Origin of the sequence: Saccharopolyspora erythraea, assembly GCF_018141105.1 — a bacterium.
In the GTDB taxonomy this organism is placed as follows: Bacteria; Actinomycetota; Actinomycetes; order Mycobacteriales; family Pseudonocardiaceae; genus Saccharopolyspora_D; species Saccharopolyspora_D erythraea_A.
This window is the reverse complement of sequence record NZ_CP054839.1, coordinates 397767-624407: the sequence shown is the minus strand read 5'-3', so window position 1 is coordinate 624407 and position 226641 is coordinate 397767. Positions and strand designations below refer to the sequence as shown.

The 226641-nt window shown below is 70.9% G+C and carries 214 protein-coding genes, 3 tRNA genes and 1 riboswitch (2 of these 218 running past the window's edge); of the genes, 98 read left to right on the top strand and 119 right to left on the bottom strand.

All coding sequences use genetic code 11. The features are described 5' to 3' along the window. The 3 genes from HUO13_RS02985 to HUO13_RS02975 all read left to right on the top strand — a co-directional run. Nucleotides 1-228, top strand: the 3' end of a protein-coding gene (locus tag HUO13_RS02985) for an ABC transporter permease (protein WP_211899974.1). 540 nt of this gene lie to the left of the window's left edge; the window shows 228 of its 768 coding nt (coding positions 541-768); its start codon lies beyond the left edge, outside the window; it ends in the stop codon at nt 226-228. Nucleotides 229-331: 103 nt separating this feature from the next. Next, the gene (locus HUO13_RS02980) at nt 332-1129 is read left to right on the top strand and encodes an ABC transporter permease (protein ID WP_211899973.1); all 798 of its coding nucleotides are present in this window, start codon (nt 332-334) and stop codon (nt 1127-1129) included. A 1-nt stretch (nt 1130) separates the two neighbouring features. Further along, entirely contained in the window at nt 1131-2009 is an 879-nt protein-coding gene (locus tag HUO13_RS02975; RefSeq protein WP_211899972.1) for an ABC transporter ATP-binding protein, read from the top strand. Nucleotides 2010-2094: 85 nt separating this feature from the next. On the opposite strand, the gene HUO13_RS02970 is transcribed toward HUO13_RS02975, so the two are convergent. From HUO13_RS02970 to HUO13_RS02955, 4 genes are all read right to left on the bottom strand, one after another. Further along, entirely contained in the window at nt 2095-3075 is a 981-nt protein-coding gene (locus tag HUO13_RS02970; protein WP_249124411.1) for a DUF418 domain-containing protein, read from the bottom strand. A 496-nt stretch (nt 3076-3571) separates the two neighbouring features. Beyond that, nucleotides 3572-5167: a benzoylformate decarboxylase gene (gene mdlC, locus HUO13_RS02965; protein WP_211899970.1), complete on the bottom strand. Its 1596-nt coding sequence runs from the start codon at nt 5165-5167 to the stop codon at nt 3572-3574. A gap of 105 nt (nt 5168-5272) precedes the next feature. Next, on the bottom strand, nt 5273-6088 hold the full coding sequence (locus HUO13_RS02960) for an LppU/SCO3897 family protein (RefSeq protein WP_211899969.1): 816 nt from the start codon (nt 6086-6088) through the stop codon (nt 5273-5275). A gap of 208 nt (nt 6089-6296) precedes the next feature. Next, nucleotides 6297-7034: an LppU/SCO3897 family protein gene (locus HUO13_RS02955; RefSeq protein ID WP_211899968.1), complete on the bottom strand. Its 738-nt coding sequence runs from the start codon at nt 7032-7034 to the stop codon at nt 6297-6299. A gap of 209 nt (nt 7035-7243) precedes the next feature. On the opposite strand from HUO13_RS02955, the gene HUO13_RS02950 reads away from it, so the two are divergent. Beyond that, a complete protein-coding gene (locus HUO13_RS02950) occupies nt 7244-7753 on the top strand; it encodes a hypothetical protein (protein WP_211899967.1) in 510 nt (169 codons plus the stop codon). A gap of 8 nt (nt 7754-7761) precedes the next feature. On the opposite strand, the gene HUO13_RS02945 is transcribed toward HUO13_RS02950, so the two are convergent. Beyond that, complete coding sequence (locus HUO13_RS02945; RefSeq protein ID WP_249124410.1) at nt 7762-7959, bottom strand: helix-turn-helix domain-containing protein; 198 nt, start codon at nt 7957-7959, stop codon at nt 7762-7764. Between the two features lie 115 nt (nt 7960-8074). Here HUO13_RS02945 and HUO13_RS02940 point away from each other — a divergent pair, with 115 nt between their 5' ends. Next, nucleotides 8075-8332 (top strand): hypothetical protein, encoded by a 258-nt coding sequence (locus HUO13_RS02940; RefSeq protein WP_249124409.1) that lies wholly within the window; start codon nt 8075-8077, stop codon nt 8330-8332. Nucleotides 8333-8522: 190 nt separating this feature from the next. Here HUO13_RS02940 and HUO13_RS02935 read toward each other — a convergent pair whose 3' ends face one another. Together HUO13_RS02935 and HUO13_RS02930 are read right to left on the bottom strand one after the other, a co-directional pair. Continuing rightward, nucleotides 8523-9659 carry a helix-turn-helix domain-containing protein gene (locus HUO13_RS02935; protein WP_249124408.1) on the bottom strand — a complete coding sequence of 379 codons (1137 nt, stop codon included), beginning with the start codon at nt 9657-9659 and terminating at the stop codon, nt 8523-8525. A 144-nt stretch (nt 9660-9803) separates the two neighbouring features. Further along, a complete protein-coding gene (locus HUO13_RS02930; RefSeq protein WP_211899964.1) occupies nt 9804-10241 on the bottom strand; it encodes an NUDIX hydrolase in 438 nt (145 codons plus the stop codon). 175 nt (nt 10242-10416) lie between these two features. On the opposite strand from HUO13_RS02930, the gene HUO13_RS02925 reads away from it, so the two are divergent. Together HUO13_RS02925 and HUO13_RS02920 are read left to right on the top strand one after the other, a co-directional pair. Then, nucleotides 10417-11181 carry a TauD/TfdA family dioxygenase gene (locus tag HUO13_RS02925; protein ID WP_211899963.1) on the top strand — a complete coding sequence of 255 codons (765 nt, stop codon included), beginning with the start codon at nt 10417-10419 and terminating at the stop codon, nt 11179-11181. A gap of 358 nt (nt 11182-11539) precedes the next feature. Beyond that, the gene (locus tag HUO13_RS02920; RefSeq protein ID WP_211899962.1) at nt 11540-11734 is read left to right on the top strand and encodes a hypothetical protein; all 195 of its coding nucleotides are present in this window, start codon (nt 11540-11542) and stop codon (nt 11732-11734) included. On the opposite strand, the gene HUO13_RS02915 is transcribed toward HUO13_RS02920, so the two are convergent. Beyond that, nucleotides 11692-12144, bottom strand: a complete 453-nt coding sequence (locus HUO13_RS02915) for a recombinase family protein (RefSeq protein ID WP_211899961.1) — start codon at nt 12142-12144, stop codon at nt 11692-11694. The two genes, HUO13_RS02920 and HUO13_RS02915, sit on opposite strands and share 43 nt — an antisense overlap. A 41-nt stretch (nt 12145-12185) precedes the next feature. On the opposite strand from HUO13_RS02915, the gene HUO13_RS02910 reads away from it, so the two are divergent. The 5 genes from HUO13_RS02910 (at nt 12186) to HUO13_RS02890 (ending at nt 16645) form a co-directional block, all read left to right on the top strand. Further along, a complete protein-coding gene (locus HUO13_RS02910) occupies nt 12186-13847 on the top strand; it encodes a DNA repair helicase XPB (protein WP_211899960.1) in 1662 nt (553 codons plus the stop codon). A gap of 91 nt (nt 13848-13938) precedes the next feature. Next, nucleotides 13939-14532, top strand: coding sequence for a suppressor of fused domain protein (locus HUO13_RS02905; protein ID WP_211899959.1), 594 nt, complete (start codon nt 13939-13941; stop codon nt 14530-14532). 255 nt (nt 14533-14787) lie between these two features. Then, entirely contained in the window at nt 14788-15276 is a 489-nt protein-coding gene (locus HUO13_RS02900) for a DUF2975 domain-containing protein (RefSeq protein WP_211899958.1), read from the top strand. Continuing rightward, nucleotides 15276-15548, top strand: a complete 273-nt coding sequence (locus HUO13_RS02895; protein WP_211899957.1) for a helix-turn-helix domain-containing protein — start codon at nt 15276-15278, stop codon at nt 15546-15548. The genes HUO13_RS02900 and HUO13_RS02895 overlap by 1 nt, the downstream gene beginning before the upstream one ends. 101 nt (nt 15549-15649) lie before the next feature. Continuing rightward, nucleotides 15650-16645, top strand: a complete 996-nt coding sequence (locus tag HUO13_RS02890; RefSeq protein ID WP_211899956.1) for an o-succinylbenzoate synthase — start codon at nt 15650-15652, stop codon at nt 16643-16645. A gap of 101 nt (nt 16646-16746) precedes the next feature. Here HUO13_RS02890 and HUO13_RS02885 read toward each other — a convergent pair whose 3' ends face one another. From HUO13_RS02885 to HUO13_RS02845, 9 genes are all read right to left on the bottom strand, one after another. Then, the gene (locus HUO13_RS02885; protein ID WP_249124407.1) at nt 16747-17019 is read right to left on the bottom strand and encodes a hypothetical protein; all 273 of its coding nucleotides are present in this window, start codon (nt 17017-17019) and stop codon (nt 16747-16749) included. Nucleotides 17020-17195: 176 nt separating this feature from the next. Next, the gene (locus tag HUO13_RS02880) at nt 17196-18077 is read right to left on the bottom strand and encodes an SRPBCC family protein (RefSeq protein ID WP_211899955.1); all 882 of its coding nucleotides are present in this window, start codon (nt 18075-18077) and stop codon (nt 17196-17198) included. 459 nt (nt 18078-18536) lie between these two features. Continuing rightward, nucleotides 18537-19391 carry an FAD binding domain-containing protein gene (locus HUO13_RS02875; RefSeq protein WP_211899954.1) on the bottom strand — a complete coding sequence of 285 codons (855 nt, stop codon included), beginning with the start codon at nt 19389-19391 and terminating at the stop codon, nt 18537-18539. After that, nucleotides 19388-21826 carry a xanthine dehydrogenase family protein molybdopterin-binding subunit gene (locus HUO13_RS02870; protein WP_211899953.1) on the bottom strand — a complete coding sequence of 813 codons (2439 nt, stop codon included), beginning with the start codon at nt 21824-21826 and terminating at the stop codon, nt 19388-19390. The genes HUO13_RS02875 and HUO13_RS02870 overlap by 4 nt, the downstream gene beginning before the upstream one ends. Beyond that, complete coding sequence (locus HUO13_RS02865; RefSeq protein ID WP_211899952.1) at nt 21823-22383, bottom strand: (2Fe-2S)-binding protein; 561 nt, start codon at nt 22381-22383, stop codon at nt 21823-21825. The genes HUO13_RS02870 and HUO13_RS02865 overlap by 4 nt, the downstream gene beginning before the upstream one ends. A 168-nt stretch (nt 22384-22551) precedes the next feature. Next, entirely contained in the window at nt 22552-23670 is a 1119-nt protein-coding gene (locus HUO13_RS02860) for an XdhC family protein (protein ID WP_211899951.1), read from the bottom strand. A 19-nt stretch (nt 23671-23689) separates the two neighbouring features. After that, on the bottom strand, nt 23690-24784 hold the full coding sequence (locus HUO13_RS02855) for a vWA domain-containing protein (RefSeq protein ID WP_211899950.1): 1095 nt from the start codon (nt 24782-24784) through the stop codon (nt 23690-23692). Between the two features lie 7 nt (nt 24785-24791). Further along, nucleotides 24792-25667, bottom strand: coding sequence for an AAA family ATPase (locus HUO13_RS02850; protein ID WP_211899949.1), 876 nt, complete (start codon nt 25665-25667; stop codon nt 24792-24794). 75 nt (nt 25668-25742) lie between these two features. Further along, a complete protein-coding gene (locus HUO13_RS02845; RefSeq protein ID WP_211899948.1) occupies nt 25743-26336 on the bottom strand; it encodes a TetR/AcrR family transcriptional regulator in 594 nt (197 codons plus the stop codon). A 97-nt stretch (nt 26337-26433) separates the two neighbouring features. Between HUO13_RS02845 and HUO13_RS02840 the strand changes: the two genes are divergently transcribed. Then, a complete protein-coding gene (locus HUO13_RS02840; protein ID WP_211899947.1) occupies nt 26434-26988 on the top strand; it encodes a suppressor of fused domain protein in 555 nt (184 codons plus the stop codon). An 80-nt stretch (nt 26989-27068) separates the two neighbouring features. Continuing rightward, nucleotides 27069-27302: a PspC domain-containing protein gene (locus HUO13_RS02835; RefSeq protein ID WP_211899946.1), complete on the top strand. Its 234-nt coding sequence runs from the start codon at nt 27069-27071 to the stop codon at nt 27300-27302. Nucleotides 27303-27306: 4 nt separating this feature from the next. On the opposite strand, the gene HUO13_RS02830 is transcribed toward HUO13_RS02835, so the two are convergent. Beyond that, a complete protein-coding gene (locus HUO13_RS02830) occupies nt 27307-29307 on the bottom strand; it encodes a beta-N-acetylhexosaminidase family protein (protein ID WP_249124406.1) in 2001 nt (666 codons plus the stop codon). A 575-nt stretch (nt 29308-29882) separates the two neighbouring features. Between HUO13_RS02830 and HUO13_RS02825 the strand changes: the two genes are divergently transcribed. Beyond that, complete coding sequence (locus HUO13_RS02825) at nt 29883-30566, top strand: copper homeostasis protein CutC (protein WP_211899945.1); 684 nt, start codon at nt 29883-29885, stop codon at nt 30564-30566. 175 nt (nt 30567-30741) lie between these two features. Here the strand turns inward: HUO13_RS02825 and groL are convergent, their stop codons facing one another. From groL to HUO13_RS02805, 4 genes are all read right to left on the bottom strand, one after another. Then, a complete protein-coding gene (gene groL / locus HUO13_RS02820) occupies nt 30742-32376 on the bottom strand; it encodes a chaperonin GroEL (protein ID WP_211899944.1) in 1635 nt (544 codons plus the stop codon). Between the two features lie 526 nt (nt 32377-32902). Continuing rightward, complete coding sequence (locus tag HUO13_RS02815) at nt 32903-34165, bottom strand: serine/threonine protein kinase (protein ID WP_211899943.1); 1263 nt, start codon at nt 34163-34165, stop codon at nt 32903-32905. 338 nt (nt 34166-34503) lie between these two features. Continuing rightward, complete coding sequence (locus HUO13_RS02810) at nt 34504-34707, bottom strand: cold-shock protein (protein ID WP_009951144.1); 204 nt, start codon at nt 34705-34707, stop codon at nt 34504-34506. A 245-nt stretch (nt 34708-34952) separates the two neighbouring features. Beyond that, nucleotides 34953-35636 carry a TIGR00266 family protein gene (locus HUO13_RS02805; protein ID WP_211899942.1) on the bottom strand — a complete coding sequence of 228 codons (684 nt, stop codon included), beginning with the start codon at nt 35634-35636 and terminating at the stop codon, nt 34953-34955. A gap of 160 nt (nt 35637-35796) precedes the next feature. Here HUO13_RS02805 and moeA point away from each other — a divergent pair, with 160 nt between their 5' ends. From moeA to HUO13_RS02780, 5 genes are all read left to right on the top strand, one after another. Next, entirely contained in the window at nt 35797-37041 is a 1245-nt protein-coding gene (moeA, locus tag HUO13_RS02800) for a molybdopterin molybdotransferase MoeA (protein ID WP_211899941.1), read from the top strand. A 61-nt stretch (nt 37042-37102) separates the two neighbouring features. Then, nucleotides 37103-39082, top strand: a complete 1980-nt coding sequence (locus tag HUO13_RS02795) for a M48 family metallopeptidase (protein WP_249124405.1) — start codon at nt 37103-37105, stop codon at nt 39080-39082. A gap of 1212 nt (nt 39083-40294) precedes the next feature. Continuing rightward, the gene (locus tag HUO13_RS02790; RefSeq protein ID WP_211899940.1) at nt 40295-41005 is read left to right on the top strand and encodes a phosphatidylserine decarboxylase; all 711 of its coding nucleotides are present in this window, start codon (nt 40295-40297) and stop codon (nt 41003-41005) included. Then, nucleotides 41002-41940 carry a CDP-alcohol phosphatidyltransferase family protein gene (locus tag HUO13_RS02785; protein ID WP_211899939.1) on the top strand — a complete coding sequence of 313 codons (939 nt, stop codon included), beginning with the start codon at nt 41002-41004 and terminating at the stop codon, nt 41938-41940. Before HUO13_RS02790 ends, HUO13_RS02785 begins: the two co-directional genes overlap by 4 nt. Before the next feature lie 170 nt (nt 41941-42110). Beyond that, nucleotides 42111-44348: an AAA family ATPase gene (locus HUO13_RS02780; protein WP_211899938.1), complete on the top strand. Its 2238-nt coding sequence runs from the start codon at nt 42111-42113 to the stop codon at nt 44346-44348. Nucleotides 44349-44378: 30 nt separating this feature from the next. Here the strand turns inward: HUO13_RS02780 and HUO13_RS02775 are convergent, their stop codons facing one another. Continuing rightward, complete coding sequence (locus HUO13_RS02775) at nt 44379-45014, bottom strand: LytR C-terminal domain-containing protein (RefSeq protein WP_211899937.1); 636 nt, start codon at nt 45012-45014, stop codon at nt 44379-44381. Beyond that, nucleotides 45014-45322: a DUF3263 domain-containing protein gene (locus HUO13_RS02770; RefSeq protein ID WP_211902610.1), complete on the bottom strand. Its 309-nt coding sequence runs from the start codon at nt 45320-45322 to the stop codon at nt 45014-45016. Before HUO13_RS02770 ends, HUO13_RS02775 begins: the two co-directional genes overlap by 1 nt. 318 nt (nt 45323-45640) lie before the next feature. On the opposite strand from HUO13_RS02770, the gene HUO13_RS02765 reads away from it, so the two are divergent. Beyond that, entirely contained in the window at nt 45641-46216 is a 576-nt protein-coding gene (locus HUO13_RS02765) for a peptide deformylase (RefSeq protein ID WP_211899936.1), read from the top strand. Between the two features lie 24 nt (nt 46217-46240). Here the strand turns inward: HUO13_RS02765 and HUO13_RS02760 are convergent, their stop codons facing one another. Both HUO13_RS02760 and HUO13_RS02755 read right to left on the bottom strand, forming a co-directional pair. Further along, nucleotides 46241-46825, bottom strand: coding sequence for a Uma2 family endonuclease (locus HUO13_RS02760; protein ID WP_211899935.1), 585 nt, complete (start codon nt 46823-46825; stop codon nt 46241-46243). 71 nt (nt 46826-46896) lie between these two features. Further along, on the bottom strand, nt 46897-47466 hold the full coding sequence (locus HUO13_RS02755) for a Uma2 family endonuclease (RefSeq protein WP_211899934.1): 570 nt from the start codon (nt 47464-47466) through the stop codon (nt 46897-46899). 281 nt (nt 47467-47747) lie between these two features. Between HUO13_RS02755 and thiC the strand changes: the two genes are divergently transcribed. The 3 genes from thiC (at nt 47748) to HUO13_RS02740 (ending at nt 52511) form a co-directional block, all read left to right on the top strand. After that, on the top strand, nt 47748-49391 hold the full coding sequence (gene thiC, locus HUO13_RS02750) for a phosphomethylpyrimidine synthase ThiC (protein WP_282975766.1): 1644 nt from the start codon (nt 47748-47750) through the stop codon (nt 49389-49391). Nucleotides 49392-49476: 85 nt separating this feature from the next. Beyond that, complete coding sequence (thiD, locus tag HUO13_RS02745) at nt 49477-50343, top strand: bifunctional hydroxymethylpyrimidine kinase/phosphomethylpyrimidine kinase (RefSeq protein ID WP_211899933.1); 867 nt, start codon at nt 49477-49479, stop codon at nt 50341-50343. A gap of 161 nt (nt 50344-50504) precedes the next feature. Further along, complete coding sequence (locus HUO13_RS02740; RefSeq protein WP_249124404.1) at nt 50505-52511, top strand: FUSC family protein; 2007 nt, start codon at nt 50505-50507, stop codon at nt 52509-52511. Nucleotides 52512-52721: 210 nt separating this feature from the next. Here the strand turns inward: HUO13_RS02740 and HUO13_RS02735 are convergent, their stop codons facing one another. Continuing rightward, nucleotides 52722-52871 carry a hypothetical protein gene (locus tag HUO13_RS02735; protein ID WP_211899932.1) on the bottom strand — a complete coding sequence of 50 codons (150 nt, stop codon included), beginning with the start codon at nt 52869-52871 and terminating at the stop codon, nt 52722-52724. A gap of 218 nt (nt 52872-53089) precedes the next feature. Between HUO13_RS02735 and HUO13_RS02730 the strand changes: the two genes are divergently transcribed. The 3 genes from HUO13_RS02730 (at nt 53090) to HUO13_RS02720 (ending at nt 55033) form a co-directional block, all read left to right on the top strand. Further along, a complete protein-coding gene (locus tag HUO13_RS02730; protein WP_211899931.1) occupies nt 53090-53962 on the top strand; it encodes an SseB family protein in 873 nt (290 codons plus the stop codon). An 81-nt stretch (nt 53963-54043) separates the two neighbouring features. Then, the gene (locus HUO13_RS02725; protein ID WP_211899930.1) at nt 54044-54367 is read left to right on the top strand and encodes a hypothetical protein; all 324 of its coding nucleotides are present in this window, start codon (nt 54044-54046) and stop codon (nt 54365-54367) included. A gap of 21 nt (nt 54368-54388) precedes the next feature. Beyond that, nucleotides 54389-55033, top strand: a complete 645-nt coding sequence (locus tag HUO13_RS02720) for a putative T7SS-secreted protein (protein WP_211899929.1) — start codon at nt 54389-54391, stop codon at nt 55031-55033. A gap of 48 nt (nt 55034-55081) precedes the next feature. Here HUO13_RS02720 and HUO13_RS02715 read toward each other — a convergent pair whose 3' ends face one another. From HUO13_RS02715 to thiO, 3 genes are read right to left on the bottom strand one after another with little or no spacing between them, the layout of a single operon-like run. Further along, nucleotides 55082-55846, bottom strand: coding sequence for a thiazole synthase (locus HUO13_RS02715; protein ID WP_211899928.1), 765 nt, complete (start codon nt 55844-55846; stop codon nt 55082-55084). A gap of 5 nt (nt 55847-55851) precedes the next feature. Next, nucleotides 55852-56052 carry a sulfur carrier protein ThiS gene (gene thiS, locus HUO13_RS02710; protein WP_211899927.1) on the bottom strand — a complete coding sequence of 67 codons (201 nt, stop codon included), beginning with the start codon at nt 56050-56052 and terminating at the stop codon, nt 55852-55854. Then, entirely contained in the window at nt 56043-57173 is a 1131-nt protein-coding gene (gene thiO, locus HUO13_RS02705; protein ID WP_211902607.1) for a glycine oxidase ThiO, read from the bottom strand. Before thiO ends, thiS begins: the two co-directional genes overlap by 10 nt. 9 nt (nt 57174-57182) lie before the next feature. Continuing rightward, nucleotides 57183-57292: riboswitch (TPP riboswitch) on the bottom strand. An 87-nt stretch (nt 57293-57379) separates the two neighbouring features. Between thiO and thiE the strand changes: the two genes are divergently transcribed. Further along, a complete protein-coding gene (thiE, locus tag HUO13_RS02700; protein WP_211899926.1) occupies nt 57380-58051 on the top strand; it encodes a thiamine phosphate synthase in 672 nt (223 codons plus the stop codon). 73 nt (nt 58052-58124) lie between these two features. On the opposite strand, the gene HUO13_RS02695 is transcribed toward thiE, so the two are convergent. The 3 genes from HUO13_RS02695 to HUO13_RS02685 all read right to left on the bottom strand — a co-directional run bounded on the left by HUO13_RS02695 (nt 58125) and on the right by HUO13_RS02685 (nt 61903). After that, a complete protein-coding gene (locus tag HUO13_RS02695) occupies nt 58125-59258 on the bottom strand; it encodes a S1 family peptidase (protein ID WP_211899925.1) in 1134 nt (377 codons plus the stop codon). A gap of 632 nt (nt 59259-59890) precedes the next feature. Beyond that, the gene (locus HUO13_RS02690) at nt 59891-60916 is read right to left on the bottom strand and encodes a hypothetical protein (RefSeq protein ID WP_211899924.1); all 1026 of its coding nucleotides are present in this window, start codon (nt 60914-60916) and stop codon (nt 59891-59893) included. A 231-nt stretch (nt 60917-61147) separates the two neighbouring features. Then, nucleotides 61148-61903: a GntR family transcriptional regulator gene (locus tag HUO13_RS02685; protein WP_211899923.1), complete on the bottom strand. Its 756-nt coding sequence runs from the start codon at nt 61901-61903 to the stop codon at nt 61148-61150. A 602-nt stretch (nt 61904-62505) separates the two neighbouring features. On the opposite strand from HUO13_RS02685, the gene HUO13_RS02680 reads away from it, so the two are divergent. Then, on the top strand, nt 62506-63555 hold the full coding sequence (locus HUO13_RS02680) for an SIS domain-containing protein (RefSeq protein ID WP_211899922.1): 1050 nt from the start codon (nt 62506-62508) through the stop codon (nt 63553-63555). Between the two features lie 288 nt (nt 63556-63843). Here the strand turns inward: HUO13_RS02680 and HUO13_RS02675 are convergent, their stop codons facing one another. Both HUO13_RS02675 and HUO13_RS02670 read right to left on the bottom strand, forming a co-directional pair. After that, nucleotides 63844-64686, bottom strand: coding sequence for an amidohydrolase family protein (locus HUO13_RS02675; RefSeq protein WP_211899921.1), 843 nt, complete (start codon nt 64684-64686; stop codon nt 63844-63846). Continuing rightward, nucleotides 64683-65444 carry an SDR family NAD(P)-dependent oxidoreductase gene (locus HUO13_RS02670; protein WP_211899920.1) on the bottom strand — a complete coding sequence of 254 codons (762 nt, stop codon included), beginning with the start codon at nt 65442-65444 and terminating at the stop codon, nt 64683-64685. Before HUO13_RS02670 ends, HUO13_RS02675 begins: the two co-directional genes overlap by 4 nt. 179 nt (nt 65445-65623) lie before the next feature. On the opposite strand from HUO13_RS02670, the gene HUO13_RS02665 reads away from it, so the two are divergent. After that, the gene (locus HUO13_RS02665; RefSeq protein ID WP_211899919.1) at nt 65624-66610 is read left to right on the top strand and encodes an N-acetylglucosamine kinase; all 987 of its coding nucleotides are present in this window, start codon (nt 65624-65626) and stop codon (nt 66608-66610) included. Nucleotides 66611-66632: 22 nt separating this feature from the next. Here HUO13_RS02665 and gcvH read toward each other — a convergent pair whose 3' ends face one another. From gcvH to HUO13_RS02645, 4 genes are all read right to left on the bottom strand, one after another. Continuing rightward, nucleotides 66633-67028: a glycine cleavage system protein GcvH gene (gcvH, locus tag HUO13_RS02660; RefSeq protein WP_211899918.1), complete on the bottom strand. Its 396-nt coding sequence runs from the start codon at nt 67026-67028 to the stop codon at nt 66633-66635. A gap of 129 nt (nt 67029-67157) precedes the next feature. Then, on the bottom strand, nt 67158-67826 hold the full coding sequence (locus HUO13_RS02655) for a DUF3159 domain-containing protein (RefSeq protein ID WP_432757819.1): 669 nt from the start codon (nt 67824-67826) through the stop codon (nt 67158-67160). Between the two features lie 81 nt (nt 67827-67907). Beyond that, nucleotides 67908-68639 carry an ESX secretion-associated protein EspG gene (locus tag HUO13_RS02650; protein WP_211899917.1) on the bottom strand — a complete coding sequence of 244 codons (732 nt, stop codon included), beginning with the start codon at nt 68637-68639 and terminating at the stop codon, nt 67908-67910. Then, on the bottom strand, nt 68639-68890 hold the full coding sequence (locus HUO13_RS02645) for a hypothetical protein (RefSeq protein ID WP_211899916.1): 252 nt from the start codon (nt 68888-68890) through the stop codon (nt 68639-68641). Before HUO13_RS02645 ends, HUO13_RS02650 begins: the two co-directional genes overlap by 1 nt. Before the next feature lie 1144 nt (nt 68891-70034). Here HUO13_RS02645 and HUO13_RS02640 point away from each other — a divergent pair. Further along, on the top strand, nt 70035-70397 hold the full coding sequence (locus tag HUO13_RS02640) for a hypothetical protein (protein ID WP_211899915.1): 363 nt from the start codon (nt 70035-70037) through the stop codon (nt 70395-70397). A 1083-nt stretch (nt 70398-71480) separates the two neighbouring features. Further along, on the top strand, nt 71481-72323 hold the full coding sequence (locus tag HUO13_RS02635; RefSeq protein ID WP_211899914.1) for an SGNH/GDSL hydrolase family protein: 843 nt from the start codon (nt 71481-71483) through the stop codon (nt 72321-72323). A 531-nt stretch (nt 72324-72854) separates the two neighbouring features. Here HUO13_RS02635 and HUO13_RS02630 read toward each other — a convergent pair. After that, nucleotides 72855-75740 (bottom strand): AfsR/SARP family transcriptional regulator, encoded by a 2886-nt coding sequence (locus HUO13_RS02630; RefSeq protein WP_211899913.1) that lies wholly within the window; start codon nt 75738-75740, stop codon nt 72855-72857. A gap of 281 nt (nt 75741-76021) precedes the next feature. On the opposite strand from HUO13_RS02630, the gene HUO13_RS02625 reads away from it, so the two are divergent. Further along, nucleotides 76022-77056 carry an ADP-ribosylglycohydrolase family protein gene (locus tag HUO13_RS02625; protein WP_211899912.1) on the top strand — a complete coding sequence of 345 codons (1035 nt, stop codon included), beginning with the start codon at nt 76022-76024 and terminating at the stop codon, nt 77054-77056. A 355-nt stretch (nt 77057-77411) separates the two neighbouring features. On the opposite strand, the gene HUO13_RS02620 is transcribed toward HUO13_RS02625, so the two are convergent. The 6 genes from HUO13_RS02620 to HUO13_RS02595 all read right to left on the bottom strand — a co-directional run bounded on the left by HUO13_RS02620 (nt 77412) and on the right by HUO13_RS02595 (nt 82512). Then, nucleotides 77412-77558, bottom strand: a complete 147-nt coding sequence (locus HUO13_RS02620; protein WP_211899911.1) for a hypothetical protein — start codon at nt 77556-77558, stop codon at nt 77412-77414. Nucleotides 77559-77932: 374 nt separating this feature from the next. Next, nucleotides 77933-78835: an ectoine hydroxylase gene (gene thpD / locus HUO13_RS02615; RefSeq protein WP_211899910.1), complete on the bottom strand. Its 903-nt coding sequence runs from the start codon at nt 78833-78835 to the stop codon at nt 77933-77935. A gap of 219 nt (nt 78836-79054) precedes the next feature. Further along, nucleotides 79055-79462 carry an ectoine synthase gene (locus HUO13_RS02610; RefSeq protein WP_211899909.1) on the bottom strand — a complete coding sequence of 136 codons (408 nt, stop codon included), beginning with the start codon at nt 79460-79462 and terminating at the stop codon, nt 79055-79057. A gap of 32 nt (nt 79463-79494) precedes the next feature. Continuing rightward, nucleotides 79495-80742, bottom strand: a complete 1248-nt coding sequence (gene ectB / locus HUO13_RS02605; RefSeq protein ID WP_211899908.1) for a diaminobutyrate--2-oxoglutarate transaminase — start codon at nt 80740-80742, stop codon at nt 79495-79497. A gap of 130 nt (nt 80743-80872) precedes the next feature. Continuing rightward, nucleotides 80873-81373 carry a diaminobutyrate acetyltransferase gene (gene ectA, locus HUO13_RS02600; RefSeq protein ID WP_211899907.1) on the bottom strand — a complete coding sequence of 167 codons (501 nt, stop codon included), beginning with the start codon at nt 81371-81373 and terminating at the stop codon, nt 80873-80875. Between the two features lie 410 nt (nt 81374-81783). After that, the gene (locus HUO13_RS02595; protein ID WP_211899906.1) at nt 81784-82512 is read right to left on the bottom strand and encodes a S1 family peptidase; all 729 of its coding nucleotides are present in this window, start codon (nt 82510-82512) and stop codon (nt 81784-81786) included. 314 nt (nt 82513-82826) lie between these two features. On the opposite strand from HUO13_RS02595, the gene HUO13_RS02590 reads away from it, so the two are divergent. After that, the gene (locus tag HUO13_RS02590; RefSeq protein WP_211899905.1) at nt 82827-83513 is read left to right on the top strand and encodes an NPCBM/NEW2 domain-containing protein; all 687 of its coding nucleotides are present in this window, start codon (nt 82827-82829) and stop codon (nt 83511-83513) included. A gap of 55 nt (nt 83514-83568) precedes the next feature. Next, nucleotides 83569-84132 (top strand): NPCBM/NEW2 domain-containing protein, encoded by a 564-nt coding sequence (locus tag HUO13_RS02585; RefSeq protein WP_249124403.1) that lies wholly within the window; start codon nt 83569-83571, stop codon nt 84130-84132. Nucleotides 84133-84137: 5 nt separating this feature from the next. Here HUO13_RS02585 and HUO13_RS02580 read toward each other — a convergent pair whose 3' ends face one another. Then, nucleotides 84138-84416: a DUF3099 domain-containing protein gene (locus HUO13_RS02580; protein WP_211899904.1), complete on the bottom strand. Its 279-nt coding sequence runs from the start codon at nt 84414-84416 to the stop codon at nt 84138-84140. Nucleotides 84417-84836: 420 nt separating this feature from the next. Between HUO13_RS02580 and HUO13_RS02575 the strand changes: the two genes are divergently transcribed. Continuing rightward, nucleotides 84837-85112, top strand: coding sequence for an antitoxin (locus tag HUO13_RS02575; RefSeq protein ID WP_211899903.1), 276 nt, complete (start codon nt 84837-84839; stop codon nt 85110-85112). Nucleotides 85113-85238: 126 nt separating this feature from the next. Here the strand turns inward: HUO13_RS02575 and HUO13_RS02570 are convergent, their stop codons facing one another. Both HUO13_RS02570 and HUO13_RS02565 read right to left on the bottom strand, forming a co-directional pair. Further along, nucleotides 85239-85595: a VOC family protein gene (locus HUO13_RS02570; protein ID WP_211899902.1), complete on the bottom strand. Its 357-nt coding sequence runs from the start codon at nt 85593-85595 to the stop codon at nt 85239-85241. A 107-nt stretch (nt 85596-85702) separates the two neighbouring features. Continuing rightward, a tRNA-Thr gene (locus tag HUO13_RS02565) sits at nt 85703-85775 on the bottom strand. Nucleotides 85776-86068: 293 nt separating this feature from the next. Between HUO13_RS02565 and HUO13_RS02560 the strand changes: the two genes are divergently transcribed. The 8 genes from HUO13_RS02560 to HUO13_RS02525 all read left to right on the top strand — a co-directional run bounded on the left by HUO13_RS02560 (nt 86069) and on the right by HUO13_RS02525 (nt 96393). Continuing rightward, a complete protein-coding gene (locus HUO13_RS02560; RefSeq protein WP_211899901.1) occupies nt 86069-87520 on the top strand; it encodes a threonine/serine ThrE exporter family protein in 1452 nt (483 codons plus the stop codon). A 332-nt stretch (nt 87521-87852) separates the two neighbouring features. Then, the gene (locus HUO13_RS02555; RefSeq protein WP_211899900.1) at nt 87853-89292 is read left to right on the top strand and encodes an alpha,alpha-trehalose-phosphate synthase (UDP-forming); all 1440 of its coding nucleotides are present in this window, start codon (nt 87853-87855) and stop codon (nt 89290-89292) included. 151 nt (nt 89293-89443) lie between these two features. After that, a complete protein-coding gene (gene otsB, locus HUO13_RS02550; RefSeq protein ID WP_211899899.1) occupies nt 89444-91996 on the top strand; it encodes a trehalose-phosphatase in 2553 nt (850 codons plus the stop codon). 178 nt (nt 91997-92174) lie between these two features. Next, complete coding sequence (locus tag HUO13_RS02545) at nt 92175-92804, top strand: DUF4178 domain-containing protein (RefSeq protein ID WP_211899898.1); 630 nt, start codon at nt 92175-92177, stop codon at nt 92802-92804. Continuing rightward, nucleotides 92801-93238 (top strand): DUF4247 domain-containing protein, encoded by a 438-nt coding sequence (locus HUO13_RS02540; protein WP_211899897.1) that lies wholly within the window; start codon nt 92801-92803, stop codon nt 93236-93238. Before HUO13_RS02545 ends, HUO13_RS02540 begins: the two co-directional genes overlap by 4 nt. Then, nucleotides 93235-94248, top strand: a complete 1014-nt coding sequence (locus HUO13_RS02535) for a hypothetical protein (protein WP_211899896.1) — start codon at nt 93235-93237, stop codon at nt 94246-94248. Before HUO13_RS02540 ends, HUO13_RS02535 begins: the two co-directional genes overlap by 4 nt. A gap of 45 nt (nt 94249-94293) precedes the next feature. Beyond that, nucleotides 94294-94719 (top strand): DUF350 domain-containing protein, encoded by a 426-nt coding sequence (locus tag HUO13_RS02530; protein ID WP_211899895.1) that lies wholly within the window; start codon nt 94294-94296, stop codon nt 94717-94719. 81 nt (nt 94720-94800) lie between these two features. Continuing rightward, nucleotides 94801-96393, top strand: coding sequence for a polyamine aminopropyltransferase (locus HUO13_RS02525; protein ID WP_211899894.1), 1593 nt, complete (start codon nt 94801-94803; stop codon nt 96391-96393). 21 nt (nt 96394-96414) lie between these two features. On the opposite strand, the gene HUO13_RS02520 is transcribed toward HUO13_RS02525, so the two are convergent. Continuing rightward, nucleotides 96415-97515: a LacI family DNA-binding transcriptional regulator gene (locus HUO13_RS02520; protein WP_211899893.1), complete on the bottom strand. Its 1101-nt coding sequence runs from the start codon at nt 97513-97515 to the stop codon at nt 96415-96417. A 186-nt stretch (nt 97516-97701) separates the two neighbouring features. Here HUO13_RS02520 and HUO13_RS02515 point away from each other — a divergent pair, with 186 nt between their 5' ends. The 4 genes from HUO13_RS02515 to HUO13_RS02500 all read left to right on the top strand — a co-directional run bounded on the left by HUO13_RS02515 (nt 97702) and on the right by HUO13_RS02500 (nt 101882). After that, entirely contained in the window at nt 97702-98787 is a 1086-nt protein-coding gene (locus HUO13_RS02515) for an ABC transporter ATP-binding protein (RefSeq protein WP_211899892.1), read from the top strand. 177 nt (nt 98788-98964) lie between these two features. Next, the gene (locus HUO13_RS02510) at nt 98965-100110 is read left to right on the top strand and encodes a metal ABC transporter solute-binding protein, Zn/Mn family (protein ID WP_211899891.1); all 1146 of its coding nucleotides are present in this window, start codon (nt 98965-98967) and stop codon (nt 100108-100110) included. Between the two features lie 27 nt (nt 100111-100137). Further along, the gene (locus HUO13_RS02505; RefSeq protein ID WP_211899890.1) at nt 100138-101007 is read left to right on the top strand and encodes a metal ABC transporter ATP-binding protein; all 870 of its coding nucleotides are present in this window, start codon (nt 100138-100140) and stop codon (nt 101005-101007) included. A 17-nt stretch (nt 101008-101024) separates the two neighbouring features. Then, a complete protein-coding gene (locus HUO13_RS02500; protein ID WP_031334312.1) occupies nt 101025-101882 on the top strand; it encodes a metal ABC transporter permease in 858 nt (285 codons plus the stop codon). Here the strand turns inward: HUO13_RS02500 and HUO13_RS02495 are convergent, their stop codons facing one another. Then, on the bottom strand, nt 101883-103157 hold the full coding sequence (locus HUO13_RS02495) for an alginate O-acetyltransferase AlgX-related protein (RefSeq protein WP_249124402.1): 1275 nt from the start codon (nt 103155-103157) through the stop codon (nt 101883-101885). Nucleotides 103158-103302: 145 nt separating this feature from the next. Continuing rightward, the gene (locus HUO13_RS02490; RefSeq protein ID WP_211899888.1) at nt 103303-103569 is read right to left on the bottom strand and encodes a hypothetical protein; all 267 of its coding nucleotides are present in this window, start codon (nt 103567-103569) and stop codon (nt 103303-103305) included. A gap of 263 nt (nt 103570-103832) precedes the next feature. Here HUO13_RS02490 and HUO13_RS02485 point away from each other — a divergent pair, with 263 nt between their 5' ends. The 5 genes from HUO13_RS02485 to HUO13_RS02465 all read left to right on the top strand — a co-directional run bounded on the left by HUO13_RS02485 (nt 103833) and on the right by HUO13_RS02465 (nt 106941). Next, a complete protein-coding gene (locus HUO13_RS02485) occupies nt 103833-104165 on the top strand; it encodes a hypothetical protein (protein WP_211899887.1) in 333 nt (110 codons plus the stop codon). Continuing rightward, nucleotides 104162-104395, top strand: a complete 234-nt coding sequence (locus HUO13_RS02480; RefSeq protein WP_211899886.1) for a hypothetical protein — start codon at nt 104162-104164, stop codon at nt 104393-104395. The genes HUO13_RS02485 and HUO13_RS02480 overlap by 4 nt, the downstream gene beginning before the upstream one ends. 73 nt (nt 104396-104468) lie before the next feature. Further along, on the top strand, nt 104469-104774 hold the full coding sequence (locus HUO13_RS02475; protein ID WP_211899885.1) for a hypothetical protein: 306 nt from the start codon (nt 104469-104471) through the stop codon (nt 104772-104774). A gap of 25 nt (nt 104775-104799) precedes the next feature. Further along, the gene (locus HUO13_RS02470; RefSeq protein ID WP_211899884.1) at nt 104800-105555 is read left to right on the top strand and encodes a hypothetical protein; all 756 of its coding nucleotides are present in this window, start codon (nt 104800-104802) and stop codon (nt 105553-105555) included. Between the two features lie 105 nt (nt 105556-105660). Next, complete coding sequence (locus tag HUO13_RS02465) at nt 105661-106941, top strand: pentapeptide repeat-containing protein (RefSeq protein WP_211899883.1); 1281 nt, start codon at nt 105661-105663, stop codon at nt 106939-106941. Between the two features lie 602 nt (nt 106942-107543). On the opposite strand, the gene HUO13_RS02460 is transcribed toward HUO13_RS02465, so the two are convergent. The 8 genes from HUO13_RS02460 to HUO13_RS02425 form a co-directional block, all read right to left on the bottom strand. After that, a complete protein-coding gene (locus tag HUO13_RS02460; RefSeq protein ID WP_211899882.1) occupies nt 107544-107870 on the bottom strand; it encodes a hypothetical protein in 327 nt (108 codons plus the stop codon). Next, nucleotides 107870-109555, bottom strand: coding sequence for an alpha/beta hydrolase (locus HUO13_RS37235; protein WP_249124401.1), 1686 nt, complete (start codon nt 109553-109555; stop codon nt 107870-107872). Before HUO13_RS37235 ends, HUO13_RS02460 begins: the two co-directional genes overlap by 1 nt. 12 nt (nt 109556-109567) lie before the next feature. Beyond that, a complete protein-coding gene (locus HUO13_RS02450; protein ID WP_211899881.1) occupies nt 109568-109840 on the bottom strand; it encodes a hypothetical protein in 273 nt (90 codons plus the stop codon). Between the two features lie 168 nt (nt 109841-110008). Then, nucleotides 110009-110419: a helix-turn-helix domain-containing protein gene (locus HUO13_RS02445; RefSeq protein ID WP_211899880.1), complete on the bottom strand. Its 411-nt coding sequence runs from the start codon at nt 110417-110419 to the stop codon at nt 110009-110011. A gap of 38 nt (nt 110420-110457) precedes the next feature. Continuing rightward, nucleotides 110458-110787, bottom strand: a complete 330-nt coding sequence (locus tag HUO13_RS02440; protein ID WP_211899879.1) for a hypothetical protein — start codon at nt 110785-110787, stop codon at nt 110458-110460. A gap of 975 nt (nt 110788-111762) precedes the next feature. Next, the gene (locus tag HUO13_RS02435; RefSeq protein WP_211899878.1) at nt 111763-113001 is read right to left on the bottom strand and encodes a helix-turn-helix domain-containing protein; all 1239 of its coding nucleotides are present in this window, start codon (nt 112999-113001) and stop codon (nt 111763-111765) included. Between the two features lie 839 nt (nt 113002-113840). Then, entirely contained in the window at nt 113841-114386 is a 546-nt protein-coding gene (locus HUO13_RS02430; RefSeq protein WP_211899877.1) for a hypothetical protein, read from the bottom strand. Between the two features lie 562 nt (nt 114387-114948). Continuing rightward, nucleotides 114949-115155, bottom strand: a complete 207-nt coding sequence (locus HUO13_RS02425) for a helix-turn-helix transcriptional regulator (protein WP_211899876.1) — start codon at nt 115153-115155, stop codon at nt 114949-114951. A 348-nt stretch (nt 115156-115503) separates the two neighbouring features. Here HUO13_RS02425 and HUO13_RS02420 point away from each other — a divergent pair, with 348 nt between their 5' ends. After that, nucleotides 115504-116070, top strand: a complete 567-nt coding sequence (locus tag HUO13_RS02420; RefSeq protein WP_211899875.1) for an NUDIX hydrolase — start codon at nt 115504-115506, stop codon at nt 116068-116070. On the opposite strand, the gene HUO13_RS02415 is transcribed toward HUO13_RS02420, so the two are convergent. Both HUO13_RS02415 and HUO13_RS02410 read right to left on the bottom strand, forming a co-directional pair. Further along, entirely contained in the window at nt 116056-117036 is a 981-nt protein-coding gene (locus HUO13_RS02415) for a hypothetical protein (protein WP_211899873.1), read from the bottom strand. The two genes, HUO13_RS02420 and HUO13_RS02415, sit on opposite strands and share 15 nt — an antisense overlap. A gap of 275 nt (nt 117037-117311) precedes the next feature. Then, nucleotides 117312-117647 (bottom strand): GntR family transcriptional regulator, encoded by a 336-nt coding sequence (locus HUO13_RS02410; RefSeq protein ID WP_211899872.1) that lies wholly within the window; start codon nt 117645-117647, stop codon nt 117312-117314. A 123-nt stretch (nt 117648-117770) separates the two neighbouring features. On the opposite strand from HUO13_RS02410, the gene HUO13_RS02405 reads away from it, so the two are divergent. From HUO13_RS02405 to HUO13_RS02345, 13 genes are all read left to right on the top strand, one after another. After that, nucleotides 117771-118112: a hypothetical protein gene (locus tag HUO13_RS02405; protein ID WP_211899871.1), complete on the top strand. Its 342-nt coding sequence runs from the start codon at nt 117771-117773 to the stop codon at nt 118110-118112. Between the two features lie 551 nt (nt 118113-118663). Beyond that, nucleotides 118664-118996 (top strand): hypothetical protein, encoded by a 333-nt coding sequence (locus HUO13_RS02400; protein ID WP_211899870.1) that lies wholly within the window; start codon nt 118664-118666, stop codon nt 118994-118996. After that, complete coding sequence (locus HUO13_RS02395) at nt 118989-119162, top strand: hypothetical protein (protein WP_211899869.1); 174 nt, start codon at nt 118989-118991, stop codon at nt 119160-119162. Before HUO13_RS02400 ends, HUO13_RS02395 begins: the two co-directional genes overlap by 8 nt. Nucleotides 119163-119186: 24 nt before the next feature. Next, on the top strand, nt 119187-119426 hold the full coding sequence (locus tag HUO13_RS02390; protein ID WP_211899868.1) for a hypothetical protein: 240 nt from the start codon (nt 119187-119189) through the stop codon (nt 119424-119426). Then, nucleotides 119423-119608, top strand: coding sequence for a hypothetical protein (locus HUO13_RS02385; protein WP_211903419.1), 186 nt, complete (start codon nt 119423-119425; stop codon nt 119606-119608). Before HUO13_RS02390 ends, HUO13_RS02385 begins: the two co-directional genes overlap by 4 nt. 87 nt (nt 119609-119695) lie before the next feature. Then, nucleotides 119696-121249, top strand: coding sequence for an FtsK/SpoIIIE domain-containing protein (locus tag HUO13_RS02380; protein ID WP_211899867.1), 1554 nt, complete (start codon nt 119696-119698; stop codon nt 121247-121249). A gap of 47 nt (nt 121250-121296) precedes the next feature. After that, nucleotides 121297-121680, top strand: coding sequence for a hypothetical protein (locus HUO13_RS02375; protein WP_211899866.1), 384 nt, complete (start codon nt 121297-121299; stop codon nt 121678-121680). Between the two features lie 91 nt (nt 121681-121771). Further along, nucleotides 121772-122395: a diguanylate cyclase domain-containing protein gene (locus HUO13_RS02370; protein ID WP_211899865.1), complete on the top strand. Its 624-nt coding sequence runs from the start codon at nt 121772-121774 to the stop codon at nt 122393-122395. A gap of 12 nt (nt 122396-122407) precedes the next feature. Further along, complete coding sequence (locus HUO13_RS02365) at nt 122408-122593, top strand: hypothetical protein (protein ID WP_211899231.1); 186 nt, start codon at nt 122408-122410, stop codon at nt 122591-122593. Between the two features lie 24 nt (nt 122594-122617). After that, entirely contained in the window at nt 122618-123574 is a 957-nt protein-coding gene (locus HUO13_RS02360; RefSeq protein WP_211899864.1) for a hypothetical protein, read from the top strand. Nucleotides 123575-123680: 106 nt separating this feature from the next. Continuing rightward, nucleotides 123681-125240, top strand: coding sequence for a replication initiator (locus HUO13_RS02355; RefSeq protein ID WP_211903423.1), 1560 nt, complete (start codon nt 123681-123683; stop codon nt 125238-125240). An 11-nt stretch (nt 125241-125251) separates the two neighbouring features. Next, entirely contained in the window at nt 125252-125401 is a 150-nt protein-coding gene (locus tag HUO13_RS02350) for a helix-turn-helix transcriptional regulator (protein ID WP_349253360.1), read from the top strand. Between the two features lie 15 nt (nt 125402-125416). Then, on the top strand, nt 125417-126637 hold the full coding sequence (locus HUO13_RS02345) for a tyrosine-type recombinase/integrase (RefSeq protein ID WP_211899862.1): 1221 nt from the start codon (nt 125417-125419) through the stop codon (nt 126635-126637). A gap of 141 nt (nt 126638-126778) precedes the next feature. Here HUO13_RS02345 and HUO13_RS02340 read toward each other — a convergent pair whose 3' ends face one another. Continuing rightward, the gene (locus tag HUO13_RS02340; protein ID WP_211899861.1) at nt 126779-128212 is read right to left on the bottom strand and encodes an MBOAT family O-acyltransferase; all 1434 of its coding nucleotides are present in this window, start codon (nt 128210-128212) and stop codon (nt 126779-126781) included. A gap of 180 nt (nt 128213-128392) precedes the next feature. Between HUO13_RS02340 and HUO13_RS02335 the strand changes: the two genes are divergently transcribed. Continuing rightward, on the top strand, nt 128393-129394 hold the full coding sequence (locus tag HUO13_RS02335; protein WP_211899860.1) for a phospholipid scramblase-related protein: 1002 nt from the start codon (nt 128393-128395) through the stop codon (nt 129392-129394). 25 nt (nt 129395-129419) lie between these two features. On the opposite strand, the gene rlmB is transcribed toward HUO13_RS02335, so the two are convergent. From rlmB to HUO13_RS02300, 7 genes are all read right to left on the bottom strand, one after another. After that, nucleotides 129420-130385, bottom strand: coding sequence for a 23S rRNA (guanosine(2251)-2'-O)-methyltransferase RlmB (rlmB, locus tag HUO13_RS02330; protein WP_211899859.1), 966 nt, complete (start codon nt 130383-130385; stop codon nt 129420-129422). A gap of 5 nt (nt 130386-130390) precedes the next feature. Further along, nucleotides 130391-131785: a cysteine--tRNA ligase gene (gene cysS / locus HUO13_RS02325; RefSeq protein ID WP_211899858.1), complete on the bottom strand. Its 1395-nt coding sequence runs from the start codon at nt 131783-131785 to the stop codon at nt 130391-130393. Between the two features lie 132 nt (nt 131786-131917). Further along, on the bottom strand, nt 131918-132601 hold the full coding sequence (locus HUO13_RS02320) for an HAD family hydrolase (RefSeq protein ID WP_211899857.1): 684 nt from the start codon (nt 132599-132601) through the stop codon (nt 131918-131920). A 197-nt stretch (nt 132602-132798) separates the two neighbouring features. After that, the gene (locus tag HUO13_RS02315; protein ID WP_211899856.1) at nt 132799-132999 is read right to left on the bottom strand and encodes a hypothetical protein; all 201 of its coding nucleotides are present in this window, start codon (nt 132997-132999) and stop codon (nt 132799-132801) included. An 85-nt stretch (nt 133000-133084) separates the two neighbouring features. After that, on the bottom strand, nt 133085-133561 hold the full coding sequence (gene ispF / locus HUO13_RS02310; RefSeq protein ID WP_211899855.1) for a 2-C-methyl-D-erythritol 2,4-cyclodiphosphate synthase: 477 nt from the start codon (nt 133559-133561) through the stop codon (nt 133085-133087). After that, a complete protein-coding gene (gene ispD / locus HUO13_RS02305) occupies nt 133558-134232 on the bottom strand; it encodes a 2-C-methyl-D-erythritol 4-phosphate cytidylyltransferase (RefSeq protein ID WP_211899854.1) in 675 nt (224 codons plus the stop codon). The genes ispF and ispD overlap by 4 nt, the downstream gene beginning before the upstream one ends. 27 nt (nt 134233-134259) lie before the next feature. Beyond that, nucleotides 134260-134748, bottom strand: coding sequence for a CarD family transcriptional regulator (locus tag HUO13_RS02300; protein WP_009947449.1), 489 nt, complete (start codon nt 134746-134748; stop codon nt 134260-134262). Between the two features lie 301 nt (nt 134749-135049). Here HUO13_RS02300 and HUO13_RS02295 point away from each other — a divergent pair, with 301 nt between their 5' ends. From HUO13_RS02295 to disA, 3 genes are all read left to right on the top strand, one after another. Next, nucleotides 135050-135691, top strand: a complete 642-nt coding sequence (locus HUO13_RS02295) for a copper chaperone PCu(A)C (protein WP_249124400.1) — start codon at nt 135050-135052, stop codon at nt 135689-135691. A 202-nt stretch (nt 135692-135893) separates the two neighbouring features. Next, on the top strand, nt 135894-137276 hold the full coding sequence (gene radA / locus HUO13_RS02290) for a DNA repair protein RadA (protein ID WP_211899853.1): 1383 nt from the start codon (nt 135894-135896) through the stop codon (nt 137274-137276). Next, nucleotides 137273-138385, top strand: a complete 1113-nt coding sequence (gene disA, locus HUO13_RS02285) for a DNA integrity scanning diadenylate cyclase DisA (protein ID WP_211899852.1) — start codon at nt 137273-137275, stop codon at nt 138383-138385. The genes radA and disA overlap by 4 nt, the downstream gene beginning before the upstream one ends. A gap of 45 nt (nt 138386-138430) precedes the next feature. On the opposite strand, the gene HUO13_RS02280 is transcribed toward disA, so the two are convergent. Continuing rightward, the gene (locus HUO13_RS02280) at nt 138431-138997 is read right to left on the bottom strand and encodes a hypothetical protein (RefSeq protein WP_249125025.1); all 567 of its coding nucleotides are present in this window, start codon (nt 138995-138997) and stop codon (nt 138431-138433) included. Nucleotides 138998-139186: 189 nt separating this feature from the next. On the opposite strand from HUO13_RS02280, the gene HUO13_RS02275 reads away from it, so the two are divergent. The 6 genes from HUO13_RS02275 (at nt 139187) to HUO13_RS02250 (ending at nt 144332) form a co-directional block, all read left to right on the top strand. Further along, entirely contained in the window at nt 139187-139720 is a 534-nt protein-coding gene (locus HUO13_RS02275) for a beta-class carbonic anhydrase (protein ID WP_211899851.1), read from the top strand. Between the two features lie 57 nt (nt 139721-139777). Continuing rightward, on the top strand, nt 139778-140686 hold the full coding sequence (locus tag HUO13_RS02270) for an A/G-specific adenine glycosylase (protein ID WP_211899850.1): 909 nt from the start codon (nt 139778-139780) through the stop codon (nt 140684-140686). 3 nt (nt 140687-140689) lie between these two features. Further along, nucleotides 140690-141217, top strand: a complete 528-nt coding sequence (locus tag HUO13_RS02265) for a 2'-5' RNA ligase family protein (protein WP_211899849.1) — start codon at nt 140690-140692, stop codon at nt 141215-141217. 157 nt (nt 141218-141374) lie between these two features. Continuing rightward, nucleotides 141375-142052 (top strand): ATP-binding cassette domain-containing protein, encoded by a 678-nt coding sequence (locus tag HUO13_RS02260; protein ID WP_211899848.1) that lies wholly within the window; start codon nt 141375-141377, stop codon nt 142050-142052. Next, nucleotides 142049-143989: a YhgE/Pip domain-containing protein gene (locus tag HUO13_RS02255; RefSeq protein ID WP_211899847.1), complete on the top strand. Its 1941-nt coding sequence runs from the start codon at nt 142049-142051 to the stop codon at nt 143987-143989. Before HUO13_RS02260 ends, HUO13_RS02255 begins: the two co-directional genes overlap by 4 nt. A gap of 34 nt (nt 143990-144023) precedes the next feature. After that, nucleotides 144024-144332 (top strand): antibiotic biosynthesis monooxygenase family protein, encoded by a 309-nt coding sequence (locus HUO13_RS02250; protein WP_211899846.1) that lies wholly within the window; start codon nt 144024-144026, stop codon nt 144330-144332. Between the two features lie 71 nt (nt 144333-144403). Here HUO13_RS02250 and HUO13_RS02245 read toward each other — a convergent pair whose 3' ends face one another. Then, nucleotides 144404-146005, bottom strand: a complete 1602-nt coding sequence (locus HUO13_RS02245; protein ID WP_211899845.1) for an FUSC family protein — start codon at nt 146003-146005, stop codon at nt 144404-144406. A 47-nt stretch (nt 146006-146052) separates the two neighbouring features. Between HUO13_RS02245 and HUO13_RS02240 the strand changes: the two genes are divergently transcribed. Further along, nucleotides 146053-146559: a MarR family winged helix-turn-helix transcriptional regulator gene (locus HUO13_RS02240; protein WP_211899844.1), complete on the top strand. Its 507-nt coding sequence runs from the start codon at nt 146053-146055 to the stop codon at nt 146557-146559. 56 nt (nt 146560-146615) lie between these two features. On the opposite strand, the gene HUO13_RS02235 is transcribed toward HUO13_RS02240, so the two are convergent. Beyond that, the gene (locus tag HUO13_RS02235) at nt 146616-147638 is read right to left on the bottom strand and encodes an endonuclease/exonuclease/phosphatase family protein (protein ID WP_349253359.1); all 1023 of its coding nucleotides are present in this window, start codon (nt 147636-147638) and stop codon (nt 146616-146618) included. 116 nt (nt 147639-147754) lie between these two features. On the opposite strand from HUO13_RS02235, the gene HUO13_RS02230 reads away from it, so the two are divergent. Beyond that, nucleotides 147755-148723, top strand: a complete 969-nt coding sequence (locus HUO13_RS02230) for an ATP-binding cassette domain-containing protein (RefSeq protein WP_211899843.1) — start codon at nt 147755-147757, stop codon at nt 148721-148723. Beyond that, a complete protein-coding gene (locus HUO13_RS02225; RefSeq protein ID WP_211899842.1) occupies nt 148720-149550 on the top strand; it encodes an ABC transporter permease in 831 nt (276 codons plus the stop codon). Before HUO13_RS02230 ends, HUO13_RS02225 begins: the two co-directional genes overlap by 4 nt. A 298-nt stretch (nt 149551-149848) precedes the next feature. Here the strand turns inward: HUO13_RS02225 and HUO13_RS02220 are convergent, their stop codons facing one another. Together HUO13_RS02220 and HUO13_RS02215 are read right to left on the bottom strand one after the other, a co-directional pair. Further along, nucleotides 149849-150136: a hypothetical protein gene (locus HUO13_RS02220; protein ID WP_211899841.1), complete on the bottom strand. Its 288-nt coding sequence runs from the start codon at nt 150134-150136 to the stop codon at nt 149849-149851. Nucleotides 150137-150400: 264 nt separating this feature from the next. Beyond that, nucleotides 150401-153538 (bottom strand): BTAD domain-containing putative transcriptional regulator, encoded by a 3138-nt coding sequence (locus tag HUO13_RS02215; protein WP_211899840.1) that lies wholly within the window; start codon nt 153536-153538, stop codon nt 150401-150403. A gap of 162 nt (nt 153539-153700) precedes the next feature. Here HUO13_RS02215 and HUO13_RS02210 point away from each other — a divergent pair, with 162 nt between their 5' ends. Further along, a complete protein-coding gene (locus HUO13_RS02210; RefSeq protein ID WP_249124399.1) occupies nt 153701-154474 on the top strand; it encodes a DedA family protein in 774 nt (257 codons plus the stop codon). A 36-nt stretch (nt 154475-154510) separates the two neighbouring features. On the opposite strand, the gene HUO13_RS02205 is transcribed toward HUO13_RS02210, so the two are convergent. Continuing rightward, nucleotides 154511-155014, bottom strand: a complete 504-nt coding sequence (locus tag HUO13_RS02205; RefSeq protein ID WP_211899838.1) for a MarR family winged helix-turn-helix transcriptional regulator — start codon at nt 155012-155014, stop codon at nt 154511-154513. 97 nt (nt 155015-155111) lie between these two features. Between HUO13_RS02205 and HUO13_RS02200 the strand changes: the two genes are divergently transcribed. Then, nucleotides 155112-156188, top strand: coding sequence for an FAD-dependent oxidoreductase (locus HUO13_RS02200; protein ID WP_211899837.1), 1077 nt, complete (start codon nt 155112-155114; stop codon nt 156186-156188). A gap of 482 nt (nt 156189-156670) precedes the next feature. Here the strand turns inward: HUO13_RS02200 and HUO13_RS02195 are convergent, their stop codons facing one another. The 13 genes from HUO13_RS02195 to HUO13_RS02135 all read right to left on the bottom strand — a co-directional run bounded on the left by HUO13_RS02195 (nt 156671) and on the right by HUO13_RS02135 (nt 172056). Continuing rightward, nucleotides 156671-159232 (bottom strand): ATP-dependent Clp protease ATP-binding subunit, encoded by a 2562-nt coding sequence (locus HUO13_RS02195; RefSeq protein WP_211899836.1) that lies wholly within the window; start codon nt 159230-159232, stop codon nt 156671-156673. Nucleotides 159233-159509: 277 nt separating this feature from the next. Beyond that, nucleotides 159510-160364 (bottom strand): ABC transporter ATP-binding protein, encoded by an 855-nt coding sequence (locus HUO13_RS02190; protein ID WP_249124398.1) that lies wholly within the window; start codon nt 160362-160364, stop codon nt 159510-159512. Next, a complete protein-coding gene (locus HUO13_RS02185) occupies nt 160361-161446 on the bottom strand; it encodes a FecCD family ABC transporter permease (protein WP_211899835.1) in 1086 nt (361 codons plus the stop codon). The genes HUO13_RS02190 and HUO13_RS02185 overlap by 4 nt, the downstream gene beginning before the upstream one ends. Then, the gene (locus tag HUO13_RS02180) at nt 161443-162513 is read right to left on the bottom strand and encodes a FecCD family ABC transporter permease (protein ID WP_249124397.1); all 1071 of its coding nucleotides are present in this window, start codon (nt 162511-162513) and stop codon (nt 161443-161445) included. The genes HUO13_RS02185 and HUO13_RS02180 overlap by 4 nt, the downstream gene beginning before the upstream one ends. A gap of 509 nt (nt 162514-163022) precedes the next feature. Beyond that, on the bottom strand, nt 163023-163373 hold the full coding sequence (locus tag HUO13_RS02175; RefSeq protein WP_009946420.1) for a histone-like nucleoid-structuring protein Lsr2: 351 nt from the start codon (nt 163371-163373) through the stop codon (nt 163023-163025). A 166-nt stretch (nt 163374-163539) separates the two neighbouring features. Continuing rightward, on the bottom strand, nt 163540-165063 hold the full coding sequence (gene lysS, locus HUO13_RS02170) for a lysine--tRNA ligase (protein ID WP_211899834.1): 1524 nt from the start codon (nt 165061-165063) through the stop codon (nt 163540-163542). Between the two features lie 76 nt (nt 165064-165139). Then, a complete protein-coding gene (locus tag HUO13_RS02165) occupies nt 165140-165937 on the bottom strand; it encodes a type III pantothenate kinase (protein WP_211899833.1) in 798 nt (265 codons plus the stop codon). Between the two features lie 55 nt (nt 165938-165992). Beyond that, nucleotides 165993-166484 carry an aspartate 1-decarboxylase gene (gene panD / locus HUO13_RS02160; RefSeq protein ID WP_211899832.1) on the bottom strand — a complete coding sequence of 164 codons (492 nt, stop codon included), beginning with the start codon at nt 166482-166484 and terminating at the stop codon, nt 165993-165995. Between the two features lie 52 nt (nt 166485-166536). Next, entirely contained in the window at nt 166537-167445 is a 909-nt protein-coding gene (gene panC, locus HUO13_RS02155; protein ID WP_211899831.1) for a pantoate--beta-alanine ligase, read from the bottom strand. Between the two features lie 70 nt (nt 167446-167515). Next, nucleotides 167516-168427, bottom strand: coding sequence for a Rossmann-like and DUF2520 domain-containing protein (locus tag HUO13_RS02150; protein ID WP_282975725.1), 912 nt, complete (start codon nt 168425-168427; stop codon nt 167516-167518). 136 nt (nt 168428-168563) lie between these two features. Further along, nucleotides 168564-170147, bottom strand: coding sequence for a PrsW family glutamic-type intramembrane protease (locus HUO13_RS38000; protein ID WP_211899829.1), 1584 nt, complete (start codon nt 170145-170147; stop codon nt 168564-168566). Nucleotides 170148-170200: 53 nt separating this feature from the next. Then, nucleotides 170201-171412 carry a DUF6779 domain-containing protein gene (locus HUO13_RS02140; RefSeq protein ID WP_249124394.1) on the bottom strand — a complete coding sequence of 404 codons (1212 nt, stop codon included), beginning with the start codon at nt 171410-171412 and terminating at the stop codon, nt 170201-170203. 182 nt (nt 171413-171594) lie between these two features. Then, nucleotides 171595-172056 carry a DUF3180 domain-containing protein gene (locus HUO13_RS02135; protein ID WP_211902599.1) on the bottom strand — a complete coding sequence of 154 codons (462 nt, stop codon included), beginning with the start codon at nt 172054-172056 and terminating at the stop codon, nt 171595-171597. A gap of 114 nt (nt 172057-172170) precedes the next feature. Here HUO13_RS02135 and HUO13_RS02130 point away from each other — a divergent pair, with 114 nt between their 5' ends. Beyond that, nucleotides 172171-173115, top strand: coding sequence for a MerR family transcriptional regulator (locus tag HUO13_RS02130; protein WP_211899827.1), 945 nt, complete (start codon nt 172171-172173; stop codon nt 173113-173115). Nucleotides 173116-173182: 67 nt separating this feature from the next. Here HUO13_RS02130 and folK read toward each other — a convergent pair whose 3' ends face one another. The 9 genes from folK to dacB form a co-directional block, all read right to left on the bottom strand. Then, nucleotides 173183-173686 carry a 2-amino-4-hydroxy-6-hydroxymethyldihydropteridine diphosphokinase gene (folK, locus tag HUO13_RS02125; RefSeq protein WP_211899826.1) on the bottom strand — a complete coding sequence of 168 codons (504 nt, stop codon included), beginning with the start codon at nt 173684-173686 and terminating at the stop codon, nt 173183-173185. A 21-nt stretch (nt 173687-173707) separates the two neighbouring features. Further along, entirely contained in the window at nt 173708-174097 is a 390-nt protein-coding gene (gene folB, locus HUO13_RS02120; RefSeq protein WP_211899825.1) for a dihydroneopterin aldolase, read from the bottom strand. Then, on the bottom strand, nt 174090-174938 hold the full coding sequence (gene folP, locus HUO13_RS02115; protein ID WP_211899824.1) for a dihydropteroate synthase: 849 nt from the start codon (nt 174936-174938) through the stop codon (nt 174090-174092). The genes folB and folP overlap by 8 nt, the downstream gene beginning before the upstream one ends. Further along, entirely contained in the window at nt 174938-175504 is a 567-nt protein-coding gene (gene folE / locus HUO13_RS02110) for a GTP cyclohydrolase I FolE (protein ID WP_211902598.1), read from the bottom strand. Before folE ends, folP begins: the two co-directional genes overlap by 1 nt. Nucleotides 175505-175652: 148 nt before the next feature. Continuing rightward, on the bottom strand, nt 175653-178085 hold the full coding sequence (gene ftsH, locus HUO13_RS02105; RefSeq protein WP_249124393.1) for an ATP-dependent zinc metalloprotease FtsH: 2433 nt from the start codon (nt 178083-178085) through the stop codon (nt 175653-175655). Nucleotides 178086-178292: 207 nt separating this feature from the next. Next, on the bottom strand, nt 178293-178850 hold the full coding sequence (hpt, locus tag HUO13_RS02100; protein WP_211899823.1) for a hypoxanthine phosphoribosyltransferase: 558 nt from the start codon (nt 178848-178850) through the stop codon (nt 178293-178295). 81 nt (nt 178851-178931) lie between these two features. Next, complete coding sequence (gene tilS, locus HUO13_RS02095; RefSeq protein WP_211899822.1) at nt 178932-179924, bottom strand: tRNA lysidine(34) synthetase TilS; 993 nt, start codon at nt 179922-179924, stop codon at nt 178932-178934. Between the two features lie 101 nt (nt 179925-180025). Beyond that, on the bottom strand, nt 180026-181138 hold the full coding sequence (locus HUO13_RS02090) for a zinc-dependent metalloprotease (protein WP_211899821.1): 1113 nt from the start codon (nt 181136-181138) through the stop codon (nt 180026-180028). Between the two features lie 44 nt (nt 181139-181182). Further along, entirely contained in the window at nt 181183-184905 is a 3723-nt protein-coding gene (gene dacB, locus HUO13_RS02085; protein ID WP_211899820.1) for a D-alanyl-D-alanine carboxypeptidase/D-alanyl-D-alanine endopeptidase, read from the bottom strand. Nucleotides 184906-185142: 237 nt separating this feature from the next. On the opposite strand from dacB, the gene HUO13_RS02080 reads away from it, so the two are divergent. Then, on the top strand, nt 185143-185631 hold the full coding sequence (locus HUO13_RS02080; RefSeq protein WP_211899819.1) for an inorganic diphosphatase: 489 nt from the start codon (nt 185143-185145) through the stop codon (nt 185629-185631). A 150-nt stretch (nt 185632-185781) separates the two neighbouring features. Here the strand turns inward: HUO13_RS02080 and HUO13_RS02075 are convergent, their stop codons facing one another. Together HUO13_RS02075 and HUO13_RS02070 are read right to left on the bottom strand one after the other, a co-directional pair. Continuing rightward, on the bottom strand, nt 185782-187398 hold the full coding sequence (locus HUO13_RS02075) for an MDR family MFS transporter (RefSeq protein ID WP_211899818.1): 1617 nt from the start codon (nt 187396-187398) through the stop codon (nt 185782-185784). Then, nucleotides 187398-187940, bottom strand: coding sequence for a MarR family winged helix-turn-helix transcriptional regulator (locus HUO13_RS02070; protein ID WP_211899817.1), 543 nt, complete (start codon nt 187938-187940; stop codon nt 187398-187400). The genes HUO13_RS02075 and HUO13_RS02070 overlap by 1 nt, the downstream gene beginning before the upstream one ends. 301 nt (nt 187941-188241) lie before the next feature. Here HUO13_RS02070 and HUO13_RS02065 point away from each other — a divergent pair, with 301 nt between their 5' ends. Continuing rightward, the gene (locus HUO13_RS02065; RefSeq protein ID WP_211899816.1) at nt 188242-190866 is read left to right on the top strand and encodes a PEP/pyruvate-binding domain-containing protein; all 2625 of its coding nucleotides are present in this window, start codon (nt 188242-188244) and stop codon (nt 190864-190866) included. A 166-nt stretch (nt 190867-191032) separates the two neighbouring features. Here the strand turns inward: HUO13_RS02065 and HUO13_RS02060 are convergent, their stop codons facing one another. Then, complete coding sequence (locus HUO13_RS02060; protein ID WP_211899815.1) at nt 191033-191740, bottom strand: hypothetical protein; 708 nt, start codon at nt 191738-191740, stop codon at nt 191033-191035. A 164-nt stretch (nt 191741-191904) separates the two neighbouring features. After that, nucleotides 191905-192723 carry an SLATT domain-containing protein gene (locus HUO13_RS02055; protein WP_211899814.1) on the bottom strand — a complete coding sequence of 273 codons (819 nt, stop codon included), beginning with the start codon at nt 192721-192723 and terminating at the stop codon, nt 191905-191907. Between the two features lie 238 nt (nt 192724-192961). On the opposite strand from HUO13_RS02055, the gene HUO13_RS02050 reads away from it, so the two are divergent. Next, a complete protein-coding gene (locus HUO13_RS02050; protein WP_211899813.1) occupies nt 192962-194965 on the top strand; it encodes a transglycosylase domain-containing protein in 2004 nt (667 codons plus the stop codon). Nucleotides 194966-195021: 56 nt separating this feature from the next. Here the strand turns inward: HUO13_RS02050 and HUO13_RS02045 are convergent, their stop codons facing one another. Then, nucleotides 195022-195633, bottom strand: a complete 612-nt coding sequence (locus tag HUO13_RS02045; protein ID WP_211899812.1) for a TetR/AcrR family transcriptional regulator — start codon at nt 195631-195633, stop codon at nt 195022-195024. Nucleotides 195634-195704: 71 nt separating this feature from the next. On the opposite strand from HUO13_RS02045, the gene HUO13_RS02040 reads away from it, so the two are divergent. Then, on the top strand, nt 195705-196145 hold the full coding sequence (locus HUO13_RS02040) for an SgcJ/EcaC family oxidoreductase (protein ID WP_211899811.1): 441 nt from the start codon (nt 195705-195707) through the stop codon (nt 196143-196145). Nucleotides 196146-196149: 4 nt separating this feature from the next. Here HUO13_RS02040 and HUO13_RS02035 read toward each other — a convergent pair whose 3' ends face one another. Then, entirely contained in the window at nt 196150-196911 is a 762-nt protein-coding gene (locus HUO13_RS02035; protein ID WP_211899810.1) for a phosphodiesterase, read from the bottom strand. Between the two features lie 143 nt (nt 196912-197054). Continuing rightward, nucleotides 197055-197144, bottom strand: a tRNA-Thr gene (locus HUO13_RS02030). A gap of 314 nt (nt 197145-197458) precedes the next feature. Between HUO13_RS02030 and HUO13_RS02025 the strand changes: the two genes are divergently transcribed. From HUO13_RS02025 to HUO13_RS02010, 4 genes are all read left to right on the top strand, one after another. Next, entirely contained in the window at nt 197459-197617 is a 159-nt protein-coding gene (locus tag HUO13_RS02025) for a hypothetical protein (protein ID WP_211899809.1), read from the top strand. Between the two features lie 212 nt (nt 197618-197829). Further along, complete coding sequence (locus HUO13_RS02020; protein WP_211899808.1) at nt 197830-198102, top strand: hypothetical protein; 273 nt, start codon at nt 197830-197832, stop codon at nt 198100-198102. An 8-nt stretch (nt 198103-198110) separates the two neighbouring features. Then, nucleotides 198111-199946, top strand: coding sequence for an alpha/beta hydrolase (locus tag HUO13_RS37220; protein ID WP_249125023.1), 1836 nt, complete (start codon nt 198111-198113; stop codon nt 199944-199946). Nucleotides 199947-199950: 4 nt separating this feature from the next. After that, the gene (locus HUO13_RS02010) at nt 199951-200259 is read left to right on the top strand and encodes a hypothetical protein (protein WP_211899807.1); all 309 of its coding nucleotides are present in this window, start codon (nt 199951-199953) and stop codon (nt 200257-200259) included. A gap of 403 nt (nt 200260-200662) precedes the next feature. Here HUO13_RS02010 and HUO13_RS02005 read toward each other — a convergent pair. Continuing rightward, a tRNA-Thr gene (locus HUO13_RS02005) sits at nt 200663-200736 on the bottom strand. Nucleotides 200737-200912: 176 nt separating this feature from the next. Here HUO13_RS02005 and HUO13_RS02000 point away from each other — a divergent pair. Continuing rightward, on the top strand, nt 200913-202334 hold the full coding sequence (locus tag HUO13_RS02000; RefSeq protein WP_249124392.1) for a hypothetical protein: 1422 nt from the start codon (nt 200913-200915) through the stop codon (nt 202332-202334). Nucleotides 202335-202517: 183 nt separating this feature from the next. Beyond that, complete coding sequence (locus HUO13_RS01995; protein WP_211899806.1) at nt 202518-203276, top strand: SDR family oxidoreductase; 759 nt, start codon at nt 202518-202520, stop codon at nt 203274-203276. Nucleotides 203277-203384: 108 nt separating this feature from the next. Here HUO13_RS01995 and HUO13_RS01990 read toward each other — a convergent pair whose 3' ends face one another. The 5 genes from HUO13_RS01990 to HUO13_RS01970 all read right to left on the bottom strand — a co-directional run bounded on the left by HUO13_RS01990 (nt 203385) and on the right by HUO13_RS01970 (nt 211239). Then, nucleotides 203385-204596: a DNA polymerase III subunit delta' gene (locus HUO13_RS01990; protein WP_211899805.1), complete on the bottom strand. Its 1212-nt coding sequence runs from the start codon at nt 204594-204596 to the stop codon at nt 203385-203387. A gap of 41 nt (nt 204597-204637) precedes the next feature. After that, a complete protein-coding gene (locus tag HUO13_RS01985; RefSeq protein ID WP_211899804.1) occupies nt 204638-204988 on the bottom strand; it encodes a hypothetical protein in 351 nt (116 codons plus the stop codon). 69 nt (nt 204989-205057) lie between these two features. Continuing rightward, nucleotides 205058-207898, bottom strand: coding sequence for a type I DNA topoisomerase (topA, locus tag HUO13_RS01980; RefSeq protein ID WP_432757818.1), 2841 nt, complete (start codon nt 207896-207898; stop codon nt 205058-205060). Nucleotides 207899-208178: 280 nt separating this feature from the next. Continuing rightward, on the bottom strand, nt 208179-208763 hold the full coding sequence (locus HUO13_RS01975; RefSeq protein ID WP_211899803.1) for a hypothetical protein: 585 nt from the start codon (nt 208761-208763) through the stop codon (nt 208179-208181). A gap of 169 nt (nt 208764-208932) precedes the next feature. Further along, on the bottom strand, nt 208933-211239 hold the full coding sequence (locus HUO13_RS01970) for a sodium-translocating pyrophosphatase (RefSeq protein ID WP_211902594.1): 2307 nt from the start codon (nt 211237-211239) through the stop codon (nt 208933-208935). Between the two features lie 1060 nt (nt 211240-212299). Here HUO13_RS01970 and HUO13_RS01965 point away from each other — a divergent pair. Continuing rightward, nucleotides 212300-214672, top strand: coding sequence for a DEAD/DEAH box helicase (locus tag HUO13_RS01965; RefSeq protein ID WP_211899802.1), 2373 nt, complete (start codon nt 212300-212302; stop codon nt 214670-214672). A 116-nt stretch (nt 214673-214788) separates the two neighbouring features. Here HUO13_RS01965 and HUO13_RS01960 read toward each other — a convergent pair whose 3' ends face one another. From HUO13_RS01960 to ssd, 8 genes are all read right to left on the bottom strand, one after another. After that, nucleotides 214789-215445: a bifunctional DNA primase/polymerase gene (locus HUO13_RS01960; protein ID WP_211899801.1), complete on the bottom strand. Its 657-nt coding sequence runs from the start codon at nt 215443-215445 to the stop codon at nt 214789-214791. A gap of 988 nt (nt 215446-216433) precedes the next feature. Then, complete coding sequence (locus HUO13_RS01955; protein WP_211899800.1) at nt 216434-216796, bottom strand: Rv3654c family TadE-like protein; 363 nt, start codon at nt 216794-216796, stop codon at nt 216434-216436. Then, nucleotides 216793-217635: a TadE family type IV pilus minor pilin gene (locus HUO13_RS38240; RefSeq protein WP_349253358.1), complete on the bottom strand. Its 843-nt coding sequence runs from the start codon at nt 217633-217635 to the stop codon at nt 216793-216795. The genes HUO13_RS01955 and HUO13_RS38240 overlap by 4 nt, the downstream gene beginning before the upstream one ends. 17 nt (nt 217636-217652) lie before the next feature. Next, nucleotides 217653-217889, bottom strand: coding sequence for a DUF4244 domain-containing protein (locus tag HUO13_RS01945; RefSeq protein WP_211899799.1), 237 nt, complete (start codon nt 217887-217889; stop codon nt 217653-217655). A gap of 62 nt (nt 217890-217951) precedes the next feature. Then, complete coding sequence (locus HUO13_RS01940) at nt 217952-218383, bottom strand: type II secretion system F family protein (protein WP_009946478.1); 432 nt, start codon at nt 218381-218383, stop codon at nt 217952-217954. A 974-nt stretch (nt 218384-219357) separates the two neighbouring features. Further along, nucleotides 219358-220161 (bottom strand): type II secretion system F family protein, encoded by an 804-nt coding sequence (locus HUO13_RS01935; protein ID WP_211899798.1) that lies wholly within the window; start codon nt 220159-220161, stop codon nt 219358-219360. Further along, entirely contained in the window at nt 220155-221312 is a 1158-nt protein-coding gene (locus tag HUO13_RS01930) for a TadA family conjugal transfer-associated ATPase (protein WP_211899797.1), read from the bottom strand. Before HUO13_RS01930 ends, HUO13_RS01935 begins: the two co-directional genes overlap by 7 nt. Beyond that, a complete protein-coding gene (ssd, locus tag HUO13_RS01925) occupies nt 221309-222469 on the bottom strand; it encodes a septum site-determining protein Ssd (RefSeq protein ID WP_211902593.1) in 1161 nt (386 codons plus the stop codon). The genes HUO13_RS01930 and ssd overlap by 4 nt, the downstream gene beginning before the upstream one ends. Nucleotides 222470-222975: 506 nt before the next feature. On the opposite strand from ssd, the gene HUO13_RS01920 reads away from it, so the two are divergent. The 4 genes from HUO13_RS01920 to HUO13_RS01905 all read left to right on the top strand — a co-directional run. Then, entirely contained in the window at nt 222976-223815 is an 840-nt protein-coding gene (locus HUO13_RS01920; RefSeq protein ID WP_211899796.1) for an HAD-IB family hydrolase, read from the top strand. A gap of 724 nt (nt 223816-224539) precedes the next feature. Then, nucleotides 224540-224725, top strand: coding sequence for a hypothetical protein (locus tag HUO13_RS01915; protein WP_211899795.1), 186 nt, complete (start codon nt 224540-224542; stop codon nt 224723-224725). 73 nt (nt 224726-224798) lie between these two features. Continuing rightward, nucleotides 224799-226574 carry a glycoside hydrolase family 3 protein gene (locus HUO13_RS01910; protein ID WP_211899794.1) on the top strand — a complete coding sequence of 592 codons (1776 nt, stop codon included), beginning with the start codon at nt 224799-224801 and terminating at the stop codon, nt 226572-226574. A gap of 29 nt (nt 226575-226603) precedes the next feature. Beyond that, on the top strand, nt 226604-226641 hold the start of the coding sequence (locus HUO13_RS01905) for an exo-beta-N-acetylmuramidase NamZ family protein (RefSeq protein ID WP_211899793.1). The gene runs 1201 nt beyond the window's last position; 38 of the gene's 1239 nt are visible here — the first part of the coding sequence; the start codon lies at nt 226604-226606; the stop codon falls past the right edge of the window.

The following is a 226641-nucleotide window of genomic DNA, read 5'->3' as shown; positions in this document are numbered from 1 at the left end:
TCGGCCGCGGTGGCGCTGATCCTCGTGGTCAGCACCGAGTTCCTGGCCGGAGGCACCAGCGGGCTTGGCAGCTTCGTGCTGGACGCGAGCACCGGCGCGGGCCGGATGGACCTGGTGCTGGCGGGCACGCTGGTCGCCGGGGTCATCGGCTTCGCGGTCAACGAGGCGCTCGAGGCGGTGCACAAGCGCGGGCTGCGCTGGAGCATCGTCGGACAGGAGGCGTCATGAGCGACACTGGCCTCTCCGCTCATGAAAGCCGACCGGGTGCGGGTGCCCCGCAGGACAGAGCAGGCGTCATGAGCCGGGCGCGCCGCAGGACACAGGAGGCGTCATGAGCCAGGTGCGCGGTTTCCTGCACCGCTGGGTGGTGTTCGTCGGCGCCGTGCTGGTCTGGGAGCTGGTCACCAGGCTCGCGGGCAGCCCGTTCTTCCCGCCTCCCAGCGAGATCGTGGCGACGGCCGCGGTGAACTGGTTCTCCGGCCCGGCGTCCTCGCTGTTCCTCAGCGACGTGGTCTTCTCCGACCTGCTCGCCAGCATCGGGCGCATCGCGGCGGGCTGGCTGATCGCGGTGGTGGTCGGGGTCGGCCTCGGCACCGCGCTCGGCAGGTCCCGGACGGCGATGGACTACTTCGGCCCGCTGTTCGCCTTCGTCCGGGCCATCCCCCCGCCGGTGCTGGTGCCGGTCTTCATGGTGCTGCTGGGCATCGGCACCTCCATGCAGATCACCGTGATCGTCTTCGGCGTGGTGTGGCCGATCCTGCTGAACACCGTGGACGGTGTCCGCTCGGTGGACCAGGTCAAGGTGGACACCGCGCGGTCGTTCCGGATTCCCCCCGTGCAGTGGGTTTTCGGGGTGGTGCTTCCCGCCGCGATGCCCAAGATCTTCGCCGGGCTGCGCGTGAGCCTGTCGCTGGCCCTGGTGCTGATGGTCGTCTCCGAGCTGGTCGGCTCCACCAACGGCATCGGCTACCAGCTGGTGAACAGCCAGCAGCAGTTCGACCTGCCCGGGATGTGGACGGGCATCGTCCTGCTCGGCGTCCTCGGCTACGCCCTCAACACGGTGCTCCTGGCGGTGGAACGCAAGGTGCTGAACTGGCAACCCTCGCAGACGGCGAAGGTAGGAGGTTGACATGGTGACCATGCTGGACGTCTCCGGCGTCGGACACCGCTACGGAACGGGCGCCGGTGCGAACCTCGCCATCGACGAGCTGTCGTTCAAGGTCGAGGCGGGCGAGCTGGCGTGCATCGTCGGTCCCTCCGGCTGCGGCAAGTCCACCCTGCTGCGTGCGATCTCCGGCCTGCTCACGCCGAGCAGCGGCGAGGTGCGCCTGCATGGCGACCTGGTTCAGGGCGTGCCGTCAGACCTCGCCGTCGTGTTCCAGGACTACAGCCGCTCGCTGTTCCCGTGGCTGTCGGTGCGCGCCAACGTCGAGTTCCCGCTGCGTTCCAGGGGACTGAGCAAGGCGCAGCGCCACGAGCGGGCCGACGAGGTGCTGGAGTGGGTCGGCCTGTCCGGCTCGGCCCGCAAGTACCCGTGGCAGCTCTCCGGCGGCATGCAGCAGCGGGTGTCGATCGCCCGCGCGCTGGCGTGCCGCCCGGCGCTGCTGCTCATGGACGAGCCGTTCGCCTCGGTGGACGCGCAGACCCGCTTCGAGCTGGAGGACCTGCTGCTGCGGGTGCGCAGGCAGTTCGACAGCACGGTCCTGCTGGTCACCCACGACATCGACGAGAGCATCTACCTCGCCGACCGGGTGTTCGTGCTGTCGAAGTCGCCCGCCTCGATCGTGGCCGACATCCCGGTCGACCTCGGCAGCGAGCGCGACCAGATCACCACCCGCGAGTCCGACACCTTCGTCCACCTGCGGAGCGAGGTTGCGCGGCTGCTCCAGGTGCGCAGCCCGCAGACGGCGTCCACTGCGGACGGACGCACCGCGGCGGCGGACCGCGCCGCGGCCGACCGCTGGGCGGAGGCCGAGCGGGCGGAGTCCCGCGAGACCGCCCGGAATTGACCGGCCGCAACTCGAAGTGCCCTCGCCCGCGCAGCACCCGTGAGTCTTCGGAGCGCCGTGGCGTCCCGAAGACTCACGGGTCTGGTCAGCGCAGGTCGAAGCGACGCCACCAGGTGACGCAGCGCCAGGCCCATTCAAGGGGCCCGTACCGGAAGCGGGCCAGCCACCACCGGCTCCACAGCGCCTGCACGACCAGGATCGCCGCGGCGAAACCGAGCATGGTCGGCCAGGCGGTCGAATCCTCCAGTCCGAGCGCGGCGCCGAAGGAGACGATGAGCAGGGTCGCCGTGATGTAGTTGGTGAGCGCCATCCGCCCGAGTGCCTCCAGGGTGGGAGCCAGCCATCGGCCGACCGGGGTGCGCAGGACCAGCAGAAGCCCGGTGGCGTAGGCAACCGCCATGGTCAACCCGGCCACAGCCGAGGACGGGGTGAAGCCGGCGCTCAGGGGGTCCTGTTCCTGCCAGATCAAAGCGGCCACCGAACCCGCGGCCGCGACCACGAACGCGGTCAGCAGGTGCGGGCCGAGCCGGTCGAGTGCGTCCGGAAGACCCAGCTGGGCCAGTGCGAAACCCGTCACCAGCAGGCCCGGCACCAGGAGGAGACCACCGCCGAACAGCACCGTCAGCACCACGGTCATGGTCAGTCCGATCGCCAGGTTGATCCAGCGCGGTACCCAGCTCAGCGGCAGCAGCACCACGATGCCGAACAGCGCATACGGCAGCAGCGCCTCACCTGGCTGCAACAAGTGGTGCAGAGCACCGAGTACGGCGAGCGCGGCCAGGCGGCGCAACAGCAGCAGCCTGGGCCGCTGCGCCTTGGCCCCCGCACGCTGCAGGAAGATGCCGAAGCCGACCCCGAACAGCAACGCGAACAGCGGGAAGAACCGTTGGTGCGCGGTCATGTCCAGGACGTGCGGAATGGGGAGCTTGCGGAGGTCGACGATGCCGGACATGTGCATGATCTGGCCGATGTTGACCAGCAGGATCCCGCCGAGTGCCAACCCGCGCAGCGCGTCGAGCTGGCCGATGCGCGGACCCGAACTGGACCGCGGGAACGCAGTCCTCACGGTTGGCGCGGTAGCCGTTGCCATGCGTTGTTTTCCCTTCTGGCGCATGAGTTGCCAGTCGTGGACGGTTCGCGCTGGATGTCCCAGCCGGCCGAGGTGAACTCGCTCGGCCTCGAAACACCGGCGCTACGCACGTCAAGGCCCGACTCGCGAGTAGGGCACCTGCATTGCTCTTCGTGCCGGCGGCGGTGTCGCTGCCGGCAAGAATGTCGGTAGCGCGCCTCCATGCGCATCGGCCTGGCGGACAAGGCGCCCGGCAGCGCATGGCCTATCGGCGGATGCGGTCATGGCCATTCGGCCGGGAGCCTTGCGCCGATGACATGTGCAGCGCTGCTCGTCCGCTGCACGCGATCCCGTGGCGGGGAAGAGGCTGCCCTGGTGCGTCCGGACATGGCCCGAAGTTGCGCCCGGAGGTTGGAGAGGTTCGACGAAGTGGCCGCCTGGCTACCTGGCCGCTCCTCGGAACACGCCGGTGAGCGGACATCGGCGGTGCGGCTCAGTACAGGTAGCGCTGCCCCGGGTCGACCTTCACGTGCAGGAGCGACGGCCCGGCCATGGTGGCGAACTCCTCGCCGAGCGCCGCGTCGAGCTCCTCGGGTGTGTTCACCGGCTTCGCCGGGACGCCGAGGCTGCCTGCCAGGCCGACGAAGTCGATGCCGCCGAGCTCGACACCGGGCAGCTTGCTGCCCCCTGCCGCCTCGCCGAGCACCGCGACCGCGGCGTAGCGGGAGTTGTCCATGATCACGAACGTCACCGGGGTCTGCTCGCGCGCCGCGGTCCACAGCGCCTGCACCCCGTACATGCTGGAGCCGTCGCCGAGCACCGCCACGGTCCGCCGCGACTGGTCGGCCATCGCCACGCCCACGGCGGCGCCGATGCCGTAGCCCAGCGCACCCGAGGCGCAGGTGAAGAAACCGCCGTCGGTGGACCGGATCGGGAAGTAGTCGTGCAGGTCGTTGCGGTGGCTCGGGGTCTCCTCCACCACCGCCGCGTCGTCGGGCAGCGCCGAGCTGATCGTGTCGAAGACGTAGGCCGCGGTCATCGGCGTGGACGGCGCAGGCTTGGCCGGACGCTCGCAGCCCCGCGGCTCCGCCCGGCCGGACTGGCCGACCAGCGCCGACACCTGCCGGACCGAGTGCGCCAGCGTGCCCAGCACGCCCCGGCCCCGGGCCGCGCGGGCCAGCACGTCGGGATCGTCGTGCACCACGAACATCTCGGGCAGCTCCACATCGGACTCGCCCCGGTAGACGTGGTAGGTGAACGCGGGAGCTCCCCACACCACAACCAGGTCGTAGGCGGCGAGCTCCTTGCTGAGCGCCTTGCGCTCGGGGTGCAGGAAACCGGCGAAGCCGGGGTGGTCCTCGGGGAACGAGCAGCGCGGGGACATCGGGCTCACCCACACCTCGGCCCGCGCCTTCTCCGCCAGGCGGACCATCTCGTCGACCACGCCGTCACCGTCGACGGCAGGCCCCACGACGAACGCCGGGCGTTCGCAGGAGTTCAGCGCCTCGGCGAGCTCGGCCACGGCATCGGGGTCGGCGGCGAAGCCACGGGTGCGCGGGCGGTCGGCCACCTCGACGCCGGGCTGGTCCCAGTCGTCGGCGGGGATGGAGACGAAGACCGGACCGTACGGCGGCTGCGTCGCGATCTGGTAGGCACGCATCAGCGCGGCGGGCACGTCGGCGGCCCTGGCAGGCTCGTAGCTCCACTTCACGTAGGGCTGCGGGAACGAGGCGGCGTCGGTGGCGCCGAGGAAGGGCTCGCCGAACATCAGCGAGCGGGTCTGCTGCCCAGCGGTGACGATCATCGGCGTGCGGTTGCGGTAGGCGGTGAACACCGAGCCCAGCGCGTGCCCCACACCACCGGCCGAGTGCAGGTTGACCAGCACCGGCTCGCGGCGGGCCTGCGCGTAGCCGTCGGCCATCGCGACCACGGCGGACTCCTGCAGGCCGAGCACGTAGCGGAAGTCGTCGGGCCAGTCGGTGAGGAAGGGCACCTCGGTGGTGCCGGGGTTGCCGAACACCGTCGTGAGCCCGAGGCGCCGGAGCAGCCCCCTGGTGATGTCGCGGACCGTCGAGGTTTCCTCCGGCATGCTTGCCCTCCCCGTTCGTAGCGGTCCCGCCGGCTGCGGCGAGACCGCGCACCACGACATCACACGAGGGGCCCTGACCTCCACATTAGCTTGCTCACGCAAGCATCAGACCTGCTTCATGCAGATCGTCCGGCCCGGGGCGGGCTCGTTGTAGACGATGTACTGGAACTCCTGGTCGTAGTCGCACGCGGACTCGCCCGCCGTGCTGTTCTCGACGGAGAGGACCTCCATGTTCGCGTCAGCGTCACCGCAGGCGACCTTCTCCTCCAGGCCCAGGTACTGCGGGATGTTCATGCAGTCGCCGGCCTTGACGTCGGGGACCAGGCACAACGTGTAGCCGCTGGTGCGGCGCCCGCTCTTGCTGACCTCGGAGAACTCCTCCCCGCACGAGTCGGAACCGCCGAGCTGCTTGGCGATCACGAAGTCGGAGTCCGCCGAACCGCAGGGCGCGACCTCCCAGTCGGGGTTGACGGTGCTGTTGTTGGTGAGGTTGAGGCACTCACCGGCCTCGGGGGCACCGCTGCCGCTGACCATGTTGATGCCCAGCACGACCAGGCCGAGCACGGCGACGGCCACCACCGCGCTGATGATCTTCGCCGCGATCGCGCCACCGCCGCCCTTGGACGGCTGGGGCGGCACCGGCGGCGGGCCGAACCCCTGGCCCTGCGGCGGGACCTGGCCCGGCGGGACCTGGCCGGGCGGCACCTGGCCGGGCGGCACCTGGCCCGGTGGGACCTGGCCCGGTGGGACCTGGCCCGGCGGGGGCGGGTATCCGGCGCCGGCCTGGCCGAACTGGGGCGCTCCCCACGCCTGCCCCGGCACGGCTTGCGGCCCGGACTGCGGGAACCCGGGCTGCTGCGGATACCCCTGGGGCTGGCCGGGCTGACCGTACGGCCCCTGCTGCTGCGGTGGATACGTCACGACTACCTCTCACGCGATCTTCGACCGACGGAGGAACTTAGCCGAGCGGCTGAACCGGCGGAGGGGAATTGACGCAACCGCCGCCACCAGGCGTCCTTCTCGTGCCAGGGCAGAACGGGCCGATGGGCAGCGGGCGGTACCGGCCGGTGTCACACGGGCACAACCGGCCGATGTCCAGCCCGTCTGCCGTCAGGCGGGCTTGCTGCCGTCAGGCGGGCTTCTTGTCGGCGAAGCAGGCCGTGAACGGCGGGTCCTGGAAGGAGTACCAGCCCTCCTCGGGCTTGCACACCTGCTCGGCGGTCGGGTTGGTGTCGACCTTGGTCACCTGGTCCACCGCGGCCGGGGAAGCGCACTCCTCCTTCAGCGGCAGCATCGAGTCGTCCTCGCTGTAGCCGGTCAGGCAGTCGCCGACCTCGACGTCGAGGACCATGCAGTAGGTGTCGCCGCTGTAGGTGTTGCTGTAGTTGTCCGGGCAGCCGTTCTTGTCCTCACCGCTCCTGACCTCGACGATCTCGTAGTCGGAGTCGGCGCTGCCGCAGGGTTCCTCGGTGAGCGAACCGCCGGACTGGCCGGACAGCGCGACGCAGTCGCCCACCTCGATGCCCGAGCCGGTCTCGCTGGAGGTCGTGGTGGGCCGGGTCTTCGACGTCGTCGGCGAGGTGCCGCCCCCGGTCTCACCGCCGGCCTGGTTGTCGTCCCTGCCACCGCTGAGCGCGAACACCAGGATCACGACGACCACGAGGACCAGCGCCGCGCCACCGGCGGCCAGGCCGATGATCAGGCCGGTGTTGCTCTTCTTCGGCGGCTGCGGCGGGTAGGGCGGCTGCGGCCCGCCGGTGCCACCGGCCACCTGGCGCCAGAAGTCCTGCGACCCGTCCTGCGGGGGCTGCTGCGGTCCCCACCCCTGCTGCGGGCCGTACTGTCCTGGCTGCGGCGGGTAGCTCACCTGTTCCTCCTACGTGATGACCGAAGAGCAACCTAGCCGAGCGGCCCGTCCCGATGTGGTCGGATCCGACATATACGAACCAGATCGGAATGTGCAGGAAGTCCTTTCCGGCCAGACCCGGAAACTTCGGCCACCGAACGTGATCCCTTCTCCACTTTCCGTGGATACCGTGGTCAGGCCAGGGGTGCGGGTGGGGCGGGGAGGGCGCGATGCGGGTACCGGGAGAGGTCGCGGAACTGGCGGCCGAGAACGGCTTCGGCAGCCATGTGCTCACGACGGTCGAGGGCTCCGAAGCGAGGGGCAGCCAGGGCTCGACGCTGCGGCCGATGATGTGGACGATCGTGCTCGGGGTTGGCGTCTGGGTGCTCATCGCCGCGGAGACCACAGGCGGAACCGTGCTCGGGGCCGCCCTGGTGGCGCTCGTGGCGGCCGTCGCCGTCCGGGCGGTCCTGCGGGAACGGCGCTCTTACGCCGCACGGCCCCGGCTGCACTGCTTCGACGGCGGTGTCGTCGTGCGGCAGCGCGCGTACCCGTGGCCGGAGGTGGAGATCACCGAGCGACCGGACTCCGTCCTCGTTGGGCAGGGCGCCACCCCGAAGCGCGTCGTCCTCCGGAGCATCGCCGCCCGCGACGGCAGTTTCCTGATCGGACTGGGCACCGGCGGCGAGCAGATCCGAGACCTCGCCGAGCACGGCGGCGCGGTCATCGAGGGGCTTTAGGCCACGGCCTACGGCCGGTCGTTCCGGCGTTCTTCCGCCAGCTTGCGAAGCTCGTCGCGCACGACGTCGAGGTCGAACTTGTACCGACCGCCGGGCGTCACCAGCGCGACCGAGATCAGGCCCTCGTCGGCGTAGCGGCTGACCGAGCGGCGCGAGATGCCGAGCTCGCTCGCCAACTCGCCTGATGACAGCAGCCGCTTCCCCATGACACGAACGTATGGCTGCGCGGTGTCCTGTGCTGCCTGCTTGGCCTCTTGGGCCTGATTGGCCTTATTGTTGGCCCGCTTGGCCTAACTGTCTGATTTGAGGAGGCGTGGCGTGATGGAGCGGCACTACTGGCAGCCGGTGCCCGACGACAAGGGCGGCCTCCGCCACGCGTTCAGAGGCAGGCGCTGGGAAGGCCAACCGGCCGCCGAGGCGGTATGCGGGCGTGCTGTCCCGCTGGCGCAGCCCTCGGAGATGGACTGGATCACGTTCAGGTCGTGCGAGCAGTGCCGCCACGTCCTGCTCGCGGAAGCGGGTGTTCCGCCCGAAGCCGTGATCCGCTCATCGAAGACCCGTGAGAAGAACCGTCGATGACCCGCTCCCCGACCGGGCCCGAGCCGGACGGTGGAATACTGGGCGGCGGTCCCGCTGTTGACCCCGGCACTGCCGATCACCTGCGAAAACCGACACCCCCGAGCGCCGAGGAGTGCGCGCCCGTGACCGACGGCCCCCTGATCGTCCAAACGATCAAGGCCGAAGCACATAGTACGGCACACCCCGATGATCAGGCACTGATTGCGGGCGGTCCGAGGAGATCGCGGAGACGTTGGAGGGCTGCTGTGCCCTCGGCCGCGACGCCGTGAAGATTCCCGGACTCAGCGGCCCTGATGGCGCGCTGAATCTGGTGGGGCAGTCGGTGCCCCTCGGCAGCGCGCAGGGCAGTCCGGAACGCCTCCGCTGCACCCTGGCGGTCGCCCGCCTCCACCAGGACACGGCCCGAGGTGACGCGTTCGATGATGTGCCACTGCGGCGCGGCCGGTATGGCGTCCACTTGGGGTGTATCGATGATCCGGACCGCTTCGCGGGCGCGTCCGGTCGCGACGAGGCCACGTAGTTCGATCTCGCGGAACGTGAACGGATTGAACAGCAGCCCGCTCCCGGGGTGCTGATCGAGGAGATCCCGGTAGCCCGAAATTGCCTGGTCGAACCGGTCACCGTCACCGAGTTCACCGGCGGCACGGGACAGCAGAGCAAGAGCAGTTCCTCGCCCGGTCGAGTCGTCGGCTAGCTCGGTGGCCTGTTCGAGCCGGGCAACGGCCGCCGGGACGTGTCCGGCCTTGCGTAGTTCGTTGCCGTGCATCCGAAGTGTGTGAGCGAGGAAAGTGCGGTCTCCGAGCCTCTGAGCGACGATCAGCGCCTTTCCCGTCCAACGTGCAGCGGCGGTGAGTCTCTCCTCGGGCAGCACAGTGCCGAGCGAGACGCCGAGTGCGACCCGCGCCTGTCCGAGTAGTGCGAGGCTGTCTCGTTCGATGTGCCCTTCGACGGCGCGGGCTTCGAGCCGGGCGACCAGCGGCCACAGCTCGTTGACAGCGTCGACCGCACGCCCGGACTGGCGGGCGATCTCGGCGAGACGAACGGTCGAATCGCCGAACTGGAGCATCGCGGCGAAGTCGGCATCGTCGGCGTCGGTCACCCCGAGTGCGTGCGCGGGTAGCCCAAGCGCGCGCGTTATCTGCCTGCGGGTCGCGACGTCGCTGATCGTTCGGCGGCCGGTCTCGATCATCGAGATGTATGTCTTGTCGTACCCGAGGGTGGCTGCGAGCTTCTCCTGACTGAGCCGGTTCAACCGCCGATAGACGCGCAGGATCGTCGCGAGGTCCCGCGTGGCAAGAGCGATGCTCGCTTCAGGTGCCGACCACATCCACACGGCGGGTGCAAGCCGTGCGGCTGGCAGGACCGGTGTCGGTGCGTTCGCGGTTGCGTGGCATGTCGGACACACCGACTCGACCGCGTAACGGCCAAGCTCGACACCGCACGCCTCACATCGGCGACTGGCCATACTCGCTCACCTCACGAGTTCGGACTCCGCTGCCCGCAGTCGAGCGAACCAGGTAGCGATCGAGCGCTTGTAGCCCTCGGGCATGTTCAGATCAGCGATCACGGATTCAGGGAACAGGCCGATTTCCTTGTGCTCGTGAGACAAAGCCGGTTCGGCGTCGGTGTCCGCGTAGCAGCCGTAGGTCACGATGAAGACGTGTTTCTCGGCATCGTCGATGTAGTACATCCACGAGTCGAGAATCGGCCCGGTCGTCACCGGCCACGACGTCTCTTCGGTGATCTCGCGGGCTACGCACTCCTCCGGGGTCTCGTCCAGCTCGATTCGACCGCCCGGCAGCTCCCATTCCTCGCGCTCGTTCTTCAGCAGCAGCACCGCCCCGTCACGGACGACGACGCCCTTGATCGAGATCGAGTAGCTGCGCGGCACGTAGCCGGGCGTGGTCATCTGGGCAGCCTCCGAGCTGGATCGGTAGCGGACGGTCCATCGGCAACGTAGCACCGCACCGACAGCAGCTAGCTGCGTCGATGAGGTGACACGTGGTGACAATCTGTCAGTGGACGCGGTCAACGAGACGGGCTGAGCTGGAAGGCACCTGACCGAGATTTCCGGAGGTACCGCAATGCTCCCCACTTCGTCAGCGGTCGAAACGCATCGAATCGACATCACCACCAGTGACGGGCATTCGACACTCGTCACGAAGCTCGCGGCGGATGGAATCGCGCTCATCGAAGGTGTCCATGACCAGGCAAGTCTGCTCGACCTCGCGCGATCTCTCGGCACCATCACGCAGCACCGGGACAGCACTGCCGATGGCGTGACCACGATCGCCAACCTCGGCAAGGTCGGGCATCGGTCGGGATTCGCCGGGTTCAGCACCGACGCCTTGAACCCGCATACGGATCGATCAGGCGTCCCCAATCCACCCAGCCTGCTCTTGATGGCGTGCAGGCAGCCAGCGGCTACAGGCGGGGAGTGCATCGCGATCGATGGCCAAGCGGTTCACGCCGATCTTGCCGAGACTGAACCCGAAGCTGTGCACGCACTCTCACAGCCACGATCCGCTCTGTTCGGCGGGGCCGCCGGACATCTCGGTGCCGTGTTCGAACGGTCTGCTGATGCGCTCGTTGCACTTCGGCTTCGCTTGGACGAACTCGCTCAGTTCGCCCCGGAAGTCACACGATGGCTGCCCGCGCTCCGCAACTCGCTCGACCGCCACGCCATGACATTCACCCTCGACACCGGGCACGGCTACATCTTGAACAACCGTCGATGGCTACACGACCGGCGGGCCTTCACCGGACACCGCCGGATGTACCGAGTCAACCTAGAACCGTTGCCACGCCTAGGAATTCCTGCCGGTTTCACGCTCGATATTCGCACCTGAGCCAGTCCAGGACGCGCACCATGACCTCGATTCGCCTGTCCCCGTATACAGACCAGGTCGACGGACTCGCCCACCTGGTAACCGACGAAGCTGTAGCCGCCGGAATCGCTAGCAGGAAAGGCATCTACATGGCGTCCTGCGGCTACGTCGTCACCGTCACCTCTCTGACTTCACCCGATGGCCCAACCTGCGCACGATGCCTCGCATACGCCCGAGCAATACGCATGCTGCGCAATCCCAATCGACCCGCCACCCGCAGCCGACAGGGCCTCGTAACTCGACTGCTCGGCGGCAGGCGAACGGCCAGGAAAACGGCACGGGCGCACTCGGCTACCAATTCGCACACGGAGACCGCCGCATGACGCCCGAGGATCGCGCCTTGGTCGTGGTACTACGCCAGGCGCAGTGGCTCTTGGACGATGCCGCGCACGACATCCCCGGCGATCGCTACAGCCCCCAGCAGTCCGAGGAATTGGCGAACACCCTCGACAAGCTCGCCGAGCACGTACGTCACCGCGCCGGACTGCCGCTGATCATCAATGCCGAGCACTGACCGGAAACAACCTGTACGGATCGTGCACCACTGCTGCGAGTCGACGCGAGCGCGACGTTCTTGGCCTCCGCCCGAGCCATGATCTCGGCGAAATCAACCGTCGACCGCACCAGCCTGTCGATCTTGAAGAAATCGATGACGTCGATGTCGTCGAGCCGCGCGAGTATCGGCTGAAGCTTGGAGGATGTCTTCCTCGACCGCTGCGACGGACCAGCCACGTGCCTCACAGAGGGCCTCGCAGGCGTCATGCTGCCGTTGGTGGAAGTACTCTCGTCGGTGTCGCGTGACAAGCGCACATGGACCGCTGCACCCCGTCCTGTGGCCTTCACCACCGCTCCCCGACCGGGCCCGAGCCGGACGGTGGAATACTGGGCGGCGGTCCCGCTGTTGACCCCGGCACTGCCGATCACCTGCGAAAACCGACACCCCCGAGCGCCGAGGAGTGCGCGCCGTGACCGACGGCCCCCTGATCGTCCAGTCCGACAAGACACTGCTGCTCGAGGTCGAGCACGCGCAGGCCGACGAGGCCCGCATCGCGATCGCACCGTTCGCCGAGCTCGAACGCGCCCCCGAGCACGTGCACACCTACCGCATCACGCCGCTCGCGCTGTGGAACGCCCGGGCGGCCGGGCACGACGCCGAGCAGGTCGTCGACGCCTTGGTGCGCCACTCCCGCTACCCGGTGCCGCAGCCGCTGCTGGTCGACATCGTCGAGACGATGGGCCGCTTCGGGCGGCTTCAGCTCACCAACGACCCCGCGCACGGGCTGGTGCTGGTCTCGCTGGACCGGGCCGTGCTGGAGGAGGTCCTGCGGAACAAGAAGATCCAGCCGATGCTCGGCGCCCGCATCGACGACGACACCGTCGTCGTGCACCCCAGCGAGCGCGGGCGCCTCAAGCAACTGCTGCTCAAGATCGGCTGGCCGGCCGAAGACCTCGCCGGATACGTCGACGGCGAGGCGCACCCGATCTCGCTGGCCGAGGACGGCTGGGCGCTGCGCGACTACCAGCGCCAGGCCGTGCAGGCGTTCTGGGCCGGGGGCTCCGGCGTCGTCGTGCTGCCCTGCGGCGCGGGCAAGACGCTGGTCGGCGCCGCCGCGATGGCCGAGGCGGAGGCCACCACGCTGATCCTGGTCACCAACACCGTGGCAGGCAGGCAGTGGAAGCGGGAGCTGGTGGAGCGCACCTCGCTCACCGAGGAGGAGATCGGCGAGTACTCCGGGGAGAAGAAGGAGATCCGCCCTGTCACCATCGCCACCTACCAGGTGATCACCCGCAAGTCCAAGGGCGAGTACAAGCACCTGGAGCTGTTCGACTCCCGGGACTGGGGTCTGGTGGTCTACGACGAGGTGCACCTGCTGCCCGCGCCGGTCTTCCGGATGACCGCCGACCTGCAGTCCCGGCGCAGGCTGGGCCTGACCGCGACGCTGGTGCGCGAGGACGGCCGCGAGGGTGACGTGTTCTCGCTGATCGGCCCGAAGCGCTACGACGCGCCGTGGAAGGACATCGAGGCGCAGGGCTGGATCGCCCCCGCCGAGTGCGTCGAGGTGCGGGTCACCCTGACCGACGACGAGCGGCTGCGGTACGCGACCTCCGAGGCCGAGGAGCGCTACAAGGTCTGCTCGACCGCCCGCACCAAGGCGCCGGTCGTCAAGGCCATCCTCGACCAGCACCCCGGCGAGCCCGCCCTGGTCATCGGCGCCTACCTGGAGCAGCTCCACGAGCTGGGCGAGGCGCTGGAAGCCCCGATCGTCGAGGGCTCGACCAAGAACAAGGAGCGCGAGGCGCTCTTCGACGCGTTCCGACGCGGCGAGATCAACCGGCTGGTGGTCTCCAAGGTCGCCAACTTCTCGATCGACCTTCCCGAGGCGTCGGTCGCCGTGCAGGTGTCGGGCACCTTCGGCTCGCGGCAGGAGGAGGCGCAGCGGCTCGGGCGGCTGCTGCGCCCGAAGGCCGAACGCAAGCAGGCGCACTTCTACTCCGTGGTGTCCCGCGACACCCTCGACACCGACTACGCCGCGCACCGGCAGCGGTTCCTGGCCGAGCAGGGCTACGCGTACCGGATCGTGGACGCCGACGACCTGCTGGGACCCGCCATCCCCGACGTGGGCTGATGCGGACCCGCGGGCGCGGCGGCAAAACGGCCACACCGGCAGCCGGACCGGATAACGTGGGCGGCAACGTAGGCATTCAGCGGGAGAGCGGATGAGCGCCGAGCAGCACGGAACGACTGTGGGTGGTGCGCACCGGTTCGTGGGGCTCGCGGAGAACCTGGAACGGCACGCCGGACGGCCGTCCGGTGCCGAGCCGCCGAACGTGCGGGGCGACAACCGCGGCTACGCGCTGGTGTTCTTCCAGCAGGAGCGCTACCACCTGACCACGGTGATCAGCAGCGGCCTGCGCTTCCAGCCGCTGGGTGCCGAGCCGGCGCAGGAGCTGGCGTGCACGGTCTACAAGGAGCAGGCGGAGGCGGCCAGGCACCTGGTCGACCTGACCGCCGAGCTGCTGGTCACGCAGCAAACCCACCTGGTGCCCGACCAGATCGTGCCCAACGAGGAGCCGCTGCTGCCGCACACCGAGTTCCACGGCGTGCTGGCCAGCGGCCACCCGATGTTCCCGCCGGAGTTCACCCGCTTCACCGACCCTGATGGCATCGAGCAGCTCCAGGTCTTCACGCTGCTGCCGGTGACGCTGGGCGAGCTGAACTTCATCCTCGACAACGGCGTCACCGCGCTGCGGCAGCAGTGGGCGCGTTTCGAGGTCGACGTCTTCGACCTCGGGCGCCCCAGCGTCGCGTAGGCGGCCGAGGGGTAGCGGTACCGCCGCGCAGGCGTGCGCACCCGAACCGGTCCCGCTCCTGCACTCCGTGGTGTGCGGCCCCTGGCTCCAGTACGCCGAGACGGTCTCCAGCCCGTCGAGACGATCTCCAGCACGTCCGGATGTCTTCATCGATCTGCGTCATCAGCCCTGGCTCGAGCGCCACGGCAGAGGCCCCATTGCCCGACCTACCGAATAACGATAGATTTAGATCGCTATTCGATCGAAGGAGGGCCAATGGGGAAAGTGGCTGTACTGGCGCTGCGCGTGGTGCTCGCCTTCGGGCTCGCCGGCTCGCTGTTCGTCCAGGCGGTGATGGTGCCGCTGCTGGCCACCGACCTGGACGAGGCCCCGGCCGCCGTGCGGGTCCCGGTCATCGCGATCGTGCTGCTCGGCATCGTGACCTGCCAGGTCACCATGGTCTGCGTGTGGCGGCTGCTGACGATGGTCCGACGGGGCACGGTGTTCTCCCACGCCGCCTTCCGCTACGTCGACGTCGTGCTCGGCGCGGTCGGGGCGGCCTCCCTCCTCACGTTCGCGCTGGGCGTCGCACTCGCACCGGGCGAGGCGGTCGCCCCGGGCGTGGTCCTCCTGATCGGCGGGGCGGGCGTGATGGTCGCCGGGGTCGCCCTGCTCGTGCTCGTGCTGCGGACGCTGCTGGCCCAGGCGGTCGCGCGCGACTCCGAGGCCAAGCACCTGCAGGCGGAGCTGAACGAGGTGATCTGATGCCGGTCGTCGTCGACATCGACGTGATGCTGGCCAAGCGCAAGATGTCCGTGGGCGTTCTCGCGGAGCGCGTGGGCATCACCCCTGCGAACCTGGCGGTGCTCAAGAACGGTCGCGCCAAGGCGGTTCGCTTCACCACGCTCGCGGCGCTGTGCGAGGTGCTCGAGTGCCAGCCCGGCGACCTGCTCCGCTGGGAACCCGAGGAGCGGGCGGGCGATGTGCCGCTGGCCGGCAGCGGTGCCCAACCGCTCACGAGCGGGCCGGATTCGTAGCAACCGCCGACAGTCGCAGCGGCGTTCGGGTCGCACGGCCATCCGGGCGGTGTGCGGTCCCTCGGCACGCACGATCGGTTTAGGGCTGAAAGGATCAGGCCATGGACGCGACCGGGGCAAGGATCGAACTGACCGACCTCGACGCCGTGCGGGTCTACGGGCTCCCGATGCGAAACCGGTTCCGGGGCATCACCGTCCGCCAGGGCGTCCTGCTGCGCGGTCCGGCGGGCTGGGGCGAGTTCTGCCCCTTCGACGACTACGGCGACGAAGAGTCGGTGCCGTGGCTGGCCACCGCGCTGGAGGCGTGCGCGGGCGACTGGCCGGAGCCGGTGCGCGACAGCGTGCCGGTGAACTGCACGGTTCCGGTCGTGACGCCGGAGAAGGCGCACGAGATCGCCGCGGGCTCCGGGTGCGCCACCGCGAAGGTGAAGGTGGCCGAGCCCGGCCGTCCGCCCGGCGAGGACGTCGAGCGGGTGGCCGCGGTGCGCGACGCGCTCGGCCCCGGCGGTGCGGTGCGCGTCGACGCCAACGCCGCCTGGGACGTCGACACCGCGGTCGCCCGGATCCGCGAGCTGGACCGCGCGGCGGGCGGCCTGGAGTACGTCGAGCAGCCGTGCCCGTCGGTCGACGAGCTCGCCGCGGTCCGGCGGCGGGTCGAGGTCCGCATCGCCGCCGACGAGTCGATCCGGCGGGCCGAGGACCCGATGCGGGTGGCCGTGGCGGGTGCCGCCGACGTGGCGGTCATCAAGGTCTCGCCGCTGGGCGGGGTGCGCCGCGCGCTGCGGGTGGCCGAGGCGAGCGGCCTGCCGTGCGTGGTCTCGTCGGCGGTCGAGAGCAGCGTGGGCCTGGCCGCGCAGCTCGCGCTGGCGGGTGCGCTGCCGCAGCTGCCCTTCGCCTGCGGGCTCGGCACGATCGCGTTGCTCGAAGGCGACGTCGTCGCCGACTCGCTGGTGCCCGCCGACGGCCGGCTGCCGGTGCCCCGGCGTCCGCCGGAGCCCACGCCCGCGCTGGTAGCGGCGGCCACGCCGCCCGCCGACGTCCAGCGGCGGTGGCTGGACCGGCTGCGCCGCGTCCACGCCCTCCTGCCCGCGGGGTGAGCAGTCTTCTCCGCAGCGACAGCGACCCAACGGACTCACGCCCCGGAAAAACGGCTGAGCCCGGGACCGCGGTCCCGGGCTCAGTCTTCGAGCGGTCACGGCTACTGCGCCACGCGCGCCCGGATGTCGCAGGCCGCCTTCGCGGCCTCCGGCGCGACGCCTCCCTGGGAGAACGCGGCCAGGCACTCGTCGTTGGTCTTGGCGTTGCAGGCCACCTCGGCGGCGTTCTCGTTGATGTCTTGGTCGTCGGCGTAGTTCGTGCAGTCGCCGTTGGTGCGGGGCGTCTCGACCGCCTGCGCCGTCATCGGGACGAACGCGGCGGAGGCCACCAGCAGCGCCGCCGGAACCAGCATCCTGGCCATGGACTTCAACATCTTCTGCGAACCTCCTGTCCAGCACGGCGAATCTCGCTCGCGCCGATCAGGAGTCAACACCGCACAAGGCCGTCCGGCAGGCTGGGTCAGCCGCCTGTGCAGGCGTTTCACTGCCCCGTGTTGATCTTCGGGTGAAGATCACTTTCCGTAGTGACCGCGGTGGCGCCCCTCCCCGTTCAGGCCCGCCGCCTGCGGCGGAGGAGGCGCAGGACGATCAGCAGGCCGATGACGGCCGCCGCGATCGGGGCGACGCGCTTGAGCACCGGCGCACCCGCCGTGCCGAGGAGGTCGATGGCCTCGTCGGACGGCATCGGCTTGCCGGTCACGACCGCGTCCGCGCGGTTGGCGGCCGTCTCCTGCGCGGTGCTCGACCACTGGCCCTCCCCCGACGGCGGGGTGACCCGCCAGCCCGGACGGCGGGTCCGCGCGGCGGTCTCGCGCTGGGCGGACTCCGACGCGGCAGCGGCGTCCTCGCCCGCGGCGCGGGCCGCCGAGCTGCGGTCGCCGTTGACCGAGCTGCCCGAGGGCTCGCTCGCCGGAACGCCGTCGGCGTCCCCGGTCGACGCGGTCTCCCCGGCCGGTGCGGAGGTCTCGGGCTCGGCCGGGGCCTCCGGCTCGCCCGCGAGCTTCTCGGACAGGCAGCCCGCGAACTGGTTGAGGATCTTGCCGCCCACCTCGGAGATCAGACCGCGTCCGAGCTGGGCGGGCTTGCCGGTGATCTTCAGGTCGGTGTCGACCTGCACCGACGTCCCGCCGTCCGCGGCGGTCAGCACCGCGGTCACGGTCGCGGCGGCGGTGCCGTTGCCGCGCGAGTCCTTGCCGCTGGCCTCGATGACGGCGCGCCTGCCCGCCTCGTCGACCTCGGTGAACGTGCCGGTTCCCTTGTAGAGCAGCGACACCGGTCCGAGCTTGACCTTCACGGTGCCGGCGAACTCGTCGCCCTCGGACTTGGTGAGGGTGGCACCCGGCATGCACGGGGCCACCCGTTCCGGATCGAGCAACGCCTTCCAGGCCACGTCGACGGGCACCGGAACGGTGAAGTGGTGCTGCATTTGCACTGGAAGGTCCTCCGTGTTCATGACGAGACGGCCCGCCGCCGCGGACGGCCGCCGAGCCGGGCGGTTCGGCCGGGGCCGGGCCCTCCAGCCGGAGTGCCCGGACCGCCGGCGCGTTTGGAGTTGGTGGGTGCGCCGATCCGAACCCGATTCTCGCCCGGATCGGCGCGGAGCTCCACCCTCGCCGGGTCACCCCGGCGCGGCCGCCCCTGCAGAGGTCCTCGCCCCGGCCCGGCCGCCCCGCGGAGGCCCCGCCGTGCGGCACTGGGCCTGTTCGGCAAGCGGCGCCAGCCGCTTGCGGTGCGGGCCCCGGCTCGCACCCCCGCGGGTTCTCAGAAGCTCTCTCGCGGGGACAGCGCCGACGTGGTGAATCGGACATTCACGAGCTCGGCGATCCCGGAGCGAGAAGGCTTCTGAGGTTCCGCCACCCGCACGGCTACGCAAACCACTTGTGGAACATTTCTAGCCGCCCGCCGCCGCGAGCACCGCCCGCCCCGTCAGCACCCTGGCCAGGTGCTCCCGGTAGTCGGGATCGGCGCTGGCGTCGCCCGTCGGGCTGGTGCCCTCGGCCGCGTGCGAGGCCGCTTCGCGGATCGCCTCGGCCGTGGCGGGTCCGCCGATCAGCGCCTGTTCGACGCCGGTCGCGCGGACGGGGGTCGGGCCCATGGCGGTCAGGCCGATGCGCACGTCCGCGATCGAGGACTCCTCGACGCGCACCGCGGCCGCGACGCCGACCAGCGACCACGCCTGGGCGACCCGGTTGAACTTCTCGTAGTGCGCGCTCCAGCCGGTGAACTTCGGCACCCGCACCTCGACCAGGATCTCGTCGGGTGCCAGCGCGGTCGTGAAGTAGTCGACGAAGAACTCGGCCGCGGGAACGGTCCGCGTGCCTTCGCGTCCGGCGATGACCATCTCCGCGCCGAGCGCCAGCACCGGGGCCAGCAGGTCGCCTGCCGGGTCGGCGTGGGCCAGCGACCCGCCGAAGGTGCCGCGGTGGCGCACCTGCGGGTCGGCCACGGTGCGGGTGGTGAGCGCGATCAGTTCGGCGTGCTGGCGGACGAGCTGGTCGCGCAGCACGTCGTGGTGGGTGGTCATGGCGCCGATGACGATCGCGTCGCTCTCGTCGCGGACGCCGCGCATCGACTCGATCTTGCCGACGTCGACGACGACCCCGGGGTCGGCCATGCGCATCCGCAGCACCGGCAGCAGGCTCTGCCCGCCCGCCAGCACCTTGGCGTCCTCACCGGCCTCGGCCAGCGCGGCCACCGCCTCTTCCACTGTGGACGGTGCGATGTAGTCGAACGATGCGGGGATCACCGGCTGCCTCCCTGTCCGCTGGTGTCGATCGAACCGAGTCCGCCGCCCGCCTCCGGCGCGGTGGACTCCGCGGGCCGGGCCCCGGCCACCGCCCGCCACACGCGCTGCGGCGAGCAAGGCATCTCGACGTCGCTGACGCCGAGGTGCCGGACGGCGTCGACGATCGCGTTGACCACCGCCGGGGTCGAGGCGATCGTGCCCGCCTCCCCCACGCCCTTCACGCCGAGCGGGTTGGAGGTGGCCCGGGTCTCGGTGCGGTCGGTGGTGAACTCCGGCAGGTCCACCGCCGACGGCACCAGGTAGTCGGCCAGCGTCGCGGTGGTCAGCGTGCCCTCCTCGTCGTACACGGCCTCCTCGAACAGCGCCTGCGCGATGCCCTGCGCGAGCCCGCCGTGCACCTGGCCCTCGACGATGAGCGGGTTGACCACCGCGCCGACGTCGTCCACCGAGACGTAGGAGCGGATCTTCACCCCTCCGGTCTCGGTGTCCACTTCGGTCGCGCACAGGTGGGTGCCGTGCGGGAACGAGAAGTTCTCCGGGTCGTAGGTGGCGTCGGCGTCGAGGCTCGGCTCCACGCCGTCGGGCAGGTCGTGCGCGGCGAACGCGGCGAGCGCGATGTCGCCGAGCGCGGTGCCCCGGTCGGTGCCGCGCACGCCGAAGCGGCCCGAGCTGAACTCCACGTCGTCCTCGGAGCACTCGAGCAGGTGCGCGGCGATCTTCTTGGCCTTCTCCACCACCTTGTCCGCGGCCTGCACGACGGCGATGCCGCCGACCGCCAGCGACCTGGAACCGTAGGTGTCCATGCCCTTGGGCGAGCTCTGGGTGTCGCCGTGCAGCACGATGACGTCGTCGAAGGCCACGCCCAGCCGGTCGGCCACGATCTGGCTCCACGCCGTCTCGTGCCCCTGACCGTGCGGGGAGGTGCCGGTGACGACCTCGACCTTGCCGGTCGGCAGCACGCGGATCGACGCGTGCTCCCAGCCGCCCGCTCCGTAGGACAGCGAGCCCAGCACCCGCGAAGGCGCGAGCCCGCACATCTCGGTGAAGGTGGAGATGCCGATGCCGAGCTGCACCGGGTCGCCGCGGCGCCTGCGCTCGGCCTGCTCCTCGCGCAGCGCGTCGTAGCCGAACAGCTCCATCGCCTTGTCGGTGGCGGCCTCGTAGTTGCCGGAGTCGTAGGTCAGCCCGGCCACCGTCGTGTAGGGGAACTCGTCGTGGCCGATCCAGTTCCTGCGCCGCAGCTCCATCGGGTCCATGCCGAGCTCGGCGGCGAGCTCGTCCATGATCCGCTCGATGGCGAAGGTCGCCTCCGGCCGGCCCGCGCCCCGGTAGGCGTCGGTCGGTGTCTTGTTGGTGAAGACGTTGGTGCAGCTGAAGTGGTAGGCCGGGATCTTGTAGATCGCGTTGAACATGAACGCGCCGAGGATCGGCACGCCCGGGGTGACCAGTCGCAGGTAGGCGCCCATGTCGGCGAGCAGCTCGACCTTCAGCCCGGTGATGGTGCCGTCACGGCGGGCCGAGATCGCCAGCTTCTGCACCTGGTCGCGGCCGTGGTGGGCGGAGACCATCGTCTCCGAGCGGCTCTCGGTCCACTTGACCGGCCTGCCCAGGCGCCTGGCCAGCAGGAAGGTGATGACCTCCTCCGGGGTCACCTGCAGCTTGCCGCCGAAGCCGCCGCCGACGTCGGGCGCGATGACCCGGATGCGGTGCTCCGGCTCGCCCAGCGTCATCGCCAGCATCAGCCGCAGGATGTGCGGCACCTGCGTGGCCGACCACATGGTGATCTGGTCGCCGGTCGGGTCGACCACGACCGAGCGGGGTTCCATGAACGCGGGGATCAGCCGCTGCTGGCGGAAGGTCCGCTCGACGCGCACCTCGGCGGCCGACAGCGCCTCCTCGACGTTCCCGCCGGTGCCGGCCTCGGCGGAGTCGAAGGTCCAGGTCGCGTTGCGGTTGGTGCCGAGGTCCTCGTGCACCAACGGCGAGTCGTCGCGCAGCGCGGACTCCATGTCCAGCACGACCGGCAGGTCCTCGTAGTCGACGTCGATCGCGTCCAGCGCGTCGCGAGCCTCGGCGGCGCTGCGGGCCGCGACGACGGCCACCGCCTCACCGGCGAAGTTCACGGTGTCGACGGCCAGCGAGGGTGCGGTGGGAGCCTTCATGTCCTCGGTGATCGGCCACGCGCACGGCAGGCTGCCCTGCTCGGCGGCGAGGTCGCGGCCGGTCAGCACCGCCACCACCCCGGACATCTCGCGGGCCTGGCTGGTGTCGATCGAGGTGATCCTGGCGTGCGCGACCGGGCTGCGCAGGAGTGCCAGGTGCAGCGTGCCGGTCGGGGTCAGGTTGTCGGTCCAGCGCGTCCGGCCGGTGATCAGCCGGGCGTCCTCCTTGCGCTTGCGGGAACGTCCGAGCTCCGGTTCCAGCGTCGAGGTCATGACTGGCGACCTCCCTTCACCTTCGTGTCCTGCTCCTGACCGGTGCGCTGCAGCGGGGTGTCGTCGGTGTGCTCGATCGGCGGTCCGGCACCGGGCCGCATCTTCTGCGCCGCGTCCCGCACCGCCTTGACGATGTTCTGGTAGCCGGTGCAGCGGCAGAGGTTGCCTTCCAGGCCCTCGCGGACCTCGTCGGTGTCCGGGTCGGGGTTCTCGGCGAGCAGGTCCAGCGCCTGCATGATCATGCCGGGCGTGCAGAACCCGCACTGGAGCGCGTGGTTGTCGTGGAACGCCTGCTGGATGGGGTGCAGCTCGCCCTCGCGGGCCAGCCCCTCGATGGTGGTCACCTCGCAGCCGTCCGCCTGCACGGCGAGCACCGAGCAGGACTTCACGCTCTGCCCGTCGAGGTGGACGGTGCACGCCCCGCAGTTGCTGGTGTCGCAACCGACGACCGTGCCGACCTTTCCGAGTCGCTCGCGTAGGTGGTGGACGAGGAGTGTTCGAGGCTCTACGTCGTCGGTGTAACGGGTGCCGTCCACGTTGACGGTGATGCGCGGCATTGCGGCCTCCTCCGGAGGTTCGTCCGTCGCGGGCGGCCCTCCGGCACCGGCCGGCTCTGCCGCTCACGAGGCGCGTTGCGCGGACATTCGGGAACCGGACTGCTCCGCCTGGGTGACGGACGTCACTCCCCAGAGCCTGCTACGTGGAGGGGACACGGGCAAGCGCGCTCACGAGTGATGGTGGATCGGTCCCTCCCGGTCGGACAGTCGCACTCCGCGACCACCCCAGCGCAGGGCGATCAGCTCCGCCGCGATGGACACCGCGGTCTCCTCCGGGGTGCGGGCACCCAGGTCCAACCCGATCGGGGAGCTCAGCCGGTCGAGCTCGCGATCGCCCACCCCGGTCTCGCGCAACCGGGCGATCCGGTCGTCGTGGGTCCGGCGCGAGCCCATCGCCCCGACGTAGGCCAGCCGCTGCCGCAACGCGACCTCGAGCAGCGGCACGTCGAACTTCGGGTCGTGGGTCAGCACCATCACCGCGGTGCGCTCGTCCACCCGGCCCGCCTCCACCTCCGCGGACAGGTAGCGGTGCGGCCAGTCGACCACGACCTCGTCGACCTCGGGAAACCGGCTGCGGGTGGCGAACACGGGCCGCGCGTCGCAGACCGTGACGCGGTAGCCCAGGAACGAGCCGATGCGGGCCATCGCGGCGGCGAAGTCGATCGCGCCGAACACCAGCATCCGCGGCGGCGGTTCGAATGCGTTGACGAACACCCGCATCCCCTCGCCCCGGCGCTGGCCCTGCGGGCCGTACTCCAGGACACCGCTGCGACCGGCGGCCAGCATGCCGCGCGCGTCGTCGGCCACCGCGTCGTCGACGCGCTGTTCGCCGAGCCCGCCGCTGGTCCGGTCGCCCCAGATCACCAGGTGTGCCCCGATGCGGCCGGAGTCCGGGTGCTCGACGACGGTCGCCACCGCGACCGGCTCCTCCAGCCGCACCGACTCGGCGACCTCGCCCAGTTCGGGGAACGACTCCCGGTCGACGCGCTCCACGAAGACGTCGAGGATGCCGCCGCAGGTCAGGCCGACCGCGAAGGCGTCGTCGTCGCTGACGCCGTAGCGCTGCAACGCCGGGCGCTCACCGTCGAGCACCGCCTCGCCCCGCTCGTACACCGCGCCCTCGACGCAGCCGCCCGACACGCTGCCGACCGCCTCGCCGTCGGCGGTGACCAGCATGGCCGCCCCCGGCGGCCGCGGCGCCGAGCGGAAGGTCGCCACCACCGTCCCGAGCCCCACGGCCTGGCCCGACTCGTAGCGCTTGATCAATTCGTCCAGCACGTCTCGCACGACGACTCCCCTGCGGCTCTCAGCGGTCGAGTACCCGCGCCCAGATCTCTTCCAACGCGCGCAGGCTGTGGCCCGCGACCATTCCGTCAACGTGCGGCATGGCGGCAACAATTCCGGACTGCACCGGTTCGTAGCCTTCGTGCCCGGCGTGCGGGTTGGCCCAGATGACCGACCTGGTGAGCCGGCGCAGCCTGCGCATCTGCTCGGCCAGCACCGACACGTCGCCGCGCTCCCAGCCGTCGGAGAACAGCACCACGACCGCGCCGCGAGCCACCCCGCGCTGCCCCCAGCGGTCCAGGAACGCCCGCAGCGTCTCCCCGAGCCGGGTGCCGCCGGAGAAGTCGGGCACCGCCCGGGCGGCGGCGTCGAGCGCCTGCTCCGGGTCGCGCTGCCGCAACTGCCTGCTCACGCGGGTCATGCGGGTACCCAGCGTGAAGACCTCCGTGCTGGCGGGCGAGCGGCGGACGACGACGTGGGCGAAGCGCAGCAGCGAGTCGGCGTAGGGCGCCATCGACCCGGACACGTCGATCAGCAGCACCACGCGGCGCGGCCTGCGCGCCCGGCTCCGGCGCGGCAGCCGCAGGGGCTCCCCGGCGGTGCGCAGCAGTTCGCGCAGCGTGGCGCGGGCGTCCATCTGGCCGCGCCTCGACGGCGCCCGGCGCAGCGCGGGCCGCTGCGGCGGGTCGGGGCGCAGCACCGCGAGCAGCCTGCGCAGGTGCTCCCGCTCAGCGGTACCCAGCTCGGCGAAGTCGCGCCTGCGCAGCACCTCGGCCTCGCTGGCCGCGGCCGACAGCGGCTCGGCACCCTCGTCGCTCTCTCCGGAGGCGGAGGTCAGCGCCGCGATCCGCGCCGGGCGGGGCACGGCGTGGCCGTCCTGCGGCGAGGGCATCGGGTCGTGGCCGAACCAGCAGCCGAAGGCGGTGTCGTAGCGCGGGATGTCGTCGGGGTCGGAGCACAGCGTGAGCCGGCCGGCCCAGTACAGCGAGTCCCGCTCGTCCAGGCCGACCTCCTCGGCGGCGTCGAGGAACGCCTGCACGCGGGAGGGACCGCAGGCCATGCCGGAATGCCGCAGCGCGCGGGCGAACCCCACCAGCCCGATCACCGTGCGGTCCATGTCGTCCTCACTCCCACGCGGCGCGGACCCGCTCGGCGTCCTCCCGGTACTTCAGCACGGCGCCGAGGGTGCTCGCCGCGACCTCGGTGTCCAGCTCGTCCTTGCCGAGCGCCAGCAGCGACTGCGCCCAGTCCAGCGCCTCGGCGACCCCCGGCGGCTTGAGCAGCTCGAGCTGGCGCATCCGCTGCACCGCCGCCGCGACCTGCTCGGCGAGCCGCTCGTCCAGGCCCGGAAGACGCCGCCGCAGGATGGCGACCTCGCGTTCCAGACCCGGGTGTTCGAGCCAGTGGTAGAGGCAGCGCCGCTTGAGCGCGTCATGCACCTCGCGCGTCCGGTTGGAGGTCAGGACGACGATCGGCGGCTCGGCGGCCCGCACCACTCCGTACTCGGGGATGCTCACCGAGTACTCCGAGAGCACCTCCAGCAGGAACGCCTCGAACTCGTCGTCGGCGCGGTCGATCTCGTCCACCAGCAGCACGCAGGGCGCCTCCCGCAGGGCGCGCAGCAACGGCCGGGCGAGCAGGAAGCGGCTGGTGTAGAGCGACGACTCGGCGGCGTCGGGGTCCAGCGAACCGCCGGAGGCGGCCTCCAGCGTGCGCAGGTGCAGCAGCTGCCGGGGGAAGTCCCAGTCGTAGAGCGCCTGCGCGGCGTCGATGCCCTCGTGGCACTGCAACCGGATCAGCTCCACGTCCAGGGCGCTCGCGAGCGCCTGCGCCAGCGCGGTCTTGCCGGTACCCGGTTCGCCCTCGCACAGCAGCGGGCGTCGCATCCGCATCGACAGGAACGCCGCGGTCGCGATCCCGTCATCGGGCAGGTACCCGGTCGCGTCCAGCGCCGCCGCCACGTCGGCCGGCGATTTCATGCCCAGCGCGTCATCGGCCATGCCGCGAGCGTATCCGCCGGAGTCGCGGAAAACACCGGTGCGATCGCGCCGTCCGGCTCGGGACGCGGCCCCTCGTCAGCGCCCCTGCCCGTTGGCCAGCAGGTCCCGCACGGCCTCGACCACGACGACCACCTCGTGCTCGGGGATCTCGTCACCGCGCGTGAGGTTCCGCCGGACGACCGCGATCGGCATGTCGACCACCGCCAGCGAGAACCGGCCGAAGCCCAGCTCGCCGCAGGTCCCCATGCCCCGCGCCACCTCGGCCATCGCGGTGAACATCTCCTCGTTGACCCGGCGCAGCTCGTCCCTGGCCTGCTGGGTCCACTCCGACTCGCCGAACGCCGAGGAACCCGCGAGCAGCACCCGGGCCTCGGCCGTGTTGCGACGTGACCACTCGACCACGTGCCGCGCGGCGGCGACCGCCACCTCCCGCGGCGGACCCGACTCCAGCACCTCGAACAAGCCGGCCCGGAACCGCCGGACGGTCCGCAGCCACAAGGCCGCCAGCAGCGCGGGCTGGTCGGGGAAGCGGTGGTAGACCGAGCCGCTCGGCGCGCCGGCGGCCCGCGCGACCGCGGCCATCGTCACCGCCCTCGGACCGCTCTCGGCCACGATCGCGACCGCTGCGTCCAGGAGCTTGTCCGCGTCGTGGCGTGGTGGCCTGCCCATGGGCCAGAGGCTATGCGCCGCGTGCGTGGAACGGGGAGCCCGAGCATCGCGGTCCGTTGGCCCGGTCCGCCGCGGTCGTCCGTAAGATCCCGGCCATATGAGCCGGTTCAGCGGATTCCCCGCACACGTCGAAGCCCACATCGGGCGGGTCCGTGGCGCCGACAGCAGCACCGCGAGCGGCCGTGAGCGCGGCTACCACCTGGTCTACTGCGACCACCGCGACAGCCCGCACGTGTCGGTGCTGACCAGCGGGCTGCGCATGCGCACCGCGGGCGCGCCGCTGCCGCAGGAGCTGGTGTGCACGGTGCGCGCCGACCAGGAGCGCCAGGCCCGGCACCTCACCGGTGTGATCGCGGAGCTGCTCACCGAGTCGCGCAGCCGGGTCGGCTACGGCGCGCTGATCATGAACGACCGGGCGCTGCTGCCCGGCACCGAGATCGCCGGCGCGCTGGCGGCCCCGCACCCGCACCTGGGTGACGAGTTCGACGTGCTGCTGCACGAGGGGAGTCCGGTGCTGCAGATCATCACGCTGGTGCCGATCACCCGCAACGAGGCGCAGCTCGTCGCCCGCTACGGCAGCGACGTGCTCTACGACCGGTGGGAGGAGCAGCACACCGACCTGCTCGACGTCCACCGCCCGTCCGTGGCCTGACGGCCGCTAGGGGGCGAATCGGGGTCGGCCCGGGGTTCAGCCCCGAAGCCCCGCGGCCCCAGCGGCGGCACGATCGGGGCATGACCGAGAACAGCAACGTCCACTACTTCGACGCCACGCAGACCTCCGAGCCCCGCAGGTTCCGCCGCAGCAGCGAGGACCGCATGATCGCCGGGGTGTGCGGCGGTGCGGCCAGGGCGCTCAACGTCGACTCCGCGATCATCCGGGTCGTCCTCGTCGCGGCCACGCTGCTCGGCTTCGGCCTCGGCATCCTGCTGTACCTCACCTGCTGGCTGATCGTCCCGCAGGAGTGACGCCTCAGCGCAGACCCGGAGCCTGCTCCACGAAGACGTCGAGCACACCGTCGCCGACCCGCACCGGGCCTTGCGGCCTGCTCTCACCGGGCACCGTGTGCACCTGGCCCGCCTGGTCGGCGAGCTTCGAGGCAGCGGCCAGCCGCTCGCCCGCCCGCGCCTCGTCACCGTCGACGCGGGCTTGCAGCCCGTCGAGCGTGCTCAGCAGCGCATCGCCCCACAGCGCGGTGGCGTCCAGCCACGGCCCGGCATCGGAGACGAAGTCCGGCGCCGCCCCGGCGCGGATCCGCTGCGGGGCGTCCTTGATCGCCTGCGCGTAGGCGCGCAGCCCCGCGATCGCACCCGCGCGGTCCCCGGCCTGCCAGGCCCGGTCGAACTCCGCGATGCGGCGGGCCAGCTCGGGCGCGGGCTCCAGCCACGGCTTGCCGCTGGCCAGCGGGGCCATGTGCTCGAGGTCGAAGAACACCAGCAGCGAATCGGCCGTCGCCTGGTCGGCCCCCAGCCCCGGCCTGCCACCCGCGAACCGGTCGCCCGCCAGGTACTCGGCAGCCGCCCGCCACGCGCGCTGCGCGTCGAAGTCCTCGTCGTTCCAGGAGAAGTCGGCGGCACCGATCTCGACGACCTTGCTGGCCGCCGCCTGGTTCATCGGGTTGACCACGTCGCCGACGACCTGCTCGCTCAAACCCGGCTCGCGCCTGGCGTAGGGGCCGAGCATCAGCCGCCCCACGGAGCTGTCGAAGTCGTTGACCGGGTAGTTGTCCCAGATGAACACCTTGCGGCCCCAGACCTTCTCGGCCGCCTTCGCGTCCGCGACGCTGATGCGCCTGGGGATGACGCCATCGCCGGTCCACATGACCAGCACCCGCGGGTCGAGGCCGGTGCGCAGCGCGGTCTTGTACGGCGAGTCCTCCACGTCGGAGTACTCGGTCGGCACCATCTGCAGCGGCGACACGTCGGGGTGCGTGGCGATGAACTCGTGCTGGACCTGGTTGAGCAGGTCGGTCTGGGCCCGCCCGGCCGCAGCCTGCGACGGCGCACCGTAGTGGGCCTGGTCCTGCGGGCAGTTCCAGCGCGTGTAGGAGATGTCGTCCAGCGGGATCGAGAAGTCGCGAACACCCGCGTCGTGGACCGCGCGCAGCTTGTTGACCAGCGTCTGCACCTCGCGCGGGTCGCTGTAGCAGATCGAGTTTCCGGGCGAGAGCGCGAAGGTGAACTTGACGTGGTGCGCGGCGGCCTGCCCGATCAGCTCCTTGACCTCGGCGAGCTTGTCCGGCGGGTACGGGTCGCGCCACTGCTCCCGGTGGTAGGGGTCGTCCTTGGGCGCGTAGACGTAGGTGTTGAGCTTGACGTCGCCGTAGAAGGCGAGCTGGTCCATGCGCTCGGCGTGCGTCCACGGGCTGCCGTAGAAGCCCTCGATGCTGCCCCGGATCGGCATCCGCGGGCTGTCGGACACACCGACCCCGGCGATCCGGCCGGGCGAAGTGAGCTGGCGCAACGTCTGGACCGCGTAGTACGCGCCCGACGGATCGGAGGCGCCCATCACCAGCGTCGGCTGGTCGCCGCCGCGCCCGGCGAGCACGTAACCCTCCGGCGGTGTCGGCATCGGGGCGTGGAAGCCCAGTTCCTGGAGGCCCTTGGTGACCCCGGGCGCACCCCGGTCGCCGAGACGCACCGTCAGGTCGGCGCTCTGCTCGGGCTGGCCCGGCTCGCGGACGAGGACCTCGTCGGCCCCCGCCATCTCCAGCACCCGCACCGCCAGGTCCCGCGTCGGCTTGTCGGCCATCGGATCGACGACGATCTGGACCCGCCCGCGCACCGCGATGTCGTCACCCAGCCGCTCGATCTTCTTCGGCTGCGGCGTCACCTGCGGGACGCCGGTCGCCGGCAGCGCCCCCGACGCCCCCGGCGCGGTCTCCTCGGCGGGCCTGCCGGCGGGCTGGCCGGTGCACCCCGCCAGCAGGGCCACCGCGCCCAGCAGCGCCGCCATCCGGATCCGCCTGCACATGGTGTCTCCAGCCTCTCGCGTCGCCGACCGTGATGTCACAAGGAGATCACACCGCCACCCGCACCGCTCCCGTGCCTCTTCCGGGCGCACCTCCCGCGGGCCCTACCCAGGGTGGGGCCCGGTTCTCATCCCGTCGACCTGGCGCCAGCCCGATCAGACCGGGTCAAGGGGGCACCCCTGATGCCAACCGCAGGCTGCCTCGAAAAATCGCCCCCTTGACGCGGTCTGATAGCCCTCGTGGAGGTCGACGGGATGAGAACCGCCACCACGCCACCGCAAGATGCCTCGAAAACCCGCTCATCCCGGAGACCTGCCGGGGGTCTGGGGGCGGCGAGCGCCCCAGAAACCCCCTCTGAAGGCGACCCGCCAGGCCAGCGTGAGTCCGTCGATAACCCCCGCGCCCCCGCTCCCAAAGTGACCCGCCAGCCCCACAGGATCCGTCGAAAACCCCCGCGCCCCCGCTCCCAAAGCAACCCGCCAGCATCAGCCGTTGCGTCAAAAACCCACGCGCCCCCACCCCCAAAGCACCCCGCAAGACCAAGCCGCCCCACCACCCCCATGGGTACGGTGCCGCCATGACTGCGCTTCTCGAGGTCATCGCACTGGATGCCGAGGACGCCGTGGCCGCGCAGGAGGGCGGGGCAGACCGGCTGGAGTTGGTGCGCGACATCGCCGCCGACGGCCTGACTCCCGACACCGCCACGGTCCGCAGCGTGCTCGCCGCCACCGATCTTCCTGTCCGGGTGATGCTGCGTGAGGACTCCGGCTACCTCGCACACGACGTCGATGCGCTGCGGAGGCGGGCCGGTGAGCTGCGCGAGCTGGGTGTCACCGAGTTCGTCCTCGGCTTCCTCGACGAGCACGGCGAGGTGGACGTCGGGTCCACCCGGAACGTCGTCGCCGAACTCGGCGAGGGATGCCCCTGGACGTTCCACCGCGCCGTGGACCACGCGGTGCACTACCGCCTCGCCTGGAACCACGCCGTATCTCTCGGCCCGGACGCGGTGTTGACCGCCGGAGACCCCGACGGGGTCGGGGAGGGCCTTGCCAACCTGCGTGAACAGGCGGCTACCCAGGACATCGACGGTGTCGTGCTGCTGGCCGGCGGCGGCCTGCGCCAGGAGCACGTCAGCGACTTGCGCGCCGCGGGCGTGCGCGCGTTCCACGTCGGCACCGGCGCCCGCGAGGACTGGTCCACCCCGGTGCGTCCCGACCTGGTGCGCCACTGGCGCAACACCATCGACACCGCAACCCCGTGACAGCCACGCCGTAGAAGCCGAGCCCCGAACACACCACCAGGCCACTGGATACGAACAGGCCCCTGAACAGCCAGGAAGACCGCCGCCCCAGAAACAAAGGCCCCCGCCCTGAACAGCACGAAGGGCCGCCCCCGGAAAGCCCGGGGACGGCCCTTCGAAACCTGCGAGGCAGGACTTACATCATGCCGCCCATGCCGCCCATCGGGTCGGCACCGGCAGCGGCGCCCGCGGCCTCCTTCTCCGGCTTGTCCGCGACCACGGCTTCGGTGGTCAGGAACAGCGCGGCGATGGAAGCGGCGTTCTGCAGCGCCGAGCGGGTGACCTTGGCCGGGTCGATGATGCCCGCGGCCAGCAGGTCCTCGTACTCGCCGGTCGCGGCGTTGAGGCCGTGACCCGGGGTCAGGTTCTTCACCTTCTCCGCGACGACGCCGCCCTCGAGGCCGGCGTTGACGGCGATCTGCTTCAGCGGGGCCTCGACGGCGAGCCGGACGCTGTTGGCGCCGGTCGCCTCGTCACCCTCGAGCTTCAGGCCGTCGAACGCGGCGACGGTCGCCTGCAGCAGGGCCACGCCACCACCGGCGAGGACACCCTCCTCCACGGCGGCCTTGGCGTTGCGGACCGCGTCCTCGATGCGGTGCTTGCGCTCCTTGAGCTCGACCTCGGTCGCCGCGCCGGCCTTGATGACGGCCACGCCGCCAGCCAGCTTGGCCAGCCGCTCCTGCAGCTTCTCGCGGTCGTAGTCGGAGTCCGAGCGCTCGATCTCGGCGCGGATCTCGTTGACCCGGCCGGCGATCTGCTCGTCGTCACCGGCGCCCTCGACGATGGTGGTCTCGTCCTTGGTGACGACCACCTTGCGGGCCTTGCCCAGCAGGGTCAGGTCCGCGGTCTCGAGCTTGAGGCCGACCTCTTCGCTGATGACCTGACCACCGGTGAGGATGGCCATGTCCTGCAGCATCGCCTTGCGGCGGTCGCCGAAGCCGGGGGCCTTGACGGCGACCGACTTGAAGGTGCCGCGGATCTTGTTGACCACCAGGGTCGCCAGGGCCTCGCCCTCGACGTCCTCGGAGATGATCAGCAGCGGCTTGTTGGCCTGCATGACCTTCTCCAGCAGCGGGAGGAGGTCCTTGACGTTGGAGATCTTCGAGCTCAGCAGCAGGATGTACGGGTCGTCCAGCGACGCCTCCATCCGCTCCGAGTCGGTGACGAAGTACGGCGAGATGTAGCCCTTGTCGAAGCGCATGCCCTCGGTGAGCTCCAGCTCGAGCCCGAAGGTGTTGCTCTCCTCGACGGTGATGACGCCTTCCTTGCCGACCTTGTCCATCGCCTCGGCGATGAGCTCGCCGATCTGGCGGTCTCCGGCGGAGATGGCGGCGGTGGCGGCGATCTGGTCCTTGGTCTCGATCTCCTTGGCGCTCTTGAGGAGCTGCTCGGCGATCGCCTCGGTGGCCTTCTCGATGCCGCGCTTCAGCGCGATCGGGCTGGCGCCGGCCGCGACGTTGCGCAGGCCCTCGCGAACCAGGGCCTGGGCCAGCACGGTGGCGGTGGTGGTGCCGTCACCGGCGACGTCGTCGGTCTTCTTCGCCACCTCCTTGACCAGCTCGGCCCCGATCTTCTCCCACGGGTCCTCGAGCTCGATCTCCTTGGCGATGGAGACGCCGTCGTTGGTGATGGTCGGCGCGCCCCACTTTTTCTCGAGCACGACGTTGCGGCCCTTCGGGCCGAGCGTCACCTTGACGGCGTCGGCGAGGGTGTTCATGCCGCGCTCAAGACCGCGGCGGGCGTCCTCGTCGAACGCGATCATCTTGGCCATTGCGGTGTGGTCCTCCACCTGTCTGGACGCCGTGGAGAACCAGGTTCTCCCCACGGCAGGACTCGTGCTCGGCCAGGCTCGGTGCCCGCGACGGACGACCGCTCCCGACGGCACCGTCGTGTGGTGCCGCGAGGACGGCCTCACCGTCCCGACCTGGCACTCGACCTTGCTGAGTGCCAGTACCGTGTTTAGCACTCTCGCGTGGCGAGTGCAAGCGAGGGGGAACTGGTGGGTGACGACTGCCGCAGACCGCCCGGCCCGCACCTCCGACGAGCCCAGTGCCGACCCGCGGACCAGCCCCAGCGCCAACCACCGCCGGCCACACGGAGCAGCCCGGCGCGCCAGCCCGCAGGCGAGCACAGGACCGCCAGCCCGCAGGCGAGCACAGCGCCGACCGCTGCCAGCCCGCGCTCCAGCCCATTGGCGCGCGCGATCGCCGTCAGCTGCCCGGCTGGCAAACCCCGAACGACCCGACAACGCCGGCCCAAGCCGGTGACACCGCCCCGGGACCGCGGACCAGTCTGGGTCAGTCGCCGACGGTCGGCACCTCGGAAGGCAGGTTGTTGCTGTTGTAGGTGGAGGTCCGGGAGCTGGTCGGCTCGGTGGAGCCGCCGCCGGAGCCCAACGAGCCGGCCATCAGCACGAACAGCACCACGAGGACGACCAGTGCGACCACGACCAGCACCGGCACGATCCACTTCGCCGAGCTGCCCGACTTCGTGGCGAACGACGAGGAGCCGACCGGCATAGGGGGGCGCAGGCGGACCGGGTCGCTGGCGGGCGGCGGCAGGGTCTGCGGCATCTGCTGCTGGTACTGCTGCGGCCCGGGGTAGGGCTGCTGCTGCACCGGCGGCGGAGGCGGGTAGGCCTGCTGCGGGTGTTGTTGCACTGGCACCGCACCGGACGGCGGGCCGGGTGGCGCGGCCTCGGCCCGCCTGCGCGCCGCACCCTCGCCTGCCACCGGCGACAGCGCGGCCTTGGCCGCGGTGATCAGGCCCTTGCAGGTCGAGTACCGCTGGTCGGCCTTCTTGGCCATGCCGCGCCGCAGCACGTCGTCGATCTCGGCGGGCAGCACCACCAGCGAGGTCACCTTGGGCGGCTCGCCGTTCAGGTGGCCCTGGATGACCTCCTGCACCTGCCCCTGGAAGGGCGGGCGCCCGGTCAGGCACGCGAAGAGCATGCAGGCCAGCGCGTACAGGTCGGTGCGCCCGTCGACGGGCTCGCCGCGCAGGTGCTCGGGCGCGGCGTAGGTCGGCGAGCCGAGGAAGTCGCCGCTGCTGGTGCGGTGGCCGGTGGCGCCGCGGCGGGTGAGGCCGAAGTCGGCCAGGTACACGTGCTCGCTGGACGACTCGCGCGAGGTGACCAGCACGTTGGCCGGTTTGAGGTCGAGGTGCACGAGGTTGCGCTCGTGCAGCATGTCGAGCGCCTCGGCGACCTGCCCGAGCAGTTCGAGGGTGCGCTGCGCCGAGATCGGCCCGTCCTTGATCTTGCTGGCCAGGTCGGAACCGTCCACCAGCCGCATCGCGATGTAGAGCATGCCGTCGACCTCGCCGAAGTCGTACAGCGGGACGATGTTGGCGTGGTCGATCGCGGAGGTGTTGCGCGCCTCGTCGACGAAGCGCTCGCGGAACTCGGCGTCACCGGTGATGTGCTCACCCATGACCTTGAGCGCGACCTTGCGGCCGAGCCGCGTGTCGGTGGCGCGGTACATCACGCTCATACCGCCGCGGCCGAGCACTGCGTCGATCTTGTAGTGGCCGAGACGGCGCCCGGTGAGGTCTTCCGACACGCGGCGAAGCCTAACGTTTCGCGGTACGCCCCGTCTGCGGGTTCGGTCAAGGTCGACACACACCCGTGACGACTCCGACTCCCGCGCACGGCGGCGATGCCGAATGCGACCGCCGCAGGACAGCGGCGTTGGAGGATGCGGATTAATCCGCGCGCAACCGCGGCACCAACCGCATGGACACTGCTTCGATCGGCCGGAGTTCGATCGGTCAACAAGGACGGATGCGCAACCGCGGCGGCCAGCTACCACCGCTGCGCGATCCTCGCGGCGCACTCGCCGCTGGTGGACGTGCCCGTGACCCGGCAGGCGAGCCGCGCACCGGCCCACGGGCACTCGGGTCAGAGCTTGCGAACGCCGTCAGCCTGGCTGCGACCGTCTCGTCCCGCCTTCACCTCGAATTCCACCCGGTCGCCCTCGGCGAGGGTGCGGAACCCGGACATGTTGATCGCGGAGTAATGGACGAACACATCGGATCCACCGTCAGTGGCGATGAACCCGTAGCCCTTCTCCGAGTTGAACCATTTGACCGTGCCGACCGCCACGGCGTCCTCCTCATGGAAATGTGATGCACGGCGCATTCGCGCCGATGGAGCGAGGGCAACGCTACCGGAGAAAACTGATCCCGTCGCGGGTTCGGCAATGCAACTTTTCCGCGAAACACTGGGCCGAACGGGTGTTTTCGGTGGACACTGACAGTTATCAATCCGGCTGATTCGGGCTGCCGACCACGACTCGCCGCGAAATCCAATCCCCTACCGGTACCAACGCCATTCACCGCTCAGCGGATTCAGGAACGCGAGCCCAATCCGTTCGCCTGGAGCCAGCTCACCAGTCCCCGCGGATTGCGCGTCTGCGTGAGCACCTGCCCCGGTCCGGCGAAATCGAACACGAGTCCCTCACCGCTCTTGAGCGACTGCGCGATTCCCTGATTGATCTGGCGCAGCCTGGTCTGGACCGTGTCGGCATATGCCACCACGTGGCCGGTGTCGATGGTGACGAACTCGCCCGGCTGCAGCGTCATCACGTCCAGCGCGCCGTAGCAGGAGACGACCACCGGGCCCTGCCCGGCGACGTGGGTCATGAACCCGCCCTCACCGCCGAAGAGGTTCTGGAAGCCGCCCCACTGCGTCTCCATCTGCGCGGTGCTGGCCGAGGCCAGCCAGCACCCCCGGGTGACGCACCAGCCGGTGCGCCCGTCGAGCTCGATCACGTTGAGGTCGCCCGGCAGGTTCGGCGCCACGTCCACCCAGCCGCCCTGCTGCGGCGCGGTGTAGGTCGACACGTACAGCGACTCGCCACCGAGCGCCGCGCGCGCCAGCGACTTCAGGAAGCCGCCCTGGGCGCGGGACTCGACCGTCACGCCGTAGCTGGTCGCGAGCATCGCCCCGGACTCGACCAGCACCGGCTCCCCCGGCGCCAGCAGCAGCCGCGCGACGCCGAACGACGGGGTGTGCCGGGTACGTACCTGCACGCCGATCCTCCTTCGAAAAACCGTTGCCGGACCCCCATCGGCCGCGGCGGATCCCCGCCACCAGCCGCCCCGCGGACGTCGGGTGATCCGGTGGTCCGCAGTCTGCCACGCGGCGCGGACGATGGGATTACGCACGCCGGTGGCGACAGCGGTGGGGTCGATGACCGATCATCGGGGCGTGTCGAACGGAACTGGAACCAAGCGGCTGATGCCGGTGACCGAGTACCAGCAGCGCATCGCGGGGCTGCTCGCACCGACCCCGGTCGAGCCGCGTGCGCTGGAGGACTGCCTCGGGCTGGCCCTGGCCACAGACCTCACCGCGTCCATCCCGCTGCCGCCCTTCGACAACTCCGCGATGGACGGCTACGCGGTTCGTTCCGTCGACCTGGCGGCCGCCGACGAGCAGAACCCGGTCGTGCTGCCGGTTCCGGAGGACGTCCCCGCGGGCCGGGTGCAGAACCCGCCCCTGCAGCCCGGCACCGCGCACCGGATCATGACCGGCGCCCAGGTGCCGCCCGGAGCCGACGCCGTCATCCCCGTCGAGCGCACCGACGGCGGCGTCACCGAGGTCCGCGCGTTCGCGCAGGTCCAGCCCGGTGCGCACATCCGCCGCGCGGGCGAGGATGTCGCGTCCGGCGCGACGGTGCTCAACGCGGGCACGTCGCTCACTCCTCCGCAGCTCGGGGTGGCCGCGGCCGTGGGCACCGAGCGGCTGCCGGTGCACCGGCCGGTGCGGGTGCTGATCCTGTCGACCGGTTCGGAGCTGGTGGCGCCCGGTACCCCGCTGGAGCCGGGGCAGATCTACGAGTCCAACGGCCTGATGCTCGCCTCGGCGGTGCGCGCCGCCGGCGCGGACGCGAGGTTGCTGCGCTTCGTCCCGGACGACGTGCACGCCTTCCACGCAGTGCTGTCGCCGCACCTGGACTCCACCGACCTGATCATCACCTCCGGCGGGGTCAGCGCGGGCGCCTACGAGGTGGTCAAGGACGCCCTCAGCGGCAACGGCGTGGAGTTCACCAAGGTCGCGATGCAGCCGGGCATGCCGCAGGGCTGCGGCCGCTACCGAGGCGGCCCGGCGGTGGTGACGCTGCCTGGCAACCCGGTCAGCGCGATGGTGTCCTTCGAGGTGTTCGTGCGCCCGGTGCTGCGCGCCGCCGCCGGGCACTCCCGCACTCAGCGGGAGGTCCGCCAGGCGACGCTGACCGAGGAGCTGGTCGCCCCGGCTGGCAAGCGCCAGTACCGGCGGGCGCTGTTCGACCCCGCGACCGGCGAGGTGCGGACGCAGGGCGGCCCGGGTTCGCACCTGCTGACGGCGATGGCGGCGGCGAACTGCCTGCTGGAGATCCCGGAGGAGACGACCTCGCTACCCAAGGGCTCCACAGTGGACGTGCTGCTGGTGGATTGACGCCCGACAGTTTTCCACGAAGACTGCACCCCACCCGCCCCGTCCGACCTCGACCGGGAGTTTGAGCACATTGCGTGGCCCCTGGCGCGCCGCCCTCGCGTTGGCGCTGCACATCGGCTTCTTCGCCCTTCCGATCGGGCTCGTCTTCGGCCTGCTCGCGATCGCGGTGTTCATATTCGGATACGACCGGGGCAGCAGCCTGCGCGTGGCGCTGGTCGCACTGGTCGTCGGCGCCGTGCTGGGCGCCGGCATGCGCGCCGTGCTGCGTTCCCGCACTCGCCCGCGCGGCGTCGCGCTGAGCAGGTCCGAACACCCGCAGCTGTGGAAGGCGGTCGACGCGATCTGCTCGGCCGCCCACACCGCCGAACCCGACGAGATCCGCGTCACCTCCGAACCCAACGCCTTCGTCCGGGAGGACACCGCGCTGCTGGGCCTGCGGTCCCGCGCCCGGTACCTGGAGGTCGGCCTGCCGCTGCTGGCCGGGCTCACGGTCAGCGAGCTGCGCGCGGTGCTGGCCCACGAGATCGGCCACCTCGCGGCGCGCGGCAGGCTGACCGCGATGGCCTACCGGGCGTCCACCAGCGTGGAGCGCGCCGCCTCCGACCTGACCGGCGGCCCGACGAAGTGGCTCTTCGGCGGCTACGCCCGCCTCTACACCGCTGCCGCCGGCACCACCAGCCCGGACCTTGAGCTGGCCGCCGACGCGGTCGCGGTGCGGGTCACCGGCAAGCGCGCGGCGGTGACCGCCCTGCGCAAGGCCACCGCCATCGAGTTCGGCTGGCGCGAGTACGCCGAGAGCTACCTCAGCATGGCGGTGAGCGTCGAGCGCACGCCGGACGTGCTGCTCGGCTTCCGGGCGTTCATGGAGAACAGCGTCCGCAAGCCCAAGCTCGCCGAACGCGCCAAGCAGGCGATCGCCGCGGAGTCCGCCGGGGAAAGCGGCCACCCGACCACGCGCGAGCGCATCGCCGTGATGAAGCGGCTGAGCGGCGCCGACAAGGAGCTCGACGACCGTCCGGCGTTCGCGCTGCTGCGCAACCCGCGCAAGAGCGTGCCCGCGCTGGAGAGCCGGCTCCTGGTCGACGGGCTCGGCCCGCGCATGCCGTGGCCGGAGCTGGCGAGGCTGGCCGGTGCCGAGCACGTCGCGCACCAGGCGTCGCTGCTCAGCTCGGCGGTCGCGCAGAGCGGGATCACGACCGATCCGGCCATCGGCGGCGTCCTGCAGGCGGTGCACCGCGGCGAGGGGCCGGACCTGGTGAACCCGGTGCTCAACCCCGGTCTCGCCCCCGACCGCATAGCCGAGGCGGCGGTCGACACGCTCACCGAGCTGCTCGGCGGAGCGGTGGTCGACGCGCTCGTGTCGGCAGGGCGGGCACACCACGAGCTGGACTGGGCCGGGCCGTCGGTGGTCCGGCTGACCAACGGGCACCCGCTCGACCCGGACCGGCTGGTCCGCCCGGCCGTGGCGGATCCCCGGCTGGTGCCGGGGCTGCATCGGGCGCTGGTCGACCTCGGGGTCCCGCTGAACCACTCCAGGCCCCCGGCCGACGAACCCGAGGCGTCGGTGGCGGGCATCGTCAGCCCCGTCGAGCTGGCCGGGTCGCGCTACGACATGGTCGTCACCGATCGCGGGCTGGTGCTCCTGCCCAGCACGGCCAGCACCGCGCAACGGCTGCTGGCGGGCGCGGTCGCCCGCGCGGGCCGGGCGGAGCGGGACCAGCTCGCGGATCTGGCGGCGGCGCGGGTGGCGAAGCTGCGCGAGCGGACGGACGCGCAGTGGGTCGACAGCCGCGACGTCGCGTCGGCCCGGCTGCTGCAGGAGCGGCGGGGCTGGACCCTCGTCCTGGATCTCTACCTCGACGAATACGCGGTGTCATCGCTCGACGCGGGGTCGGTCGCGCCGGGTGCCGACGACGCGGCGACGGCCGAACTGCGCAGCACCCCGGACTCCCTGGAGCACGGCGACCCCTACGGCGGCCTCGGAGAGCTGATGGGCGCGAGGATGGACATCGACGACCAACGTGATCTCACGGAAGAGTGAAAACGATCAGGACGAGCGATGACTCCGGGTCACTGAAACGCGCTCCAATGTCCTCCAATAGCGGCTACGGACTTTCTGTGAACTCAATTACACTGAAAACCGCGTAACAACCCGTCGATCCACTACATCTCAAAGACGTCCGCACTCGCCGACCGGGCCGGAAGCCCGCGGTGAACTTGCGGGACGGAGACCGGGACCGTGTGCCGTCGGGGGGTGCACGGACCCGCATCGGGGGAGGCCGTTTGGCGCCAACGGGGAGGCGCTTTGCGGTCGCGGTATCGGGACGGCACCGGCGCTTCGGGGGCGTCGGTCCCGTCCCGATCCGGCTTTCAGGGGTTTGTCACAGTGCGTGGCGGTTGGCGTACGTGTCGGACACACGACACACCGGGGCATGTCGGGACATCAGCGTGTCGGGCACGCGGGTGAGGCGCCCGGCACCCCAGCGAAGCGGTCTGCCAGGCGGCGCGAGGCGGTCATGTCGGCGCGCAGGGCGAATGGGAGCGCGCCCCACACGATGACGCGAAGCGGACACGCCGCGTGTAGTCCCAGCGCACGCCCGGTGAACCCGGTGCACACCCGGCGAATCCCGTACAAGCCCGGCGAACGCCCGTACACGCCCGGCAAACCCCGCACAAGCCCGGCAAACCCCGCACAAGCCCGGCGAGCCCTGTGCACGCCCGTCGGAACCCGTGCAGCTAGCCGACCCGCGACAGCCATCCCGCTCCCAACACCCAGGTGCGGCGAAACCACGCCGTGCCCGACACACCGGCGCGTGTCGGGCACCCACCTGCGCCCCGGCGTGTCCGACTCCGACACCCGTCGTGCCTCCTGGCACGTGGCGTGCCTCGTGTCTGACGCCCGTTGTGGCGCGTTCCCCGCACCGGGCGTGTCTCATGCCCGCCTCGCGCGTGCCAGAGGCCCGCCGTGCCTGACGCCCCGGCGTGTCCGACATCCCCCAGATCCGAGACCGCCGCGTGTCGGTTGCCGGTCGCCGCCGTCGGCGTGGCGTGCGCCGCGCTCGCCGCGCAAGCCGGTGAGGTTGCCCATATCCGCTGGTCAGACGGTTGTGTTCGATCAACCGCGCCCCCTGTAGCGGGTAGGCTTGGCGCGTCCGCGATGCTGTATCGACGACAGGGCGGCTCGTGCCGCCGTCGGCGGTGGGCAGGCGTGCCCGCCGCACCATGACCTCCGACGCAGGGGCGTAGTACCTCGATGAGCACCGAGCAAGAACCGAAGACAAGCCCGCTGACGCACTTGGTCGCGCTCGCCCGCGACACGGTCCCGCCGATGCACCCCGCCGGACGGCCCTTCGTGCTCGGCGCCGCCGTCGCGACCCTGCTGCTGCGCCGGCGCTGGCGCGGCGCCGGGGTGCTGGGCGGCATCCTCACCGCCTGGTGCGCGTGGTTCTTCCGCGAGCCCCGCCGGACCACCCCGAACCGCGACGGCATCGCGGTCGCCCCCGCCGACGGCACGGTCGCGCACGTCGAGAAGGCCGTCCCGCCCGCCGAGCTGGGCCTGGGGCCCGCCCCGATGACGCGCGTCAGCGTGTTCCTCACCATCTTCGACGTGCACGTCCAGCGCGTGCCGCTCTCCGGCGAGGTCACCAAGGTCTCCTACCGCGCCGGCAAGTTCCTGTCCGCGGACCTGGACAAGGCCAGCGAGGACAACGAGCGCAACTCGATGCTCATCCGCGGCGCCGACGGCACCGAGGTCGCCGTCGTGCAGATCGCCGGGCTCGTCGCGCGCCGGATCGTCTGCTCCGCCTCCGAGGGCGACCAGGTCCTGGCCGGCCACACCTACGGTCTGATCCGCTTCGGCTCCCGCGTCGACCTCTACGTCCCCGCGGACAGCCGCGTCCTGGTCGAGCCGGGCCAGCGCACCATCGGCGGCGAGACCGTCATAGCCGAACTGGCCCGCGCATGAGCATGCGCGACACCCCAGGCGTCCGGCTGCTGCCCAACGCCATCACCGTCCTCGCGATGTGCGCCGGGCTCTCCGCCGTGATGTTCGCGCTGAACGAGCAGCCGACCGGCGCCATCGCCGCGATCGGGGTGGCCGCCGTGCTGGACGCCCTGGACGGCCGGATAGCGCGCCTGCTGGACGCGACCACCAAGATGGGCGCGGAGCTGGACTCGCTGTCGGACGCGATGTCGTTCGGTGTCGCTCCCGCGCTGACGCTGTACGTGTGGCAGTTGCAGGACAACCGGGCGGGCTGGGTCGTCGCGCTGATCTTCGCGGTGTGCATGGTGCTGCGCCTGGCGCGTTTCAACACGCTGCTGGAGGACACCGCCCAGCCGCCGTTCGCCAAGGAGTTCTTCGTCGGCGTGCCCGCCCCGGCTGCCGGCCTGCTCGCACTGCTGCCGCTGACCCTGACCGCGCACTTCGAGCACCTCGGCTGGTGGTCGCAGCAGCCGGTGGTGATGGTGTGGGTGATCGCCGTGGCCGCGCTGGCGGTGAGCCGGCTGCCGACGCTGTCGCTCAAGACGGTCCGGGTGCCGCCGAAGGCCGTCGCCCCGCTGCTGGTTGCCGTCGCGGTGCTGGCCTCCGGGATCATCACGTTCCCGCTGATCTCGCTGGCCATCGCGATGGTGGTGTACCTGCTGCACATCCCGTACGCGGTGTACCGGTACCGCTGGCTGGCCTCGCACCCGGAGGCGTGGGAGGCCGCGCCGCGCGAGCGGCGCGCGATCCGGCGCCGCACGCAGCGGCTCGGCCTGCGGCCGCCGCTGCGCCGCAGCGTGGCGGGCGCACCGCCGCGGATGCGGCTGCCCCGCCGCGGCGGCCGCCCGGAGGGCCCGCGCCGCAGCTGGCGGCGCCTCGGCCTGCGCCGCAACCGCGACGACTCCGCACCGCGCTAGAGCCGCCGAGGACTGGCACCGGGCAGCGGCGGCACCGGGCCGGCGAGTGGGAAACCGCAACCGGCGCAGCGCCGATCACCTCACTCGGCAGATGCGGTCGAGCGCCACGGGCCTCGACACCCGTCCGCCGCGTGGCTGAGGTGGGCGGCCGCGGCGATTAAGCTGCGGCCGTGCCCTCGCTCACACTCACCGCACGCCTGTCGCCGTCGGCCCTCGACACCCGGCGCGGGGTCGTCCGCCTCCACCCCGAAGTGCTCGACGCGCTGGGGCTGCGCCCGTGGAGCGCGGTGGAGCTGACCGGCAGCCGCGTCACCGTCGCGCTCGCCGCGGCGGCTCCGCCGGGCGGGCCGACCGGTGTGGTGCTGCTCGACGACGTCGCGCTGACCAACCTCGGCCTGTCCGAGGGCGCCGAGGTCGGGGTCTCCTCCGCCGAGGTCCGCACCGCGCACCGCATCCGCGTCGCGGGGTCGCGGATGGCGACCGCCACGGTCTCGGCCGACACCGTGCGCATGGCACTGACCGGGAAGGTCTTCCGCACCGGCGACACCGTGTCGCTGCTGCCGCAGGACGTGGCGCCCGCACCCGGCTCCGACGCGGGCGAGGTGCGGCGCAAGCTCTCCGCGGCGATCGGGATGACCTGGACCAACGAGCTGATCACCATCACCGCCACCGACCCGGACGGCGTCGTCGCGGTGAAACCGTCCACAGTGGTCGAATGGCGGGCGGACGCCTTCACCCCGGCCTCCCCGGACAACGGCGTCGGGCCGCAGCCGCCGGCCGTCGAGCCCGCGTCGGCGCCGCCGGCCGCACCGGCCGAGAGCCCTGTCGCGGTGTCGGACCTCGCCGGGGCCAAGGACAGCGCCAACAGGCTCGACGAGTGGCTCCGGCTGTCGTTCGAGCAGCCCGAGCTGCTGCGCCGCCTCGGCGCCACCCCGCACCTCGGCGTGCTGGTCAGCGGCCCCTCCGGGGTCGGCAAGGCGACGATGGCCCGCGCGGTCGCGGCGTCGGTCGGCGCCCGGACCGTCGAGGTCAGTGCGCCCAGCATCGCCGCGCTCGAGACCCGCACCGCCGCGCAGCGGTTCCAGGACGCGCTGGGCCGGGCGAGCGCAGCGGCGGCCGGGGACGGCGGGTGCGTGCTGCTCATCACCGACGTCGAAGACCTGCTGCCCGCGTCCGACCCACCCCCGCTGGCCACGGTCGTGCTCGACGCGCTGAAGGGCGCGATCGCCACCGAACGCCTCGCCGTCGTGGTGACCAGCGCACACCCGCAGTCGGTGGACCCGCGCCTGCGCGAACCGGGGCTGGTCGACCGCGAGCTGACCATCGGCCTGCCCGACGCCGCCACGCGAACCGACCTGCTGCGGGTGCTGCTGCGCAACGCGCCGCTGGAGGCCGACGTGCGGCTCGCCGAGGTCGCCGAGCGGGCGCCCGGCTTCGTCGCCGCGGACCTGCTGGCGCTGTGCCGGGAGTCGGCGGTGATGGCTGCGCTGCGCCACCGGGGCGAGCCGGGAGCCGACGACGCCCGCATCCGCCAGCAGGACCTGCTCGACGCGCTGTCGTCGGTCCGCCCGATCTCGATGTCCACATCGGACGATCTGCAGACCGGCGGTCTGACGCTGGACGACGTGGGTGACATGGCCGAGGTCAAGCAGTCGTTGACCGAGGCGGTGCTGTGGCCGTTGCAGTACCCGGACTCCTTCACCCGGCTGGGGGTCCAGCCGCCGCGCGGGGTGCTGTTCTACGGCCCGCCCGGCTGCGGGAAGACGTTCCTCGTGCGCGCCCTGGCGGGCAGCGGCCGGCTCAACGTGCTGTCGGTCAAGGGCGCGGAGCTGATGGACAAGTTCGTCGGTGAGTCCGAGCGGGCGGTGCGGGAGCTGTTCCTGCGCGCCGCGAACGCCGCTCCCGCGCTGGTCTTCCTCGACGAGGTGGACGCGCTGGCCCCGCGTCGCGGGCAGTCGTCGGACTCCGGCGTCGGCGACCGCGTGGTGGCGGCGCTGCTCACCGAGCTCGACGGCGTCGAGCCGATGCGCGACGTCGTGGTCCTCGGCGCGACAAACCGCCCGGAGCTGGTCGACCCGGCGCTGCTGCGCCCCGGAAGGCTGGAGCGGCTGGTGTACGTGCCGCCGCCGGACGCCGACGCGCGCGAGGCGATCCTGCGCTCTGCGGCGAAGAACACGCCGCTGGCGTCCGATGTGGACCTCAGCGCGCTGGCGGTGTCGCTGGAGGGCTACTCTGCGGCCGACTGCGCGGCGCTGATCCGGGAGGCGGCCCTCACCGCGATGCGGGAGTCCCTCGCCGCCGCGGAGGTTTCCGCCTCGCACCTGAAGACCGCTCGCGGCGCGGTCCGGCCGTCGCTCGACCCCGCGCAGCTCGCCTCGCTGGAGGCGTACGCCGACTCCAGGCGCTGAGGCGGCGAGCAGGCACGCGGCCCGCGCAGGTCACTTCCCCTGCGCGGGTCCCTTGTAGTCGTTGGTGACGATCGCGATCACGCCGGGGCTGGCCGTCTCGATGCCGGGGAACCGCGGTTCCATCCGGGCGCCGAACTGCGACGCGACCACCTTGGCCTGCTGCTCCTCCTCGGTGCCGGGCCGGAAGTAGACCGTGGTCGTGTAGATGCGGCCCGCGGAGTAGTTGCCGACCTCCGGGACGTCGTAGCCGGCGCGGCGGAAGTCCTCCGACGCGCGGTGCGCGAGCCCGGCGATGGTGCTGTTGTTGTAGACGCGAACGATGATCCGCGCCTGGGCGACATCGCCCGGCACCTCCGGAGACGGCTTGGGCGGCTGGGTCTCCTGCGCGGGCGGGAGCGGCGGCGGCGACTGGGGCCGCGTCTCCGGCGGCGGAGGCGGCGCCTGGGTGTCAGGGGCTGGCGGCTCCTGCGGCGGCACCGGCGGCGGGTTCTGCACCGACGAGGCGACCGGCGGATCGGCGGGCGGCGTCGGCTGCGCGGTGTCGCGCGGGTCGCCGGAGACCGCGGTGCTCACGCCGACCACGGCAGCCACCACCCCGACGCCGATCAGCCCGAAGCCGGCGAGTTTGGTTCTGGAGGGCCCGGAGGACGGTTCCCCTGTAGTCATCAGTGCAACTCGATTCCCAGATCGCGAGCGGACCGGCCCCGCTGCCGGCTGGTCCGCACCTTACGCAGCCTCTTGATCAACATCGGATCGGCCCGGAACGCCGCGGGGTTGTCCAGCAAGGCGTTGAGCAACTGGTAGTAGCGCGACGCCGACATGTCGAACAGCTCGCGGATCGCCTGGTCCTTGCGGCCCGCCGACTTCCACCACTGCCGCTCGAAGGCCAGGATGCTCCACTCCCGCTCGCCGAGTTCGCCGTCGGAGGGCAGCGGGGCCACGCGGTCGTGCTCCGGGGCCGCCTGTCGCGGCATCGCGTCGGTGATCCGCGCGATCGGTTCGGTGAGGGGCTCGGCGAGCCGCAGATGCCGGCCGGACGCTTCCAAAAGCTGTTCGTGTTGCTGTACGGTTCGTGCCAGTTGCTCGCACTGACGGGCGATCTCCTGCACGGTCAGCATCTGGGCGGCGTCCATCTGGCTCCTCGCCTAGCGATTCGGGTCTGGCGGTTTTCCCGTTTTCGCGCCGAATCACACGCGTGTGATTCCACTGTTCATTACACCATGCCCCGCCCCTCGACGTGGTCAGGTAGCACCCGCGCGTAGTCGCGGCGGCAGGCCGATACCCTGCGCTGCATGGCTGTCCACCCCATCCGCATCGTCGGCGACCCGGTGCTGCACAACCCGACCCGCCTGGTGGAGAACTTCGACGACGAGCTGCGCACGCTCGTCGACGACATGTTCGAGACCATGGCCGCCGCTAGCGGTGTCGGACTCGCGGCCAACCAGATCGGCGTCGACCTGCGGTTGTTCGTCTACGACTGCCCGGACGACGAAGGCGTCCAGCACCGGGGCGTCGTGGTGAACCCCGTCCTGGCGACCTCCGAGGTCCCGGAGAGCATGCCCGATCCGGATGACGACTGGGAAGGGTGCCTCTCGGTGCCGGGCGAGTCGTTCCCCACCGGACGCGCCGACTGGGCGAAGGTGACGGGGTCCGATGTGGACGGCGACCCGGTCGAGGTGGAGGGCACCGGCTTCTTCGCGCGCTGCCTCCAGCACGAGACCGACCACCTGGACGGGTTCCTGTACCTGAGCAGGCTGGTCGGCAGGCACGCCCGGGCGGCGAAGAAGTCCGTCAAGCGCAACGGCTGGGGCGTACCGGGCATGTCCTGGGACCCGTCGGAACACGGCGACCCCTTCGCCGACGACTGACGCGGCGGCCGGAGGGTCCGGCGCTCAGAACTCGGCGGTGTCGAGGGAGAACCCGAACGGCTCCGGAACCTCGAGCACCTCGCCGAAGCGGACCTCGGAGCACCGGAGGTAGGCGGCGTTGTGCGGTTCGGAGTACAGCCGCACCACCGACCCGCCCTTCGCCCACGGATCGACGAGCAGGTACAGCGGAGCTCCGGCGTGGGCATAGCTCCACAGCTTGAGCTCGCGGTCCCCCGCCGACTCGGCCTTGCCCGAGATCTCGGCGACCAGAAGGGTTTTCTCCGCCTCGACCGACACCGCGTCCGAAGGCGCCCGCGATTCCGGAGCCACCAGCAGGTCCGGGATGAAGAGGCTGCGCCTTGACGGGATGACAACGCTGACGGTCCGGAAAACGGCCGCGTCGCGCGGACTTCGCGCCGCGAGGTGACGACGGAGGACGTCGACGATCTGACCGTGCCGGTACTCCGGCGGGGAAACCGGGACCAGCCGCTCCTCGATCAGTTCCAGCCGCCAGCCATCCGGGATGTTGAGGCCCTGCCAGGCCCCGACCAGGTACTCCCAGTTCGCCCACAGCGGCGGCGCCTGCTGACCACTTGGGGTGTACACCATGTGATGCAGACTACAACTCGTCTCGAAACGCATCGTCGCTGGTCATCGATGCCAAGAATACTGAAGGAAATTCAGAATCGATCGGTGTCGAGAGTCAGGCGGAACGGCTCGGGCAAATCGATCGGCTTGCCGAACGGAACGCGGCGGGATTCGCGATAGGCACCGTTCTCCGGACCTGAATACAGCTCGACCACCGGACCGCCCTCGGCGAAGCGATCGATCAGCAAGTACAACGGCACAGCGGCGTGTGCATAGCTCCAGAGCTTCGTCTTGCGATCGACGTCGGCGTTCCCCTGCGAAGTGATCTCGACGACGAGCAACGCCTTCTCGGCGGGCATCGGCCCCACCCCCGAGGGAACGTCTTCACGAGGCACGACCATCAGGTCGGGAATGAACAGTCCACTCCTCAGGGGCACTCCCACTCCCGCAGTCTGAAAAATCGCCCACTCGTCCGGAATCCCGCGAACCAGGGCGCGGTGGACAAGGTCGGCGATCAGGTTGTGCGGATAGCCCGGCGGCGGGGTCATCACGATCCTTCCCTCGATGATCTCCGCGCGCCAGCCCTCCGGGACGTCCAGCTCCTGCCAGGTGTGGACCAGGTCTTCCCAGCCCATCAGCGGAGAAACCGGAGCAACGCCCATAGCGCGGTCACCTCCTGTGTCGGAATGATCACGCATCGTATCTCCCGTCTCCGACAGAATCCGTTTTCCCTGGTCACCAGCGTAATGCCAATCGGTGTTGCCGTCATCGGAGTGATGCGGGGTTGGCAGGCCGGGATCTCCCGGCTAACGTCTGGGCCCGAAAACCACACACCGCGGGAGCTCGCACCAACAGCGGGCTGAGAGGGCGGCTGGACGAGGTGTCCGGGGCCGCCGACCGCCTGAACCTGACCGGATAATGCCGGCGTAGGGAGTGAACGGCCTTGGCCGACGTGCGCCCGAACCTGTCCAGCGACCGCCACAGCGTGACCACCGGGCCCATCAGCGGCTCGCGGAAGGTCCACCACACCACCGAATCCGGCCTCAAGGTGCCGGCCCGCCGCATCGAGCTGTCCAACGGCGAGCACCTCGACGTCTACGACACCTCCGGCCCCTACACCGACGACGACGTGCAGGTCGACGTCCACAGCGGACTCCACCGCCTGCGGGCGGGCTGGACCGACGGCCGCGAGCACCGCACCCAGCTGGGCTGGGCCAAGGCCGGTGTGGTCACGCGGGAGATGGAGTTCATCGCCGCCCGCGAGGGCGTCTCGCCGGAGTTCGTCCGCGGCGAGGTCGCCCGCGGCCGCGCGGTGATCCCGGCCAACCGCTGCCACCCGGAGAGCGAGCCGATGATCATCGGCAAGAACTTCCTGGTGAAGGTCAACGCCAACATCGGCAACTCCGCGGTGACGTCCTCGGTCGAGGAGGAGGTCGAGAAGATGGTGTGGGCGACCCGCTGGGGCGCCGACACCGTGATGGACCTGTCCACCGGGAAGCGGATCCACGAGACCCGCGAGCAGATCCTGCGCAACTCGCCGGTGCCGATCGGCACCGTGCCGATCTACCAGGCGCTGGAGAAGGTCAACGGCGACCCGGAGAAGCTCACCTGGGAGATCTACCGGGAGACCGTGATCGAGCAGTGCGAGCAGGGCGTGGACTACATGACCGTGCACGCGGGCGTGCTGCTGCGCTACGTGCCGCTCACCGCGCAGCGGGTCACCGGCATCGTCTCCCGCGGCGGCTCGATCATGGCGGCCTGGTGCCTGGCGCACCACCGCGAGAGCTTCCTCTACACGCACTTCTCCGAGCTGTGCGAGATTCTGCGCGACTACGACGTCACCTTCTCCCTCGGTGACGGGCTGCGTCCCGGCTCGATCGCCGACGCCAACGACCGGGCGCAGTTCGCCGAGCTGGAGACCCTCGGCGAGCTGACCCACATCGCCCGCGACATGGACGTGCAGGTGATGATCGAGGGACCCGGCCACGTCCCGATGCACAAGATCGTGGAGAACGTGAAGCTGGAGGAGGAGCTGTGCGGTGAGGCGCCGTTCTACACCCTCGGCCCGCTGACCACCGACATCGCGCCCGCCTACGACCACATCACCTCCGGCATCGGCGCGGCGGTGATCGCCCAGGCCGGCACGGCGATGCTCTGCTACGTCACGCCGAAGGAGCACCTGGGGCTGCCCAACCGCGACGACGTGAAGGTCGGCGTCATCACATACAAGATCGCCGCGCACGCCGCCGACCTCGCCAAGGGCCACCCGCGCGCGCAGGACTGGGACGACGCGCTGTCCAAGGCACGCTTCGAGTTCCGGTGGAACGACCAGTTCAACCTGTCGCTGGACCCGGACACTGCGCGGGCCTACCACGACGAGACCCTGCCCGCCGAGCCCGCCAAGACCGCGCACTTCTGCTCGATGTGCGGACCGAAGTTCTGCTCGATGAAGATCACCCAGGACGTGCGCAAGTACGCCGAGGAGCGCGGGCTGACCAGCGTCGAGGCGATCGAGGCCGGGATGCGGGAGAAGTCCGGCGAGTTCTCCGAGTCCGGCGGCAAGGTCTACCTGCCGGTGGTGAACTGACGGCTGCCTCGCGGGGCCGGTGCGAGCCCGCACCGGCCCCGCGAGGGCGCCAAACCCACACTTGCAAGCCCGTAGGATGAGCTGGATGCACGAGACACCCGCCGGGCACGAGGTCCAGCCCGCGAACGACCCCGCTCCGCCGACCGCGCTGACCATCGCCGGTTCGGACTCCGGAGGCAGTGCCGGCATGCACGCCGACCTGCGGACGTTCTTCGCGTGCGGGGTGCACGGCATGACCGCGGTGACGGCCGTGACGGTGCAGAACACCGTCGGCGTCACCGGGCTGGTCGAGATCCCGCCGGAGACGGTGGCCGCCCAGGTCGACGCGGTCGCCTCCGACATCGGCGTCGACGCCGCCAAGACCGGTGTGCTGGCCTCCGCCGCGACCATCGAGGCGGTCATGGCCGTGTGCGACACCCACGGCATCGGCCGCGGCGGCCGCACCCCGTTCGTCGTCGACCCGGTCGCCGCCTCGCGCAGCGGCGAACCGCTGCTGCGCCCCGACGCGCTCGACGCGCTGCGCAACGAGGCATTCCCGCGCGCGACGCTGGTGACGCCGAACCTCGACGAGGTCCGGCTGCTGACCGGGTTCGACGCGCGCACCCGCGCCGACCTGCTGGACGCGGCGAAGGCGATCTACGACTTCGGCCCGCAGTGGGTGCTGATCAAGAGCGGGCACCTGCCCGACGACCCGGAGTGCGTGGACCTGCTCTACGACGGCAGCCAGGCGACGCCGCTGCCCGGTCCGCGCTACTCGACCGTGCACACCCACGGCGCGGGCGACGCGTTCGCCTCGTCGATCACCGCGGCGCTGGCCAAGGGCGCGTCGGTGCCGGAGGCGGTGCGGCTGGGCAAGCGGTTCGTGACCCGCAGCGTCGAGCACGCCTACCCGCTCGGCGCCGGTATCGGTCCGGTGTCGACCTTCTGGCGCGTCAGCCCCCGCTCGTTCTGACCATCCGAACCGCCTGTAAGAGTGATTTCCGTCCCCGAGCGGTAACCCGATAGGGCTGCCCGGTCGACATAGTCGTTGAATGCCCGCGCGCCCCCACCCGCCCGTGATCGCGGTGGCCGGTTCAGCGCGCGGTGCGTGTTGGCGATGGCGAGGTCTCGACGATGGCAGGGGTTAACGCGGGCGTGGCTGGATCGGTGTTGAAACGGGTGCGGGCTCGACTGGCCACCGAGGCGGGGGCACCTGATCCCAGACAGCGCCAGTACGCCGTGCTGGTCGCCGTCGCGGTGGTGGGCGCGACGGCGCTCGGCTGGATCTTCGACCTGCACACCCCCGGGATCGTCGCCGGGGTGACGGCGGTGTTCGCGCTTGTCGCCACGAGCGGTCAGGCTCTGCGCTCGGACCTGCACCGCTTCGTCTGGTTCACGCCAGCGCTGGCTCTGGTGATGACGCTGGGGCCGGTGCTCTCCAACGTCCCGGTGCTGGCCGGTATCGCGGTGGCGGCCGTGGTCTTCGGAGCAGGAATGCTGCCCGCGATGGGCGAGCACTACCGCGTCGGCGGCCAGACGCTGGCTGCCGCGACGCTGTTCTCGACCACGACCGGCATCGGCAGCGACCAGTCGGTGCTGGTGCTGCTGGCCTCCTCGGCCGCCGGTGTGGCTTTCGCGCTGCTGCTGAGGGTTCTGGTCGGACTCGGCGACCCGACCCGGGCCACCCGCATCGCAGTCGCGGGCACGCTGCTCGAACCCGGCCCCGGAGTCGTCGAACTCGCCGCAGGCGCCTGGCGGGCCGACGGTGCGAGCACGTGGCTCGGTCAGGTGCTCGCGGGCGCGGCCCGGTTCCGGGCGGCGCGCGAGACGCTGCTCGCGCAGGCCCAGCAGGTCGGGCGGCTGGAAGCCGAGCGGCTGCGGGAGATCGTCGCCGAGGCCGACCGGGTCGCCGCGCAGCTCGCGATCGCCGTGCGGTCCAGGGCGTGCAGCGGGCTGCCCGCGTCGGCCCGGCTCGACCCGGCCGAGGTGGTCCTGCGGCGCGGCGGCAGGCAGGACCTGCCGGACGCGGCGCGCGGGCTCAACCAGGGCCTGGACCGCATCCGCGCCGCAGTGGTCGAGCGCGACGAGACGCCCGCGACACCGCCCGCGCCGGGCGGGCGGCGCGAGCGCGCGATGGGCGCGATCCGCGCGCACCTGTCGATGCGGTCCTCGCTGTTCCGCCACGCTCTGCGCTGCACGCTCGCGGTCGGCGTCGGCATGGTGATCGTGCTGCTGCTCAACGACCCGTCGGAGTCGGGTCTGCTGCTGGCGCTGTACGTGGTGCTGCAACCGGCGGCCCGCGACAGCATGAACGGCGCGCTGGAGCGAACCGGCGGCTCGGTGCTCGGCGTGGTCGCGCTGGCCGCGCTGATCACCCTGCTGCCCGGCGCCTACCTGCTGGTCCCGCTGGTCGTCGCGGCGATGCTGGTCAACATCGACCGGCTGCGCACGGACTACCGGACGCTGCTCGGCGCGCTCATCGTGATCACCGTCGTCGACCAGGCGATGCAGCTGGACCGGCCGCTGGTCAACGTGGCGATCAGCTTCGCGGCCAACACCGCCATCGGCGCGGCCATCGCGCTCAGCGTCGGCTACGTCAGCTACCTGGTGCTGCCCAGCAGCGCGCTGCCGAACGTGCGCGGCGCCATCCGCTCCACCGTGTGGTCGGTGTCGGAGCTGCTGCGCAGCGTCCGGGCCGCCGGGCAGGGCGCCAACCTGCGGCAGGCACTGCACTCGGCGCACGTGCTGGCGATGCGGCGCACCCAGGACCTGCTCGGGATGCCCGCCCTGCTCGACGACAACGACGAGGAGACCGAGGACGAGCGGGTCACCCGCGACGCGGCGGTCGCCCTGGACGCGTTGCGCCAGGACGTCGCGACCCTGGCGTTCCGACCGGAGGCCGAGCGGGCCATCGCGGTGCCCGCGCTGCGCGCGGTCGACGACCTGCTCGCAGGGAAGACCTCGGCGAAGATCCCCGACGTGGCCGAGAACGCCGCGCCCGCGACGGAGCTGCTGGCCAGCTCCCTGGTGGAGAACGCGTTGCACGCCCGCGCGGCGATCGACCGCACCTTCGGCTACGACAGCCCGTGGAAGAGCTACACGATCTCGTTCGTCCGCCCGGAGCGCCTGCACATCAAGTGACGACCGCTGAGCGGTCCGCGAACCGCGGGCCGCTCAGCGTGCCGATGGGGCCGCCAGGAGGTCGAGCAACGCCCGCAGTCGCAGGGATGGGGTCGCACCCCACGGGGAGTGCATGATCACGGTGCGTTCCTCTCGTCGGTCGCCGGGACGAGAGGAACGCATTCGGGCTCCAGCCGGATTCCGCGCTCTGGAGCTTTCTCCTATCCGGCCTTACACCTGCCCCGCCATTCGGCGCATTCGCTCCCACTCCCGCTCCCGTTCGAGGTCGGCGATCTGCCGCCGGTAGTGGTGCCACATCACCATGCATCCGGTCTGACATCCCAGCAGGACCGCCAATGCGAAAACGTAGACCGGGCTCATCGCCGTCCTCCCGTTCGGTTCGTTCCGACTGCGGCCGACGCTATGGAGTTCCTGGTGCCGGTGTCGAACCGTTCCCCGTTTCTCGCCACGAACCCGCCGGCTTCAAGCGCGGATGGGTTGGCGAGGAATCGGCGAACCCGTCCGGCCGATGGCGAGAATGTGGCGAATTCCGACGGCTTCGGCGGATCAGCGTTGACGCGGCGGAACGAGCTGCCCTAATGTCCGCAGCCCGCAACAGCACTGGGGCCGCGCGGATGATCGGGGAACGAGAGCTCAGCGGCGCGCGCAATGCGCTGGAGAGGCTGCACCTGGGTGCCGGAGTCCGGCACGAGAGGCTGTACGACCGGTTGGGCACCCAACTGCGCCGGGTCTGGCTGATCACGGCCAGGGACGTGGTCGGTGTCATGGCGCAGACGATCGTCCGCCTCGAGCAGTCGGTGGCCGGCCTGCCCGACAAGGTCACCGTTGAGACGGCACAGGCTGCCTACAACCTGCGCGCCGACCCGGCGCTCGCCGGCCTCAACTACCTGGACCGCCTACGGGCCCTGAGCAGGAAGCTCGGGCCCGGCCACGCGCAACGCACCCTGGAACGGCGGCTGGTCGTCGTGCGACGGCACATTTCCGCCCAGCTCGATCGGGACTGGCAACCGATCCGTGCCGAAGCGGTGCGCCAGGTGCTCGACCGCGAACGCGAAGCCACCGACGAACACCGGCTCGTGGCGGGCATTGGCGAACTGCGGGATCCACGCGCTCCGGCAAAACGCGTGATCAGCGGATTCCTGACCAGTGGGGTGCTGGTTCCGCGAAGCGTGCAAGGCACCTTCGCACTCGCCCGGACGGCGGGGCAGGGCGACTGGATCTGCGCGTTCACCAGCGCTTCGCGGCTCGAGGAGTACCAGCGCAAGGCGAATCCGCCCTGGTCCGGATGGCCGATCAGCACGACTGGGGAGGCGCTGCTGAGAGAATTGCGCGGACAACGGTTGCGAGCTGGCGTACTGGTCAACCCGCAGGCGGATCGGAACGCCGATCTGGCGGCGACTCTGCCACTTCCCCAGGAACTCGTTGCCGAAATCACCGGGCAGCTGCGGTAAACCCGTTGCCGCTCGGGAGCAAGGCGCTTTCCGCCGTAAAGAGCATCTCCGAAGACACCGATCACGATAGGATTCCACGCCATGACCAGGGCGACGGAGCCGAACGCGAACAGCTTCTCCGCCGAGACCCACGAACTGCGCGCCGCCGCGCGCAACGTGCGGGACGCGATCGAGGAATTCGGCACCGGTTCGGCGCTGAAGTACCGGCTCGACGCGCACGAGGCCGGACACCCCCGGCTCGGTGCGGAGCTGGCCGGCTACCAGCGAGCATCGGCCGACTCGGTCGAACTCCTGCGGGCCGACGCGCAGGAGCTGGCGACCCGGCTGACCGACAGCGCCGCCGACTACGAGGGGCTGGACTCCGACTTGGCGTCGGTACTGTCCGACGTGGTGCACAGGCAGTAGCCACGATCAGCGGACCTCACGATGAGCGAACTGTCGCCGATTCGCGGGAACAACCTGGGGATCGCAGGCGAGTGCGACCGCCTCACCGACCTGGCCAACCGGTTGGAAGCCGTCGGCGAGACGATTCGGGCGCTGCGCGCCGACGACTGGTACGGCCATGCCCGCGACCACTACGACCAGGCCCAGACTGCCATGGCGGGGAACTGGCTGCGCGCGGCCGACTCGCACCGGCGTGCCGCGACCGCGCTGACCGACTACCGGCTCACGCTGGAGGACGTGCAGCTGCTCGCCGACTCCGCGATCGCCGACGCGCGGGAGTCCGGGACGCGGCCCGACGTCGTCGAGATCGTCCGGTCCCAGCTCGACCGGTGGCGCGGTCAGCTCGACGAAGCGGGCGGGCGGGCGGCCGACGCGATCAGGACGGCGAACGAAGAACTCGCCTCGCTTCGCCGCGTCCTGCCCGACCTACCCAACCCGACCTCGCCATCCGACGCCTATTGCCTGCCTGACGGGCCCGTCCCGCCCAACCAACCCGTCGCCACCGCACCCGCACCAGCGGAGCCCGCCACCGTGCCCAGCCCGTTCCAGGCGCTGGCGGACCCTGCCTCCTACGACAGGAGGCTGACCGCGCTAAACGCGGCGGTGCTGGACTCCTGGCACGCGTGATCAGCCGCGTGACTTGACCAACCACCAGGCCGAGCAGGGAGCGGCCGGTCAGCCGGTGGGGCGTCCCGGGCTGGACGCCTGCGCCCAGAACCGCTGCGGGATGCGTCCGGCCTGGGAGGCCAGCCGTCCCGCCTCGACGGCCGCGCGCATCGCGGCGGCCATCCGCTCCGGGTCCTGCGCGCGGGTCACGGCGGTGGCCAGCAGCACCGCGTCGCAGCCCAGCTCCATCGCCAGCGCAGCGTCCGAGGCGGTGCCGATGCCCGCGTCGAGCACGACCGGCACCGACGCGCGGGAGACGATCATCTCGATGTTGTGCGGGTTGCGGATGCCGAGGCCGGTGCCGATCGGCGAGCCCAGCGGCATCACCGCGGCGCACCCGGTCTCCTCCAGCCGCAGCGCCAGCACCGGGTCGTCGTTGGTGTAGGCGAGCACCACGAAACCCTGGTCCACCAGCTGTTCCGCCGCGTCGAGCAGCTCGACCGGGTCCGGCAGCAGCGTGTCCTCGTCGGCGACGACCTCCAGCTTGACCCAGTTCGTGCCGAGCGCCTCCCGCGCGAGCTGCGCGGTCAGCACCGCCTCGGCTGCCGTCCGGCAGCCCGCGGTGTTGGGCAGCGCCTCGATGCCGAGCTTGCGCAGCAGGTCGAGCACGCCGGTGCCGCCTCCCGCGTCGGCGCGGCGCATCGCCACCGTCGTCAGCTCGGTGCCGGACGCGATCAACGCGCGCTCCAGCACCGCCAGGTTGGCCGCGCCACCGGTACCGGTGATCAGCCGCGAGCCGAACTCGCGTCCCGCGATGACCAGCGGGTCGTCCATGTCAGTCAGCCTCCTTGAACCGCGGTGAGGACTTCGACGGTCGCCTCCGGTCGCAGGCCGGTCGCGGGCCAGGCGGCCCGCGGCACGACCGCGCCGTCCAACGCGACGGCGACTCCCCGGTCCGGCACGCCGTATTCGCGCAGCACGGCTTCCAGCGTGGCGTCCTCGGGGACCTGCCGGGACTCTCCGTTGACCACTACCTGCACTGTTGCCCTCCGTTCTCGGGGGAGATGCGGCGGCCGGGGTCGGCGGCCTTCACCTCGTCCGGCGGGGTCCGGCCGCACAGCAGCGCGACGACCGCCTCGGCGGTGACCGGCGCCAGCAGGAACCCGTTGCGGTGGTGGCCGGTCGCGGCGATGACGCCCGGTTCCAGCCAGCCCAGCAGCGGCAGGTTGTCGGCGGTGCCCGGCCGCAGTCCGGCGATGGCCTCCACCAGCACGTACTCGGCGATGCCCGGCAGCACCTGCTCGGCGTCGGCGATCAGGTCGCGCACCCCGCCGACGGTGACCTCGGTGTCGAAGCCGACCTCGTACTGCGTCGCGCCGACGACGAGCCCGCCGTCGTCGCGCGGCACCAGGTAGACCTGCCTGCCGTGGACGGGTCCGCGCACTGTCCGGGTCGGCGGCGGCAGGGCGGTGGCCCGCGCGCGCAGCCGCAGGATCTCGCCCTTCACCGGCCGGACCGCCCCGCTCAGCAGCGGGTGGAGGTCACCGGACCGCGCGCCCGCGGCGATCACCGCGACGTCGCAGCGCAGCACCGAGTCCTCCAGCTCGACCTCACCGGCGCGCACCGCCCGCGCCCGGGCGGTGACGAACTCGGCGCCGGCCAGCGTCGCCGCCGCACGCAGCGCGGCCAGGGCGACGCGGTTGTCGACCGCGAGGTCGCCCGGCACCGACAGCCCGGCCCGCACCGCCGGCCCCAGCGACGGCTCCATCCGGCGCAGCTCGCGACCGTTGTGCCTGGTCACCGAGCGGCCGAGCTGGGCGAGGTAGTCGGCGAGGTTGTCGAGCTCGGCGCGGTCGGCGCTGTCGATCCCGACGACGAGCGTGCCCTCCCTGCGCAGGCCGGACGGCATTCCCGCGTCGTGGGCGAGCCGGTCCGCGAAGTCGGGCCAGCGCTGCAGCGACGCGGCCCCCAGCTCGAGCAGTTCCTCCTCGCCGGGCCACGCCTCGGCGACCGGTGCGAGCATCCCGCCCGCCACGTGCGACGCCCCGGAAGCGGGCGCCGGGTCGACCACCGTCACGCGATGACCGGCCCGCGCCGCGCACCAGGCGACGGACAGACCGACGACCCCGCCGCCGACCACGGCGACGTGCTCGGCCGTCAAACCAGACAGTTCAGACAACTCCACGCTCCCTGCGCCGGCATGACCCGGATCAGGTTCGACGGTCGGGGCCTTGGCGCCCCCTCTCAGTCCGGCATCCGCGGACTCCCGTGCTCACCGCCTTCCACCGTACCCGCCGCCGATCTCCCGGTCAGCCGCGGCGGCGAGATCTCCCGGCGGCGCGCGTGGCAGAAGTTACCCTGAGGGGCATGCCAGGACTGGACGGTTTCGGTATCCGCGCCCGCCTCGAGGAGGCCCGGCTCTACCTGTGCACCGACGCGCGCACCGAGCGGGGCGACCTCGCCGAGTTCGCCGACGCGGCGCTGGACGGCGGGGTGGACATCATCCAGTTGCGGGACAAGAGCCCGGGAGGCGCCCCGCTGGAGGCCCGCCACGAACTCGCCGCGCTGGAGGTGCTGGCCGACGCGTGCGTCCGGCACGGCGCGCTGCTGGCGGTCAACGACAGGGCCGACGTGGCGATGGCCGCCGACGCCGACGTGCTGCACCTCGGCCAGGACGACCTGCCCGTCGAGCTGGCCCGGCGCATCGTCGGAGACCAGGTGGCGGTCGGGCGCTCCACGCACGACGTGGTGCAGGCCGACTCCGCGGCCACCGAGGCGGGCGTGGACTACTTCTGCACCGGCCCGGTGTGGACCACGCCGACCAAGCCGGGGCGCGAGGCCGCCGGTCTCGAGCTCGTCCGCCACACCGCCGAGCACCGCGGCCACGGCAGGCCGTGGTTCGCCATCGGCGGCATCGGCATGGACAACATCGACGAGGCGGTCCAGGCGGGTGCGCGGCGGGTCGTCGTCGTCCGCGCCATCACCGAGGCCGAGGACCCGCGAGCCGCTGCCGCGGCACTGCGGACCAAGCTGGGCTAGGACCCCGACGAACGTGGGCCCGGGCGGACGTGCCGCCGGGGCCCACGCGGTCGGTCAACCGGTCACTCGGGGGTCACTGGGTGAGCAGCGTCAGACCGTAGGCCTGCAGGATCTCGTTGACCGGCTGGAAGTAGGTCGTGCCGCCGGAGGTGCAGTCGCCCGAGCCGCCGGAGGTCACGCCCTGGGCCTGGTCGCCGGACAGCCACGAGCCGCCGGAGTCGCCGGGCTCGGCGCACACGTTGGTGCGGGTCAGGCCCTCGACGGTGCCCTGCGGGTAGCGCACCGTCTGGTTCTTGGCCTCGACGGTGCCGCAGTGCCAGCCGGTGGTGGAGCCGGAACGGCAGATCGACGCGCCCTCGGCGGCCTCGCTGGAGCCACCGACGCCGACGGTGCCGCCCTGGTAGTCGTTGACGTAGGGGACGGGGTTCTCGCCGGAGGCGGTGCGGACCCAGCCGTAGTCGTTGCCCGGGAAGGACGAGCCCTCGAAGGTGCCGCTCGGCTGGCTGGTGCTGTCGCCCTGGTTGCCGCAGTGGCCGGCGGTCACGAAGCCGCCCTGCACCGAGAAGCCGACCGAGCAGCGGGAACCGCTGCCGATGTAGTAGGCGTTGCCGCCGATGACGTCGGCGTAGGTCCGGGGCTGCTCGGCGGACTCGACGACGCGCACGGCGTCGGCGTTCACCCCGCTGGCGCGGACGAAGTCGTTCGCCTGCCCGGCGGTGCCCGGGGTGGTGGTCAGGACCACGGAGTTGCTGCTGGCGTCCACGTACCAGCCGGTGACCGACTGCGGGGCGCGCGCCGACTGCGCGTCGAGGCCGTCGGCGACGCCGTCGAGCTGCTGGACGTTGTGCCGGACCAGCTTGGCGTCGGCCCCGGCCGCGCGGACCTCGTCGAGGCGGCCGGCGTCGGTCACGCCGACGACGAGCTTGCCGAGCGCGGCGTCGTAGTGGGAGCCGCCGAACGCGGCGCCGAGGGTCCCGCGCAGGCTCTGGTCGGCGCGGGTGGCCGCGGCCTCGTCGGCGAGGCGCTCCTTGGCCTGCTCGACGGTCAGGCCCAGGTCGCGCTGCATCGCCTCCATCAGGGTCCCGGCATCGGCGGCGACCGGCGCGGGCGCGGTCGGGGTCGCCGTTGCGGGCACGGTCAGAGCGGCGATCGTGCCCACCGCGAAAATCACGGACCCCGTCACCCGGGCCGCAAGTTTGCGCTTCATGTGCTGTCTCCCTTGTTCCGCGTTACCGGACCCCCGTCGGCGAACAAGTATTCGGCGAGGAGAAGACGTGCACATCCATCTTTTGACGCATATCTCACCGAATCGGCAAATTCGTAACGTACTTCGCTGATCAGCGCGAACGGTCGCACGAGGAGGGCTTTACGGCGGCTCCCGCGCGCGACCGTTCGGCCGCGAACGCCGGGATGGCGCTGGTGTTTTCCCAGCTCAGCGGCGGTCTAGCTGATTCCGGCCAGCGGAACGCCGCAGGCGGCTCGGCGGGTCGACGGCGGGCGGCCCGGCGGAACGGCGGCGGGCAGCTCGGCGGGGCGATGGCGGGATCGAGGACGGGCGCCTTGGCGGAACCCGGACCGGTGGCTCGGCGGGACGCGGCGGAAACCCCGGCGCGGGGATGGCGGGACGGCGGCGGAATCGCAGCCGTCGCCCTGGCGGACACCCGGCTCAGCGGACACCCGGCTCGGCGAGCACCCGGCTCGGCGGGTACCCGGCGAAGGCGCAGCCACCCAAGCACCCGCCGCAAGCTCAGCGGCCCCGCTCGCCAGTGGCGAGCGGGGCCGCTGAGCACCTACCCGCGTGCGCCCGCTGCGCGCGGGTGCCGCCGGCGGCGGATCGAGTCAGTTGGGTGAGCCGTTGCGCAGGCTCGGCTGCGCGGTGGGCGGCACGACCCCGGTGCTTTCGCCGGGCGACTCGCCCTGGGTGGGCTCGGGCTGCGAGGTCGGCCCCTGCGTCGCGGTCTGCCCGCCGGTCGGCTGCTCCGGCACGGGCGTGGAGGGAACCGCGGACTGCTCGCGGGACGGCTCGGCGCTCGGCTCGACCTGCGACGAGGGCTCCGGCTCGGACGACGACTCCACCGGCTCGTCCTGCTCCGGCACCGGCTGCTGCGGCGCGGGCGGGGCGGGACGGCGCAGCGCCTGCCCTATGGTCGTCCCGCCGTCGCCGGACAGCGAGCGACCGGAGATGCCCTCGAACCCGGTGATGACCAGCATGCAGAGCGTGAACGCGATCGCGCTGCTGGCGCCGACCAGCCCCCACCGGCGCCACCGCACTCGGCTCGGCTGCACGGCGTCGCGGTCCGGCGCCGGGCTCCACTTGACCGTCGCGGCGTCGTCGGCAGGGCTCGGAGCCGACATGCCACTCAGGTTGCGGGTCGCGTCGTCGGCCTGCTCAGCGGCACCGGCCCGCCGAGTCGGGTCCTCCACCACCTGCTCACCGCCCGGCCAGTGCATCCCCGAATGCCCGGGCGAGAGCGGCTCGATGAAGCGGGTGCGCTGCTCGGCACCGTCCGGTACCTCGGGCTGCTGGAGCTTGGCGGTGCCGCGCTCCCCTTCCTCCCCGTCGAACCGCAACGACTGCTGCGCGAGCGAGGTCGTCTTCTTGGCCCGCAGCAGCGCGGCCTTCTCCTTCGCCACGGCGGCCTGCTCCTTGGTCCGCTCCAGCGAGCGCTGGTAGAGCTTGCCTCCCACCGTGACGACCACGCTGGTCAGCGCGGCTCCCCACATCGTCCCCGCGGCACCCAGGTAGGAACCCAGGTAGGCGGCGGTCACCGACGCCAGTGCGGTGCCGCCGACGTTCGCCGCGGAGAGGTCGAGCTTGCGCTCCTTGCGCTTGTCCTTGCTGTCTTCGTCCTTCTCCTCTGACATGGCTCCCACGCACTCGACGCATATCAGTCCTATAACGGCCAACGTGGGATCACGGCGCTGTGCTCCCCGCAGTTGCCCATGGGTGAGTACCGCCACTTCGGGGCGGGAAATGCGCCGTTGGGCGTAACGAACTGCGATCGGGTAACGACTGAGCGGCGAACGAAGGACGTTGGACGACGGCACTACGCGCTGTCGTAGCGCCGCCACCCGCAGGAGCCGCGGGAAGTGGGCTCAGGCGGGCGGGTTGAGGCGGGCGACGAACTTGTAGCGGTCACCGCGGTAGATCGATCGGACCCACTCGACCGGCCTGCCCTCGGTGTCGAAGGAGTGCCGCGAGAGCAGCAGCATCGGCAGACCGATGTCGGCGCCCAGCAGCTCGGCCTCCTCCGGGCTGGCCAGCGCCGTCTCGATCGTCTCCTCCGCGTAGCCCATCTCGACGCCGAAGCTCTCCCGCAGGACCTGGTAGAGCGAGCCGCCGGACTCGAGCCGCCCGGTCAGCCCCCGGAAGCGCGACAGCGCCAGGTGCGTCGTCTCGATCGCCATCGGCTCGCCGTCGGCCAGGCGCAGGCGGCGCAGCCGCAGCACGGTGGCGCTGGGGCGGGTGCCCAGCAGCGACGCCAGCTCCTGGTCGGCCGGTTCCTCGATGACCTCCAGCAGCCGCGACGTCGGCTGCCTGCCCTGGGCGAGCATGTCCTCGGTGTAGCCGGTGAGCTGGAGCCGCTGGGCGACCTTGGGCTTGGCGGCGAAGGTGCCCTTGCCCTGGACGCGCAGCAGCCTGCCCTCGACGGTCAGCTCGGCGAGGGCCTGCCGGACGGTGGTGCGGGACACGTCGAACTCGGCGGCCAGCGCCCGCTCGGTGGGGATCGGGGAGCCCGGAGGCAGCGAGCGGAGCATGTCCAGCAGGTGCTGCTTCAGGCCCCAGTACTTGGGCTCTCGCTGGGTCCGCGCCGGGTTCTCCGCCCCGCTTGGCACCGATGTTTCGAGCATCGTTCCTCCTACCACCGCAACCTTCCCGCCGGTTGCGCCCGGTGTCGGCGCGGGCCCGCCCGCACGCCGAGTACTTCTGCACTTCAGCATGCCCGAAAGTCGGCGGTGCGATCGCCACGCCCACCCACTTTCGCCGGGGCGGATCAGGCCCGCTCGGTCGGGTGCGCCGTTCGGGTGGCGATGGGAGCGCTCTCCTCGGCGGGAGGGCAATGACCGGGCCGAACCGGACGCAGAACAGCCATCCCAGGCAGCCGGCCACACTGCGCCGCCAGCGGCTTCCGCCGCACCCGACGATGGCAGCTGCCGCACCTCCCGCCTGACGGGTACGGTCGCCGCGCTCTCCCGCCGAACGGCGTCGGCCACCGCACTCTCCCGCCGGACGGAGTCGGCCACCGCACTCTCCCGCCGGACGGAGTCGGCCAGCGCGTCCTCCCGCCGGACGGCCGACGGGCCCCTTCCCCCGGCAACGACGGCCACCACGCCCCGGCCGCCGGGTGACGGCGGCAGAATGGTGTGAGGCATCACAGCGGGAGCGGCGATCGCCAGATGCCTCGCGGTTTCCTCTACGATTGGTCTAGACCTGGACCCGAAGGGATGCCCCGATGAGTGAGGCCACCGCACAGCCCGGCGCGCGGATGACCGCCGAGATCGCCGAACAACCGCACGTGTTCGGCGATCTGCTGGCGCACCGCGCCGAGATCGCCGAGGTCGCCACCCGGATCGCCGAGCGCAGGCCGCGCTTCGCACTGCTGGCGGCCCGGGGGTCCAGCGACCACGCGGCCCTGTACGCGAAGTACCTGATCGAGGTGCTGCTGCAACTGCCCGTCGGACTGGTGTCGCCGTCCACGACCACCCTCTACGGCGCGCAGCCCGACCTGACCGACGTGCTGCTGCTGTCGGTCAGCCAGAGCGGCGGTTCCCCCGACCTGCTGGAGGTCACCGAGGCGGGCCGCAAGGCAGGCGCCACCACCGTCGCGGTCACCAACACCGCCGAGTCGCCGCTGAACCGGGCCGCCGAGATGTCGGTCGGCATCCGCGCCGGGCAGGAGCAGGCGGTCGCCGCGACCAAGACCTACAGCGCGACGCTGCTCGCTCTCTACCTGCTGGTCGACGCGGTGCGCGGCGGAAACGCCGAGCACGCCCGCGCGCTGCCCGAGCTGGCCCGGACGACCCTGGACACCACCGAGCAGGCGGTCGCCGAGGCGGTCCACCGCTACCGGTTCGCCGACCGCATGGTCACCACCGCCCGCGGCTACTCGCTGGCGACGGCGTGCGAGGCGGCCCTGAAGCTGGCCGAGACCAGCTACCTGTCCGCCCGCGCCTACAGCGGGGCCGACCTGCTGCACGGCCCGGTGGCGGCCGTGGACGCCGAGACCGCGGTGCTCGCGCTGTCCAGCGCGGGCAAGGGCGGTGCCTCGACGCGGGAGGTGCTGGAGGCGGTACACGAGCGCGGTGCCGACATCTGCGCCATCGGCTCGGCCGCCGCCGACGTTCCCGCCGCGCACCGCATCGGCGTCCCGGACTGCGCGGAGGAGCTCGCGCCGGTGCTGGAGGTGCTGCCGGTCCAGCGCCTCGCGCTCGGACTGGCACTGGAGCGGGGCGGCGATCCGGACAACCCGCGCGGCCTCAAGAAGGTGACCCGGACCCGCTGACCCGAGCCGGGAGCAATTCGTCCTCTGTGGACAAGAATCCACGCGGGCCGCGCATTTGAAGCCCGCCTCACCGAGGGGGCGGGGTGAGACGGGCAAGGTCAGGCTACGCCGAACGGAGCAGCGCGCCAAAGCGGGGTGGGCAAGAATGCCAGGGCCGAAAGCCCCTGTCACCCGTACGAGTGGATCAATCCGGGGTCCGCGAACCGCCGCAGAGCCTGTCATCGATCTTGGAAGCGGCGCGGCCGCTTGCCCCCGCCACCGGTACCGCAACGCGAGGAAGACAGGCACTCAGAGTTCGTAGACCTGCCGCGCGGTGGTGTCGAAGACCGCCTGCCGCTCGACGTCGCCCAGCCCCGAGGTGAGCTCCCACGCGAGGCGGGAGACCTCCCCGTACTCGGCCGCCAGCAGGCACACCGGCCAGTCCGACCCGAACATCACCCGCGCCGGTCCGAAGGCGTCCAGCACCACGTCCGCGTAGGGCCGCAGCCGGTCGGCGTCGGGCTGGGCGGACCAGTCGTCCTCGGTCACCAGTCCGGACAGCTTGCACACCACGTTCGGATGCGCCGCCAGCGCCCGGATCCGGCTCTCCCACGGTTCCAGCTCGCCGGAGGCCACCGGTGGCTTCGCGCAGTGGTCCAGGACGAAGGTGAGCTGCGGGAACTGGCCGACCGCCTTGATCGCGGCCGGCAGCTGGTGCGGCCGGACCAGCAGTTCGTAAAGCAGTCCGGCGTCCTCGACCGCGGCCAGCCCGGCCATCACCTCCGGCCTGGTGAGCCAGTCCGGGTCGGGCTCGTCCTCGACCTGGTGGCGGATTCCCTTGAGCCACCGGCCCGACGGGTGCGACAGCAGGTGCCCGAGCCGCTCCCGCACGTCGCGGGCGGTCAGGTCGGTCCAGCCGACGACCCCGGCGACGCGGTCGCAGGAGTCGGCCAGCACCAGCATCTCCGGGGTCTCGTCCGGGTCGGAGACCGTCTGCACCAGCACGGTGGAGTCCACAGTGGTCCCCCGCAGCGCCGCGACCAGGTCGGCCGGGCGGAAGTCCCTGCGCAGCGGCTGCATCTCGGGCCCGGTCATCCATGGCTGGTCCCGGACGTCGAGGTCCCACAGGTGGTGGTGGGTGTCGACGGTCATCGTTCCCCCTCGGCGGGCCGGACGCGCAGTCCGGACATCCCGCCGTCGACGTTGAGCACGGTCCCGGTCGTGCCGGCCGCGGCCGGACTCGCCAGGTGCACGATGGCATGCGCGACCTCGCCTGCCGACACCAGCCGACCCGCGGGCTGCCTCGCCTCGAGCGCCGCCCGCTCGGCGGCCGGGTCGTCGGCGCTGTCGAGCAGCCTGCTGATCCACGGCGTGTCGACCGTGCCGGGAGCCACGCAGTTCACCCTGATCCCCTCCCGCACGTGGTCGGCGGCCATCGCCAGGGTGAGCGCGTGCACCGCGCCCTTGCTCGCGGAGTAGAGCGCGCGCTGCGGCAGTCCGGCGATCCCGGCGATCGAGCAGGTGTTGACGATGGCGGCGTGACCGGACTCCCGCAGGAGTCCCAGTGCGGCCCGGCTGACCCGGGCGATGCCGACGACGTTGACGTCGAGCACGCGGTGCCACTCGGCGTCGTCGTTGGCCGAGACGTCGCCCTGCGCGCCGATCCCGGCGTTGTTGACCAGCACGTCGAGCCCGCCGAGGCGCTCGTGCACGGCCTCGACCGCCGAGCGGACCTCGCCGTCGTCGGTGACGTCGCAGCGCACGCCGAGCAGCGGCTCGCCGACGTCGTGCGGGCGCAGGTCCAGCACCGCCACCGCCGCGCCGCGCTCGGCCAGCAGCCGGGCGGTCGCCAGCCCGATCCCCGACGCTCCTCCGGTGACCGCCGCGACCAGTCCGTCGAACTCACCCATCGAGTTCTCCGTTGCCTCGCCGCGAATCCGCGCACGCGCGATGCCGTTGGCTCATGCGTCCTCCCCGACCGAACACAGGACACCCCGATGTATATCGGCTGCCCGGCCGGGATGACCAGACCCGGCTGGTTTCCGACATCCGAGGCCACTTTCCGTGTCGAAGCGGGTACAAAGAGCGCATGCGCAGCCAAGAACCGGTGCTCGTCCTCGGCCTGGACATCGGCGGGACCTCCAGCCGCGCGCTGGTCGGCGACCTGTCCGGCCGCACCCTCGGCACCGGTTCGGCCGGTGGCGGCAACCCGAACTCGCACCCGCCGGAGCGGGCCGCCGCGCAGGTCGCCGCCGCAGCCGCCGACGCGCTCCGCGGCCTCGAACCGGCAGCGGTGCGGGCCGGCGTGCTGGGCATGGCCGGGGCGAGCAAGATGACCGATCCGGCGGTGGCGGAGCTGTTCCGGGGCGAGTGGTCCGCGCTCGGCCTGACCTGCCCGATGCGGGTGGTCGGCGACGTCGAGGTGGCCTTCGCCGCGGGCACGCCCGAGCCGGGCGGCACGGTGGTGATCGCGGGTACGGGGTCGGTCGCCGCGCGGATCGAGGACCACCGGCTGGTCGCCAGCGCGGGCGGGCACGGCTGGCTGCTGGGCGACGAGGGCTCGGCTTTCTGGCTGGGGCGCGAAGCGGTCCGCGCGACACTGCATGCCCTCGACCTCGGGCGAACCGACGGCGATCTGGTCACGGCCGTGCTGGACGAGCTGGTCGGCGAGCCCCGCGCCGAGCCACCGGCCTTGCGCAACCGGCTGATCACCGCGGTGAACTCCGCGCCGCCGATCCGGCTGGCCGAGCTCGCCCCGCTGGTGACCGGGGCCGCCGGGAGCGGCGACGAGGCGGCGACCGCGATCGTCCGGAACGCGGCGCGGCTGCTCGCCGAGACCGCGTCCATCACCAGACCGCCCGGCGACACGAGTCCGATCGTGCTGGCCGGCGGTCTCGTCGGCACGGGCAACCCCGTCGGCGACGCGCTCCGCGCGGAACTCGCCGAGCGCTTCGGCGCCGAGCCCCGCACCGCGGGCCCCGGCGCGGCGGGCGCGGCGTGGCTCGCAGCGGTCGAGCTGGCCGCACCCGCCGACCTCCCGACGCTGCACAAGCAGTTCCTCGGCGCGCAGGGCTGACGACCGCGGCATCGCGCCGCGGTTACTCGTTCGCTTCGGAGATGAACTCCTCGTACTGCTTCGCGGACATCAGGGCGTCCAGCTCGGACCGGTCGGTGACCTTGAGCGTGACGAACCAGCCGTCACCGTAGGGATCGGTGTTCACCAGCTCCGGCTCGTCGGTCACCTGGCTGTTCACCTCCACGACCTCGCCACCCAGCGGTGCGAAGAACTCAGCGACCGCCTTGACCGACTCCACGCTGCCGAGCGCATCGGCGGAGCTGTAGTGCTGGCCTGTCTGCGGCAGCTCCACGAAGACGATGTCACCGAGCTCCCGCTGCGCCTGGTCGGTGATGCCGATCCTGACGGTGCCGGAGGAACGCTCCTCGACCCATTCGTGGTCCTTGGTGTACTTCAGGTAATCCGGGATGTTGGCCACGCGCTGCCCTTTCGAAGATCGCCGGAGCGGGAAGAAGATCCGTGCCGATCCTCGCCCCGCCGCGCGAGCCGTTCACCGTGGATCACCCCAAGTGGTGACGCTCGTTCGAAGCGGTGCCGCGCTTGCGGGCTACGCGCCCTGCGGGTGCCGCAGACCGGGGTGGTCCTCGGGGAGCGCGCGGCGCAGGACCCACCAGCTCACCGCCACGCACACGGCCACCAGCGGCCAGGTCAGGACCACCTGCGCGACGCTGAGCGCCACGACGGCGTTGGCCGTCCACAACGGGATCAACACCACCAGCCGCACCAGGTACTGGCAGACCCACACCCAGCTCGCCCGGCCGTAGGCGCGCAGCAACGCCGGGTCGCGCCGCCACCTGCGGCCCTGGCCGAGCACGGTGCCCACGACGACGCCCAGCAGCGGCCAGCGCACCACGATGCTGACCACCCACACCAGGCCGCTGGCGGCGTTGGTGACCAGGCGGATCAGGAAGAAGTCCGCGGCGTGCCCGGTGTGCAGGGCGATGATCGCGCCGAAACTCACCGCGAGCAGGCTGACCAGCACCGCGACCGGGCGGTCGCCCTTGCGCAGCCGCCAGGCCGCGATCACCGCGCCGACCACGACCGCCGCCGCGCCACCGGCTGCGATGGACTCGCCGAAGACGAACCAGGCCAGCCCGAACACCACCGGGGGCAGGCTCGCGTCGATCGCCGTCGTCCGCCCGCCGAGAAGCCGCATCAACGAGTCCCGGTCCGCCTCTGGCGCCGGGGCCGTGTCGGTCTGCCGATCGTCGGTCACGACTTAAGCGTGCCTTACCCGCCGGTCCGAGTGCACGCACCCGGTGGCCCGTGACTCGTTGGGATCACGGCGCGCCGCCGCTCAGTCGCGGGTCCGCTCCAGCATGGCGTGCACCTGGGCCGCGATGCGCTGCTTGTCGGCGGGCCCGCAGGTGATCACGTCGTGACCGTCGGCGCGCTCGCCGACCAGCGTGTAGCGGCCGCGGTCGGTGTCGAACCAGTTCAGGGCGGGCAACCTGCCCCGGCGGCCGCGCCGGTCGGTGCTGGTCACCACGAAGTGGCCGAGGCGGAACTTCTGGCGGTTGGTGACCGCCTCCAGCTCGCGCAGGCCCTCGATGTCGGCGTCCTGCGGCGGGCCGTTCGAGCGGTCGGCCGAGGCGTGCACGGGCTCCCCCTGACCGGGCGGGGCGTCCGGCAGCAGGTCGACGCACGCGCGGGGCAGGTCGTCGGGGGCCATGAAGCTCATCCGCAGCACCCGGCCCTCGACCGCGCCCACGACGCCGACCTCGCCGGTCGCCACGACGCGGGCGGCGAGCCGCTGCCCGGAACGCAGGTCGAGCAGGCCCGCGGCCGCGATCGACACCTCGGACGTCGACAGCAGGTACAGCGCGTCCTCGACCTCCGGCTCCGGACGCCCGGACCTGGCCAGCCCGGCCGACTCCAGCTCGCCCCAGATCTGGTTGGTGATCCGCTCCCGGTCCTCCGGCGACTCCCCGAGCCTGGGGATCTCGAACGGGTACTGCCGGACGTTGAGGTCCAGCTGCTCACCGAGCACGTCCGCCGCGTGGACGGGCAGTGCGATCGTCTCGACCATCAGAAGTCCCGGTAGCTAGAAGGGGCCTCACCGAGGACCGGCGGGGCGACGAGCCTGCTCTCGCCGTAGTCCTCGTCGTAGAGGTCGTCGGCCTCGATGAGGAACTGCGGCGCGTCGCCCGTCTCGCCCTGCCTCGGCGCGCGGTACTCGGCGTCGCGGTACTCGTCCTTCACCTCTTCGGCGCCCCACTTGGTCGGGCTTCGGTCGTAGTTCGACCCCCTCGACGACTGCTGCCAGCCGCCGGAGCCCATCGGGCCGAACCCGCCGTCGGCACGAGCCGTCGCCTTCGGCGGTCTGGGCGCCGGCTTCTGCGCGGGCTTGGCAGGCGGCTGCTGCTGGCCCTGGCCCGGCGGTTGCTGGCCGTGGCCGGGCTGCTGGGCAGGGCCCGGTTGCTGCGGGCCTGGCCCCTGCTGGCGGGGCGGGGGCCCTTCGCCGGGCGGAGGCTGCATCGGCATGCCCTCCGGCCGCGACGCCGGTCCGCCCGGACGCGGCGGGCCCTGCGGCGGTCGCTGCGGTTGCGGCGGCTGCGAGCCGTGCGGCATCGGGGCGGGCGGCATGCCCTGGGGACCGCGCGGCGGCCGCCCGTCCACGGGCGGTCCGCCTGCCGGTGGCGGCGGAGGCATGCCTTCGGCGGGTGTGGGCGGACGGTGCCCGGCACCGTCCGGAGCCTGCGGCGCCGACGACGGACCGGAGACCGGCTGCGGTCCGGAGGGCGGACCCGACGGCGACTGCTGGCCCGATGCGGGGCCGGTTGCCGACTGCGGCCCCGGCGGCGGAGCGGACTGCGGTCCCGATGGCGGACCCTGCGGCGCTTCCGGCGCGGGCGGCATCTGCGGGATGCCCTCCGGCGCGGACGGCGGACCGGACACGTCGCCGGGCCCGGCCGCCGGAGGCGGCGGCATCTGCGGGACGCCCTCGGGCGGCGAAGCCGGACCCGAGGAGTGGAAGCCTTCGGGCGCCGGAGGCGGACCCGAGGAGTGGAAGCCTTCGGGCGCCGGAGGCGGACCCGAGGAGTGGAAGCCTTCGGGCGCCGGAGGCGCTGGGATGCCTTCCGGCGGCGAGGGCGGACCCGCGGCCGGAGGCGCGGGGATGCCCTCGGGCGGCGACGGCGGGCCGTAAGCCGCCGGAGGCGGCGGCATCGGCGCGCCGGGGCGCGGCGGTGGGCCGTCCGGGGGCGGACCGGCGGCCGAAGGCGCCGGGATGCCCTCCGGCGGGGACGGCGGGCCGTAAGCCGCCGGAGGCGGTGGCATCTGCGGCGGCCGCGGTCGGCCGGACGCGGGCGGGCGCGGGGCCCGCGGGCGCCGCCGCGGCCCTGGGGCCGTCGACGGCGGGTGCGCCACGCTCGGGCCCGCTGCCCGCGGCGTCGCCGAACTCGCTCGCGGGAGGTGGACCACCGTGGCCCCGCGGGCCCTCGCCGAGGTCGGCCACGGGCTGCGGACCGCTCGGCGGACCGACCGGATCAGCGGCCGCATGAGGGGCGTTCAAGTGGCCGCGCGGGCCCTCGGGCCCGTCGACGGCAGGCTGTGGGCCGCTCGGCGGGCCACCATGGCCGCGAAGACCGTCGCCGGGATCGACGACCGGCTGTGGCCCGCTCGGCGGGCCACCGTGACCGCGCGGACCATCACCGGGATCAACGGCGGGCTGCGGGCCACTCGCGGGGCCACCATGGCCGAGCGGACCGTCGGCCAGGTCACCCACCGGCAACGGCCCGCTCGGCGGACCTGGCGGGGCGGGAGGCGGGGCGAACGGGTTCTGTAGGGCTTCGTCGGGCAGGTCCGCGTCGAGGGAACCCGAAAGCTCCGTGGTCGCGCGGCGCTCGGGCGCGGACGGGCGCGCGGCGGCCTCGGCCGACGGCCCCAGGTCGCCGGACAACGCCGAGCCGCCTGGCCGGGCGGCCGGTTCCGGGCGGTCCGGTCCGGGCGCGGGCCTGCCGGGCTGGCCCTGCCTGCGCTGCTCGTGCTCGAAGCGCTCCGCGAGGTGCTCGCTGCGCTCCCAGAACGCGAACGGGTGCGGTTCGGCCGCCAGGGCGGCGAACTCCGACCGCAGGTCGAACCGCATCGGCCGGGGCGCCGGCCGCGGCGGCCGGGGCGCACCCGGCGGCGGACCGGCCTCGCCGGGCGCAGCACCACGCGGAGGTTCGCCGGGCGCAGCACCACGCGGCGCCTCGGGCGGCATCGGGCCACGCGGGGGCTCACCACCGCGCGGGGGCTCGCCGGGCAGCGTGCCGCGCATCGGGACGTCGTTGTGCCTGCCGGGCTCTGGGCGCCCCGGAGGACGTCCCGCCGACTCGAAACCCGCCGGCCCCGGCGGATTCGCCGGATTCTGCGGTGACGTCACGATTCCCCCAGGTCTTCGCTTTGGACGGGTACGTTGGCCGAGGTCACCCCTTCGGCGCAGCCACCCATACCGACGCAAGCGAGCATGTCGTCGTTCCCCACTCAGACGACCGTGATCACGCGATCCGCCCGCGGAACCTCACCCGCCGAGCGTCTGCCAGCCACGTGCGTTGATCGCGACATCACGAGCCCCCTCGTTGCTTTCGTTACCGCCGAAGGACAGTAGCAGCCCCGGATCACCGTTTTCGGGGTTTCTCCGAAGAGCGAGAACCGTACTCGCCGGTACCCCTGCAACCAGCGGCCCGGACGACCGATTTCCTCCGCACGGCCCGGAAAAGCCGCTGCCTGCGAACCCCGGGTCAGCAAGTTCACAATCCGGACAATATTTACTAGACGAACGAGTGCCGTTAGTCACTCGAGCACAACCTTCGGTGGCGTAGGTCGTTCCGGACGCGACAGTGTGGGTCCGTTGTTCACCACGGGGTGTGCGGAAGGGAAAAGTTCGATGGGTGGATGGGAGCAGTCGAGCGCCGTCGACGCGACGAGCCTGGAGAGCTACGTCGCACTGGGCGACAGCTTCACCGAGGGGATGGAGGACGCCCGGCCGGACGGCGGCTACCGCGGATGGGCCGACCGCCTCGCCGAGCGCCTGGCGGTCCGGAATCCGGGGCTGCGCTACGCCAACCTCGCCGTTCGCGGAAAGCTGATCCGCCAGATCGTCGACGACCAGGTGCCAGAGGCGATCGAGCTGCGCCCCGGCCTGGTCTCGTTCACCGCGGGCGGCAACGACATCATCCGCCCGGGCAGCGACCCGGACGCGGTGGCCGAGCTGTTCGAGTCCGCCGTCGCCGAGCTGTCGGCCACCGGCGCGCGGCTTCTGATCGGCACCGGGTTCGACACCCGCGACACCCCGGTGCTCAAGCACGTGCGCGGCAAGATCGGGACCTACAACTCGCACCTGCGCGCCATCGCCGACAAGTACGACTGCCGGGTGATCGACCTCTGGTCGATGCAGGTGCTGCAGGACCCCCGGGCCTGGAGCGCGGACCGGCTGCACCTGTCGCCGGAAGGGCATCGCAGAGTCGCGCTGCGGGCGGCCGAGGCGCTCGGCCTGCCGGTGGCCGAGGACTGGCGGGAGCCGTGGCCGCCGCGGCCGGAGCAGTCGTGGCGCACGCAGCGGATCCAGGACATCCAGTGGGCCCGCGAGTACCTGGCGCCGTGGATCGGCCGCCGCCTGCGCGGGCAGTCCAGCGGCGACGGCCGAGCCCCGAAGCGCCCGAAGCTGGAGCGGCTGTGCGGTGCGCAGTCCTCGGCACCGGCCGCATCGTCCGAAGCGGAACGCTGCTGAGCGGGACCGAGTCGGCGTCGCGAAGGACCGAACAACCGGAAGACGCCGGCTCGGCCGACCACCACCGGCCTGCGACCACCGGCCCGGACAACGACCCGGCCCCGGCCGGGATCACCAGCCAGGACAGCGACCCGGGCCTCGGACGGGACCACCGGCCAGGCCACGGACCACCGGGATCATGAAACCGGCGGAAAGCCCCGCACCGGTCCGGAAAAGACGAAGTGCGGGCCCCTGGCCGACAACACCCACCCCTTGGCCACGGGCCCGCACGTACCCCCACGTCCATTCGGGAGGGTCCAGTTCCCGAATGCCCTCCCCCCTTGCGGTCGCCCCGACCTACTCCCACGCGAGTGAGCGCAGGCCGGGACGACCGGGCGACAAATCCCCCCTGACTTCCCCCAGAGCCGCCCGTCGTCCGGACCATGCACGGCTGATCCGGACACCACGAAGATTGCCGGACCCCACTATGCGGGGACTAGACGCTCGCTAAACGCTCCCGAAAACCCGGCGCTGACCAGCGGATTCACCAACTCAGGAAGTTGTTGGCAAATTGCGGAGACGCTCGCGGACCTCCTCGGCGCGGTGCGAGCCGACCGTCTCGAAGATCGTCAGCGCGGTCTCCCACCTGGTCCGCGCGACCGATCGGTCACCGCGCGAGCAGGCGGCCTCGCCGAGTCCCCGGTAGGCGGCGGCCTGCCGCTCCAGCGACCCGCAGCGCTGCGCGACGTCGAGCGCCTCGTGGTGGTAGCGCTCGCCCTCCTCGACCCTGCCGAGCTCGATGCTGACCTCGCCGCAGTTGTTCAGCACCATCGCCAGCGTCTCCAGGTCGTCGGCCTCCCGGTACATCGCCTCGGCCTCGCGCAGGTGCGCCAGCGCCTCCTCCAGGTTGCCGTTGACCTGCTCGACCTGCGCCAGGTTGTTCAGCGCGCCTGCTTCGCGGTAGCGGTCGCCGAGCGTGCGGTAGGCCTGCAACGCCTCGCGGCAGTGCACCTGCGCCTCGTCGTAGCGGCCGAGGCGGAACAGCACCGCGCCCATGTTGACCTGGGTGAGCGCCAGCAGCGCGGGATCGCCGGTGGACTGGGCCTCGGCGTGGGACTCGGCGTAGTGCGTCAGCGCCGCCTCCGGCTGCCCGGACCGCGAGTAGGCCACTCCGAGCCCGGCCGACATCAGCAGCTTGCCGACGCCGTCGCCGACCGCCCTGGCCGAGTCCAGGCCGTCGCTGTAGATCTGGACCCAGTCCTCCCACGGGCAGCGCACCATGAGGTAGTTGAACTGGAGCCGGGCCAGCGGCCACGCCAGCTCGTGCATGCCCTCGCCGTTGGCGACGCGGACGGCGGCCACCAGGTTCGACCACTCCGCGTCGAACCACTCCAGCGCCTCGGCCCGCCCGGTGATCTCCGGACGCGGCGTGTCGTCGCCGGAGAAGTCGAGCTCGTCGCGGGCGGGACGCAGGAAGCGGCGCGCGTGGTCGGCGGTGACCAGGTAGTAGTGCAGCAGCCTGCGCAGCGCCGCGTCGTCGTCGGGCGAGAGCTCCCCGCGGGAAATCGTTTGCTGCCCGTCGGGGGCGCCGAGGAGGTCACGGGCGTAGACGCGCAGCAGGTCGTGCATGCCGAAGCGGTCCGAGCCGGGTTCGGTGATCAGGTGCGCCAGCGCGAGCGCGCGGAGTCGCCGGCGTGCGCTCGGCGGGTCGGTGCCGCACAGCGCCGCGACCGCGTGCCCGGTGAAGGTGTGGCCCGGGATCAGCCCGAGCAGCCGGAAGGTCGAGGCGTGGACGGGGTGCAGGTTGCGGTAGGAGATGTCGAAGGCGCGCCGGACGCTGGTGTCGGCGTCGTCGATGTCCAGCGCGTGCAGCCGGTTGCGCTCGTCGGTCAGCTCGTGGACCAGGTCGGCCACGCCCCGCGCGGGGTTGGCGGCCAGCCGCGCCGCGGCGATGCGCAGCGCCAGCGGCAGGCCGCCGCAGAGCTCGGCGAGCTCGCGGGCGGCCATCGGCTCCGACGCCGACTTGCCAGGCGTTCCGGCGCGGTCGAGCAGCTCGACCGCGGTCTCGGTCGGCAGCGTCTCCAGCGGCAGGACGTAGGCGCCGCTGCGCACCACGAGCCCGTCGAGGCGCCGCCTGCTGGTCACCAGCACCAGCGACTCGGAGTTTCCCGGCAGCAGCGGGCGCACCTGCTCGGAGTCCCGCGCGTTGTCCAGCAGCACCAGCACGCGGCGGTCGGCCAGCAGCGACCGGTAGAGGGCGGTGCGGTCGTCGAGATCCACCGGGATCGCGTCGGCGGCCACGCCCAGCGTCTTGAGCATGCTGGTCAGCGCCTCGCCGGGGGCCAGCGGTGCGCGGTCGGAGTCGAAACCGCGCAGCGACGCGTAGAGCTGCCCGTCTGGGAAGCTGCGCGCGACCCGGTGCGCCCACGTCACGGCGAGCGCGCTCTTGCCGACGCCTGCCGTGCCGGTCAGCACCGCGAGCGCGTTGGCCGAGCCGCGTTCCCGTTGCGCCAGCAGCCGGTCCAGCGCCGCGAACTCGCGGTCGCGGCCGACGAAACCGACGACGGCGGGCGGCAGCTCGGCCGGGATCGGGCGTCCGGCCCGCACCTGCGCCGTCCCGGTCGCGGTCTGGCGTTGCTGCGGGCTCAGCAGCGTGTCGTCGTCGCGCAGCAGGCGTTCGTAGAGGTTGCGCAGCTCCGGCCCCGGGTCGATGCCGAGCTCGCCGGACAGCCGCTGGCGCAGCACGTGGTAGCGGGCCTGCGCCTCGGCCCGGTGCCCAGCGCGGTAGCTGGCGAGCATCAGCTGACCGGTCAGGCGCTCCCGCAGCGGGTACTGCTCGACCAATGTGGACAGTTCGACGACCAGGTGGTGGTGGCGGCCCATGTCGAGGTCGGCGGCGACGCGCTCCTCCAGCGCCAGCAGCCGGAGCTCGTCCAGGTTCGGTCCGACCATCCGGTGCAGGGGGCTGGCGGAGATGTCTGCGAGGACCGGACCGCGCCACAGCCGCAGCGCCTCGGTCAGGACCTGCGAGCGCTCGCCGGGCTCCAGCCCGTAGGCGTGGTTCACCAGCGCGCGGGCGCGGTGCGCGTCGACGCGGTCGGCGTCGATCTGCAGCACGTAGCCGGGGGGCCTGGTGACGATCTCCGGGTTGCCGCCGCCGTCGCCCGCGGTTCCGGCGAAGAGCTTGCGCAGCCGGGAGATGTAGCCGTGGATGATGGTGCGCGCGCTGGCGGGCGGGTCGTCGGCCCACAGGGTGTCGATGAGCCGGTCCATGGGCACGATCTGGTTCGGTTCCAGCAGCAGGCAGGCAAGGATTCCGCGCACGCTCGAGCTGCCGATCGGGATCAGCTCACCGTCGGCCAAGACCTCCAGCGGGCCGAGCACCCGGAACTCGAAGCCCGTGATCGGCGCGCCCGCCGGGCCTTCCTGCGGTGACATACTTCCCGAAATCCGATTCGTGCTCACGTTTTGCGGTCGCGGACAGTTTCGGCCACCGGGCGGCGGTCGTCCACACCCCCGGACAAGCCGACACACGGTAACGAGCCGGACCTGCGGCCGGTGCGGCACCCGGCCCGTTGTTCACCCCAATGGAGGTACGCCGGATTCCGCTGCCGGATGCGTCGATTGACCCGATCTCTCCCCGGCACTCGTCACGCCCAGTAGAGTCGTGGCGACCGTCGACCACCCGAACGAGGACCACTGTGGAAGGAGCAGACGCCGTGCCCCCATCGTCCACAGTGGTCGACCGCGCCGTGGGCTGCCTGCTCGGAGGCGCGCTCGGCGACTCGCTCGGCTCGCCCGTGGAGTTCCGCCAGCTGCCCGACATCCGGGCCGAGTACGGCGAGCACGGCATCACCGAACCGCCGCCGCAGGCGCTGCTGGGCGATGCGACCCAGATGTCGTTGTTCAGCGGCGAGGGCTACCTGCACGCCTGGACCAGCGGGAACAACGGCGGACCGTGGCGGCCGGTCGAGTCGGTCGCCAACGCCTACCGGCGGTGGCTGATCACGCAGCAGGAGGACAAGCCGCAGCCCGGCGCCACCGGCCTGCTGGCCGAGACCGAGCTGTACTCCAACCGCGCGCCGGGGCTGACCAGCCTGCGCGCCCTCGGCGAACCGGAGCTGGGTTCGCCCGACCGCCCGCGCAACAGCTCCAAGGGCTGCGGCGGCGTGGACCGCAGCGCACCGATCGGCTTCGCGCCGACCGCGGAGATGGCCTACCAGCTCGGCTGCCAGTGCGCCGCGCTCACCCACGGCGGCCCGGGCGGCTGGGCGTCGGCGGGCGCGATGGCGCTGGTCGTACACCTGGTCGCGGTGCAGGGACGGCGGCTGCCGGCTGCCGTCGACCAGGCCACCGGCCGGGTGCTGCGCGACGACGGCGAGACCGCGGTGGCGCTGGCGGAGGCGTCGACGCTGGCGCGGCTCGGTGCGAGCGTGGGACACATCGAACGGCTCGGCCAGGGCTGGATCGGCCCGGAGGCGCTGGCCATCGGCGTCTACTGCGCGCTCGCGCTGCCCAAGCCGGAGCAGTTCGCCGACGCGGTCCGGCTGGCGGCGAACCACTCCGGGCACAGCGACTCCACCGCGGCGATCACCGGCGCCCTGCTCGGCGCCCGGCACGGCACCGAGGTGCTGCCGCGCGCTTGGCTGGGACGGCTCGAGCTGGCCGACGTCATCGAGCGCATCGGCCACGACCTCGGCGGCTCCTGCTCCGGGGAGAAGTTCAACGAACGCCGCTACCTGGGGCTGGGTTAGGCCCACCGCCGCATCCCGGGACGCGGGAGAGGAACCGCGGACTACCGGCGGCTAGTCCAATATGGACACGCCGCGCGCGGCCGCGAGAGACCAGCACCGTCGTCGGCGAACGCCCGCGCGGTTGCCCGGCCGATGCCGGTACCGCCGCCGGTGTCCGGCCCGCAGAGGGCATCGCGCTCGCTGTAACAAGACGCACGTACTTCAAAACCCGGTTTCGGGTGCATTTCCGCCTGTCGATCGGCTAGCCTCGACGCGCACAGTCGGCACGGGCACACGCTGCGTGGCTGCACGTGCACGGTGCGCAGAACAGGAAAGGCCGGGCAGGAGCTGGCACTCCCACCCGGCCGGGACCGGATCAGTTGTGGTCGTCGTGCAGCATGACCAGCCACAACGTGATCCGCACCAACACGAAGAGCGCCCGGCCTGCCATCCGGCGGTCCGGGCGCTTGTTCGCGCGCCGAACCCGCTTCCGGTTCGCCCTTGCGTGCTTCCTACGGGCCACTACGCGACTCCTTCCACTCGCCCGTCGACAGGGGCTCCTGCCGAACGCGTTGCGGCAGGCCACCCCGGCTCGACGAGCGCCGGACATCGCTTCGCCCCCGAGGACGAACGTTGCCGATCACACTGGATCGAGAACGTTCGCGGTACCGCACACTGAACCACAGTGCGTAATCGATTGCCAGCACCCACCCCACGAATGCGGGCACCAAAAACCTTTCAGATCCCAGATCGACTACACGCCGTCAATATTCGGACACGTGGCGAACAACAGGCGGTCGGGGCGAGTGATCTCGGCCGCACCCCGCAAACCGAACCCGGCCCCGGCGCAGTCGAGGGGCGCCCCGTGCGGGACGCCCCTCGACTCGCTCGGCCGGCTCAGCGGCGGACCGGCGTGAACTCGCGCGCGGCGACGAACTCCGGCCGCCGGGTCTCGGCGGCGAACGGCTCCACCAGCGTGTTCTCCACGCTGTTGAACACCACGAAGATGTTCGAACGCGGGAACGGGGTGATGTTGTTGCCCGACCCGTGCATGGAATTGGAGTCGAACCACAGCGCGGACCCCGCGGGGCCGGTGAACTGCTCGATCCCGTGCTCGTAGCCGAGCTTGGTGATCTCGTGCTCGCCCGGCACGCCGACCTTCTGCTCCTTCAACGACGACTTGTAGTTGTCGTCCGGCGTCTCCCCGACGCAGGAGACGAAAGTCCGGTGGGCGCCCGGCATGATCATCAGTCCGCCGTTGAAGGGGTAGTTGTCGGTCAGCGCGATCGACATGCTCACCGCGCGCATCGCGGGCATGCCGTCCTCGGCGTGCCAGGTCTCGAAGTCCGAGTGCCAGTAGAAGCCGCTGCCCCGGAAACCGGGCATGTAGTTGATGCGGCTCTGGTGCACGTAGACGTCCGAGCCCAGGATCTGGCGAGCGCGGTCGAGCACCCTGGGGTCGCTGACCAGCTCGGCGATCAGATCGCTTGTGCGGTGCACCTCGAAGATGGAGCGCACCTCGTTGGACTGCTTCTCGACGACAGTGCGCTCGTCGGCGCGCACCCTCGGGTCGTTGGTGAGCCGGTTCAGCTCTTGCCAGTAGGTCTGCACCTCGGCGGGTGAGAGCAGGCCCTCCACGGTGTGGAAGCCCTTGGCATCGTGAGCAGCCAGTTCGTCGGCCGTGGCGGGTCCTGACTCGACCCCCGGCCACACGGTCGGGTCCTGGCGTTCGATCAGAGCCGGCTCGGAGGCCACCCGGGTCGGGTAGCGGTCCTGAGTACTCAGATCGGCAACGGTCATGAGTTGCGCCTCCTTCGCGAATTCCCGCCGGAGCGATCGATGCCTGCGGCACCGTCGCCATTTCTCGGTTCCTCGTTAGAGAGGTTCCCCCTCGCGCACGAGCGGGAAGACCGTGCAGCACGCGGGCGGTGGGTAATTGCCGGTCTACACCGGACTACCCACCGCCCGCGGCGAATATGCCTGCCGCCCGTGACCGCACCGGCGACGACGGCTACGAGGTCAGCTCGCGGCTTCCTCTTCCTCCTCGACGATGACCGGGTACACCCCGTTCTCGTCGTGCACCTCGCGCCCGGTGACGGGCGGGTTGAACACGCAGACGGTCCGCATGTCGGTCTTCGGGCGGACCTGGTGCTTGTCGTGGTTGTTCAACAGGTACAGCGAGCCCGGCTTGAGCTGGTGGGTCTCCCCGGTCGCCTTGTCGGTGATCTCGCCCTCGCCCTCGAACACGAACACCGCTTCGATGTGGTTGGCGTACCAGAAGTCGTTCACCGTGCCGGCGTAGAGGGTGGTCTCGTGCACCGAGAAGCCCACCTTCTCCCTGGCCAGGACGATGCGCTTGCTGCGCCAGTTCTCGGTCTTGATGTCGGCGTCGGTGTCCTCGATCTCCTCGAGAGTACGGACGATCAAGTCTCCTCCTTCGAAAAAGCGCAGTGCTGGAATCAGGCCAGCACAGAATGCACGGATTCGCGGATGATCTGAAGCCCCTGTTCGAGCTCGTCATCCGAGATGGTCAACGGCGGCATGATCTTGATGACCTCGCTGTCCGGCCCGGAGGTTTCCAGGATCAGCTTGCGGTCGAACGCGGCCTTGGAAACCTTGCCCGCGATCTCGGGGTCCTCGAAGCCCAGCCCCCTGGCCAGGCCGCGGCCCTTGGCCATCGCACCGTCGTACTTGGCGGCCAGCTCCTCCAGCACCTCGCCGACGCGCTCGCCCTTGGCGATCGTCGACTTCTCCAGCCGGTCGTCGCTCCAGTACTCCTTGAGGGCCTCGGTCGCGGTGACGAACGCGGGGTTGTTGCCGCGGAAGGTGCCGTTGTGCTCGCCCGGGTCCCAGACGTCGTGCTCGGACTTGATGAGCGTCAGGGCCAGCGGCATGCCGTAGCCGCCGATCGACTTCGACAGGCAGACGATGTCGGGCTGGATGCCGGCTTCCTCGAAGCTGAAGAACGGGCCGGTCCGGCCGCAGCCCATCTGCACGTCGTCGACGATCATCAGGATGCCGTGCTTCTGGCACAGGTCGTAGAGGCCGCGCAGCCACTCGGGGCGCGAGGAGTTGATGCCGCCCTCGCCCTGCAGCGTCTCGACGATCACCGCGGCGGGCTCGTTGAGGCCGCTGCCGCTGTCCTCGAGCATCCGCTCGAAGTACAGAAAGTCCGGGATCTGGCCGTCGAAGTAGTCGTCGTAGGGCATCGGGGTGGCGTGCACCAGCGGGATGCCCGCGCCGCCGCGCTTCATCGAGTTGCCGGTCACCGACAGCGAACCCAGGGTCATGCCGTGGAACGCGTTGGTGAAGCTGATGATCGACTCGCGTCCGGTGATCTTGCGGACCAGTTTCAGCGCCGACTCCACCGAGTTGGTGCCGGTCGGCCCGGGGAACTGGACCTTGTAGTCCAGACCGCGCGGTTTCAGCAGTTTCTCGTCGAGCGTCTCCAGGAACTGCCGTTTGGCCGAGGTGGCCTGGTCGAGTCCGTGCGTGACGCCGTCGCGCTCGATGTACTCGATCAGTTTGCGCTTCAGGACCGGGTTGTTGTGCCCGTAGTTGAGCGCACCGGCACCCGCGAAGAAGTCGAGGTAGGGGGTGCCGTCCTCGCCGTAGAGATAGCTGCCCTTGGCGACGTCGAACACCGCGGGCCAGGTCCTGCAGTAGCTGCGGACCTCGGACTCAAGACTTTCGAAGATGTTGTTCACGATCCTCCGTTCGCGCCCTGCGACCGCATCCGGAAGCGGGTGACCTCCGGACCGGTGCTGCCACCTGCGGCGGTCGCGGGCTGCAACAAGATCTCTCCCACCAATGAGGGTCACGGCGTGGTGGCGCCGTTCACGCCCCTCCCGCCGCGGCCGGAGCCGCCGCGAAGGGACCGATTCGGTACAGGTCCTCGCCCAGGTGGGCGTCGGGGAACAGCTCGGCGGTGAACAGCTCGCTGCGCACCAGCTCGGCTCCCCGGTCCCTGGCCAGGGCGGAGAACAACTTGATCGATGCGGTGTTGTCCGGTGTGATGGTCGTCTCCAGGTAGCGGACACCTCGCGGCACGACCCGGTCCAACAGGTGCGACAGGAGCTTGCCCGCCACGCCACCACCGCGCTGGGAGGCATCGACGGCGATCTGCCAGACCACGATCGTGTCGCTGGCGTCCGGCCGGACGAAGCCGGTCACGAATCCCACGACCTCGCCGTCGACGCGCGCCACCGCTGAGGTCTGCGCGAAGTCCCTACACCACAACAAATACGAGTAGGACGAGTTCACGTCGAGCACTCCCGAATCACGGGTGATCCGGTAGAGTGCGGGGCCGTCCGCGACGACCGGAGCGTCGATCTCCAACCGCCCGGCTGAACCGCTTCCGCCATTCTGTGCGGCGCTGTTATGGCTCGGTTTGTCGCCGGTCATGCTGTGCCAACTTAACAGAACCTCCGTAACGCGTCAGGGTCGCACGCGTTTCCTGGCCTCTCTACCAGGCGCAACGCGATTTTACACGTGACGAGCACGACAGGATTGTTGCGAAATAAACAGCGCTGATGATAAGAGTCTGCTGGCTAATACCGGATCAATCCGCTACCCCGCTGCTGACCTGCGCAAACCCGCCATCCGGGGGACGTCGGCGGACACGGTCCGAATCGATCAAATGCGGCCGTGCGCCTTCGTGCTCTCTTCAGGTGAACCCGTTGGGAAATACAGGTATCGCCCGGACGCGGCGCGGGGCGTCCGGGCGATACGACTCACACTCGGCGTGATCAGACGCCGGCGAGCTGCTGGATCCAGTCGCGGTACTCGGTGATGTTGGTGTAGGCGGTGTTCTGCGCGCGGTCGCTGGTCGAGGCCACGCCCACCTGCACGTTGTTGGCGAACATCGGGCCGCCGGAGTCACCGCCGGCCGGGATGCCGTCGCCCCGGGTCGCGCAGACCGCGGTGCCGCCGCGGTAGTCCTGGCAGGCGATGTCGGTCACGTTGACGTTGGCGACCTTCAGGATCTGCGACTGGCACTGGATCTCGGGCTTGTCGGTGCAGGTCGCACCCCAGCCGTAGGTCTGGGCGGTGTCGCCGACGTTGACGTCGCCGCTCGAGCCCAGCGGCGCGTACTCGGTCTGCACGGCGTGGTCGATGTTGACCAGCGCGAGGTCGGCGGTGTCGTGCACGTGCACGCCGCCCGGCTTGGCGTTGGCCTTCTCACCCTGGGTCTGGTCGACGTTGCCGATGTTGAAGCTGACGCCGTCGCCCGCGCCGTCGACGCAGTGCTGGGCGGTCAGCACCCACTCGGGGGCGATGATCGTGGCCGAGCAGTTCTCCTGGCCGTTGACGAACAGCCGCGCCGCCCACGGCGCGCTGTCCACCTCGGAGCCGTCGATGATCATCGGACGCATGTCCGGCGGGGGCGTCGGCTCGGCGGCCTGGGCGGGCGCGGCGAAGGTCGCCATGGCGAGCGCGGCGCCGACCGCGCCGGCGAGGGTACGAGCGATGGACACGTTGGTCTCCTTCAGTTGCCGTGGGGTGCAACAGGGATAGAAACGCGCTCAGATTTCACTCGTCCGTGTGGTTTGTCCATGGTTTGGTCACAATTCGCCACCAAGGTTCTGCCTGATAGCGACGAGATCGCCGACTTTTGGCGGAGCCGCGGACATACCCGGTACGCAATTCACACTTTTACCGTTGAACGGCGCCGAATCGCGATTTTCGGCCCGGGATCGGCGGCCGCACCCGCGGCGACGGGAAGCGCCGGAGAGGCTACAGCTCGGTAAACACGCCATGGCGACGGTGCGTGCTCGACTAATCTCGCCTCGTGACGTTGAACGGCAGTTCGAGCCCGCACGACGACGGCGGCAACCCGGTCGCTTCCGGGAAGGGAAAGCGCAGGACGAGCCTGGTCCTCATCGCATTGGCGCTTGTGTGCGTCGCCGTTCTCGCCGCCTACCTCACCGGTCGGCAGCACGGATCCCAGGCCGCGCCCGCGCCCACCGTCACCGTCGCGGCGCCACCCGCGACGACCAGCACGGCACCGAGCACCACTGCCTCGACCAGCCAGCGCGCCCGGCCGACCACGAGCGCTACGACGCGGCCGGCGACGTCGCCGCCCTCGCCCAGCGGTGAGATCTACCTGACCGACCGCAGCCCGGTGGAAGGCGGTTCCTCCGTCGAGGTCGGCTCGGCCACCGTCCGGTTCCAGGAGTACCCGCGGGCGCTGCTGTTCGAAAGCACGTCGGGTTCGGTGTCCTACAACATCGACCCGGGCATGCGCACCTTCCGCGCCCTGGTCGGGTTGCAGGACAGCTCGGCGAGCTGCTCGGTCGCCTTCGACGTGAAGGTCGACGGCACGACCGTGCGCAAGGAGAACGTGGTGGTCGGGCAGACGGTGGAGCTGATCGCCAACGTCGGCGGCGGTTTCCGGCTGACCGTGGCCGCTGACGACTCCAGCGGGTGCAGCGGCGTGTACCCGGTCGTGATCAACCCCGTGCTGCGGGCGGACTGACCGGCTCGGGAGCGCGACGCAGGTGTTGAAGCGGTGGTCGAGCTGGGACACGGGCATGAAGCTGTCCGCGGTCGCCGTCCTGCTGGCACTGCTCACGTTGCTGGGCAGCTCCGTCAGCTGGCTCGCTGACGGCTTGTCGGTGCGGGATCGCCTGTGGGGCAAGGAGAACCCACCGCCCGCAACGCAAACGACGGCCTCGCCCGCGACGGATTCCCCGGCGCCGACAGCACCGGTGACCGAACCGGACTCGCGCGAGGTGAACCTGCTCGACGCCGACGCCGTCGAGGGCGGCGACTACGTCGCGGTCGGCCGCGCCACCGTGGCGGGCCGGAACCACGAGCGCGCGCTCGTCTACCCGGGCACGTCCGTGACCACCTACAACGCCGACGGGATGGGCGCTCTGCACGCGCTCGCCGCGCTGGACGACCGTTCGCAGAGCTGCGCGGTCACGTTCGAGGTCCGGCTCGACGGCGAGGTGCGCAAGCGCAGCACCGTGCGCACCGGCGAGGTCGTGGAACTGACCGCCGACCTGGGCGCGGGTCGCAGGCTCGAACTCGCGGTCGACACCGGCTCCTGCGCCGCGGTCCCGGTCCTCCTCGACCCCGTGCTGCGGCCCTGACCTGCTCAGCCCCCGAGCGCCCGGCGCGGTGGCGGTGCGCGGCGACGCCCTTCCGGCGCCGGCCGGGAGTTGGCCAGCACCGTCGCCACCCAGATCAGCGGACCGGTCAGCACCAGGATGCCCAGCGCCAGCCACGGCACGTCCACGAGCAGGGCGGCCAGCGTCAGCCCGGCCAGGTGCAGCACCATGAAGACGGAGTACGTGCGCTTGCGCCCGCGCTGCTCCTCGGTGAGCGACGGAGCCGCGTCGGTGATCAGGGCGACCTCGCGCCGGGTGTGCCGCATGCCGCTCACCTCCCCTGCTGCTGCCTCCATGGCATACCCGCAGGGCGGTGGCGTCAACGCCCGGGGCGAGCCACTACGCGCTGTCGACCGGCACCGGTCGACGACGACGCGGTCGGCACGCCCGGCACGCCTCGGTCCGGCGGCCGGCCGGGAGCACCTCGACCGGCGCCTGCCAGGGCCGGGCCGCGCGTTCAGGCGAATTTCCGTTCGACACCGACGCATCTTGCGGTCATTCCACTCTTTTCCGTTGCTCCGCAGCCGATGCAGGATATCTATCCACTTAGGATTGATTGTCCGTCACGCGCGACCGGTGTGCGTTTCCAGCGTTTGCGGCAACCGCGTCCGGGTAGCCGGGAGTGGGCCGCCGATGGGTTCCGGTGCGATGCGCCGACCCCAGCGAGGCCGTGAGGAGGTTCGGACATGAGCATCATGGACAAGCTGAAGGAGTTCGTCGGCAAGAGCCCCGACAAGTTCCGCCAGGGGATCGACAAGGCCGCGTCCGCCGCCGACGAGAAGACGGGCGGCAAGTACCGGGACAAGATCAACCGCGGTGCCGAACAGGCGCGCAAGTACGTCGACCGCCAGGGCGAGCAGGGCGGAGGAGCGGAGAAGGGCGGCCCCGGACAGTCTCCCGGAGGCGGCCCCGAGCAAGGCGGTCCCGGACGGCCTCCCGGGGGTGGCCCCGGCCAGCCCTGACCGCCGAAAGCGGACCGGGCCCGCGCGGCGCCTGAGGGTGTTCGCGGCACCGACGGCCGCGCGCCCGGCAGCCAGGCACAACGACGAGCGCACCGGACGGACGAGATCCTCCGGTGCGCTCGCGTGTCAGCCGTGGGCGATGACGCAGAACCGGTTGCCCTCCGTGTCGGCGAGGACGACGAAGTCCGCGTCCGGCGGGTAGTCCCGCCAGGCCACGCGCGAAGCCCCCAGCCCGACCAGGCGCTCCACCTCGGCGGCCTGGTCGTCGGCGTAGAGGTCCAGATGCACCCGCGGCCGCTCCTGCACCGGCGTGCCGGAGAGCCCGAGCGAGATGTTCGGTCCGGAACCCGAGGCCGGGACGAGCACCACCCAGTCGTCGTCCGGCTCCTCACGCGGCACGTATTGCAGCGCCCGGCACCAGAACCCCATCGCACGCCGCACGTCCGAAGCGCCCAGAACGACCGAACCGACCCGCACCGCCACGGCTCCATTGTCGACGCGCGCACTCACGCGCACCAGGAGCCACCACCGGGGCGTCCCAACCCTGGCGCGTTCGCCGCGGGCTGTCTTCAATGGCGGGAGGGCATGGGAGCCGCTGAGGGGACTCGAACCCCTGACCGTCCGCTTACAAGGCGGGCGCTCTACCAACTGAGCTACAGCGGCGTGCGCTACGTCGCGCGCGAACATCGTAAGCGTCGCGCGCCGGCACGAGGAAGGCGCCCGGACCCGCCGTGTCGTCCCCGCGCAAGACGCCGCCGCGGACACGTCCGGAGATGCGGCCGGGATGCGCCATGGGCGAGGCTGGGGACCGGCGCCGGACCGGCGGTGTCGGAGCGACCCGGCGCCGTGATGGACTCCACAGAAGATCGGTGCAACGGTCCGCCGCCTGCGGCCGATGGCCGAGGGGAAGATCCGACCGCCCGCGCGGCGGTGCTACTCGGGAGGGGAACACAGCAGTGGGAATCACGCAGCGCGCCCGTGGTGTGCTGCGGCGGCGCGAGCCCGTCGTCAACGCCGGGAATCGCAACGTCGTCTACGGGCCGGCACTGCCCGACGAGTCAGCCGTACACCTGGTCCTGGACCTGGGTCTGCGCATCGGTGAGATCCAGATGTCCAGTGGCGCGGGCGCCTCGGACGTGACCGCGACGATCATCGCGGTCGCCAACGCCTACGGTCTGCCCCACTGCGAGGTCGACGTGATCTACACGTCGATCACCGTGTCCTGCTACCGAGGTACCGAGTCGCTGCCGATCACCTCCCTTCGCGTGGTTCGCAACCGCTCGCTCGACTACACCCGGCTCTCCGAGACCGAGGCCCTGGTCCGCAGGATCACCGCCAACGAGCTCAGCGCCGCCGAGGCCTACGCCGAGCTCAACCGCATCAGCACCGCGCCGCACCCGTTCCCGCGGTGGGTGGCGACGCTGGCGTGGGCGGGCATGGCCGCCTCGCTGGCGGTCCTGCTCGGGGGCGGCGCCGACTGGAGGCTGCCGCTGATCGCGGCCGCGACCGCGGCGCTGATCGACCGCGTCGGCCGGGTGCTGAACCGGCGAGCGTTGCCGTTCTTCTTCCAGCAGGCGGTCGGCGGCGCGGTCGCGACCACCATCGCGATGGGCTGCTTCGCCACCGGGCTGCTGCCCAACCCCGCTCTCGCGGTCGCCGCGTCGATCATCGTGTTGCTGTCCGGGATGACCGTCGTCGGTTCGATGCAGGACGCCATCACCGGTTACAACGTGACCGCCGCGGGACGGATAACCGAGCTGGCGCTGATGTCGGCGGGCCTCATCGCGGGCGTCGTCGTCGCCCTGTACGCGGGGCTGCGCGTCTTCGGCTCCGACGCGCTGGGAGGCGCCGACTTCGACGAGGCGATGCTGCAGAACTTCGGCCGCGCGCAGGTGACCTCTCCGGTGCTGCTGCCGCTGGTCCAGCTCGCGGCGGGCGCCTCGACCTCCGCCTGCTTCGCCCTCGCCAGCTACGCGCCGCCGCGGCCGCTCGTGGTGGCAGGCGTCGGCGGCGCGGTCGCGGCGGTCGTGCACGCCCTGCTCACCCTCGTCGAGGTGCACACCGTGCTCGCCGGGGCGATGGCGACCACGATCGTCGGTTTCATCGGCGGCATCATCGCGCGCCGGTTGCGCATCCCGGCACTGGTCATCGCGGTGTCCGGGGTGGCGCCGCTGCTGCCGGGTCTGGCGACCTACCGGGGCCTGTACGAGCTGTCCGTGCTGGGCAGCCCGTCGGGTGTGTCGACGCTGATGCTGGCGGTCGCGATCGGCCTGGCGCTCGGCTCGGGCGTGGTGCTGGGCGAGTACCTCGCGCAGCCGGTGCGGACCCGGCTGGGCCGCCTGGAGCGGCGCTTCGCCGGGCCGCGGATGTCCGGGCCGTTGCGGCCCGCGCGTCGCCGCCTGGAGTGAGCCGGGCCCGCCCCCGCACGAGTACTGGGACACCGCGGCCGGCGACCGGGGTTGCCCCACCGTGTCGAACCACACGAACCACGCGCGCCCGACCGGAATTGGCTAGGGTCGGGTATTCGGCACGGACCCTTCTCGCCGGGCGACGGCCAGGCGTTCTCCCGGTCGTGCCGGCCGCCCCGGCGGAGCCGATTCGGCGCACCGCGGGCGGACCTCCGGGCGGGCCGGGACCTGCGGACGGCGAGGGGCGCGCCAGGCCGGTAGATCCCAGCATCCGAGACAACGCAGACCTCTCGACCGGGCCGCCGCCCGGCACCACTGAGGAGGAAACACCGGTGAGCAAGGGCAACACGCCCCAAAGAGCGGACTTCGTCGTCGTCGCCAACCGACTGCCGGTGGACCTGGAGCGGCTGGAGGACGGGACCGAGCGCTGGAAGCACAGCCCGGGTGGTCTGGTCACCGCGCTGGAGCCGTTCCTGCGGGCCAGGCACGGCGCCTGGGTCGGCTGGCCGGGCGTGGCCGACACCGAGGTCGAGCCGTTCACCGACGAGGACATGCACCTGCACCCGGTGCCGCTGAGCTCCGAGGAGTTCCGCGACTACTACGAGGGTTTCTCCAACGCCACGTTGTGGCCGCTGTACCACGACGTGGTCGTGCCGCCGGTCTTCGACCGCTCCTGGTGGGACGCCTACCAGCGGGTCAACAGGCGGTTCGCCGAGGCCGCCGCGCGGGTCAGCGCCGAGGGCGCCACGGTGTGGGTGCAGGACTACCAGCTCCAGCTGGTGCCCGCGATGCTGCGCGAGCTGCGCCCGGACCTGCGGATCGGGTTCTTCCTGCACATCCCGTTCCCGCCGGTGGAGCTGTTCATGCAGCTGCCGTGGCGGACCGAGATCGTGCGCGGGCTGCTCGGCGCCGACCTGGTCGGCTTCCACCGCCCCGGCGGCGCGCAGAACTTCCTGTGGCTGGCCCGCAGGCTCGCAGGCTTCGAGCCGAGCCGCGGCCAGGTCGGGGTCCGGTCGCGGCCGGGCGTGGTGCAGGTCGGTGACCGGACCGTGCGGGTCGGGGCGTTCCCGATCTCGATCGCCTCCACCGAGCTGGACCGGCTTGCCCGCAGCAAGGAGGTGCAGCAGCGAGCCAGGGAGATCCGCCGCGAGCTCGGCGACCCGCGCCGCATCATGCTCGGCGTCGACCGACTCGACTACACCAAGGGCATCGACGTGCGCCTGCACGCGATGCACGAGCTGCTCGCCGACGGCCACATCAAGGCCGAGGACGTCGCGATGATCCAGATCGCCACCCCGAGCCGCGAACGCGTCGAGCACTACAAGCAGATGCGCGAGGACATCGAGCGCGAGGTGGGCCGCATCAACGGCGAGTTCGGCCGGGTCGGCCATCCGGCGGTGCACTACCTGCACACGTCCGTGGACCGTAGGGACCTGGTGGCGTTCTACTGCGCCGCCGACGTCATGGTCGTCACGCCGGTCCGGGACGGGATGAACCTGGTGTGCAAGGAATACGTCGCGTGCCGCCACGACCTCGGCGGCGCGCTCGTGCTCAGCGAGTTCGCCGGCGCCGCGGCCGAGCTGACCAGCGCCTTCCTGGTCAATCCCCATAACCTGGACGGTGTGAAGGACGCCCTGCTCGCAGCCCTCGACATCGACGAGGCCGAAGGGAGACGTAGGATGCGCGCATTGCGTAGGCAAGTGCTCACGCACGACGTCGATCGCTGGGCGCGATCGTTCCTCGAGGCGCTGGGCACACCCCTCGCGGAGTAGGCACGCAACGCCGTCTATCCCACAAAGCGGGAAAACGCGGCTAGCGACACCGTCGACCACCGGACGGCGTCAGCGGCAACCGCCACCGCGGACCCGACTAGGCGCGTGAGCCGGATCGATTCCGAATGTCCCGACCACGTCATTGAGGAGTATGGCGTTGACCGCCGAAGCCCTGCCTGCCGAGTTGCGGCGAGTGATCGTGCAGCTCGCGCGGACACCTCGACTTCTGGTCGCCTGCGACTACGACGGCACCCTCGCCCCCATCGTGGCGGACCCGAACATGGCCAAGCCGCTACCCGAGTCGGTGCACGCGCTGCGCTCGCTCGCGGCACTGCCGGCCACGACCACAGCTGTGATCTCCGGGCGCGCCCTGCGCGACCTGGCCACTCTCTCCAGGCTGCCGGCGGAGGTGCACCTGGTCGGCAGCCACGGCTCCGAGTTCGACGTGGGTTTCGTGCACGAGCTGGCCCCGGAAGCGACCCAGCTGCGCACCGACCTGCAACGCGCGCTGCAGGAGACCGTCAGCGGTCACGGCGGCGTGAGCCTGGAGAACAAGCCGGCCAGCGTGGCCGTGCACGTGCGCCGCGCCGAGCCCGACATCGCACACCGCGTCCTCGACGCCGTCCGCAGCGGACCGGCCACCTGGGACGGGGTGGAGGTGACCGAGGGCAAGGAGGTCATCGAGCTGGCCGTGGTGCAGACCGACAAGGGCAACGCGCTGGACACGCTGCGCCACCAGGTCAGCGCCACCGCCGCGATCTTCATCGGCGACGACGTGACCGACGAGAAGGCCTTCGCCCGGCTGCACGGTCCCGACGTCGGCCTGAAGGTCGGGCCCGGCGAGAGCCTGGCCGACTACCGGGTCACCGACACCACCGAGGTCGCCACGGTGCTGGCGTTCCTGATGGAGGAGCGGCGCACCTGGCTCTACGGCGAGCAGGCCCCGCCGATCGAGCGGCTGACCATGCTGTCCAACGAGCGCACCGTCGCCCTGCTGACCCCCGACGCGCGACTGACCTGGATGTGCCACCCCGGGCCGGACTCGGCCGCGGTGTTCGCCGACCTGCTCGGCGGACCCGGCGCCGGGCACTTCTCGATCCGGCCGAGCACCGGCAACGGCGCTCCGCGCAACCCGCTGCCGCTGGGCCAGCGCTACGTGCCGGGCACCATGACCGTGGAGACCCGCTGGTCGCGGCTGCTGGTGACCGACTACCTCGAACACGGCGTGGACAGCCACCGCACCGACCTGATCAGGGTCATCAGCGGCAGCACCCAGGCCAGCATCGAGTTCGCGCCGCGCCCGGAGTTCGGCCAGGTCCCGGTGCGGCTGACCGCCGAGGCGGGCGGCCTGCGGGTGCAGGGCACCGCCGAGCCGATGGTGCTGCACTCGCCGGGCGTGCAGTGGGAGATCACCTCCGACGGCATGCACGAGTCGGCGCACGCGGTCGTCGAACCCACCGACACCCACCCGGTCGTGCTGGAGCTGCGCTGCGGCACCGAGGACCTCGCGCCCTCGCCGATGACCGAGTCGCAGCGCCGGGAGGCCGCCGACGCCTACTGGTCGGACTGGGCCAGCAAGCTGCGGCTGCCCGAGCTGGAGCGCGACCTGGTGCAGCGCTCCGCGCTGACCCTGCGCGGGCTGTGCAACTCCGACACCGGCGGGATCATGGCCGCGGCCACCACGTCGCTGCCGGAGGAGATCGGCGGCGTGCGCAACTGGGACTACCGCTACTGCTGGCTGCGCGACGGCGCGATGACGGCACAGGCGCTGGTCACGGTCGGCTCCACCAAGGAGGCCGAGGCGTTCCTGGACTGGCTGCACCGGGTGCTGGAGACCCTCCCCGGCCCCGAGCGGCTGCACCCGCTCTACACGCTGGCCGGCACCGGCCTCGGTCCGGAGGCCGTCATCGACAGCCTGCCCGGCTACGCCGGGTCCCGGCCGGTCCGCGTCGGCAACCTCGCCGACCAGCAGGTGCAGCTCGACGTGTTCGGGCCGGTGGTGGAGCTGGTGTCGCACCTGGCCGAGACCACCGGCCGCATCCGCGACGCCGACTGGGAGCTGGTCAAGGCGATGGCCGAGGCCGTCTCGCACCGCTGGTTCGAGCCCGACCACGGCATCTGGGAAGAGCGCGACGTGCCGCGCCACCACGTGTATTCCAAGGTCATGTGCTGGGTCACGCTGGACCGCGCGCTCAAGCTCGCCAAGACCTACGCGCGCACCCCGGAACCGTCCTGGGAGCCGCTGCGCGACCAGATCTCCCAGGACGTCGTCAAGAACGGCTGGCACCCCGACGTCCAGGCGTTCACCACCGCCTACGAGGGCTCCGACCTCGACGCGGCCTCGCTGCACGTCGGGCTCTCCGGGCTGATCGACCCCTCCGACGAGCGCTTCACCGCCACGGTCACCGCGATCGAGGCGGAGCTGCGCAGCGGGTCGACGGTCTACCGCTACCGGCGCGACGACGGCCTGCCCGGCGACGAGGGCGGCTTCCACCTCTGCGCCGCCTGGCTGATCGAGGCCTACCTGCTCATCGGCAGGCGCACCGAGGCCGAAGAGCTGTTCCAGCAGATCGTCGACACGGCGGGCCCGACCGGCCTTTTGGCCGAGGAGTACGACCCGATCGCCGAGCGCTCGCTCGGCAACCACCCCCAGGCGTACTCCCACCTCGGCCTGATCCGCTGCGCCCAGCTGCTGTCCGCCTGACGGTCTGATCGCATCGCGTCTCCTGGCCCGTCCCGGGCCAGGAGACGCTTTGCTTTCCGGACGAGGTTCGCGCCCGGAACAGGACAAGGGTCACGATTTGCCGAACTCCGCCCGATGCGTCGAGATGGGCTAATACCCTCTGCGCAGATCGGCTCGACATGGGAAGGACGGGGCCGCGATGAAGGTTGTGCTGGCGATCGTCGTCGTGATCCTGGCGATCATGGCGGTGGCCGCCGTCGTCTACCTCGTCTACACGCGGCGCGGCGGTGGCGGCCGGCCCGCGGCGACCCCGAAGGACCCGTTCCACACCGGAGACGAGGACTCGCTGCGTGGTGACCCCCGAGCGCTGAAAGCCGGCGACATCGTCGAGATCCGCGGCCACTCATACACCGTCCGCGGCAGCCTGCGGCTGTCCGAGGGCGGCTGGAAGTGGTCGGAGCACCTGCTCGACGACGCCAAGGGCGGCCAGGTCTGGCTGTCCGTCGAGGAGGACCCCGATCTGGTCCTCGCGCAGTGGCTGCCCGCCGCCGGCGCGGGCGAGCCGGGCGCGGGCACGGTCGAGTTCGGCGGGCGCACCTACCGCTCCGGCGAGTCCGGGTCGGCGAGCTTCCGCAGCGAGGCCACCACCGGGCTGGACGAGCAGGGCACCGCCGCCTACCACGACTACGAGGCGTCCGACGGCTCGCTGCTGAGCTTCGAACGCTACGGCGACGCCGGCTGGGAGGCCAGCACCGGCGAACAGCTCAGCCGCTACGACGTGCTGATCTACCCCACCGCTGACGGAACCGGTCAGGAAGGCGGTCGATGAAACCCCGGTTATGGTTCCTGCTCGGCGGGATCTGCGCGGTGCTCGCACTGGTCATCGCACTGGTGATGATCTTCTCCACGGGCACCGGCCCGCGCGGCTACGTGTCCAACCACTACCAGCGCGCCGCGCACCTCGACCTCCGCGGTGACGACGACAACCGCGCCTACACCAGTCCGCTGACCCCGAGCGTGGTCTCGCGGGACATCACCAGCCGCTGGAAGCCGATCGCGCAGGCCGCCGACACCTCCGGCATCTACCTGCGATACAAGGACGACGCGGTGATCGTCCAGCCGCGCGACCGCGGTTCGGTGATCCACGTGATGGACGTCGACCACGCCTACCACCGCTACCACAGCCACGTCGGCGGGACGTGGGGCTGGATCGGCACCCACGGCGAGTCGTTCCGCGGACGCGGCCCCGGGGCGGGCAAATGAGCGCGGGCCCGAACCAGAGCGCCGGGAAGAAGAAGACCAAGGCCGGGATCTGGATCCTGCTGGCGACGCTGGCGCTGCTGGTCGCGATCGGCGCGATCAGCTCGTGGGCCGAGGACGACGACACCGCCGCGTTCACCGACGAGGACATCACCACCTACAGCCAGGTCACCAGCTACTCCGGCCCGCCGATCCGGCGGTTCACCCCGGCCGACTCGCAGCAGCTCGCGCAGCAGCTGGCCGTCGCGGAGAAGCAGCACGGCGTCTGCTTCGGCTGGAAGCTGACCGACGGCCGCGACGGCCGGTTCGACCAGGGTTCCAGCCGCGGACCGGGCGTCCCGGCCGACACCTGCCCCCGGTGGGCCGAGGTGCGGACGTTCGTGGCGAACCCCGCCGGAGACCTGGGCGCGGCCGGCGTGGAGGTGGCGGCGTCGCCGGACTTCGACCGCGGCGCGCTGCCCGGGACGTCGGAGTACCCGCTGGTCGGCGTCGACGGCGAGGCGCTGTTGGAGAACCCGGTGGCCACGACCGGACACGCGGCGCTGGTGCTGCCGCTGCTGCTGGCCGAACGCGGGGAACTGCGCCCGCCACCGGTCGCCGACGGCGAACCCGGCGCGCGGCCTGCGAAACCGCTGCCCGCCGCGCGCAGCTCCGACGGCGCGTGGTCGATCTGGCTGTGGATCGGCGGGCTCGGCCTCGTGGCGCTGGTGTGCGTCCTCGTGGGTGTGCGTGCCGGTGGGCGGAAGAAGCAGGGCTCGACGCCTGGTGGACCAGGCCCGCATCCGCCGGCACAGGGCTTCCCGCAGCAGCAGGCCGGACCGCACCCGGGCGGGCAGCAGCCGCCGGCGCAGCCGCCGGCGCAGGGATTCCCGCCGCAGCAGGCAGGCGCCCGGCCCCAAGCACCGCCCCCGCACGCCGCACCACCGCCGCACGGCGGTCCGCAGCAGCCGCCGTGGCCGCAGCAGCCGCCGTGGCCCCCGCAGGCGCCGCCGTCCGGCCGTCCGCGCCACTGACCCCTCCGCCATCCCAAGCTGACGACACGAGAAGGGCCCGACACCTTGCTCCAGGAACTGCTCTCCGGCCTGCTCGCGGCGGTCGCCTACGGCGTGATCGGCGTGCTGATGATGGCGCTCGGCTACGTCCTGGTGGACCTGGCGACGCCGGGCAAGCTGCGCGACCTGATCTGGGTCCAGCGCAATCCCAACGCCGCGCTGCTGCTGGTCTCCGGCCTGTCCGGCGTGGGGGTCATCCTGACCACCGCGATCGCCGCCAGCGCCGACGACCTGGTCGCCGGGCTGGTCGGGACGCTGGCCTACGGCCTGCTCGGCCTGGTGCTGATGAGCCTGTCGTTCCTGCTCATCGACGCCCTGACGCCGGGCAAGCTGGGCGACGAGCTGGCCTCGCCGAACATGCACCCCGGCACCTGGGTGTCGGCGGTCGCGCACGTCGTGATCAGCGTGCTGATCGCCGCCGCCATCTGGTGACGACGCCCGAGCCCGGCACCCGGGCCGCGCACCCCGCGCCCGGTTCCCGGCCCCGCGCACCGGACGTGAAGACTGTTCGCCATGTCCGTCAGCACTGAGCCCCGCGACGAGACCGAGCCCGCCGCGGCGCCACGCCCGCGGGGACGCCTCGCCCGCACGGCCGTGCTGGTGGCGGTGTTCGTCTGCGCGGCGTGCGGGCTCGTCTACGAGCTGGCGCTGGTCGCGCTCGGCAGCTACCTGATCGGCGACACGATCGGGCAAGCCTCCATCGTGCTGTCGCTCATGGTCTTCGCCATGGGCGTGGGCGCGCTGGCCGCCAAGCCGCTCCAGCGCTGGGCAGCGGCGGCGTTCGCGCTGGTGGAGCTGGTTCTCGCGCTGCTGGGCGGGCTCAGCGTGCTGCTGCTCTACGCGGCGTTCGCGTGGGTGGGCCTGTACCTGCCCGCGCTGATCGTGACGGCGCTGGTCCTCGGTGCGCTGATCGGCGCGGAGATCCCGCTGCTGATGGTGCTGCTCCAGCGGATCCGCAAGCAGGACGCGGGGTCGGCGGTGGCCGACCTGTTCGCCGCCGACTACGTCGGCGGGCTGGTCGGCGGCCTGGCCTTCCCGTTCCTGCTGCTGCCGCTGTTCGGCCAGATCCAGGGCGCGCTGCTGGTCGGGATGCTCAACGCCGCGGCCGGTCTCGGCCTGGTGCTGACGGTGTTCCGCCGGGAGCTGTCCAAGCGCGTGCGGTTGGTGCTCGTCGCGGCGTCGGCGCTGGTCGGCGGCGTGCTGCTGGGCGCCTACGTCTTCGCCGACGACTTCGAGGTCACCGCCAGGCAGGCGTTGTACGCCGACCCCGTCGTGCACGCCGAGCGCACCGACTACCAGGACGTCGTGCTGACCGAGCGGGTCTCGCTGTCCGGCCGCGGCGACACCCGGCTCTTCCTCAACGGCGACCTCCAGTTCAGCTCGGTCGACGAGTACCGCTACCACGAGGCGCTGGTCCACCCGGCGATGCCGGGGCCGCGGTCGCGGGTGCTGATCCTCGGCGGCGGCGACGGGCTGGCACTGCGCGAGGTGCTGCGCTACCCCGACGTCGAGCAGGTCACGCTGGTCGAGATGGACCCGGCGGTGCTGGACCTGGCACGCGACGATCCGCGGGTCGCGGAGCTGAACCGGCGCGCGTTCGACGATTCGCGGGTTCGCACCGCGTCCGCCGACGCCTTCGCATGGCTGCGCGACAACCGCGAGCGCTACGACGTCGTGCTGGTCGACATGCCCGACCCGGACTCGACGGCCACCGCGAAGCTGTACTCCACGGAGTTCTACGCGCTGGTCAAGCACGCCATGGCCGACGGGGCGCGGGTCAACGTGCAGGCCGGGTCGCCGTACTTCGCGCCGCAGGCGTTCTGGTGCATCGAGGCGACCATGCGCGCGGCCGGGATCTCGACGGTGCCTTACGAGGTGTCGGTGCCGAGCTTCGGCGAGTGGGGCTTCCACCTGGGCGCGGCCGGCGCCGCGCCGCCGCTGGAGCTACCCGCGGACGCTCCGCCGCTGCGGTCGCTGGACGCCGGGACACTGCGCGCGGCAGCGGAGTTCCCGCCCGACCGCAGGCGCGTCCCCGGCATGGAGCCGTCGACGCTGATGCACCCGACGATCCTCAGCTACGCCCAGGGCGAGTGGACGAACTACTGAGCAACGGCCCGCCGCGGCGGCCTACGGGCCGAACCAGCGCTCCTCCCGGGAACGCGGCGGCGCGGCCGTCGTGCCGGTGATGAGCTGGGTCTCCAGCAGCACCTCGCGCGGCCTGCCCGGCTCGCTGGTCTCCAGCAGCAGCCGTCCGGCGGCGCGGCCCTTCTCCAGCACCGGCTGGCGCACCGTGGTCAGGCCCGCGCGCTCGGCGTCTGCGATGCCGTCGAAACCGGTGACGGTGAGGTCTTCCGGCACCCGCAGTCCCCGGCTCCTGGCCTCGTTGAGCGCCCCGAGCGCGAGGATGTCGGAGGTGCACACGATCGCGGTGATGTCCGGGTCGAGGTCCAGCAGCTGCCGGGCCGCCGAGGCGCCGGAGGCCGCGGTGTGGTCGAAACGCTCCACGACTGGGACCTTCGCCCAGTCCACGCCTGCCTCGCTGAAGGATTCCGCGAGCGCGGTGAGCCGGGACTTCTGCACGTGGAAGCTGGCGTTGGCCTGCCGCTGCACCGAGGCCAGGCCGTCGTTGCGGCCCCGGGCCAGGCGCATGCAGGAGACGCCGATGCGGCGGTGGCCGAGCTGGATCAGGTGGTCGGCCATGCTCTTGATGGCGCGGGCGTCGTCCGGGCCGACCCAGTCCAGGTTGTCGAGCCGCGGCTGGTCGCAGACCACCACCGGCACCGGGCGCTCCAGCACCGCGGCCAGGTGCGGGTCGTCCTCGGGCACCGAGTACACGACGAAGCCGTCCACGCCCGCGCGGTGCACGGAGGCGACGTCCTCGCGTTCCGGGCTCGCCGGGATCAGCAGCAGGCCGTGGCCGGCGTCCTCGCACGCGAGCGACAGACCTTCCAGGAAGCTGATTGCGCCCGGGTCGCGGAAGGCGTAGGAAAGGTTCTCGGTCAGCAGCAGTCCGACCGCACCCGCCTTCCGGGTCCGCAGCGACCGCGCGACCGGGTCCGGGCCGGGGTAGCCCAGCCTGCGAGCAGTGTCGAGGACCCGCTTGCGCAGCTCCGGGGAGAGCTGGTCGGGACGGTTGTACGCATTCGACACCGTAGTCCTGGAGACACCCAGCTCCGCCGCGAGCGAAGCGAGCGTCGCAGGCCGCCGGGCATTCGTTGACCGCGCCATGGAGGAACCGTAACGGTTCAGTACTGGCTGGAGAAGCACCGATCACGCATATTCCACGAAGGTCACATCCCATGTACGCAGAGAAACACGGCCGTCACTCTCCGAGGTTCTTTCTGCGCGGGGGCTGACCTTTACCGATTTCGAAGCTAGTTTGACCGGACCTGCGTTGTGAAAGGTGCGTCACACATGGCTGAGGTTGCATACGTCAACGCGTCGCGGGTGTACCCCGGTAGCCCGCCGGTCCGAGCCGTCGACGAGCTCGGCCTCGACGTCGCCGACGGCGAGTTCCTGGTCCTGGTGGGGCCGTCCGGTTCGGGCAAGTCGACCGCGTTGCGGATGCTGGCCGGGCTGGAGGACGTCGACGAGGGCTCGATCACCATCGGCGGCAACGACGTCACCCACACCCCGCCGAAGGCGCGCGACATCGCCATGGTGTTCCAGTCCTACGCGCTGTACCCGCACATGACGGTGGCCGAGAACATGGGTTTCGCGCTCAAGCTGCGCAAGACGCCCAAGCAGCAGATCCGCGAGAAGGTCACCGAGGCCGCCAAGATGCTGGATCTGGAGAAGTACCTCGACCGCAAGCCCAAGGCGCTGTCCGGTGGCCAGCGCCAGCGGGTCGCGATGGGCCGGGCGATCGTGCGCGAGCCCAGCGTGTTCCTGATGGACGAGCCGCTGTCCAACCTGGATGCCAAGCTGCGGGTGGAGACCCGCGCCAACATCGCCGCGCTGCAGAAGCGGCTGGGCACCACGACCATCTACGTCACCCACGACCAGGTCGAGGCCATGACGATGGGCCACCGCGTGGCGGTGCTCAAGGACGGCCTGCTCCAGCAGTGCGCCTCGCCGCGCGAGCTGTACGAGAACCCGGCCAACGCCTTCGTGGCGGGCTTCATCGGCTCGCCGGCGATGAACCTCAAGACGGTGCCGCTCAGCGGTGAGGGAGCCGTGCTCGACGGGCACACCATCCCCGTCCCGCGGGGTGCGACCGACGGCCTGGACAAGGTGACCTTCGGGGTGCGGCCGGAGGCGCTGGAGCTGACCTCGTCGTCCGAGGACGGCCTGGACATGACCGTCGAGCTGGTCGAGGAGCTCGGCGCGGACGCCCTGGTGCACGGCACGATCGACGTCGGCGGCAGCCCGGAGCGCTTCGTCGTGCGCACCGACGGCCGCACGCCGCCCGCGCTCGGCCAGCGGGTGCGGGTCGCGCTGCGCGACGCCGGCGAGGTCCACCTCTTCCACCCCGAGACCGGCGCCCGCCTCGCCGCCTGACTCGGCCGAGTTCCGCCCGACGCCCCCGTTGCGCTGCGACGGGGGCGTCGTCTTTCCCACAACACCACCCGGTCGGTGGAATCACGCGTGTCGCTCCGCGTAGGCTGCACATGACAACGGTTTCCGTTAGCGTTTCGAGCCCCACCGGGACGCGACGCCGCCTTGGAGGAGCAGCCGATGACCGCCAGCCATCCCAAGACCAGACGCCTCCCCCGCGCCTGCACCGCGCTGGTGGGCGTCACCGCGGCAGCGCTGGCGATGACCGGCTGCGGCGCGGGTCAGCAGGGGTCTTCCGCCGCCGACGGCAAGGTCAAGGTGGTCGCCTCGACCAGCGTCTGGGCGAGCGTCGTACAGGCGGTCGGCGGCGACCACGTCGAGGTCGAGTCGCTGATCAACGACCCCAACGCCGACCCGCACTCGCACGAGAGCACCCCGCAGGACGCCGCCAAGGTCAGCGACGCCGACCTTGTGGTGCTCAACGGCGGTGGCTACGACGAGTTCGTCGAGCAGATCCTCGCCGGTCAGCCCAAGCCCACCGTCGAGGCGGTGTCGGTGCCGGAGGCACCGGCCGACGGCGAGCAGCCGCCCGCGCCCGGTCAGCCGCAGCCCCCGGCCGACGAGCACGACCACGGCACGCCGGGAGAAGGTCACGAGCACCCCGCGCCCGCTCCGGGCGACGAGCACGGCCACGGCGAGCAGCCCGCGCCCGCTCCCGCCGAGGACCACGGTCACGGCGAGCCGCCAGCACCCGCTCCCGCCGAGAGCCACGGTCACCAGCACGGCCACGACCACTCTGGCAACGAGCACGTCTGGTACGACCTGCACCTCGTGCACGGGGTCGCCGACCGCATCGCCCAGGAGCTCGGCAGGCTCCAGCCCGCCAACGCCCAGGCGTTCACCGACGCCGCCGGCCGCTTCGCCCAGGACGTCCACGGCCTGGAGGGCCGCGTCGAGCAGATCGCCGCGGCGCACCAGGGCAAGAAGGTGATCGTCACCGAGCCCGTCGCGCACTACCTGATCGAGGACTCGAAGCTGACCGACATCACCCCGCCCGCCTTCGTCAACGCCATCGAGTCGGAGTCCGACCCGTCCGCGGCCGCCGTCGCCGAGGTCCAGAACGCGGTCCGCAGCGGCCAGGCAGGCGCCCTGGTCTACAACCCGCAGACCGAGTCGCCGGTCACCGAGTCGGTGCGAAAGGCCGCGGAGGAAAATCGGATCCCGGTCGTGGAGATGACCGAGGTGCTGCCCGAGGGCCAGACCTACGTGCAGTGGATGAACGCCCAGATCTCCGCGCTGGACGCCGCCCTGAACCGCAAACCCTGACCCCGCGAACGCTGAGATGACTGCGACATGACCGCCGAATCCGACGCCAGGCACACCGGCAAAGACAGCACCGCGGTGGCCGACCGCGCACCGCACCGCGCGCCCGCCGTCCGCCTGCGCGGCGCGCAGCTCTCCTATGGCGCACGCATGCTCTGGGACGGGCTGGACCTCGACGTCGAACCGGGCGAGTTCCTGGCGGTGCTGGGACCCAACGGCTCCGGCAAGACCAGCCTGCTGCGGGTCCTGCTCGGCCTCCAGCCGCTGAGCTCCGGCTCCGTGGAGGTCGCCGGTGCGCCCGCGCACCGGGGCAGCGCCAGGATCGGCTACATCCCGCAGCAGCGAGCGGTGGACGCGACCCTCACCGTCCGCGGACGGGACCTGGTGGGCTTCGGGCTCGACGGCCACCACTGGGGCATGGGCATCCGGCAGCGCCGCGAGCGCGGGCGGCGGGTCGACGACGCGCTGCGCGCGGTCGATGCCACCGCCTACGCCAAGATGCCGCTCGGGCTGCTCTCCGGCGGGGAGCAGCAGCGGTTGCGGGTGGCCCAGGCCCTGGTGAGCGACCCTGCGGTGCTGCTGTGCGACGAGCCGCTGCTCTCGCTCGACATCTCGCACCAGCGCAAGGTCAGCAGGCTCATCTCCCAGCAGGCGCGGGACGCCGGGGCGGCGGTCCTGTTCGTCACCCACGAGCTGAACCCGGTGCTGCCGCTGGTCGACCGGGTCCTGTACCTGGTCGACGGGCGTTTCCGGATCGGCACCCCGGACGAGGTCATGAACTCCGAGACGCTCTCCGAGCTCTACGGGACCAGGATCGAGGTGGCCAGGGTCGGCGGCAGGCTGGTCGTCAGCGGCGTCGACGAGGAAGGCTGCCACGTGCACGAGGCGGAACAGGCGTGAACACTCTGATCGACGCGATGGGCAAGCTGTTCGACTTCGAGACGACGTCGAGCCTGCTCGGCTACCCGTTCGTCCAGCAGGCCCTGCTGGCCGCCGCCGCGCTCGGCCTGGTCTCCGGGGTCCTGGCCCCGCTGGTGGTGGCGCGCAAGATGTCGTTCGCCGTGCACGGCACCGCCGAGCTGGCGTTCACCGGTGCCGCGGCGGCGCTGCTGATCGGGGTCGGGGTCGGGGTCGGCGCGCTGGCGGGCGCGGTGGTGGCGGCGCTGCTGCTGGGCCTGCTCGGGCAGCGCGGGACCGAACGCGACTCGGTGATCGGCGCGATCCTGTCGTTCGGGCTCGGTCTCGGCGTGCTGCTGCTGTGGATGAACCCGGAGCGCACCTCGAACAAGTTCAGCCTGCTGGTCGGGCAGATCGTGGGCGTGGACTCCTCCGACGTCGTGCTGCTGACCAGCTGCGCCGCCGCGGTGCTGCTGGTGCTCGCCTTCGTCTACCGGCCGCTGCTGTTCGCCAGCGTCGACCCCGACGTCGCGGCGGCGCGCGGTGTCCCGGCGCGGGTGCTCACACCGCTGTTCGCGGTGCTGGTCGGTGTCGCGACCGCGCTCGGCGTCTACACCGTGGGTGCGCTGCTGGTGCTCGCGCTCATGGTGACGCCGGGCGCGGCGGCGGCCAGGGTGACCGCGAGCCCGGTCAAGGCGACGCTGCTGGCGGTCGTGTTCGCCGAGGTCGCCGTGCTCGGCGGCATCGTGCTGTCGCTGGCGCCCGGTGCCCCGGTCAGCGCGTTCGTCACGATCATCTCGTTCGTGATCTACCTGGTGTGCCGCGTGGTGGGCAACCTGCGGCTGCGCCGCCTCACACGCACCCCCGTGCCCGCCTGATCAGCGGACGGGGTGCTGGGCGAGCACCGCGCCGGCCTGGTCGGCGACGGCCGGGTCGAGCATCGCGTATCGGCCGCCGGCCACGAACCGCTCGGACAGCTCGAAGGTGACGATCTCGCCCTCGGCCAGCAGCGAGCCCATGGCCTGCGGGTTCTCCGCGACGGTGTCGGGGTGGGCGATGGTGACGTCGGTGAAGGCCGCCGCGAGGTAGGGGCTGGCGAACTGGCTGAACGAGTCGCCGACCATGCGCATCGGCCGGTCGATCATCCCCGGCTTCGGCGGCGAGGACAGGTGCAGCGGCTGGTGGAAGTTGCTCGCCTGGAACCGGGTGTTGTCGGCGCCGCCGTCCGGTGCCAGCGAGTACGCCTGGATCGGCACGGTCCGGTCCTGGCCGAGCAGGTCGGGGATGTCGGCGCTGTGGTCGTACTGGCGGCTGGGCAGCACCTTCCAGGTCGCGGTCGTGCCCGGCCGGAGGCGCTCGGCGAGCTGGTAGGTCATCGCGACGCCGCCCTCGTGCGTCCAGTGCGTGTCGATGTCGTGGTAGATCGGGCGCCCGTTGCGCTCGGCGACCTGGCGCAGCTGACCGCGCATGTCGATGGCGCCGGTCGCCGCGGGCACCCGGCGCCAGAACTCCGCCTGCGCCTTCGCCGAGCAGTCCTGCCCGGGGTAGGAGTCCGGCATGTTCTCGGGGTAGACGGTGGACTTGTCCGGGGCGATCACGAGCTGGAACCTGCGTCCGGACGCCTCGACGACCGAGCGCCACCGCTTCAGCCCCGCGATCACCCGGTCCAGCTCCATCTTCGGCACGCAGCGGTAGGACACGTCGTGGCCGAGGTAGAGCCAGCCGTTCTTGCCCTCGATGACGTTGGGGAAGACGGTCTCGTCCAGCGGCGGCTTGGCGTCGACCTGCCCGGTGCCGATCGGTGAGGTATGCGAGCCGCCCTCCAGCCGCGCGGGCTCGCCGAACACCCCGCGGCTGAGCGCGTCGACCGACTGGACGGCGTTCTTGCGGAACGGCAGGTTCTCCGTCGCCCACGGGTTGAGCCCGGTGAGCACGCCCCAGCCGTCGGTGATGCTGGGGAAGGCGGCCAGCGGCCGGTTCTCCAGCGGCTCGGCGCGGGCGCCGAACAGCCACGAGAGCACCGGCGCGGAGAAGAAGAGCAGCGCGCACACCAGCGCCGTGAGCTGGCGGCGGCCGTGGCGGGGCCGGTGCAGCGGGTGCTCGCGCGGCAACCACGCTTCGTGGACCGCGGGCAGCTCCGTCGGATGGTTCACCGGCACGGTTTCACGTTAGCGGGCCTGATCGGCGCCGAACGGCGAAACCCGCCCAATTCACACCGGGCCCGCGAACGCCGCACGCCCCGGTCCGCGTGCGGCGCGGGCCGGGGCGTGCGTTGGCCTGGGAGGGCGTGGGCAGAGCTCAGACGGCGAAGCCGGAGACCTGCGCGGGCCTGGTGTTGTTGCTCGTCGCGGTCGCGGTCGCGGCCGGCCTGGTCTGCGTGCTCTGCGGCGCGGTGTGGAAGTGGTACTCCGGACCCAGGTCGACCGCGAGGAGGAGGCTCCCCGGCTGGGTCGAGTTCGCCGGCCGGATCGTGAGCTCCTGGGCGAAGGCGGCGGTGCCGCCGCCGAGGGTCAGCGCGGCTGCGGCGGTGGCGGCGACGGTCCAGCGGAGTGCGGTGCGAGACACGGTTCCTCCTGCAAGAGTGGATAGCGGGGTTTGGCACGTGGAAGCCTCTGCCGCCGCCATTGGCCCCGCAATCCAAGATCGACGATCTCCGTCGAAGGTGGTCCCCGCATCCACCGATGGGGATACGCGGCCGCACCACCACTGACATCAAGTGACGACGAAGCCCTTTCGGGTTCCGTTGCGGGGTGCGGGTTCACCGGATGCGAGCCGTTGGGGGCAGGCGCGCTGAGCTCGCCCGCGAAGTAGGGATCAGCCCGTCGAGCGTGTCTCGCATCTGCAAAGCCGCCGGACTACCCGGCGACCGATCCCGGACCGCAGCCGCGACGCAGGCCAAGGTGGTCGACGTACGCCGCCGTCGAGCCGAGGCCGCCGCCGGTCTGCTCGACGACATCGAGCACGCTCGCGCCGCTCTGTGGAAATCGAAGAACGCGCAGGACCTCGCCTACGCCGCCAAAACGGTGTCGTCGCTGGCCTCTGCCCACGTACGCATATTCACTGTGGACACCGCGACTGAGGGAACAGAGGCGGCCCGTTCCATGCTCGGACAGCTCGCCGCCGGCCTTGGCATCGCCTATACCCAGACGGACTCGGCATGACACCGGCCGACGCCGAGCGGCAGGTGTGGGCGATCGTCACCGCCGCCACCGCCGGAGACCACAACGGGCTCGAGGTCCTGGTCGACGACCTGGACCTCGACGACGCCCGCGACCTGCTGGTCGGACTCGCGACAGTCACGGCCGCAGCGATCAGCCACCACGCCGACCGCAACCAAGTGCTCGCCCTACTCCGCGCCGACCTTCTCGACACCGAACAGCGCTCGACCTGACCGTTTACCTACGCCCTGAACCACGACAGCTCAGCGGACAGCGAATCCGATCCGACACCAGGAGGTAAACACGATGCCCAGCTACTACCGGATCACCGCCCCCGGCCGCCGACTTGTTCACGGCCCGTTCCAGCTCGACCAACCCGACACGTTCTGGTTCGTCCACGGCGTCGCCTACCTCGACGCTGAGACCTACAGACGGTTCCCCGACTACTTCCGCCAGCGCGGCTACACCGTCGAAGCCGACCAGATTCCACCGGACAACCACTTCGAACGTGTCGCTGCGATGGAAGCACAGGACCCACGCCGACCTGCGGTCGCTGTGCAAGACGGCGCCGAACCAGGCCCACGATTCAACTACCCCCGATTCAACAACTGATCAACACTCGAAAGGACACCGAACCATGCCTCGAACCACCTTGCGCCAGCGCCAAGATGCACTCGCCACCCTCGCCCGCATCGGCGACGAAGCCACCCGCATCCGCACCCGCCTCGCCGATCGCATCTCCGCGCTTCGCACCGACGAGCGGTACGCCGAGGACTACCGCGCCAAGCTGATCGAGCAGGCACGCGCCGAGGCTGCCACCGAAGCCAAACAGCTACACCGACGCGCAGATGCCGCCCGTGAGGCCGTGCTGACTGCGGCTCACGAGTTGGAGCAGCCGACCGGCAACACTGCCGCGCAATTGCTCACCGCAACCCACGAGAAACGCGCATGGGACCGCGTTCGGCCGATGCTCGAAGCGGGCCGTAGCTGGCAGTCCGTCCTCGCCAACGTAGAGAGGAACGGCGACGGTGCCACGGTGCAGGCCATCGCCGCCGAACTCCCTGCCTACGTGGAGTCGACGAGAACCATCACCCACGCCATGAATGGCAACGCCGGCGAACCGCTCGACCTCGGCCACGTCACGCACGCACTCCAGCTCTCGCTGGAACGAACACTCGGCAACGACAACGGACCGGGCTCCGCCGCCACGCTGCGACTCCGAGTCGAGGCAGACGGGCCGGTCGCCGACGCCCACCTCGACCGCCTCGTCAGCGAGACGGCAGGCCGACAGACCGGAATCGGCGATGCCGTCGCCGTCCAGCTCGCCGAACAGCAACGCGACGCTATCCGCGCCGAGCTCAGCACTCCCGCGCAGCAGTACCAGCCTGCCTAACCTGCGACGCTCGTATCACGCCCGCTCCGTCGGTACCGTTGGCGAGAGCGGGCGTTTCCGCGATTTCGACGCCACCCGCCCGGCTGCGTTGGCACCATGATCTACATGGCGACCAAGCCGGAAACGGACATCGAATCGGGCGTGCTCCAGACCCGAACCATCTACTGGGTCGGAGCGCTTGTCGTAGCAATCACCCTGGGCTCGGGCGCCTTGCTTCTCTGGCTCTTTCGAGGCGATGGCCCACGCACCACGCTCGACATCATCCGCACGGCTGGCAGCCTCGGCATTGGCACCGGCGGCGGGGTAGCCCTCATTCTCGCCGCCCGTCGGCAACGCTACACCGAACTCGACCTCAAGCAGAAGGAAAAGGCGCACCATCTCCAGGAACAAGTTGCCGCCGAAACGAAGTCACACCAGGAGCAAGTAGCCGCCGACAACCGGCACGACGCTCTCGAAACTCGCATCACCGAGCTTTACAATGCAGCTGCCGAGCAACTCGGCAGCGATAAAGCCCCAGTCCGCCTGGCTGGCCTATACGCACTTGAACGACTTGCCGACAGCCATGAAGAACACCGACAAACGATGGTAAACCTAATCTGCGCTTATCTTCGAATGCCAAGAACACCACCTGGCGACAATCAACAAGAAGACCAGCACTACAGCCACGAGGAAATGCAGGTCAGAACTACCGCGCAACAAATCCTAGCCGACCGCCTCAGGCCATACACTACAGGCAAATCTGGGTCCGCCAACGCAAAATTCTGGGGCCCCGTTGACATCGACCTATCTCGTGCGCACCTATCCGACTTCAGTCTTCCTTTTTGTGAAGTCCAAAGAGCAAAACTCGATGGTGCGCAATTTACCGGAGAAACCAACTTCCACAATACCGTGTTCAATAGTGTTGCAAATTTCAACAACGCTCATTTTTTCGATGAAGCCCGCTTTGAGTTTGCACACTTCCGCAGTCTTGCCCATTTCGAATCCGTCCATTTTGAATCAAATGCGGACTTCAATAGTTCCCGCTTTGAATTGCACGCCATCTTTGATGGCGCAAATTTCAGCAGTCAAGCGAGCTTCAAAACCTCCCACCTACCCGCTTCGGCCAGCTTTCACGATGCGCGGTTCGCGAATTCTGCCGACTTCCCAGAGGTTTATGGTGGGCGTCCGGTTGACTTTTCCATCACAGGTCTTCCCCAAGTGCCCGAAGAGGGAAGATTCGTGGACCGAGCCGAGTTCAATAACCATGACTTCTTTGACCCGGAGTACGAAGAACTGGAGTATAGCGACGCCGAAGTCAATGACGACGCAGACTCTTCCGAGAACACCGAATCCATTGAGTTCGACAGCCATAGTGATTTTGACGAACTTGCAGACTTTAACGACTAGCCAGCTCCTCGCTTCAGCTCTACACCTCTAGCTGGCGAGCAACAAGGGAAGGCAGGGCACATTGAGATCAAATGAGAGAGCGGCTCCCCCTTGGCAAGCAAAGGGGCTCCCATATGGGTTGACACTTGAAGACTTTAACAACGTTGCCAGCGTACTCATCCACGGCGGACGTTCCGGTCGGACTATTCCACCACCTGAAGGCTGGTACGGCAAAAACCTGCTTTCAGGAACCGACTACGATCACAACAGGGAGCGAATCAGCAGGCTGGTCCAATTTCAGCCACTTCGGAAAATTGATGGATTCCCGGCTTACCCGGCCGTATACGTTTACGATCCAACGAAGCAGTATGGCGTTGTCCCGGTTGGCGTCGCGAGCCTAACTGGGTACGTCGGATCGGCATATCGAGATGACTGGGGTCGCTTTTCTCGTCGCATACATGAAACGCGGCTGGATGGCCCTTTCTTCGCGTGCGAGGTGGTCGTCGAAGATGCCTACGGAACGCCTTCTACAACCAGCAGCCCAATGGTCAGGTGTCACGGCCCCAAGTACCCAAAAGGGTACTTCGATCGTCCAAAGTAGATTTCGCAGCACCCAGCTTGCGTCACTGCGCGCCGGTCGCTGCCGTGACAACGGCAGTGATCAGCAACAGAGCCTCAACACCGATCGCGATCTTGGAAGTGACGGACCGGATACCGAACCCGACACAAACGACAGCCGTGGCGATCACGGTGGGGATGAACCACATGGCGAAGAGCCAGGCGACGAGTTGGCCGTCGATCCCGCTGGATTTGTAACCACTGGCTGTGAGACTGACGAAGTTCCACCAGTACGTCACGCCATATAGCGCCAAGAGCCCGGCGATGACGGAAGAAACGATCTTCCCCGCGTTGTACCCACCGTTGGCCTTCTGCGGTGCTTCCGGGGCCATTACCCCATCCCTTCAGTCTGTCCGACGGTCAACTTCGCCAGACTGTCCATCGACTGCTGCTTGAACCAGTAGTCAGAGTGCCCACCCGTTGGGTCGGTCGGAAGAATACGGCCACCGAAGGCCGGATCAGAGGGGTCTTGACCATGGATGTGCGGGTCGCCACCCTTGATCCAGCCGTCCCGGATGATCTCAACAGGGTCGCCGGAGTGCGGGTACTCGATCGGGTCGCTCGCAGAGGTACCTGCCCACACGTGCTCGGGCGACATGTGGAGGTCTTGAGCCTCCGACACGCCCACGCCCGGCGATCCGATGAAGGCGACGTCGTTCGCGTGCAGGCCGTGATCCCGCTGGCTGTAGCCGACAACCGTGCTCCCGTAGCTGTGCCCGAGCACGGTGTTGTGTGAAGGCGCTCCCTCGTGAGTCGCCCGGAGACCCTCCTGAAACCGCGACAGATCCTCTCCGGCATCGAAGGCGTATGTCTTGTCGGACGCTGCTACGAGGTCGGGCGGGGCGTTGTAGTCGAGCCACATCACTCCGGCAACCTCCTGGCCTTCCGGAGCCATCTCGCTGGCTCGCTGGACCAGCATGTCGTTGCGCTGGACGTCCCCAGCGGCCCCGCCCAGGTCGGCAGTCGTGCCGGGAACGTAAGTCAGCACGTGCTCCGCGGTGTCCGGGTTGCCTGTGGCGACGATGACGCGGCCCCGAGAATCAGCGGTGGAGTCGATGCCCAGCAGGAAATGCCCACTGCCGGGTTTACCAAGGGTTTCGTTGAGCTTGTCGATACCCTTCAGCGCTTCGTCGAGCTGGTTGATCCGCTCCCAGTCGGCGGCGTTCTCCGAATCGGGGTCGAGCCGTGACTTCTCGTCACGGATGCGGTCGACAAGTGCCTGACGCTGCTGGGCGAGCAACGAGCGGTTGGCCTGGTCACGGACGACCACGGGCACCCCGTCAGTCGAACCGACCATCTGGGGAAACCGGCTGATCAGGTCTGCCTGCTGCGCTGAAGTCAGCGCGCTCCACATTCCCTTCACTGCGGCCGGTCCGCCCTGCATGGCCTTCTCGAACGCCGACCGGGTGGCCTGTGCTGCTTGGGTGTCCATCGCATCTGCGGCACCGGCGAGTTCCATCGCGTCCGGGTTGGTGGCAGCAGCGGCGGCCTGCGCCCAGGCGCCGCGTTGTCCGATCCCATCCAGACCAACACTGTTGGCCTTCAGCGCAGCCAGCAGGTGCTCGTGGGCAGCGCGTTCGAGCGCGCGGGCGTACTTCACGGTGGCCTTGGCTTCGCGCCACGCCTTCTGCTGTTTCTCGTTCTCTTCCGGTGGCAGCGGCATCGGCCCCGGTTCGGTGATCAGGCTCCGACCCATCATTTGCAGGCCGCCTGCGGTCGCAACCGACCGGGCCTGCTCCATACGGGCTTTGACCGTCGTCAGTTCGTCAGCGAACACGGTCAGCGCCGTCGCCAATCCCTCGTGCAGACCCGCGAGGGCGTCGGCGTCCTTCGCGTCGCGGTTGGCAGCATCTCGGAACGCATCGGAGGCGTGACCATCCCAGTCTGCTTCGGATTCGGACCGGGCACGGTGCAGTCCAGTAGCGACCTCGTCGACTCCGGTCCCGAGCTTGCGCACTGCGTCGGCCAGTTCCCGCACCGAACCCGGATTGCCGGCGGTGAAGATGTTGATCGGCATCAGTCAGTCCCCTCAGCGCTGCACCTGGTTGAAGATGCCGATGTTGTTGTCCTCGGTACTGGCGTACGTCGACCGGTTGGCATGCAGGTCGTCAGCCATTTTCGTTGTCAGCTCGGTCAATCCCGCTGCCGCACGCATCAGCTCGGCGACGGTCTCCGCAACGGCAGCGGTGGACGGTCCCGCGTCCGCGCCAGGTGCCGGTGCAGCGCCCTTCAGCGATCCGGTCGAGTCCTGGACGACTCCGGCAAGCCTGTCGATGGTCGCCGGGTCCACGCGGACAGTCACGCGATCCTCCCCTTGATCGTTGTGATGATCGTTGTGACCGTATCGAGGACCGCGAAGGGCGGGGACGGGGTTTCTACTCAATCCCGTCGACGATCACCCGAACAGCTCAGAGCGCCGTCGCAGTCATTCGCGACGGCGCTCTGACCAGGGGATGGACCTGTTCTGGACTTATCGACGCCGCTTCCCGCTACCACGGGGAGCGCGGTCGAGGCGTCTCGGACGCTCGACACCAGCCAGCAAGAGCAGGCGCAGCACCGTATACGGGTAGAGCTCGCGCTGTTCGGCCAGCTCGGTAATCCGGGCACCCTGCACGAACGCGTCGGCCAGGTCGACGACCGACTGCTCTCTGACCTCTGGATCGAGGTCATCGAACTGGTCACGGGCTGCTGTCTGGTCGGGGGTACCACCTCGCCCACGCATATCGAGACCCGCAACCTGAGTCAGTAGGCGGTGTACCGCCCCATAGGACAGCCCTTCCTCGAACATCAGGACGCGGATGGACGCCTGATGATCGACGTAGTCCGTAGCCATCCGTTCAGCAAGCTCGCTCTCTTCCCTTGGCGTGAGGTAGCTGCGCACTGCCTTCCTTCCATGCGTTCTTGGGGGACCCGACCGAGTCACGCAGCTTGGGCGAGAAGAACTTCGTCGAAGTCTTCATCCGGCCACTTGATCAGCTCCGGTGCCACGAAAACCACGCGTGCAATCGCCTCTTCTAACGGCCGCAGGAGGTCGACGGGCGCCTGCCAGAACACGTCTCGACGAATCGCACACGCCGGACACATCGATCGCCCGTCACCCTGCGGCGGGTACACCCCACGCCGAGCATGCACCCGACCTTGAATCCGGTGGCCACACTCGGCCTCCGGCTCGTAGCCGCCAGAAACCGGCGCGTGCCACAGCCTTTCTTTGTCACCGGCCATCCAGCCGGGTAACTCGGGAAGATCCATCTCCGACGCCTTCCGATCGGGGTGCCGGGTCGCGCGACGGGGGAAGCAGGAGCGCGACCTGGCCAACAGCCCGGCATTACGGGGAAGCCGCCGGGCCGCGTCTTTGGGAATTACTGACCTAACGGGCGCTGGTCGGCCGTCGCACGAAGCCACCGCTTCGCCTGAATCTCGACATCCGACTCATCGGCCCAGTCACCGACACCGCGCACGGTGGCGACGAGATGTGTATTGCCGTGGCTGGCGCTCTGGTCCCCGGAGTGAACCGTGAAGTACCCGGCACCGCGTCCCCAGCGGAACGTGTAGACCTCTGCGGCCGACACCACCCGACATGCCATGCCATCGGCAGGAATCGCTTATCCGTCACCACGAGCCCGCCCGGAGGCGTGCACCCCGGGTACCAGGCCAGACGCCGAGCTCGGTACCCACAAGTCACCGACGGGCGACGAGGCCAGTGCCGGCGCACCCTGTGCACCATGTTCCGGTAGATCCAGCAGCCCGAAGACCACCTCTGCTACCGAGCCGTACCGGTGCCACAAGGCGGGCGGCGATCCCCTCTCCAAGTCCTCGACCCGGAATCGTGCGGCGAGCGCGTCGTCGGTGCCGGATGCCATGAAAATGTCCATCACGCCGAACGACACACGAATCCCCTGCACAGAACGGAGATTTGCGAGCGAGGGCAGATACCTGAAGCGGAAGCCGGCGGCCATGCTCGCGTGGATGGCAGCGATATGCGGCCGAAGCCACGTCTCGTGCCCATTCATGCCGTCCCCCTCGTCGCATGGGACGGGCAATTGATCGTCGACTGCGTTGACGACGTCCGCCTACGGCTGCCGGGCAACCACCACAACAAGAACAACGGAACGAAGAACAGGGACCAGACCACCAGGCCAAGCACCATCACGATAACCAAGTCGATCACCTCCAGTAGTGGAGGTGAAGCTATGAGTGATCAGACCCAGCGGTGTTTACGATCTGTCAACCCACTCCGAAGCGGTTGCGCAGGGAATCCAACTCCCACACTCGCCGCCGTGCCCGCGAGTTCAGCGTCGACACGAGTTCACGAGCGAGGGGGTCGACTCGGATGCGCTGCGGCGCGATGCGGTCGGCCATGTCGAGGTGGCGGATGGCTTCAGCGTCCCGATCACCACCGTCCTGCATGACTGCCCGCGCGAGGTCGAGGTGCAGAGAGCAGGCACGGTTGCTGCTGCCGAGCGCTGTCACGTCGGGGTTGGCCCGGATCGTTTCCTCGTACGCTCGCCCGCCCTCGGACAACTCGATGCCGATCGCCAGTCGCCACAGGGCGACGTTTGTCGGGCCGAAGTGCAACCGCATTGCATTCCGGTCCCCGGTGCGCTCCGCCAGTGCAGCGGCTTCGGCGAGGTGCCTGTGTGCGTCGTCGGCGCGACGATCACGCGCCGCCGCCTGAGCGTTGGTGAGATGCATCAAGCCGGCCATCTCGACCGGCATCGTGTCGTCAGCACTGAGCTTCAGAGTCGGCGACAGCTCGTTTAGTCCGTCGGCCAGCACGGACGCCACACGGCGGCGTGCGGCGAGGCGCATCAACCCCTGTGCCCAGTACCAGCGCGAGAACCCCTGAAGGCCCAGGTCTTCCGACCTCTGCGCGAAGTCGTAACCGCGGCGAGCTGCGCTAACTGAGAGGTCGATGTGACCGGCGTTCCGCGCGATCGCCCCTGCCACGACGCAGGTGGTCGCGGCTGCCCGGAAAGCACGTGGCCGGTCGGCTGCCGGGCTGGTGAGCGTGTGGGCATGCAGCTCGGTCAACAGTTCGCCGATACCGCGACCTGCCAGTGAGTAGCGGGTCTGGTCTCGATATTCGTTGGCTCGGTCGGCCCACTCGACCAGCTCGTCCAGTGGTCTCGGCCGGACGTCAGGAAGCTCATCCGGGCCGTACTCGATGAGCGCCAGCCGGATAGCGGGTAGCGCACTCAGCGCGTCGGCCGAGTCCCGATCGACCGGCGAGTACGGCTGCCCGGTGATGTCGGCAACGGAGCAGCTCAGCGCGGTCGCGAGATCTTCCAGCAGCCCACGCCGGTCGAACTGGCGCTTGCCGGTCTCAAGCAGGCTCAGGTAGGACTTCGAAATCCCTGCGAGACCCGCCGCGGTATCGAGACCGAGGCCACGACGGCGGCGGATCATCCGCACGCGGGCACCCAACTGGGCGGGCTCTTGGACCGATGTCATGAAGTTGGTCATCGCCGGTACCTCTTCGCCGGAAGTTCCCCTCATCGGATCGTCCGAACGACGAGGGGATCATCACCAACGGTACCGACCCGATCACCTGTTCCAACAGACGCCGATCATCGCCAAGCCCGACAACCAGGGTTCACCCCGAGCAGTCGACCGGGAAATCAGCGAGCCTCGCCAGTCCCCGTTCAACGGCGCGTGCGTTCGGCTCCTTTGCGCCAAGCAGTCATACACACTCGGGCGAGGAGGCGCCGATCCCGCGTCTCCCGCTCGACCCTGCGGCGCTCAGCCGGTTCGATCGGCATCTCCCATGGCCGAGGCGGCTCGACCGCATACGGATTCGGCACCAGAGGGTGTGGCACACGCCCGGCGGCGTATCCAGCCGCATGGGCCGCTTGGACCTCATCACGGGTGATCACATCTTCCCCCGTCTCAGTAATTCCTCATGTCCACTATGGACATTTTGGGGGCACATACGGGGCACACGGCACCCGTCTCGGACCGTCAGCAACAGTCACCTATCGGCAGCGTTTTGCCTGGTAGATGACACTGCTGGCGGTCCGCCGCAGGTGATCGTTTCCCGATGATCAGAACTGGTAGTACTGAGCGACAACCTCGGGCGTCCTGGGCGAATATCACCAACAGCGCTGTGACCAGTGAGAATGGCTTGGTGACGCTCGCGGTTGGTAGGTGTTGTTAGTGCTCCTCGGACGGCCTGTAGACGGCCCGACGGCCTACCGACGGCCTGAGACGGGTTGCTTCTGGGGCCAGCTCCAACCTCTGTTGAGCTTGGATGCCGGGTTCACTCCCCGGCCCTGTCTCCCAGAAGAAGCAAGGCTCCTCGGTTGCTACTTGGTTACCTCAGCAGCCTCCGCAGGCTCTGCCTCGATCCCTAGGTCACGCCGAGCCGCTTCGCGGAAGGCAATCGCAGCTTCGAACACAGCCTCGATCAATGGCCACTGGTTGTCGTGGCCTCCTGTGGTGACAGTGCCAGGGTCGATGACGCCTACAGCATCGAACTTGGAGTGCGAGTCTTCGAATAGCTCAAATAGTGCGCCTCGGACTCGGTCGGCTTGCTTGATGACGTCTGCGGGTGCGATCAAGTAGATCAGCTCGTGTTTGGTTGCGACATCCAGCCGGCGCTGGTCGATCGTGGGATGGTGGGGATCGCCGAGTTCGCAGATGCCAGCGTAGGTAGAAACTCCGCGCATCGGCCACACCGCTGCTAAGAACTCGGCGTACGCTTCCCTTCGGTCTTGAAGCCATCGGGTGGCGTCTTCCCGACGCGCCTTGGTTCTCTCGGTACGCCGTGCGAGGGCTTGCCCGATGAGGACACCCGAGATTGTCGCTACCGCTGTGATTAGGTTGCCAATCCACTGAAGCTGACCCGTCATGATCGTCAACCTACAACGGACCACAGCCAGGCAAGTTCGTTCGCCGCTGGAACGCTGGTATGCCAGTAGGAACTGGCAAGCCGGGTACGGCTCTCAGCGTGCCCAGCACCGCCCTTTGAACCTGCCCGGGAGGCTCCTCGACCGGTGGCTGACATCGCGACCGAACCCGCGGGGTCGCCTTCCTCCTGGTGCAGCTCCTCGTCCTGGCCCTCGTCCTCCTAGACCTGCGTGTCCAGAGCTTCGCTTCGACTGCGGCCCCTGCGCGACTCCTGGCTGCCTGCCTTCCGCTCGCGCCAGGGTGCCGGCACCCGTTCCGCTCGCGCCCCGGCCGCCGGGCCGCCGGAGCGGAGCGTAGGGCGGTCCCGGCTTGGCCGGGGCTCGCATACAGGACGGGTGCCGGCACCCTGGCTCGCATACAGCAGGCAGGCGGCCCCGCAGGGGCCGCCCTTGATGAAGTAAAGAAACTCTGGACACGCAGGTCACAGGTGGTCTGGGTCTGGACTATCGGCACTTTTCCGTGGTGCGGCCTGCGCATGTCTCGGCCTTCATGTTGTTGCCTTAGCTACTCGCGCTCCTGGCGGCGTTCCTCGGCGAGCTTGCGCATCTCGGCGACGACGTCGTCATGGACCCATCGGTACTGCCCGCCTGGAGTGATCAGGGCGGGTGTGATCAGACCTCGCTTTGCATAGAGCGAGATCGTTCGCCGAGACAGGCCGAGCTTGTTTGCGAGCTCGGTGCTCGTGATCAACGGTGGGTCGGCGTCGGTCACACCGCCATACTCGGTGCCCCGAACGAGCGTCGCTGCCTTGCTTGCCTCGAACCACACGTAATACCCTGATTGCCTCGTTTGCCTTGTTGGAGGAGTCATGGGGTCGCATCGGCAAGCACTTGCAGTCCTAGCGCGCGCGGCGCAATGGGAGTTGGACGAGGCAGCGTTCGAGCTGGGCGGCGGGCGTTACACCCAAGAACAGCGGGAGCGTCTCGCCGATCGATTGATCGAGCTAGCCGCGGTGCTTCGCGGTGAGCACCCCACACAGTCAATCGTCGAAGGGGCACCCGCCAAGCAGTCCCCGACCGCAGTATCCCCTATTTGTTCCGATTACCGTAAGGTGGAGACATGGACGCAGCGAGTGAAAATGGAGCGTGGGTCACCCACGGAGAACGGCTAGTTTACGAAAGCGACTGGGTTCGCGTAGGACTGGCCGACATCTCTGTGCCATCGGGAGAACGGTTTGAACACCACACGGTTTGGTTTCCGCCGGTTGCGATGGCAGTAGTGCTTGATAACGAGAGAAGCAGTGTCCTCCTTTCGTGGCGCCACAGGTTCGCTCCGAACATTTGGAATTGGGAACTCCCGGGTGGAATTATTGACCCCGGTGAAGAGCCAATCGACACGGTCCGGCGTGAGATTACCGAAGAGACCGGGTATCGTGCGGAATCCATCAAGCACCTGATAACTTTCGAACCTGCCGTCGGCATGCTGCGAAACCCGAATCATGTCTATCTTGCTCAGGACATAACCCTGGTGTCGGAGCCAGAGGAGCTAAATGAGGGAAAGTTCAGGTGGGTCTCGCGCACCCAGATTCCTGAGCTTATCCAGTCGGGACAGATCTCCAATTCCGGAACACTAGTCGCACTGCTTCACCTACTTTCGATTAGCGGACCCGAGTTAGCCGATAAGTAGTCTATTGATTCGTGCGCGCTGTCGGGCGGACCGTGAACGCTGCGCCAATTCTGATGCACGGTTCGCCTGCGCCTTTGCTTCAGTTTGTTCGCCTCGTGCACTGAGGGCTATAGCAAGATCTACTCGCAGGCCTGCTTCGGCTCGACCCGTTGATTGCGCAGGTAGGTCCGCTAGTGCGGCAGTTAGGTCGTTGACCGCTTCCTGGTCGCCAAGGCGAGCGAGCGAGCTACCACGCCACCTAGCAAGGTGAACCTGATTCAGGAACAAAAAGGGTAGATCAGGATCGTTATCGCCCTCTGGAAGGATCGCAGCAGCATTATCGAGTAATCGCTTGCATTCAGTCGTTGCACCGCAGGCTGCATGAAATTCTGCCTCTGCGGCGAGTAGCCAGGCTCGGAGTCGTGGCGGATACTTTGCTTCGTTAGTGTGAGCGCGTCCCTGCTTAGCTAGCTCTAAGGCTTCCGCCGTACGGTTGGCATCTAGTAATGCGTAGGCTTGCTGCACTGTCACATGCGCAAGAATCGCGGGATTATCGCCCTCTTTTGCTGCCGACTTGGCAAGACTGTGCATGGCCCAGGATTCCCGAATGTTCCCACTGTCTAACTGTTGCCACCCGGCAAGCGCAGCACCTTCAGCAAGTGCAAGCGCGGCTGCATCGTGATGCATGCCCCCCATCGAGTTGCGGAGCACTTCTCTCATATGTTCCACGTGGGCAACAGTTTGTGGGATGATTGCCGCTCCCATCTTGCGGTCCATTGCGCGGAAGTGATCTGTTTGCATTTCGAAGAGGTCGACAATTTCGCGGTCAATTCGAACCACTTCAAGCTGTTCAATTTCGGTGGCTAAATCGCTTTCGGGCTCTTGGGTTACAAATCCCAACGCTTGCGGGGGTAGTTCGAATACTTCGCAAAACTCATCCTGCCAGTCGGCAACTTGTGTTCTACCGCTTTCCCACTCGATGTACATTCTCTTCAGGCTCGCCTCAGACGGCGGCCTGATCCCCCGGGCAAGACGTGCGCGGTGGAGGCGCCGGCGCACCTCGGCTTTGCTCCACCCTCGCGCTTCCCGTGCTTGCTCGATCGGGCCAGGGCTAAGCGCCTCAGACATAACTCCCCTGTGCTGTCCTACGTTCGTCGATTCGTCGGGGGGTGAGTCCCCCCTGACTCACCCCTGACTCACCTGTCGGCGTCGCGTCGGCTGGTGTGTTCTTGAGTCATGGCAGGAACAGACGCGACGACGCACTACGACCGTCGCTCAAGGTCTTCCACGCGCTTCGCAAGCTCGGCGAGTTCCGACTTCAGCGCAGCGAGGACCTTGGGCACGTCTACGCCGTCCTCTTCGGACGGAACCTCGTTGCTGACGAATACTCCCACCGAAGGAGTCGAGGTCAGCCAGCCTTGGTCCTGGAGCGCACGAAGTGCCTTCTGGGCGGTACCAAGCGCGACGTCGTACTGCTCCGCCACCGCCCGGTTTCCCGGCAAGCGCTCGCCCGGTGCGAGCGAGCCGGTACGGATCTCGTGCTTGATCGACTCCACGACGCGTTGGTATGCGGCTAGCCCGAGGTTCGATTGCTCCATGCGGTGAGTCTAACCGTCTGACCCAGTCCGACATAGATCACCCGGATGGAGCACTTGCCAACCGACATAGATCGACATAGTCTGGTCTATGTCAGCAACACAGGACAGACAACGGAGAAGCTGATGCTGAAGAACGTGCCGGTGCAGTTGGAGGGCTACAAGCTGCGGGTCTCGGAGGCCCCGACGGTGAAGATGTACACCAACGACAAGGGCCAGGAAGAGATCCAGACCGACTTCCACGGCGCGACCCTGCACGTGGTGTCGCTGTTCGTGAAGGCCCGCCCGCAGGACGGCCGCCCGGCCCCGAAGGGCTTCGAGGCCAAGGTGACGCTGGAGACCGCGCCGGAGGACGAGTTCGACGAGGGCGTGCTCGTGGAGCTGATCAACCCGCGCATCTCGCAGTGGCAGAACGAGCGGGGGTCCGGTGTGAGCCTGAAGGCGACCGGGATCAAGCTCGCCGGTTGATCGACCTCCCGTAACGGTCATCTGACCTCTTCTCTTTCTTTCTAAGCATTTCTGCTGCTTGTTCTTTGAGAAATCCATAGTGGGCCGAGCTATGCCTTTTTCCGGTGCGAATTCGCACTGGAGGCCGTATTAGCCCCCGGCCCGACCGTTACGACGGCCGTTTCCGGGGGCTTTTATGGCGTTCCACAAGGAAAGGGGTTTCGTATGTCGTTGGCGTATTGCCCGGCGTGTCACTGCGACCGGTGGCTGTACCCGCACTCGCGGGACGAGCACTGCAAGAAGTCCGGATTCTTCGGCAGGAGGTGAGCACAGTGGACGGTGTCGGATTTCACGGTTCCGGCTGCCTCGGCAAGCCGTAGGGAGTGAGGGGGTTGGCTGTGGCGAAATGCGCGAAGTGCCGAAAGGAGATGCGGCTTCCCGGCCGTCGGTATCACCCGACGTGTGATCCGGAGGCCGTGAACTTCCGGCAGCGGTGTCCGAACTGTCGGGAGTGGGTCCGGGAGTTGCCTTTGTCGGGGCGGTGTTACTGGTGCGAGAACACGCCGGTGCGGGTGGTCATCGCACAGCGAGCCCGGGTCGCGGCTGACCTCGCACTGGAGCAGTGCCGGCAGCATCGCGGCGCCGTGACGAAGCCATGCCGGTCGTGCCGGGGCTTCGGGGTCCGGTTGGCTCGTCAGTCGGATCGGGACCTGCTGGTGATCTCGGGTCAGATCCTGGATGAGGTGGCGCGCTACATCGGCGCGGTGGAGGCGATGTCGGTCCCGCGCTCTCGGCGGGTCTGGGACGCCCAAGAGGAAGCGGTCGGGTCCGCTCGCGCTCTCGATCGTGCCGCGCGCTCGGTGCGGGAGCTGATTCTTCGTTCGAGGGAGCGACCGAATGACTGACCCGCGAACCGAGATCGATCACCCCGCGCGCATTCTGACCGGAATCGGCGGGCTGAATCAGAAGTTTTCCACGCTGGGATGGGAGGGATTGTTTTCCAGACTGATCGCGGAGATAGAGGACAGCCAGCGCCGGTTGGCTGCCGCTATCGATGAGGCAAGCGAGTAACGAACAAGGAAGGTGGATTGCTAGATGCCGTTGGTGAACAAGAACACCAAGGCGGTCGAAAGGCTGCACAAGATCGCCGGATGCATCGATGATCTGGACAAGAGCCTGGACGCGGTGGAGTTTCTGGCGGATTCCGTGGTGGAAAAGCGGGATCTGGACCACGCCGAGGACTTGGCGGCCAAGGTTCGGGCGGCGTTGTCGGCTGTGCGGGCTGACATCGGTAAGAAGGGCGGACCGAGCGTGGCGAAGGGATATCCGAAGTGAAGTTTCGAAACAGCGATGAGGTGCACGGCGTGGTGCGCAAGGTCGACAGCGGGATGGTGTCGCTGTCGGGCACGCTGCGCCAGCTCGGGGTCCCGAAGGGAATGGGGACCTCGCTGAACAAGCTCAGGAACTCGGTGGGCGATCTGGTCGCGCACCTGGAGATGGTCAAGCGCCGGAGCTGAACACCGGCGTACAGGTAACTCGGCGGGGCATCGAACCACACCACGGTTCGGTGCCCCGCTTTCGTTTGCACACAAGGGAGATTCGCCGTGACCGACACGCGCGTGAACACCGAAAGAAGCCCGATCCGCGACGGCGCCCGGTTCGTGGTGAAGCACCCGCGCTCGTCGTCCTCGACGGTGGTGCTCGGCTCGGCCGTGATCTGGGTCGGCTACCAGACGGTCCTGATGGCCGCCGGGATCGCGGTCGTGGCCGGCGCGTCGTGGTGGCTGCTGGACAAGCCCACCTTCGACCGCTTCGCCGGGCGCCTGCTGCGGGCGTGGTTCAGACGGTGGCTGGTCTACCAGCGCCAGTGGGCCAAGACCATGTTCTCCTGCAACCTGGTCACCAGCGACCACCGCGGGCAGATGATGGTGCCCAAGCTGGTGGGTGTGCGCTCGCGGTGGGTGTGGGACACCCTGTTCATCCGCATGGCCACCGGTCAGGAGCCCGAAGACTTCGAAAAGATGCTGGGGCGGCTGACCAACGCTTTCAAGGCGCGGGTGGGCAACGTGCGGCTGGTCAAGCCGGGCAAACTCGCCCTGGACTTCCAGCGCCGGGAGCCGTTCGACGAGATGCATATCCCGTTGCCCGAGCTGCACCAGGCGGCCGGGGAGGTCGACCTGACCAACGTGGTGATCGGCCGGGACGAGTACGGCCAGGACCTGGCGTTCGACCTGCTGAAGAGGGATCTGCACATCCTGTTCGGCGGTGCGACGGGTGCGGGTAAGGGCTCGTGGTTGTGGTCGCTGCTGCGGGGGCTGGCGCCGCTGATCCAGGCCGGCCACGTCCGGCTGTGGGTGGTCGATCCCAAGGGCGGGATGGAGTTCGGCGCCGGGCGCGCCCTGTTCGGTGACCGGTTCGCCGACAACATCAAGGACGGCCTGGAGCTGACGAAGAAGTACGTGAACACGCTCAACGAGCGCAAGCTCGACCTGGGCCGCCGGGGCATCCGCACCGCGACCGTGTCCCCCGAGACGCCGCTGGATGTGCTGGTCATCGACGAACTGTCGGCGCTGACCGCCTACGGCGACAAGGACATCATCCGCGAGTTCATGCCGCTGATCTCCACCGCGCTCACACAGTTCCGGGCGGTCAACGGCCGCGTCTGGGGCGCCACGCAGGAGCCGACCAAGGACGTGATCCCCATGCGGGGCCTGTTCCCGACCAAGGTCGCGCTGCGGCTGGATGCCGCGTCGTATGTGGACATGTGCCTGGGGGAAGGCATGCGTGACATGGGCGCGTTCGCCGACAAGATCCCCGCCTTCCTGCCCGGCGTGGCCTACGTGAAGAAGGACGGCCGCCGCGAGCCGCTGCGCTGCCGCACCCCGTATGTCACCGACGCCGACATCGCCGAGTTGGTGGCCTTCTGCACCGACCGGGGCGCGAAGGTCATCCCGCTGCACCGCGACACCGCCACCACCGGCCCCGAGCAGCAGGAGCGCTCGGACGAACCGCACTGGATGGACGTCGACTTCGAATCCCTCGAAGACGACCACGACGACCCCGATGGCCCGGACGGCGGCGAAACCGCGTCCGAGTCCGGGTTCGAAGAGATCGACCAGTTCGAAGGCGAAGACGACGCCGACGAAGAGATCGCCTGAGCAATCCCCAACCCACTTTCCGACTCAACCCCTTGGAGGTGGTTGTGATGACCTCGCACACCCTGAACCCGGCCTCGATGCGCGACGCACTTACCGCTCTGGTGGCCCACATCGATGGTCACCGACTGCCGGAACCGGTCACGCTCTCGTGGAGTCGCTACACCGGTTTGCAGTGTCAACCCAGCATGGCCGAAGCGCTGGCGACCCTGGCCGAGTGGGCGGAGTCCCTGGCGATGATCGGGATCTGTCTGAAGCAGATCAAGGACAGTGCGGTGCACCTGGAGCTGACCGGACTGCTCGACGGCGGCATACCGGTGCTGCTCTACACCCGCTACCACTCGGCGCTGCACCCGCGCTACCGGCACCTGCTGGAGCAGGGCGAACCCGTGATGTTCACCGTCGCCCAGCTCCGCGCCGCCGCACGTCCCTGAGGCCGGCACCCGACCCTGCTCATCGAACGGCCCCACCCGGCATCCGCCAAGAACACCCGGGTGGGGCCTACCCCACTTGGAGGTACCCGCAATGCTGGCAGAGATCGCCCTGTCCGTCACCTCTGGTGCCACTGGTGCCGGACTGCTCTACGGCTTACACGCCCGGTCCCTGGCCCGTCGGCTGCACATCGACCGCCTGACGGGGTTGGCCAACCGCGACGCCCTGGAACGGGCCTACACCCGGCACGCCCGACGCCACCCCGGCCACCGGGTCGGGCTGCTGGTCGGCGACATCGACCACTTCAAGACCTACAACGACACCCACGGCCACTTCTTCGGCGACTCGGTGCTCGTCTGTATCGCCCGCGCCCTCACCACCACCGCCCGCCCCGGGGAACTGCCGGTACGGCTGCACGGCGACGAGTTCGCCGTCCTGCTCACCGGCCTCCGTCCTTGGGAGAGGCCGGAGGACCGGCTCCGCGAGTACACCACCGCTATCGAGGCCATCGAGACCGTCAACGGCCTGCCCACGCGGGTGTCCCTGTCCCTGGGCGCGGCGGCCGACACCGCCTCGTCGGTGGACCTGTCCACCTTGATGGGTCGCGCGGATCGGTTCATGTACGGGCGCAAGCACAGCGCCCCCGACCGCGACCCCCTCACCGTCCACCACATCACCACAGCCGCACCCGACCGCGGCGAAACCACACGACAGTAAGGAGATCCCCTCATGCACATCGTTCAGATCCAGCTCACCGGCAAGGGCGTGCTGATCACCCTCGGCTTGGTGCTCGCCGTGCTCGGCGTGCTCGCCCTGGTGTGGCTGGTCAGCCCCGCGTGGGCGATCGGCATCGGCTTGGGCCTGGTGCTGCTCGTGCGGGGCCTGATCGCCCTGGTCAAGCCCAGCAGCGAGTAACCACAGGGAAGGAGGGACAGCCCGATGCGCCTGCGACGCAAGCACCAGGACAACGACCGGGACGGCCAACCTCGGCCGGGACAGACCCGGCGGGTCCGAAAGCTCTCCGACGACATCGACGAAGCCGGAGAGCTGCGCAGGCTCGCCCGCAATGCCGACCTGGTCGCGGTTCAGGTCGAGCGGATGTGCCGACGCACCGTGGCCGGCCTCTGGTTCTTCCTGGCCCTCGGGCTGTGCTTCACCACCGAGGGCGTCCATCGCTTCCTCGCTGGAGACGCCCCGCAGTCCGATCCGTTGTGGTGGGCGGCGTGGACGGTGGAGCCGATGTTCGCCGGGCTGCTGGTCGTGGTCTTGAATTTCGAGGCCGCGATCCTGGCCCACGACGTCGAACCGGACCATTTTTGGTGGACCCGCCTCAAGCGCGTTCTGTTGGGCTCCACGCTGTTCATGAACGTCTACCCGCCCTTGATCACGGTGTTCACCGAGGAGGCGTTCAACCTCGGCTCGCTGGTGGTGCACGTCGCGATCCCCGTGATCGTCTACGGCATCGCCGAGATCATCCCGATCGTCATGGCCCGCACCCGGCAAGTGATCCACAAGGCGTACGCCGCTGCGGACGCAAACGAACGGCAGGCCGCCTCGACCACCTCGGCCCCGGCCGACGATGACCAACCGGTGCCCCCGGCTCCTGCCGACACGGCACATCCGAACCGTGCCGAAGTGGCACCCCCCGACCCTGCCGAATCGGCACGGTCGATGCCTGTCGAAACGGCACGCCCGGCTCAGGCCGCACCAGCACAGAAGCCAGTGATCCGGCTGCCGGAATCGACGCTCACGGCGATTCGCCGCGTTCGCGATGAGCGTGCCGAGGCCGGCCAACCCATGACGGTGGCCGACGTGCAATCGGTGGTCAAGCTCCCGCCGCACCAGGCCCGCCAGGTCCTTGACGACGTGACTGCTACTGCGGGCGCCACGGCCTGAATTCTGTTGCGACACAACTGAAAACACGTACTCGCTCAGCTCGGCGGGACATCGAACCACACCACGGTTCGGTGTCCCGCCTTCGTCTTCTCTGGAGGTGATGCGGATGTCCGTATCCGCCCTGCTCACACCTGCCGACTACCAACGGCAGCAGGCCGCCGACGGCATGGCCCGGCACATGCAGTCCCCCGGCTACCAGCAGTGGCGCGCCGAGGTGGAGAGCACCGGCGGATGCACCCACCCGATCCGGATGACCGGCCGCTGGGCGCTCACCGACGCCGTCACCGGCGCGATCCTGCCGCGTTCGGACGGACGCCCCTCAGAGCGGCACGGACAGATCCTCGTGCCGTGCGGCAACCGCCGCGAATCGGTGTGTGTGGCCTGCTCCGACCGCTACGCCGCCGACGCCTTCCACCTGCTCCGCGCCGGGCTCAACGGCGGCACCAAGGGCGTGCCGGTCGACGTCGCCGACAAGCCCCGCGTGTTCTTGACGCTGACGGCTCCGTCGTTCGGCCCGGTCCACAACCGGCCGACCCGCAACGGCAAGACGCTGCCCTGCCGCTGCGGTACCTACCACCACCCGGCCGACCCCCGCCTGGGTCAGCCCGTGGAGCCTGAGGCGTACGACTACACGGGGCATGTGCTGTGGAACGCCCACGCCGGGAAGCTGTGGTCGCTGTTCACCAAGTACCTGCGCCGCCACCTCGCGGTGGCCGCCGGTATCCGGGTGGCCGACATCCGCGATCACTTCCGGCTGTCGTTCGCCAAGGTCGCCGAATATCAGCGGCGCGGCACCATCCATTTCCACGCCGTGGTGCGTCTCGACGGCCCGGACGGACCCGACGACGCCACCCCCGCGTGGGGCTCGGTCGAGCTGCTCACCGACGCGATCCACTCCGCGCACGCGGCGGTATCGGTGACCTCTCCCGTCATTGACGGCCAGGCGCACCAGCTCGCGTGGGGTGAGCAGGTCGACGTCCGCCCCATTCGGCCGGCCTCCGCCTCGCAGGTCGAAGACGAACACGGGGCAATCAGCGACGACCGGATCGCCTCCTACGTCGCCAAGTACGCCACCAAAGGCACCGGCAAGAGCGAGGCCACCGACCGCCCGATCCGCTCCCAAGGCCACATCGACCGACTCGCGATCACCGAGCACCACCGCCGGATCATCCAGACCGCCTGGGACCTCGGCGCCCCCGTCATCTGCCCGGAATGCCACCCCGACGGCGAACACCAGGCCGACGGGTGCGGCTGCGAGGCCGTGGGGCACTGCGAGACCTGCCAGGGCGGCGGCTGGGCCACCCGCACCGCCGTACTCCACCGCCACGACCCGGAGGCGGCAGCCCGCGGCAAGCCCGACCCGATCGACGAGCTGAAGCTCCGGCACTGGGCACACATGCTCGCCTTCCGAGGCCACTTCCTGTCCAAGTCCCGCGCCTACTCCACCACGTTCAAGCAGATCCGCGGGGACCGCCAGACCTGGCGCCACGAGAACGCACTCGCCGAGGCCGGCGTCACCGACGAGGACACCGTGACCGTGATCAACCACTGGGACATGGTCCGCATCGGCCACGACACCGACGACGCCCGCGAACTCGCCGAAGCCATCGCCGAACGCACCCGCCAAACACGCAAACACCGCTACTCGACGGAAAGAAAGGACTGACGATGGTTCCAATGCTGACCATTGAGGAAGTGGCCGCCTTTTACAAAGTCCAGGTGCAAACGCTTTATGAGTGGCGCAAAAAGAAATACGGTCCTCCGGCGCGGAGGATCGGAAAGCATCTGCGCTACAAAGCCGACGAAGTCGAAACGTGGTTTGACTAGAAAGGGGCGGCCAGCATGGCACATATTCAGGATCGCTGGATGCGACCGGCGAAAGATGAGAACGGGCGCGTGATCACCGATTCTCGCGGGCGCATCAAGCGAGAGAAGTCACCATTGTGGGGAAAGGGGAAGCGTTACAAGGTTCGATACATCGACCCCGAAGGAAACGAACGTTCGGAGAGTTTCCCTGACGGACATAAGCAGGAAGCGGAGAACTTCCTTTATTCCGTAGAGACGGACAAGCTGAAGGGTCGGTACGTTGATCCACAGAAGGGTGAAGAAATGTTTCGGAGCGTGGCGACCCGATGGCTGGACTCTCGCACATTTGAGGAATCGACACGCGAGGCGGTTGTTCTCCGACTGAACATTCACATATTTCCGCGACTGGGAAATATGATGATCAAGGATGTTCGGCCGTCCACGATCCAGTCGTGGCTGCGAGGACTGCAAGAGAGCGGCCTTGCCACCTCGTACCGTCGTGTGCTGTTCGTTCACGTGTCGTCGATCTTTTCGTACGCAGTCGACGACGAGATCATTACGAAGAATCCGTGTTCAGCTAAATCGGTGGACAGACCTTCAGCTTCTGCGGAAAAAGTTGAGCCTTGGACGGAAGGTGTGATGTTTTCCGTACGAGAGTCCATCGGAGAGCGCTACCGCGTTGGCGTTGACCTCGGTTCCGGATGCGGGCTACGTCAAGGTGAAGTCTTCGGATTCTCGCCCGATGATCGGACCGATGATGGCCATATCATCGTTCGACGGCAAGTGAAATATGTGCGTGGGAAACTGGTATTCGCTCCCCCGAAAGGCGCGAAAACCCGCAAGGTGCCACTGCCGGATTCAATCAACAAAAATATTGACGACCACGTCGTGACTCATGGCGCACCGTCCGTAACTCTTCCTTGGATTGACCCCGATAAGGGAGAAATGGTCACGGTCAAGCTGCTCGTCACAAACAAGAGCGGAGGTGCACTGATCCGACCTTCGTTCAACTCGTGTATCTGGAAGCCAGCGTTGCGGGCAGCGGGTCTCGAATCGCCGACTCGGGCAGATGGATTTCACGCCCTACGTCACTTCTACGCCTCGGTACTACTCGACGCGGGAGAGAGTGTCCGTGCACTTTCTGAATACCTCGGGCACTCCGACCCCGGCTTCACGCTCAAGGTCTACACGCACCTGATGCCGTCGAGCCAGGCGCGTACGCAAGGAGCTGTAGACATCGTGTTCGGCCGCCACTGATCACCAACGCCCTGGTTCGGGAGTCCGCCTTCCGTACCGGGGCGTTGGTGTTGGTAGGACGGCCTGACGGCCTGACGACGGCCTGGCAGCGCCGAAATCCGCTTTGATGACACAAAGTTGCTGGTCACGGTGTCGCGCTCGTTAGAACTGGTAGTACAGGAAAGGGCTGAAGGATCCCGTGGCGACCAGCAGGCCAGAGTAGGCCAGGCCGGCCGTGAGGACGCTGACGCGCAGGACGTTGGCGGGGCGGGAGCGCACCGACTCCAGGAACGGACCGGTACCCGAGTTCGCCGGCAGGAACACCACGACCAGGGCCACCAGCAGGAAGAACATCCGCTGGTTGGTCACCGACGCCGACACGATGTCGCCGAGCCCGGCCAGGTCCGGCACCAGCATGTGGCCCAGCATCGTGAACGCGGTGCCCAGGTCGGGCGCCCGGAAGAACACCCAGCCGACCACCACCAGCAGCATCGTCAGCGCACGCCTGCCGATGCGCGCGGCGGGCGCCGACGGCGGGCGGTCGAGGCCCGTCGCACGCTCCACGACCAGCATCAACCCGTGGAACAGCCCCCAGACCAGGTACGTCCACGCCGCGCCGTGCCAGAAACCGGTCAGCACGAAGATGATCGCCAGGTTCCGGTAGGTCTTCGCCACGCCGTGCCGGTTGCCGCCGAGCGGGATGTAGACGTAGTCGCGGAACCACCGCGACAGCGACATGTGCCAGCGCCGCCAGAACTCGGTCACGGTCACCGACGAGTACGGGCGCGCGAAGTTCTCCGGCAGCCGGAAACCGAGCATCCGGCCGAGCCCGATCGCCATGTCGGAGTAGCCGGAGAAGTCGAAGTAGAGCTGCATCGCATACCCGATGGCGCCGAGCCAGGCGATCGCGAAGGTCATGTCCTCGGCCGGGGTCGCGAACGCGGTGTCGACCATCGGGGCGAGGGTGTCGGCGATGACGACCTTCTTGGTCAGCCCCCACGCGAACCGCGGGAAGCCCGCCGCGATGTCGTCGAGGCGGTGCGTGCGCTGCTGCGGGAGCTGGTCGGCGATCTCCCGGTACCGCACGATCGGACCGGCCACCAGCTGCGGGAACATCGCGATGTAGGTGACGAAGGAGACCGGGTCGCGCAGCGCCGGGCGTTCGCCGCGGTAGATGTCCACCACGTAGGAGATGTGGTGGAACGTGTAGAAGGAGATCCCGATCGGCAACGCCAGCTGCAGAACGGGGAATCCGCCGCCGAACCAGCTCGCCAGCACCGCGGCCTGCTCGGTGGCGAACCCGGCGTACTTCCACAGCGCGAGGATCAGCAGGTCGAAGGTGACGGTGCCGATCAGCAACAGCCTGCGCCTGCCCTGCGCCGCGTTCCACTGGTCCGGCTCGAGGAACCGGCCCGCGACGAAGTTGGCCACGATGCAGGCCAGCAGCAGCAACGTCGTACCGCCCGCGCCGCTGGCGTAGAACAGCAGGCTCGCCACGGCGACGACCACGTTGCGCGCGCGGCGCGGCGCGACCAGCACGGCGACCAGCACCAGCGGCAGGAAATACCAGAGGAAAAGCGGACTTGCGAACGACATCGGTGGGCCTCGGGGTACGGGAAGCCCATGCCTCCCTCGTTGCACTGCGACTGACTCTAGCCGCGCCAGACCTTATCCGAGTCCCGTTCACGACAGCTCCGCGAACTCGGCTCGGCGGATCAGCGGCGGGGCGGCCGAATCCACGTACACGGGCGGCACCGATCGCCTAGCCTGGCCGCCATGAGCGCTCCGCCACCGCCCGGCTGGTACCCGGACCAGGCAGATCCGCGATACGTGCGCTGGTGGGACGGCAGGCAGTGGACGCCGCACGCGCAGCCCGCCCAGCCGCAGCCCGCCGCGCAGCAACAGCCGCAGCCCGCGGCACAGCCGCAGCAGCCGATCCCGCCCCAGCCGCCGCAGCAGCAGCAAGCTGCCCAGCCGCACGCACCCGGCCAGCCGATGCCGCCCGGCGCACCCGCGCCGACCCAGCCGGTCCACCACCCGGGCCAGCCCTTCCAGCAGGCACCGATGCCGCAGGCCGACGACTCCTCGTCGATCGAGCTGGCGCTCGGCGGCACCGGCGACTCGGCCTCAGTCCAGCAGCAGGTGCAGCAGCGCGCCGGCGTCGGCGGACACGTCGGCGGTGGCGGCGGCACCCTGCTCACCGAGCCGGTCCTGGTGGTCAACCAGAAGGCCAAGTTGATCGAGATGGCCAACGAGTACGCCGTCTACGACCAGACCGGCCACCAGATCGGGTCCGTGGTGCAGACCGGGCAGAGCGGTGCGCAGAAGGCGTTGCGGCTGCTGACCAAGCTCGACTCGCTGATGACGGTCGCGCTGGAGATCCGCGACGCCGCAGGCAGGCCGGTGCTGCGTTTGACCCGCCCGGCCACGATGTGGAAGTCCACCGTGCACGTCCAGCGCCCGGACGGCTCCCCCGTCGGGGACATCCGGATGGAGAACGTCTGGGGCAAGGTCCGGTTCGCCTTCGAGGCCGGCGGGCAACGCATCGGCGGCATCCACGCCGAGAACCTGCGCGCCTGGGACCTTCGTGTGCTCGACCACGAGGACCAGCAGATCGGGCAGATCAGCAAGACCTGGCAGGGACTGGCCAAGGCCGCGTTCACCACGGCCGACAACTACGTCCTGCAGATCTTCCGTCCGCTGCCCGAGCCGCTGAACAGCCTCGTCGTGGCCTCCGCGCTGACCGTCGACACCGTTCTCGGCCAAGCGCAGCGCTGACTGACGCGCGCCGCACCCGGACGGCTCAGCGGGCGCGGCGGCGCCGGGCGACCTCGGCCAGCACGATGCCGGCCGCGACGGAGGCGTTGAGCGACTCCACGCTGCCGGCCATCGGGATGGACACCGTCTGGTCGCAGGTCTCGCGGACCAGCCGCGACAGCCCGCGGCCCTCCGAACCGACCACGACGACCAGCGGACCCGTCGCGAGGTCGAGCTCGTCTGAGGTGATGTCGGAGTCCGCGTCCAGGCCGACGACCATCAGCCCTTCGGCCTTCAGGTCCTTCAGCGTCCGGGTGAGGTTGACCGCCCTGGCGACCGGAAGCTTGGCCGCCGTGCCCGCGCTGGTGCGCCACGCGACCGCGGTCAGCCCGGCGCTGCGGCGCTGCGGCAGGATCACGCCGTGCGCGCCGAAGGCCGCCGCGGAACGGATCACCGCGCCCAGGTTGCGCGGGTCGGTCACCCCGTCCAGCGCGACGATCAGCGGCGGCAGCCCCGAGTTGTGCGCCTCGTCCAGCACGTCGTCGGGGTGGGCGTACTCGTAGGCGGGGACCTGCAGCGCCAGGCCCTGGTGCATCGCGCCGCCGGTCATCCGGTCCAGCTCGGAGCGCTGGACCTCGACGACCGAGATGCCCCGCGAGTCCGCTCCGCGCACCGCATCGGTGACGCGGTCGTCGGCGTCGATGCCCTGCGCGACGTAGAGGCCCGTCGCCGGCACCCCGGCGCGGATGCACTCGGCGACCGGGTTGCGGCCCGCGATCATCTCGGCGGTGTCGGACTTGTCCTTCTGCCGCTGCCGCGTCCGCTGCTGCTCGGTACGCGCCTTCGCGGCGTCGACCCGCCGCTTGGCCGGGTGGCTGACCCGGTCCTTCGCCTTCGGCGTCGGGCCCTTGCCCTCCAGCCCCCTGCGCCGCTGACCGCCGGAACCGACCACCATGCCCTTCTTGGAGCCCGGCTTGCGGATCGCGCCCCGGCGCCTGTCGTTGCCTGCCAACTCGCTTACCCGTCTTTCAATGTCCACAACGGACCGTCAGGGGTGTCCTCGACGGCGATTCCGCATGCCTGCAGCCGGTCCCGCACCGCGTCGGCGGTGGCGAAGTCGCGCTCGGCGCGGGCCTGCCGGCGCTGCTGGAGCATGCTGTCCACGAGCTCGGACAACGCGTGGTGAGCGGCGTCGTCCGCGCCGCGGGTGTCGGCCCACTGCTCGGCCAGCGGGTCCAGACCGAGGATGCCGGTCATCGTCCGGACCGAGGCCGCCGCCTCGTTGGCCGCCCGGTCGTCGCCGCGGTCGAGGGCGGCGTTGCCTTCGCGGATGGCGTTGTGCACCACGGCGATCGCCTGCGGCGTCGACAGGTCGTCGTCCATCGCCGCCGCGAACTCGGCGGGCACCGGCCCGTGCCCGACCTCGCCGGTGCGCTGCCGCACCCGGTTGACGAAGGAGTCGATGCGCCGGTAGGCCGAGATCGCCTCGGCCAGCGCGGGCTCGGAGTACTCGATCGTCGAGCGGTAGTGCGGGGTGACCAGGTAGTAGCGGATCTCCGGGGCGGCGGCCCGCTGCAGGATCGCCGGGATCGCCACGGTGTTGCCCAGTGACTTCGACATCTTCTCGCCGCTCATGGTGACCCACGCGTTGTGCATCCAGTACCGGGCGAAGCCGTCACCGGCCGCGGTGGACTGCGCCAGCTCGTTCTCGTGGTGCGGGAACACCAGGTCCAGGCCGCCGCCGTGGATGTCGAACTCGCTGCCCAGGTAGTAGGTCGACATGGCCGAGCACTCCAGGTGCCAGCCGGGGCGGCCGTCGCCCCACGGCGTCGGCCAGCTCGGCTCACCGGGCTTGGCGGCCTTCCAGAGCGTGAAGTCGCGGGGGTCGCGCTTGCCGCTCGCGGTGCTCTCGCCCTGCTGGACCTCGTCGAGCCGCTGCCCGGAGAGCCTGCCGTAGTGCTCGGCGTAGGAGGCGACGGAGAAGTACACGTCGCCGCCCGACGCGTAGGCGTGGCCCTTGTCGATCAGCCGCTGCATCAGCTCGATCATCTGCGTGATGTGGCCGGTCGCGCGGGGCAGCGCCGACGGCGGCAGGCAACCCAGCCGGTCGAAGGCGCTCTCGAAGGCCCGCTCGTGCGCGGTGGCCCACTCCCACCAGGGGCGGCCGGCGTCGGCGGCCTTGATGAGGATCTTGTCGTCGATGTCGGTGACGTTGCGCACCAGGCGCACGTCGTAGCCGTTGTGCACCAGCCAGCGCCGCAGCACGTCGTAGTTCAGGCCGCCGCGGACGTGGCCGATGTGCGGAACACCCTGCACCGTGGCACCGCAGACGTAGATCGACGCCACTCCGGCGAGGCGCGGGTGGAACTCGCGCACCGTGCGGGTCGCTGTGTCATGTAGGTGCAGGCTCACGCCCCTGATGGTACGGGCACGGCCAAAACGGGCTCCCGCCGCCGCACCGCCCGCGCGGACGCCCGTCCGGAAGCCTCCACCCGGTGCGCGCCGGACTCCGCCGAAGGGACGGCGGCGCCCCCGGACCAGCGGTCAGAAGCCGTGCTCGGCGACCGCCGTGAGCAGCGCGTCCGGGCGTTCGGAAGTCGGGGCGGGGTCCACGATGGCGACCCGGCAGCCGACCGCCGCGGCCGCGCCGTCGACATCCTCGTGGTCACCGATCATCAGCGCGTCCCCGGGCTCGACACCGAGCCGCTCAGCCGCCCGGAGGAAGATCTTCGGATCGGGTTTGATCACCCCTTCGAGGTAGGAGAGCACGAACTCGTCGACGAGTCCGGCCACGCCCAGCCGCTCGAAGGCCGGCCTGATGTCGAAGGCGATGTTGCTGATCACCGCGATCCGCACGCCGGTGGAGTGCAGCCTGCGCAGCACCTCGGCGGTGTCGGGGTAGGGCGTCCAGCTGCCGGGGTCGACCAGCCGTCCGTAGAGCGCGTCGACCTGGTCGGCGACGGCGACCCCGCTGCGGCGCAGGAACTCCCGGTAGATCTTGCGGTGCAGCTCGGGGTCGAGATCGCGGTTCTCCCAGGCGTGCTGGTGCTCGGCGTCCACCCCGACCACCGGGCCGACCGGGGCGGTCATCCGCCGCATCAGCTCGGCCTGCGCCTCCGCGTCGAGCGGGGCGCCGCCGGAGTCGGTGACCCCGGCGAACCAGGACTCGTCCTGCTCCAGCCGGAACAGGGTGCCGGAGAAGTCGAAGAACACCGCGCGCGCACTCACCCCGGCAACGTTATGGGGACGACCTACCCACCGCACGCATCTGAGGTCTACAACACCTCGACGGCCCAGCGGCGGGCGCACGGCATCGCTGTCCGCCTGCTCGGCGCACCCGCGCGCGCACCATCACCAAGGCTGCTACCGCGAGCCGCGACTCGTGATCGACGGGGCCGGGGCGGCAGGCCGCGAACCCCGCGCGATCAGCAGCGCCGCGCCTCCTGGCGCCGCATCGGAGCGACGATCGCCACCACGCTGCCGAGGGCGCTCGCCCACAGCAGCACCACGGCGACGGCCAGGTTCACACCGCCACCGCTCGACCACAGGAACCAACTGCACGGCCACGCGAACACCGGCTGCCCAACGAGCAGTCGACGCACCCACCGATACCGCTCGATCACCATGAGTCGAGGATGACCCGGCGACATGCCGGTCGCCTAGGGAGCAGACCCTGAACTTTCCCCGACTTCGCCCCAAGGTAGCAGCGCGTTAACTCTCCACGGGGAACACCAGAGCCGTCGCGACCGCCGCGATCCCCTCGCCGCGACCGGTGAGCCCGAGTCCGTCGGTGGTGGTGCCGGAGACCGACACCGGGGCGCCGAGGACCTCCGAGAGCACCCGCTGCGCCTCCTCCCGGCGCTTGCCGATGCGCGGGCGGTTGCCGACGACCTGGACCACGGCGTTGCCGATGCCGAACCCGGCGTCGGCGACCCGCCGCCGGACCTCGGCGAGCAGCTCGGCGCCGTGCGCCCCGGCCCAGCGGTCGTCGCCGGTGCCGAAGACCGCGCCGAGATCGCCGAGCCCGGCCGCCGAGAGCAGCGCGTCGCACAGCGCGTGGGAGGCGACGTCGCCGTCGGAGTGCCCCGCGCAGCCGTCCTCGCCCGGCCACAGCAGCCCCGCGACCCAGCACTCGCGGCCGGCCTCCACCGGGTGCACGTCCACGCCCTGGCCGATCCTGGGGATCACGCGAGCACCGCCTCGGCGATGGCGAGGTCGAAGGCAGTGGTGATCTTGAGGGCATGGGGGTGCCCGGGCACGGTGCTCACCTTCCCGCCGATGCGCTCGACCAGCCCGGCGTCGTCGGTGGCGATGTCACCGGCCGCCGCGTACGCCTGGCGGAGCACGTCGATGGCGAATCCCTGGGGGGTCTGGACGGTGCGCAGGCGCGAGCGGTCCACCGTCGTCTCGACGTCGCCCGCCTCGTCGACCTGCTTGATGGTGTCGGCGACGGGCAGGACCGGCACGACCGCGGGCGCGCCCTCCTCGACGGCGCGCACGACGTCGCGCACCACCGACGGCGGGGTGAACGCCCGCGCGGCGTCGTGCACCAGCACGACGCGCGCGTCGGGCACGGCCCGCTCGGCCTCGGCGAGCGCCAGCCGCACCGAGTCGGTTCGTTCCGCTCCTCCGGGCACCACATGCACGAAGGACCGCAACGACGCGAACTCGGCCTCCACGGCGGGCACCTCGTCGGCCGGTGCCGCCACCACGACATGACGCACGCGGCCCGAGTCGTGCAGACCTCGGACCGCGCGCGACAGCAACGACTCACCCGCGACCGGAACCAGCGCCTTGGGCATCCCGGCGCCCAGCCGCACCCCGCGACCAGCGGCGGGGACCAGCGCGACGACGCTCACGCCTGGTGGTTCCGGTTGCGGTGGTGGTCAGACTGCGGTGGCAAGGACTTCGTCCAGCAGGGTCTCCGCCTTGCCCTCGTCGGTACCTTCGGCCAGCGCCAGCTCGCTGACCAGTATCTGACGAGCCTTGGCCAGCATGCGCTTCTCGCCTGCGGACAGGCCACGATCCTTCTCGCGTCGCCAGAGGTCGCGCACCACTTCGGCCACCTTGTTCACATCGCCGGATGCGAGCTTCTCGAGGTTGGCCTTGTACCGACGGGACCAGTTGGTCGGTTCCTCGGTGTGCGGAGCACGCAGCACGTCGAAGACCCGATCGAGACCCTCCTGACCGACGACGTCCCGGACACCGACGATCTCGGCGTTGTCGGCGGGAACGCGTACGGTCAGGTCACCCTGCGCGACCTTCAGGACGAGGTACTGCTTCTCCTCGCCCTTGATCACACGAGTCTCGATTGCTTCGATGAGCGCGGCACCGTGATGCGGGTAGACGACGGTCTCTCCGACCTTGAAAACCATGTGTCCTCTGCCCCTTTCGCTATGCCCAGTTTAACACGGGCCACAACCGGGCCTCGACCGCCTCACCATCCGTAATCGCAGGTCAGGCCATGGGCGGGGGTTGACAAACGACCGCCGGGCATGCAAGGCGCACCCCTTCGGGACCATGAAATGATCCATTGTGGACGGACGGTGGAGATCGTCGCGGCACCCCCGGCGGCGGGTCCGGGCGGTGCCCGGGCAGGGGGCTCGGCCGACCCCGCGCTCGCGGGGGATTAAGCTCCCTCCCGGTTGTCCGGCAATCAGGAGGGACGCTGCAACCGTGAGCCGCCCACAGCACCAGAAGGCCGTTCGCCTGCGGTTGGCCTCGGCCGCACTCGGACTCGGCGCCGTCGTCGCACTCGGAGGATGCAGTGCCGGTCAGGTGACCGAGACCGACACCCAGGTCGCCGCCGTCAGCGGCGGGAACGGGACGGTCAAGGAGATCGCCGTCCGCGACGCGCAGATGACCTTCCCCGAGCACGGCAGCGTCTACCGGGCGGGCTCCTCCGCCCCGCTGAAGCTGGTCCTGTCCAACGACGGCGCCGTCGACGACCGCCTGGTCCAGGTCTCCAGCACCTACGCCGCCACCGCCCAGATCGAGGGCACCAGCGACCTGCCCGCGGGCACCGCCCTGCACGCCGACGGCGCGCGGCAGGAGTCCGGGCACGCGACGACGCAGCAGGAGCCGACGTCGAGCCACGCGCCGACCGCGAGCAACGCGCCCAGCGCCCAGGGCGGCCCGTCCGACCAGCGCGAGATCCGCATCACCCTCAACGGCCTGACCCAGGACATCACCCCCGGGGTGACCATCCCGGTGACCTTCGTCTTCGAGAAGGCCGGCGCGGTGACGGTGCAGGTCCCGATCGGCCCCGACCACAAGCCGCGCCCCGAGCACGGCGCCCCCCACGGCTCCGGGCACTGACCCCGGCCAGAGCCACCGACAGGGCCGTCCGCGACCAGCGGGCGGCCCTTCGTCGTGTCCGGGGCCGGATGCCGGCCCGCTGCACGGCGTGTGGCGGGGTGCGGCCGGCCCACCCGACCAGGGACATGCCGTCGGGTGGGTGAGCCCGGGCCGCCCGGGTGGTCGCCACGACGTAGTCGGATGCGGCAGATAGCCTCGCGCAGTGCCCCCGAAGAACGCCCGTACCGCCCGCCCCGGCTTCCGCTGCGCCGACTGCGGCCACGAGGTGGCCAAGTGGGTCGGTCGCTGCCCGAGCTGCCAGGCGTGGGGCACGATCGACGAGGCCGCCGCGGCGCGGCCCGCGCTGGCCAAGGTCGCCGCGGGCGCCCCGGCCACCCCCGCCCGCCCGATCGCCGAGGTCGACCTCGACTCGGCGCGGGCCGTATCGACCGGCATCGGCGAGCTCGACCGCGTGCTCGGCGGCGGCATCGTGCCCGGCGCGGTGGTGCTGATGGCCGGTGAGCCCGGGGTCGGCAAGTCCACGCTGCTGCTGGAGGTCGCCCACCGCTGGGCCGCGACCGGCAAGGGCGGGCCCTCCCTCTACGTGACAGGCGAGGAATCCGCAGGTCAGGTGCGCCTCCGGGCGGAGCGGACCGACTCGGTGCACCCGCAGCTCTACCTCGGCGCCGAGAGCGACCTGGGCTCGGTGCTCGGGCACGTGGACTCGGTCAAACCCGGCCTGCTGATCGTCGACTCCGTGCAGACCGTGCAGTCGCCGGAGGCCGAGGGCAGCCCCGGCGGCGTGACGCAGGTGCGCGCGGTGACCTCCGCGCTGGTCGCGCTGGCCAAGGAGCGCGGGCTGCCGGTGCTGCTGGTCGGTCACGTGACCAAGGAGGGCTCCGTCGCGGGCCCGCGCGTACTCGAACACCTGGTTGACGTGGTGCTGCACTTCGAGGGCGACCGGCACTCCTCGCTGCGGATGCTGCGCGGGGTCAAGAACCGCTTCGGCCCCTCCGACGAGGTGGGCTGCTTCGAGCAGCGCGACGACGGCATCGCCGAGGTCGCCGACCCCTCGGGGCTGTTCGTCAACCGCCAGGAGACGCAGGTCGAGGGCACCGCGGTGACGGTCATGGTCGAGGGCAAGCGCCCGCTGCTGGCCGAGGTGCAGGCGCTGGTGACGCCCACCCAGATGACGATGCCCCGGCGCGCGGTCAGCGGCCTGGACTCCGCGCGGGTGTCGATGATGCTCGCGGTGCTGGACAAGCACGGCGGTGTCAAGACCGGTGACCAGGAGGTGTTCGCCGCGACCGTCGGCGGCATGAAGGTCTCCGAGCCCGCCGCCGACCTCGCCGTGGCGCTGGCGGTGGCCTCGTCGCGCCGGGGCGTGCCGCTGCCGTCGAACGTGATCGCCGTGGGCGAGGTCGGGCTGGCCGGCGAGATCCGCCGGGTCAACGCCGTCGGCCGCAGGCTCGCCGAGGCCGCCCGGCTCGGCTTCGACCACGCGCTGGTGCCGCCGGACTCCGGTCCGCTGCCGCGCGGCGTGCGGACGACCGTCGTGCCCGACATCCGCGCCGCGCTGCGCGTCCTGAAGCGGGCCCGGGCGTGAACGAGAAGCTGCGCGCCACGCTCGGCTGGCTCGCGCCCGGCACGGCGCTGCGCGACGGCCTGGAACGCATCCTGCGCGGCCGCACCGGCGGGCTCGTCGTGCTCGGCTACGACGAGGTGGTGGAGTCGCTGTGCGACGGCGGCTTCCATCTCGACGTCGAGTTCAGCGCGACCCGGCTGCGCGAGCTGTCCAAGATGGACGGTGCGGTGGTGCTCTCCTCGGACGCGACCCGGATCGTGCGCGCCAACGTGCAGCTGGTGCCCGACGCCGGCATCCCGACCGACGAGTCGGGAACGCGGCACCGCTCGGCCGAGCGCACCGCCATCCACACCGGCTACCCGGTGGTCTCGGTGAGCCAGTCGATGAGCATCATCAGCCTGTACTTCCAGGGCCACCGCCACCTGCTCATCGGTTCGCCGGACATCCTCTCCCGCGCCAACCAGGCGCTGGCGACGCTGGAGCGCTACACGGCGCGGCTGGCCGAGGTCGCCCAGACCCTGTCGGCGCTGGAGATCGAGGACTACGTGACGCTGCGGGACGCGATGACCGTCGTGCAGCGGCTGGAGATGGTGCGCCGCATCGCCGACGAGATCGAGGTCGACGTGGTCGAGCTGGGCCAGGACGGCAGGCTGATCGAGCTCCAGCTCGACGAGCTGGTCGGCGCCGAGCGGGACACTCGCGGCACCAGGCAGGGCCGCCGGACGCTGGACCGGGTCGACATCGACCGGGAGCTGATCGTGCAGGAGTACCTGCCGACCGGCGGTCCGATGCCGACCTCCGAGGAGGTCGCCGAGGCGCTGGCCAAGCTGGACGGGACCGCCCTGCTGGACCTCACGGCGATCGCGAAGGCGTTCGGCTACCCCGGCACACTGGAGGCGCTGGACCAGCACCTCCAGCCGCGCGGCTACCGGCTGCTGGCCAGGGTGCCGAGGCTGCCCGCCGTGGCCCGCAAGCAGCTCGTCGAGTACTTCGGCTCGCTGCAGAACCTGCTGGCGGCGACCGCCGAGGACCTGAGCGTGGTGGAGTCGGTCGGCGAGTCGCGGGCGAGGCAGGTCCGCGAGGGCCTGTCCCGGCTGGCCGAAGCCTCGATCATGGACCGCTACGCCTGATCGCCGAAGTCCTGGCCCCGTCCGCCGCAGCGAGGTACCCGCGCGCTACGCCTGACCGATCAGGCGGAACGGCACAGGCCGGCTGGTGAGCCCGCCGAGCTTGGCGACCAGCAGGTATTCCCCGGCGGACGCGACCTCTGCGGTCGGCGGGCATTCCGGCGCCGAGCGCTCGCCGGTCCACAGGACGTCGTTGTGCACCGACTGGCCGGGCCGCAGCAGCGGGACCTCGTTGGTGGACTCGCGGTAGCAGTCGTTGCTGCCCCAGACGTGCTTGCCGTCGGGTGTGGTCACCAGCAGCTCGCGCAGCTCGCGGTTGGTGTCGCGCAGGCATGCGCGGTCGCCGTCGTTGATCACCAGGATGCGCAGGCCGACGCCGTCGCCGAGGCGGAACTCGGGCTTGAGGGGTTCGGCCACGATCCGCAGCGCGGGGTCCGGGCACACCGTCGGCGGTGGTGGCGGCGGAGGCGCTGAGGCCGCCCGCGGTTGCGGCTCGCCACCGGTGACGGCCACGACCGCCCATCCCGCGAGCCCCACCGCCAGGGCGGCGGCGGACAGCGCGACCGCCCTGCGACGCCAGTACACCGCGGTCGGCAGCGGTCCCATGGGGTCCATCACGCCACCGAAGGTAGCCCCGCCGCTACCGAGCGTGCCCGAAGCCACGCTCACCTGATCAGGCGTATCGGGAAATGTGGTGTGGATCAGGAAAGCCTTGTCAAAACGCCACGCCACGGGTTCCCTCGGACGCAGTAGCCGCGCCGCGACGCGGACCCCGACGTTCGGCCACACCTGCCGGGAGGAACAGTGACCGCCTGCGACGAGATCGTGCAGCGCAACGAGCTCCACGTCCGCGATGCCAGCGATCCCGGACTGCCTGCGCAGCCGTCGCTGCGGGTCGCGGTCGTGACGTGCATGGACTGCCGGATCGACCTCGGCGCGAGCCTCGGGCTGCACGCCGGCGAGGCGCACGTCATCCGCAACGCGGGCGGCGCGGTGACCGACGACGTCATCCGGTCGCTGGCGATCAGCCAGCGCAAGCTCGGCACCCGCGAGGTCATGCTCGTGCACCACACCGGCTGCGGGCTGGCGACCTTCACCGAGGGCGAGTTCAAGGACGAGCTGGAGGCCGAGACCGGCCAGCGGCCGTCGTGGTCGGTGGAGACCTTCGCCGACGCCGAGCAGGACGTGCGCCAGTGCATGGCACGCGTGCGGCGCAGCCCGTTCCTGGGCCTGACGACGAGCCTGCGCGGCTTCGTGGCCGACATCGGCACGGGTGCCCTGACCGAGGTCTCCGAGACCGCCGCCGACGCCTCCGCCCCCGCCGGGGCGCGCGGCTGACAGCGGCCCGGACCGCCGGCCGGACCGGCCGGCGAGCCTGGCACTATCGGAAGCGACATGAAGATCGGTGCCGAACGAGATGCCGCCACCTCCCCGCTGAACCCCGTCGAGCTCATCGACTGGTTCGCGGCGACCGCGCGCCCGCTGCCGTGGCGCGCGGTCGGCACGACCGGATGGGGTGTGCTGGTCAGCGAGACGATGCTCCAGCAGACCCCGGTGGCCAGGGTGCAGCCCATCTGGGAGGAGTGGATGGCGCGCTGGCCGCGCCCCTCCGACCTGGCGGCGGCGAGCCAGGCCGAGGTGCTGCGCGCGTGGGGCAAGCTGGGCTACCCGCGCCGGGCGCTGCGCCTGCACGAGGCCGCCACCACCATCGCCGCCGAGCACGGCGACGTGGTCCCCTCCGACGTCGACACCCTGCTGGCGCTGCCCGGCATCGGCGCCTACACGGCCCGCGCGGTCGCGGCCTTCGCCTACGGCAGGCGCGCTCCCGTCGTGGACACCAATGTCCGCCGCGTCGTGGCCCGCGCGGTGCACGGCGCCGGTGACGCGGGCCCGCCGTCGACCAAGCGCGACCTCGCCGACGTCGAGGCGCTGCTGCCCGACGGCGACGCCGAGGCCGCCCGGCTGTCGGCGGCGCTGATGGAGCTGGGGCAGGTCGTCTGCACCGTCCGCTCCCCCGCGTGCGAGTCGTGCCCGATCGCCCACGACTGCGCCTGGCAGCACGCGGGCAGGCCCGCCTACGCCGGTCCGCCGAAGAAGGTCCAGAAGTTCGCGGGCACCGACCGCCAGGTGCGCGGCAAGCTCCTCGACGTGCTGCGCGGCACCGAAGGCCCGGTCACCCGCGACCAGCTCGACGCGGTGTGGGCCGACGCGGGCCAGCGCGACCGCTGCCTCGACTCGCTGCTGGTCGACGGGCTGCTGGAGCAGACCGACGACGGCCGGTTCGCGCTCCCCGGAGAGCACTGAGCCATGGCGCACGCTCTCGGGCTGTTCTTCGACGACTCCGCCGAGGAGGCGGTCCGGGCGCTGTGGAAGCGGCTGGAGGCGGCCGGGGTGCCGAGCCTGGCCTCCCGCGGGCACCGCAGGCACCGGCCGCACGTCACGCTCGCCGTCGCGGGCAGGATCCCCGAGGGCGCGCGACGCGACCTGCGCGCCGAGCTGAGCCTGCTCTCGGTGCCTGACCTGTGGCTCTACACGCTGGGCACCTTTCCCAGCGACGAGTCGGTGCTGCTGCTCGGCGCTGTCGTCGACACCGAGCTGATCGCGGTGCACTCCGCGGTCCACGACGTGCTGGCGGGCAAGGTCTCGGCCCCGTCGGCGTACTACTTCCCGGGCGCGTGGATCCCGCACTGCACGCTGGCCATCGGGATCACCGGCGCCGAGCTGGCAACGGGCTTCGCCGAGCTGTGCCCGCCGGAGCCGATCCGGGCGCCGGTCAGCGAGATCGGCGTCATCGACACGCGCACCGGAGAGGTCGAGCCCGTGCTGGCGCTCTGACCCCGGCTCCGCCAAGTTCATTCCAACGGGGCATCCGGGCAGCCGCCCGGAACGGCCTGCTCCACAGTGGAGATCGCGCGGGCGGCTGTTACGAGTTGCCCACGTCCTCGCTGGCAGCCACTTTGGATCAGCCAGCGTGCGACGTTAGGAGCCTGCTGTGGACATCGACGGCGCCGACTTCTTCGCCAGGGGCATCACCGCGCTCGGCCCCGAAGGCATCGTCTTCGAGAACGTGGACCTTCGGTTCCGGCCCGGCGATCTCGGCGTGGTCACCGGTCCGGGCGGCAGCGGCCGGACCGCACTGCTGTACGCGCTGGCAGGCAGGCTGCGGACGGTCGCCGGATATCTGGAGGTCTCGGGCTACGTGCTGCCCGCGCGGGCCAGGGCGGTGCGCAGGCTGGTGCTCCCCGCGCGGCTGCGCCCGGGTTTCGAGCTGGAGGACAAGTACCGCGTGCGCGAGGCCGTGACCGAGCAGCGGCTGATCTTCGGGGTTTCCGAGCTCGACGTCGAGAAGTCCCTCGCGGCCGTGGGGCTGGACCCCGACCCGTGGGCGCTGGTCTGCGAGCTGCACCCGGCCGAGCGGCTGCTGCTGTCGGTCGCGCTGGCCATCGCCGCCGAGCCCGCCGCGATCGTGGTCGACGACATCGACGTGGGCCTGCCGCGGGGCAGCCGCGCGCGGGTGTGGTCCGCGCTGCGGGCGGTCGCCCAGACCGGCATGACGGTGGTCGCGGGCTCGACCGACGCGCCGCCCGGTGACGCGGCCGTGGTGCACCTGCCGCTGTTCCAGTTCGGCGAGCCGACCGAGATCCTCTCGTGGAACGGAGGGTTGCGGTGAAGGCGATCAGGCTTGCGCGACTGGAGTTCCTGCGGTTCCGCGGACCGCTGCGGCGCTGGGTGCCGCTGGTGCTGATCCTGGTACCGCTGCTCTACGGCGGGCTCTACCTGTGGTCGAACTGGGACCCCTACGGCAGGCTCGGCGCGGTGCCGGTGGCCGTGGTCAACAACGACCACCCGGTGCGCCACGACAAGGAGCTCATCGACGCGGGCGGCCAGTTCGTCGAGCAGCTCAAGGCCGCCCGCACCTTCGACTGGCACTTCACCGACAGCGCCGACGCGCGGAGCGGCCTGGAGCAGGGGCGCTACTACTTCACCATCGAGGTTCCGCGCGACTTCAGCGCGAAGCTGGCCAGCGCCGCCGACGCCGAGCCCAAGCGGGCCGAGCTGCTGGTCACCAAGAACGACGCGAACGGCTTCATCGTCGGGATCATGGCCGACACCGTAAGGTCGCGGCTGCAGAACCAGATCAACGCCGCCGCCCACGCCAGCTACGCCCGCGCGCTCTACGGCGAGCTGGACCAGGCCCGCGAGAAGCTGCAGATGGCATCGGAGGCGTCCAAGGAGCTGGTCAAGAGCTCCGAGCTGGGTGAGCAGGGCACGGCCGCGCTGACCAAGGGCCTCAGCGGCGTGCGGGACGGCGCGGGCCGGATCTCGCGCGGGGTCTCCGACATCTCCTCGGCGACCGCGCAGCTCGACGCGCAGATCGGTGACCTCACCGAAGTCGCCACCGAGAAGCTGCCCGACGCGGTCGGCACGGTGGTCGGCGCCAGCGGTGTCGCGGTGCGCACCCTCGACGAGATCAGCACCGCGACCGCGGCCGTCCGCGACCGGTCCGCGACGGGCGCGACCGACCTGGAGGAGCTGGCCCGCAAGCACCCGGCGGTCGGCGACGACCCGGTCTACCGGCGAGCGCTGGACAACGCCCGGAAGCTCTCGTCCACCGCCACCGCCACCTCCAATGCCGCCGAACGCGCGCTCGGCACCGCGCAGGAGGCGGACTCCCGGGCGCGGGCATTGCAGAAGGACGTCCAACCGCTGCGGGAGCAGGTGCGGGAGAGCACCGGGCCGATGGAGACCCTCACCAAGGGCACCGGCGAGCTCGAAGCCGGGTCCAAGGGCGTCACCAGCGGGCTCAGCACGCTGGTCGCCAACAGCGGCGTGCTGCAGACCGGCGCGGACCAGCTCAACAACGGGGCCAAGCGCATCCAGGGGCTGGTCGCGGGCGGCCTCGACCAGATCCCGCCGACCAACCCGGGCCAGGTCGCCCAGGCCGCCGACGTCCTCGCCTCGCCGGCGCGGATCGAGACCGCCAACCTCAACCCCGCCGCGGTCTACGGCCGCGGCCTGGCCCCGTTCTTCTTCTCGATCGCGCTGTGGGTGTTCGGCCTGTTCGCCTACCTGGTGCTCAGGCCGCTCAACTTCCGCGCGGTGGCCGGACGGGTCGGCGCGACGACGATCACGCTCGCCGGCTACCTGCCCGCCGCGACGCTCGGAGTGGTCGGCGGGCTCCTGCTGTACGGGGTGGTCGACCTCGGACTCGGCCTCCAGCCCCGGAACATGTGGTGGACGATCGGGCTGGTCGCGCTCGCGGCCGCGGCGTTCGTGGCCATCGACCACCTGCTGCGCACGGCGTTCGGGGCGGTCGGCGGACTGCTCTCGCTGGTGTTGCTGATGGTGCAGCTCACCGCCTGCGGCGGGCTCTACCCGGTGGAGACCACCCCGGGCCCGTTCCAGGTGATCCACCCGTACCTGCCGATGACCTACCTCGTAGACGGCCTGCGCGTGACGATCTCCGGTGGCCTGACCGAGGTGCTGGTGGAGTCCGCGGTGATGCTGGCGGGCTTCCTGGTGGCGGCGCTGGCCATGACCACCGCGGTGGTGATGCGGCAGCGGATGTGGACCATCGGCAGGCTGCACCCGCAGGTAGCGCTGTAGTGGCAGCGCCCGGCCGAATGCGTAGGCTTGCTATATGGCGGTTGTGAAGATCAATGCGATCGAGGTCCCCGAAGGCAAGGGCCCCGAACTGGAGAAGCGGTTCGCGAGCAGGCACGGCTCGGTGGACAGCGCACCGGGCTTCCTGGGCTTCGAGCTCCTGCGCCCGGTCAACGGCGAGAACCGGTACTTCGTCTACACCCGGTGGGAGACGGAGGAGGACTTCCAGAACTGGGCCAAGGGCCCGGCCAAGGAGGCCCACGCCGGTGAGCACAAGAACCCGGTGGCCACCGGATCCAGCCTGCTGGAGTTCGAGGTGGTCCAGGAGTCCAAGCCGCAGGGCTGAGACCGGCGCGACCCGAGGTCTTCCGGGTTGGCATGGCGACCCGGAAGACCCACGGGTTTTGCGGCGGCCGGTCAGGTCGTCGGCGACGCCGGTCTCGTCGGCAGTGCGGAGTCCGCCAGCGCGTACGCCCGGTGCGAGACCTCGAGCAGTTCCCGCGTAGGCAGCTCCGCGTCGCGCACCTCGCCCTGTGCGACGTCGTAGGCGTCGTGCAGCTCGACCAGCGCGGCGCGCAGCGCCTGCGGGCGCGGCGGGGTCTCCGCGCTGAGGTCGCGTACCCGCGCCAGTGCCCGGTGCACCCGCCCCAGCCAGGGTCCGCGGGGCGCCAGCCACGCCACCCCCACGGCGATCGCGCCGCCGAGCAGCGTGGCCCAGAAGCGGTTCGAGGCCAGCTCGGCCGGTTCCGCGGGCGTGGCCAGCCCGCTGACGAGCAGGGCGACCGGCGTCGCGAAGAACAGACCCAGGGCGTAGTTGGCCATGACGGTCATCTCCGCACCCCACTGCAACACCGCCAGCACCACGACCAGCACCCACGGAGCGGGCTGCGCCGCCAGCACCGCGACACCGGCGAGCACGCCGAAGACCGTGCCCAGGACGCGCTGGATCATCCGCGGCACCGAGGTCGACGTGCTGGTCGCCTGCAACACCGACACCGCCGACACGGCGGCCCAGTACGCGTGGCCGATGCCCGCCAGGTCGGCCAGCGCGCCGGCCAGCAGCGCCGCGACGCCGACCCTGGCGGCGTAGGGCAGCAGCCAGCTCGCATGACGCTTCGGGCGCAGCGCGGCGCGCATGACGCCGCGGACGAGCACCCAGCGCGACCGCGGTGCGGGCGGCACGGCCGTCACCGCGGACCGCCCGGCCATCGGGAGCCGCCGGCCGGCGCCGACAGCGGTGGCGGCGGCGCGCAACGCGTTCACATCCGCGTCGCCGGCCTCCACGATCAGGGCCTCACAGGTCTCCACCGCGCGCACCAGGTCGAGGTGCGCCCTCGTCTCCCGGTGGCGTCGACCGACGAGCGCGACGCTGTTCCAGGCGGTCTCGACCGCGACCGCGGCGCGGTGGCGCGTATCCAGGTCGCCGCCCGGCGCCAGGTGCGCCGCGGTGGCCTCCAGCGCCGCCGCGACGGCCCTGCGCTGCGGCCCCAGCCCGCTGACCACGGCACCCGCGGTGCCCACCGCCCAAGCGAACGCGGCGCTGGCGGCTGCGACCGCGAGGTGCGGGCCGAGGTCGGCGGGTTCCAGCGCGAGGTGCGCGCAGGCTCCGGTGGCGAAGGCGAAGATCAGCCCGCCGGGCGCACCGACCTTCGCCGCGGTGGCGGCGGCGGTGGTCACGGCGCCGACCACCGCCGTGCCGAGCAGCGCCAGTGCCTCGTGCCAGACGTGCCCGGCGCCGAACACCGCGATGAGGTCGCCGGCCGCGACCGCCACGACCATCGTGGCGGCCACCGCCGCCAGCGTCCGCGCCTGCTGGCGGTAGGGCTCGCTGCGGCCGTAAACGCTGGTCAGGGCGCCGAACACGGCACCGGCGGCCAGGTCGAGGCGGTCCAACTGGAGGAGCACGGCCATCGGCGCGAGCACCGAGACGAAGGCCCGGGTCGCGGGCCAGACCACCGGCCCGCCCCTGCGCAGCCGGAAGGTGTCCCCGAGACGTCGAGTCAGCACAGTGGTCGGCACGTGCTGCTACGCTAGCCGAAGTATTTCACGAGTGAAACAACAGTGAGATGAAACGTACACCCGATCTGATCGACACCGCCCGGTCGCAGTGGCGGGAGGTCCATCCCGGCCTGGACACCAGCAGCATCGACGTGGTCGGACGCGTGCTTCGGGCCTCCGCCGTCCTGCGCCAGCGCCTCGACGCCGCCTTCGCCGAGGAAGGGCTCAACCGGGCGGAGTTCGACCTGCTCTGCGCCCTGCGGCGGTCCGATGCCCCGGTGACGCCGGGACGCCTCAACGGCCTGACGGTGTCCTCCGGTGCGGCCACCACCAAACGGATCCAGCAACTCGCCGAGCGCGGCCTGCTGGAACGCGCCGTCGACGCGCGCGACCGGCGCAGCGCCCGCATCGCCCTGACCGAGCGGGGACGCGAGGTGATCGACCGGGCGTTCCGCCGGAACCTGGAGGCCGAGCGGCAGCTGCTCTCCGGCCTGGACCCCAGTCGTCGCCAGGAGCTGGTCACCGGGCTGGCCGATCTGCTGGCCGCGTTGGAAGGTCCGGGGCCGCTGGGCTGACGCGGACGGACGGCCCCTCATCGGGGCAGGGTCACCCCCGGCTCCGTGGCGGTCCGTCAGCGCCCGACGACGAGGTGCGCGACGACGGCGCGGTGGTCGGCGCCCGCGACCTCGAACGTGCGGTAGTCCTGCACCACGACACCCTCGCTGACCAGCACGTGGTCGATCGTCACCGGTGGCGGCAGCCAGGCGTCGGCGCGCGGCCACGTCGGCCGCAGGCCGGCGCCGGTGACCTCGGCGGCGTCGGCGTAGCCGCGGCCGAGCAGACCGCGCAGCGGGCTGTGGTCGAGCGTGGCGTTGAAGTCCCCCGCCAGCACCCTCGGCGGCCGGCTCTCGGCGGGCGTGTGCGGCAGGACGGTGATCTCGCGCTGCCAGTCCCCCACCGTGTCGCTGCCGACCGGGATGACCGGGTGCACCGCGACGAGCTCGACGTCCCGGTCGCCGGGCAGGTCCACCAGCGCCGACGGCTGGCGCATCGTCGTCGGCGGCACCAGCGCCAGGCTCCGCAGCGGGTAGCGCGAGGCGATGCCGGTGCCCTCGGCCCCGGCGTGGGCCTCGAACACCCGGTGCGGCATCAGCTCGCCCAGGCCCGCTCGGTCCAGCGCCGCCGCCAGCTCGGGGGTGAGCTCCTGCAGGCTCAGGACGTCGATCCGGTTGCTGCGCACCAGCTCGACGACCCGCGCCGCGTCGGCCTCGCCGAAGTAGAGGTTCGCCGACATCACCTTCAGCGGGGTGCCCTGCACGGGGGTCGGCGGGTCCGGGATCGCGCGCGGCGCGACCGACGCCACCAGCGCCGCGGTCACCAGGCCGACGACGAGCGTAGTCAGCCAGCGGCGCAGCACCAGCGCCAGCACCACCAGCACCAGCCCGGCCGGCACCGCGTACTGCGTCAGCGCCACCAGCGCGGCCGCGTAGCGGTTCGAGTCGTAGCCGGTGAGCGGCAGCGCGGCCCATCCGGCGAACACCAGCGCCGCCAGCACCAGCAGAACCGTGACCGCCGGCGACTTGCGCCGGCCGGGCTCGCGGTCCTCGTCGGCTTCGACGTCGTCGAGCGTCCCCTCCACCTCTCCCCCCACCACGTCGGTTCCGGGCTGACACGGCCTGTTCCCCAGGTCACCCAGCCTGTCAGCGCTGTGTGCGAAGTCTGTCAGCGGGTGCGCCGAAAGTGGGACGCGGAGCCCCAGAAGGAGGTTGCATGTCATTCGCGATCCAGGCCGAGGGTCTGGTCAAACGCTTCGGTTCCACCACGGCGCTGGCGGGCGTCGACCTGGAGGTGCCCGCCGGTTCGATCCGCGGGGTGCTCGGCCCCAACGGCGCGGGCAAGACCACCGCGGTCCGCATCCTGGCGACCCTGCTGCGCCCCGACGCCGGGCGCGCGGTCGTGGCGGGCCACGACGTGGTGCGCCACCCGGTGGCGGTGCGCAACCGCATCGGCCTCGCCGGGCAGTACGCGTCGGTCGACGAGGAGCTGACCGGTACCGAGAACCTCGTCCTGATCGGCCGCCTGCTGGAGATGACGCGCCGGGACGCGCGGGCGCGCGCGGCCGAGCTGCTCGACCGCTTCGGGCTCGCCGACGCGGGCGGCAGGGCCATCAAGACCTACTCCGGCGGCATGCGGCGGCGGCTCGACCTCGCCGCGAGCCTCGTCGGCCGCCCGGAGGTGCTCTACCTCGACGAGCCGACCACCGGGCTGGACCCGCGCAGCCGCAACCAGGTCTGGGACATGGTCCGCACCCTCTCCGGCGAGGGCGTGACGGTCCTGCTGACCACCCAGTACCTGGAGGAGGCCGACCAGCTCGCCGACCGCATCAGCGTGATCGACCGGGGCCGCGTGGTCGCCGACGGGCGCGCCGACGAGCTCAAGCGCCGCATCGGCGGGCAGACCTTGCAGGTCCGGCCGAGCGCGCTCGCCGACCTGCCGACGGTGCGCACGATCCTCGCCGAGCTGACCGGCGCACAGCCCAAGGTCGACGACGACAGCGGGCTGCTGACCGCGCCGGTCGACGACCCGGTGCTGCTGTCGACGCTGGTGCGCAGGCTCGACGACTCGGGCATCACCGCCGACGAGCTGGCGCTGCGGCTGCCGAGCCTGGACGAGGTGTTCCTGGCGATCACCGGCGAATCGGCCGGCCTCGACGACGAGAAGGAGGGCACGGCGGCATGACGACGACCCTGGAACCCACCCCGGGCGCGACCAGCGCGGCGCCCGCGCCCTCCGCCGAGCGGGTCGGTCCGCTGCGGGCGATCCGGCACGGCCTGACGCTGGCCGGGCGGAGCATCCTCAAGATCCGCAAGTCGCCTGCCGGGCTGCTCGACGTGACCCTGCAGCCGATCCTGTTCCTGGTCATGTTCGTCTACCTCTTCGGTGGCGCGATCTCCGGTGACACCGGCGCGTACCTGCAGATCACGCTGCCCGGTGTGCTGGCGATGAACATGGTCTTCGCCAGCCTCGGCACCGGTATGCAGCTCAACAACGACATCACCAAGGGCGTGTTCGACCGGTTCCGCAGCCTGCCGGTCGCGCGGTCGGCGCCGCTGATCGGCGCGGTGCTGGGCGACGTCGTCCGCTACGTGGTGTCGATCGCGGTGCTGCTGGTGTTCGGCACGATCATGGGCTTCCGCATCCAGACCGACGCGGTTTCGGTGCTGCTGGCGGTCGTGATCGTGATCGCCTTCTCGCTGGCGATGTGCTGGATCTCGGTGTTCCTCGGGATGCTGATCCGCAGCCAGCAGGCGCTGCCGGGCGTGGCGATGTCGTTCATGTTCCCGCTGACCATGGGCAGCAACGTGTTCGTGCCGCTGGAGACGATGCCGGGCTGGTTGCAGGCGTGGAACGGGATCAACCCGGTGACCAAGCTCGCCGACACCGCGCGGGGGCTGATGATCGGCGGGCCGGTGGCCGGGCCGCTCACCGCGACGCTGATCTGGATGGTCGTGCTGGTGGCCGTGTTCTTCCCGCTGGCCATGTGGGCCTACCGCCGCCGGGTCTGACCCGGGCCGCTCGCCCGGGGCGTTTCGGGGAACTTCCCGGGCTCGAGCGCACTCGTCCCCTTCCGCGATCTGGACGCGGGAGGGGACGAGTCGTTTTCGGCGGCATTCGCGGCGGCGATTTCGGCGAATTCCGCCGGACGTGTCAAATAATCCGCTCCGGAATTGGGAAACCGGTTCGCGAACCGACCGCATGTTCGGCGCAATGCCAACGACCCCGCTCGGCGAGGACGCAAAAATGTGCCGGCCCCGTGAAGGGACCGGCACATTCGTCACCGACGTTGCGAGAGCGCGGAGCGGCTCAGTCCTCCTGCGGGGCGGCGGTGGCCGAGCCGCCCGCACCTCCGTTGGAATTCGGGTTGCAGCCACCGGCGGCGTTCGGGTTCGCGACACCGACCTCGACCAGGCAGCTCAGCGCGTTCGTGGAGTTGCCCGCGTTGCCGCCGTCACCGCCGCCGCCGTTCTGGGCCGCGGCAGCCGCGGTTGCCGCGCCCGCGGCACCGGCGTCGGCGGCGAAGGCCGGGGCACCGGCCGCCACCGCGGCCGCAACGGCGGCGGCCACTCCCAGGATTCGAGCGTAGTTGCGCATGCTGTCCCATCCGTAGAAACGAGATATGATTTTCACGCCTGCCGACCGCGCACTCGGACACCTCGAATTGCGAGCATCCGTTCTTGATCGACTTCGCCAACGCTAGGGATCACCGGCGCGCTCGGCAAACCATGTAACGCCATCGAATTCCAAAAACACCCTTATCGGACCAGTGATCACGCACCGCTGATCTTCGATTGGGAATTCGCCAGTCTTACAGGGCATCGCCTTCCACTGACCGTGGCGCGGGCGGGGCTTCGCCTGCTAAGCGCGCGGGCCGAGCACTTCCCGGAGCGCGGCGAGCGCGGCCTCGTGGGTGAGCGCGGCGCCGCGGTCGCGTTCGGACCGCAGGTCCGGTGCGTCCAGCGCGGGCAGCACCGCCCGGATGTCGGGGTCGCCCTCGTCGAGCATGCCGCGCAGCGCGACCGCGACCCCGAGCAGGTAGGACGCCTGGCGGTGAGCTCCGGCGGCGAAGCGCAGCAGGGCCGTCTGCTCCGCGATCATCGCGATCGTCGGCATCATCGGGATCTCACCGCTGCTGTCCAACGACTCGCGCAGCCGGGTGCGGGCGTCGTCGAGCCGGTGTTCGTCGATGTCGGCCCGCGCCTCCATGGCGAGCGCAACCTGGCGCAGGGGCGGCGGGGTCATCGGCGAGGCAGCCAGCAACTCGCGCGCCTGCGCGAAGTAGGCGCGCGCCCGCTCCACATCGCCCGCGCGGCGGGCGGCTTCGCCCAGCGCGGTCAGCGATCCGAGCCGCGCGAACTCGGCGAAGGAGGCCGCGGCCAGTTCGTCGGCCTGCTCCAGGCAGCGGCGGCCCTCCGCGATGTCGCCCGCCCGCACGTGCTCCATGCCGATGCGCACCATGGTCGGCACGACCTCTTCGTCGGAGCGCAGCTCACGCAGGGTCTCGGCGGACTCCTCCAGCGCCTCGACGGCCCCCGCGTGGTCCCCGCGCAACGACCGGAACCCGGCCAGGCTCCCCATCGACTGGGCGATGCCCCAGCGGTCGCCCAGCTCGCGGAACGCCCGCGCCGCCGCCCGCATGTGTTCCTCGCCGCCTGCCGCGTCACCACCGTGCTCGGCGCCGAAAGCGCGGGAGAACAGCGCCGCCGCCCGCGCCCACGGGTCGGGGTGCTCGAGGTTGCGCCGCACCGCGGCGTCCATCTCGGCCCAGTCGCCGACGAACATCCACGCCATCGGCTCCATGATCGTCACGTACAGGTAGCGGCGGGCCGCGCCGGTGTCGCGCAGCCGGGCGGCGGCCGCCCCGATCCGTTCGGTCCACGAGGCGGTCTGGCTCATCATCGCCTGGATGAAGTCCAGCACCGCCCTGCCCTCCGGCGGGGCGTCGCCCGGCATCGAGGTCAACGCCTCGAGCCGGGAGACCAGCTCGCCGTGGGCCGACATCGACCAGTACCACGCCAGCGCGCCGCCCATCCGGACGCCGAGGCCGGCGTTCTGGCTGCTGATCGCCCAGCGCAGCGCGGTCATCAGGTTGTCGTGGTCGGCGTCGAGCCGCGCCAGCCACTCCACCTGCTCGGCACGGTGCAGCCGCGGCGAAGCGGTTTCTGCCAGCTCGACGAAGTGTTCCGCGTGCGCGGTGCGCACCCGGTCGCGCTCGCCGGACTCGGCGAGCCGGTCGTCGCAGTAGGCGCGCACCGTCTCCAGCATCCGGTAGCGGTCACCGTCGACCGCCTCCACGAACGACTTCTCCACCAGCGAGGACAGCACGTAGAAGACGTCATCGGCGGGCAGCCGCACGTCCGAGCACACCGCCGCCACCGACTCCGCCCGAGCCGGGCCCGCGAACACCGACAACCGACTGGCCAGCAGGCGCTCCGGTTCACCGAAAAGGTCCCAGCTCCACTCCACGACCGCGCGCAACGTCCGGTGCCGAGCGAGCGAAGCGCGGTTTCCGCTGGTCAGCAGCCGGAACCGGTCGTCGAGCCTGGCGGCCACCTGCCGCACGCTCATCGCCCGCAGCCGCGCGGCGGCCAGCTCGATGGCCAGCGGCATGCCGTCGAGCCGCCTGCAGACCTCGACCACGTCGGCGGTCGTGGCGTCGTCGAGCACGAAGCCGGGCCGCGCCGACCGCGCCCGGTCGGCGAACAGCCGGACGGCGTCGGCCTCCAGCGGCGCCTCACCGTCCGGCAGGCCCAACGGGCCGACCGGCAGCAGCTCCTCCCCGGTGAGCGCCAGCGGCTCGCGGCTGGTGGCCAGCACCCCCAGCTGCGGGCACCAGGCCAGCAGGTCCTGCACGAACTGCGCGGCGGCACCGATCACGTGCTCGCAGTTGTCCAGCACCAGCAGCGCGGGAGCACCCGACAAGCCGTCGACAAGCCTGGTCATCGCATCCGCGGGCGTGGTGTCGAGCAGCCGGGTCTCGCGGACCCCGACCGATGCCAGCACCGCGGAGGGCAGGTCCTCGCCCTGGCGCACCGACGCCAGCTCGACGAACCACGCCCGGCGATCGTCGACACCGGCCGCGGTCTCGGTCGCCAGCCTGGTCTTGCCCGCCCCGCCGGGTCCGAACAGCGTGACCAGCTTCGAGCGGCCCATAGCGGCCCGGACCTGCTCGATCTCGGCCTCCCGGCCGACGAAGCTGCTCAGCCTGCTCGGCAGCACCGGCGGCCGGTCCCGGTGCTCGCGAGGCTCGCCGCGCAGCACGGCGCCGTGCAGGTCGCGCAGCTCCTGCGACGGGTCGACGCCCAGCTCGTCGGCGAGCCTGCGGCGCAACGCCTCGTAGGCGCCGAGCGCGTCGGCCTGCCGCCCCGCCGCGTACAGCGCCCGCATGCGCAACCCTGTGAACCGCTCCCGCAGCGGGTGGCGGGCGCAGAGCCCGTCCAGCTCGGCGACGAGCTCGACCAGTTCGACGGGCTCTCCGTCTCGCCCGGCGCGCAGGTCGGCATCGATGCGGTCCTCCATGGCACCCAGGCGCAACTCCTCCAGCCGGGCCGCCTGTGCCGCGGCGAAGGGCGCGTCGACGAAGTCGACGAGCGCCCCGCCGCGCCACAGGCGCAGCGCGTCGCGCAGCGTGCGCGCGGCCGCGGCGAAGCGGCCGTCGCGGAGCAGGCCGCGGCCCTCGGCCGCCAGGCCCGCGAAGCGGTGCGCGTCGACGTCGGCGGCGTCGGCCTTGAGGGCGTAGCCCGTCGCGGCCGACTGGAGCACGAGGTCGTCGGGGAGCGCGCGCCGGGCGCGGGAGACCAGCGACTGGAGCGCGTTGAGCGCGCCCGACGGCTGGTTGGCGCCCCACAGGTCGTCGATGAGGGTCTCGGTCGGCACCGTGCGGCCGGCGTCCAGCGCCAGCCGCGCGAGCAGCATGCGCACCCGTGCGCCGCCGACGTCGATCGGGTGACCGTCGGCCGCGCACAGCCGGAACGGGCCCAGCACCGCCACTCGCACCCCGACAGCTTCGCAGAGAGCGGCGCGCGTGCGCTCCTGGATTGCCGACGGTCCTGAGCACCCCCTCAGGAATGGCATAGATCACACTGCCGACGACGGAAGTGCGCCCAACGGCTGGGATCATGGCGATAACGGACATACCGCCCCCGCTTGGAGACGTTCATGCCCCTGCCAGCCACTGCCACCGCCGAACCGACGGGCTTCACGGGGTGGGTGATCGGGGTCATGGAAGCGCTCGGCGGACCCGGCGCTGGCTTGATCATCGCGCTGGAGAACCTGTTCCCGCCGATCCCCAGCGAGCTGATCCTGCCGCTGGCCGGGTTCACCGCCAGCCGCGGCGGGATGACCGTCGGCGGCGCGATCTTCTGGACGACCCTCGGCTCCCTGCTCGGCGCGCTGGCTCTCTACGCCCTCGGCGCGAAACTCGGCAGGGAGCGCACGCACGCCATCGCCGCGAAGATGCCACTGGTCAAGCTGGAGGACGTCGACCGCACCGAGGCGTGGTTCGCCAAGCACGGCGTCAAGGCGGTGTTCTTCGGCCGGATGATCCCGCTGTTCCGCAGCTTCATCTCGCTGCCCGCCGGCGTCGACCGGATGCCGGTGAGCACGTTCGTGCTGTTCACCACCCTCGGCAGCCTGGTGTGGAACTCGATCTTCGTGATCGCCGGTTTCTACCTGGGCGAGAACTGGCACCTCGTCGAGCAGTACGCGGGCGTGCTGTCGAAGGCCGTGCTGGTCGCGGTGGCGGCGGCCGTGGTTTGGTTCGTCGTCAAGCGCGTGCGACAGGACCGCCGGACGAAGAACCAGGCGGAGGCCCCGACGGAGGAGTTCGCGGCGGTGGGCGTCGGCGCCGGACCCTTCGAAGGCGCCACGTCGCGGATCCCGAGCCGGGAGCCGAGCGAGGCTCCGACCGTGCAGTTCCGCCGCGTCCGCTGAGGAGCCGCACACCCGGCCTGACGTGGCCGCGAGGAGCTACGCGCCCGGGACGCCGTTCTCGATGAGGATGCGACCGATGGCGTCGGCCAGCCGCTTTCGCTCGGCCCGCGGCAGCGCGCCGCCCATCTCCTCCAGCCGCGCGGCGACCGCCGAGTGCGACTCGTTGCCCAGCCGGACGCCTTCGGCCGTCAACGCGATCCGGCACGCCCGCCGGTCGCGGTCGTCGCGCACGCGCTCCACCAGGCCGCGGCGCTGAACCCGGTCGACCAGGCCGGTGAGGCTGGACTTCTCCAGGTGCAGCAACCGGCTGAGCTCGCCCATGCCGATCGGTCCGTCGATGAGCATGCAGAGGAGCTGCGCCTGCTGCGGAGTCAGGTCGAAGTCGCGGTTGACCTCGGCGAACACGTGCTGCACCAGGTGCGTCAGCCGCACCAGCCCGGCCGCGAGCCCGGTCTCCATACCGCACTCGGCGCCGTGATCGGCCCCTCGATCGGTGCCGTGATCGGCTCCCCGGCCTGGCTCCGCAAGCGTCTCGGTCATCACGTCCCTCCGCGATCAGTGTACTTGACGTTGGTTCGCATCACGAACTAATGTAGTTCGTAGTACGTACTGTTGGTACTACGAACTAGGAGGGGTCATGACCGCAACCGTGGCCGTGCTGGGTGGGGGATACGGCGGGATGGCCGTCGCGAGGGCGCTCGACGACGTCGCCGCCGTCGTGCTCGTGGAGCCCCGGGACGCTTTCGTCCACAACGTCGCCGCGCTGCGCGGTGTCGTCGACAGGGAGTGGACCGACCGGCTCTTCTACCGCTACGACCGGTTGCTCGAACGCGGCCGGGTCGTACGCGACCGGGCCGTTCGCGTGTCCGGAACCGAGATCGCGCTCGGCTCGGGGCAGACGATCGAAGCCGACTACGTCGTCCTCGCGACCGGCTCGTCGTACCCGTTCCCGGCGAAGATCGACGCGCTGGACAGCGCCGGCGCGAAGGACAGGCTCCACGCCACGCGGGACTCGCTGGAGCGTGCCGACCGGGTCCTGCTGCTCGGCGCCGGACCGGTCGGGCTGGAGTTCGCCGGCGAGATCAGGGCGGTGTGGCCGGAGAAGGCCGTGACCATCGTGGACCCGGCCGGTGACGTGCTGCCCGCGTTCCCCGCGGAGTTCCGCAGCGAGCTGCGCAGGCAACTCGAGGAACTGCGGATCGAGCTCGTCATGGGCACCTCCCTGCGCGAGCAGCCCCCGTCCGAGCCCGGCGAGCACAAGACCTTCACCGCCACGACCGGGACCGGCGCGGAGATCACCGCCGACATCTGGTTCCGCTGCTTCGGCGTCGAACCCGCGACCGGCTACCTCGCCGGCGACCTGGCAGCCGCCCGCACCGCGGCCGGCCACGTCGAGGTCACCTCCGACCTGCGGGTGCCCGGCCAGGAGCGGGTCTTCGCCATCGGCGACATCACCGCTCTCCCGGAAGCCAAGATGGCGAAGTCCGCGGGCGACCACGCCGACGTGGTCGCGGCCAACATCCGCGCGCTGATCAACGGCGGGGGCGAACCCCTGACCACCTACGAGCCCGCGCCACCCATGATCGCCTTGCCTCTCGGCCCGAAGGGCGGCGTCTCCTACACAGCCGACACGGGCGTCCTCGGCCCCGACGTCACCTCGGAGATCAAGGGCGCGGACCTCAGGGCGGGCCACTACGCCGAGCTGTTGGGCTGACGCCACGCCCCGGCCGTCAGGGTGGGGCGCGTGGGCTTTCGGGGCAGTTGCTCTTGCGGGTCGCGGTGAGAAGCGGTGCGCGTGGGTTTGCGGGGATTCACCCTGGCCTTGCGGGTCGCGGTGGGTGGGTGCTTCTGGGGCGCTCGCCGCCCCCAGACCCCCGGCAGGTCTCCGGGATGAGGGCCCTTGCTCGCAGGCTGCGGTCCGTTCGGAGCCCTGGTTCTCATCCCGCCGACCTCCACAAGGGCTATCAGACCGCGTCAAGGGGGCCGGTATTCGAGGCATCCTGCGGCTCGCGTCCAGCGGGCCCCCTTGACCCGGCCTGATCGGGCTGGCGCCAGGTCGACGGGATGAGAACTGAGGCTCCTCTCTCGTGGTGAGCCACAAGTTGGCCCGAGCGGGGCGACGCCGTCGCCGCGGTGGAGGCACAACGCGAAGTGGCCCCCGCACCGTTCGGTGCGGGGGCCACTGCCGCTGCTACGTCACTCCTGGTCGGAGGTGCCTTCCGACTTGTCGTCGGTCGACGAGCCGGTGGAGCCGGCGAGGTCGACCGGTGGGGCGTCGGGCACCAGCGACGGCTTGGTCTCACCGCGGAAGGTGAAGTGGGCCTTGTCGTCGGAGCCTTCGCCGTCCCAGCCCTCGACGTCGACGATGACGATCTGGCCCGGCTCGATCTCGCCGAACAGGATCTTCTCCGAGAGCTTGTCCTCGATCTCGCGCTGGATGGTCCGGCGCAGCGGCCGGGCCCCCAGCACCGGGTCGAACCCGCGCTTGGCCAGCAGCTTCTTGGCCAGCGTGGTCAGCTCCAGCGACATGTCCTTGCCCTTGAGGGCCTTTTCCACCCGCGCGCCCAGCAGGTCGACCATCTGGATGATCTCGGCCTCGGTGAGCTGGTGGAACACGATCACGTCGTCGATGCGGTTGAGGAACTCCGGCCGGAAGTGCTTCTTCATCTCCTCGTTGACCTTGCTCTTCATCCGCTCGTAGTTCGACTCGGAGTCGGTGCCGGCGGAGAAGCCCAGGCCCACGGCCTTGGAGATGTCCTGGGTGCCCAGGTTCGAGGTGAAGATCAGCACCGTGTTCTTGAAGTCCACCGTGCGGCCCTGACCATCGGTCAGGCGGCCGTCCTCCAGCACCTGCAGCAGGGTGTTGTAGATCTCCTGGTGGGCCTTCTCGATCTCGTCGAACAACACCACCGAGAACGGCTTGCGGCGCACCTTCTCGGTGAGCTGACCGCCCTCCTCGTAGCCGACGTAGCCCGGAGGGGCACCGAACAGCCGCGAGGCGGTGTAGCGGTCGTGGAACTCGCCCATGTCGATCTGCACCAGCGCGTCGTCGTCGCCGAACAGGAACTCCGCCAGCGCCTTGGACAGCTCGGTCTTACCGACACCGGACGGGCCGGCGAAGATGAACGACCCCGACGGCCGCTTCGGGTCCTTCAACCCGGCACGGGTGCGCCGGATCGCCTGCGAGACCGCCTTGACCGCGTCGTCCTGGCCGATGATCCGCTTGTGCAGCTCGTCCTCCATGCGGAGCAGACGCGTGGTCTCCTCCTCGGTGAGCTTGAACACCGGGATACCCGTCCAGTTCGCCAGCACCTCGGCGATCTGCTCGTCATCCACCTCGGCGACGACGTCGAGGTCGCCCGCCTTCCACTGCTTCTCGCGCTCGTCCTTCTGCCCGAGGAGCTGCTTCTCCTCGTCGCGCAGGCGGGCGGCCCGCTCGAAGTCCTGCGCGTCGATCGCGGACTCCTTGTCGCGGCGCACGTCGGCGATCTTCTCGTCGAACTCGCGCAGGTCCGGCGGAGCGGTCATGCGGCGGATGCGCATCCGCGCGCCGGCCTCGTCGATCAGGTCGATCGCCTTGTCCGGCAGGAAGCGGTCGTTGATGTAGCGATCGGCCAGCGTCGCAGCGGAGACCAGCGCGCCGTCGGTGATGGACACCCGGTGGTGCGCCTCGTAGCGGTCGCGCAGGCCCTTGAGGATCTCGATGGTGTGTTCCAGCGAGGGCTCGCCGACCTGGATCGGCTGGAAGCGGCGCTCCAGGGCCGGGTCCTTCTCGACGTACTTGCGGTACTCCTCCAGCGTGGTCGCACCGATCGTCTGGAGCTCGCCGCGAGCCAGCATCGGCTTGAGGATGCTCGCCGCGTCGATGGCGCCCTCGGCGGCACCCGCGCCCACCAGGGTGTGGATCTCGTCGATGAACAGGATGATGTCGCCGCGGGTCTTGATCTCCTTGAGCACCTTCTTCAGGCGCTCCTCGAAGTCACCGCGGTAGCGCGAACCAGCGACCAGCGAACCCAGGTCGAGGGTGTAGAGCTGCTTGTCCTTGAGCGTCTCGGGCACCTCGCCCTTGACGACCTTCTGCGCCAGGCCCTCGACCACGGCGGTCTTGCCGACGCCCGCCTCGCCGATGAGCACCGGGTTGTTCTTGGTGCGCCGCGAGAGGACCTGCATGATCCGCTCGATCTCCTTCTCGCGACCGATGACCGGGTCGAGCTTGGACTCGCGGGCGCTCTGCGTCAGGTTGCGGCCGAACTGGTCCAGCACCAGTGACGACGACGGGGTGCCCTCGCCGCGGCCGCCTGCCTCGGCCGGCTCCTTGCCCTGGTAGCCCGACAGCAGCTGCAGCACCTGCTGGCGAACCCGGTTGAGGTCCGCGCCGAGCTTGACCAGCACCTGCGCGGCCACGCCCTCGCCCTCGCGGATCAGGCCCAGCAGGATGTGCTCGGTCCCGATGTAGTTGTGCCCCAGCTGCAGCGCCTCGCGCAGCGACAGCTCCAGCACCTTCTTCGCCCGCGGGGTGAACGGGATGTGACCGCTCGGAGCCTGCTGACCCTGGCCGATGATCTCCTCGACCTGCTGGCGCACGCCCTCAAGCGCGATACCCAGCGACTCCAGCGCCTTGGCGGCGACACCCTCACCCTCGTGGATCAAGCCCAGGAGGATGTGCTCGGTGCCGATGTAGTTGTGGTTGAGCATCCGGGCCTCTTCCTGGGCCAGGACGACCACCCGCCTCGCGCGGTCGGTGAACCTCTCGAACATTCGCACTCCCTGACTGCTGCGCCGGCGGTCTGTTGCCGGGACACGGCTCCTGTTACGCCGAGGCCCGCGTTGGGTTCAGCACTCTTCCCGACCACTGTAGTAGTCCGACCCCATCGCGGTCCGTGCCCGCTGGCGGCCTGCTCTTCACATTCTCGTACGACACACTCCGCAACGACCCGCTGGCCTGCGGCATTCCGGCTTCGACCTGGTCAGGCGACGTTGTCCGCTGAGCGCGAACAGCACCGAGGACCCTCGGTCGCACCTTCACCCGAAAGAGTCAGCCGCCGTTCGTCATCCGCCGTCCACCGACCGGGACGACCATCGGGGTGCCCACCACGGGATCGGCGATGACCCGGGCTTTCAGGCCGAACACCTCGGCCAGCAGCTCCTCGGTGAGCACCTCGTCGGGGGCCCCCTCGGCGACGATCGCACCGTCCTTCATCGCCACCAGCCGGTCCGCGTAGCGGGCGGCCAGGTTGAGGTCGTGCAGGACCATCACGACGGTACGCCCGCTGTCGTCGTGCAGCCGACCGATCAGGTCCAGCACGTCCACCTGGTGGGAGAGGTCGAGGTAGGTCGTGGGCTCGTCCAGCAGCAGCAGGTCGGTGCCCTGGGCCAGCGCCATCGACAGCCATGCGCGCTGGCGCTGGCCGCCGGAGAGCTCGTCGACGGTGCGCTCGGCCAGGTCCTCGATGCCGGTCATGCCCAGCGCCTCGGCGACCGCGGTCTCGTCGTCGGAGGACCACTGCCGGTACCAGGACTGGTGCGGGTGCCGCCCGCGCGCGACCAGGTCGGCCACGGTCAGCCCCTCCGGCGCCTGCGGCGACTGCGGCAGCAGGCCCAGGACCTTCGCGACGTCCTTGGTCGCCATCTTGTGGATGTGCTTGCCGTCGAGCAGCACGCTGCCCCGCTGCGGGTGCAGCAGCCTGCCCAGCGCGCGCAGCAGGGTCGACTTGCCGCAGCCGTTCGGCCCGATCACGGCGGTGATGGTGCCGTCGACGACGTCGACGTCCAGGCCGTCGACGACGACCCGCTCCCCGTAGCCCAGCTTGAGGTCCCTGGCGTGCAGCCGCTGCCTGCCGTCCTCGGCGGCGGCCGTGCCGGTTCGCTGGGTGGAGACTCCCGGTGTCATGCGCGGACCTCCCGGTACCGACGGACGAGCAGGTAGATCAGGTAAGGGGCGCCCAGCACCGAGGTGACGATGCCTACGGGCATCTCGATGCCGCCGAAGGCGGTGCGCGAGATCAGGTCCGATCCGACGACCAGCGCGGCGCCGAGCACCATCGACGTCAGCAGCGGCGGCATGGCGGTGCGGGCCAGCCGCAGCGCGATCTGCGGCACCGCCAGCGCGACGAACTGGATCGGCCCGGCCGCGGCAGTCGCCACCGCGGCCAGCAGGACGGCGGCGATCAGCAGCGCGCCGCGGGCGGCGTCCATCCGGATGCCCAGGCCGCGAACGGTGTCGTCGTCGAACTGCAGCGCGCCCAGCACGTGCGCCCCGACCAGCGTCAGCGGCACCAGCAGGGCCAGCGCGATGGCCACCGGGACGACGTGCTCCCAGCCGCGCGCGTTGAGGCTGCCGGTCAGCCACACCATCGCCCGGCCCGCGTCGTTGACGTCGCCGACCGACAGCAGCCAGTAGGTCGCGTTGCCCGCCAGCGCGCTCATGCCGACACCGACGAGCACGAGGCGGTAGGAGTCGACGCCGTTGCGGTAGGACAGCGCGTACACCGCCAGGCCCACGAGGAGCCCGCCGGCCAGCGCCACCAGCGGCAGCCCGACCGACTCCAGCGCGCCGGTGATGGTGCCGACGCTGCCGCCGAGCACGATCACCGCGGTGGCCGCGGTGCCCGCGCCCCAGGTGATGCCGAGCATGTCCGGGCTGGCCAGCGGGTTGCGGGCGATGGCCTGCATGACCGCCCCCGCCGCGCCGAGCGCGGCGCCAACCAGCAGGCCGGTCAGCGAGCGCGGCATCCGCAGCTCCCAGATGATCACCTGCCCCGCCCGGTCGCCGCCGCCGACCAGCGTGCTGAGCACCTCGGCCGGGCTGATCTGGTACTCCCCCAGCCCGACGTTGAGCACGAAGAGCAGCAGTAGCAGCGCCAGCCCGGCGAGCAGCACCAGCGCCGGCCGCAACCGCAGCACACCGGAGACCGGGCCCACCCGCACGGACGTGCGGCCCGCGACCGCCGGCGTCTGCACAGTCCGGGTCACAACCGCACCAACTTCCTGCGCCGCACCAGTCCGATGAAGAAGGGGGCGCCGACGACCGCGAGCATCACGCCCACCTGGATCTCGGCGGGCCGGGCGACCAGCCGACCGAGCACGTCGGCCAGCAGCACCACCGACGCGCCCATCAGCGCCGCGAAGGGCAGCAGCCAGCGGTAGTCGGCGCCGGTGAAGAAGCGGGCGACGTGCGGCACGATCAGGCCGACGAAGCCGATCGGCCCGCAGATCGCGACCGCCCCGCCGACGAGGACCGCGATGGCCGCGATGCCCAGCCGCCGCGACCACTGCACGCGGTGGCCGAGCGAGCGGGCGACGTCCTCGCCGAGCGAGAGCGCGTTGAGCCCGGAGGCGTTGGCCAGCCCGATCACCACCCCGACCGCCAGGAAAGGAAGCACCTGCCAGATCACCGAGCTGTCGGTGACCGCGATCGAGCCGACCTTCCAGAACCGGTAGGTCTCCAGGCTCTGCTGGTCGACCAGCACCAGCGCCGAGGTGATGGCCTGCAGCAGGTAGCCGATGGCCATGCCGGCCAGCGCCAGCGTGACCGGGGTGGGTCCGCCGCGGCCGATGGAGCCGATGGCGAACACCGCGAGGGCACCCAGCAGCGCGCCGCCGAAGCCGAACCAGATGAAGCCGAACAGGCTGGTGATGCCGAAGACGTAGACCGACAGCACGATGCCCAGCGCCGCGCCGTGGGTGATGCCGAGGATGCCGGGGTCGGCGATGGGGTTGCGGGTGTGGCCCTGCATCAGCGCACCGGCGAGTCCGAGCGCGATCCCGGCCAGCACTCCGACGATCGTGCGCGGCACCCGCAACTCGCGGACGATCAGATCGTTCTCGGTACCGGTGGGCGCGAACAGCGCGCTCCAGACCGCGTCGAGGGACATGGGCTTGGCACCGAGCAACACGCTGAGCAGGCAGCTCAGCAGCAGGAGCAGGGCGAGCACTCCGACACCGACCAGCCGTCTGCGGCGGCGGGCCGCCAGCCGCCCGCCCGCAGCGGGCTCGCGTGCGGCCTCGGGCGGGTCGCCCACGATCGCGCTGCGGCTCACATCCCACTCCCTCTGCCGTCGGCCTGCGTACTTAGGTATGGCGCACCTAGGTTAGGTCGGCCTAAGACTAGCCGACGACACGCGTGGCGACGTCCGGGTCCGGCGAGGCGTGCGCACGCCCGCGCACGAGCGCGCCCATGCCTGCGATGACGGCGGCGTCAGGCGGGCGGGGCCGGTGGACCGCGTCAGCGGGACAGGCCGGCGGGGACGGCCGACTACGGCCGCGGGAAACGCCGGGCGGGGACGGCCACTACGGCCGCGGCATCGAAACGCGCCCGGTAGGGCTCAGCGCCGCCGGAGGCCCGCGGCATGAAGTACCGCCAAAGCCCGCCCGCGCCCCGGCAGGGCCGCCGGGGCACCGCCCGTGGGAAATCGACGCCAAAAGATCGCGAGGCGCCAGCGGTTGGCAAAAACGCGGGATCGGGCCCGCGCAACGTGAAAGACGGTAAGAAACACCGGGGCGTTCCCGGCCACCGAAAGCCGAGAACGCCCCTATCGCGGTGCCGCGTTCAGTTCGCCTTGTGGTACTGCTCCACCACGTCCGCGGGGATACGCCCGCGGTCGGAGACCTTCAGACCCCGCTTCCTGGCCCATTCCCGAATGGCCTGGTTCTGCTCCCGGTCCGCGCTCGTGGAACCACCGGCCGACCGGCCGGCACCGGGACGCGGACCCGGCTTCTTGCGACCGCCCGCACGACGCGCGCTGGAGACGTAGTTCGCCAGGGCGTCCCTCAACTCGGTCGCATTATCGTTGGAAAGGTCGATCTGGTAGGACACGCCGTCCAACGCGAACTCGACGGTTTCATCGGCCTGCCCGCCGTCCAGATCGTCGACAAGGGTGACCGTGACCTTCTGTGCCATCTCGGAAGTCCTCCCCGGAGTTATTAGCAATAACGGGACGTCGGTCAGCTCCGTTCGAGTGCACCAATATCCGTCACCGAGTCATTCTGAGGGGTAGGTTAGCGCAGTAACTGCGCTAACGCACTCACCCCGGCGAGGAAAATTCTGCCGGCCCCGGCCGGGACGGTCATTCCGGACGGACCAGCGGGAACAGGATCGTCTCCCGGATACCGAGGCCGGTCAACGCCATCAACAAGCGGTCGATCCCCATTCCGACGCCGCCGCTGGGTGGCATTCCGTACTCGAGCGCCCGCAGAAAGTCCTCGTCGACGTGCATGGCCTCCTCGTCGCCGGACGCCGCCAGCCTGGCCTGTTCCTCCAACCGGGCGCGCTCGACGACCGGGTCCACCAGTTCGGAGTAGCCGGTCGCAAGCTCGAATCCCCGGGTGTAGAGGTCCCATTTCTCGGCCACACCGGGCTCGCTGCGGTGCTGACGGGTCAGCGGCGCGGTCTCCAGCGGGAAGTCGCGCACGAAGGTCGGCGCGTACAAATGATCGCCCACCAGGTGTTCCCACAGCTCCTCGACGAGCTTTCCGTGCCCGTGGGCCGGGTCGGTCTGCAAACCGACCGAGTCGGCGTGCTTGCGCAGGACGTCCACCGGGGTTTCCGGGGTGATCTCCGAATCCAGGGCCTCGGACAACGAGCCGTACATCGTGACCGACGACCACTCGCCGGACAAGTCGTACTCGGTGCCGTCGAACCAGGTCACCACCTGCGAACCGGTGAGCGCCTCGGCGGCCTCCTGCACCAGCCGCCTGGTCAGCCGAGCCATCCCGTCGTAATCGGAGTACGCCTGGTAGAACTCCAACATGGCGAACTCCGGCGAGTGGGAAGAATCACTTCCCTCGTTGCGGAAGTTCCGGTTGATCTCGAAAACCTTCTCGATGCCGCCCACCACGCAGCGCTTGAGATACAGCTCCGGCGCGATGCGCAGATACAGCTCCATGTCGAAGGCGTTGGAATGCGTCACGAACGGACGGGCCGCGGCACCGCCGTGCAGGGTCTGCAACATCGGGGTCTCGACCTCGATGAAACCCCGTTGCTGGAAGGAATCCCGCAGCGACCGCTGCACGGTGGCCCTTGTTCGCACGGTGTCGGCGGCCTGCTTGCGCACGATCAGGTCGACGTAGCGCTGCCGGACCCGGGTCTCGTCGCCGAGCTCCTTGTGCGCCACCGGCAGCGGGCGCAGCGTCTTGGCCGCCAGCCGCCACTCGTCGGCCATCACCGACAGTTCGCCGCGGCGGGAGGTGATGACCTCGCCGTGCACGAAAACGTGGTCGCCGAGGTCGACGTCGCTCTTCCAGGCGGCCAGCGCGTCCTCGCCGACCTGCTTGAGGCTGAGCATCGCCTGCAGTTCGGTGCCGTCGCCGCCGCGGAGCGTGGCGAAGCAGAGTTTTCCGGTGTTGCGCAGGAACATCACCCGGCCCGCGACACCGACCTGGTCCCCGGTGTAGGTGTCCGGGGCGAGGTCGGGGTGGGCGGCGCGCACCTCGGCCAGGGTGTGCGTGATCGGCAGATTCACCGGATAGGGGTCGACACCCCCGGCCAGCATTCGCTCCCGCTTCTCCCGCCGGACCCGGAGCTGTTCGGGCAGGTCGTCGACGCCCTCGGCGTCCGCGGCGGTGGGGATGGAACGGTCCTGGTCAGTCACGGGCAACAAGGGTACGTACCTGCTCACGGCGACTTGACACCAGGCGTCGGACCGCGCTCGGGGCGCGGCGGCGGTCTCAGGAACCGAAGTTGCGGTCGTACACCAGGCGCAGGCCCAGCAGGGTCAGGTCCGGCACGTGGTGGGAGATGGTGTCCGACTCGGTCACCACCAGCGGCGCCAGCCCGCCGGTGCCGATAACCGTCGTCGGCCCGCCGTGGGTGGACTCCAGCTCCGCCACGATGCGGCGCACCAGGCCGTCCACCTGGCCGGCGAACCCGTAGAGGATGCCCGACTGGAGGCACTCCACGGTGTTCTTGCCGATCACCGAGCGCGGCCGCACCAGCTCGACCTTGCGCAGCTGCGCCGCGCGGGAGGCCAGCGCGTCCAGCGAGATCTCGATGCCGGGCGCGAACGCGCCGCCGAGGAACTCGCCCTTGGCCGAGATGGCGTCGACGTTGGTCGAGGTTCCGAAGTCGACGACCACGCAGTTCGACGCGTGCAGGTGGTGGGCGGCCAGCGTGTTGATCACCCGGTCCGCCCCCACCTCCTTCGGGTTGTCGACCAGCAGCGGGACCCCGGTGCGCACGCCCGGCTCGACGACCACCCGCGGCACGTCGCTCCAGTAGCGGCCGAGCATCACCCGCAGCTCGCGCAGCAACGACGGCACCGTGGACAGCGCCGAGATGCCGGTGATCCGGTCGGCGTAGGAGCCGAGGAGCCCGCGCACGGTCAGCGCCAGCTCGTCGGCGGTCATCCGCGGCTCGGTGCGCATCCGCCAGTCCCGGACCAGCACCGGGTCGACGCCCTCCGCCGGTTCGTCGGCGTAGAGACCGAGCACGATGTTGGTGTTACCGACGTCGATGGCGAGCAGCACCGTCTTCCCTTCCCTTGGCGTGTCGTGCGGGGCGCGGCCGCCCGCTGGGCGTCGATCAGTGCTCGGGCTGCTGGAGCAGGGCGTCGAGCTTGGCCGCGTCGTCGGTCTCGGCGCCGGCCTCGGTGATCGCCGAGGTGACCGAGGCGGCCGTGCTGGCAAGCCCGGAGCCCACCGGGGCGTGGCCCGGGTCCTGACCGCGCTCGACGATCCGGTTGTCGGCGTCGACGAAGATCACCTTCGGCCGCACCGACCGCGCCTCCAGCTCGTCCATCACCCCGTAGGAGATCAGGATCACCAGGTCGCCGGGCTCGATCAGGTGCGCGGCGGCACCGTTGATGCCGATCACACCCGACCCGCGCTCGCCGGTGATCACGTAGGTCTCCAGCCGCGCGCCGTTGGTGACGTCGACGATCGCCACCTGCTCGCCTTCGAGCAGGTCGGCGGCGTCCATCAGGTCGGCGTCGACGGTGACCGACCCGACGTAGTGCAGGTCGGCCTGGGTGACCGTGGCTCGGTGGATCTTGGACTTCAGCATCGTGCGGAACATCGCAGACCTCCTTCGGGGGGAGCCGGACCGCTGGCCTCGTTTCGGGGGTGGCTCAGGGCCGGCTGTCGCCCTGGTCGCCGAGCAGCACCAGGGCGTTGTCGATCAGTCTGGTCTCGCCGACCTTCGCCGCGACCAGCAACCGGGCCTCGCCCTCGGCGGGGGCGGCGCCGAGTTCGGTGTCCCGTAGTTCCAGGTAGTCCGGCCGCACCAGCGGCTCGGTGGCCAGCACCTCGCGGGCGGCCCGCAGCACCGCCTCCGCCCCGTCGCGGCCCGCGTGCGCGCCCGCGGCCAGCGCCGCCGACAGCGCGAGCGCGGCCCGGCGCTGCTCGTCGCTGAGGTAGACGTTGCGCGAGGAGAGGGCGAGCCCGTCGGGCGCCCGCACGATCGGGATGCCCTGGATCGCGGTGTCGAGGTTCAGCTCGCGCGCCATCCGCCGGATGAGCACCAGCTGCTGGTAGTCCTTCTCGCCGAACAGCGCCAGGTCGGGGCGGACGATGCCGAGCAGCTTCGCCACGACGGTCAGCACTCCGGCGAAGTGCCCCGGCCTGCTGGCGCCCTCGAGCTCGTCGCCCAGCGGTCCGGGGTGGACGGTGATCTGCGGATCCGGGCCGTAGACCTCGTCGCGGTCCGGTGCGAAGACCAGCTCGACACCCTCGGCGCGGCACGCCTCGACGTCGGCGTCGAAGGTGCGCGGGTAGCGGGTGAAGTCCTCGCCGGGCCCGAACTGCAGCGGGTTCACGAAGATCGACACGACCACGACGCTGTTGGAGTCGCGGCGCGCGCGGCGGACCAGCTCCAGGTGGCCCTCGTGCAGCGCGCCCATCGTGGGCACCAGCGTGATCCTGCGCCCGGTCGCGCGCAGCGCCCGGGTGACCTTGGCCAGCTCGGCGGGACGGTCGTGCACGGTCAGCGCGCCCGGGGCGAAGCCCGGACCCGCGCCGACCCTCTCGGGTGCGGTCATCGCAGCTCCTCGGCGGCTCGGGGAACACCCGCGCGAGGGGTGTCGTTCAGCGGACGCCCGGACGGGTGGCTCACGGCTCCCCCTCCAGCGCGTCGCGCACGTCGGATGCCATGTCGGCGCGCAGCACGCCCGAACGCACGGCGCGCTCGGCGGTCCGCTTCGCCAGCGCCCGGTAGCCGGGCACCGCGTCGGGGTCGTCGTCGTTGAGCGCCGCCAGGTGCGCGCGCACCGTGCCCGCGTCGCCGCGCATCACCGGTCCGGTGATGGCGCGGTCGCCGAAGCGCAGCGCGTTGTCCAGCGACGCCGACAGGATTGGCGCCATCACCCGGTCGGGGATCTCCACCCCGGCGTCGCGCAGCAGGTCCGCGCAGTCGTTGACCAGGGTGATCAGGTGGTTGGCGCCGTGGGTCAGCGCGGCGTGGTAGAGCCTTCGCGCCTGCTCGGGAACCCGGACCGGCTCCATGCCCAGCTCCAGCGCCAGGGCCTCGGCGACGCTCCAGCCCGCCTCGTCCTCGCCCGACGCGGTCACAGCCATGCAGGCGGTCGCCAGGCGCTCGACGTCCTCGGCGCGGCCGGTGAAGGTCATGGCCGGGTGCAGCGCCAGCGACAGCGCGCCGATCTCGGTAGCGGCCGAAAGCACGTCGGCGCCGTGCGCGCCGCAGGTGTGGACAACGATCTGCCCCGCGCGCAGCGAGCCGGTGGCGACCAGACCGCGCGTCAGGCCGGCGATCGCGTCGTCGGGCACCGCCAGCAGCACCAGGTCGGCCTGGGCGGCGACGTCGTCGGGCGGCAGCACCGGCACGCCCGGCAGCAGTTCCTCGGCCCGCCGCAGCGACGCGGCCGACACTCCGGACACCGCCACGACCTGGTGACCCGCACGGTGCAGGGCCGCGCCGAGCACGGCACCGACCCTCCCCGCGGAGATCACTCCGACCCGGAGCCGGGGGCCCTCTCCGCGCCTAGGCGGGCGACCAGCAGCCACGTTCGTCCTCCCAACCGTTCCAGTCCCGTCTGCCGGGTACCGGACAGCAGCGCGAGAGTAGCCCGAAAACATGCGCGTCGTGCCACCCGGGTGGCACGACGCACAGCGGATGCGGCTGATGCCGCGGCGCCGCCGGTCAGCCGCCCTGCGGCGGGACCGGCCCGTTCTCCGGCGGACGACGCGACCCGTGCTCGGGCGGCGCCGCACCGCGCGGCGGGTGGCCGGGGCCGCGCTCCTGCGGCGGGACCTGGCGGTGGTCCCCCGGCCGGCCGTGGTCCTGGGGCTGGTGCGGTCCGCGCTCCTGGGCGGGGGACGGGACCTGGTGCTGGGACGGGAACCGGCTCTGGTCCTGGGCCGGGAACCGGCCGTGGTCCGGGGAGGCGTGCGGGCCGCGCTCCTGCGGGGGCACCTGCTCCGGAGGCGTTCCGTGGATCGGCGGGCCGACCGGAGTGCTCCGCTTCGGACGCACCGGCCCGTCCGACCGGCGCGGGCGCTTGAGGTTGAGCTGGGTCAGCTCGTGGATCTTGATCCGCGCGGTCTGGATCGCCTGCTGGCTGCCCGCGGCCGACCGCCGGGCGTGCTTGAGGTCCTCGATCAGCTTCTCCCGCCGCGCCCGGCGGACGGCGCTGGTGGTGCGCCCCTCGGACGCGCGGTGCTGGAGGAACGCCAGCTCCGTGACGGCGATCTGGTAGTCGCGGACCGCCTTGGCGGCCTCGCCGCCTGCGCTGCGCCGGACCTTGCGCAGCCAGCCCCGGCGCCCCGCAAGGCTCGCCAGCATCTCGACCTCGCTGCGCACGATCAGCCCGGCGCGCTGCAGCACCGGCAGCTGCTCGGCGACGATCCGCTGCTCGCGCCTGCGCTGCCAGAGCACGATCCACCCGGTGCCGAAGAAGATCGGAACCATGAACAGGAAGTAGATGTTGAGGAACTCGACCCCGCCGAGCAGCGTCGAGGCGTTCCACACCGCGTGCAGCACCACCGCGGCGATGAACCCGAACACCGGCCACAGCACCCGCATCCGGCGGTTGGTGGTCCGCGAGGCGATACCGATCCCGATGCCGACCATCGCGGTGAACAGCGGGTGCGAGAACGGAGCGAGCACCCCGCGCAGGATGAACACCGCGACAACGCCGCCGCTGACGCCGCCGAGACCGCCCTCCGCGAAGGCCTTGCCGAAGTAGAGGATGTTCTCGGTGAAGGCGAAGCCCGCCGCGGTCAGCGCCGCGTAGACGATGCCGTCGACCATCCCGTTGAACTCGGCCCGGCGGCGGAACCACAGGCCGACCACGAACAGCGCCTTGGCGGCCTCCTCCACCAGCGGCGCCATCACGGCCAGGCTGAAGAAGCGGTGGTCGTTGGCCCCCAGCAGCAGGTCACCCAGCCCGGTGACGGCGTCGTTGAGCATCAGCGCGCACGCGGTGGCTCCGCCGGCTCCCCACAGGAACGCGCCGAGCAGCAGCAGCGGCGGCTCCGGCTCCCAGCGGTCGATCCAGACGATCGCGGCGAAGACCACCCCGACCGGCAGCAGCGCGGCGACCGCGCCGACGAGAGCGGGCAACGAACCGACTCTGGAGGTCGTCACGCCGACCATCACGAGGCCGCAGATCCCGAGCACGATCAGGCCCGCGATCGGCCACCCGACGACGTGGTGCTTGCGGGTCTGGAGCCGGCGCGCCCCGGAGAGGTCGGGCGCCGGCTCCCGAAGATCAGGTGTGGACACGACAAAACCCTAAAACGCCGAGCCGTCCACCGGCATCGGACCGTCCGTTGACGTCATTCCTTCCGGCGGCGCCTGCGCTTGGTCCCGCCCGAGCCGCCGTAGGCGGCCAGCAGCTCGTCCACCGAGGTCCCCTCGGCGTGCGCACCCGCATCCACCTGCGGAGACGGCTCATCGACGGGCTTGGGCGCGGGCACCTTGCGGGTCGTTTCGGCGGCCGGAGCCTCTTTACCCGATCGGGCCTGCTGGCCGGAACGCGAACCGGCCGCGTCCGGACGCTCGTACTGCGGCTTCTCCCGCCTGGCGGGCGCCGGGTGCGCGGCGTGGGTCTCGTTGCGCGCGGGCTGGGGCTTCGGACGCGGGGGACGGGTGGGCCTGCGGCGCTGCTCGTCCCGCGGCGGCTCGCCGCCGAGGCGGTTGATCAGCTCGGTGTTCTGCGCGCCGCCCGCCTGCCCGCTCGTGCCTCCCGGCGCGGGGATGGGGTCGGTGATCGGCGTGGAGCCGCCACCCGCGTGGCCCCGCTTCCCGCCGGCGGGCGTCGTCCCGGCCCCCTTGGCCGGAGGGGCGCCCTTCACCGGACCCGCACCCGCGGCAGGAGCCGCGCCGGTGGCCGACACCGTGCCGTTGACGGTCGTGGGCGGGACGCTCCCGGCGGGGCCCGCCGGCGCGGCCGTGCCACCCGTCTGCGTGATGACGCCACCGGTGAGCCTGCCGTTGACGTGTCCGCCGGGCCCCGAGGTCAGCTCACGGCCCCAGCTCTGCTGGATCGACGTGCTCTGCGCGCTCGTCCCGCCGTTGTCGGTCAGCGACCGCACCCTGGTCGACTCCGCCCGCAGCGCGATCCGCTCGAACAGGACGTCACCGCCGAGCATCTGCTCCAGGCTCTCCCGCAGGTTGCGCAGCTCGGTCTTGAGCGCCTGGATCTCGCTGTCGGACTCCTCGGCGGCCCGGCGGCGCGCCTCGGCCTCGGCCTCCAGCTCGAACTCGCGGCGGGCCGCCACCTCGCGTTCCAGCTCCAGCTCGTAGATGCGTTGCTGCTCGGCGGCGCGTTCGGCGTCCTCGGCCGCGCGCCCGCGCAGGCGCGCCACCGCGAAGGCCGCGATCAGCGCCGACCACAACGCCGCGACCAGGCCGAGCTTGAGCAGCCTGGAGTCGTTGCTGAGCACGAGGACCGCGGTAGCGGCCGCGGCGAGGAAAACCGCACCGACCCACAGCGCCGTCGCACGCCCGTCTCGCGACGCGGATTCGGTACTGCCACGGTCGGACATGGGCACCACGGTACCGGGCGTTTATCTGTTCGAGACCTGGAGGCGAACAACGCGGCTCCACTTTGGTCTGATCGGCCCACTCTCGAACACCCGATCAACGCATCCGGACGGGCCCGATTTCCGCGCCCCGGCCGCCAATCCCCGTCCCCACCACCGGCCGTTCAGTCCCCGCCATCGGCCATTCAGTCCTCGTCGAGCGGTTCCTCGGGCTCGTCGGGGTTGCGCAGGCAGTGCTCCAGCCACAGCCCCGCCGCGACCAGCGCGGCCGCGCTGACCAGACCGACCACCGCGGCGACGGTGTCGGCGCCGGCCGCCTGCACGGTCCCGCGCTCCGGCAGCAGGTAGGCCAGCAGGCCGACCCACACCCCGCCCATGATCGCCCCGGCCAGCGACGACGCCTTCGCCAGCGCCACCGCGCGCGCCGCCGTCAGCGGGTCGACCGGCTCGGTGCCCGGCCTGCGCTTGATCCGCGGGCGCATGGTCAGCGCGAACACGACGTCGATCAGCGCGATCAGCAGCAGGGTCGCCCCGGCGAACGTCGGCAGCTGCGGCAGCACCCCGTAGGCCATCCGGACGAGCAGGTAGACCAGGACCGCCGCGACCAGGGCAGCCGCCACCAGTTGCCGTGGTTTGGTGAAGGACATGTGTTCGTGCTGCGGGTCCACGCCACAAGCATCCCACCCGCACCGCCGCTGACGGCAACGGCGGAGAATCAGCGCTTGAGTCTCCCCCTGCTGGAGGGTCGAAGGTGCTTTGACGTGGACGACACCAGGCTCTACACGATCGGCGAACTCGCCAGGCGCACCGGCCTGCCGGTGAAGACGATCCGGTTCTACTCCGACAGCGGCGTGGTGCCGCCCACCGACCGCACGCACTCGGGCTACCGCCTCTACGACGTCTCGGCGATCTCGAAGCTGGAACTGGTCCGCACGCTGCGCGAGCTGGGGGCCGGTCTGGACGAGGTCCGCAGCGTCCTGGAGCGCGAGACCACGCTGCCGAAGCTGGCCGAAGCGCACCTCGCACTGCTGGAAGAGCAGATGCGGTTGCTGCGGACCCGCCGGGCGGTGCTGCGCGCGGTCGTGAAACTGCGCCGCACGACCGAAGAGGTGAGACTCATGCACAAGCTGGCCAAGATGTCGGACTCCGAGCGCAACCGGCTCATCGACGAGTTCTGGGACGAGATGACCGAGGGGCTCAACATCAACCCCGACTTCGCCGAGTGGATGCGTTCGGCCAAGCCCAACCTCCCCGAGGACCCGTCGACCGAGCAGGTCGAGGCGTGGATCGAGCTCGCGGAGCTGGTCGCCGACCCGGACTTCCGGCACCTGGTCCGCAGCGCCTCTCAGGAGCACTCCGACCGCAGGGACGCCGGGGAGTCGATGAGCGGTCCGGCGCCGGAGGACGCCCACAAGTGGTGGGCGGTCACCGACCAGGCGCGACAGGCCGCCGAGGCGGGCACGTCGCCGGAGGGGCCGGAGGCCGCGGCGCTCGTGGCGCGGATCGTCGAGCTGTCGACGGAGGAGTACGGCAAGCCGGACTCGGCGGAGTTCCGCAACTGGCTGGCCGACCACTACCAGCAGCACGACGAGCGGCTCTCCCGCTACTGGGAGCTGATGGCCACGATCAACGGCTGGCCGCAGCACCCGAACACCGAGGCCGGCTCGAAGTGGCTCGCCGCCGCCCTGCGCGCGTCGGCCAGGTGACCGGGAGCGGGGCCGCCGGGCTCGGAGCGCGGCGGCCCCGCTCCACTTCGGACAAACCGGTTCCCGCTCAGCCGGACGGCCGCAGATCCAGGTCGGCGCGCAGCCGGACCCCGGACACCTCGTCCTCCGGCAACGCCGCGAGCAGCGCGGCGACCGGGCCGCGACCCGGGAGCTGCGCCTCCGGGTCGATCGAGTGCCACGGGATCAGCACGGTCGCCCGGCTGGGCGTGCCGGGGTGCGGCAGCAGCAGCTCGGGGTCGTCGCTGCGGACGTCGTCGACCGACACCACGTCCACGTCCAGCGTCCGCGGGCCCCAGCGCCGCTCCCGCACGCGCTCGGCGGCGCGCTCCAGCTCCTGCCCGCGCCGCAGCCAGCCCCACTCGTCGACGCCGGCCGACTCCACGACGATGACCGCGTTGAGGAAGTCCGGCTGGTCGGTCACGCCCCACGGCGCGGTCTCGTAGACCGGGGACGCCGCGACCAGCACGTCGGAGAAGCCCTCGACGGCCAGCCGCAGGTGCGCCAGCCGGTCACCGAGGTTCGACCCCAACGACAGCACTGCCCTGCTCAACGCGACCTCCCCGCTGCCGGCTCAGGCCGGGACGACGTTGCCGCGCCCGCCGCGGCGCGAACGCCGGATCGTCACCGCGACGTCGGCGAAGGTCAGCGGGATCGGCGCGGACGGCTTGTGGATGGTGACCTCGGCGGCGTGGGCCCGCCCGTCGGCCATGATGTCGTCGGCGATCTCGGCCGCCACGGTCTCGATCAGGTCTCGCGAGGGGCCGGCGACGATCTCCGCCGCGCGCTCGGCCATCTCCCCGTAGTGCAGCGTCTGCGCGAGGTCGTCGTCGGCGGCGGCACCCGCCAGGTCGATCCACACCGTGATGTCGACGAGAAAGTCCTGCCCGTCGCGCTTCTCGTGGTCGAACACGCCGTGGTTGCCGCGGACCTTCAGGCCGGTCAGGGTGATCCGGTCAGCCACCGAGCTCTCCTCCGCTGTTCCACGCGGCGGTCACCGCCACCGCGTCCAACGAGGCCACGACGTCGTGCACCCGCACGCCCCACGCGCCCCGGTCGGCGGCCAGCGCCGAGACCACGGCGGTGGCGGTCTCCCGCCCCGCAGGCGGCCGCGGTTCGCCGTCGGCGTCGGCCAGCAGCCTGCCGAGGAACCGCTTGCGCGACGCCCCGACCAGCACCGGGAAGCCGAGGTCGATCAGCACCTCCAGCCGCTGCAGCAGGAGCCAGTCGTCGGCGCCGGTCTTGGCGAAGCCCAGCCCGGGGTCCAGCACGATCGCGTCCTCGGCGACCCCGGCCTCCAGCGCGGCGTCGACCTGCCGCCGCAGCTCGTCGCGCACCTCGGTGACGACGTCGGTGTAGACGGCCAGCGAGTTCATGTTCCTGCTGTGGCCGCGCCAGTGCATCAGCACCCACGGCACCCCGGTCTCGGCGGCGACCTTGGCCATGTCGGGGTCGGCGAGCCCGCCGGAGACGTCGTTGATCACGGTCGCCCCGGCCCGCACCGTCGCCGCCGCGACCCGGGCCCGCGTGGTGTCCACGCTGACCGGCACGCCCTCTGCGACCAGCTCGGTGACCACCGGCAGCACCCGGTCGATCTCGGTCTCGGCGTCGACCCGCTCCGAACCCGGCCGGGTCGACTCACCGCCCACGTCGACGATGTCGGCGCCCGCGCGGTGCATCTGCACGCCGTGCGCCACGGCCGCGGCGCGGTCGAGGTAGCGGCCGCCGTCGGAGAACGAGTCCGGTGTCACGTTCAGCACGCCCATCACCGCGCACCGGCGCGGGTTCGGCAGCTTGGGGTGCATCAGGTGCCCCTGATCAGCGACAGCGCCTCGGACCGCGACGACGCGGAGCTGCGGAAGATCCCGCGCACCGCGGAGGTCGTGGTCATCGAGCCCGCCTTGCGGATACCGCGCATGCCCATGCACAGGTGCTCGGCCTCGATCACCACGATCACCCCGCGCGGCTCCAGCCTGCGCATCAGCGCGTCGGCGACCTGCGAGGTGAGCCGCTCCTGCACCTGCGGGCGCTTGGCGTAGAGGTCCACCAGCCTTGCCAGCTTCGACAACCCCGTGACCCGGCCCTTCTCGTTCGGGATGTACCCGACGTGCGCGACCCCGTGGAACGGCAGGAGGTGGTGCTCACACTGGGAATACATCGGGATCTCGCGGACCAGGACGAGTTCCTCGTGGGCCTCGTCGAAGGTGCGGTCCAGGACCTTGTCCGGATCGGTGTAGAGCCCCGCGAAGAGCTCCCGGTACGCGCGCGCGACGCGAGCCGGGGTTTCGCGCAGGCCCTCGCGGTCGGGGTCCTCCCCCGCCGCGAGCAGCAGCTCCCGGATCGCCGCCTCAGCGCGCTCCTGGTCGAACACCGGGTTGTGAAAAGCCGAACGGCCGGGCCCGGAGTCCTCCTCCGGCCCGACCGGCTCGCCGACCGTGCTGGTCAATTGTCGTTCCTCCACCGGAAACCGGCGGCCCGCGCGCAGCGGGCCGCCGTGTCCGGAGTCAAGCGGCTGTTCATCACCGGTTGGTGCTGGTGCCGTTCCCGTTCTCGTCGGTGGAGTCCGGGCTCTGCCCGGACTGCCCCTCACCCTGCGCGGGCTGCGCGCCGGGCGTCCCGTTGGAGTCGCCGCCGCCGGGCTGCGACGGCCCGGTCTGCGGCTGCTGGCTCCGCTCCCAGGACGGCACCCAGCTGTACTGGTTGCCACCCTGCTCGGCGCCCGATGGCACCGGAGAACCCGAGGGCGCCGAGCCCGAAGGCGAGGTCGCCGGGGTCCACCCGGGCGGCGCGCCGTAGTTCGGCGGCACCGCCTGCGGGACCGGCTGGCCGTACTGCCCGGACTGGCCGTGCTGCGGGTAGCCGCCCTGCTGGCCCTGCTGCTGCCCGGGGTGCGGGAACTGCACGGTGCCCGGGTGCTGGCCGTACTGGCCCACGCCGTTGCTCTGCGACGCGTCACCCTGCTGCTGGCCCGCGCCGACCGGAGCGGGCGCCGGTGCCGGCGGCTGCTCGGTGACCGGGGGCCACGGCTCGCCGCGCTCCCTGGCCAGCTCGCCCGGCGTCTTGATCGGGGGCTTCTCCGACGGGGTGCGACCGCCGAAGTCGTTGAACGCGGTGATCCGCGGCCGCTTCTCGACCTTCGTGAAGATGCGCTCCAGGTCCTTGCGGACCAGCGTCTCCTTCTCGATCAGCTCGAGGACGAGCTCGTCGAGAACGTCGCGGTAGGTGTTGAGGATCTCCCACGCCTCGGTGTGCGCGGCCTCGATGAGCTTGCGCACCTCCTCGTCGATCTCGTGGGCGACCTCGAGCGAGTAGTTCGGCTGCTGGCCGGCCGAGCGGCCCAGGAACGGGTCGCCCTCCTCCTTGCCGTACTTCACCGCGCCCAGCCGGGCGGTCATGCCGTACTCGGTGACCATGGCGCGCGCGATCTTGGTGGCCTGCTCGATGTCGCTGGAGGCACCGGTGGTGGGCTCGTGGAACACCAGCTCCTCCGCCGAGCGCCCGCCGAGGGCGAACACCAGCCGGCCGATCATCTCCGACCGCGTCATCATGTCCTTGTCGTCTTCGGGGACGACCAGGGCGTGACCGCCGGTGCGGCCGCGCGGCAGGATCGTGAGCTTGTAGACCGGCTCCAGGTCGGGCATGGCCCACGCGGCGAGCGCGTGCCCGCCCTCGTGGTAGGCGGTGATCTTCTTGTCCCGCTCCGAGATGATCTTGCTCTTGCGGCGCGGGCCACCGATCACACGGTCGACCGACTCCTCCAGCGCGGCGGCCGTGATGAGCTGGCCGTTCTCCCGCGCGGTGAGCAGCGCGGCCTCGTTGACCACGTTCTCCAGGTCGGCGCCGGAGAACCCGACGGTGCGCTTGGCCAGGCCGTCGAGGTCGGCGTCCTGCGCCAGCGGCTTGCCCTTGGAGTGCACGCCGAGGATCGCGCGGCGGCCGCGCAGGTCCGGCGCGGACACCGGGATCTGGCGGTCGAAGCGGCCCGGGCGCAGCAGCGCGGGGTCGAGGATGTCCGGCCGGTTGGTGGCCGCGATGAGGATGATGCCCCCGCGCGAGTCGAAGCCGTCCATCTCGACCAGCAGCTGGTTCAGCGTCTGCTCGCGCTCGTCGTGGCCGCCGCCGAGGCCGGCGCCGCGCTGGCGGCCGACCGCGTCGATCTCGTCGACGAAGACGATGCAGGGGGCGTTCTGCTTGGCCTGCTCGAACAGGTCGCGGACCCGGGAGGCACCGACACCGACGAACATCTCGACGAAGTCGGAACCGGAGATCGAGTAGAACGGCACCCCGGCCTCGCCTGCCACCGCGCGCGCCAGCAGCGTCTTGCCGGTGCCCGGAGGGCCGTAGAGCAGCACGCCCTTGGGAATCTTGGCGCCGAGGGCCTGGTAGCGGCCCGGGTTCTGCAGGAAGTCCTTGATCTCGTGGAGTTCCTCAACGGCCTCGTCGGCACCCGCGACGTCGCCGAACAACGTCTTGGGCATGTCCTTGGTGAGCTGCTTGGCCTTGGACTTGCCGAAGTTGAGCACGCGGTTGCCGCCGCCCTGGACGTTGTTCATCATCCACATCAGCAGCAGCACCAGCAGGCCGATGGGCACGAGGTAGAACAGCATCTGCACCCAGAACGAGTCCTGGGTGACCTTGGTGTTCCAGCTCGGCACCTGGGCGCCGCGGATCTCCTGCACCACCTGGTCGGTGGCACCGGCGGGGTACTGGGCTATCAGCTCGGAGCTGTTCTCGAAGGTCTGGCCGTCCTTGAGGGTCAGACGAACCCGCTGCTCCTTGTCCTCGATGGTCGCTTCCTTGACCTTGCCCTGGGCGATCTGCTCCAAAGCCTGCGAGGTCGAGACTTCGCGGTAGTTGCGAGTCTCGTCGAAGAGCACGCTGAAGGCATAGATCAGCAGAAACGCCGTCAAGATCCATAGCAGCGGGTTCCGGAGAAGGCGCTTTCGGTCCATTCACTTGCGGCCGTCGGGCGGCCTCGACCCTCCCTGACTGTCACTTCGGGCCACGGCACATCTCGTCACCGCCGTCAACCCCTTCAGACCAGCGTACCGGCCGACGCGACCGCACGACTACGCCGAGCATTACGCAGGACTGCCAGCGTACCTCGCACGATACCGCCGCCGGTGACGCGTGCGGGGTCATCCAGGCACGAACGGCGATCACGCACCGGAGGTGTAGACCTTCGGATCGAGCGTGCCGATGTAGGGCAGGTCACGGTAGCGCTCGGCGTAGTCCAGCCCGTAACCCACCACGAACTCGTTCGGGATGTCGAAGCCGACGTAGCGCACCGGCACGTCGACCTGCACCGCGTCCGGCTTGCGCAGCAGCGTGCAGACCTCCAGGGAGGCCGGGTTGCGCGACGCGAGGTTCTTGAGCAGCCACGACAGCGTGAGGCCGGAGTCGATGATGTCCTCGACGATCACCACGTTGCGGCCCGCGATGTCGCGGTCGAGGTCCTTGAGGATGCGCACCACGCCCGAGGAGGAGGTGGACGAGCCGTAGGAGCTGACGGCCATGAACTCCAGCTGCGCGGGCTGGGGCAGGGCCCTGGCGAAGTCGGTCATGAACATGACCGCGCCCTTGAGCACCCCGACCAGCAGCAGATCGCCGCCACGCCCCGTCTGGTAGTCCTCGTCGACCTGCTTGGCCAGCTCGACGACCTTGTCGTTGATCTGCTGCTCGGTGATGAGCACGGAGGCAATGTCGCCCTCGTACACCCCGGATTCCCCTCTCCGCGATTCGGTGAGCGTGCGCGGCGCCGGTGTCCCCGGCCCCGCCGCGCCGCCAATTCTCACCGATCAGTAATCCGGCGGTTGCTTGACCGCCACTTCCACCCGCAGCGTGCCATGGGTCCGGCGCAGCACAAAGCCGCCCGGCAACGCATGTGGTCCCTGTCCCTTCCAGTTGCCGACCAGCGCGTCGGCGGCCCGGAGGTGGGCGTCGGAAACCTCCCGGACACCTTGGTCGAGCAGCCAGCCGCGCAGCACCCGGCGCCGCACCGCGGCCGGGTTCGCCGACAGGGCCCCGGCGTCGAGCGCGTCGCCGTGCTCGACCCGTTTCCGCACGTCGGCGGCCACCTCGTCGAGTGCGTCGGCGTCCTCCCGCAACTGCACCGCGGTGCGCGCCAGCGCGGAGGCCACACCGCCCTGGAGGACCTCCTCCAGCAGCGGGAGCACCTCCGCGCGCAGCCGGACGCGGGTGAACTTCGCGTCCGAGTTGTGCGGGTCCTGCCACGGCCGCAGACCGAGCGCCTCGCACGCGGCCAGTGTTGTGTCCCTGGTCACGTCGAGGAAAGGACGCAGCCATGGGAGGTCGACCGGGCGCATGCCCGCGATCGACCGCGCCCCCGATCCCCTGCCGAGCCCGAGCAGCACCGTCTCGGCCTGGTCGTCGCGGGTGTGCCCGAGCAGGACTGGTGCGCCGGCAGGGCGGACGGCCTCCAGTGCCGCGTAACGCGCCCGCCGCGCGGCGGCTTCGGGACCACCGTCACGGCCGACCTCGACCGGGAGCACGCGGACGACATCGCACCCCAGCTCCTCCAGCTGCTCCGCCGCCCGGCTCGCCACGTCGGCGGAACCCTCCTGGAGCCCGTGGTCTACGACGAGGCCGTGTACGGCGATGTCCCGGCGCCGCGCGACGTGCGTGGTGGCGGCCGCGAGCGCCAGCGAGTCGGCGCCGCCGGAGCACGCCACGGCGACCGCGCCGAGCGGCGCGGACGGCGACGCCTCGGCGGAGCCGAGGAGCCGCCGGACGGCGGCTCGCGTAGCGGTGACGGCGGCGGGGGCAGGCACGGCGTCATTGTCGCGCGTAGCGCGACATAGCCGCGGCGGCGCGGGCAGCGGCGGCGGCGCGACGCGCCGACGGAGTCGGCGGCGGCGGCCGTCGAGCGGCGTCAGCCGTGGACGCGGCGGAGCCAGGTGGCGGGAGCGGTGATCTCCGCGCGGGTGGGCAGGTGGTCGGGCGAGGCCCACACGGCGTTGAAGCCCTCCATGCCGACCCGGTCGACGACGTGCCTGGTGAACGCGGCGCCCTGGGCGTACTGCCGGATCTTGGCGTCGACCCCGAGCAGGCTGCGCAGGATCCGGTCGAGCAGCCCGCCGCCCTTGCGGCGCTCGGTGAACCGCTGGCGGATGGTGGCGACGCTGGGCACCACGCGCGGGCCGACGGCGTCCATCACGTGGTCGGCGTGGCCCTCCAGCAGCGTCGAGATCGCGATGATCCGGTCCAGCGCGGCGCGCTGCTCCGGGGTCTGCAGAAGCTCGATCACGCCCAGCACACCGGGGCTGGACTCACCGCCGCGACCGGTGCGCACCTCGCGCACCACGGCGGGCAACCGGCTGAGCAGGTCGCTGGTGGTTCCCTCCATCTCGGAGAGCAGCGAGCCGAGCGAGGCCGCGAAGTGGTCGCGCAGCCACGGCACGGCGGTGAACTGCAACCGGTGGGTCGACTCGTGCAGGCAGACCCACATCCGGAAGTCCTCGCCCGGCACCTCAAGCGCCTGGTGCGCCGCGACGATGTTCGGCGCGACCAGCAGCAACCGGCCGGACTGCCCGTTCGCGGCCGGCCCGAAGGGGTCGTACTGCCCGAGCACCTTGCCGCCGAGGTAGGCCAGCACGATCCCGGCCTGCACCCCGGCTCCCCGGGTGCTGATCCCGCTCAGCAGGTCGGGTCCGTCGCTCTCCACGCCGTGCGCCTTGGAGAGCGCCGCGTCGGTGAGCTCCGCGAGCCCGTGCGCCGCACCCCGCACCCAGTTCGGCCGGTCGACGACATCGCCCTCCAGCACCGGCAGGTGGGCGCCGAGCCCGGTCAGCTCGCGGACGTGCGTCTCGGCTTCCACGCTGTAGCGGCGCAGCGAGCGCACCGCCTCCTCCGCCTCCGCGCGCGGCACCTCGGGACCGGGCTTCATCAACCGGATGGCCGTGCTGATCGCGACGTTCCAGTCCAGCGCTCGGTGGTCCGCGGAGGCCCCGGGCCGCGGCGGCAGGGTCGACGAACGCGCATTCACACGCCCGACCGTACCCCGCCGCGACGCGGGGGCATACCGCACGATCAGCCGCACCCGCAGTCGCGCAGGGCGATGGCGAGATCGTCGAGAGCGGGGCGGGCCTGCGCGGACATGGTGCCGTTGGACATCAGCGCGAACACCAGCAGCCTGCCGTCCTCGGTGACGACGGTGCCCGCGAGGCTGTTCGCGCCGTCCAGCGTCCCGGTCTTGGCCCGCACCCAGCCGCGCCCGGAGCTGCCGGTGTAGCGGTCGTGCAGGCTGCCGCTGCCCGCGGCCACCGGCAGCCCCGGCAGCAGCGCGCGCAGCTTCGCGCTCTTCTGCACGAGTCCGCCCTCCGGCCCCGCCGGGGCGGTCGCCGTCGCCAGCAGGGAGCCGAGCAGCTGCGGGGTGACGCGGTCGTCCAGCGACAGGCCGCTGCCGTCGACCATCGTGTTGCCCGAGAGGTCAAAGCCGTTGCGCTGGAGCACCTCGCGCACCGCCTTGGAAGCCCCCGCGAAGGACGGCTCGTTGCCGGTGGCGATCGCGACCTCCCTGGCCAGCGCCTCGGCCAGCACGTTGTCGGAGTGCTGGAGCACGATCTCGGCCATGTCCTGCACCGGCGGGGACTTCACCTCGCCGAGGATCTGCGCGTTCGCCGGCGCGTTGCCCTCCTGCACGTTGCCCGCGCCGAGCTTCGACGCCAGCCGCTGCCCGGCCTGGAGCGCGGGCGTCTGGGTGCGCGGGCTGGTGTCCTTGGTCGGGTCGGCGCGACCGCCGTTGAGCATCAGCGGCTCCATCGGGGCGACGTAGCCGGCCTGGACGTCCTCGGGCAGCCAGCCCGGCGCCATCTTCGGCCCGGAGTAGCGGCCGACGTCGACGTAGATGCGCGAGACCGGCCCGCCGGTGGCCTTGCGGACCTGCTCGGCCAGGTCGTCGACGCGCGCGGCCCCGGCGTAGACGGTGTCCTCGCCGGGCCCCAGAGTCGACAGCGTCGGGTCGCCGCCGCCGACGAGCACGACGCTGCCCGGCTCGGGACCGCGCACCACCTTGGTGCTGAAGCGCTGCTGGTGGTCGAGCGCGAGCAGCGCGGCGCTCACGGTCAGCAGCTTTCCGGTCGAGGCCGGGGTGAGGGCCTGGCCGGGACTCTGCTGCCACACCGGCGCGCCGGTCTGCGCGTCGATGACCGTCCCGCCGAACGTCCCCAGCGCGGGGTTGGCCAGCGGACCGGCGAGCGCGGCCGACACGCGCTGCTGGCGGGGCAGCGGTGCGCCGTCGCCGAGCGGCTTGATCGACGGCTGGAGCCGCACCGGGGCGGGCGGCTCGGCGATCTGCGTCTCGGTGAGCGCGCGCAGAAGCCCCGGGCCGAACGCGATGCCCGCACCGAGGCCGACGACCAGCAGCAGCGCGACGGTGATCAGCGTCCCGCGCCGCTTCCGGCGCTTCGCAGGCGCGGCAGCGGGCGGCTCAGCGGGATGCGGCTCCGGGGAAGCCTCGGGCTCCGGCTTGGCGACGGGCTGCGTCGCGCCGGGAACGTACGGCTGCTGGGCGGGCGCGGGCGGCGGCTGGTGGGCCGGCGCCGGGGCGTGCCGGGTGACTTCGGGCGGCTGCGGCGCTGCCGGCGCGGGGGCCTGACCGGTCAGCCCGGCGAAGTCGTGGGGCTGCGCGGTGCGCGGCGAGGAGGTGTCGAAGTCCTGCGGCTGGGCGCTGCGCGGCGGACTGCTGAAGTCGGGCCGTGCGAACTGCTGCGTCTGCTCGGCGGCTCCGGGCGGCGGCACCAGCGGGATGCGCTGCGTCGGCGGACCGTCGACGCTCGGCGCCGCACCGACGGCGGGGATCCGCATCGTCGGCGGGCCCTGGTCGAGCTGCGGCGACGGCTTCGAGGGCCCGGGGTCGGTCGGCGGACCGGCGTCCTCGCCGCCCGTGTCGTCGGCGGGCTCCTCCCGCTCCGGTTCGATCCGCTGGATCTGCTGCGTCTGCTCGATGCGCGGAATCCACTGCGTCTGCTCGACCGGGCGGAACTGCTGGGTCTGCTCGACGCTGCGCTCCGGCGGGACGGCGGGGCGCTGCTGCTCGGGCTCGACGGCAGAAGCCTGCGCGGACTGCTCAGGTTCGGCAGGCGCCTTCGGCTCGGACTCGGCAGTCGCTTCCTGCTCGGATTCCGGTGCCGGCGCCTGCTCGGGTTCGGCGGGAGCGGTGGCCTCGGGTTCCTCGGCCGCTGACTGGTCGGGTTCCTCGGAGGTGGGCTCCTCGGCCTCCTCCTCGGCCGGTTCGACCGGGGTGGCCTGCGCCGACTCCTCGGCTGCGGGCTCCGCGGGCTCTTCGGCTGCCTCACCCGTCTCGACCGACTCGCCGGTCTCCGGCTCCGCTTCGACGCGCTCGTGCTCGTCGGTCGGCCACTCGTCGGCGTGCCGCTCGGGGGTCCCAGCTTCGGCGGTTGCGGTCTCGGCGGTTTCGTCGGCGGCAGCCTCCGGCTCCTCCACCGGGGTGGCCGCGTCGGCCTGGGAGTGCTCGTCCTCGGCTGCCTCCGAGTCAGGCGTCTGCTCAGCGGTCTCCGCCTCGTCGGCTTCCGGCTCGGATGACTCCGACTCAGCAGCATCGGGTTCGGTTGCCGCGGAGTCAGCCGTCTCGGGCTCGGCAGCAGTGTCAGCGGCCTCTGCCTCGGCGGACTCGTCCTCGGCTGATCCGGTCTCCGCGACCTCGGTTCCGGGTGCCTCGGGCTCGGCTTCCCGCTCGGCGGTCCCGGACTCGGATTGCTCGCCGTCCTCGTCCGATTCGGGCTGAACGGTTCCAAGCGCGACGGTGTCAGCCGAAGAGGATTCGGGCTCCCGGGCCTCGTCGCCCGCTTCCTCGGGCTCGCCGGCCGTCGAGTCGTCAGCGGTGTCCGACTGGTCCGGAGCGCCGGCATCCTCATCGGTCGCGGTCTGGGAGGGGGCGTCCTCGCTCTCCTCCGCCGAGGACTCGTCGGAGTCGACGTCGTCCGCCGAGCCCTCATCCTCCGGCGCCGCCGGCTGCTCCTCGGACGCGTCCGCCGGCTCGTCGCGGTCCGCGTCGGCTTCCGCCGTTTCCGCGGCCTGCGCCGGCTCGTCGGTCTCCGCGTCCTCTTCCGCCTCGGCGGATTCCCAACCGGAGTCTTCGGCCTCCTCGCCGGAGTCCTCCGGTTCCGCGGCGGCCTCGTCGGACTCGGGCTCTCGTGCCTCGCCGGACTTCCCAGCCTCGCCGGACTCCCCTGCCTGGTCGGACTCCACCGCCTCGTCCGGCCTCCCGGCCGCGTCGGCTTGTTCCGGCTTCCCGGCTTCCTTCGACTCCTCCGTGTCGATCCGGCCATCCATGCGGCCGCTGATCGGTCCGTCTATACGACCGGTGAGCTGGCCGTTCATCGACCCGCCCGCCGTGAACCGGCCCTTGAACTGCCCGCGCAGCTGACCGCCACCACCCGCGGAACCAGGCTCGCTCTCCTCGGAGGCGGCTTCATGGTCGCCGGCTCCGGCGGCCTCCCCGTCAGCCGACTCGCCGTCAGCCGACTCGCCGTCGGCAGCCGCCCGGTCGTCGTCCCCGCCTGCCGCGTCGGAAGACTCGCCCTCGCCGGCGGACTTCTCCGCGTCGTCGCCGCCGTCCTCTTCCGCATCCGCCGCGTCCCGCTCGCGCTCCTCGGTGCCCGCCGCGTCGTCCAGCGTCCCGGTCCGCGTCTGCGTCGTCTTCGCTGTACTCGCGCCCGAACCCGTGGCGTCCGACTGCGGTTCGGCTTCGGGTTCGGACACCTCACCCCTGGTCGTCTGGGGGTCGGGCACGTGTTCCTCCTCGACGGATCGCTGCGGGCGCCCCGGGAGGGCCTGCCTCTCCGCCCGCACGCGTTACCACCTGTACGAGTGACCAGCTATCGGGGCACCGGAACAGGCGGGAAACAGCCTCTCAGATGCGACGTCTCGCACTGCGGTGGGGCTCGGCGACGCCGCGTGGTCCACACTAGACGTGGCCGCTCGCGCGAGCGGGTGGCCGCATCCGACGCAAGACGAGTGAGGAACCGCGTGGACTTCGACGTCACGATCGAGATCCCCAAGGGGAACCGGAACAAGTACGAGGTGGACCACGAGACGGGGCGCATCCGTCTCGACCGGACGCTGTTCACCGCCACCCAGTACCCGGCCGACTACGGGTTCATCGATGACACCCTCGGCGAGGACGGCGACCCGTTGGACGCCCTGGTGCTGGTCCAGGAGCCGACGTTCCCCGGCTGCCTGATCAAGTCGCGGGCCATCGGCATGTTCCGGATGCGCGATGAGAAGGGCGGCGACGACAAGGTCATCTGCGTCCCCTCGGACGACCCCCGCCAGGAGCACCTGCGCGACATCCACCACCTGGCCGAGTTCCACAAGCTGGAGATCCAGCACTTCTTCGAGGTGTACAAGGACCTGGAGCCGGGCAAGAGCGTGGAGGGCGCGACGTGGGTCGGCCGGACGGAGGCCGAGGCCGAGATCAAGCGCTCCTACGAGCGGGCGAAGAACGAGGGGCACTGAAGACGCCCTGGTTCGCCGCCGCATTCGAAAGAGCCCTCACCTGCGACAGGTGAGGGCTCTTCCACATTCCGGGCCGCAGCCCAGGAGTTGTCCACAGAAAGGTGAGTTGTCCACAGGTTTGTGGACAACTCACCGCGTCGGGTACCGCGCTCAGTCCAGCCGGGTGTCCCGCAGGAACCAGGTCAGCACGAAGGCGACCCCGACGACGCACGCGCCGACGAAGAACACCGTGCCCATCGCGCTGGCGAACCCGTCCAGGATCGGCCGGGCCAGGCGCGGGTCGAGGTGGTACAGGAACGAGGTGTCGTTCAGGTCCGGCGGGGTCCCGCCGCCCATCCCGGCCAGGAAGTCGCGGTTCGCCGGGTCGGCCAGCACCGCCGGGTCGCGCAGGGCCGCGGTGAACTCCGGGCTCACCGCCGCGGCGCGCATCGAGTCCGCGATGCGCCCGCCGACCGTCGAGAACAGCACCGACAGGAACACCGCGGCGCCGACGGTGCCGCCGGTCTGGCGGAACAGGTTCACCGACGCGGTCGCGACGCCGAGGTCGGTGCGGGTCGCGTCGGCCTGCACCACCAGGGTCAGCGTCTGCATCAGCAGCCCCAGCCCCAGACCCATCACCACCGCGATCAGGCCGACCTGCACCAGCGAGGTGTCCGCGGTGAGGCGGCTGAACAGCAGCAGCGCGACGGTCATGATCCCCGAGCCGATGATCGGGAACGGCTTGAGCCTGCCGGTCTTCGAGATCGCCTTGCCCGCGATCGTCGTGGAGATCATGATCCCCGCGGTCATGGTCAGCATCAGCATGCCGGCCGCGGTCGGGTCGAGGCCCTTGACGATCTGCAGGTAGAGCGGCATCGACATCAGGCCGCCGAACATGCCGACGCCGACGATGAAGTTGAGGACGTTGCCCATCCGGAACGACGGCAGCCGGAACATCCGCAGCGGCAGCAGCGCCTCTTCGCCCATCCGGCGTTCGGAGACGACGAACAGCAGCAGGCCGAGCGCGCCGATCGCGTACATCGTCACCGACGTCGCCGAGGTCCAGCCCCACTCGCGGCCCTGCTCGGCGACGGTCAGCAGCGGCACGAGCATCACGACCAGCGACGCCGCGCCCCAGTAGTCGATGCGGTGGCGGACCCGCTCGGTCTCGACGTTGAGCACCTTGGCCACGACGACCAGCGCGATCAGGCCGACCGGCACGTTGACCAGGAACACCCAGCGCCAGCCTGCGAACCCGAGGAAGCTGTCCATCCCGGCGAACAGGCCGCCGATGACCGGGCCGACGACGCTGGACACGCCGAAGACCGCCATGAAGTAGCCCTGGTAGCGGCTGCGCTCCCGCGGCGGCAGCATGTCGGCGATGATCGTCAGCGCCAGCGACATCAGACCACCGCCGCCCAGGCCCTGGATGGCCCGGAACGCGGCCAGCTCGTAGATCGAGTTCGCCAGCCCGCACAGCACCGATCCGAGCAGGAACAGCGAGATCGCCGCGAGGTACAGCGGCTTGCGGCCGTAGATGTCGGAGAGCTTGCCGTACAGCGGCGTGGTGATGGTCGCGGTGATCAGGTACGCGGTGGTCACCCATGCCTGCGCGGTCTGGCCGTGCAGCTGGTCGGCGATGACCCGGATCGCGCTGCTCACGATCGTCTGGTCGAGAGCCCCCAGGAACATGCCCAGCATCAGTCCGGTGAGGACGGTCAGGATCTGCCGGTGCGTCAGTCTCGTGCCCGGTGGCGCGGGTGCGGCCCGTTCGGCCGTTTCCGACATCAGTTCTCCCCTCTCGGCGCCGTTTCCGGCGCATGGCCGACCAGCGGCCGTTGCTCCAGCACCGCCGTCAGCAGTTGCGGCAGTGCGCGCTCGTACTCGTCGACGAAACGGCCGAGCAGCCGGGCCAGCTCTGCGCGGTCGGTGCCCGGCCACGACTCCAGGAGCCGGGCGGTCGTCTCGTCTCGGCGTCGCCGCAGGTCGGCGAGCCGTTCCCGGCCTTTCGCGGTGATCGCCAGCGGGCAGGCGCGCTTGTCGTCAGGGTCGACGGTCCGCTCCACGAGGCCGTTCCTGACCATCTGCGACACGTGCCTGCTGATCGTCGACGGGTCCGCGTGCAACGCCTCGGCCAGTGCGTTGGACCGCAGCGGCCCCTCCGTCGCCAGCAGCTTGAGCAGGATGTAGCCGACGCGGTCGGCCCCGTGCCTGCTCGCGTGCGCTTCGAGGTGTCCCGAAGCGCGGGCGAGCCTGCCGAGCGCGTCGGCCACTCCGCTCGCGTCGGCGAGCAGCCGCTCGCGCTCTTCCCCCGACCCCAGTGCATCCACCCCCAGCAAGCGCAACCGATTTAATTGCGGCAACCAACTAGTTGCTGGACGCAAGCATGCATCGCGCGGACGGGCTCGGGCAACTCGGTTCTCTGTGCGCTTGGCCACTAGTCCCGATGCGGCCGAACAGCCCAATCTCCTTTGCCCGCAATGCCTTTCCGCCGGAAGCGGTGAGTGTCCACACGATCGCGCAGCGCGCGCGTTCCCCTTAATTCAACATGTGTTGATTTTGTTGCCCCCGCGGGGTTACCTTTCGGACAGGGCGCCCACCGGAGGGCGCCGCAGTCACGAGGAGGCGGCCATGAGCACCGTCGAGACCACCACCGGCGCGGTGCTCGACCTGAGCCGGATCGACGCGGGCATGGGCGAGCTCGTCGGCGGCAAGGCCGCAAACCTCGGCGAACTGCTGGCCACCGGAGTGCGGGTACCGCCCGGTTTCTGCCTCACCACCCGCGCCTACGACGAGGTCTGCGCGGCAGCCGTCGGCGACGCCCTCGACGGTCTGCCCTCGACCGCCGCCGAGATCCGCGACCGGCTCACCGGCGTGGAGTTGCCCGACGCCCTGGCCGACACGGTCACCGCCGCTTACGCCGCGCTCGGCGACGACGTTCCGGTGGCGGTGCGCTCGTCGGCCACCGCCGAAGACCTGCCGCACGCGAGCTTCGCGGGGCAGCAGGACACCTACCTCAACGTCATCGGCGCGTCCGCGCTGCTCGACGCGGTACGGCGCTGCTGGGCGTCGCTGTGGACCGACCGCGCGGTCGCCTACCGGGAGGCCAACGGCATCGACCACCGGGCGGTGAAGCTCGCGGTCGTGGTGCAGCGGATGGTCGACGCGCAGGTCTCCGGCGTCCTGTTCACCGCCAACCCGGTCACCGGAAACCGCGGGGAGACCGTCGTCGACGCCAACACCGGGCTCGGCGAGTCGGTCGTCTCGGGTGCGGTGAACCCGGACCACTTCGTGGTCGACACCGCGACCGGTGCGGTCGTGACCAGGCAGCTCGGCGACAAGGCCGTCAGCGTCCGGCCGAAACCGGGCGGCGGCACCGAGACCGTCGCGGGCAGCGGCGCACCAACGCTGGACGACGACGCGCTTCGCACGCTGACCGCCGCGGGCGCGGCCGTCCAGCGGCACTACGGCACCCCGCAGGACATCGAGTGGGCCATCGACGCCGCGGGCACGCTCTGGCTGACCCAGTCCAGGCCGGTCACGACACTTTTCCCGCTGCCCGCCGAACGACGCGAGGGCGTGCGCGCGTACTTCTCGGTCAACGTCGCCCAGGGCGTCTACCGGCCGATCACGCCGATGGGCGCGGCCGTCCTGCGCGGTCTCGGGATCGGGTTCATGCGCCGCGTCGGGCTGCCCGTCGACCGCGACTCGCCACCAGTGTGGCGGCAGGCCGACGGATGGCTGTTCCTCGACATCACCGACGTGGTGCGCCACCCGCTCGGACGCCGCATCCTGCCCAAGCTGTTCGCGATGATGGAGGCGCGGACCGGCAAGGTCGTCGAAGCGATGCTCCACGACCCGCGCTTCGCGGTCCGGCGCGCCTCGCCGCTGCCGCTGCTGCGCCGGTTCGCGGGAATCGCCGCACGGCTGCGGGCACCGATCGCCATCGCGCGCACCCTCGCCAACCCGGCAAGCGCCCGCGCGCACGCTTCCCGCGTCGCGGACGAGATCCGCGGACAGCTCGCCCGCCCGCAGCCGTCCGGCACCGCCGAGAGGTTGGCGCACACGCGGCGCGTCATTCCCGACATGGTGGCGCCCCGCGTGTTCGGACTGATCCCGAAGCTGTTCACCGGCCTGATCCTCAGCAAGTTGATGCCGTCGATCCTGGGACCGCGCGTCACGGCCGAGGAGGCCCAGATCCTGCTGCGCGGCATCCCGCACAACGTCACCACCGAGATGGACCTCGAGCTCTGGCGGCTCGCGCAGTCGGTGGAACCGGGCGCCACGGCGGAGGAACTGGCCGAGCGCTACCGCGAAGGCAGCCTTCCGGGTTCGGTGCAGGCGGCGCTGGAGTCGTTCTTCGACCGGCACGGGCACCGGGCGGTCGCCGAGATCGACGCCGGGATGCCGCGCTGGGCCGACGACCCGACGCAGGTCCTGGGCCTGGTCGCCAACTACGTCAGCTCAGCGGGCGGTGGCCACTCCGCCGACGAGCAGTACCGGCTCGGGGTCGCAGAGGCGGAGGCCAAGGCGGCCGAGGTCGTCGGCCGGCTGCGGCGCACCAGCCCGCTGCGCGCCCGAGCGGCGGCGTTCACCATCGACCGGGTTCGCGGCATCGTCGGCATCCGCGAGATGCCGAAGTACTGCATGGTGCTCGGTATCGCCCACGTCCGCCGGGAACTGCGGGCGGTCGGCGCCGACCTGGTGGCGGCCGGTCGTCTCGACGCGGCCGACGACATCTTCTTCCTCGACTTCGACGAGGCGGAGGAAGCCGTCGCCGGTGCCGACCTCCGCGGACTGGTCACCAACCGGCGCGAGACCCACGAGCGGGAACTCCGCCGAAGGCACCTGCCGCGGCTGCTGCTGTCCGACGGCACCGAGCCGGAGGCGGGGATGCACGCCGAGATCACCGACGGCGTCCTGACCGGGACCTCGGCGTCGGCGGGCACGATCACCGGCCTGGCCAAGGTGGTGCGGGATCCGGTCGGGGCCGAGCTGGCGCCGGGCGAGATCCTGGTCGCGCCGTCCACCGATCCCGGCTGGACGCCGCTGTTCCTCACCGCGGGCGGCCTGGTGATGGAGATGGGCGGACCGAACTCGCACGGCGCCACCGTCGCCCGGGAGTACGGGATTCCCGCCGTCGTCGGGGTGCCCGCCGCCACCGAGCGCATCCGCACCGGCGACCGGATCACCGTGGACGGCTCAGCCGGGACGGTCGAAGTGCTCGGCGCCGCCGAGGAGACCGCCACGACCTGACGAGCGGTCGCAGGGATCTCCCGCCGCATCGCCGCCGTGGGGTTTCCCGCGTCATGCGCCCGCCGCCTGTCCGCCGCCGCACGGGCCCCGGCACGGCGATGGCCCCCGCCTCCTCGGGCGAGGGCCATCGATCGGCACGCGATACCGGCACCACGGGTCCGGTCGATCAGGCTCCGATGTTGCCGCTGAGCGGACCGTGGGCCAGCACGTTGCCTGCGGCCTTGTGCACGCCCGTCGCGTCGGGGCTCTGCCCGGTGACGTCCGCGAGCGTGTGGGCGACCGCGACCAGCGGGCCCGCGGCGCTCCGGCCCATCGGGGGCGGGACCGGGGTGGACTGGTTCAGCGCGTCGCCGACCACCGGGGTGCTGCCGTTGCTGGTGCCGAGGGCGTCCACGGCTCCGCCGACCGGGCCGCCGAGCGGCGAGCCGCCGCCCTCGCCCATCAGCGGGTCGATCACGCCGTTGACCGGGTTGGGCGCGTTGCGGCCCGCCGGCATGTTCACCGGCAGCTGCTGCCCGTGGGGCAGGACGCCGCCGACGACGTCGAACGGGGAGGCGGTCTTCGGGGTGACCACCTGCTCGGCCAGCGGGCTGAGCACCTCGCCGACCGGGTTCGTGCTGTTCAGCTCGCCGGCCGGGCCGAGGGGGTGCGGGGTGTTCGAGCGGCTCGCGGACGGGCTCGCGGGCACCACATCGCCGACCATCTTGTTCGCGCTCTGCAGCGCGCCCGTGAAGTTGGACGAGGCAAGGACGGTGTCCTTGCCTTCCACGGGCATGTCGACGTGGAATTCCGGCATCTCGGCTGCGGTGGCGGCGCCGGCGAGGCCGGCGCCACCAGCCAGAACTGCGGCCGCGGCGCTCAGGCTGCGTTTCATCGCCTTGCTCCTTTCCTGCACAGGCTGATTCCTGTGCGCTCCGCGGGAGATTACGGATAGATCAACCACCACGATTCAGCGATCACACGAGCGTGAAAGATGAACGATCCGTGATCGACATACCGGAACTGCGCACCACCTTCGAGCGATAAATGGAAATGCGACTACTGTCCGAGCGCGCCCAGGACGTCGATCCGCGGCGGCGACGTCACGCCGTGCTCGGCGCGCAATGCCTCCACGGTGTCGGCGAACTCCGCATAGGCCAGCGCCTCGTCGTCGAACCGCCGGTAGCGGCCCACCCGCAGCTCGACCGACTCGTACTCGCGCTCCAGCGAGTCGGCGGTCTGCTGCAGCACCGCGCCCCGCTCCCGGAAGCGCCCGTGGCCCGCCAGCGCCGCGGCGACCGCCACCACCAGGCTCAGCGCCACCGCACCCCACCTCATGTCCACGATGGACACCGACAGCGCGGTCGCGCACGCCGCGACCACCGATCCGGCGATGACGACGCCCTGGAACGCACCGTCCCGGCGCCGGTGGCCGCGGGCCTCGGCCCGGTAGCGCTCGATGACCTCGGGCAGGTGCGCCCGGTAGTGCTTGCGGACGCCGAGCAGGTCCTCGGTGGCGAACTCCTCGAGGAGCTGCTCGCGGAACGCCAGCTCCATGGCGCGGACCTCCTGCTGCATCCCGCGCACCCGCAGGTGCTGCGTGTAGAGCAGCCGCGCCGAGAGCACGACCGAGATCAGCGTCGCGACCGCCGCGGCCACGGGCAGCGGCTGGGGCCCGGATAAGGCGAACCACCAGGCCGTCAAGGCGACCAGGCACGGGTTGGCCGCGTAGGACCAGACCAGCAGGAACCGTTTCACCAGCCCCGACCGGTAGAGCTGCTCCGACCGCTCGGCGATCCGGCGTTCCCAGTCCTGCGCCCGCGGATGCTCGGCTATCACGCCGCTGCCGATGATGCCCGCGGCGTCCACTTTGTCCATCACTTCGATCCTTCCGGCGCGTTGCGCTGATCGGACTAGACCCGCGCGCCGCCGGCGATCGGCCGCCAGGTGATTGGTCGCGGTGGCGCTGCGGGAGGAGTCGCTCCATTTCGGGGACTGCCTGGCTAGTCACTGTGTCAGCGCCGCCGATCTCACGGAAATCAGATCGGGACGCAACCGAATTCATCACCCGTCCGTATGAAAGATCGACGGCAATTCCCCACCGGGAGAGTGAATTGTGAGCGATGACGCGACGACCGTGCTCGTATCCGCGGCACGCCGGCGCAGACGCCTGCGACGGGTGCTGCGCGCCGCCCTGTTCACCGCCACCGCGCTGCTGCTCGGGGCGGTCGGCGCGTTCGCCGCCGGCTACGCGGTGTGGGAGGTGCCGGACCCGCGAGCCGTCGCCACGGGCACCCAGCAGTCGATCGTGCTCCAGTACTCCGACGGCACCGAGATGACCAGGATCGTTCCCGGCACCGGCAACCGCACCATGATCGGTTCGCTCGACGAGGTCTCGCCCGCGATGCGGCAGGCGACGCTCGCCGCCGAGGACGCCTCCTTCTACAGCAACGGCGGTTTCGACGTGCTCGGCATCGTGCGCGCCGCCTACGCCCAGGTCACCAACAGCCCCGGCGGCGGGTCGACGCTCACCCAGCAGTACATCAAGCTCGCGACCGGCGAGGACGAGCACAGCTACACCAGGAAGTTCAAGGAGATCGTGCTCGCCGCCAAGATGACCAACGAGCAGCCGAAGGACGAGATCTTCAAGGCATACCTCAACACCGCCTACTACGGTCGCGGCGCGTGGGGCGTGCACGCCGCCGCCAACGCGTACTTCGGGAAGCCGCCGCGCGACCTCGACGCCTCGGAGGCCGCCGTGCTCGCGGGCGTGGTGCAGAAGCCGACCGAGAACGACCCGCGGGTCAACGCCGCGCAGGCCGCGAAACGCTGGGAGTACGTCGCAGGCCAGATGCTGGCCAACCACATGATCACCGGCGAGCAGCGGCGGCGGATGGCGGTGCCCGAGACCCGGGAGCGGTTCGCCTGGCGCGGCGAGGAGATGTCCGGGCCGCTGTTCCACATCCGGGAGCGGGTGCTGGAGGAGCTGGAACGCGACGGGCTCACGGCCAGGGACCTGCACCGCGACGGCAACACCGTCGTCACCAACATCGACCGCGACGCCCAGCGCGCGGCCGAGGAGACCGTCGCCGCGATGGCCGAGGGCAGGAGCCAGAACCTGCGCTCGGCGCTGGTTTCGATCGAACCGGGGACCGGCGCGATCCGCGCCTACCACAGCGGCGACCGCCGGATCGGCGGCTTCGACTGGGCCAGGGCCGCGCAGCCGCCGGGGGCGGCCATGCAGCCGTTCGTGGTCGCGGCCGGGCTGATGCGGGGTCACGGGCTCGCCGAGACCTACGACGGCACGTCACCGCAGGAGATCATGGGGGCCACCTACCGCAACTCCGGCGTCGACTGCTCGAGCACGTGCACCGCGCGGATGGCGATGGCCGAGGCGGCGGAGACGGCTTTCGTCAACATGGCGGCGCGGTTCGGTCCGGCGGCCGTGCTGGACGCGGCGCAGCGCGCGGGGATGCGGGTGGACACCGGCGACGACGAACGGCGAGTCGGGCTCGGCATCGCGACCGGCGACTACCCGGTGAGCACCGTGGACTTGGCGCGCGCCTACGCGACGCTGGCCGCGGGCGGTGCCGACCACGAGCCCCGCTTCGTGCGGCGGGTGCTGGACCGGACCGGCAACGAGGTCAGGTCCTTCGAGCCGGAGCCGCGGACCGCCTTCGGCGACGACCCGGAGGCGAGCCGGGACGTCGCGGGCAACGTCACCGAGTCGCTGAGACGGAGCGCGTGGGGGACGAGCTGGGCGCTGGACGGCAGGCGCCCGGTGGCGGTCAAGAGCGGAATCGCCCAGTTCGGCGGTTCCCCGGACAAGGCCCTGACGGCGTGGACGGCGGGCTACACGCCGCAGATCGCCACCGCGGTGTCGCTGAGCGCGAGCGACGAGCGCGGACGCCCGCAGCCGGTCGTCGACGCGACCTCGTCCCAGGCGGGGGACGCGCTGACCGGCCCGACCTGGCAGCGGTTCATGAACGCCTACCTCGCGGACGAACCGGTGGAGCCGTTCCCGGACTTCGGGCCCGTCGGCCGCTACGCGGAACCGAGCGGTGTCCCGTTCCCGCCGGTCAGTACATCGGTCCCGCCGCCGCCCCGGGTGGACCGGTAGGTGCCGGTGCACTGCCCGGCTGCCCCGGGTTCACCCCCGCAGTCCTCATAGGACATTCAGCCTCGGCCCAGCAGTGCGGCGAGGAGGGTCTGCCGCAGCCAGGACTCGTAGTCGTCGTAGGACCAGCCTGCCTCGGCGACGAGACTGTCGTGGACCCCTGCGCTCATCAGGGCCACCGCGACGTCGGCGGCCCTGGGGTCGACGCGACGGCCGGACTCGCGCACGCGGTCGACGATCATCTCGACGCCGAGGCGGTTGCGGCGCTGGGCCTCGGCCTGGGTGGCCGCGATGTCGGCGTCGACGGCGGCACCGGAGCCCATGATCGCGACGATGTCGCCGCAACGCTCCCTGACCTGGCGGCTCACCCTGGCCAGCAGGCCGATCAGCGCCTCCGGATCGGTCATCGCGTCGGCCTCGGCCATCAGGTCGGGGATGCCCGCCTCGTCGTCCAGCAGGTCGACGAGCCCGGTGAGCACGCCGGCCTTGGAGCCGTAGTGCGCGTAGATCGTCTGCGGAGCGACGCCCGCTTCCTTGGCGATCAGGCGGATCGGCGTGCGGGCGTAGCCGCGTTCGGCGAACAGCCCGCGCGCGGCGGTGAGGATCGTGCGCAGCGTCAGCGCCTCGCGCCGGTCCCGCAGCCGGACGATGCCGGGAAGGTCCGCGGGCATGTACCCTCCAGAGTTGGAACGTTGTTCTAGTCAGTAGATCGTCGCTCTAAACTAGCAGGGAGCGCAGAACCGTGACAGCAGTGGACGAGGTGCTCACCGAGATGGCGCGGGCGTGGAACGCCGGCGACGGCACCGCATGGGCGGCGAACTTCGCCGAGGACGCCGACTTCGTCGACGTGGTCGGGCGCGTGCAGCGCGGCCGTGACGTCATCGCCGCGGAGCACCAGAAGATCTTCGACACCATCTACCGGGGCAGCCACCTGGAGATCTGGCAGGTCGACAGCCGGCCCCTCGACGACCGCACCCTGCTGGTGCACACCGCGTCGACGCTGCGCGTCCCCGCCGGCCCGCGCGCAGGCGAGTGGCACGGCATCCAGACGAAGGTCTTCCGCGACGGTGAGATCCTGGCCTTCCACAACACCGGCCGCGCGGACCTGGCCGACTTCGCGCACCACGACGAAGCCCTTGCCGACCGCACACCCCAGGAGTGGGGCCGGATCGCGTCGAGCTGACCGTTCAGGCGCTGGGGATCGGCAGGGTGTGCGTGCCCGCGGACGGCCCGTCGATCAGGTGCAGCAGGAACGAAGCGGGGTCCGGGTACAGCGCGGGGATCTCCTCCCCGGTCGTGAAACCGATCTGGGTATGCGTGCTCGGCGCCGTGGTCAGCGTCGTACCGGCGAAGTCCGCCACCACGGCACGGTGCACGTGCCCGGCCAGCACGCGGACGACGTTGCGGTGGCCTGCGATCACCCCGGCGAACTCGGCGGCATCCTCCATACCCATCCCGTCCAGGTAGGGGACGCCGACCGCGACCGGCGGATGGTGCACGCACACGACCGCCGGAACATCGGGCCGGCGCGCCAGAACTTCGCCGAGCCAGGCGATCTGGTCCGCACCGAGCCGGCCACCCGGCGACCCGCTCACGTGCGAGTCGAGCGCCACGAGGGTGAAGGAGGGATAGTCCACCGCATAACGCGCTTCCCGTGCACCGCCCAGGACGCCCGTGCCGCCGAACACCTCCGCCAACCCTCGGGGGTCGTCGTGGTTTCCCGTCGTCAGATGGACCGGAACCGGGAAGTCCGCGATCAACGAACGCACGGCTTCGTACTCCTGCCGACGACCACCGTCCGCCAGATCACCGGTGATCACGACGCAGTCGGGCGACCGATCCAGCGCTCGCACGCACTCGAGCCCCCGGCTCAGCCGTTCCACGGAGTCGTCACCCTGCGCACCGGTGGTGATGTGCGGGTCGCTGAGCTGCGCGATGATCACCATCATTCCCGCATGCTCCACGGCACCCGCCAGCCCCGGCAAGCGATCATGTCAAGGGCGAACGGATCGGCAGGCGGACCACACGGCACGCTCGGCCCCAAGATGCAAAAAACCGCAGGCCACAGCGGGTGGCCTGCGGTTTTCGAGCGAGCCGCCTTGGGGAGTCGAACCCCAGACCTACGCATTACGAGTGCATTTCGCGTCTCATAGCACCCCGAAGCGTGGCGTAGCGCGGCGGCTCCACCGCAGGTCAAACCCCCTGTGACAACCACGCGATAGGCAGCGAGGCATAGCGTCAAATAGCGAGGCGCGCTGGCCGTTTGCTGCCCGTCGCGACCACAGTGGACAGACGTGCGGAGTAGTGAATGAACGACCGAACGGGAATCCCGAGGCGGCCCCGCCTGGCCTCGGTGGCAGCCCTCGCCCTACTGAACCTGACGACGATCGCCCTCCTCTGGGCGGCCGGCTCGGGCGTGTCCGGAACTCATGAGCGGCAGGCTCCGGCCCTCCCGACGGAGGCCGCCGCGCCCGGCACCGCTCCCCAGCCGCCGTCGTGGCTCGCAGCTTCGTCAACGGCACCCGCATCACCGTGCTGGCCCAGCAACACGAGCTCCATCCCTCCACGGTGCTGCGGCTGCTCCTGTTGGCCAACGTCGAGCGACCGCGCCGGCTGGCCCGCGCACCGCGCGGGAGCCGCATCCCACGCCAGTAATCCGACGCCGCGAGCACGGCCACCGCTGTAGTCCTCGGCGTGTCGGTCAGCGTCCGGCGTGTTGGTCCAGTGGCACCCGAACAGCGATCTGAGCTGTTCGGGTGGTCGTCGTGGGAATGAGTAGAAACCCCATCCTCACCCTCTGACCGCTTCGATACGGTCGCCACGATCAATACAACGATCATTCCCGTGATCAAGGGGAGGACACGCTGATGGGGGTCCGGATCGATCCGGCCAAACTCGGAGAAATGGCGGGCGGTTTACAGCGCGCGACCGATGACCTGAGCAAGGCACGGCCGCTCCCACCGGGTGATGCCGGACCTTCGAGCGCTGCGGTGTCAGCCACGGTCGCCGACTTGCTCCGCGCAGCCGCTGGATACGTCGAGACCGCGCACCGCGGGGCTGCGGATCTGGACGCAAACAAGGCGGACTACTCCTCGACCGACGACGACAACTCCGGCATGTTCCGGCAACTGGGGCGGTAGCAGTGAGCATGCTGAACACCTGGGTCGCAGGCAATCCTGGAGCGATGCGCTCCTATGCCGAGCAAGTCCGCGCCTACGGCACAGGCACCGAGCAGGTCGCCACCGGACAGCACCAGGCGCGCAAGGAAGCTGCTGGCGAATGGGAAGGTTCGGCGTCGGATGCCTTCCAGAACTGGGCTGCCGGGCAGGGAAAGGATGGCGACGGCCTGGCCGCGTTGTTCCCAGCGGTGGCGCGCGCGATCGATTGCTGGTCCGACGAGATCGACACGGTCAAGTCGCGGATGGAGCAGGCCAAGCAGGTGGCCCGCGACGGCGAGCTCACAGTCTTGGCCGATGCTATCCAGCCGCCTGCCCCGTTCACGCAGCAAGCAGCGGGACGGCCGACTGGTCCTATGTCCACCGCGGACAGCGCCGCTCATGCGGATGCGGTGGCCGGCTTCGACGCGGCCAAGGCCCTGCATGCGAAGAAGGAAGCTGCGTTCGCTGAGGCCCACGCGACTGTTCAGCAAGCGCGGGGGATGGAGCGGGCCGCGCACGAGAACCTCGTCCGGGCCCTTGATGGCAGCCGCGCCAACCTGGAAGGCATTCCCCACGCCGCGGAGTGGGCGAAGGCCGGTGCGCAACCAACCAGCCCGGCCGGGGCAGCGTTGGCCGAAGCCGCCACGGTGGTGGAAAACCGTGCGGCCGAGGCAAGCCGCGGAATGTTCGAAGGCGCGCTGAAGCAGGGGCCGGCCGCAGTGTCGGCGTGCTGGTCGTCTCTCTCGGCCTCGCAGAAAGCCGACCTGGTAGATCGGTATCCGCAGTTGGTCGGGCGCGCAGACGGCGTTCCCACCCTCGTTCGGCATGACGCGAACGTGAGACTGCTCACCAGCCAGCGCGCGGCGCTCGAAGCCAAGTACCGGGCTGTGCAGAACGGGATCAACAGCATCAAGCCCGGCGACGGCATGTCGGCCGAGAAGCAGCGGCTGGAGAGCCAAGCCGAGGAGATCCGGCAGGCGCTGGAGGGTCTGGACAAGGTCGAGAAGAAGATTCAGCAGCCTGATCACTACCTGCTCGGCATCGACGCCACGGCCTCGGGCGGCCGGGGTCAGGCGATCATCGCGCACGGCAATCCGGACACCGCGCAGAACGTCATGACCACGGTGCCAGGCACCTACTCGGACCTCGGCGATGTCGTCGACTACGTCAACAGCTCCGACAGGGTGATGCAGCGCGCCCACGCGATGGCTCCCGGGCAATCCTTCGCCTCCATCACCTACGCCGGTTACGAGTCCCCACCCACCTTGATCGACGCCTCGTTCGAGAAGTACGCCGAGCAAGGCAGCAAGGGGCTCTCCCAGTTCCAGGAAGGACTCCGCGCAAGCCACCAGCTCGACCAGCCCAGCAACAACACCGTGATCGGCCACTCCTACGGCTCAACCGAGGTCGGCTACGCAGCACGGGACCACGGCTTGCACGCCAACAACATCGTTTTCATCGGCTCCCCTGGCGTCGGCGTCGACCACGCCAGTGAACTCGGCGTGCCTCCCGACCACGTGTGGTCCGGTACCTCCGGCATGGACATCATCGACTACGCGACACCATCGCCGAACCCGGCCGACTACGGCCCCGGCGACAGCAACGAACCACCGATGCCGTGGGACGGCCCCAGCAATCCAGGCGGCGATCACGACGACCACTGGTTCGGAATGAACCCCTCCGACCCAGGCTTCGGCGGCCGGGAACTGCCCACAAACGCCTGGGGCTGGCATGGCGACTACTGGTCCTACGATGAGTCGCTGAACGGCATGGCCCGTGTGGTCGCCAACCAGGGACAGCAGCCCGCGCCGAACAACCAGGGGTAGCCCCATGAAGACCGACTCGACCAAGCCCGCGACAGGCGCCACCGCCATCGGCTGGATACTGCTCGCACTCGGCATCCTGATCTGGCTTGCGGTCATCCCGCTGACCGGGATGGCGCTCTTCCTCGCCAAGAAGATCACGATCGAAGCAGGCTTCTCGACGTTCGGTGCCGTCGCCTACGGCGTCGTAGGAGCTATCGGCCTCAGCGCTGTCGCCGCAAGCGAACACCGCACCACCCGCGCAGCCACCTGGACCTACCTGATCCTCCTGGCGATTGCGATCCTCGTCGCGCTGTTGCTGAATTCCACATCGTAGGACTGCGATGAGGCGAGAAGCGCCCCGCTCCGAGCTGATCAAACCACCGGAATGACCCGCATCCAGGACAGCTGGATGCGGGCGGTCTGGTCGAGGTAGCCAGCATCGACCACTCCCCGGGCGGCGTTGAGTGCCCGCATCCGCGCTTCGCTATCGCAGCGCGCTCGTGCAGCTTGCGGCGATCTGGATCTGCAAGTCGTTCAGCTGGCCGTCCGTGGCTTCCGGACTGATACAGCCACCGCGTGGGCGTTCGAAACCGCTGGGTCACGCATCGGTACCACGACCGAGCGGTACTCGCGCCCAGGGAAGGTAAACCCCGCCGACCGGGGCTATTGAGACTGAAAAATGAGCCGAAACTCCACCAGGCGCTTCCCGGATTCCCGGAAAGCGCCTGGTGAGAACGAGCCGCCTTGGGGAGTCGAACCCCAGACCTACGCATTACGAGTGCGTCGCTCTAACCGACTGAGCTAAGGCGGCGTTGCGCGTCCGAGTGTAGCGGGCGGCGCCCGGCGGACTCGCACGACCCCTCCTGCCAGGCCCGCCGCGGCACGGGCGCACACCTCGGCGAACGGTTCGTTACCGGGCGCAGGCGTGGTCGTTAGCAGACGTAGTGACCCCGGTCACTGCACACGCTGCGATCGGAAGGATGCCGGATGCGACCAAGCCGCCCGATGCGTCACCGCCCGATGCGCCGCTTGGCGGTCTGCACGACGGCGTCGCTGGCCGTGGCCGGGCTGGGCCTGCCCGCCGCGCTCGCACCGCAGGCGCTGGCGCGCGACGCGCTGGCCCAGGAGTCGACGTTGCCGACGACGCCGCGTCCGTCGCCGCACGACCCGACGCAGCCCCCGGAGTCGGTGCCGGTATCACAGCCGGGGCCGATCGTGGCCGACGCGGGCACCGGCATCGGCATGATCCGCATCCTGCCCAAGACGGTTCCCACCGGCACGATCCTCGACAACCCGGCTTTCGAGGAATCCCTGCCCAAGCAGGCCCTCGCCGAGCTGGGTATGGGCCTGGCCAGCGCGCAGGCGAACTCCGGCGCGTACCTGGCGCACGAGCGCGCGGTGGCCGACGCCCAGCCCTTCGGGTTCGCCGTCCAGGGCAAAGCACCGCGCTCGCCGCTGTCGCTGAGCCAGACAGCCGTACCCGACCACCCCGAGCCCACGGTGAACGAGCTCCAGCCGCCGGCCTCCCCGCTCGACGGGCTGGTGAAGCTCGGCGTGCTCGAAGGCAGCGCGCACGCGCGGTGGGACGAGGTGCTGGGACCGTGCGTGGAGCCGATCGCCGATGCCAGGACCTCGCTGGCCGGCCTGTCGGCAGGCAACGCGCTGCCGTCGTTCCCGGCCGAGCTGACCGGACTGACCGGTGCGGCGGGCGGCGGCGCGTCGCTGCTGAACGTCCCCGACGCGATGCAGGCGCACTCGAACGTCCAGCTCGTCGACGTCCCCGGCCAGCGGGGCAAGGCGGTGCGGGCCACGTCGCGGATGAGCGTCGCGAGCGTCCGGTTGTTCTCCGGAACCGACCGCGAACTGCGCATCGACGTCGTCAGCGAGCCGACGCTGACGGCTACCTCGACCGGAGACCCGGCGACGTCCACTGTGGAGTACCAAGCGCCGGTTCTGCGGGTGTCGCAGGGCGGCGAGGAGATCGGGACGATCGACGCCGCCAAGCCGCGGATGGACCTGCCGTTCGACCCGCGCAAGCTCGACCTCGGCGTCGTGCGGCTGAGCATCGGGGAGCTGCGCCAGGACGTCGTGGGGTCCGAGGTGCGGGCCGGGGCGCGGATGTTCGACCTGCACGTCCTGCCCGCGGACCGGCTCGGCATCCCGACCTCGCTGGCGCAGATCTCCTTCGGCGAGCAGGTGGCCAGGGCAGGCGCCCCGGAAGGCGGAGTGGTCTGCGAAGCCGCTCCGGCGACGAACCCCGCTCCCGTACCGATCGCGGAGGGCCCGAAAGCGCCGCCGCTCGCGCTGACCAGCGGCGCCTACTCCGCGGTGCCGCTGTTCTGGACCGGAACGGCGATGCTGTTGCTCGGCACGATCCTCGTGGCCGCCCTGCCGAGACGCCGGAACTGACGAAACAACGGCGACGACGACCACGGTCCTCCTGCCCCGCCGACGGACCGCTCTGGAGCGAGGCACCGCTGCACGGCGGGTTGTTCCACGCCCCACAACCGGGTTCCATGATCCCGTCGGCACCTGGCCGGGTCCGCGACCGACGAAACCGGCCGAACCACCCGGACGCACGGAGGAAACCCCATGAGCACCGAGCTGTTCCGCCTCGACGGCCGGACCGCGATGGTCACCGGCGCGCGCACCGGCATCGGCCGGGCCATCGCCGTCGGCCTCGCCGCGGCGGGCGCCGACCTGGTGCTGGTGGGCCACCGCGACGACCTCGGCGAGGTCGCGGAGGAGGCCGGCTCCCACGGCGCCGCGGTCGAGCAGGTGGCCGTCGACCTGCTCCAGCCGCGCGCCGCGGCGGAAGCGCTGGAGCCGGTGTTCGCCGCGCGGGACGTCGACGTGCTGGTCAACAACGCCGGGATCGTCCACCGCGGCCCGGTCGCCGAGCTCGGTCTGGACGACTGGCAGCGGGTGCTCGACATCGACCTCAACTCGGTCTTCGCGCTCAGCGGCCTCGCAGGCAGGCAGATGCTGGCGCGCGGCAGCGGGAAGATCATCAACATCGCGTCGCTGGTGTCGTTCCAGGGCGGTGTCATGGTGCCCGCCTACGCCGCGGCCAAGCATGCCGTGGCCGGGCTGACCAAGTCGATGGCCAACGAGTGGGCGCCGCACGGCGTGCAGGTCAACGCCATCGCCCCCGGCTACATCGCCACCGGCTTCACCGCTGCGCTGCGCGAGGACGCCGAGCGCAACGAGGAGATCACCAGGCGCATCCCGGCGGGCCGGTGGGGGCGGCCCGACGACCTGGTCGGCGCGGCCGTGTTCCTCGCGTCCGCGGCCTCGGACTACGTCAACGGCCACATCCTGGTCGTCGACGGCGGATGGCTGGCGCGATGACCTCGAAAAACACTTGATCCGCCCCGGAAGCGCATCCGGGTCATCGATCCCGCCCGATGCCGACAGCCGTGGTCCACTGTGCACGGATCGGGCCGGCCGCGCGCCGACTCAGCCGCGGTGCAGGGCGGCGGCCATCGCCTCCACCGCGATGATCGGCTTGACGTTCTGGGTCAGCGCGAGCCGGCACGCGAGCACCGCTTCCAGCCTGCGCAGGGTCGAGTCCGACGTCCACTCCGCGGCCGCCTTCGAAACCGAGCGGGCGAAGTCGGGGTGGTTCAACGCCGCCGTCGAACCGGAGCGCACCACCAGCACGTCCCGGTAGAAGCCCGCAAGGTCCACCAAGGCCAGGTCCAATGCGTCGCGCTGCGACCGGGTCGCGCGGGACTTCTGCCGCTTCTCCAGCTCCCGGATGGCCGCGTTCGCGCCCCGCGTGGCCGAGGCCGTTCCCTTGCCGGTGCCGCCTGCGCCCATCGCGGTGCGCAGCTCCTCCTTCTCGGATTCGTTGCGGTCCTCGTTGGCCGCGACCGCATCGGTCTCCGACGCCTTGACCAGCCCGCCTGCGGCGGTGAACACGTCGGAGAACCGGCGCAGTCCCAGCGGGACGCCGAGCACGGCCTCCCGCCGCTCGCGCGCCTCGCTGTCGGTGGCCAGCCGGCGGGCGCGGCCGATGTGCCCGCCGCTGACCGACGCGGCCCACTGCGCCATCCCCGGCTCGATTCCGTCGCGCTCGGCCAGCACTTCCGCGATCGCGTCCGGCCGGGGGGTCTTGAGCTGCACGACACGGCAGCGGGAGCGGATCGTCACCGACACGTCCTCGGGGTGGTCCGAGGGCGCGCAGAGCAGGAACACCGTCCGGTCCGGGGGCTCCTCGACCGCCTTGAGCAGCGCGTTCGACGCTCCCTCGGTGAGCCGGTCGGAGTCCTCGATCAGCACGACCCGCCACTGCCCGGTCGTCGGCCTTCGCGCCGACGCCTGCACCAGCGACCGCATCTCCGAAACCGAGATCGACAACCCCTCCGGCACGACGACCCGCACGTCTGCGTGCGTGCCCGCCTGGACCGTCCGGCAGGCCGAGCAGTGCCCGCAGCCCTCGCCGGAGGTGCACTGGAGCGCCGCGGCGAAGGACCTGGCGGCGACCGAGCGCCCGGAGCCCGGAGGGCCGGTGAACAGCCAGGCGTGGGTCATCGCTCCGGCCGGCGCGGGCTCGCCGCGAGCCAGCAGGTCGGCGGCGCGCACGGCCGCGCGCAGCGTTCGCACCGCTTCCGGCTGGCCGACGACGTCGGCCCACACGCCGGTGGTCAGCTCCGGGGTCACGTCCACACCGGGCACTGTACGGGTCGGCGCCGACGCGCCGGCGGCCGTCACGGCCCGAGGATTCCGAACTCCTCCAGCAGGCGGTGGACCACTCCCAGCGCGACCCCGCCCAGCACGACCAGCATCGTCAGGCATCCGACGACCTTGCCCGCCACGCCGCCCGAGCGCTGGTCGCTCGCGGGCTCGACGCGCACTTCCGTCTGCTCGGCCGGATGCCGGGCCGCACGCCGGGGCCGCACCGCGGCCAACCGCTCGTGCTCGGTCAGCTGCGGAGGCGCCACCGGCTGCGCCGGCCGGATGTGGCTGCGGACGATCTCACCGCCCGCGAGCACGTCCGGATACGTCGGCGGTGGCGTCAACGGCTGCGTGCCGTCCGGGCCGGACAAGGCGTCTCGCATCGCCGCCTCCCCTGGTCGGCGGGGTGTGCGCCGAAGTCTGCGCCGCGCGCCTCGCCGTCGCCAGGGGAATCAGGACTGCTTCGACGAGCTGGTCGTCCTCTTCCTGGTGGTGCCGCTCTTGGTCGTCTTCGAGCCGTTGGACGACGAGCTCTTCGAGCTGCTGCTCTTGGAGGCCGTGGTCTTGCTCGACGTGCTCTTGGACTTCGACGCCGTCTTCTTCTTCGCCGGCGCCTTGGCCCGCCGCTCGGCGATCAGCTCGACCGCGCGGTCGATCGTCAGCTCCTCCACCGAGTCGCCCTTGCGCAGCGAGGCGTTGGTCTCGCCGTCGGTGACGTAGGGGCCGAAGCGGCCGTCCTTGATCACCAGCGGCTTGCCCGAGTCGGGGTCGTCGCCGAGCTCGCGCAACGGGGCCGCGGCGGCCCGCCTGCCGCGCTGCTTGGGCTGCGCGTAGAGCTTGAGCGCCTCCTCGAGGGTGACCGTGAAGATCTGCTCCTCGGATTCCAGCGACCGCGAGTCCGTGCCCCGCTTCAGGTACGGGCCGAAGCGCCCGTTCTGCGCGGTGATCTCGGTGCCGCTCTCCGGGTCGGTGCCGACCACGCGCGGCAGCGCCAGCAGCTTGAGCGCGTCGTCGATGGTCACGGTGTCCAGCGACATCGACTTCAGCAGGCTGCCGGTGCGCGGCTTGCCCTTGTTGCCCTCCGGCAGCACCTCGGTGACGTAAGGGCCGAAGCGGCCCTCCTTGGCCAGGACCTCGTGGCCGGTCTCCGGGTCGGTGCCAAGGCTGCGCCCCTCCATCGGGGTGGCGAACAGCTTCTCGGCGATCTGGATGTCCAGCTCGTCCGGCGGCAGGTCGTCGGGCAGGTTCGCGCGCTGCGACTCGCTGTCGTTCAGCGGCCGCTCCAGGTACGGGCCGTAGCGGCCGACCCGGACGTAGACGGTGCGGCCCTCCTCGTCGGTGAACATCGGGATCGAGTTCACCTCGCGGGCGTCGATCTCCTCGACGCTGGAGCCGACCAGCTTCTTGAGCCCGCCCGCGCGGCCGATCGAGTCGTCCGGCCCGACCTCGCCGCCGAAGTAGAAGCCCGACAGCCACTTCGTGCGCTGCTGCCTGCCCTCGGCGATGCGGTCGAGCTCGTCCTCCAGCGCCGCGGTGAAGTCGTAGTCCACCAGCCTGCCGAAGTGCTTCTCCATCAGGCCCACGACCGCGAACGCCACCCAGGAGGGCACCAGCGCGGAGCCCTTCTTCCAGACGTAGCCGCGGTCCTGCACGGTGCTGATGATCGAGGCGTAGGTCGACGGGCGGCCGATGCCCAGCTCTTCCAGGGCCTTGACCAGGCTCGCCTCCGTGTAGCGCGGCGGCGGGTTGGTGCTGTGGCCGTCCGGCGAGAGCTCCGGCGCGGTGACCGCCTGGTCCCGCGCCAGCCGCGGCAGCCGGGACTCGGCGTCGTCGGCGACCCCGCCGGCCTCCGAGTCGACAGCCTCGACGTAGGCCTTGAGGAAACCGGCGAAGGTGATCGTGCGGCCGGACGCGGCGAACGTGCACTCCTCGCCGTCGGCGGCGGTGCCGGTGATGCGCACCGACAGGGTGGTGCCCTTGGCGTCGGCCATCTGGGAGGCGATGGTGCGCTGCCAGATCAGCTCGTAGAGCTTGTAGCCGTCGGTGTCGAGCTCGGCGGCCACCTGGCCGGGCGTGCGGAAGCTCTCGCCCGCGGGCCGGATCGCCTCGTGCGCCTCCTGGGCGTTCTTGACCTTGCGGTTGTACTGGCGCGGCTGCGGCGAGAGGTACTCGTCGCCGTAGAGGTCCCTGGCCTGGTTGCGAGCCGCCGTGATCGCCGTCTCCGACAGCGTCGTGGAGTCGGTTCGCATGTAGGTGATGTAGCCGTTCTCGTACAGCCGCTGCGCGGTGCGCATCGTGCGGTCGGCCGAGAAGCGCAGCTTGCGGCTGGCCTCCTGCTGCAGCGTGGAGGTCATGAACGGCGCGTACGGCTTCCGCGTGTAGGGCTTCTCCTCGACGCTGGAGACGCTCAGGCTCGCGTCGGTCAGCCCGGCCGCCAGCCTGCGGGCCTCCGCCTCGTTGAGCAGCCGGACGTCGTCGTTCTTGAGCCTGCCGTCGGGGCCGAAGTCGCGTCCGGTGGCCAGCTTGGCGCCGTCGACGCTGACCAGCCGCGCGCCGAAGCGGCGCGGGTCGGCGTCGGGACCGGCGTCCATCGTGGCCGAGATGTCCCAGTACTCGGCGGGCACGAACTTGATCCGCTCGCGCTCCCGCTCGACCACGATCCGGGTCGCCACCGACTGCACGCGGCCCGCCGACAGCTTCGGCATGACCTTCTTCCACAGCACGGGGCTGACCTCGTAGCCGTAGAGCCGGTCCAGGATGCGCCGGGTCTCCTGGGCGTCGACCAGGTCGCGGTCCAGCTCGCGGGGGTTGGCCGCGGCCGACTGGATGGCCGACTCGGTGATCTCGTGGAACACCATCCGCCGCACCGGCACCTTGGGCTTGAGCGTCTCCATCAGGTGCCAGGCGATCGCCTCGCCCTCGCGGTCACCGTCCGTGGCGAGGTAGAGCTCGTCGACTTCCTTCAGGGCGTCCTTGAGCTCGGTGACCGTCGCCTTCTTGTCCGGGGTGACCAGGTACAGCGGCTCGAAGTCGTTGTCGACGTCCACGCCCAGCCTGGCCCACGGCTGGCCCTTGTACTTGGCGGGCACGTCGGCCGCCCCGCTCGGCAGGTCCCGGATGTGGCCTCGCGAGGACTCCACGACGAAGTTGGAGCCGAGGTAGGAGGCGATCTTGCGGGCCTTGGCAGGCGACTCGACGATCACCAGCCGCCGCCCCCCGGCGCCCGCCCCGTTGGCGGACCCCGAAGACCGGCCGGTACCGCCGTTCTTCTTCGTCCGTGTCGACCCAGCCACGCTTACCTGCTCTCTTCTCGCGGAGGCTTCCGTTCCCTCGTGTTGCCCGAGCTACCCCTGGCGACGCCTTCGGCACCTCGGGTCGTCAGCACCTCGCAACCCTAGGCACCTCCGGCACGTCCAAGTTCCTCAGTGTGCACCGTGCACGGGCCATTACGCCGTGCCGGGGACGAACAGCGTCGCACACAACACAACGGTGCTCGCGCTCGTCATCCTGAGAAACGTATCGGGCACGGGCCGTGTTCCGTTGCTTGACCTGGCGTGATGTGCGTCAAACGCGTCAGGACACCAGCGGCCACGTTCGCTCGATCGCACCATCGGGAACCGGTCCGACCAGTTCCGCCAGCCGGGCGATCCGGCGCTTCCCGGTGACCCGCAGTGCCGGTCCGCCGGCCCGGGCGCCGATGAACCTGGCGGGCAGACCGCTGCGGGCCAGCGCCGCGACCAGCGGTTCGTGCGTCTCGGGGGCGTGCGGGTCCAGGCCCAGCAGGTAGCCGCCGGGCTCCAGCCTGCCCGCGGTCAGCGCCCAGAGCCGCAGCGCGCAGCCGTCCGGCGCGAAGTCGGCGGGCACCGACTTCACCGCACCGCGCAGCCAGTGGCGGGCGAGCTCGGTGAGGTCGGCGCGGAAGGCGGTGCGCACGAGCGGACGGCCCTCGTCGGAGCGTCCCAGCTCGGCTTCCACGCCGCGGTCCGCGCACGCCAGGACCAGGGATCGGGCCCGCCACTCGTCGTCGACCACGACCGAGAGCCGCGCCGCGGTGCCGCGCCCGAACCCCACCGCCTGCGCCGGCCCGCACAGCAGCCCCGCGAGATCGGCGATGCGGGGGTGCCGGGCCTCAGCCGAGTAGAAGGACAGCTGGTCCACGGCGACCGATCGTAGAACTGCCGTTCGAGCATGGCCAGCGCTGTCACGCGGAAGCGGCCGAAATTCCCCGGTCCGCAACCTCGACTCACACGTTCGGGTGAAGCTAGTGACGGCGAACGGGGGCGCCCGGTGCTCCAGGCGCCCCCGAATCGGTTCGGAGCCGATCAGCTCAGGCGGTGGCTATTTTGCCCTCCTCATCGCTGGCGGGGGTGTCGGCGATCGCCGTGCTGCGGCGCTTCGACACCACCACCGCCGCGACGACGACCACGACCGCGACGGCCGCGATGCTGAACCGGATCACGGGCGACTCGGTCGCGCCGACGCCGAAGGTGACCACGGCGGGCGCGATCAGCACCGACACCAGGTTCATCACCTTCAGCAGCGGGTTGATCGCCGGACCCGCGGTGTCCTTGAACGGGTCGCCGACGGTGTCACCGATCACCGTTGCAGCGTGGGCCTCGGAGCCCTTGCCGCCGTGGTGGCCGTCCTCGACCAGCTTCTTGGAGTTGTCCCAGGCACCACCGGAGTTGGCGAGGAAGATCGCCATCAGCGTCCCGGTGGCGATGGCACCGGCGAGGTAGCCCGCGAGCGGCCCCACGCCGAGGCCGAAGCCCACCGCGACCGGCGCCAGCACCGCCAGCAGACCCGGCGTGGCCAGCTCCCGCAGCGAGTCGCGGGTGCAGATGTCGACGACCCTGCCGTACTCCGGGCGCTGCGAGCCGTCCATGATCCCCGGCATGTCCTTGAACTGGAGCCGCACCTCGTAGACCACGGCACCCGCCGCCCTCGACACGGCGTTGATCGCAAGGCCCGAGAAGAAGAACACCACGGCCGCCCCGATTGCCACGCCGACCAGCACGTTCGGCGCGAACACGATGAACTCCATCTCCGAGAGCGCGCCACCGGCGCTGGCCAGCGCCTGGTTGATGGCGTCGCGGTAGGAGCCGAACAGCGCCGTCGCCGCCAGCACCGCGGTCGCGATCGCGATGCCCTTGGTGATCGCCTTGGTGGTGTTGCCGACCGCGTCGAGCTCGGTGAGGATCTGCGCGCCCTCGCCCTCGACGTCACCGGACATCTCGGCGATGCCCTGCGCGTTGTCGCTGACCGGGCCGAAGGTGTCCATCGCGACGATGACGCCGACGGTGGTCAGCAGGCCGCAGCCGGCCAGCGCGATCGCGAACAGCGCCACCGCCAGCGAACCGGACAGCAGGAACGCGCCGAACACCGCGGCGCCGACGACCAGCGCGGTGTAGACGGCGGACTCGAAGCCCACCGACATGCCGCTGAGGATCACGGTCGCGGCACCGGTCAGCGAGGACTTGCCGACATCGCGCACCGGGCGGTGCTCGGTGGCGGTGAAGTAGCCGGTCAGCTTGAGGATGACCGCGGCGAGCACGATGCCGATGATCACCGCGACCAGCGCGATGACGGCCGGGTTGCCGCCGGTCGCGCGGATCTCGTCGGACACGCCGGTGAGGGCGGAGAACGAGCTGGGCAGGTACAGCAGGGCCGCACCGGCGCACAGCACGGCGGAGATCCCCGCCGAGATGAAGAAGGAGCGGTTGATCGCCGTCAGCGCGCTCTCGCCGGCCCTGGCCTTGGTGATGTAGACGCCGATGACCGCGGTGACCACACCGATGGCCGGGACGATCAGCGGGAACAGCAGGCCCTGCAGGCCGAACGCGGCGGTGCCCAGGATCAGCGAGGCCACCAGCGTGACCGCGTAGGACTCGAACAGGTCGGCCGCCATGCCGGCGCAGTCGCCGACGTTGTCGCCCACGTTGTCCGCGATGGTCGCGGCGTTGCGCGGGTCGTCCTCGGGGATGTTCTGCTCGACCTTGCCGACCAGGTCGGCGCCGACGTCGGCGGCCTTGGTGAAGATGCCGCCGCCGACCCTCATGAACATCGCCAGCAGCGCCGCGCCGAAGCCGAATCCCTCCAGGACCCGCGGCGCGCCGCCCGCGTAGACCATGACCACCAGCGCGGCACCGAACAGGCCGAGGCCGACGGTGATCATGCCGACCACGCCGCCGGTGCGGAAGGCGACCCGCATCGCCTTCTCACGGCCCGCCTCCTTCTCCCGGGCCGCGGCCGCCACCCGGACGTTCGCCCTGGTCGAAAGCCACATGCCGAGGTAGCCGATGACCGCGGAGAAGGCGGCGCCGAAGAGGAAGAAGATCGACCGGCCGACGGCCTCACCGGTCGACTCCGCGGGAAGCGCGAACAGCAGCAGGAACACCACGACCGCGAAGATCGCCAGGGTCCGGAACTGGCGGTTGAGGTAGGCGGACGCGCCTTCCTGGACCGCCTTGGCGATGTCCTGCATCTTGGCGGTGCCCTGTCCGGCGGCGAGCACTTCCCTGATCAGTACGTAGCCGAAGGCCAGCGCCGCCAGGGCGATCACCATGACCGCGCCGACGACGGCGTAGTCCGCGGTGGCGAGCTCGATGCCCGTGGCGTGCTGGGCGAGGTCCATCCGGTGCGACGAGCTCGGTGGTGCAGTGCCCTGGGCCCAGCCTTGCTGGACCGGGGTGAGCAGGGACATCCGTCCTCCTGGTTTGTGCTCGGTTCTGCGCCGGCGGTGCGCCGATCCGACGGCACTGCCCTCCGGCGCGCGTTAGGCGGCCCCGCCTCGGGCCGACCTTTGGTCGGCCGTGGCGACGTCGTGGCCGGGAAGTCTATTCAGGCCACGAGTGGCTTACCTCACGGTGTGATACGCGACTCGTCTCGACGTGCACATTCGTTACGGAAAAATCGATTCAGCGGCCTACTTGATCACCCGAAAGGTGCGATCTGGATTTGGACCGAACGGGTGACATGTAGTAGGGCGCAGCTTTCAGTGAAATCCATCCTGCAGATGAAGACCACCCGATCGTCGGAGCGCCCCGCATGCGGGCGCTCGGGCACCTCCGGCACGCGGCGCCGAAGTGGCGGGCGAACCGCTGTGGTGCCCATGCGGGCGCCCGATGCGGATGGGGCGGAGGAGGCTGCTGAGGGGACACGGCGCCGAGATCGCGTGCATCCGGGCAGCGGCGCCATGGGCGGCGGCGCTGGCCGAAGCGACAGACGGCGGCGTGGGCGGCGGCACTGGCCGGGACGACAGGCGGCGGCGTGGGCGGCCGATGCCGATGTGGCGGCCTCGGGCGATACAGCAGCCTCGGCCGATGCGGCACCCCAGGCGGCGGCGTCAATGCGGCTCGATGTGGCGGAGCAACGCGGCGTCGCGGTGGCGGAGCAACGCGGCGTCGAGGTGGCGGATCACAGTATGTCCGGGCGTCCGTGCACGTCCGGACGTCCGCCCGGAGACGCCTCCAGCGCCCGGACCCGTCGTCCAGCCGCGCCACGTCCAGCGAAGTGCCTGGTCACCTGCCCGGTCCCCCGCCTTCTCCGATACCGCACCGCCGTGCCCGCCCCGCCCCTGCTCCCCTCGCTACCCATCCGCGCGGACAGCCCCGACCCCCGGCACGCGGGCTGCCTCGACGTCCGTCGCGCGGACAGCCCGGCTCGGCCGCGTCGGCCTGTGCAAGGCTCGGAGGGTGACCGCAGAGAGCAAGGACAGGGGACGGCACCTGCTCGACCGCGTGCTCGCCGGGGTTCCCGCCGCCGAGTCGCCGCTGCGCCACGTCAAGCACCTGCCGGAACGCTCCGCCCGCACCGCGGAGTGGCCGTCGTGGGTGCCGTCCGAGGTCGTCGACGCCTACGCCGCGCGCGGGCTCAGCGAGCCGTGGGTGCACCAGGCCGAGGGTGCTGACGCGGTTCGGTCCGGGCAGCACGTCGTGGTCGCGACCGGCACCGCGTCGGGCAAGTCGATGGTGTACCAGCTCCCGGTGCTGTCTCGGCTGCTGGAGGATCGCACGGCGACCGCCCTGTACCTCTCCCCGACCAAGGCGCTCGGCGCCGATCAGTTGCGCGCCGTCGAGGAACTGGGGCACGAAGGCATCCGCGCAGCGAGCTACGACGGCGACACTCCGAAGGTCGACCGCGACTGGGTGCGCGCCTACGGCCGCTGGGTCTTCACCAACCCGGACATGCTGCACCTCGGCGTGTTGCCCGCCCACAGCCGTTGGGCGCGGTTCTTCCGCAGCCTGCGCTATGTCGTCGTGGACGAGTGCCACACCTACCGGGGCGTGTTCGGCTCGCACGTCGCGCTGCTGCTGCGACGGCTTCGGCGCATCGCACACCACTACGGCGCGGACCCGGTGTTCGTGCTGGCGTCGGCGACCGTGTCCGACCCCGGCGATCTCGGCGAGCGGCTCACCGGAGCGCGGTGCCGGGCGATCACCGACGACGGTTCGCCGCGCGGCGCCCGCACCGTGGCGCTGTGGGAGCCGCCGCTGCTGGAGGAGGTGACCGGGGAGAACGGTGCTCCGGTCCGGCGGTCGGCGGGCTCGGAGACGGCGCGGATCATGACCGAGCTGGTGATCGAGGACGCCCGCACCCTCGCCTTCATCCGCTCGCGGCGAGGGGTGGAGGTCGCGGCGCTGTCGGCCCAGCGCGCGCTCGCCGAGGTCGACTCGAGCCTGCCCGACCGGGTCAAGGCGTACCGGGGCGGCTACCTCCCGGAGGACCGCCGCGCGCTGGAACGCGCCCTGCTCGCCGGTGACCTGCGCGCGGTTGCGACGACGAACGCCCTGGAACTCGGGGTCGACATCGCCGGCCTGGACGCGGTGGTCGTCGCCGGCTACCCGGGCACGCTGGCCTCCTTCTGGCAGCAGGCGGGCCGGGCGGGCCGCGACGGCGAAGGCGCGCTGGTGGTCTTCGTCGCCAGGGACGACCCGCTGGACACCTATCTCGTGCACCACCCGCCCGCGGTGCTGGAACGTCCGGTCGAGGCCACCGTGCTCGACCCGGCGAACCCGTACGTGCTCGAACCGCACCTGGCGTGTGCCGCGTCCGAGCTGCCGTTGAAGGAGGAGTGCTTCGACGCCTTCGGCGGGGCACCGGCCGCGGAGGCGGTCCGCGCGCTCACCGCCGACGGCGTGCTCCGGCGGCGTCCGCACGGCTGGTACTGGACCTCGCGGGAGCGCCCGCACCGCAGCGTCGAGCTGCGGGGTTCGGGCGGCTCGCAGGTGGCGGTGGTCGAGGGCGACTCCGGTCGGATGCTCGGCACGGTCGACCCCGACTCGGCGTGCGCCACGGTCCACCCGGGTGCGGTCTACCTGCACCAGGGCGAGTCGTTCGTGGTCGACGAGCTGGACCTGGACACCGACCTCGCGCTGGTGCACGCGGAGAGCCCGGACTGGACGACATCTGCGCGGGAGTCGGTCGACATCTCGGTGCTGCGGACCGTCGAGCACCGGCAGGTGGGGCCGGACGTAACGGTGTGCCTGGGTGATGTGGAGGTCACTTCGCAGGTGGTCGGCTACCTGCGCACGCTGCCGTCGGGACGGGTGCTCGACCAGGTGCCGCTGGATCTGCCCGCGAAGAAGCTGGTGACAAGAGCGGTCTGGTACACGATCAGCCCGGGGCTGCTGTGTGGCAGCGCACCGGGGGGCGCCGGGCTGGATCCGGCGCGCATCCCCGGTGCGCTGCATGCCGCCGAGCACGCGGCGATCGGCCTGCTACCGCTGTTCGCTACCTGCGATCGATGGGACATCGGCGGTGTCTCCACCGCCATGCACGCCGACACCGGGGAGGCGACGGTGTTCGTGCACGACGGTCATCCGGGAGGGGCCGGATTCGCCGATCGCGGCTTTGCCGCGCTGTTCCCATGGCTGGCCGCGACGCGGGAAGCGATCGCTTCCTGCGAGTGCCCGGCTGGGTGCCCGTCCTGCGTCCAGTCGCCGAAGTGCGGGAACGGCAACGAACCGCTGGACAAGGCGGGGGCGGTGGCTGTTCTCGACGCGGTGTCGACCGCGGGCCGGCTCGCAGGATCGGCTGGGCTGCACGAGCGGCGTCAGCGGGACTGAGTGCGATTCGCGCTCGTGCGCAGCGCGGTTGTCGCTCCTCATGCCGCCGGTCGTGTTCTCGGGGTGCCCAGGGCGCGGTGCCGATGCCTGCGGTGCGGACCAGGTCGACATGGCGGTCATCCGCCTGCTGCGACGAGGTCAGCCACGTTGTGGTCCTGGTTGAGCCCTTGGACGAGGGCGTCCTGCACGAAGTCCAGCGATGGCAGGGTCCACCCGCAGACCTCGGGCTTGACCCGCCAGTGCGCCGCACCGTGCGGGTAGGTGGTCGGCGGCATGGGGACCCAGCTGCCGGCTCCGTGCAGCCTGACCTCGGCGAGATCGGCCAGTTCGGGGGCCAGCCGATCTCCGCCGGAGGTCAGGAAATACCAGCGCCCGTTGGGAACGGCCACGATCGGGACCGGGAATCCCAGCGTGCGCAGGGCGACGGCGGCGCGGTAGCCGAGCGCCGCGTCGACCTCGACGGCGTTGACGGCCGTCCCGGTCGCGAGCAGCAGGCTGTGAGGACGGCTGGACCACCAGGCGGCCACCTGGTCGGGGTTGGTCCCGAGCCGTTCCTCCCAGTCCTGGTGCACCGGCATCGGACCGTCGGCTTCGCCGCCGTCGCGTCCGATCCACCGGGTGCCCACCGGATAGGTCCCGGGCAGCACCGGCCAGCCGCGCGAAGCGAAGCCGATCGCCTCGACCCGCAGCTCGATCCGGTTGTTCAGCAGCCCGGCCTGGAGAGCCCGGACGCCACCGAAGGCGTCCTGCCACTCATCCGCCGACCAATCCATCTCTACTCCGCCTCCCTGTTCAGCAGTGCGCGCGGTTCCCGGTGATTCGGGGGTGTCACCTGAGTCCCGACTCCTTTGTCGTGGACCGTTGGGTCCCGCGCTCACACCACTAATGAACGTCACGAAGGCACCCGCGGTACACCCCCGCGTCGATGACCGGTCATTTGGCTTCGACGAACGCAGCAGGCGTGAGAGAGCGGCCGATAGATCAACCTGACGAACGGCGCGGGAAGGAGCGCCGAAGTCGCGAACTTGTTGCAACAACGGCCATCCCGAACCGGTCGCCGACCTCTCGTCGGGTCGTGCTGACCGCTCGTCGTGGATCAGCGGCGGAGCGGCGTCCGCCGACCTGACTCCACCGGGGGTTGACCGGACGACGACCGGGCGGCCGGAGGACAGCGCGTCGACGGGCGGAAGCCGAGCGGAAATCCGACGGGTGGAGCGGACCGATCACGATCACGTACCCGTGGACGTCGTCCAAACCAACATGCCAGTGGACGGCCACGTGCGCCACCACATTGAGCAGTGCTGCCGAACACATCCGGCCATACGGAGCAGCGAAACCGCCGCCGCACAACGCGTCACCGCTCGGCACCTGGAGCAGCTTGGCGTTGCAGACGCCGTGAACGGTCGGAAATCCCGGGCATGCAACAGCATCATGCGCGTTGATCGGGCTGCCCAACCCGCTCCTGTCCGTGGCCCCAAGCGCCCTGCGCTCCCACCTCTCGGGTGTTGCCGCGCTTACCGTTGTGCCACCGCCAGATTCGCGTGGGCGCGCCCGTGTCCGGGCGCACGCGTGTGCGCGTACGCGCACACGCGTACTGGCGCCCGCTTGCACGTGCAGGTGGACCCGCTCGCAGCGTCGTCCACGAGCCAATGGCAACACTCGGCAACACCGTTGGCTAATAACAACGTCTCAAGCTCAGCAGTATCCCAATCACCTCAATCTTTCCGAGATTTCGTCAGCAATCTTGAAGTTCGTCGGCAGTCAGCCCCCGGCCGGTCCAGCACGGGCGCGTGCGGTGATGGCTGTGAAGTTGCCCAGTACGGGGGAGTCCGCCCGCACCTCGATGCGCGCGTTGGCACCTTCCAATCGGCACGACGCGATCGCGATGGCCATACCCCGCGCCACCCAGTCCGCGCGTCCGCACGCGAACTCCGGCCCCTGCACCACGTGCGCCGCTGCCGCCAAGGCGGCGAGGTCGGCGGCACCCTCCGCTCTGTGCCGCGCAACGACACCGGAGGCCAGCTGCAACGCCAACGCCAGCACCGCGACCAGCGCGATCGAGAGCAGCGCGGAGAACACCGTCGCAGCACCGCCATCACCGGCCAGCGAGGCACGTGTCGTCATGGCACACCTCGTTCTGGAGAACGTGGTTCCGCGGCGCTCGACGGCGGACGCAGATCGCCGCCCAAGGGTGGTCGATCAACACGCGGGCCAGCCGTGACCGGGACTTCACCGGGAGGGTCGCCGGTCGCTTGGACGTCGGCTGTGGCGATGTCGGTTGTTGGGGTTCTCGACTCGTTGAGGGGTGGATCGGGCTCGTTCGGTGTTTGCGATGTGGTGGGCTCGTTCGAAGGTCCGGCCTGGCCGGAGCCCGGGTTCGGGTCGACCGGCGGGACTTGCTCGGCCGATGGGACTTGCTCGGCAGGCGGGACGTGCTCGGTCGGCGCGGGCTCGACGGCCGGCGTGGCCGAGCCTGGTTCCATGACGGCCAATGCCGTGCTCTTCAGCCACTTGCCGGGCAGGAACCCGCCGGGAAGCGGCGACCGCACCTCGGCGGTGACCTGGTCTCCGGTGACCGAGACGGCCAAGGTCGCTCCGGTCGGCGCCAGCCGTTGCACCGCGCCTGCGGCCTCGGCCTGGCTGCCGCGCGCGGTCAGCCGCGCGGCCTCCACCGCGGCGTCCGTGCAGCGGAGCTGCCCGATCACCGCGCACAATCCGCCGACCGCGAGTGCGAACACCAAGACGAGCGAGCAAATGCCGAGCGCCGCCTCGACCGTCACGGCCCCGCGGTCACCGGCCAAGGCGCGGAAGGTGACCAGTCGCCGGAAAGGCAGGGCTACAGCCATGGTCGATTGCGCGGTTTCCCTTGTGCGCAAGGGAAGTGTTTCAGCCCCGTGGCCCCGGAAGGGGACCGGTGTTCGGACGCCGTTGCCGGCGCCGCCCGGGGGCAGCGGCGCCGGCACGGCTCGGATGCACGACATCAGATACCCGCGAATCCGCGTTCGAGCAAAGCGGTTACGGCCCCTTTGATCGTGTCGCTGTTCACCGCGGTGTAAAGGATCGCGCCGAGTGCGGCTGCGGCAAGAGTGCCGATCGCGTACTCCGCGGTACTCATCCCGTCGTCACCTCGCAACAGAAAGCGGAGGCGTCGCAACAACAATCCCGCGCGGGAAGTACTCATCGAAACTCGACTCCGGACGATGAGGTTGCTCTGCATGCTGATTCCTCTCTCTTCATCAGTTGAACGGGTCGACTTGATCGTTCGTCCTCAGTGGACATTCACCAGGTGGCGACGATTCGGTTGAGCATTCCTGCGACCACCGGGAGGACACCGAGACACAGGAACGCGGGCAGGAAGCACAGACCCAACGGCAGCGCGACCCACACCGTCGCCCGTTGGGCATGGGCTTGGGCTCGTGCACCGACGGACGCGCGGGCGTCCGCGGCGAGGTCGGCCGCCACGTCGGCCAAACCTGTCCCGGTCCGCGCCGTCCGGCGGGCCGCGCGGGCGAGTTCCTCCGTGTCGGGGTGCCGCAGCGCGGGTTCCCATGCGGCCACGGCATCCGCGCCGAGGGCGAGCAGCCGAGCCACCTCGTCGAGCACACCCGCCGGGGCGCCGTCGAACTCCGCCGCAACGGCCCGCAAGATCACCGGCACCGGCAACCCTGCTCGCATCCCGGCGGCGAGCAGGTCCCACCCGGCGGCGAGCACGAGAGGGTCACTCCTCGCGGGTCTTCGGCGGAAGCGATCAACCCACCGGCTAGCGCCCATGGAGGTGGCGAACCGGGCCACCGCCATGCGCACAGCTCGCGACCAGGTCGCCAGCGACCCCACCGGCTCCCGCGCCGAGGGGTGGTCGTGAAGACCGGCCGGGGGCCTTGCTGGAGAGGAGTCGGTGCGGAGACCGTCCGGGAGGTCTGCGGGGAGGCCGCTCAGGAGATCGGCGGGCAGAGCAGGCAGCGGTCGTCTCGACCAAGGGCCTGCACGGAGATCTATCGCGGGTCCAGCCGACGGGTACCCGATGGCGAAACCGTCCGGCGGGGAGCCAGAGGTGGCGCTTGAGGAATGGCCGCCGGTGGCGAGGTCCGAGATGCTGCCCTCGAACGGCCAACCCGGCACGTGCTCGGTGCTGTGAGACACCGTGAGGACACCCGACAAGAGGTGGGCCGCGGGGTCACCCGGCACGGCGGTGATTGTGGGTTCGAGGGTTGTCCGGGCAGGCGAAAGACCATCGCTGAGCTTGAGTGCGGTCTCGGGAAGGACCGTTCCCGAGGAGGCCGTTCCCGGGGTGGCCATACCCGAAGTGGCCGTCATCGAGGGGAACGTCCCTGGGGCGGCAGCGCCTGGGGTGGGTGTGCTCCGGACTGGCGTGCCGGGAACGACCGTGCCCGGGGTGGAGATGGCCGAGGTGCTGTACTCCGAGTCGAAGACCGCCGACGTGCGGTACCCCGAGTCGAAGACCGCCGACGTGCCGTGCGCCGAGGTTGGGGTGGCCGAAGTGCTGTTGCCCGGGGTGGACGTATCGGGGGCGGCGGTGTTCGGGGTGGGTGCGAGCCGACGGCCGGCCGGTGCGGGGTTGGGTCGTGGCCAGGCAACGGGGAGGTCGAGCAAGCGGGCGCGGGCGGTGTTCACGGGCGCCAGCAGGGCTGCGAGTGCGAGCAGTGCCAGCGCGAGTGCGAGTGCGCTCATGGCGACATCGCTCCCTCCGTCAGCCGAAGGGTCCAGAACAGCCCCGCGCACAGCAGGCCGACGCCCACGACCAGGACGGCCTGGCCGAACGCCTGCCCTGTCAGCACGGACAGCGGTGCGGCACCGACCGCTTCGCCCAGGAGCAGGCCGAGGAGAGGCAGGCCGGCGAGCATGGCCGCGGTAGCGCGCGGGCCCGCCATCTTCGATTCGAGATCGCGGACGAAGGCGACCCGGTGGTCGACGTCGCGCCGCACCGCGTCCAGCAGATCCGCCAGTGCCACGCCGTGCCGCTCGGCGAGCCGCCACGCCCGGCCCAGCCGCGCCAGCGGTTGCCGGAGCTCGGCGGGGTGGCCGCCGTTGTCGAGCACCGTCGGGACGTCTCCGCCGAGCTTCGCCGCGGACGCCAGGTCGCGGAACACCCCGGAGATCGCCGGTGCCGAGTCCTCGGCCGCCCCCTCCGCCGCCACGGCCGGATGCGCGCCGGCGCGGAGCCCGGCCACCAGCAATCGGATGCCACCGGACAGTTCGGCCGACCGCTCCACACCGGCGCGGAAGCTCCGCCGGGACCTCACGTATCGACGTCCGAGAACGGCCAGTGCCACGGCCGCGAACAGGCCGCCGACACCTGCGAGGAGGGCTCCGAGCGCGGCGGTGGCCGGTATCCAGCCGATCCGTGCGGCCCGAACCGCCGCTGCGCCCGGTTTCCCCGCGGTGGTCGAGGTCAGCGCGCAAAGCCTCCGCTGCGCCCGCAGATCGGGCCAGCAGAGCAACGACAGCGCGAGCAGGAAGAACGTCAGCACGGCAACGCACCTCCCCGGGCGGACAGCATCGCCGCGAGGGCTTCCGCGCCCGGCCCCCAACCGGAGTGCTGCTCCCACGCCGGGCGGACCTCGATGTGGTCGCCGGCGCGGAACGGCACGCCCACCGCGGCCAGCCTGCGGCCCTGCCGCGTCCGCTGGACGTGGAGAACGACCTGCACCGCCGCGGCCAGCTGGCTGTGCAGCGCGGCGCGGGAGAGACCGCCCAGCGCGGCCAGTGCCTCCATCCGCGCGGGCACCTCACGGGGCGAGTTCGCGTGCAGGGTGCCGCCGCCCCCTTCGTGCCCGGTGTTGAGCGCGGCCAGCAGCTCGCAGATCTCGCCGCCGCGCACCTCGCCGACGACCAGGCGATCCGGTCGCATCCGGAGGGCCTGCCGCACGAGGTCGCGTACCTGGATCTCCCCAGCGCCCTCGATGTTCGGCGGCCGGGTCAGCAGGCGCACCACGTGCGGGTGGTCGGGTTGCAGCTCGCTGGCTTCCTCGACGCAGATGATGCGTTCGGCGGGACTGACTTCCCCGAGCATCGCCGCGAGCAGCGTGGTCTTGCCCGCGCCCGCACCTCCGATGACGAGGAACGCCAACCGGGTGGTGACGATCGACCGCAGCAGTCCGGCGGTCGGCGCGTCGAACATGCCCTTGCGGTGCAGCGCTTCGAGGCCGTGCACCGCCGGACGCAGGACCCGCAGCGAGATGCAGGTGCTGTCGGCCACCGGCGGCAGCACCGCGTGCAGCCGGACGGCGCCGGTCGCGCGGGGAAGCCAGGCGTCGACCCACGGCTGCGCGTCGTCGAGCCTGCGGCCGCTGGCCAGTGCCAGGCGCTGCGCGAGGCGCCGCACGGCGTCCTCGTCGGCGAAGGTCTCCGCGCAGCGCCGCAGTCCATCGCCCCGGTCGACCCACACCGCGTCGGGCGCGGTGACCAGCACGTCGGTGACCGCCGGGTCGCGCAGCAGCGGTTCGAGCGCACCGGCCCCGAGGAACTCGCGCTGCACCTGGCGGAGACGGTCGAGCACGTCGGCGTCGCCGACCAGCCCACCCGCTTCCGCCCGCACCGCCGTGGCCACCGCCGACGACGTCAGCGGCACCCCGCTGCCCGCGAGCCGGTTGCGCACCCGCTCGATCAGTTCCCCGTTCATGCCGCACCTGCCAGGGCGCGTTCAGCAGGGGTGTCGGCTCGGCCGAGCGCCCGCAACACCTCGGAAGCGGCTCGCTCCACGGTCCGGCGCAGACCGGCGCGCGTCGCGCAGAACCCGCCGCGGTCCAACGCTGTGGACAACCCGGGCTGCGGTCGCACGGCGGCGAGGACTTCGACGCCGACGGCGCGGCCGACGTCGGACACGCGCAGTCCGCTGGAAGCCGGTCCGCGCACCACGAGCCGCAGCCGTCCGGCCGTGCGGTCGCGGATCTCGGCGACCAGCCGGGCCGCCGCCGCGCAGGCTCGGACCTCGGCGGCCACGACGACCAGGGTGAGATCGGCCTTCCGCAGTCCGGCCAGCGCGGCCTCCGAGAGGTGCCTCGGCAGGTCGCACACCACGGTCTGCCCGGCACGCCTCCCGGCATCGACCACCGCGCCGACCGCCTGCGGCGTCAGCCCGGAAGACGGGCCGTCGCGGTCGCAGGCCAGCACGGCGAGGGAGCCGGAACCGACGCGGCGCTGCGGCAGCGCGTCGTGCAACGCACCCGCCGCCACCCGGCCTCCGCTGACGCTGAGTCCTGACCAGCGGACGCCGTCGGTGCTCTCCGCGCCGACCGCCAGGTCCAGGCCACCGCCCAGTGGATCGCAGTCCAGCAGCAACGAGCGCTGGCCGCGCCGCGCCGCCGTCACCGCCACACCGGTCGCCAGCACCGACGCGCCCGCGCCTCCGCTGCCGCCGATGACGGCGAGCACCCGCCCCGAACGCGGCGCGGAACGGTCGACCGCCTCGGCGAGCAGCTCGATCAGGTGCCCTTCGTGCGCGGGCAGGATGACCTCCTGCTCCGCACCCATGTGGAAGGCGGCGCGGTACAGATCACCTCCCGGTGCGCGGGCGAGCACCAGCACACCCGGTCTTCGCGGCAGGCCGTTGGCCACGCCCGCTTCGGCCGCGGGACCGTCCAGCAGCACGAGTGGCGCCGTGCGCCAGCGGTCCCCGACCGACAACGGGTCGGGCGCGCGGTCCAGTTCGCATCCCGCTGCCGCGGCCAGGCGCAGGACGTCCTCGGCCAGCTCGGCATCGCAGGTGATCAGCAGGGGACGTGGCCCTCCGGGCGCGGTGGGCGGAGTGGAAGACGGCAAGGTGGTCGCGGCGGACATCATGGGCTCCGATTTCCGGGTTCGGGTGCGGACTGCGAGTCCGCGGCTTCCGGTTGAGGAGCGCGGCGGTCTCGACATCCACAGTGGCCGGACGCCGTCGAGCCGCCCAGAGTCAATTCGCAAATCTGTGGACAACTACCCCGGCTGTGGACAACTCAGCACCGGACGAAATGTGAAAGGAAATCGGTTCTGCCGGAACCGGCTCGAGAAACAAGACGACCCCCGCCAGGGGGGAGGGACGGGGGTCGTCGGCGGTTCAGCTCCGGGGGGTCGAGCTGAACCATGTCCGGCGGACCGGACTCACACACTGTATCGCCCCGCTCCCCAGGCATGTCCCCCGTCCATTAGAGGGAACGTCCTTGCGCCGAGCCGCCATTCCGCGCCCCGTGAACCCCCATTCGGGTCAAGAAATGTTTCCCGCTCAATGGAATCCGGATCCGGGACGGCACCCAACGTGAAAGGTGCTGCGGTATTGCGGGGACCCCGCCGCGCGGAGCCGGACTCGTATGCTGGGCGGCGTGACAGAGCCCGCGAACCACCCGGTCGCCCCGCAGCCACGTGTGGCAGCGTTCTTCGATCTGGACAAGACGGTCATCGCGAAGTCGAGCACGCTCGCCTTCAGCAGGCCGTTCTTCCAGGAAGGACTGATCAACCGGCGTGCGGTGCTCAAGAGCGCCTACGCCCAGTTCGTGTTCATGCTGGCCGGCGCCGACGCCGACCAGATGGACCGGATGCGCGCGCACATCACCTCGCTGTGCACCGGGTGGGACGTCGAGCAGGTCAACGCCATCGTCGAGGAGACGCTGCACGACATCGTCGACCCGCTGGTCTACAAGGAGGCGACCCAGCTCATCGCCGAGCACAAGGAGCAAGGTCACGACATCGTGGTGCTCTCGGCGTCGGGCCAGGAGGTCGTGGGGCCGATCGCCAAGCTGCTCGGCGCCACGCACTCGTCCGGGACCCGGATGGTGGTCTCCGCCGGGCGCTACACCGGCGAGGTCGACTTCTACTGCTCGGCGGAGAACAAGGCCGCCGCCGCCCGCGAGCTCGCCGAGGAGCACGGCTACGACCTCTCGCAGTGCCACGCCTACTCCGACTCGGTCACCGATCTCCCGCTGCTGGAGAGCGTCGGGCACCCGACTGTGGTCAACCCCGACCGGGGCCTGCGCAAGGAGGCGGTGCAGCGCGGCTGGCCGACGCTCGCCTTCGACCACCCGGTGTCGCTTCGCGCCCGCATCCCCACGCCGTCGCGCGCAGCGGTGACCGCTGCCGGGGTCGGCATGGGCGCCGTCGCGGCGGCGGGGGCGGCTTGGTGGGGCGTGCGGTACTGGCGTCGCCACCGGTGATCCGGCCCATTCCGTCGTATGCGCCGCGGATTGCATGAAAGCGCGGGTTCCCGGCTTGCGATGCAGATTCGCAAGACCCTTGCAGTGACGCGCGTCACGGACTACAAAGGAAGTGCGGAACCTGGATTGGCCAGGGACGTTACGGAGGAGAAGTAACGTCCACCCCATACCTGGCTCCGTGCGCGGGACTCGGAACACCCACGCGCAGCCGCCGCGGGAGGCTGGTCGTCCACAGGGTCGCGTACCGGGACGCCGGACGCCGGGCCCACAAGTTACGACAAGAGTTGCACGCTTGGTAGTCCGAGATCTCGCGCGGAGGGCGGCGCCCGCCAACCCAGTTGGCGGGCGCCGCCGCATGTCTGGCGGGTGATGGCGGGGCGGGGCGGCCACCGGGGCGTGGACGGCCAGCGGGGTGGCGGTGCGGAAGCGCCTTGGAGCGGATGGCGACTGGGGCGCCTACAGCGGCTGAGGCGGAGGGGCGCGGAAAGCGGACCCCGCGGCCGGGATGGTGGCGGCAGGCAGCGGCGTGGACAGCGCCTGCGCGAGATAGGTGGCCGCGCGGACAGCAGCTCGGTACACGCAGCGACCTGGCGGTAGCGCGACCGCAGGTGGCCACGGACCGCGACCCAGCGGCAGGCGGGCCATCCGGCGGCAGCGCGACGGCAGGCGGTGGCGGGCCGGAGCTGCGGAGAGCAGAGCTTCGAGCCCCGGCAATCAGCAGTAGATGACTCTTGCAGCGCTGGACTGGAACAGGCAGCGGATCAAGCCCTGCGACGGTGCCGCGGTGCGGGTGGTGGCCGCCGAACGCCTTCGGCGGCTCGGCGAAGCGGGCGAAGGTGGCCGCGGGCCGCCGACGCCGTCCGCAGCCACGCCGTTGCGCAGCGTTGACCACCGCCTCGCACGTGGGTAGCTTCCCAATTCGACCGATTTCCCCGTGAACTTCCGACCGGGCGTTGCCGGACGGACCGCCGTCAGGAGGCACAGTGGGCAGGAAAAGCCGCCTCGCCGCGGCCACGATCAGCGCGGTAGCCGTCGTATCCGCCAGCCTGACCGCCATCGGCAACGCCGCTCCGGCCGGTGACGCCCACTCGTGGGCCACCCGGACCATGCGCGGCATGACGCTGGAGGAGAAGGTCGGCCAGCTCTTCGTCACCTACGCCTACGGCCGCACCGCCGACACCCCGCACCAGGCCAACCGGGACGAGTTCGGCGTCGCCACCCCCGCCGAGGTGGTGCAGAAGTACCACCTCGGCGGCGTCATCCACTTCAACTGGACCGACAGCATCTACGACCCGAAGCAGATCGCCGAGCTGTCCAACGGCCTGCAGCGGGCCGCGGTGACCTCGGGCGCGAAGATCCCGCTGCTGATCTCCACCGACCAGGAGCAGGGCCAGATCACCCGGATCAAGGAGCCCGCCACGCAGCTGCCCGGCAACATGGCGCTGGGCGCCGGGCGCTCGCCCGCCGACGCCGAGCACGCGGCGGTGATCACCGGCCAGGAGCTGCGGGCCATGGGCCTTGCGCAGAACTTCGCGCCGAGTGGCGACGTCAACGTCAACCCCGCCAACCCGGTCATCGGTGTCCGCTCGTTCTCCTCCGACCCCGGGCTGGCCGCCGAGCTGACCGCGGCGCAGGTCCGCGGCTACCAGGGCTACGGCGCCGTCAGCACCTCGGTCAAGCACTTCCCGGGTCACGGCGACACCAACCAGGACAGCCACGAGGAGCTGCCGGTCATCGAGCACGACCGCCAGCAGTGGGAGGCCCTCGACGCGCCGCCGTTCCGCGCCGCGATCGACGCGGGCACCGACACCGTGATGAGCGCACACATCGTCGTGCCGAAGCTCGACGACTCCGGGGAGCCCTCGACGCTCTCGCGCAACGTGCTCACCGGGATGCTGCGCGAGGAGCTGGGCTTCCGGGGCGTGGTCGTCACCGACTCGCTGCAGATGGAAGGCGTCCGGCACAAGCACCCCGACGCCGAGATCCCGGTGCTGGCGCTGGAGGCCGGTGCCGACCAGCTGCTGATGCCGCAGCACCTGCAGGTCGCCATCGACGGCGTGCTCGGCGCGGTGCGCTCCGGCAGGCTCACCGAGCAGCGGATCGACCAGAGCGTGGAGCGCATCCTGCGGATGAAGGCGGGGCGCGGCGTGATCGACCGGCCCTTCGTCGACGTGTCCAAGGTGGACCAGATCGTCGGGTCCCCGCGCAACCTCGAAGCCGCGCAGAAGATCACCGACCGCACCACGACGCTGCTGCGCAACGACGCGGGCGCGCTGCCGTTGCGGCAGCCGCCGGGCCGGGTGCTGGTGACCGGTGCGGGCGCGAGCCCGACCAAGGCGCTCGCGGGCAGCATCACCGCCCGCGGTTCGCAGGCGACCTCGCTGGACACCGGCATGAAGCCGACGCCGCAGCAGATCGACCAGGCCGTCCAGGCGGCCGGGCAGAACGACCTGACCGTGGTGCTGACCAACGCCGCGTGGAACGAGACCAACGCGGCGCAGCGCGACCTGGTGCGCGGATTGCAGCGAAGCGGTAAACCGGTGGTTGCGGTCGCGGTCCGCGACCCCTACGACGCCGCCCACGTGGAGGAAGTGCCGACCTGGCTCACCACCTACTCTGACAAGGCGGTGGCGATGGAGTCGCTGGCCAAGGCGCTGTTCGGGGAGATCACCCCGGCCGGCAAGCTGCCGGTCCCGGTTCCCGACCCGACCAGGCCGGGAACCGACCGCTACCCGTTCGGGCACGGTCTGAGCTGGTAACCGCACGAACCACGAGAGGCCCGCGAGACATGGATCGCCGCAGCTTCCTCACCACCTCCGCGCTGTC

Bases quoted from the DNA above. Each gene is read 5' to 3' on its own strand.
- HUO13_RS02980 (WP_211899973.1), top strand. From the start codon at position 332: ATGAGCCAGGTGCGCGGTTTCCTGCACCGCTGGGTGGTGTTCGTCGGC.
- HUO13_RS02975 (WP_211899972.1), top strand. From the start codon at position 1,131: ATGGTGACCATGCTGGACGTCTCCGGCGTCGGACACCGCTACGGAACG.
- mdlC (WP_211899970.1), bottom strand. From the start codon at position 5,167: ATGCCGGAGGAAACCTCGACGGTCCGCGACATCACCAGGGGGCTGCTC.
- HUO13_RS02950 (WP_211899967.1), top strand. From the start codon at position 7,244: ATGCGGGTACCGGGAGAGGTCGCGGAACTGGCGGCCGAGAACGGCTTC.
- HUO13_RS02945 (WP_249124410.1), bottom strand. From the start codon at position 7,959: ATGGGGAAGCGGCTGCTGTCATCAGGCGAGTTGGCGAGCGAGCTCGGC.
- HUO13_RS02940 (WP_249124409.1), top strand. From the start codon at position 8,075: ATGGAGCGGCACTACTGGCAGCCGGTGCCCGACGACAAGGGCGGCCTC.
- HUO13_RS02935 (WP_249124408.1), bottom strand. From the start codon at position 9,659: ATGTGGTCGGCACCTGAAGCGAGCATCGCTCTTGCCACGCGGGACCTC.
- HUO13_RS02930 (WP_211899964.1), bottom strand. From the start codon at position 10,241: ATGACCACGCCCGGCTACGTGCCGCGCAGCTACTCGATCTCGATCAAG.
- HUO13_RS02925 (WP_211899963.1), top strand. From the start codon at position 10,417: ATGCTCCCCACTTCGTCAGCGGTCGAAACGCATCGAATCGACATCACC.
- HUO13_RS02920 (WP_211899962.1), top strand. From the start codon at position 11,540: ATGACGCCCGAGGATCGCGCCTTGGTCGTGGTACTACGCCAGGCGCAG.
- HUO13_RS02905 (WP_211899959.1), top strand. From the start codon at position 13,939: ATGAGCGCCGAGCAGCACGGAACGACTGTGGGTGGTGCGCACCGGTTC.
- HUO13_RS02900 (WP_211899958.1), top strand. From the start codon at position 14,788: ATGGGGAAAGTGGCTGTACTGGCGCTGCGCGTGGTGCTCGCCTTCGGG.
- HUO13_RS02895 (WP_211899957.1), top strand. From the start codon at position 15,276: ATGCCGGTCGTCGTCGACATCGACGTGATGCTGGCCAAGCGCAAGATG.
- HUO13_RS02890 (WP_211899956.1), top strand. From the start codon at position 15,650: ATGGACGCGACCGGGGCAAGGATCGAACTGACCGACCTCGACGCCGTG.
- HUO13_RS02885 (WP_249124407.1), bottom strand. From the start codon at position 17,019: ATGTTGAAGTCCATGGCCAGGATGCTGGTTCCGGCGGCGCTGCTGGTG.
- HUO13_RS02870 (WP_211899953.1), bottom strand. From the start codon at position 21,826: ATGACCTCGACGCTGGAACCGGAGCTCGGACGTTCCCGCAAGCGCAAG.
- HUO13_RS02865 (WP_211899952.1), bottom strand. From the start codon at position 22,383: ATGCCGCGCATCACCGTCAACGTGGACGGCACCCGTTACACCGACGAC.
- HUO13_RS02855 (WP_211899950.1), bottom strand. From the start codon at position 24,784: ATGGACCGCACGGTGATCGGGCTGGTGGGGTTCGCCCGCGCGCTGCGG.
- HUO13_RS02850 (WP_211899949.1), bottom strand. From the start codon at position 25,667: ATGGCCGATGACGCGCTGGGCATGAAATCGCCGGCCGACGTGGCGGCG.
- HUO13_RS02845 (WP_211899948.1), bottom strand. From the start codon at position 26,336: ATGGGCAGGCCACCACGCCACGACGCGGACAAGCTCCTGGACGCAGCG.
- HUO13_RS02840 (WP_211899947.1), top strand. From the start codon at position 26,434: ATGAGCCGGTTCAGCGGATTCCCCGCACACGTCGAAGCCCACATCGGG.
- HUO13_RS02835 (WP_211899946.1), top strand. From the start codon at position 27,069: ATGACCGAGAACAGCAACGTCCACTACTTCGACGCCACGCAGACCTCC.
- HUO13_RS02830 (WP_249124406.1), bottom strand. From the start codon at position 29,307: ATGTGCAGGCGGATCCGGATGGCGGCGCTGCTGGGCGCGGTGGCCCTG.
- HUO13_RS02825 (WP_211899945.1), top strand. From the start codon at position 29,883: ATGACTGCGCTTCTCGAGGTCATCGCACTGGATGCCGAGGACGCCGTG.
- groL (WP_211899944.1), bottom strand. From the start codon at position 32,376: ATGGCCAAGATGATCGCGTTCGACGAGGACGCCCGCCGCGGTCTTGAG.
- moeA (WP_211899941.1), top strand. From the start codon at position 35,797: ATGACCGATCATCGGGGCGTGTCGAACGGAACTGGAACCAAGCGGCTG.
- HUO13_RS02790 (WP_211899940.1), top strand. From the start codon at position 40,295: ATGAGCACCGAGCAAGAACCGAAGACAAGCCCGCTGACGCACTTGGTC.
- HUO13_RS02785 (WP_211899939.1), top strand. From the start codon at position 41,002: ATGAGCATGCGCGACACCCCAGGCGTCCGGCTGCTGCCCAACGCCATC.
- HUO13_RS02775 (WP_211899937.1), bottom strand. From the start codon at position 45,014: ATGACTACAGGGGAACCGTCCTCCGGGCCCTCCAGAACCAAACTCGCC.
- HUO13_RS02770 (WP_211902610.1), bottom strand. From the start codon at position 45,322: ATGCCGCGACAGGCGGCCCCGGAGCACGACCGCGTGGCCCCGCTGCCC.
- HUO13_RS02765 (WP_211899936.1), top strand. From the start codon at position 45,641: ATGGCTGTCCACCCCATCCGCATCGTCGGCGACCCGGTGCTGCACAAC.
- HUO13_RS02760 (WP_211899935.1), bottom strand. From the start codon at position 46,825: ATGGTGTACACCCCAAGTGGTCAGCAGGCGCCGCCGCTGTGGGCGAAC.
- HUO13_RS02755 (WP_211899934.1), bottom strand. From the start codon at position 47,466: ATGGGCGTTGCTCCGGTTTCTCCGCTGATGGGCTGGGAAGACCTGGTC.
- thiD (WP_211899933.1), top strand. From the start codon at position 49,477: ATGCACGAGACACCCGCCGGGCACGAGGTCCAGCCCGCGAACGACCCC.
- HUO13_RS02740 (WP_249124404.1), top strand. From the start codon at position 50,505: ATGGCAGGGGTTAACGCGGGCGTGGCTGGATCGGTGTTGAAACGGGTG.
- HUO13_RS02735 (WP_211899932.1), bottom strand. From the start codon at position 52,871: ATGAGCCCGGTCTACGTTTTCGCATTGGCGGTCCTGCTGGGATGTCAG.
- HUO13_RS02730 (WP_211899931.1), top strand. From the start codon at position 53,090: ATGTCCGCAGCCCGCAACAGCACTGGGGCCGCGCGGATGATCGGGGAA.
- HUO13_RS02725 (WP_211899930.1), top strand. From the start codon at position 54,044: ATGACCAGGGCGACGGAGCCGAACGCGAACAGCTTCTCCGCCGAGACC.
- HUO13_RS02720 (WP_211899929.1), top strand. From the start codon at position 54,389: ATGAGCGAACTGTCGCCGATTCGCGGGAACAACCTGGGGATCGCAGGC.
- HUO13_RS02715 (WP_211899928.1), bottom strand. From the start codon at position 55,846: ATGGACGACCCGCTGGTCATCGCGGGACGCGAGTTCGGCTCGCGGCTG.
- thiE (WP_211899926.1), top strand. From the start codon at position 57,380: ATGCCAGGACTGGACGGTTTCGGTATCCGCGCCCGCCTCGAGGAGGCC.
- HUO13_RS02695 (WP_211899925.1), bottom strand. From the start codon at position 59,258: ATGAAGCGCAAACTTGCGGCCCGGGTGACGGGGTCCGTGATTTTCGCG.
- HUO13_RS02690 (WP_211899924.1), bottom strand. From the start codon at position 60,916: ATGTCAGAGGAGAAGGACGAAGACAGCAAGGACAAGCGCAAGGAGCGC.
- HUO13_RS02685 (WP_211899923.1), bottom strand. From the start codon at position 61,903: ATGCTCGAAACATCGGTGCCAAGCGGGGCGGAGAACCCGGCGCGGACC.
- HUO13_RS02680 (WP_211899922.1), top strand. From the start codon at position 62,506: ATGAGTGAGGCCACCGCACAGCCCGGCGCGCGGATGACCGCCGAGATC.
- HUO13_RS02675 (WP_211899921.1), bottom strand. From the start codon at position 64,686: ATGACCGTCGACACCCACCACCACCTGTGGGACCTCGACGTCCGGGAC.
- HUO13_RS02670 (WP_211899920.1), bottom strand. From the start codon at position 65,444: ATGGGTGAGTTCGACGGACTGGTCGCGGCGGTCACCGGAGGAGCGTCG.
- HUO13_RS02665 (WP_211899919.1), top strand. From the start codon at position 65,624: ATGCGCAGCCAAGAACCGGTGCTCGTCCTCGGCCTGGACATCGGCGGG.
- HUO13_RS02650 (WP_211899917.1), bottom strand. From the start codon at position 68,639: ATGGTCGAGACGATCGCACTGCCCGTCCACGCGGCGGACGTGCTCGGT.
- HUO13_RS02645 (WP_211899916.1), bottom strand. From the start codon at position 68,890: ATGGGCTCCGGCGGCTGGCAGCAGTCGTCGAGGGGGTCGAACTACGAC.
- HUO13_RS02635 (WP_211899914.1), top strand. From the start codon at position 71,481: ATGGGTGGATGGGAGCAGTCGAGCGCCGTCGACGCGACGAGCCTGGAG.
- HUO13_RS02630 (WP_211899913.1), bottom strand. From the start codon at position 75,740: ATGTCACCGCAGGAAGGCCCGGCGGGCGCGCCGATCACGGGCTTCGAG.
- thpD (WP_211899910.1), bottom strand. From the start codon at position 78,835: ATGACCGTTGCCGATCTGAGTACTCAGGACCGCTACCCGACCCGGGTG.
- HUO13_RS02585 (WP_249124403.1), top strand. From the start codon at position 83,569: ATGAAGCTGTCCGCGGTCGCCGTCCTGCTGGCACTGCTCACGTTGCTG.
- HUO13_RS02580 (WP_211899904.1), bottom strand. From the start codon at position 84,416: ATGCGGCACACCCGGCGCGAGGTCGCCCTGATCACCGACGCGGCTCCG.
- HUO13_RS02575 (WP_211899903.1), top strand. From the start codon at position 84,837: ATGAGCATCATGGACAAGCTGAAGGAGTTCGTCGGCAAGAGCCCCGAC.
- otsB (WP_211899899.1), top strand. From the start codon at position 89,444: ATGGCGTTGACCGCCGAAGCCCTGCCTGCCGAGTTGCGGCGAGTGATC.
- HUO13_RS02545 (WP_211899898.1), top strand. From the start codon at position 92,175: ATGAAGGTTGTGCTGGCGATCGTCGTCGTGATCCTGGCGATCATGGCG.
- HUO13_RS02540 (WP_211899897.1), top strand. From the start codon at position 92,801: ATGAAACCCCGGTTATGGTTCCTGCTCGGCGGGATCTGCGCGGTGCTC.
- HUO13_RS02535 (WP_211899896.1), top strand. From the start codon at position 93,235: ATGAGCGCGGGCCCGAACCAGAGCGCCGGGAAGAAGAAGACCAAGGCC.
- HUO13_RS02525 (WP_211899894.1), top strand. From the start codon at position 94,801: ATGTCCGTCAGCACTGAGCCCCGCGACGAGACCGAGCCCGCCGCGGCG.
- HUO13_RS02520 (WP_211899893.1), bottom strand. From the start codon at position 97,515: ATGGCGCGGTCAACGAATGCCCGGCGGCCTGCGACGCTCGCTTCGCTC.
- HUO13_RS02515 (WP_211899892.1), top strand. From the start codon at position 97,702: ATGGCTGAGGTTGCATACGTCAACGCGTCGCGGGTGTACCCCGGTAGC.
- HUO13_RS02510 (WP_211899891.1), top strand. From the start codon at position 98,965: ATGACCGCCAGCCATCCCAAGACCAGACGCCTCCCCCGCGCCTGCACC.
- HUO13_RS02505 (WP_211899890.1), top strand. From the start codon at position 100,138: ATGACCGCCGAATCCGACGCCAGGCACACCGGCAAAGACAGCACCGCG.
- HUO13_RS02500 (WP_031334312.1), top strand. From the start codon at position 101,025: ATGGGCAAGCTGTTCGACTTCGAGACGACGTCGAGCCTGCTCGGCTAC.
- HUO13_RS02480 (WP_211899886.1), top strand. From the start codon at position 104,162: ATGACACCGGCCGACGCCGAGCGGCAGGTGTGGGCGATCGTCACCGCC.
- HUO13_RS02475 (WP_211899885.1), top strand. From the start codon at position 104,469: ATGCCCAGCTACTACCGGATCACCGCCCCCGGCCGCCGACTTGTTCAC.
- HUO13_RS02470 (WP_211899884.1), top strand. From the start codon at position 104,800: ATGCCTCGAACCACCTTGCGCCAGCGCCAAGATGCACTCGCCACCCTC.
- HUO13_RS02465 (WP_211899883.1), top strand. From the start codon at position 105,661: ATGGCGACCAAGCCGGAAACGGACATCGAATCGGGCGTGCTCCAGACC.
- HUO13_RS02460 (WP_211899882.1), bottom strand. From the start codon at position 107,870: ATGGCCCCGGAAGCACCGCAGAAGGCCAACGGTGGGTACAACGCGGGG.
- HUO13_RS37235 (WP_249124401.1), bottom strand. From the start codon at position 109,555: ATGCCGATCAACATCTTCACCGCCGGCAATCCGGGTTCGGTGCGGGAA.
- HUO13_RS02440 (WP_211899879.1), bottom strand. From the start codon at position 110,787: ATGGATCTTCCCGAGTTACCCGGCTGGATGGCCGGTGACAAAGAAAGG.
- HUO13_RS02435 (WP_211899878.1), bottom strand. From the start codon at position 113,001: ATGACCAACTTCATGACATCGGTCCAAGAGCCCGCCCAGTTGGGTGCC.
- HUO13_RS02430 (WP_211899877.1), bottom strand. From the start codon at position 114,386: ATGACGGGTCAGCTTCAGTGGATTGGCAACCTAATCACAGCGGTAGCG.
- HUO13_RS02420 (WP_211899875.1), top strand. From the start codon at position 115,504: ATGGACGCAGCGAGTGAAAATGGAGCGTGGGTCACCCACGGAGAACGG.
- HUO13_RS02415 (WP_211899873.1), bottom strand. From the start codon at position 117,036: ATGTACATCGAGTGGGAAAGCGGTAGAACACAAGTTGCCGACTGGCAG.
- HUO13_RS02410 (WP_211899872.1), bottom strand. From the start codon at position 117,647: ATGGAGCAATCGAACCTCGGGCTAGCCGCATACCAACGCGTCGTGGAG.
- HUO13_RS02405 (WP_211899871.1), top strand. From the start codon at position 117,771: ATGCTGAAGAACGTGCCGGTGCAGTTGGAGGGCTACAAGCTGCGGGTC.
- HUO13_RS02395 (WP_211899869.1), top strand. From the start codon at position 118,989: ATGACTGACCCGCGAACCGAGATCGATCACCCCGCGCGCATTCTGACC.
- HUO13_RS02390 (WP_211899868.1), top strand. From the start codon at position 119,187: ATGCCGTTGGTGAACAAGAACACCAAGGCGGTCGAAAGGCTGCACAAG.
- HUO13_RS02375 (WP_211899866.1), top strand. From the start codon at position 121,297: ATGACCTCGCACACCCTGAACCCGGCCTCGATGCGCGACGCACTTACC.
- HUO13_RS02370 (WP_211899865.1), top strand. From the start codon at position 121,772: ATGCTGGCAGAGATCGCCCTGTCCGTCACCTCTGGTGCCACTGGTGCC.
- HUO13_RS02365 (WP_211899231.1), top strand. From the start codon at position 122,408: ATGCACATCGTTCAGATCCAGCTCACCGGCAAGGGCGTGCTGATCACC.
- HUO13_RS02360 (WP_211899864.1), top strand. From the start codon at position 122,618: ATGCGCCTGCGACGCAAGCACCAGGACAACGACCGGGACGGCCAACCT.
- HUO13_RS02355 (WP_211903423.1), top strand. From the start codon at position 123,681: ATGTCCGTATCCGCCCTGCTCACACCTGCCGACTACCAACGGCAGCAG.
- HUO13_RS02350 (WP_349253360.1), top strand. From the start codon at position 125,252: ATGCTGACCATTGAGGAAGTGGCCGCCTTTTACAAAGTCCAGGTGCAA.
- HUO13_RS02345 (WP_211899862.1), top strand. From the start codon at position 125,417: ATGGCACATATTCAGGATCGCTGGATGCGACCGGCGAAAGATGAGAAC.
- HUO13_RS02340 (WP_211899861.1), bottom strand. From the start codon at position 128,212: ATGTCGTTCGCAAGTCCGCTTTTCCTCTGGTATTTCCTGCCGCTGGTG.
- HUO13_RS02335 (WP_211899860.1), top strand. From the start codon at position 128,393: ATGAGCGCTCCGCCACCGCCCGGCTGGTACCCGGACCAGGCAGATCCG.
- HUO13_RS02315 (WP_211899856.1), bottom strand. From the start codon at position 132,999: ATGGTGATCGAGCGGTATCGGTGGGTGCGTCGACTGCTCGTTGGGCAG.
- HUO13_RS02300 (WP_009947449.1), bottom strand. From the start codon at position 134,748: ATGGTTTTCAAGGTCGGAGAGACCGTCGTCTACCCGCATCACGGTGCC.
- HUO13_RS02280 (WP_249125025.1), bottom strand. From the start codon at position 138,997: ATGGACCCCATGGGACCGCTGCCGACCGCGGTGTACTGGCGTCGCAGG.
- HUO13_RS02270 (WP_211899850.1), top strand. From the start codon at position 139,778: ATGAAGATCGGTGCCGAACGAGATGCCGCCACCTCCCCGCTGAACCCC.
- HUO13_RS02265 (WP_211899849.1), top strand. From the start codon at position 140,690: ATGGCGCACGCTCTCGGGCTGTTCTTCGACGACTCCGCCGAGGAGGCG.
- HUO13_RS02250 (WP_211899846.1), top strand. From the start codon at position 144,024: ATGGCGGTTGTGAAGATCAATGCGATCGAGGTCCCCGAAGGCAAGGGC.
- HUO13_RS02240 (WP_211899844.1), top strand. From the start codon at position 146,053: ATGAAACGTACACCCGATCTGATCGACACCGCCCGGTCGCAGTGGCGG.
- HUO13_RS02230 (WP_211899843.1), top strand. From the start codon at position 147,755: ATGTCATTCGCGATCCAGGCCGAGGGTCTGGTCAAACGCTTCGGTTCC.
- HUO13_RS02225 (WP_211899842.1), top strand. From the start codon at position 148,720: ATGACGACGACCCTGGAACCCACCCCGGGCGCGACCAGCGCGGCGCCC.
- HUO13_RS02220 (WP_211899841.1), bottom strand. From the start codon at position 150,136: ATGCGCAACTACGCTCGAATCCTGGGAGTGGCCGCCGCCGTTGCGGCC.
- HUO13_RS02210 (WP_249124399.1), top strand. From the start codon at position 153,701: ATGCCCCTGCCAGCCACTGCCACCGCCGAACCGACGGGCTTCACGGGG.
- HUO13_RS02205 (WP_211899838.1), bottom strand. From the start codon at position 155,014: ATGACCGAGACGCTTGCGGAGCCAGGCCGGGGAGCCGATCACGGCACC.
- HUO13_RS02200 (WP_211899837.1), top strand. From the start codon at position 155,112: ATGACCGCAACCGTGGCCGTGCTGGGTGGGGGATACGGCGGGATGGCC.
- HUO13_RS02195 (WP_211899836.1), bottom strand. From the start codon at position 159,232: ATGTTCGAGAGGTTCACCGACCGCGCGAGGCGGGTGGTCGTCCTGGCC.
- HUO13_RS02190 (WP_249124398.1), bottom strand. From the start codon at position 160,364: ATGACACCGGGAGTCTCCACCCAGCGAACCGGCACGGCCGCCGCCGAG.
- HUO13_RS02175 (WP_009946420.1), bottom strand. From the start codon at position 163,373: ATGGCACAGAAGGTCACGGTCACCCTTGTCGACGATCTGGACGGCGGG.
- panD (WP_211899832.1), bottom strand. From the start codon at position 166,484: ATGTTCCGCACGATGCTGAAGTCCAAGATCCACCGAGCCACGGTCACC.
- panC (WP_211899831.1), bottom strand. From the start codon at position 167,445: ATGACCGCACCCGAGAGGGTCGGCGCGGGTCCGGGCTTCGCCCCGGGC.
- HUO13_RS02140 (WP_249124394.1), bottom strand. From the start codon at position 171,412: ATGTCCGACCGTGGCAGTACCGAATCCGCGTCGCGAGACGGGCGTGCG.
- HUO13_RS02135 (WP_211902599.1), bottom strand. From the start codon at position 172,056: ATGTCCTTCACCAAACCACGGCAACTGGTGGCGGCTGCCCTGGTCGCG.
- folP (WP_211899824.1), bottom strand. From the start codon at position 174,938: ATGCACCCCAAGCTGCCGAACCCGCGCCGGTGCGCGGTGATGGGCGTG.
- ftsH (WP_249124393.1), bottom strand. From the start codon at position 178,085: ATGGACCGAAAGCGCCTTCTCCGGAACCCGCTGCTATGGATCTTGACG.
- HUO13_RS02075 (WP_211899818.1), bottom strand. From the start codon at position 187,398: ATGTCGGAAACGGCCGAACGGGCCGCACCCGCGCCACCGGGCACGAGA.
- HUO13_RS02065 (WP_211899816.1), top strand. From the start codon at position 188,242: ATGAGCACCGTCGAGACCACCACCGGCGCGGTGCTCGACCTGAGCCGG.
- HUO13_RS02060 (WP_211899815.1), bottom strand. From the start codon at position 191,740: ATGAAACGCAGCCTGAGCGCCGCGGCCGCAGTTCTGGCTGGTGGCGCC.
- HUO13_RS02055 (WP_211899814.1), bottom strand. From the start codon at position 192,723: ATGGACAAAGTGGACGCCGCGGGCATCATCGGCAGCGGCGTGATAGCC.
- HUO13_RS02045 (WP_211899812.1), bottom strand. From the start codon at position 195,633: ATGCCCGCGGACCTTCCCGGCATCGTCCGGCTGCGGGACCGGCGCGAG.
- HUO13_RS02035 (WP_211899810.1), bottom strand. From the start codon at position 196,911: ATGATGGTGATCATCGCGCAGCTCAGCGACCCGCACATCACCACCGGT.
- HUO13_RS02020 (WP_211899808.1), top strand. From the start codon at position 197,830: ATGGGGGTCCGGATCGATCCGGCCAAACTCGGAGAAATGGCGGGCGGT.
- HUO13_RS37220 (WP_249125023.1), top strand. From the start codon at position 198,111: ATGCTGAACACCTGGGTCGCAGGCAATCCTGGAGCGATGCGCTCCTAT.
- HUO13_RS02010 (WP_211899807.1), top strand. From the start codon at position 199,951: ATGAAGACCGACTCGACCAAGCCCGCGACAGGCGCCACCGCCATCGGC.
- HUO13_RS02000 (WP_249124392.1), top strand. From the start codon at position 200,913: ATGCGACCAAGCCGCCCGATGCGTCACCGCCCGATGCGCCGCTTGGCG.
- HUO13_RS01995 (WP_211899806.1), top strand. From the start codon at position 202,518: ATGAGCACCGAGCTGTTCCGCCTCGACGGCCGGACCGCGATGGTCACC.
- HUO13_RS01985 (WP_211899804.1), bottom strand. From the start codon at position 204,988: ATGCGAGACGCCTTGTCCGGCCCGGACGGCACGCAGCCGTTGACGCCA.
- HUO13_RS01970 (WP_211902594.1), bottom strand. From the start codon at position 211,239: ATGGACCTCGCCCAGCACGCCACGGGCATCGAGCTCGCCACCGCGGAC.
- HUO13_RS01960 (WP_211899801.1), bottom strand. From the start codon at position 215,445: ATGGATTGGTCGGCGGATGAGTGGCAGGACGCCTTCGGTGGCGTCCGG.
- HUO13_RS01955 (WP_211899800.1), bottom strand. From the start codon at position 216,796: ATGACGACACGTGCCTCGCTGGCCGGTGATGGCGGTGCTGCGACGGTG.
- HUO13_RS01945 (WP_211899799.1), bottom strand. From the start codon at position 217,889: ATGCAGAGCAACCTCATCGTCCGGAGTCGAGTTTCGATGAGTACTTCC.
- HUO13_RS01930 (WP_211899797.1), bottom strand. From the start codon at position 221,312: ATGAACGGGGAACTGATCGAGCGGGTGCGCAACCGGCTCGCGGGCAGC.
- ssd (WP_211902593.1), bottom strand. From the start codon at position 222,469: ATGTCCGCCGCGACCACCTTGCCGTCTTCCACTCCGCCCACCGCGCCC.
- HUO13_RS01920 (WP_211899796.1), top strand. From the start codon at position 222,976: ATGCTGGGCGGCGTGACAGAGCCCGCGAACCACCCGGTCGCCCCGCAG.
- HUO13_RS01915 (WP_211899795.1), top strand. From the start codon at position 224,540: ATGACTCTTGCAGCGCTGGACTGGAACAGGCAGCGGATCAAGCCCTGC.